189 protein-coding genes and 20 pseudogenes (1 of these 209 cut by a window edge) are annotated in these 230686 nt (G+C 60.3%); 101 read left to right on the forward strand and 108 right to left on the reverse strand.

Going from position 1 to position 230686, the window contains the following annotated elements; genetic code table 11:
• Positions 1 to 69, forward strand: a pseudogene (locus ACT4ML_RS15325) (IS6 family transposase); the annotation flags it as partial.
• Here ACT4ML_RS15325 and ACT4ML_RS15330 read toward each other — a convergent pair.
• The gene (locus ACT4ML_RS15330; protein ID WP_444721651.1) at positions 66 to 497 is read right to left on the reverse strand and encodes a hypothetical protein; all 432 of its coding nucleotides are present in this window, start codon (positions 495 to 497) and stop codon (positions 66 to 68) included. The pseudogene ACT4ML_RS15325 and the gene ACT4ML_RS15330 sit on opposite strands and share 4 nt — an antisense overlap.
• A 558-nt stretch (positions 498 to 1055) precedes the next feature.
• A pseudogene (locus ACT4ML_RS15335) lies at positions 1056 to 1256 on the reverse strand (transposase); the annotation flags it as partial.
• A 146-nt stretch (positions 1257 to 1402) separates the two neighbouring features.
• Here ACT4ML_RS15335 and ACT4ML_RS15340 point away from each other — a divergent pair.
• Together ACT4ML_RS15340 and ACT4ML_RS15345 are read left to right on the forward strand one after the other, a co-directional pair.
• A complete protein-coding gene (locus ACT4ML_RS15340; RefSeq protein ID WP_444721652.1) occupies positions 1403 to 2869 on the forward strand; it encodes an aldehyde dehydrogenase family protein in 1467 nt (488 codons plus the stop codon).
• Between the two features lie 1908 nt (positions 2870 to 4777).
• Positions 4778 to 5269: an MOSC domain-containing protein gene (locus ACT4ML_RS15345; protein ID WP_444721653.1), complete on the forward strand. Its 492-nt coding sequence runs from the start codon at positions 4778 to 4780 to the stop codon at positions 5267 to 5269.
• Positions 5270 to 5346: 77 nt separating this feature from the next.
• Here the strand turns inward: ACT4ML_RS15345 and ACT4ML_RS15350 are convergent, their stop codons facing one another.
• Positions 5347 to 6531 (reverse strand): trans-sulfuration enzyme family protein, encoded by a 1185-nt coding sequence (locus ACT4ML_RS15350; RefSeq protein ID WP_444721654.1) that lies wholly within the window; start codon positions 6529 to 6531, stop codon positions 5347 to 5349.
• A 79-nt stretch (positions 6532 to 6610) separates the two neighbouring features.
• Between ACT4ML_RS15350 and ACT4ML_RS15355 the strand changes: the two genes are divergently transcribed.
• Positions 6611 to 6952 (forward strand): transcriptional regulator FilR1 domain-containing protein, encoded by a 342-nt coding sequence (locus tag ACT4ML_RS15355; protein ID WP_444721655.1) that lies wholly within the window; start codon positions 6611 to 6613, stop codon positions 6950 to 6952.
• Between the two features lie 182 nt (positions 6953 to 7134).
• Entirely contained in the window at positions 7135 to 8346 is a 1212-nt protein-coding gene (locus tag ACT4ML_RS15360) for an MFS transporter (RefSeq protein ID WP_444721656.1), read from the forward strand.
• A gap of 92 nt (positions 8347 to 8438) precedes the next feature.
• Here ACT4ML_RS15360 and ACT4ML_RS15365 read toward each other — a convergent pair.
• The 3 genes and pseudogenes from ACT4ML_RS15365 to ACT4ML_RS15375 form a co-directional block, all read right to left on the reverse strand.
• Positions 8439 to 9103 (reverse strand): annotated as a pseudogene (locus tag ACT4ML_RS15365) (HD domain-containing protein).
• A 121-nt stretch (positions 9104 to 9224) separates the two neighbouring features.
• Entirely contained in the window at positions 9225 to 10319 is a 1095-nt protein-coding gene (locus ACT4ML_RS15370) for a TrmB family transcriptional regulator sugar-binding domain-containing protein (protein WP_444721657.1), read from the reverse strand.
• A gap of 99 nt (positions 10320 to 10418) precedes the next feature.
• The gene (locus ACT4ML_RS15375) at positions 10419 to 10892 is read right to left on the reverse strand and encodes an acyl-CoA thioesterase (protein ID WP_444721658.1); all 474 of its coding nucleotides are present in this window, start codon (positions 10890 to 10892) and stop codon (positions 10419 to 10421) included.
• A gap of 194 nt (positions 10893 to 11086) precedes the next feature.
• Between ACT4ML_RS15375 and ACT4ML_RS15380 the strand changes: the two are divergent.
• The 5 genes and pseudogenes from ACT4ML_RS15380 to ACT4ML_RS15400 all read left to right on the forward strand — a co-directional run.
• Positions 11087 to 11809: pseudogene (locus ACT4ML_RS15380) on the forward strand (site-specific integrase); the annotation flags it as partial.
• 55 nt (positions 11810 to 11864) lie between these two features.
• Positions 11865 to 12501 (forward strand): annotated as a pseudogene (locus tag ACT4ML_RS15385) (IS6 family transposase).
• An 8-nt stretch (positions 12502 to 12509) separates the two neighbouring features.
• Positions 12510 to 12707: pseudogene (locus ACT4ML_RS15390) on the forward strand (site-specific integrase); the annotation flags it as partial.
• A 118-nt stretch (positions 12708 to 12825) separates the two neighbouring features.
• Positions 12826 to 13117, forward strand: a pseudogene (locus ACT4ML_RS15395) (toxin-antitoxin system TumE family protein).
• 23 nt (positions 13118 to 13140) lie between these two features.
• Entirely contained in the window at positions 13141 to 13533 is a 393-nt protein-coding gene (locus ACT4ML_RS15400) for an HVO_A0114 family putative DNA-binding protein (protein WP_444721659.1), read from the forward strand.
• Between the two features lie 97 nt (positions 13534 to 13630).
• Here the strand turns inward: ACT4ML_RS15400 and ACT4ML_RS15405 are convergent, their stop codons facing one another.
• The gene (locus ACT4ML_RS15405; RefSeq protein ID WP_444721660.1) at positions 13631 to 14404 is read right to left on the reverse strand and encodes a hypothetical protein; all 774 of its coding nucleotides are present in this window, start codon (positions 14402 to 14404) and stop codon (positions 13631 to 13633) included.
• 378 nt (positions 14405 to 14782) lie between these two features.
• Here ACT4ML_RS15405 and ACT4ML_RS15410 point away from each other — a divergent pair, with 378 nt between their 5' ends.
• Positions 14783 to 16423 (forward strand): hypothetical protein, encoded by a 1641-nt coding sequence (locus ACT4ML_RS15410; protein ID WP_444721661.1) that lies wholly within the window; start codon positions 14783 to 14785, stop codon positions 16421 to 16423.
• Between the two features lie 34 nt (positions 16424 to 16457).
• On the opposite strand, the gene ACT4ML_RS15415 is transcribed toward ACT4ML_RS15410, so the two are convergent.
• Both ACT4ML_RS15415 and ACT4ML_RS15420 read right to left on the reverse strand, forming a co-directional pair.
• Complete coding sequence (locus ACT4ML_RS15415; protein ID WP_444721662.1) at positions 16458 to 17519, reverse strand: Cdc6/Cdc18 family protein; 1062 nt, start codon at positions 17517 to 17519, stop codon at positions 16458 to 16460.
• Positions 17520 to 17716: 197 nt separating this feature from the next.
• Positions 17717 to 18049, reverse strand: a complete 333-nt coding sequence (locus tag ACT4ML_RS15420; protein WP_444721663.1) for a hypothetical protein — start codon at positions 18047 to 18049, stop codon at positions 17717 to 17719.
• Positions 18050 to 18108: 59 nt separating this feature from the next.
• Between ACT4ML_RS15420 and ACT4ML_RS15425 the strand changes: the two are divergent.
• Positions 18109 to 20691: pseudogene (locus tag ACT4ML_RS15425) on the forward strand (UvrD-helicase domain-containing protein); the annotation flags it as partial.
• 325 nt (positions 20692 to 21016) lie between these two features.
• Here ACT4ML_RS15425 and ACT4ML_RS15430 read toward each other — a convergent pair.
• On the reverse strand, positions 21017 to 21892 hold the full coding sequence (locus ACT4ML_RS15430; protein ID WP_444721664.1) for a hypothetical protein: 876 nt from the start codon (positions 21890 to 21892) through the stop codon (positions 21017 to 21019).
• 1102 nt (positions 21893 to 22994) lie between these two features.
• Between ACT4ML_RS15430 and ACT4ML_RS15435 the strand changes: the two genes are divergently transcribed.
• Positions 22995 to 23639, forward strand: coding sequence for a hypothetical protein (locus ACT4ML_RS15435; RefSeq protein ID WP_444721665.1), 645 nt, complete (start codon positions 22995 to 22997; stop codon positions 23637 to 23639).
• Between the two features lie 124 nt (positions 23640 to 23763).
• On the opposite strand, the gene ACT4ML_RS15440 is transcribed toward ACT4ML_RS15435, so the two are convergent.
• Entirely contained in the window at positions 23764 to 24015 is a 252-nt protein-coding gene (locus ACT4ML_RS15440) for a hypothetical protein (RefSeq protein WP_444721666.1), read from the reverse strand.
• Positions 24016 to 24277: 262 nt separating this feature from the next.
• Entirely contained in the window at positions 24278 to 24511 is a 234-nt protein-coding gene (locus ACT4ML_RS15445; protein ID WP_444721667.1) for a hypothetical protein, read from the reverse strand.
• Positions 24512 to 24625: 114 nt separating this feature from the next.
• Between ACT4ML_RS15445 and ACT4ML_RS15450 the strand changes: the two are divergent.
• Positions 24626 to 24820, forward strand: a pseudogene (locus ACT4ML_RS15450) (integrase core domain-containing protein); the annotation flags it as partial.
• 89 nt (positions 24821 to 24909) lie between these two features.
• Here the strand turns inward: ACT4ML_RS15450 and ACT4ML_RS15455 are convergent.
• The 3 genes and pseudogenes from ACT4ML_RS15455 to ACT4ML_RS15465 form a co-directional block, all read right to left on the reverse strand.
• A complete protein-coding gene (locus ACT4ML_RS15455; RefSeq protein WP_444721668.1) occupies positions 24910 to 25356 on the reverse strand; it encodes a response regulator in 447 nt (148 codons plus the stop codon).
• Between the two features lie 18 nt (positions 25357 to 25374).
• Positions 25375 to 28092 carry an MEDS domain-containing protein gene (locus ACT4ML_RS15460; protein WP_444721669.1) on the reverse strand — a complete coding sequence of 906 codons (2718 nt, stop codon included), beginning with the start codon at positions 28090 to 28092 and terminating at the stop codon, positions 25375 to 25377.
• Positions 28093 to 28848: 756 nt separating this feature from the next.
• A pseudogene (locus tag ACT4ML_RS15465) lies at positions 28849 to 28995 on the reverse strand (cation:proton antiporter); the annotation flags it as partial.
• 151 nt (positions 28996 to 29146) lie between these two features.
• On the opposite strand from ACT4ML_RS15465, the gene ACT4ML_RS15470 reads away from it, so the two are divergent.
• From ACT4ML_RS15470 to ACT4ML_RS15480, 3 genes are all read left to right on the forward strand, one after another.
• A complete protein-coding gene (locus ACT4ML_RS15470) occupies positions 29147 to 30040 on the forward strand; it encodes a prenyltransferase (protein ID WP_444721670.1) in 894 nt (297 codons plus the stop codon).
• A gap of 116 nt (positions 30041 to 30156) precedes the next feature.
• Positions 30157 to 30816, forward strand: a complete 660-nt coding sequence (locus tag ACT4ML_RS15475; protein WP_444721671.1) for a methyltransferase domain-containing protein — start codon at positions 30157 to 30159, stop codon at positions 30814 to 30816.
• Positions 30817 to 31070: 254 nt separating this feature from the next.
• Entirely contained in the window at positions 31071 to 31274 is a 204-nt protein-coding gene (locus tag ACT4ML_RS15480; protein ID WP_444721937.1) for a PadR family transcriptional regulator, read from the forward strand.
• A 302-nt stretch (positions 31275 to 31576) separates the two neighbouring features.
• Here the strand turns inward: ACT4ML_RS15480 and ACT4ML_RS15485 are convergent, their stop codons facing one another.
• Positions 31577 to 31753 (reverse strand): hypothetical protein, encoded by a 177-nt coding sequence (locus ACT4ML_RS15485; RefSeq protein ID WP_444721672.1) that lies wholly within the window; start codon positions 31751 to 31753, stop codon positions 31577 to 31579.
• Between the two features lie 918 nt (positions 31754 to 32671).
• Between ACT4ML_RS15485 and ACT4ML_RS15490 the strand changes: the two genes are divergently transcribed.
• On the forward strand, positions 32672 to 32812 hold the full coding sequence (locus ACT4ML_RS15490) for a hypothetical protein (RefSeq protein ID WP_444721673.1): 141 nt from the start codon (positions 32672 to 32674) through the stop codon (positions 32810 to 32812).
• Positions 32813 to 32854: 42 nt separating this feature from the next.
• Here the strand turns inward: ACT4ML_RS15490 and ACT4ML_RS15495 are convergent, their stop codons facing one another.
• A complete protein-coding gene (locus ACT4ML_RS15495) occupies positions 32855 to 36328 on the reverse strand; it encodes a PAS domain S-box protein (protein ID WP_444721674.1) in 3474 nt (1157 codons plus the stop codon).
• A gap of 251 nt (positions 36329 to 36579) precedes the next feature.
• Between ACT4ML_RS15495 and ACT4ML_RS15500 the strand changes: the two genes are divergently transcribed.
• On the forward strand, positions 36580 to 36798 hold the full coding sequence (locus ACT4ML_RS15500; RefSeq protein ID WP_444721675.1) for a hypothetical protein: 219 nt from the start codon (positions 36580 to 36582) through the stop codon (positions 36796 to 36798).
• Positions 36799 to 36980: 182 nt separating this feature from the next.
• On the opposite strand, the gene ACT4ML_RS15505 is transcribed toward ACT4ML_RS15500, so the two are convergent.
• Complete coding sequence (locus ACT4ML_RS15505) at positions 36981 to 37700, reverse strand: DUF2270 domain-containing protein (protein WP_444721676.1); 720 nt, start codon at positions 37698 to 37700, stop codon at positions 36981 to 36983.
• 358 nt (positions 37701 to 38058) lie between these two features.
• Here ACT4ML_RS15505 and ACT4ML_RS15510 point away from each other — a divergent pair, with 358 nt between their 5' ends.
• Together ACT4ML_RS15510 and ACT4ML_RS15515 are read left to right on the forward strand one after the other, a co-directional pair.
• Positions 38059 to 38259 (forward strand): hypothetical protein, encoded by a 201-nt coding sequence (locus ACT4ML_RS15510; protein WP_444721938.1) that lies wholly within the window; start codon positions 38059 to 38061, stop codon positions 38257 to 38259.
• Positions 38260 to 38457: 198 nt separating this feature from the next.
• The gene (locus ACT4ML_RS15515; RefSeq protein ID WP_444721677.1) at positions 38458 to 39885 is read left to right on the forward strand and encodes a sodium-dependent transporter; all 1428 of its coding nucleotides are present in this window, start codon (positions 38458 to 38460) and stop codon (positions 39883 to 39885) included.
• An 800-nt stretch (positions 39886 to 40685) separates the two neighbouring features.
• Here ACT4ML_RS15515 and ACT4ML_RS15520 read toward each other — a convergent pair.
• The gene (locus tag ACT4ML_RS15520) at positions 40686 to 41918 is read right to left on the reverse strand and encodes a hydroxyacid-oxoacid transhydrogenase (protein WP_444721678.1); all 1233 of its coding nucleotides are present in this window, start codon (positions 41916 to 41918) and stop codon (positions 40686 to 40688) included.
• Positions 41919 to 42266: 348 nt separating this feature from the next.
• Between ACT4ML_RS15520 and ACT4ML_RS15525 the strand changes: the two genes are divergently transcribed.
• From ACT4ML_RS15525 to ACT4ML_RS15540, 4 genes are all read left to right on the forward strand, one after another.
• Positions 42267 to 43028: an IclR family transcriptional regulator gene (locus ACT4ML_RS15525; protein WP_444721679.1), complete on the forward strand. Its 762-nt coding sequence runs from the start codon at positions 42267 to 42269 to the stop codon at positions 43026 to 43028.
• 88 nt (positions 43029 to 43116) lie between these two features.
• The gene (locus tag ACT4ML_RS15530; protein ID WP_255647810.1) at positions 43117 to 43248 is read left to right on the forward strand and encodes a hypothetical protein; all 132 of its coding nucleotides are present in this window, start codon (positions 43117 to 43119) and stop codon (positions 43246 to 43248) included.
• Positions 43248 to 44801, forward strand: a complete 1554-nt coding sequence (locus ACT4ML_RS15535) for a sodium:solute symporter family protein (protein ID WP_444721680.1) — start codon at positions 43248 to 43250, stop codon at positions 44799 to 44801. Before ACT4ML_RS15530 ends, ACT4ML_RS15535 begins: the two co-directional genes overlap by 1 nt.
• Before the next feature lie 186 nt (positions 44802 to 44987).
• Positions 44988 to 45575, forward strand: a complete 588-nt coding sequence (locus tag ACT4ML_RS15540; protein WP_444721681.1) for a hypothetical protein — start codon at positions 44988 to 44990, stop codon at positions 45573 to 45575.
• A gap of 94 nt (positions 45576 to 45669) precedes the next feature.
• On the opposite strand, the gene ACT4ML_RS15545 is transcribed toward ACT4ML_RS15540, so the two are convergent.
• The gene (locus ACT4ML_RS15545) at positions 45670 to 46443 is read right to left on the reverse strand and encodes an SDR family NAD(P)-dependent oxidoreductase (protein WP_138247193.1); all 774 of its coding nucleotides are present in this window, start codon (positions 46441 to 46443) and stop codon (positions 45670 to 45672) included.
• A gap of 137 nt (positions 46444 to 46580) precedes the next feature.
• Between ACT4ML_RS15545 and hisD the strand changes: the two genes are divergently transcribed.
• The 3 genes from hisD to ACT4ML_RS15560 all read left to right on the forward strand — a co-directional run bounded on the left by hisD (position 46581) and on the right by ACT4ML_RS15560 (position 49179).
• A complete protein-coding gene (gene hisD / locus ACT4ML_RS15550; RefSeq protein ID WP_444721682.1) occupies positions 46581 to 47882 on the forward strand; it encodes a histidinol dehydrogenase in 1302 nt (433 codons plus the stop codon).
• Between the two features lie 154 nt (positions 47883 to 48036).
• Positions 48037 to 48204 (forward strand): aldehyde dehydrogenase family protein, encoded by a 168-nt coding sequence (locus tag ACT4ML_RS15555; protein WP_444721939.1) that lies wholly within the window; start codon positions 48037 to 48039, stop codon positions 48202 to 48204.
• A 24-nt stretch (positions 48205 to 48228) separates the two neighbouring features.
• Positions 48229 to 49179 carry a 3-hydroxyacyl-CoA dehydrogenase family protein gene (locus ACT4ML_RS15560; RefSeq protein ID WP_444721683.1) on the forward strand — a complete coding sequence of 317 codons (951 nt, stop codon included), beginning with the start codon at positions 48229 to 48231 and terminating at the stop codon, positions 49177 to 49179.
• Positions 49180 to 49561: 382 nt separating this feature from the next.
• On the opposite strand, the gene ACT4ML_RS15565 is transcribed toward ACT4ML_RS15560, so the two are convergent.
• Positions 49562 to 50806: an anion permease gene (locus ACT4ML_RS15565; protein ID WP_444721684.1), complete on the reverse strand. Its 1245-nt coding sequence runs from the start codon at positions 50804 to 50806 to the stop codon at positions 49562 to 49564.
• Between the two features lie 500 nt (positions 50807 to 51306).
• Between ACT4ML_RS15565 and ACT4ML_RS15570 the strand changes: the two genes are divergently transcribed.
• Together ACT4ML_RS15570 and ACT4ML_RS15575 are read left to right on the forward strand one after the other, a co-directional pair.
• On the forward strand, positions 51307 to 52479 hold the full coding sequence (locus tag ACT4ML_RS15570; protein WP_444721685.1) for an outer membrane protein assembly factor BamB family protein: 1173 nt from the start codon (positions 51307 to 51309) through the stop codon (positions 52477 to 52479).
• Positions 52472 to 53761, forward strand: coding sequence for an outer membrane protein assembly factor BamB family protein (locus ACT4ML_RS15575; RefSeq protein ID WP_444721686.1), 1290 nt, complete (start codon positions 52472 to 52474; stop codon positions 53759 to 53761). Before ACT4ML_RS15570 ends, ACT4ML_RS15575 begins: the two co-directional genes overlap by 8 nt.
• A gap of 68 nt (positions 53762 to 53829) precedes the next feature.
• On the opposite strand, the gene ilvD is transcribed toward ACT4ML_RS15575, so the two are convergent.
• Positions 53830 to 55599: a dihydroxy-acid dehydratase gene (gene ilvD / locus ACT4ML_RS15580; RefSeq protein WP_444721687.1), complete on the reverse strand. Its 1770-nt coding sequence runs from the start codon at positions 55597 to 55599 to the stop codon at positions 53830 to 53832.
• Positions 55600 to 56035: 436 nt separating this feature from the next.
• A complete protein-coding gene (locus tag ACT4ML_RS15585; protein WP_444721688.1) occupies positions 56036 to 56299 on the reverse strand; it encodes a hypothetical protein in 264 nt (87 codons plus the stop codon).
• A gap of 116 nt (positions 56300 to 56415) precedes the next feature.
• On the opposite strand from ACT4ML_RS15585, the pseudogene ACT4ML_RS15590 reads away from it, so the two are divergent.
• A pseudogene (locus ACT4ML_RS15590) lies at positions 56416 to 56551 on the forward strand (IS200/IS605 family transposon protein TnpB); the annotation flags it as partial.
• A 47-nt stretch (positions 56552 to 56598) separates the two neighbouring features.
• Here ACT4ML_RS15590 and ACT4ML_RS15595 read toward each other — a convergent pair.
• The 4 genes from ACT4ML_RS15595 to ACT4ML_RS15610 all read right to left on the reverse strand — a co-directional run bounded on the left by ACT4ML_RS15595 (position 56599) and on the right by ACT4ML_RS15610 (position 61273).
• Positions 56599 to 56859, reverse strand: a complete 261-nt coding sequence (locus ACT4ML_RS15595) for a hypothetical protein (RefSeq protein WP_444721689.1) — start codon at positions 56857 to 56859, stop codon at positions 56599 to 56601.
• Between the two features lie 147 nt (positions 56860 to 57006).
• The gene (locus tag ACT4ML_RS15600) at positions 57007 to 57648 is read right to left on the reverse strand and encodes a hypothetical protein (RefSeq protein ID WP_444721690.1); all 642 of its coding nucleotides are present in this window, start codon (positions 57646 to 57648) and stop codon (positions 57007 to 57009) included.
• Between the two features lie 689 nt (positions 57649 to 58337).
• Positions 58338 to 59672, reverse strand: coding sequence for an APC family permease (locus ACT4ML_RS15605; protein ID WP_444721691.1), 1335 nt, complete (start codon positions 59670 to 59672; stop codon positions 58338 to 58340).
• Positions 59669 to 61273, reverse strand: coding sequence for an ABC transporter substrate-binding protein (locus ACT4ML_RS15610; RefSeq protein ID WP_444721692.1), 1605 nt, complete (start codon positions 61271 to 61273; stop codon positions 59669 to 59671). The genes ACT4ML_RS15605 and ACT4ML_RS15610 overlap by 4 nt, the downstream gene beginning before the upstream one ends.
• Positions 61274 to 62103: 830 nt before the next feature.
• Between ACT4ML_RS15610 and nikB the strand changes: the two genes are divergently transcribed.
• The 5 genes from nikB to ACT4ML_RS15635 all read left to right on the forward strand — a co-directional run bounded on the left by nikB (position 62104) and on the right by ACT4ML_RS15635 (position 67807).
• Entirely contained in the window at positions 62104 to 63054 is a 951-nt protein-coding gene (gene nikB, locus ACT4ML_RS15615; RefSeq protein WP_444721940.1) for a nickel ABC transporter permease, read from the forward strand.
• The gene (gene nikC, locus ACT4ML_RS15620) at positions 63051 to 63959 is read left to right on the forward strand and encodes a nickel transporter permease (protein WP_444721693.1); all 909 of its coding nucleotides are present in this window, start codon (positions 63051 to 63053) and stop codon (positions 63957 to 63959) included. The genes nikB and nikC overlap by 4 nt, the downstream gene beginning before the upstream one ends.
• Positions 63960 to 63961: 2 nt before the next feature.
• Positions 63962 to 66028 carry a dipeptide ABC transporter ATP-binding protein gene (locus ACT4ML_RS15625; protein WP_444721694.1) on the forward strand — a complete coding sequence of 689 codons (2067 nt, stop codon included), beginning with the start codon at positions 63962 to 63964 and terminating at the stop codon, positions 66026 to 66028.
• Positions 66029 to 66041: 13 nt separating this feature from the next.
• Complete coding sequence (locus tag ACT4ML_RS15630) at positions 66042 to 67559, forward strand: ABC transporter substrate-binding protein (protein ID WP_444721695.1); 1518 nt, start codon at positions 66042 to 66044, stop codon at positions 67557 to 67559.
• A 68-nt stretch (positions 67560 to 67627) separates the two neighbouring features.
• Complete coding sequence (locus tag ACT4ML_RS15635; protein ID WP_444721941.1) at positions 67628 to 67807, forward strand: universal stress protein; 180 nt, start codon at positions 67628 to 67630, stop codon at positions 67805 to 67807.
• Between the two features lie 1244 nt (positions 67808 to 69051).
• On the opposite strand, the gene ACT4ML_RS15640 is transcribed toward ACT4ML_RS15635, so the two are convergent.
• The gene (locus ACT4ML_RS15640; RefSeq protein WP_444721696.1) at positions 69052 to 69807 is read right to left on the reverse strand and encodes a pirin family protein; all 756 of its coding nucleotides are present in this window, start codon (positions 69805 to 69807) and stop codon (positions 69052 to 69054) included.
• A gap of 202 nt (positions 69808 to 70009) precedes the next feature.
• Between ACT4ML_RS15640 and sod the strand changes: the two genes are divergently transcribed.
• Positions 70010 to 70612: a superoxide dismutase gene (gene sod / locus ACT4ML_RS15645; protein ID WP_138247208.1), complete on the forward strand. Its 603-nt coding sequence runs from the start codon at positions 70010 to 70012 to the stop codon at positions 70610 to 70612.
• A gap of 189 nt (positions 70613 to 70801) precedes the next feature.
• Here sod and ACT4ML_RS15650 read toward each other — a convergent pair whose 3' ends face one another.
• Complete coding sequence (locus ACT4ML_RS15650) at positions 70802 to 71758, reverse strand: DUF7351 domain-containing protein (protein ID WP_444721697.1); 957 nt, start codon at positions 71756 to 71758, stop codon at positions 70802 to 70804.
• 146 nt (positions 71759 to 71904) lie between these two features.
• Here ACT4ML_RS15650 and ACT4ML_RS15655 point away from each other — a divergent pair, with 146 nt between their 5' ends.
• Both ACT4ML_RS15655 and ACT4ML_RS15660 read left to right on the forward strand, forming a co-directional pair.
• A complete protein-coding gene (locus ACT4ML_RS15655; protein WP_444721698.1) occupies positions 71905 to 72534 on the forward strand; it encodes a TetR/AcrR family transcriptional regulator in 630 nt (209 codons plus the stop codon).
• A 135-nt stretch (positions 72535 to 72669) separates the two neighbouring features.
• On the forward strand, positions 72670 to 74160 hold the full coding sequence (locus ACT4ML_RS15660; RefSeq protein ID WP_444721699.1) for an aldehyde dehydrogenase family protein: 1491 nt from the start codon (positions 72670 to 72672) through the stop codon (positions 74158 to 74160).
• Positions 74161 to 74272: 112 nt separating this feature from the next.
• Here the strand turns inward: ACT4ML_RS15660 and ACT4ML_RS15665 are convergent, their stop codons facing one another.
• The 4 genes from ACT4ML_RS15665 to ACT4ML_RS15680 form a co-directional block, all read right to left on the reverse strand.
• Positions 74273 to 74911: an NAD(P)-dependent oxidoreductase gene (locus tag ACT4ML_RS15665; RefSeq protein WP_444721942.1), complete on the reverse strand. Its 639-nt coding sequence runs from the start codon at positions 74909 to 74911 to the stop codon at positions 74273 to 74275.
• 151 nt (positions 74912 to 75062) lie between these two features.
• The gene (locus tag ACT4ML_RS15670; protein ID WP_444721700.1) at positions 75063 to 75449 is read right to left on the reverse strand and encodes a DoxX family protein; all 387 of its coding nucleotides are present in this window, start codon (positions 75447 to 75449) and stop codon (positions 75063 to 75065) included.
• A gap of 214 nt (positions 75450 to 75663) precedes the next feature.
• Positions 75664 to 77142: an amidohydrolase family protein gene (locus tag ACT4ML_RS15675; RefSeq protein ID WP_444721701.1), complete on the reverse strand. Its 1479-nt coding sequence runs from the start codon at positions 77140 to 77142 to the stop codon at positions 75664 to 75666.
• A 114-nt stretch (positions 77143 to 77256) separates the two neighbouring features.
• Positions 77257 to 78015, reverse strand: coding sequence for a helix-turn-helix domain-containing protein (locus tag ACT4ML_RS15680; protein ID WP_444721702.1), 759 nt, complete (start codon positions 78013 to 78015; stop codon positions 77257 to 77259).
• Positions 78016 to 78245: 230 nt separating this feature from the next.
• Between ACT4ML_RS15680 and ACT4ML_RS15685 the strand changes: the two are divergent.
• Positions 78246 to 78755 (forward strand): annotated as a pseudogene (locus ACT4ML_RS15685) (IS6 family transposase); the annotation flags it as partial.
• A gap of 385 nt (positions 78756 to 79140) precedes the next feature.
• Here ACT4ML_RS15685 and ade read toward each other — a convergent pair.
• Positions 79141 to 80865, reverse strand: a complete 1725-nt coding sequence (ade, locus tag ACT4ML_RS15690; RefSeq protein WP_444721703.1) for an adenine deaminase — start codon at positions 80863 to 80865, stop codon at positions 79141 to 79143.
• Positions 80866 to 81328: 463 nt separating this feature from the next.
• Here ade and ACT4ML_RS15695 point away from each other — a divergent pair, with 463 nt between their 5' ends.
• A complete protein-coding gene (locus ACT4ML_RS15695; protein ID WP_444721704.1) occupies positions 81329 to 82390 on the forward strand; it encodes a BMP family ABC transporter substrate-binding protein in 1062 nt (353 codons plus the stop codon).
• Positions 82391 to 82505: 115 nt separating this feature from the next.
• On the opposite strand, the gene ACT4ML_RS15700 is transcribed toward ACT4ML_RS15695, so the two are convergent.
• From ACT4ML_RS15700 to ACT4ML_RS15730, 7 genes are all read right to left on the reverse strand, one after another.
• A complete protein-coding gene (locus ACT4ML_RS15700) occupies positions 82506 to 83480 on the reverse strand; it encodes an ABC transporter permease (RefSeq protein WP_444721705.1) in 975 nt (324 codons plus the stop codon).
• Positions 83477 to 84577, reverse strand: coding sequence for an ABC transporter permease (locus ACT4ML_RS15705; protein ID WP_444721706.1), 1101 nt, complete (start codon positions 84575 to 84577; stop codon positions 83477 to 83479). The genes ACT4ML_RS15700 and ACT4ML_RS15705 overlap by 4 nt, the downstream gene beginning before the upstream one ends.
• Positions 84574 to 86175, reverse strand: coding sequence for an ABC transporter ATP-binding protein (locus ACT4ML_RS15710; RefSeq protein WP_444721707.1), 1602 nt, complete (start codon positions 86173 to 86175; stop codon positions 84574 to 84576). The genes ACT4ML_RS15705 and ACT4ML_RS15710 overlap by 4 nt, the downstream gene beginning before the upstream one ends.
• A 540-nt stretch (positions 86176 to 86715) precedes the next feature.
• Positions 86716 to 87066, reverse strand: coding sequence for a hydroxyisourate hydrolase (gene uraH / locus ACT4ML_RS15715; protein WP_444721708.1), 351 nt, complete (start codon positions 87064 to 87066; stop codon positions 86716 to 86718).
• A complete protein-coding gene (gene pucL / locus ACT4ML_RS15720; protein ID WP_444721709.1) occupies positions 87063 to 88046 on the reverse strand; it encodes a factor-independent urate hydroxylase in 984 nt (327 codons plus the stop codon). The genes uraH and pucL overlap by 4 nt, the downstream gene beginning before the upstream one ends.
• A 185-nt stretch (positions 88047 to 88231) precedes the next feature.
• Entirely contained in the window at positions 88232 to 88735 is a 504-nt protein-coding gene (uraD, locus tag ACT4ML_RS15725) for a 2-oxo-4-hydroxy-4-carboxy-5-ureidoimidazoline decarboxylase (protein ID WP_444721710.1), read from the reverse strand.
• A gap of 60 nt (positions 88736 to 88795) precedes the next feature.
• Complete coding sequence (locus ACT4ML_RS15730; RefSeq protein ID WP_444721711.1) at positions 88796 to 90175, reverse strand: dihydroorotase; 1380 nt, start codon at positions 90173 to 90175, stop codon at positions 88796 to 88798.
• Between the two features lie 279 nt (positions 90176 to 90454).
• Here ACT4ML_RS15730 and ACT4ML_RS15735 point away from each other — a divergent pair, with 279 nt between their 5' ends.
• Entirely contained in the window at positions 90455 to 91870 is a 1416-nt protein-coding gene (locus tag ACT4ML_RS15735; protein ID WP_444721712.1) for an amidohydrolase, read from the forward strand.
• A gap of 12 nt (positions 91871 to 91882) precedes the next feature.
• On the opposite strand, the gene ACT4ML_RS15740 is transcribed toward ACT4ML_RS15735, so the two are convergent.
• The 4 genes from ACT4ML_RS15740 to ACT4ML_RS15755 form a co-directional block, all read right to left on the reverse strand.
• Positions 91883 to 92752: an FAD binding domain-containing protein gene (locus ACT4ML_RS15740; RefSeq protein ID WP_444721713.1), complete on the reverse strand. Its 870-nt coding sequence runs from the start codon at positions 92750 to 92752 to the stop codon at positions 91883 to 91885.
• Complete coding sequence (locus tag ACT4ML_RS15745; protein WP_444721714.1) at positions 92753 to 95110, reverse strand: xanthine dehydrogenase family protein molybdopterin-binding subunit; 2358 nt, start codon at positions 95108 to 95110, stop codon at positions 92753 to 92755.
• Between the two features lies 1 nt (position 95111).
• Positions 95112 to 95630 carry a (2Fe-2S)-binding protein gene (locus tag ACT4ML_RS15750; protein WP_444721715.1) on the reverse strand — a complete coding sequence of 173 codons (519 nt, stop codon included), beginning with the start codon at positions 95628 to 95630 and terminating at the stop codon, positions 95112 to 95114.
• Between the two features lie 505 nt (positions 95631 to 96135).
• Positions 96136 to 97572, reverse strand: a complete 1437-nt coding sequence (locus tag ACT4ML_RS15755) for a uracil-xanthine permease family protein (RefSeq protein WP_444721716.1) — start codon at positions 97570 to 97572, stop codon at positions 96136 to 96138.
• Positions 97573 to 98750: 1178 nt separating this feature from the next.
• On the opposite strand from ACT4ML_RS15755, the pseudogene ACT4ML_RS15760 reads away from it, so the two are divergent.
• Positions 98751 to 99075 (forward strand): annotated as a pseudogene (locus ACT4ML_RS15760) (Na+/H+ antiporter NhaC family protein); the annotation flags it as partial.
• Positions 99076 to 99599: 524 nt separating this feature from the next.
• On the opposite strand, the gene ACT4ML_RS15765 reads toward ACT4ML_RS15760, so the two are convergent.
• Complete coding sequence (locus ACT4ML_RS15765) at positions 99600 to 101330, reverse strand: transposase (protein WP_444721717.1); 1731 nt, start codon at positions 101328 to 101330, stop codon at positions 99600 to 99602.
• A gap of 297 nt (positions 101331 to 101627) precedes the next feature.
• Between ACT4ML_RS15765 and ACT4ML_RS15770 the strand changes: the two genes are divergently transcribed.
• The 3 genes from ACT4ML_RS15770 to ACT4ML_RS15780 all read left to right on the forward strand — a co-directional run bounded on the left by ACT4ML_RS15770 (position 101628) and on the right by ACT4ML_RS15780 (position 103892).
• Positions 101628 to 102164 (forward strand): hypothetical protein, encoded by a 537-nt coding sequence (locus ACT4ML_RS15770; RefSeq protein WP_444721718.1) that lies wholly within the window; start codon positions 101628 to 101630, stop codon positions 102162 to 102164.
• A 99-nt stretch (positions 102165 to 102263) separates the two neighbouring features.
• Entirely contained in the window at positions 102264 to 102635 is a 372-nt protein-coding gene (locus tag ACT4ML_RS15775) for a hypothetical protein (RefSeq protein WP_444721719.1), read from the forward strand.
• Positions 102636 to 102971: 336 nt separating this feature from the next.
• Positions 102972 to 103892: a UbiA family prenyltransferase gene (locus tag ACT4ML_RS15780; RefSeq protein ID WP_444721720.1), complete on the forward strand. Its 921-nt coding sequence runs from the start codon at positions 102972 to 102974 to the stop codon at positions 103890 to 103892.
• A gap of 4 nt (positions 103893 to 103896) precedes the next feature.
• Here ACT4ML_RS15780 and ACT4ML_RS15785 read toward each other — a convergent pair whose 3' ends face one another.
• Entirely contained in the window at positions 103897 to 105210 is a 1314-nt protein-coding gene (locus ACT4ML_RS15785; protein ID WP_444721721.1) for a cytochrome P450, read from the reverse strand.
• Between the two features lie 123 nt (positions 105211 to 105333).
• Positions 105334 to 106107, reverse strand: coding sequence for a helix-turn-helix transcriptional regulator (locus ACT4ML_RS15790; protein ID WP_444721722.1), 774 nt, complete (start codon positions 106105 to 106107; stop codon positions 105334 to 105336).
• A 587-nt stretch (positions 106108 to 106694) separates the two neighbouring features.
• Here ACT4ML_RS15790 and ACT4ML_RS15795 point away from each other — a divergent pair.
• From ACT4ML_RS15795 to ACT4ML_RS15815, 5 genes are all read left to right on the forward strand, one after another.
• Complete coding sequence (locus ACT4ML_RS15795; protein ID WP_444721723.1) at positions 106695 to 107261, forward strand: hypothetical protein; 567 nt, start codon at positions 106695 to 106697, stop codon at positions 107259 to 107261.
• A gap of 266 nt (positions 107262 to 107527) precedes the next feature.
• Entirely contained in the window at positions 107528 to 107923 is a 396-nt protein-coding gene (locus ACT4ML_RS15800) for a hypothetical protein (protein ID WP_444721724.1), read from the forward strand.
• Positions 107913 to 108119, forward strand: coding sequence for a helix-turn-helix transcriptional regulator (locus tag ACT4ML_RS15805; protein WP_444721725.1), 207 nt, complete (start codon positions 107913 to 107915; stop codon positions 108117 to 108119). Before ACT4ML_RS15800 ends, ACT4ML_RS15805 begins: the two co-directional genes overlap by 11 nt.
• A gap of 215 nt (positions 108120 to 108334) precedes the next feature.
• Positions 108335 to 109291, forward strand: coding sequence for a hypothetical protein (locus ACT4ML_RS15810; RefSeq protein ID WP_444721726.1), 957 nt, complete (start codon positions 108335 to 108337; stop codon positions 109289 to 109291).
• Between the two features lie 359 nt (positions 109292 to 109650).
• The gene (locus tag ACT4ML_RS15815) at positions 109651 to 110823 is read left to right on the forward strand and encodes a tyrosine-type recombinase/integrase (RefSeq protein WP_444721727.1); all 1173 of its coding nucleotides are present in this window, start codon (positions 109651 to 109653) and stop codon (positions 110821 to 110823) included.
• A 72-nt stretch (positions 110824 to 110895) separates the two neighbouring features.
• Here ACT4ML_RS15815 and ACT4ML_RS15820 read toward each other — a convergent pair whose 3' ends face one another.
• Complete coding sequence (locus tag ACT4ML_RS15820; protein ID WP_444721728.1) at positions 110896 to 111138, reverse strand: hypothetical protein; 243 nt, start codon at positions 111136 to 111138, stop codon at positions 110896 to 110898.
• A gap of 115 nt (positions 111139 to 111253) precedes the next feature.
• On the opposite strand from ACT4ML_RS15820, the gene ACT4ML_RS15825 reads away from it, so the two are divergent.
• Positions 111254 to 111409, forward strand: coding sequence for a hypothetical protein (locus tag ACT4ML_RS15825; protein WP_444721729.1), 156 nt, complete (start codon positions 111254 to 111256; stop codon positions 111407 to 111409).
• A 281-nt stretch (positions 111410 to 111690) separates the two neighbouring features.
• Here ACT4ML_RS15825 and ACT4ML_RS15830 read toward each other — a convergent pair whose 3' ends face one another.
• From ACT4ML_RS15830 to ACT4ML_RS15915, 18 genes are all read right to left on the reverse strand, one after another.
• Positions 111691 to 112242: a hypothetical protein gene (locus tag ACT4ML_RS15830; RefSeq protein WP_444721730.1), complete on the reverse strand. Its 552-nt coding sequence runs from the start codon at positions 112240 to 112242 to the stop codon at positions 111691 to 111693.
• A gap of 151 nt (positions 112243 to 112393) precedes the next feature.
• Positions 112394 to 113158: an urease accessory protein UreF gene (locus ACT4ML_RS15835; RefSeq protein ID WP_444721731.1), complete on the reverse strand. Its 765-nt coding sequence runs from the start codon at positions 113156 to 113158 to the stop codon at positions 112394 to 112396.
• Complete coding sequence (gene ureE / locus ACT4ML_RS15840; protein WP_444721732.1) at positions 113148 to 113735, reverse strand: urease accessory protein UreE; 588 nt, start codon at positions 113733 to 113735, stop codon at positions 113148 to 113150. The genes ACT4ML_RS15835 and ureE overlap by 11 nt, the downstream gene beginning before the upstream one ends.
• Positions 113735 to 114724: an urease accessory protein UreD gene (locus ACT4ML_RS15845; RefSeq protein WP_444721733.1), complete on the reverse strand. Its 990-nt coding sequence runs from the start codon at positions 114722 to 114724 to the stop codon at positions 113735 to 113737. Before ACT4ML_RS15845 ends, ureE begins: the two co-directional genes overlap by 1 nt.
• Complete coding sequence (gene ureG / locus ACT4ML_RS15850; RefSeq protein WP_138247231.1) at positions 114721 to 115341, reverse strand: urease accessory protein UreG; 621 nt, start codon at positions 115339 to 115341, stop codon at positions 114721 to 114723. The genes ACT4ML_RS15845 and ureG overlap by 4 nt, the downstream gene beginning before the upstream one ends.
• Positions 115341 to 115784 (reverse strand): urease subunit gamma, encoded by a 444-nt coding sequence (locus tag ACT4ML_RS15855; protein ID WP_394349676.1) that lies wholly within the window; start codon positions 115782 to 115784, stop codon positions 115341 to 115343. Before ACT4ML_RS15855 ends, ureG begins: the two co-directional genes overlap by 1 nt.
• Before the next feature lie 117 nt (positions 115785 to 115901).
• The gene (gene ureC, locus ACT4ML_RS15860; RefSeq protein WP_444721734.1) at positions 115902 to 117608 is read right to left on the reverse strand and encodes an urease subunit alpha; all 1707 of its coding nucleotides are present in this window, start codon (positions 117606 to 117608) and stop codon (positions 115902 to 115904) included.
• Positions 117605 to 117991 carry an urease subunit beta gene (locus tag ACT4ML_RS15865; protein WP_444721735.1) on the reverse strand — a complete coding sequence of 129 codons (387 nt, stop codon included), beginning with the start codon at positions 117989 to 117991 and terminating at the stop codon, positions 117605 to 117607. The genes ureC and ACT4ML_RS15865 overlap by 4 nt, the downstream gene beginning before the upstream one ends.
• Positions 117992 to 118196: 205 nt before the next feature.
• On the reverse strand, positions 118197 to 118355 hold the full coding sequence (locus ACT4ML_RS15870) for a hypothetical protein (protein WP_175416534.1): 159 nt from the start codon (positions 118353 to 118355) through the stop codon (positions 118197 to 118199).
• Between the two features lie 242 nt (positions 118356 to 118597).
• Complete coding sequence (locus tag ACT4ML_RS15875; RefSeq protein WP_444721736.1) at positions 118598 to 119980, reverse strand: dihydroorotase; 1383 nt, start codon at positions 119978 to 119980, stop codon at positions 118598 to 118600.
• Entirely contained in the window at positions 119977 to 120699 is a 723-nt protein-coding gene (locus tag ACT4ML_RS15880; protein WP_444721737.1) for an ABC transporter ATP-binding protein, read from the reverse strand. Before ACT4ML_RS15880 ends, ACT4ML_RS15875 begins: the two co-directional genes overlap by 4 nt.
• 5 nt (positions 120700 to 120704) lie before the next feature.
• Entirely contained in the window at positions 120705 to 121472 is a 768-nt protein-coding gene (locus ACT4ML_RS15885; RefSeq protein WP_444721738.1) for an ABC transporter ATP-binding protein, read from the reverse strand.
• Positions 121462 to 122520, reverse strand: coding sequence for a branched-chain amino acid ABC transporter permease (locus tag ACT4ML_RS15890; RefSeq protein ID WP_444721739.1), 1059 nt, complete (start codon positions 122518 to 122520; stop codon positions 121462 to 121464). Before ACT4ML_RS15890 ends, ACT4ML_RS15885 begins: the two co-directional genes overlap by 11 nt.
• The gene (locus tag ACT4ML_RS15895; protein WP_444721740.1) at positions 122520 to 123392 is read right to left on the reverse strand and encodes a branched-chain amino acid ABC transporter permease; all 873 of its coding nucleotides are present in this window, start codon (positions 123390 to 123392) and stop codon (positions 122520 to 122522) included. Before ACT4ML_RS15895 ends, ACT4ML_RS15890 begins: the two co-directional genes overlap by 1 nt.
• Before the next feature lie 11 nt (positions 123393 to 123403).
• Positions 123404 to 124624 (reverse strand): ABC transporter substrate-binding protein, encoded by a 1221-nt coding sequence (locus tag ACT4ML_RS15900; RefSeq protein ID WP_444721741.1) that lies wholly within the window; start codon positions 124622 to 124624, stop codon positions 123404 to 123406.
• Between the two features lie 466 nt (positions 124625 to 125090).
• Positions 125091 to 126017 carry a D-2-hydroxyacid dehydrogenase gene (locus ACT4ML_RS15905; protein ID WP_444721742.1) on the reverse strand — a complete coding sequence of 309 codons (927 nt, stop codon included), beginning with the start codon at positions 126015 to 126017 and terminating at the stop codon, positions 125091 to 125093.
• Positions 126014 to 126430, reverse strand: a complete 417-nt coding sequence (locus ACT4ML_RS15910; protein ID WP_138247241.1) for a DUF3830 family protein — start codon at positions 126428 to 126430, stop codon at positions 126014 to 126016. The genes ACT4ML_RS15905 and ACT4ML_RS15910 overlap by 4 nt, the downstream gene beginning before the upstream one ends.
• A 30-nt stretch (positions 126431 to 126460) precedes the next feature.
• A complete protein-coding gene (locus tag ACT4ML_RS15915; RefSeq protein ID WP_444721743.1) occupies positions 126461 to 127732 on the reverse strand; it encodes a Zn-dependent hydrolase in 1272 nt (423 codons plus the stop codon).
• A 758-nt stretch (positions 127733 to 128490) separates the two neighbouring features.
• Between ACT4ML_RS15915 and ACT4ML_RS15920 the strand changes: the two genes are divergently transcribed.
• Positions 128491 to 129279, forward strand: a complete 789-nt coding sequence (locus tag ACT4ML_RS15920; RefSeq protein WP_444721744.1) for an IclR family transcriptional regulator — start codon at positions 128491 to 128493, stop codon at positions 129277 to 129279.
• Between the two features lie 910 nt (positions 129280 to 130189).
• Here ACT4ML_RS15920 and ACT4ML_RS15925 read toward each other — a convergent pair.
• Positions 130190 to 131302: a class II histone deacetylase gene (locus ACT4ML_RS15925; protein WP_444721745.1), complete on the reverse strand. Its 1113-nt coding sequence runs from the start codon at positions 131300 to 131302 to the stop codon at positions 130190 to 130192.
• Between the two features lie 164 nt (positions 131303 to 131466).
• On the opposite strand from ACT4ML_RS15925, the gene ACT4ML_RS15930 reads away from it, so the two are divergent.
• Complete coding sequence (locus ACT4ML_RS15930) at positions 131467 to 131889, forward strand: EamA family transporter (protein WP_444721746.1); 423 nt, start codon at positions 131467 to 131469, stop codon at positions 131887 to 131889.
• Position 131890: 1 nt separating this feature from the next.
• On the opposite strand, the gene ACT4ML_RS15935 is transcribed toward ACT4ML_RS15930, so the two are convergent.
• A complete protein-coding gene (locus ACT4ML_RS15935; RefSeq protein ID WP_444721747.1) occupies positions 131891 to 133060 on the reverse strand; it encodes a pyridoxal phosphate-dependent aminotransferase in 1170 nt (389 codons plus the stop codon).
• Between the two features lie 67 nt (positions 133061 to 133127).
• Positions 133128 to 134141 (reverse strand): agmatinase family protein, encoded by a 1014-nt coding sequence (locus ACT4ML_RS15940; RefSeq protein ID WP_444721748.1) that lies wholly within the window; start codon positions 134139 to 134141, stop codon positions 133128 to 133130.
• A gap of 450 nt (positions 134142 to 134591) precedes the next feature.
• On the opposite strand from ACT4ML_RS15940, the gene ACT4ML_RS15945 reads away from it, so the two are divergent.
• A complete protein-coding gene (locus ACT4ML_RS15945; RefSeq protein WP_444721749.1) occupies positions 134592 to 135638 on the forward strand; it encodes an NrpR regulatory domain-containing protein in 1047 nt (348 codons plus the stop codon).
• Here the strand turns inward: ACT4ML_RS15945 and ACT4ML_RS15950 are convergent.
• The 6 genes from ACT4ML_RS15950 to ACT4ML_RS15975 all read right to left on the reverse strand — a co-directional run bounded on the left by ACT4ML_RS15950 (position 135614) and on the right by ACT4ML_RS15975 (position 143127).
• A complete protein-coding gene (locus ACT4ML_RS15950) occupies positions 135614 to 136489 on the reverse strand; it encodes a nitrilase family protein (protein WP_444721943.1) in 876 nt (291 codons plus the stop codon). The genes ACT4ML_RS15945 and ACT4ML_RS15950 overlap by 25 nt on opposite strands.
• Complete coding sequence (locus ACT4ML_RS15955) at positions 136480 to 138360, reverse strand: ABC transporter permease subunit (protein WP_444721750.1); 1881 nt, start codon at positions 138358 to 138360, stop codon at positions 136480 to 136482. Before ACT4ML_RS15955 ends, ACT4ML_RS15950 begins: the two co-directional genes overlap by 10 nt.
• Positions 138361 to 139452, reverse strand: a complete 1092-nt coding sequence (locus ACT4ML_RS15960) for an ABC transporter ATP-binding protein (protein WP_444721751.1) — start codon at positions 139450 to 139452, stop codon at positions 138361 to 138363. It abuts the gene before it with no gap.
• Positions 139449 to 140555 carry an ABC transporter substrate-binding protein gene (locus tag ACT4ML_RS15965; protein ID WP_444721752.1) on the reverse strand — a complete coding sequence of 369 codons (1107 nt, stop codon included), beginning with the start codon at positions 140553 to 140555 and terminating at the stop codon, positions 139449 to 139451. The genes ACT4ML_RS15960 and ACT4ML_RS15965 overlap by 4 nt, the downstream gene beginning before the upstream one ends.
• A 147-nt stretch (positions 140556 to 140702) precedes the next feature.
• The gene (locus tag ACT4ML_RS15970; protein ID WP_444721753.1) at positions 140703 to 141716 is read right to left on the reverse strand and encodes an NrpR regulatory domain-containing protein; all 1014 of its coding nucleotides are present in this window, start codon (positions 141714 to 141716) and stop codon (positions 140703 to 140705) included.
• A 7-nt stretch (positions 141717 to 141723) separates the two neighbouring features.
• Positions 141724 to 143127: an aspartate aminotransferase family protein gene (locus tag ACT4ML_RS15975; RefSeq protein WP_444721754.1), complete on the reverse strand. Its 1404-nt coding sequence runs from the start codon at positions 143125 to 143127 to the stop codon at positions 141724 to 141726.
• Positions 143128 to 143994: 867 nt separating this feature from the next.
• Here ACT4ML_RS15975 and ACT4ML_RS15980 point away from each other — a divergent pair.
• A pseudogene (locus tag ACT4ML_RS15980) lies at positions 143995 to 144319 on the forward strand (GlcG/HbpS family heme-binding protein); the annotation flags it as partial.
• Positions 144320 to 144770: 451 nt separating this feature from the next.
• On the opposite strand, the gene ACT4ML_RS15985 reads toward ACT4ML_RS15980, so the two are convergent.
• Entirely contained in the window at positions 144771 to 145547 is a 777-nt protein-coding gene (locus ACT4ML_RS15985) for an IclR family transcriptional regulator (RefSeq protein ID WP_444721755.1), read from the reverse strand.
• A 504-nt stretch (positions 145548 to 146051) separates the two neighbouring features.
• The gene (locus tag ACT4ML_RS15990; protein WP_444721756.1) at positions 146052 to 147587 is read right to left on the reverse strand and encodes an aldehyde dehydrogenase family protein; all 1536 of its coding nucleotides are present in this window, start codon (positions 147585 to 147587) and stop codon (positions 146052 to 146054) included.
• Positions 147588 to 147722: 135 nt separating this feature from the next.
• Between ACT4ML_RS15990 and ACT4ML_RS15995 the strand changes: the two genes are divergently transcribed.
• The 5 genes from ACT4ML_RS15995 (at position 147723) to ACT4ML_RS16015 (ending at position 151945) form a co-directional block, all read left to right on the forward strand.
• Positions 147723 to 148451 (forward strand): helix-turn-helix domain-containing protein, encoded by a 729-nt coding sequence (locus ACT4ML_RS15995; RefSeq protein ID WP_444721757.1) that lies wholly within the window; start codon positions 147723 to 147725, stop codon positions 148449 to 148451.
• 86 nt (positions 148452 to 148537) lie between these two features.
• Entirely contained in the window at positions 148538 to 149377 is an 840-nt protein-coding gene (locus tag ACT4ML_RS16000) for a proline dehydrogenase family protein (RefSeq protein ID WP_444721758.1), read from the forward strand.
• 231 nt (positions 149378 to 149608) lie between these two features.
• The gene (locus tag ACT4ML_RS16005; RefSeq protein ID WP_273737065.1) at positions 149609 to 149755 is read left to right on the forward strand and encodes a hypothetical protein; all 147 of its coding nucleotides are present in this window, start codon (positions 149609 to 149611) and stop codon (positions 149753 to 149755) included.
• Positions 149745 to 151433 (forward strand): sodium/proline symporter, encoded by a 1689-nt coding sequence (locus ACT4ML_RS16010; RefSeq protein ID WP_444721759.1) that lies wholly within the window; start codon positions 149745 to 149747, stop codon positions 151431 to 151433. The genes ACT4ML_RS16005 and ACT4ML_RS16010 overlap by 11 nt, the downstream gene beginning before the upstream one ends.
• The gene (locus ACT4ML_RS16015) at positions 151433 to 151945 is read left to right on the forward strand and encodes a hypothetical protein (RefSeq protein ID WP_444721760.1); all 513 of its coding nucleotides are present in this window, start codon (positions 151433 to 151435) and stop codon (positions 151943 to 151945) included. The genes ACT4ML_RS16010 and ACT4ML_RS16015 overlap by 1 nt, the downstream gene beginning before the upstream one ends.
• A 1271-nt stretch (positions 151946 to 153216) precedes the next feature.
• Here the strand turns inward: ACT4ML_RS16015 and ACT4ML_RS16020 are convergent.
• Genes ACT4ML_RS16020 through ACT4ML_RS16030 form a run of 3 tightly spaced genes read right to left on the reverse strand, consistent with a single transcriptional unit; the run spans position 153217 to position 156115 of the window.
• The gene (locus ACT4ML_RS16020) at positions 153217 to 154041 is read right to left on the reverse strand and encodes a polyprenyl synthetase (RefSeq protein WP_444721761.1); all 825 of its coding nucleotides are present in this window, start codon (positions 154039 to 154041) and stop codon (positions 153217 to 153219) included.
• 5 nt (positions 154042 to 154046) lie between these two features.
• Positions 154047 to 155519 carry an MATE family efflux transporter gene (locus tag ACT4ML_RS16025; RefSeq protein WP_444721762.1) on the reverse strand — a complete coding sequence of 491 codons (1473 nt, stop codon included), beginning with the start codon at positions 155517 to 155519 and terminating at the stop codon, positions 154047 to 154049.
• The gene (locus ACT4ML_RS16030) at positions 155516 to 156115 is read right to left on the reverse strand and encodes a TetR/AcrR family transcriptional regulator (protein WP_444721763.1); all 600 of its coding nucleotides are present in this window, start codon (positions 156113 to 156115) and stop codon (positions 155516 to 155518) included. The genes ACT4ML_RS16025 and ACT4ML_RS16030 overlap by 4 nt, the downstream gene beginning before the upstream one ends.
• Before the next feature lie 177 nt (positions 156116 to 156292).
• Here ACT4ML_RS16030 and ACT4ML_RS16035 point away from each other — a divergent pair, with 177 nt between their 5' ends.
• Positions 156293 to 156892 carry a TetR/AcrR family transcriptional regulator gene (locus tag ACT4ML_RS16035; RefSeq protein ID WP_444721764.1) on the forward strand — a complete coding sequence of 200 codons (600 nt, stop codon included), beginning with the start codon at positions 156293 to 156295 and terminating at the stop codon, positions 156890 to 156892.
• Positions 156893 to 157002: 110 nt separating this feature from the next.
• Here ACT4ML_RS16035 and ACT4ML_RS16040 read toward each other — a convergent pair whose 3' ends face one another.
• Entirely contained in the window at positions 157003 to 157443 is a 441-nt protein-coding gene (locus ACT4ML_RS16040) for a DUF7575 domain-containing protein (RefSeq protein WP_444721765.1), read from the reverse strand.
• Between the two features lie 756 nt (positions 157444 to 158199).
• Positions 158200 to 158739, reverse strand: coding sequence for a TrmB family transcriptional regulator (locus ACT4ML_RS16045; protein ID WP_444721766.1), 540 nt, complete (start codon positions 158737 to 158739; stop codon positions 158200 to 158202).
• Between the two features lie 258 nt (positions 158740 to 158997).
• Here ACT4ML_RS16045 and ACT4ML_RS16050 point away from each other — a divergent pair, with 258 nt between their 5' ends.
• From ACT4ML_RS16050 to ACT4ML_RS16080, 7 genes are all read left to right on the forward strand, one after another.
• Positions 158998 to 160326, forward strand: a complete 1329-nt coding sequence (locus ACT4ML_RS16050) for a 5'-deoxyadenosine deaminase (RefSeq protein ID WP_444721767.1) — start codon at positions 158998 to 159000, stop codon at positions 160324 to 160326.
• 84 nt (positions 160327 to 160410) lie between these two features.
• Positions 160411 to 161241, forward strand: coding sequence for a YqcI/YcgG family protein (locus ACT4ML_RS16055; RefSeq protein WP_444721768.1), 831 nt, complete (start codon positions 160411 to 160413; stop codon positions 161239 to 161241).
• The gene (locus tag ACT4ML_RS16060; RefSeq protein ID WP_444721769.1) at positions 161238 to 161816 is read left to right on the forward strand and encodes a cysteine hydrolase family protein; all 579 of its coding nucleotides are present in this window, start codon (positions 161238 to 161240) and stop codon (positions 161814 to 161816) included. Before ACT4ML_RS16055 ends, ACT4ML_RS16060 begins: the two co-directional genes overlap by 4 nt.
• A gap of 413 nt (positions 161817 to 162229) precedes the next feature.
• A complete protein-coding gene (gene nadE / locus ACT4ML_RS16065) occupies positions 162230 to 163084 on the forward strand; it encodes an NAD(+) synthase (protein ID WP_444721770.1) in 855 nt (284 codons plus the stop codon).
• 916 nt (positions 163085 to 164000) lie between these two features.
• Positions 164001 to 164282: a hypothetical protein gene (locus ACT4ML_RS16070; protein WP_444721771.1), complete on the forward strand. Its 282-nt coding sequence runs from the start codon at positions 164001 to 164003 to the stop codon at positions 164280 to 164282.
• A 73-nt stretch (positions 164283 to 164355) separates the two neighbouring features.
• Positions 164356 to 165495: a DUF4350 domain-containing protein gene (locus ACT4ML_RS16075; protein ID WP_444721772.1), complete on the forward strand. Its 1140-nt coding sequence runs from the start codon at positions 164356 to 164358 to the stop codon at positions 165493 to 165495.
• A 17-nt stretch (positions 165496 to 165512) separates the two neighbouring features.
• Positions 165513 to 166598 (forward strand): AAA family ATPase, encoded by a 1086-nt coding sequence (locus ACT4ML_RS16080; RefSeq protein WP_444721773.1) that lies wholly within the window; start codon positions 165513 to 165515, stop codon positions 166596 to 166598.
• Positions 166599 to 166652: 54 nt separating this feature from the next.
• On the opposite strand, the gene ACT4ML_RS16085 is transcribed toward ACT4ML_RS16080, so the two are convergent.
• The 4 genes from ACT4ML_RS16085 to ACT4ML_RS16100 all read right to left on the reverse strand — a co-directional run bounded on the left by ACT4ML_RS16085 (position 166653) and on the right by ACT4ML_RS16100 (position 169926).
• Positions 166653 to 167546 (reverse strand): hypothetical protein, encoded by an 894-nt coding sequence (locus ACT4ML_RS16085; protein WP_444721774.1) that lies wholly within the window; start codon positions 167544 to 167546, stop codon positions 166653 to 166655.
• Positions 167543 to 168151 carry a hypothetical protein gene (locus ACT4ML_RS16090; RefSeq protein ID WP_444721775.1) on the reverse strand — a complete coding sequence of 203 codons (609 nt, stop codon included), beginning with the start codon at positions 168149 to 168151 and terminating at the stop codon, positions 167543 to 167545. The genes ACT4ML_RS16085 and ACT4ML_RS16090 overlap by 4 nt, the downstream gene beginning before the upstream one ends.
• Complete coding sequence (locus ACT4ML_RS16095; protein WP_444721776.1) at positions 168148 to 169671, reverse strand: DUF58 domain-containing protein; 1524 nt, start codon at positions 169669 to 169671, stop codon at positions 168148 to 168150. Before ACT4ML_RS16095 ends, ACT4ML_RS16090 begins: the two co-directional genes overlap by 4 nt.
• A 108-nt stretch (positions 169672 to 169779) precedes the next feature.
• On the reverse strand, positions 169780 to 169926 hold the full coding sequence (locus ACT4ML_RS16100; protein WP_175416537.1) for a hypothetical protein: 147 nt from the start codon (positions 169924 to 169926) through the stop codon (positions 169780 to 169782).
• A 177-nt stretch (positions 169927 to 170103) separates the two neighbouring features.
• On the opposite strand from ACT4ML_RS16100, the gene ACT4ML_RS16105 reads away from it, so the two are divergent.
• The 5 genes from ACT4ML_RS16105 to ACT4ML_RS16125 all read left to right on the forward strand — a co-directional run bounded on the left by ACT4ML_RS16105 (position 170104) and on the right by ACT4ML_RS16125 (position 175037).
• Complete coding sequence (locus ACT4ML_RS16105) at positions 170104 to 171276, forward strand: NAD-dependent epimerase/dehydratase family protein (protein ID WP_444721777.1); 1173 nt, start codon at positions 170104 to 170106, stop codon at positions 171274 to 171276.
• 3 nt (positions 171277 to 171279) lie between these two features.
• A complete protein-coding gene (locus tag ACT4ML_RS16110) occupies positions 171280 to 172272 on the forward strand; it encodes an NAD-dependent epimerase/dehydratase family protein (RefSeq protein WP_444721778.1) in 993 nt (330 codons plus the stop codon).
• On the forward strand, positions 172269 to 173273 hold the full coding sequence (locus tag ACT4ML_RS16115) for an NAD-dependent epimerase/dehydratase family protein (RefSeq protein WP_444721779.1): 1005 nt from the start codon (positions 172269 to 172271) through the stop codon (positions 173271 to 173273). The genes ACT4ML_RS16110 and ACT4ML_RS16115 overlap by 4 nt, the downstream gene beginning before the upstream one ends.
• Entirely contained in the window at positions 173270 to 174304 is a 1035-nt protein-coding gene (locus ACT4ML_RS16120; RefSeq protein ID WP_444721780.1) for a DUF2304 family protein, read from the forward strand. Before ACT4ML_RS16115 ends, ACT4ML_RS16120 begins: the two co-directional genes overlap by 4 nt.
• Positions 174305 to 174383: 79 nt before the next feature.
• Positions 174384 to 175037, forward strand: coding sequence for a class I SAM-dependent methyltransferase (locus ACT4ML_RS16125; RefSeq protein WP_444721781.1), 654 nt, complete (start codon positions 174384 to 174386; stop codon positions 175035 to 175037).
• A 168-nt stretch (positions 175038 to 175205) separates the two neighbouring features.
• Here the strand turns inward: ACT4ML_RS16125 and ACT4ML_RS16130 are convergent, their stop codons facing one another.
• The 7 genes from ACT4ML_RS16130 to ACT4ML_RS16160 form a co-directional block, all read right to left on the reverse strand.
• Positions 175206 to 176552 carry a glycosyltransferase family 4 protein gene (locus tag ACT4ML_RS16130; protein ID WP_444721782.1) on the reverse strand — a complete coding sequence of 449 codons (1347 nt, stop codon included), beginning with the start codon at positions 176550 to 176552 and terminating at the stop codon, positions 175206 to 175208.
• Between the two features lie 10 nt (positions 176553 to 176562).
• The gene (locus ACT4ML_RS16135; RefSeq protein ID WP_444721783.1) at positions 176563 to 177921 is read right to left on the reverse strand and encodes a nucleotide sugar dehydrogenase; all 1359 of its coding nucleotides are present in this window, start codon (positions 177919 to 177921) and stop codon (positions 176563 to 176565) included.
• On the reverse strand, positions 177908 to 178825 hold the full coding sequence (locus ACT4ML_RS16140) for an NAD-dependent epimerase/dehydratase family protein (protein WP_444721784.1): 918 nt from the start codon (positions 178823 to 178825) through the stop codon (positions 177908 to 177910). Before ACT4ML_RS16140 ends, ACT4ML_RS16135 begins: the two co-directional genes overlap by 14 nt.
• A 67-nt stretch (positions 178826 to 178892) precedes the next feature.
• Positions 178893 to 179972 carry a non-hydrolyzing UDP-N-acetylglucosamine 2-epimerase gene (gene wecB, locus ACT4ML_RS16145; RefSeq protein WP_444721785.1) on the reverse strand — a complete coding sequence of 360 codons (1080 nt, stop codon included), beginning with the start codon at positions 179970 to 179972 and terminating at the stop codon, positions 178893 to 178895.
• Positions 179973 to 180057: 85 nt separating this feature from the next.
• Positions 180058 to 181245, reverse strand: a complete 1188-nt coding sequence (locus ACT4ML_RS16150; RefSeq protein ID WP_444721786.1) for a glycosyltransferase family 4 protein — start codon at positions 181243 to 181245, stop codon at positions 180058 to 180060.
• A 133-nt stretch (positions 181246 to 181378) separates the two neighbouring features.
• On the reverse strand, positions 181379 to 182611 hold the full coding sequence (locus ACT4ML_RS16155) for a sulfatase-like hydrolase/transferase (protein WP_444721787.1): 1233 nt from the start codon (positions 182609 to 182611) through the stop codon (positions 181379 to 181381).
• A 136-nt stretch (positions 182612 to 182747) separates the two neighbouring features.
• A complete protein-coding gene (locus ACT4ML_RS16160; protein ID WP_444721788.1) occupies positions 182748 to 184190 on the reverse strand; it encodes an oligosaccharide flippase family protein in 1443 nt (480 codons plus the stop codon).
• 285 nt (positions 184191 to 184475) lie between these two features.
• Here ACT4ML_RS16160 and ACT4ML_RS16165 point away from each other — a divergent pair, with 285 nt between their 5' ends.
• From ACT4ML_RS16165 to ACT4ML_RS16175, 3 genes are all read left to right on the forward strand, one after another.
• On the forward strand, positions 184476 to 185567 hold the full coding sequence (locus tag ACT4ML_RS16165) for a glycosyltransferase family 4 protein (protein WP_444721789.1): 1092 nt from the start codon (positions 184476 to 184478) through the stop codon (positions 185565 to 185567).
• Positions 185554 to 187326 carry a hypothetical protein gene (locus ACT4ML_RS16170; protein ID WP_444721790.1) on the forward strand — a complete coding sequence of 591 codons (1773 nt, stop codon included), beginning with the start codon at positions 185554 to 185556 and terminating at the stop codon, positions 187324 to 187326. Before ACT4ML_RS16165 ends, ACT4ML_RS16170 begins: the two co-directional genes overlap by 14 nt.
• A 135-nt stretch (positions 187327 to 187461) precedes the next feature.
• Entirely contained in the window at positions 187462 to 188385 is a 924-nt protein-coding gene (locus ACT4ML_RS16175) for a hypothetical protein (protein ID WP_444721791.1), read from the forward strand.
• A 74-nt stretch (positions 188386 to 188459) separates the two neighbouring features.
• On the opposite strand, the gene ACT4ML_RS16180 is transcribed toward ACT4ML_RS16175, so the two are convergent.
• From ACT4ML_RS16180 to ACT4ML_RS16190, 3 genes are all read right to left on the reverse strand, one after another.
• Complete coding sequence (locus ACT4ML_RS16180) at positions 188460 to 189518, reverse strand: DUF1616 domain-containing protein (protein ID WP_444721792.1); 1059 nt, start codon at positions 189516 to 189518, stop codon at positions 188460 to 188462.
• 92 nt (positions 189519 to 189610) lie between these two features.
• The gene (locus tag ACT4ML_RS16185) at positions 189611 to 191779 is read right to left on the reverse strand and encodes an Ig-like domain-containing protein (protein ID WP_444721793.1); all 2169 of its coding nucleotides are present in this window, start codon (positions 191777 to 191779) and stop codon (positions 189611 to 189613) included.
• 244 nt (positions 191780 to 192023) lie between these two features.
• Complete coding sequence (locus ACT4ML_RS16190) at positions 192024 to 192536, reverse strand: SHOCT domain-containing protein (RefSeq protein ID WP_444721794.1); 513 nt, start codon at positions 192534 to 192536, stop codon at positions 192024 to 192026.
• Between the two features lie 143 nt (positions 192537 to 192679).
• Between ACT4ML_RS16190 and dgoD (ACT4ML_RS16195) the strand changes: the two genes are divergently transcribed.
• From dgoD (ACT4ML_RS16195) to ACT4ML_RS16205, 3 genes are all read left to right on the forward strand, one after another.
• Entirely contained in the window at positions 192680 to 193834 is a 1155-nt protein-coding gene (gene dgoD / locus ACT4ML_RS16195; RefSeq protein WP_444721795.1) for a galactonate dehydratase, read from the forward strand.
• Positions 193835 to 193932: 98 nt separating this feature from the next.
• The gene (locus tag ACT4ML_RS16200; protein ID WP_444721796.1) at positions 193933 to 194955 is read left to right on the forward strand and encodes an SGNH/GDSL hydrolase family protein; all 1023 of its coding nucleotides are present in this window, start codon (positions 193933 to 193935) and stop codon (positions 194953 to 194955) included.
• Between the two features lie 160 nt (positions 194956 to 195115).
• Positions 195116 to 195970 (forward strand): SMP-30/gluconolactonase/LRE family protein, encoded by an 855-nt coding sequence (locus ACT4ML_RS16205; RefSeq protein ID WP_444721797.1) that lies wholly within the window; start codon positions 195116 to 195118, stop codon positions 195968 to 195970.
• A gap of 74 nt (positions 195971 to 196044) precedes the next feature.
• On the opposite strand, the gene ACT4ML_RS16210 is transcribed toward ACT4ML_RS16205, so the two are convergent.
• Positions 196045 to 196701 (reverse strand): nucleotidyltransferase domain-containing protein, encoded by a 657-nt coding sequence (locus tag ACT4ML_RS16210; protein WP_444721798.1) that lies wholly within the window; start codon positions 196699 to 196701, stop codon positions 196045 to 196047.
• A gap of 217 nt (positions 196702 to 196918) precedes the next feature.
• On the opposite strand from ACT4ML_RS16210, the pseudogene ACT4ML_RS16215 reads away from it, so the two are divergent.
• Both ACT4ML_RS16215 and ACT4ML_RS16220 read left to right on the forward strand, forming a co-directional pair.
• Positions 196919 to 197116: pseudogene (locus ACT4ML_RS16215) on the forward strand (DUF429 domain-containing protein); the annotation flags it as partial.
• The gene (locus ACT4ML_RS16220) at positions 197116 to 197250 is read left to right on the forward strand and encodes a hypothetical protein (RefSeq protein ID WP_444721799.1); all 135 of its coding nucleotides are present in this window, start codon (positions 197116 to 197118) and stop codon (positions 197248 to 197250) included. The pseudogene ACT4ML_RS16215 and the gene ACT4ML_RS16220, both read left to right, overlap by 1 nt.
• Positions 197251 to 197507: 257 nt before the next feature.
• Here the strand turns inward: ACT4ML_RS16220 and dgoD (ACT4ML_RS16225) are convergent.
• The 3 genes and pseudogenes from dgoD (ACT4ML_RS16225) to ACT4ML_RS16235 form a co-directional block, all read right to left on the reverse strand.
• Positions 197508 to 198657 (reverse strand): annotated as a pseudogene (gene dgoD, locus ACT4ML_RS16225) (galactonate dehydratase).
• Between the two features lie 107 nt (positions 198658 to 198764).
• Entirely contained in the window at positions 198765 to 199655 is an 891-nt protein-coding gene (locus ACT4ML_RS16230) for an NAD-dependent epimerase/dehydratase family protein (protein ID WP_444721800.1), read from the reverse strand.
• Between the two features lie 28 nt (positions 199656 to 199683).
• The gene (locus ACT4ML_RS16235; protein WP_444721801.1) at positions 199684 to 199809 is read right to left on the reverse strand and encodes a hypothetical protein; all 126 of its coding nucleotides are present in this window, start codon (positions 199807 to 199809) and stop codon (positions 199684 to 199686) included.
• A 262-nt stretch (positions 199810 to 200071) separates the two neighbouring features.
• Between ACT4ML_RS16235 and ACT4ML_RS16240 the strand changes: the two genes are divergently transcribed.
• The 6 genes and pseudogenes from ACT4ML_RS16240 to ACT4ML_RS16265 all read left to right on the forward strand — a co-directional run bounded on the left by ACT4ML_RS16240 (position 200072) and on the right by ACT4ML_RS16265 (position 205321).
• Positions 200072 to 200728 (forward strand): nucleotidyltransferase family protein, encoded by a 657-nt coding sequence (locus ACT4ML_RS16240; RefSeq protein ID WP_444721802.1) that lies wholly within the window; start codon positions 200072 to 200074, stop codon positions 200726 to 200728.
• Positions 200729 to 200845: 117 nt separating this feature from the next.
• Positions 200846 to 200947 (forward strand): annotated as a pseudogene (locus ACT4ML_RS16245) (phage NrS-1 polymerase family protein); the annotation flags it as partial.
• Positions 200948 to 201313: 366 nt separating this feature from the next.
• Positions 201314 to 201949 (forward strand): annotated as a pseudogene (locus ACT4ML_RS16250) (IS6 family transposase).
• Positions 201936 to 202624, forward strand: a pseudogene (locus ACT4ML_RS16255) (IS6 family transposase). Before ACT4ML_RS16250 ends, ACT4ML_RS16255 begins: the two co-directional pseudogenes overlap by 14 nt.
• Before the next feature lie 830 nt (positions 202625 to 203454).
• Positions 203455 to 203619 (forward strand): hypothetical protein, encoded by a 165-nt coding sequence (locus tag ACT4ML_RS16260; protein WP_444721803.1) that lies wholly within the window; start codon positions 203455 to 203457, stop codon positions 203617 to 203619.
• Between the two features lie 529 nt (positions 203620 to 204148).
• Entirely contained in the window at positions 204149 to 205321 is a 1173-nt protein-coding gene (locus ACT4ML_RS16265; protein ID WP_444721944.1) for an MFS transporter, read from the forward strand.
• Positions 205322 to 205417: 96 nt separating this feature from the next.
• On the opposite strand, the gene ACT4ML_RS16270 is transcribed toward ACT4ML_RS16265, so the two are convergent.
• On the reverse strand, positions 205418 to 206374 hold the full coding sequence (locus ACT4ML_RS16270; protein ID WP_444721804.1) for a D-2-hydroxyacid dehydrogenase: 957 nt from the start codon (positions 206372 to 206374) through the stop codon (positions 205418 to 205420).
• A gap of 177 nt (positions 206375 to 206551) precedes the next feature.
• The gene (locus tag ACT4ML_RS16275) at positions 206552 to 206992 is read right to left on the reverse strand and encodes a universal stress protein (protein ID WP_444721805.1); all 441 of its coding nucleotides are present in this window, start codon (positions 206990 to 206992) and stop codon (positions 206552 to 206554) included.
• Positions 206993 to 207244: 252 nt separating this feature from the next.
• Between ACT4ML_RS16275 and ACT4ML_RS16280 the strand changes: the two genes are divergently transcribed.
• From ACT4ML_RS16280 to ACT4ML_RS16290, 3 genes are all read left to right on the forward strand, one after another.
• Positions 207245 to 208261: a TRAP transporter substrate-binding protein gene (locus ACT4ML_RS16280; protein WP_444721806.1), complete on the forward strand. Its 1017-nt coding sequence runs from the start codon at positions 207245 to 207247 to the stop codon at positions 208259 to 208261.
• Positions 208262 to 208307: 46 nt separating this feature from the next.
• Positions 208308 to 208853, forward strand: coding sequence for a TRAP transporter small permease (locus ACT4ML_RS16285; protein WP_138247336.1), 546 nt, complete (start codon positions 208308 to 208310; stop codon positions 208851 to 208853).
• Positions 208854 to 208946: 93 nt separating this feature from the next.
• Positions 208947 to 210260 carry a TRAP transporter large permease gene (locus ACT4ML_RS16290; RefSeq protein ID WP_444721807.1) on the forward strand — a complete coding sequence of 438 codons (1314 nt, stop codon included), beginning with the start codon at positions 208947 to 208949 and terminating at the stop codon, positions 210258 to 210260.
• Positions 210261 to 210469: 209 nt separating this feature from the next.
• Here the strand turns inward: ACT4ML_RS16290 and ACT4ML_RS16295 are convergent, their stop codons facing one another.
• Positions 210470 to 211540, reverse strand: a complete 1071-nt coding sequence (locus ACT4ML_RS16295) for an Ldh family oxidoreductase (RefSeq protein ID WP_444721808.1) — start codon at positions 211538 to 211540, stop codon at positions 210470 to 210472.
• Positions 211541 to 211751: 211 nt separating this feature from the next.
• On the opposite strand from ACT4ML_RS16295, the gene ACT4ML_RS16300 reads away from it, so the two are divergent.
• From ACT4ML_RS16300 to ACT4ML_RS16330, 7 genes are all read left to right on the forward strand, one after another.
• Complete coding sequence (locus tag ACT4ML_RS16300) at positions 211752 to 212693, forward strand: dihydrodipicolinate synthase family protein (protein ID WP_444721809.1); 942 nt, start codon at positions 211752 to 211754, stop codon at positions 212691 to 212693.
• Between the two features lie 334 nt (positions 212694 to 213027).
• Positions 213028 to 213966: a dihydrodipicolinate synthase family protein gene (locus ACT4ML_RS16305; RefSeq protein ID WP_444721810.1), complete on the forward strand. Its 939-nt coding sequence runs from the start codon at positions 213028 to 213030 to the stop codon at positions 213964 to 213966.
• Positions 213967 to 214124: 158 nt separating this feature from the next.
• Positions 214125 to 215768, forward strand: a complete 1644-nt coding sequence (locus ACT4ML_RS16310) for a thiamine pyrophosphate-binding protein (RefSeq protein WP_444721811.1) — start codon at positions 214125 to 214127, stop codon at positions 215766 to 215768.
• 554 nt (positions 215769 to 216322) lie between these two features.
• Positions 216323 to 217555, forward strand: a complete 1233-nt coding sequence (locus tag ACT4ML_RS16315) for a mandelate racemase/muconate lactonizing enzyme family protein (RefSeq protein ID WP_444721812.1) — start codon at positions 216323 to 216325, stop codon at positions 217553 to 217555.
• Positions 217556 to 217633: 78 nt separating this feature from the next.
• On the forward strand, positions 217634 to 218800 hold the full coding sequence (locus tag ACT4ML_RS16320) for an enolase C-terminal domain-like protein (protein ID WP_444721813.1): 1167 nt from the start codon (positions 217634 to 217636) through the stop codon (positions 218798 to 218800).
• A gap of 207 nt (positions 218801 to 219007) precedes the next feature.
• Positions 219008 to 220081 carry a mannonate dehydratase gene (locus ACT4ML_RS16325; protein WP_444721814.1) on the forward strand — a complete coding sequence of 358 codons (1074 nt, stop codon included), beginning with the start codon at positions 219008 to 219010 and terminating at the stop codon, positions 220079 to 220081.
• A 392-nt stretch (positions 220082 to 220473) separates the two neighbouring features.
• On the forward strand, positions 220474 to 221718 hold the full coding sequence (locus ACT4ML_RS16330; RefSeq protein ID WP_444721815.1) for a mandelate racemase/muconate lactonizing enzyme family protein: 1245 nt from the start codon (positions 220474 to 220476) through the stop codon (positions 221716 to 221718).
• A gap of 47 nt (positions 221719 to 221765) precedes the next feature.
• On the opposite strand, the gene lhgO is transcribed toward ACT4ML_RS16330, so the two are convergent.
• A complete protein-coding gene (gene lhgO / locus ACT4ML_RS16335) occupies positions 221766 to 222965 on the reverse strand; it encodes an L-2-hydroxyglutarate oxidase (protein ID WP_444721816.1) in 1200 nt (399 codons plus the stop codon).
• Positions 222966 to 223391: 426 nt separating this feature from the next.
• Between lhgO and ACT4ML_RS16340 the strand changes: the two genes are divergently transcribed.
• Positions 223392 to 224165, forward strand: coding sequence for an IclR family transcriptional regulator (locus ACT4ML_RS16340; protein WP_444721817.1), 774 nt, complete (start codon positions 223392 to 223394; stop codon positions 224163 to 224165).
• Between the two features lie 39 nt (positions 224166 to 224204).
• Here ACT4ML_RS16340 and ACT4ML_RS16345 read toward each other — a convergent pair whose 3' ends face one another.
• The 3 genes and pseudogenes from ACT4ML_RS16345 to ACT4ML_RS16355 form a co-directional block, all read right to left on the reverse strand.
• The gene (locus ACT4ML_RS16345; protein ID WP_444721818.1) at positions 224205 to 225656 is read right to left on the reverse strand and encodes an aldehyde dehydrogenase family protein; all 1452 of its coding nucleotides are present in this window, start codon (positions 225654 to 225656) and stop codon (positions 224205 to 224207) included.
• 221 nt (positions 225657 to 225877) lie between these two features.
• Positions 225878 to 226032 (reverse strand): annotated as a pseudogene (locus ACT4ML_RS16350) (cupin domain-containing protein); the annotation flags it as partial.
• Positions 226029 to 226814 carry an SDR family oxidoreductase gene (locus ACT4ML_RS16355; protein WP_444721819.1) on the reverse strand — a complete coding sequence of 262 codons (786 nt, stop codon included), beginning with the start codon at positions 226812 to 226814 and terminating at the stop codon, positions 226029 to 226031. The gene ACT4ML_RS16355 and the pseudogene ACT4ML_RS16350, both read right to left, overlap by 4 nt.
• A gap of 101 nt (positions 226815 to 226915) precedes the next feature.
• On the opposite strand from ACT4ML_RS16355, the gene ACT4ML_RS16360 reads away from it, so the two are divergent.
• A complete protein-coding gene (locus ACT4ML_RS16360) occupies positions 226916 to 227551 on the forward strand; it encodes an IS6 family transposase (RefSeq protein WP_444721820.1) in 636 nt (211 codons plus the stop codon).
• A 56-nt stretch (positions 227552 to 227607) separates the two neighbouring features.
• Positions 227608 to 230686 carry the 5' portion of a PAS domain-containing sensor histidine kinase gene (locus ACT4ML_RS16365; protein WP_444721821.1) on the forward strand. It continues 134 nt past the right edge of the window, so 3079 of the gene's 3213 nt are visible here — the first part of the coding sequence; its start codon is at positions 227608 to 227610; the stop codon falls past the right edge of the window.

Here is a 230686-nt window from a genome sequence, read left to right on the forward strand (position 1 = left end):
CATGCTAAACCATCAACCGCAGAATCGTGGCTCCAAGCCTTCGCTGTCTGGCAGAATGCTACAAACTAAACACGACCGTCGAATGCGTCCCATTCTTCATTTACTTTCAACTCATGGTTGTTTGAGTGGAAGGTTGCAACGACTGTCCGTGATCGGTGTAAATCTAAATCAGTCGGTGTGGACGCCATTGCCGCCTGCGCAACATCGACAATCAGTCCGTTCTTGAACTGTGTCGGATTGATTGTACCAGCATCGACAGCGTGTTGCGTCTCGAACGGTTGTTCGGCCAGACCAGCATCTTCGATATTAATTCTGTGTCGTGATAGTCCATCTAATGATTCCAGAATCACGCGAGTCCCTTTCAAATCGAAGAGCGGGTCAAGTGAGTCGGACCACACAGATTCTGCTAACTCCCGATGTTCTTGGACATCAACGCCATATTCGACAAACTGGGCGATCCTCGAAATGCCATCGAAGTGGACAGGATCAAGTGTCATAGACCATAGAACAGACAGGTTCCTCAAAAAGAAAGTGGTTGTGCGTTATACTCAATTAGAAAATCCAATTACTACCACTCTTGGCCTTAACCAACATTCGAGGAAGGTGTACCGAGAGCGTTGGTTAATACTGACTACCACCGATCCATTTGCCGCTGGAAAATATCACGCGGATCGAATGGACGTCCAGCCCGCCCGGGCGGCTCGAGCGTGGGTGTTCGCAAAGGAGATCGCCGCGAGTCACGGGCTCGAGATTGAGGATGCGCTTCGGCAACGGGGCGAATTATAGCGCGAATCGTCCCGCTGACTCTCAAAACCATCGTTTTCGGACGACCCACTTCTCGAGTCGAGTGCTGAGTTTCGGCCACCGTAAGGTAGAAACGTAGGATATGAACGCTTGGATTCTCACCTCTCTGAGGTGACTGTCACGCTGAAAAGAAAGTAATCTCACGCCGAACTGGCGGCGGCTCAGGAACGAGCGCGAGTCACGGCGAGAAATTGGCGGTGTCGGACGGCGTTGCGACTACGGAACTGGCGAACTCAGGGGGAGAACCGCGCCTAATCGGGTGGGTCGAGGCCGAAGTGCTGGGGCGTCAGTTCGAGGAACTGGCCCGAGGAAACGCGCGGCGAGTAGTCGGGATCGTCCTCGAACGCCAGCTTCACCAGCAAGTCCACGAGCCGCCAGATGTTATAGAGGACGCACGCGAACGCGAAGTTGAAGAACCGATAGTCGCGCTCACTTTCAGGAGTTTCTGCCAGGAGTATCAGCCATTTAAGTGCATATCCCGGAGGCTAGCCTGCAGCAGCCATTTAAGCGCATATCCCGGTGGCTAGCCTGCAATGAACAATAGCATACGAACAATGGTCGCGCATGGTAGATCAACGCTTGGAACGGGTGCCCATCCATGGTAGATCAGGTCTATATCGACGGGAGCTGGGAGACAGTAGCGACGGACGAGACGATCACAGTGTACGACCCTTCGACCGAGAACGTTCTCGGCGAGGTTCCAGCGGCCGGCGACACGGAGGTCGCGGCTGCCGCGGAGGCGGCGGCAGCAGCACAGTCGGACTGGGGGCTTCGGTCCGCACCCGAGCGTGCCGAGTTGATTGACGACATCCTCACCGTCGTCCGGGAGCACCGCGACGAGTTGGCATCGTTGCTCACGGCCGAAGTCGGCAAGCCGACCTCCGCAGCCCAAGACGAGTTGGACTTCGCGCTCGAAATCGGCGACTACGCCGTCGGTGGCGGACGCCGCATCGAGGGCGACGTTCTTCCGGCCAACTCTCAAAGTGAGAAAGTCACCATCGAACGCCACCCACACGGTGTCGTCAGTTGCATCGTCCCGTGGAATTTCCCGGTCTGGATATTCATTCGGAAGGTCGCCCCAGCACTGGTCACCGGCAACACAGTCGTCGCAAAGCCGAGTTCGAACACGCCGCTTGCGACTCATCGGTTGGTCGAACTCATCGACGAGGAAGTTGACCTCCCTGACGGCGTGCTCAACTTCCTCACCGGCCACGGCTCCGACCTCGGCGACTCGATGGTGAGCGACGGGAACGTCGATATGGTTTCGATGACCGGAAGCACCGGCGTTGGCCGACAGATCGCCCAGACGGCCGCCGAGTCGCTCATCCCCGCCTCGCTCGAACTCGGCGGGAAGGCACCGGCAATCGTCTGGAAGGACGCCGACCTCGATGCGGCCGTCGAGGACCTCATCACCGCACGGGTATCGAACACCGGCCAGATATGTACGTGTGCCGAGCGGATCTACGTCCACTCCGAAGTCGCCGAGGAGTTCACCGAGAAGTACGTCGCCGCCGCCGAGGACATTACTATCGGCGATCCCCGAGACGACCCGGACATTGGACCACAGGTCAGCGAGGGCGAACTCGAAAGCACTCACGAGGCGGTCGAAACAGCGACCGCCGAGGGCGCACGCGTGCTCACCGGCGGGAACCCGCCCGAGGGCGAGGAGTTCGAAAACGGCTACTGGTACACCCCGACGGTGCTCACCGATGTCACCCAAGACATGGAGATCATCCAAGAGGAGGTCTTCGGTCCTGTCAGCCCCATCATCGAAATCGACTCGATGGACCAAGCGCTCGAATACGCAAACGACTCGGAGTACGGACTCTCTTCGTATCTGTTTACCAACAACTACCGGCTCGTCAACCGCATCGCCGATGAGCTCGATTTCGGCGAGACATACATCAACCGGACACTCGGCGAGGAGGCACAGGGCCACCACATCGGTTGGAACAACTCCGGCCTCGGTGGTAACGATGGGGAGGACGGCAAGTACGGTCTCTTGAAGTACACGAAGATCAAAACGTTGTATCACAACTACGAGGATCCAGCCGGAACGCAGTGAACACCCACCAGCGGACGATTCTTTCAATCTGATTATAGGTAGTGAGATTCGCATGCACGGCTCACTGCGAAATTTGGACTGTCAAATTAAGTTTCGAGAGTAATTATGCATGACGAATCCTACCTAGCCGATTTCAGATGGAGAGGACATCGACACGGTACGGTCGATTCGAGACGACATTCACCAGCGTGTAGTGGATCTGTTCGATGAACTCAGCGACGACTCACAACTGAGCGCCACCGCGAACTGAGATGGCTGACGATTTCCCGTGGGAGGACTTTCAAAACCGTAGCTTGGACCCTGCTGCTGTCCGCTGGGCAGTTGCTTTCATCGCCGGGTGGTTCGTGGCGTGGACCGGGTTCGTCCTCTACAGCGGGAACGATCTCGTTCCAACACTCATGCAAGGAGCAGCTTCCGCGGCCGCTCTCGGAGTTCTTGCCGATCTCACAAAATCCCGCTCTCTCAGTTAAACAGGCAGCTTCATGGACGACGTCGAAGGAGTTTGAGGTACGGTGGTTCCACTTCGCGTTTGGTTGTATCGTCTATAACATGTGGTTGCTCGTCGATTTCTTGACGCAGGAGCGAATCGGGGTGATTGAGACTCGGAAGAAGCCGAGGATCAAACTCTCTCGGTTCACAGATTGGTTGGAAAATGGTCTTGAGGAGTGGTTGGAAGAGGAATTGAGCACACTCCTGTGAAACCCGTTCCGGACCAGCGTATCCTGAGTGCCAACAAGAAGAGTAGTACCGAAACGATATCGGCGAATTGGCCGGCGTTTTCTGACTGATCACTCCCCTTTGAGTCGCACCCTTACCTGTCAGCCACCACGCTTTCTCCGGATAGGCCGAATCATCTATTCGGGGGGTGGAAGCGGGCTGTCGATGGCATCCCATCCGATCTGGAACATCGGACCCACCACAACTCGAGTCAGAGGCAGGGTCATCGCCACGCACCCACCAGAGAGGCCACACGGAGCTTTTCACATACTGTTCTTTAAATACGAAGCCGCGGCCAACGCCGGCGATGTCTCTCACCAACCGAGAAGCGGACCTCGTTCACGGAGTTGCCATAGTCGAATACCCTGCGAAGGATGTCCATCAACTTGCCTTGGGACTGCGGTCAGTCAGTATCAATATATCGTTGAGAATCGACGAGATATTGAGTGAACTCAGTTCTTGTGTTTCATGATAGGATATCAACTAAAATGTAACAATCTATATCTATAGATGAATGTTTCTCACTATAAATTACTAATATATCTACTAGATAGAAACCACTATATATTACCGATAATGAATGTTCAGTACTGAAATCAAATAACGAAATAATGTTGTACAAGACTGTTCACACACGAATTCCGGTCATACCCGTCAACGTGGTGTTCCTCAGGTGGAGTAGCAGCACCATGGTCTCCAAATTCGATCGAGACGCACTGATTACACGATGACCGGTTGCAAGAGCACCCCACAGGACTGGGACGTACTGGTTGCCGATGTGATTCGTGGTACAACGTACGATCTCGAGGGACCGATTGGACGTCTTCTTCGTCGGCTGAATTGAAACAAGTCGTACAGAGGACATCGTACGCGTCCACGATCCACTCCGGCAGCGGCGGCCGCGGATCAGTAAGATCGTTCATCGCCCTTTCGGTATCATAGTCGTTGATATTGAACGGCTTAAAAATACCCCACAGTAACTGGAGAGCTACCGCTGTGAGATGTCTAGAAAATTTGACGCGGGATCGATAAGACCGTACATGAGGGTACCATAGAACGATTCGCATGACGTACCTTTCGATCTATTTGGACTGAACTGTCTGTTCACTACACGTGTGGATATACCCCTGAGTTACCTTGTCAACAACCTACACCCGAGTATTTATACTGTGCTAAACGCGCATAGCACACATGACCGGGAGTGGCACTATCAAACGGATTTTTATCGCATCTGAAGCCGAAGCGGAGATGGAAGAACAGACCGACGTTGAAGCAGTTGCCGGAAAAGGTCTTCGAGGTGATCGCTACTTTAGCGAGATTGAGACGGGAACCTTCGTCGAGTGGGAACCAGATGGGGAACGCCACGATGGGTACGACCTCACGTTGATCGAGCAGGAGGCTGTCACAGCAATCGAACGTGAAGCGGGAATCGAACTCGCACCGGGAGAACACCGACGAAACATCGAAACCCGTGATGTCGCACTCAATCATCTCGTTGGACAACGATTTCGAGTCGGTGACGCCATCTGTCGAGGGGATCGACTGTGTGAACCGTGTAATCATCTTCAGCGCATCACTCAAGACGGTGTCTTGCAGGCACTCACTCACCGAGGTGGACTCCGAGCGGATATTGTCGAAGATGGGATAATTCGCCCCGGAGACGTAATCGAACCGCTCGAATAATCCACACTCTTTCGTTTAGGGACAATTCGTATTCCTGCTTGCGGATCGGGACAGTCGGAGAAAAGGGGAACGTGCGTCTACGGTAGTGCCTTCCGGAGGTCCTCGCAGAGGTCATCAGCGTCTTCGAGGCCAACGGACACACGGACCAACGTCTCGGGAATCTCTGCTGACTCCTCACTACGACTGAACTCGTCCGGAATCATTAGTGACGGTACCTCAACAAGGCTCTCGACCCCACCGAGACTAGCTCCCGGCGTGAATACCTCAAGTCCCTCGATGAACGCCTCAAGTTCAATGAGTGTGCCATCGAACTCGAAGGACAGCATCCCGCTGTACCCCGACATCTGCTCACTCGCAAGCTCGTGTTGTGGGTGGCTCTCAAGACCCGGATAGTGGACACGAGTGACCCGATCGTGGCTCTCGAGGAACCGGGCAACTGCCATCGCGTTCTTTTTGTGATGTTCCATTCGCGCGGGCAGCGTCTTGATACCTCGCACAACGAGGTAGCAGTCGAACGGCGAAAGCATATTCCCAAGCCCGACCCGCTGCGCGAACGCTAATTGCTCGAAAACTTCATCGTCATCGGTGATAACAGCACCGCCGATCGAGTCGGAGTGCCCGTTGAGATACTTGGTAGTGCTGTGAACGACGACATCAGTACCCAGTTCGAGTGGGGCTTGGCAGTACGGACTCGCAAAGGTACTGTCTACGCCGAACAGAGCATCATGGTCATCGGCGATGTCGGCTATTGTTTGGATATCGCACAACCTAATCAAGGGGTTCGACGGTGTTTCTGCCCAGATCAGGTCAGTGTCCGTGTTGACTGCATCGGCGACGTTGTCAGGGTCACGGGCGTCAACAAAGTCAATGTCAACGCCGAGATGTTCGGCCATGTGTTCGGTAAGCAGCTTTTCGGTTCCGCTATAGATGGTGTCCGAGGAGACGACGTGCCCTCCCGAGGAGACCAGTGACAGCATCGTCGTCGATGTGGCGGCCATTCCGGAGGCGAACGCCAACCCATGCTCGCCGCCTTCGAGGCGGGCTAATTGCTCTTCGAGGGCTGCCCGCGTCGGATTGCTCTCGCGCGAATAGTCGTGTTCATTGGTGTCCTCCCCGCTGGCCCACTCGAACGTAGTCGAAAGGTGGATCGGTGGGACGACGTCGTTCGTTCCATCTCTGTGAGGATGCGTCTCGGTTTCAGCTGCACCCACTGCGATGGTTGCGAATCGATTCCCGTCGAACTGGCTATTGTGTCGTGTCATCAGATACTCACCACGAGACCTACTCGAACCCGATTTAGAGTGGTGTACATAGGAAGGTTCTCAATTGCGAAGGATAGACGTGAGCAGTCCTTACCCTTTACCGCTCATCGAGTATCAGCGTTTCAAAGGCGTGTTCTCTCCCGAAGCGTTGGATGCGATTGCGGATGATTCGTCGTTGCGACAACCACCCCAAGAATTAATCGCGGCTGACGGAGTTGAGATACGACTTCACGAGGAACGGATACCACATGCTGTGACGATAGCTGACGATGTCGTCCACTTCATGCTGCGTGACGAGGCAGGGGCTCTGCGGGCGGCGCTGGATACTGATAATGAGGCTGTGCTCGAGTGGGCTAGAAGGAAGCACGTCCAGTATTGGGAGAACTCATCTCCACTTGGTTCTGAGGATCTTCTTCGATGAACCGTATTGTGGTCTAATCCCGATATATTCGCCTTGTATCATCTGTAAACTGGGTTTAGGGAGATCGATTGTGGGGGCGTGGTCATTTGGGGATGGTGAATCCAGGTGGGTGCGCGTTTAACAACACCTATTGTTAAATAAATTGACAGGATTTAACCCGGTTCGAGCCGTCTTACTTCGTGATGAATCCTCGAAACGCCATTCCAAACAGTACCAACCATTCGAACGGCAGTGTCGACCCCGGCGACGCTCGGATTGCCAACTCAATCGAGTTCGGGATCTTGGGCGCAATCTTCGCCACGTGGGCTGTTCGCATTCCAGCGGTAAGCGCCTCACTCAACCTAAGTGAAGGCGATGTCGCAATCGCACTCCTCGCCCTGGCAACCGGCAGCATTATCGGGCTCATGACCAGCGGCGTACTAGTCTCAAAATACGGGGGCAGAACCGTCATCCAAGACGGCCTCACCGTCTACTGCCTTACGCTCCTCTTCGTCGGCTTTGCCAACAACTTCACGACCCTCATTATATTCCTCCTCATATTCGGGTTCGGGAAGGGGTTGATCGACGTTGCCGGAAACTCCCAAGGAATCCGGATCGAGCAGAACTACCCCGGCCAGATTATGGGTAGTTTCCACGCTCTCTTCAGTGGCGGCGGGATCATTGGCGCAGCATTCGGAGCCATCGCCACTAGCCTCAACCTCTCAGTCCAAACGCACTTCACAATCGTTGGTGTCACGCTGCTCGCCGTCGGATTCGTGGCAAGCAGTTGGTTGCTCCCGAACAACAGCAACGCGGATGCCGGGCCGACCTTCGCCTTGCCATCCCGCAAACTCGCTGGCTTCTGCGCCATCGGCTTCTGCTCACTGTTTATCGAAGGGGTCGGAAACGACTGGAGCGCTGTCTTCCTCGAAACCAGCACCGATGCGAGCCCCACCGTCGCGGCACTCGGATTCGCAGCGTTCTCGCTGACGATGATGACTGGCCGATTCCTCGCCGACAAAATCGTGCACCGGTTCGGCCCGAAACAGTTTATTCGGATTGCCGCACTGGTTGCCACGGCTGGACTCGCACTCATCCTGAAGAGCACGACCGGTATCGCGCTCGTTGGGTTTGGCGTTCTCGGGCTGGGACTCGCCGGAATCATGCCTGTTGCGTTGAGTATGGCTGGCAATCACGACCCGTCGGCACCCACCGAACCAGCGATTGCTGCGGTTTCAACCGCGGGCTACGCTGGCTTCGCAATTGGTCCAGTGGCAATCGGACTGATCGCGGAGGCATCGACGCTCCGTCTAGCGTTCGTTCCGGCGTTCGTACTCACCCTGTTAATCGTCCTCTTCACAGGGATTCTCCCGACGGTTGCCCGCGCTGCCCATCAGGGCGAAGCCTCGACGTAACCTCCTGTCTGCTGACATCGGGTTAGCAGAAGTTGATAACACGGTTTCTTTATTCAGAGTCTTTCTTGTAACCGTCGCTCAATGCAGCTACTTTATTTTCCCGTGCCTGCGTCGGTTTCATTGGCGAACTGTGTGAAGAATCTCTGCATAAAGTCCCACCGCGACTCTCCAAGGCGTCGGCCTGGGTCAGTATACAACGCATCAAGCCGCTCGCGCGCCCACTCGCGTAGGAGATCGATGTCTGGCAACTCGGTGCGATCTGCGCTGAGTCTGGATGCGTTGTCGATAATTGCATACTGATCGCCGGTACACCCTGAGCGCTCACCGACGATACAAGCGAGTCGAACAAGCCCAACAGCGCCAGTCGCATCAAGCTTATCAGCGTCGAAGAGTAACTTCGCCTCGATTGTCTCTGGTTCTGGAGAGCTCGCCCAGATGCTGTGTGCTTGCAGACAGTGCTCGATAGCTGTAATCTGGTCAGCTATCACCTCTTCCCTTCAAGAAGGGTTGTGGCCTCGTTGGCCGCCCATTCCTCGTGTTCATCAATCTCCCCAACCCGTTCAAGTGGCCGGCCAATATCGTGGAACCATGCTGGTGAAGCCAGGACTTCTCGGTCAACACTGTCTGGATGCTGGTTGGCAAGGTGGAGCGATACATCACGTACTCATATTGCATGGAAATTATCGTGTGCGGGGAAGGCATCCTCATAGTACGGGAGCGAAAGTTCTCGGGAAAGGGGGCCTAATCTGGAGGGCATTACTACCGGATAATCCCTGCGGGACGTTAGTGATTATGAAGGGGACACCACATACTAAGCAAAATCCCCGAATCAGTTACGGGATCGATCTTGGATAACGAATCCGTACTATCAACTACTGTTAAGGGTGCTGGACTGAAGTTTCTGTGCCGTCGATATTTTCGATGGTAAACCGTTTCCCGGCGATATCCTCGACGAATGCGCCGCGTCCGCCAACGGTATAGACGCCATCTTCGGTTTCGAACTGGACGCGCGCTTCAGCGGCGAGTTTCAAGAGTGACCCCGCGTCGTCTGGTCGTGACGCAGTGTATCCGATGTCGATGAACTGGCCGTCGAGTTCGCAGTCTCGGCCCGTATCGGTGAACTCACCATCGACGCATCCAGTAATTGTCGCCCCTTCTTGGAGGAGCGGTTCGATACTCCGAATGCAGTCCGTGATTTCGACGTACGAATATGGTGGCTCAGTGGGTCGGTCGCTGTACAGTGTCTCGTAGACCTCCCAGAGACGCGTGAGATAGTACCAGTGGAAGACATAGGCGGTATTGTAGTCGTCGATTAGGACACCATAATCGTGTGAGAGACGATTGTGTGTGGCATAACACGCTCGCTGGCGGTCTACAAGGAGGAGAAAGGGCCCCGGGAGGTTTCGTCCGCGCACATCTGTGCAGACACCCTCGAATATGGATTCATCGAATGGAAGTGATTCATCTTCTGGGAGAAAAAGCGAGAGTTGGACGTGGACGCCGCGCTCGTAGGCCGCTCGGAGGAGTGGTTGGAGTGTCGTGAATTGGTCTGGTGTCGCTGCCAGTTGGATGTGGTCGTCAGCTCGCTCGATCTGATCGCGGGCGTGGTCGAGAACCGTGCGGAACTGTTGGACGAGACTGACAGTGCTATCGGAGATTTCTGGAGACTCGTACCGGGCTTCGATTTCGTCGATTGCGGATTCGTATCGATTGATTGTGGTTCGAAGGCTGGAGAGCGCGTCACTGGGGTCATTTACGCGAGCGTAGAAGTGATCCCGTTCGTAGACGGTCACAAACCCTTGGTCGGCGAGCGCCCGAAGAATATCGTAGATCCGGGGTTGGGGAACACTACTTGCTGATGCGATCTCGCTTGCAGATGCCGACCCGAGTTCAAGCAAGGTGACGTACGCTTCTGCTTGGTATGGGGAGAGGCCGGCTTCTTCAAGAGTGGTGCTCAATTCGGCACGGTTCATTCTCAGACAATGATTCGGGGGACAACCCCATAAGACTTCCACGCAGGTCAGAACGCAAACGAGAATGTGGTTTGGCTGGAGGGGAACTATTGGGAAAAGTTAGCTGGTCGCTGGGAGGGGGTCTTGCGTACGTGGTTCTTCGCGGATTGCTTGGCGGTGGAGTTCCCCACCTTCGTACGTCTTGATTGAAAGGTCGGGGACAGGAACGGGTTCGTGGGCTTCGTTGATGGCGACGTAGACGAAGTAGGACTGGGTCGTTAGCTCACGGTTCCCGGTCTGTGGGTTCTCCCGGTAAACCGAGAGTCGAACCCGGACGCTGGTGTCTTCGGCCTCGTATACGTACGCCTCGATGATTGCAGTATCGCCCCGTGGGATGGGTTGCTGGAAATCGACTTGTTCCATGCGGGCAGTAACGCAGGTCTCGCCAGCAAATCGCATGGAGGCCAGGGCTCCGGCTTCGTCCATCCATTTCATGACGTTCCCGCCATGGGCGATGTCGTAATGGTTTGTGTCGTTGGGTTGAATCCAGACTCGATTCTCGATATGAGTTTCTACTAACGTAGTGCAGCTCATTCAAACGAGTGTTTGTATTTATCAGAGTTAACTACATAGACCGCGGCAATCATCGCATATATTTGTATATTATATAATCGGAAAAATCGAGATAGTCACAGCGAGAACAAGGGTGGAAATCAGTGTCCCCTTTAGACGCAAGAACAGATTAGTAGTCCCCGCTGAGCCTGTGCATTATTCCCCATCTTCGCAACACGTCGTGGTGTGGCTGGTGCGTCAACGAGGGTTACCTCGAGGCCCACTATGCCCAGCGGGCAAGCGCGATGGCACCGCTTCCCGAGGATGACGACCGTAAGCCCGGTGACCAGCAGGCTTAGACGTCCGAATAACGTCGCGCGTTCACCCGCTATGTCGACGAGCGAGCCCGCGAGGCCATCGAGACGTACACGACACTTCCGGAAGATGCCGATCCCCTCGACAGGCAGCAAGCGCGCTATGAGGTGCTGAAGGTGTCTCGTGACGTGCCCTCGTGTTCGTTCTCGCGTATACCGCTGTTCGGGTTGGAGAACTTCTCTGGGACCCGAACGATCCGCGCCGGCGCGGCGTCCGCTGGGAGGAAATCTCGCTCGAGGGCGGGAGTATGAACATCTATCGGAAGAAAGAGCAGTAGGATGCCGCGAGCCTCCCTGACCCGGTAATTTCGCCGTTGCGGAGTACCAGAAGCTCATGGATCCACCAACGCAGCGCTGGTCAGTGTTTCTGACATTCGATCAGCGGACGCTTGCGGAGATTGTGAAGGAGGAGCTAGCCGACCGAGGAGAACACTCGAATACAATCGACGAGCAACATGGAGTACGCTCGCGACCTCTTACTAGCGCTCGACGAGGACATCTAGCCGTCGTCGATCATGACAGACGGCGCACGGTCAATTTTCCAGTGACTCTCGGAAGCCGCAGATAAATATTTCCCATCCGAAATAGGCGCTGTTTCGTTAAGCGTGAAAAGTGAGGCGGCACGATTTTGTGCTGGTCTATGGCAAAAATCGACCGCCTCAACGGTTGTAGCGACTGGATTGATTTGAGTTTTGTGGAGCGAGAACGGATACCGCGTCGGCTGATGGAACTCGGTATTCGACTCCATCTTGCCGGATTATCGCTTTCGAATACCGTTCGGGAACTAGAGAAGTTCGGTGCCCAACGCAGTCGTAAGGCGATCCATGACTGGGTTCACAAGTGCGATCTACAGCCAGCGGAAGACGAGAAGCCGAATCACGTTGCGCTCGACGAGACAGTGATTCAACTCGACGAACATCGGTATTGGCTGTACACTGCTGTCGATCCGAAAACGAACAAAAATTCACCATATGAAGCTGTATTCAACGACTACGACCGCGTTGACAGAACGGTTCCTGCAGGAACTCACTGAAAAACATGATTTCGATGATACCGTGTTCCTCATCGATGGAGCAAAAGATCTCCAGACTGCACTCCGTCGATTTGGGCTCCGATTTCGATACGAAAAACATGGAAATCGGAACGCTGCTGAACGTGTCTTCCGTGAGATAAAACGACGTACTTCCTCGTTCTCAAACTGTTTCAGTCATGCACAACCGTCAACAGCTGAATCGTGGCTCCAAGCCTTCGCCGTCTGGCACAATGCTACAAACTAAACACGACCCCGAAATATGACGATCTCGTACCCCACGGCGGCCGCCGGGGAGATGGGTGAAGTTCTCGTCCAGGCATTCGGATACACGGTTGCCACCGGTACCTTGATAACTCCGAGGAAATGATACGGGCGCGGTATTCGCATATTGAAACCGGCAAATTGGGCGATGTTGCTACGGAAGCGCTTAACAGGATTGATTCTACTTAAATTAGATTACAATTCCGAATGTCGTCTTGGTGTGATCATTGCTACTTCGAGATAAGCGGTGCTATGTTAGCTTTGAGACTAACATTTATTATGTTAGGACTCATACTAACAGACAGGGATGAGCGAGGACGTTACTGTCGTTCGCGATGAGATCGAAGCTTATGCGGATGGCACCGTTGCTCGCGTCCGCATACTCGCGGTCCCTGAGTCGGAGAAGTTCCCGGACGGCATCAAATATGCCTTCCACTACGGCGACGCCGGTGCAGACGACCCGATTATCCGGTTCGACAACCACCACGGTGTCCACGAACTGCACCTCGGCTCACGGGTATTCGAAGCCGACTACCCGGGATTACAGAAATCATGCTTGGCGCGCGGCGCTTCCGTTCGACAAGCGAACCGATTGGTAACCGACCTAACTCTATCCCAAGCCATGACCCAAACACTCCACGTCCGAGTCAATTCATCGTCCGATCGCAGCGACCTTGAGGACACGCTTGCAGTTCTCGATGCCGATGAGAGTGTCGACCAAAAGCCGTCGATGCTCTCCATTGAGGGCCTCGAGACGTTCGGCCGGATCTTCCGGCCGACGAACCTTGAACTGCTCGAGGCGATCGCAGACCACGAACCTGAGAGCATCCGTGAACTCGCCCGAACCGTTGACCGTCACCCGCCGGAGGTGACCGATAATGTCACTGAACTCGCTGACTACGGCCTCGTCGATCTCGAAGAGAATGGGCGCGCAAAGCGGCCGGTCGTCTGGTACGACGAAATCGACGTCGACATCCCGATCGGCCAGCACTCGCCCGATGTCGCGCCGGCGTAACAATAGTTGATACTATAACTTCTTTATTCAATATTTGAGGTGCAGTCGGGGACCAGTACAGTTGACCTACATAGGAGTTTAAACTAACTTCAGATTTTCAAGTATTATATCTTGAATTGACTCGGATCTCTTGTTCCATGTTATGTACTCTGACAGCGATAAACAGAATAATAGCAACAGGCCCAGTGACTAGTAATCCTATTAGAGATATTGTCCCTTGAATCCCGAAGCTGCCATTACCGGCCGCTAAAGGGATGGCAGTCCCAAGAAAGCCAGAAAGTACAACAGTGAGTAAAATTTGTGCAAATCGCCACTGATTCTGTATATAGAGTTCCCACTTCTGATTAATGAATCTGGGAAAATTCTTTGGAAATAGGGGTTGGCAATAGAAATATGTAACAGAAAAAACAATGCACATTTGGAATATGAATCCCACCCAAACAGTCTTTGGTCGATCCAGTATTGCTTTCCCTTGAAACTCAATACCTGGCCAAAATGCTATACCGATGATCAGGAATGCTACATATATAACTGCTGCCAATATCGGAATGTATGGGAGAACAGGAACATCTCTTTTATTAAATTCCTCCACAATAAATTCTAAAGAGCCGACCAAACCTGTGACGAGCACTATGAATAAAAGTACTGGTGGCCTCAACGCGAAATCATATGATTCCTCTGGGGTTAGATAGATCCCATCCGATACATGATTCCCCTCTGATCCTGTTCCCAGAAAAGGAGGGGTATGGTCAGTAAGACTGAGGAAAAAGAAAAGGGTGATAAATATCGTGCCTAAAAATGCTGCCCTTCCCAAAGGCGAGAGAAGAAATTGCTTATTAGCCAGATCTCGGTCCAGATTAATCTTCCCCATAGAGTCAAAGGAAGAACCATATGTTAAATAATTTCGGAGTTCGATCTATAAGCCATTATACGGTGGTTGTGCGTAGTATATTCAGCACAACCCTCCGAATATAACAAATATGTTATATATAATAACGTTCTATTCCTATACGGATTCCGAATCACAAATATAATTTAAAATATTATGAATAATAAAGTCGCGATACGATCTACTGGTAATGGTCAGCAGTTAAGCAGGCAGCGCTACTCTCGATTCCGATGTGGGTGTTAAACCATAGGTACCGTCGGTTGTAGGATCTGAGACGTTTGTACAGACCTTTTCGAGGTAATTGGGATCCAGCTATAGGGCGATATTGAAGTATATTGAATAATAATGGATCCGTAACAGATGGAGTTAGTTGATCTTATTGATAAGAACTGGAACAGCTACGAACGGAAGCGGTTCATCAAAGACGACACCAAGACGAAGACTGACGACTTTGATCCGGAAGCCTTCAAGCATGATGGCTTCGATGACCGTGAGGCATACTTAGAGACGTATGCCCCAGCGCTCGCCGCTGAAGAACGCCTCGAGCAGGAGCTTAACAACTTCACACCGCCACGGCTCAGCGAAATCAACAACTCCCCCTATCAGGCCCTTGTGATCCGGTACGGGATTCTTCGCCAGCTCATCCAGCAGCCCGACTATAACATGGAGAAGTCGGAACTGATTGAGGCTGTCCAGGACTGGCAGCGAGACCTCATTCAGTCCTACGACGAAGACGATTTCTCCGAAACCGACGATCTCCTCCACCTCGCACAGGCCGCTGTCGATTACAAGGGCCAAGTCGATGATTCTGAACTCCATATGGTGTTCAGTTACTTCGAACTCCACAACAGCGCGAACGACAGCAAACACGAGTACTATACGTGGCTGGACTTCTTCCAACGACTTTCTGCCATCGGGCGTTTTCCGAAGGTTTCGCGGTCGGATAGCCCCGAGCACGCTCACGACACTATCGAGAAAGGGATCTGGTCACTCCAGGAGCAGGCGCTCGTCTACGAAGTCGATGCGTCCGGTTATAATGAACTCGTTGGCATCCCGGAGGACTATATCGAGAAGGTCCGGGACTGGCTCTACTACGAGATGTCGGATGAGAACTATCGCCAGATGCTCGAAACGCTCGAGGTCTTTGACCGCCAGTCCGTTCTGATCGAGGCCCGCGAGCATTTCGGTGTTACTGGGAAGAATTACGGTAAAAACGAAAACCGCCGGGAGAACATCGTTCAGGCGGGTGTCTACCCAAGCGAGTTGCTGACAGAAGTCGTCCCGAAGGATGACCTCAAGCATATCGTCGACAAGTACGGACTCGATGCTCATAAGCTAAAGACAGAGGATATGGTGTCTACAATTATTGAGTACTTCGAGCTATCCCAAAAATCTGTTCAGGAAGATGAACCAAAGGTTGACCTGTATTTGGATGCCTACGAGGATATCGCAGATGGGGCAGTCACTGACGTGCCACCGCAGCTTCAGGACATTGTCGATGCTGACAACCCATCGGAGAAGTTGGATGTCCTGTTTGAGGATGCGACTGGGGAGATCTTCCGGGAAGTGTTCAATCTCGAGGGAACGAACCAGCTTGGCCAACAGGCAACTGGAGTAGTCGCAGATGGCGAGATCGAGCAGGACGGTCAGTGGCTCCTCTGGGACAACAAACGTCGCCGCCAGGAGTTCCGTCTCGGGAGTGATGCCCGCAGTAAGATCAAGAACTACATAGACACGAAGAGCGAGCAGCACGACGTAGAGTGGTTCCTCATCATTGCACCGGATTTCACTGAGCAGGCGACGTCGAACGCATTACAGTTGGAGATGCAGATCGGGACAGATATTCGGTTAGTACGGGCGGAAGACTTGAAGCGACTGGCCGAACTGTGGCAAGAGAACTATGCAGCAGAGGGGCGCGAACTACCGTTGTCGGTCTTTACCGGATCGGAGATCTTCGGTGTCGAGACTGCCGCTGGTTGGCTCGAGACACAGTTTTCGTAGCCTCCCAACTGTGGGTAGCTGAGCGGCGTTTTTGTCAAGACTGTGTGGCCGCCGCCGGCAACTCGACCTTCTGCGGTTCGACCTCCTCGTCGATCACCCAGTACGTGCGGTCGCTGGTCGGGCCCGCATAGTCGACGAGATCGTAGCGCTTCAGCTTCTCGAACTTCTTGCGCCGCGCTCGCTCCCTGATCGACTGGGGTGCCTTGTTGTGATAGACATCCTCTGCGACCTCGTCGTACCGATCATGGAGGTCCTCGCCGGAGATCTCCCCGGCCTCGTGGACGATCGCGTACAGCACGCGGTGATGATAGGGCAGCGACTCGAGGTTGAACCGTCGAATCCGACGCCAAGCACGCTCTTTCCCATCTCGAATATCCGTGTCGTGGACCGTGAAGTGGCCGCGTTCCTTGGCGATATCGGCAGCGCCCCACAGTCGCTGGATACCGTTTCGCGCAACCCCGGCAACCTCGTCGGCGAGATCGTGCAGCTGGGTCGAGGAGACGACGGAGTGGTGAAATCCTTGCCGGGCCCGCCGCTCGAGAATCTCCTCGAGCTCGTCGACGTGGTAGTGGTCGAGTTCGATGTGGCCCTGATCGAACGAGTGGCTGTCATCGACGTCCAGTTGGGCGAGCCATTCTGTCCCCTCGTGGGCGATCGCGATGATCGTCACATCCGAGATCTCGAACAGATCACTGATGGCGTCCGTATAGGGGAGGTCGTCGCCTTCATCCAGGACGATGATCGTCTCGCGGTCAATCGCTGCCTCGAGATCGTCGCGAACAGCATCGGTTGCTCGAGTCTGTGGGACGTTGTCCGATCCGTTGGGATGGTCGTCGAGGCAGCGCCGGAGGATCCCGGCCGTCGTCTGCCCCAAACAATTGACGTGGACGCGATGGATCGGCCGCATTGTTCCAATTTTATCGAGGATCTTTGTCGCGAATAACGTCTTTCCCACCCCGCTGGGGCCCGAAATGAGAAGGTCATCCGCTGATCGAGGATCGCCAAACCGTTCGATGACCTCCTGCATCTCCCCCTCCCGATTGAGGAGTTCGATGTCATCGTTATCGTCGTCAAAGACTGTGAGATCCGCGAACATACTCCCACCAATTATCACGTCGTTTAAAAAGACTACTTGCAATTCCGAATATTCACTTGATCGGATTGGTGCGGTTTGGCTGCAGTGAGAGAGGGATCTTAACAGTAGATAGTAGCACGGTTTCTTCCGGATGTGTGGTTGATATGCTCTATTTCATAAACCAACTCACAGTACAACCCGGCGTGTTTGACGAGACACTAGTTAATCACACTAACTTCAATCCGGTAGGTTTTCTTCTCGTATTTTACTACTTCGTATTCGGTCCAACTCCCATCATTGGTACGAGCATTCCCATCCGAGTCGTTTAGTGCTCGGTCGAATACTTCTTGTTTTTCTTGAGACAATTTCTCATATCTAATCACACTTCCATTAATTTCACTACTATTATTGACGGTTTCTTCAATATCAACGACATATTCTTTCTCAGGATGATTGAAAACATCTGGTCCAAAAATAAACCCACCAGTTCCTATTACCGAGACTAGTAGGACGATTCCTATGACCAGCGAAATACGATTGGGAAATGACATAAAATATAGTTATAAGACGATTCTATTAAATGTTCCCACTGCTGTCTATATAGTCTCTGATCTTCATGGAGCACGGCTTCGAGGCCCCGACGCTCCTCGGCATCGACGACCGCATCACGGGATCCACACGTGTCCTCGAAAACGAGAACGTCGAGAAGGCGCAGTTCCGTGAGTTCATTCGTCGGTTTAGTGACGAACACCCCGAGTACGACGACTTCTTCCGCGCCGTCGAGGAACCAGTCGAACTCCTCGGGTTAATCAATCAGCTTGCGGCGAAAGGTGTCTTCCCGACGGCTGATGGCTGGTATCGCAACGGCGAGCGGTATTTGGACGGCGACTTTGAGGCGTTCCGAGAGATTTTCGACGAGCTGAATCAGCCCCGAAACGACGGGAACAAGCAGTCCAAGCTTCGCTCGAAACTTGGAGGCTACGGGAACGACAAGTGCTACCTCCCAAACGCGCCCGAGGAAGACGAGATCCGTGGCGGATGGGGTGAGAAGCAAGTTCCCGCTGCCGTCGCACGGCTCGTGTTTGAGGAACAGCGAGAGGACCTCAAGAGCTTCGTTCACGACGTCTACCACGAGTACCTTGAGTTCGCGCTCAGTCGGAACTACCTCAACTTCAGCTTCCTCCAGCTGTTCGCGTTCGTCCTGCTCTGTGATGACCATCGACTCCGCGACAATGTCGCGTTCGAGTCCGTAATGATCGACGAGTTCCAGGACTCTAGTGAGATCCAGTTCAAACTCGCTCTCCTGCTCGCGGACACGAACAACGTCTGTGTCGTTGGCGACTGGAAACAGAGCATCTACTCATTCCAGTATGCCGCCGTCGAGAACATTACTGAGTTCGAATCTCGGCTGGATCGGTTCGTCGACGAACTCAACGAGGATCACGAACGAGTATCGTGGGCGACCCGCCCGATCATCGATATCGAGCTAGTCGAGAACTACCGGTCGACCCAGGACATTCTCGACTTCTCCGAGCACAGCCTAGTGACGCCCGCGGCGAGCACGGACGACGTCGACGAATCGGCCGTGCGAGATAGAATTGTTTCGCTCTCCTCGAACGCCTCGCACGAGAATTCTCAGATAGAGGCGATTCAACACGAAGACGAACACGAAGCCGTTCTGACCAAGATTCAGGCGATCGTCGGGAATGACGCATATCAGGTCGAGGAGGGCGGGGAACTTCGTCTGCCAGAGTACGGTGACATCGCCGTCCTCACCCGGACTCGTGACTTCGGCCGAGAACTCCTCTCTGTCGCCGAGACGTATGGGTTGCCGATGGCATACGAAGGAGGCATCGAGTTGTTCCGGTCTGACCCGGCGAAGCTTCTCCTAGCGTAGCTGCGAATTCTCGAATCCGACGTGGAGCGAGGATGGGCAGTCGTGCTTGAGGAAGCTGGCTACACGCTCGACGAGGTCAAACACGTCCTCGATAGTGGGGAGTATCCCACCAATATGCAGGCGTTCAAGTCGGAGCTTGCGTCGCTGGAGACGGTCGGTGGGGTTGCCCAGCGCGTGTTCTCCCAGTACGACTATGACGGTGCCTACGCCGACGTGCTGCTGACGACGATTCAGTCCGTCCACAGCGCGACGACATTGACACGAGGTGACCTCATCCGATTCATCGAACGCGGCATCGAGGACGGAAGCACCCACGAGGTCCACGCAAGCGCCGGTATGAATTCGGTGACGGTCCAGACAATCCACGCGGCTAAGGGACTCGAACATCCCATTGTCGTGCTCGCGAACATGAACTCCCATTGCTTTCCACCGTCAGGCGGGAACAGTAACGCAATCACGTTCGACGATCCGATCGGGATACGCCAGCGGAAACTCTACGCCAACGATCACGGGTATCCTCACATTCACGACAACTGGCGGGCCGACATCCTTCGAAAGTGCCTGCCGCGTGGATACGATGAGGAACGACGCTTGCTCTACGTCGCGATGACGCGGGCTGAGAGCCACCTCGTGTTCGCTGCAGGCGAGAGCCCGAACACGTTCATTGAAGAGCTCCCGGTCGACCTCGAGGAACTAGAACCCAACGTTCAGGAAGACGATATCGACGAGACAATGCAGACACACTTGCAGATTGCTGTGCCGACGCCGGATGGTCCAGTTGGTCACTCGCCGCATACGCTGATGCGTGACGATGTGTTCGAGGATGTCGATGATGGGAGAGGGACAGCGTTCGGAACGCGGACCCACGAGTTCGCTGAGCGGTACGTACTGGAAGGAGACGTCGAGCCCTCGAACGACGACGAACGTCACATCAAGTCGTTCATAGACTCGCTCGATGGTGAGCTGCGAGTTGAGGAGGATGCATATCTGCCACTTACTGTCGACGGCGAGCAGGTCACCATCTCCGGAACCGTCGACCTCGTTCACATTCGTCCCGATACCGTCGAGATCATCGACTTCAAAACTGACCTCGGGCGGCACGCCGAGGATGAGTATCGGAAGCAACTCAGCGTGTACTATCACGTGCTGAATGAATGGTTCTCTAGTCGAGAGGTGACCGCAGGGATCTTCTATACTGCACAAGGGGTCCGTGTTGATATTGATCCACTCTCGAAAGCGGACCTAGTCGCACTGATTGGTCAAGAACAGCGTTCGGAAGCCAGCGTTGTCGAGTAGTCTTAGCGCAAATCCAGATATCCCCTACACAACGTCTTCGAACATGGTTGGACTTTGTTCGGGGACAAATTGTTCGACGGCAACGGATTCTTCAGAGCGGGGAAGAATATCTGCGCACTCAGTACTGATCGAGGTGAACTGTGGCTGTTTGATACTGGTCTGGAGCCATGCAAGCGTTTATACGATAGAAGAGTCAAGATTAGGTTGACCAATGAGTCTTAACGAGGCGGTTGACGAAGCGCTCGCGACGTACAATATGTCGCGCAGCCAAGAGGCCGAAGAAACGGGCCGAACAGTCGCCACACTCCAAGACTAACGAGACTCCTTAGTCGAGGTTCCGAATCTTTTCAGCGAACTCTGCTTTCGATAGCCCTGGCGTTTCCTTCAGGTCTGGATACCCTGCGCGTTCGACGGCTTCCTCGACGAACTCGATCCATAGCTCTTCGTGCTGCTCCGCATAGACGATCTTCGCTTCACTCGGGTACATATCCAGCTCGTATGCGGTCAAGTCGATTTCGACCGCGTGTTTTCGCTCAAGTGTTCTCGCGCCGAATCGGTACAGGTGCTTGAAGAGGACGTTCTTCCGTCGAACGGTCAACAGCCGCTTCGATTCGTTGATGTACTCATTAACCCACTCCCGCCAGTCGTACGTCTCTGGATCGACTTCTATAGATGTTTCCGGCATGGAAAAGTTCGGATTTAGACGCCGGAGGTAGAACTGGATTAGTGCGACAGCCGTCCGGTGGTTGGCGTTCGGAAGTGCGTGTTTCAGAATCAGGTTCGAGGCGAGTCGACCTGCAACGGCTGTTGCTGAGCCCTCCCACGACGTCCGATCAAGCACGTCTGGCAGCGCGTCGACGTCGATCTTCTTGTATGCCTCGACAGGAACGCCTTCTTCCTCCTCGTTCTGAGCGATGAGGGCGCGGTAGATCTCGAGCAGCCGAATGACGATGGTGCTGTTGTCCTTGATCATCTTCGCGAGTGACTCATTCAGGTTGAAATCGATCTCACGAACAGGCCCACCACCGACGCGGGACGTATAGATGACGTAGAATTCTTCGTCGATATCGTATGCCTGGACCTTCACTGCGACATCGTCATCGTAATCGACGATCTGCGAGACGATTTCGACAGGGTCCGGATGTACGAAGTCAAGAGAGAATTGCTTGTCATCGGGATGGTGGTAGTAGACGTGGCCCATCTGCGTACATAGTACTCGTTAGCGCTGATTAATCAAGTTCACGAGCGAGATATCTCATTACTGGAAATGAGAACTCCGCGATGGAATATCCGAGTTTCAGCAGGACCGTTGTAGGGTTGAAGCCGCCTAAAATTTGGCACCAATACCACGGAGCCTTCTAATGGAACCTGGAATCAACTAGTGGTGTTTATCGCCCCAGAAGCGGTGAAGGGGCTGATCAGTTGTCCCCTTCGGGGTTATCGATGGCAACGAGAGACATCTACACGACTGCGTTCGAGGAAGACGTCAGACGACTGCAACTGACTGCCCGGACTGTAGCGGCAGCGTTCGAACAACTAATTGCGAGACGATCTGTGAGGACTGTGGATGTATCCTCGAGGAAACCTACCTAGACCGAGGACCAGACTGGAGTCGATATGACGAGCAGGGATACAAGAGACGGACTGGTGCCCCGCTGACACCAACACGCTACGATCGAGGCCTCTCCACTGAGATTGGATACAAGCGAGACGGAAATGCAGTTTACCGCCGACGAACAGGGAAGTTCAGACCTGATGGTTGTCTTCCGCAACTATCTTGAGGAGAACGAACGCCGCGAGACGGCTCGACGACTCATGAAAGAACAACTCGCATAGAGGTTTGAGGACTGATTACAATCGTGTGTGAAAACTATGATTCGGAGTACATTCAGCCAAATTTTGACTAGTGTCGCAAAACATTCGAAAATCGGTATCAGTATACTCCGATAAAAGGAGTCGCGTGGGAATCAGATATCGACGGCCACCTCTGTACTGAGTGCAATGAGTTGATCGACGAAGATTTCGATGGATGATCAGTCACAACTATCGCGAAAATCATATTCCACTCCATGGGCTCTGACCCAGTACGCTTACTGAGTGACAGATTTGGCCCACAAATCTGTGAGTGTGGTATGCATCTCTAATATACATATAAGATTAGTAATTACCATTCCAGAAAACGCTAATATCTGGGGTATACTGGAAGAAGATAATAAATTTATAATATTTGTTTACTAATATATGGCGCAGAGATTGTGCTTCAATCCAATAGTTATAATACTAACCAATAACCAAGTATGATTGTGTCAAAAGATAATCGAAGTCGGCGTTCAATACTCGGTGGACTGGGCGGAATGATTGCTTTAGGTACTCTTACTGGGCTTAGTACCCCAGTTGTTGCGACTGACGAAGCGAACTTGAATTCTGATGAGGAAAAGAAAGCACAGGAACTTCTTCAAGAACTGAGGAAGTCATCAGATAGGGCAAAAGGGTTTGAGAACCTAGATCAAGACGAGAAAAGGTTGGTCATAGAAGCTCTCAAAACAACAGAGATTAAAATAGATTCTCCCGACACTCCTCTTAGCACATTAGATGATGTTAGCACATTAGATAGTGGTAAGAGAGTCACATCGACCTATACTGGAACAAATCCCATTTCTGGCGATCTATGGACTTTTACGGTAGAGGTCCAGTGGAGTTACGATGGTAACGAAATAACATCCATTGATCGGACTACTGCCTTCGGAGAGACATACGAGATTGGTTGGACTTATAAGGGAATCCAAAATGAGGATCTAATTGGAAGCGTAGGAGATTCGCAAATCACCTATACTGCAGAAGGCCTGTTTGAACTTTGCTTCCAATTCTGTGGTCAATCCACACATCCAGTAATCGAGGTCGACGCATACGGCGACGGAGAGTGGGACGCAGAACAACGAAAAGTATAGATCGTTCACCATAAAATCATTAACAGAAGTCTTTTGTGGAAGATGAGGCCTTGAACTTCTTTTAGAAGCTTTTTCATTCAGAATATGTCCCATAATGAGATGAATTGGGGCGCGAATATTATACTTAGCGCTTGAATATGGATGGGAGTTCTCCTTCAGCAATTGTATACACACCTACTCCCATCATTGCGACTAAAGGAACTGCCACAAATATACCTAGACGGTGTGATAATATTATCGGAACAACTAGATGGAATACAACTGAGGGAGTAATAAGTAGTATTGCTATGACTAAAACAGCTCTAAGAAGCTGATTAATCCTGCCAGAACTAGCATCTCTAGCTCCTGATGGGGAATTGTGGGATTCAGCACTCATACAAAATAGTTATTCTCAGTATAGAAATATTTTATCATATATTTTCTACATTTCGATATGAGTACCTGTAAGTTATCAAGTATCGAACTGCTGTCAATGACTACCCTGCGTGAAAGGCCCCGTGTATTCTGGTTTGAATCGACGCCATGATATAGTTCGGTCGTGTCTCGAAGCGCTCGTTACAGTCGGAGCAGGTGCGTTCTTCTCTGGGTGGCATTTTCAAGCGGTATCATCGGTTTTTTCGGTCGTTCTCTGGGCCTCGTCACAGCAGTTCCACTGCGCCGGCGTGGATGAAGACGTTCTTGAGGTAGGTCTCTTGGATAGGAACGCGGATCTCGTCGTCGACGCCGAGCGGTAGATTGGAGATGACCAGCATCGGGAGTGGGCGTGTTCGACCGGGTCCAGCAAGCGTCAACATGGACTGGAAGACCGAGACCAGCCTGTCGGGACCGTGATCAGTATCGGCGATGATCGCGGCATATTTACCGTCGGCCATGGCCCGAATCGGTCCCCGTAGTCGGCTTCCGGGGTGATGATTCGGCACGAAGAGTTCTACAACGCTGCCTTCGAGTACGATACCAGGAGTCATTGATCGCTGAATCTCTCGAGTAATTACAGCGACCGGAACCACGTCGAAAAGTGGTTTCACACCCTCAAAATGCGTATCGACCGCTTCCATAATTCATAGGTGGGCAGTCGGGCGAGCGTCCGAGAGTGACTTGAACAGTTCGTCCACTACTACAACCATCAACGACCGCATCAAGCTCTTAATGGAAAAGTGCCAGTTGCGGAGGTGCAGAACTAGACAGTGCCGGAAGATCCCTCAGACTACTTCGGTAGCCCGCAAATTAAGCAAATACATACTCCGGAGAATTTACTATATCGATCCACGCGCTATTCGCTAGTATCAGTAACGGCAGGCGGAAGTACCGCGGTGGATACCCAAAATTCTGTGGCCGTCTGGATGAGGTCCGCAAACTCCTCTGGATCGACCGGTTTCCGCAGACAGGCATTAGCACAGTTCTTATACGCCTCTACAAAATCACTATCGGACTGCGAACTCGTTAGCACGATCACCGGTATCTGACGCAACCGCGAGTCAGACCGCCGTTCTGCGAGGATATCCTGCCCGCTAGTTGCCGGTAGGTTCAAATCCAGAAGCACAAGATCGGGCAGCGGCTGCTCCGCATACTCGCCACGCTGGTATAGCCAGTCGAGGGCCGTATCCCCCGTCTGGACGACATGTACTGTCCCCGGCAACTCCCGCGTTTCAAATGCCCGCTCAATCAAGCGCACGTCTCCATCGTTATCCTCTATCAGCAGGATATCAATATCAGCCATCGTGATTCCTCCTATCAATCAGGCTGTCGCCTGTTTCGGAATCGTGAAGAAGAAGGTCGATCCCTCACCAGGTTCAGAATCCATCCAGATCTCACCGGCGTGGTTCTCCACGATCTCTTGGCACAACGCCAATCCGATTCCAGTGCCCGGGTACTCATTATCGTGATGCAGTCGCTTGAATACCTCGAAGATCTGGTCGGTCTTGGCTGGATCGATCCCGATCCCGTTATCGGCGACCGCAAACTTCCACTGATTTGCCTGCTCTTCGACGGTAATCTCGATCTCAGGTGGTTCGTCATCGCTGTATTTGATGGCGTTCGAGAGAAGGTTCGAGAACACCTGCTCCAGCTGCTCGCTGTCAGCCCATACTGTCGGGAGTGACTTGACACTGATATCCGCGTCGTTTTCCTCAATTTTTAGCTGGAGATTATCTGTAACCTGTTCGAGGAGTCTATTACAGTCGACCGGTTCAAACTCCCCGTCGGTCTGTTCGACCCGCGAAAAAGCAAGGAGATCATTGACCATCGCCCGCATCCGATCGGCGCCATCAACCGCGAAGTCGATGTATTCCTGCGCATCCGCATCAAGGTCGTTCCTGTATTCATTCTCAAGGAGTTGCAGGTAGCTCGAGACCATCCGCAGCGGCTCCTGCAGATCGTGGGAGGCCGCGTATGCGAACTGCTTCAGTCGATCGTTCGACGCTTCGAGTTTGCCGATTAATTCTTCTAATTGATGCTCACGCTCTTTGTGCTCGGTGATGTCGTGGGCCGCCCCACGGAGCGAAATTACCTCATCATCGACAGTCTCTGGAACACCCTGGAGCCGAAGCCAGCGCACGTCACCGTTCTCTGTCCGGATCCGCGTCTCCACGTCGAAGGGATCACCAGAGTCGAGCGCTTCTTCAACCGCGCCCTCGACGATCGGCTGATCCTCCTCATGGTACATAGCGAGCGCCTCGTCTAGCGGTGGTTCTTCGTCGGTATCCACCTCGAGGAGTTCGAAGATGTGGTCGGTCCAGAACACCTCCTTCGTGTCCGGTTCGATCTCCCAGCCGCCGACGTCTGCGATGTGCTCAGTCTTCTCTAGCAGATCGAGTGCCCGTTCGAGTTCGCGTTTGCGTTCGACCTGGTCGGTGATATCGCGCGTCAGCGCCACCTGCACGGTCGTCTCGTCGGGACGGGAGAGCGGCGCCGCGTGTGTTTCCATCTGCCGGCGCGTCCCGTCCAGTCCAATAATATCGAATTTCAGAGTACCGCTCTCACCCTGGCAGATCCGTTCGTTGAACTCGCGGAACCGTTGGCGGTCCTCAGGGGCGATCAGGTCGTATACGGATTCGCCAATCACGTCCGACGCTGACTCGGCTTCCACCATCTCCAGCCCAGCTGTGTTCATCTGTAGCAGGGTGCCGTCAGGACCAACAGTCTTGATGCAGTCAGGCGTGGTCTCGATCAACGCCTGCAGATGTTCCGTGCGTTCGCGCAGCTCGCGTTCGCGTTGCTGGCGATCAAGTTCGTACTGTACCCACTGCCCCATCAGGTGATGGAAGGTGCGTTCAGCTGCCGAGAACGACTCCTCTCGGGGCTCGTTCGAGAGGAAGAAGAAGGTCCGGTCGGTGTCGCTGTCGAGTTCGAGATGCGTTCCAAGGTACGTCTGGACGCCGAACTGTTCGTAGCAGAGTTTGCCCTCGAATCCCCTGCTCGCTGGATCAGTAACAGTAGCAGTTTTTCCGTCGTCCGTGACTAGTTGACAGTAGGTTTCGGAGAGCGGATACTGTTTCCCTGGAATGAGGTGTTCGTGTTCCCTGTTTATGGTCTCTATCTCGAACAGATCGGTCTCCGGATCAATGCGGGCGAGTCCTCCGTATTCAAGGTCGAATCGGTCGCAGCCAAGCTCGATAATTTCCCGGAGTTTCTCCTCAAACGATAGGTCGCTACGTGCACTCACCTCGTAGAGCTCGCGGAGATACTCTCTGTGCTCCTGCAACTCCGTCTTCGCGGCAGTATGCTCCTGGAGGGTCTGCGTCATCCGATTGACCTTCGTCTCCGGATCCTCGGAATCGAAGAACTGCTCGGGCGGCGTGTAGTAGAAATTCTGAGAGACGGTGTTGTTGATGATGAGATGGGGATGCGTCTTGATAACGTCGTGGATGACCTCGGCTGAAAACCGCTCGCTGTTATACTGGCACAGCACCGTGTAATCCTCGTCTTGATAGAGTGGATTGAGAACCCCCTCATACTCGGCGAGTTCATCCGAGCTCGTGTCCCCCTCGAGTGCCCACGTCATCTCGGCGGCTGCCCTGAGCCCCGTATAGCCCTCGTCGGCTTTCGCCTCCTCGAGGGAATCCTCCCAGAACTCTAGCATTGTGTCCCGATCGAACTCACCGGTCCGGCGATACGTCTCTGCTGGTGTGAGTACAGAGAGTGCGCCCGATTCGAGCGCGGTATCCACGTCGATGTCGTACGCCCGCATTGCCGCCAAGACCTCGTCCCGGGAGTTGTCGTCAGCGACGTACAGGCACTGCTCCCCGCGTTCGAGCCCTTGGCGGATGAAGGGGATTGCGGCCGCGAACTGGTCGTCAGAATCCTCATAGAGCAACGCAAGATGATCGTTGGCGTGATCGTGGTCCTCAGGTGGATCGCCCGGGCCGCGGAACGCTGGACTTTGACGCAGCGCTTTAAGGCCGCTCTCCAACCTCACTGAGCCGCGCTGATCGTTGTCTTCGGCCGGTTGACTCACTGAGAATTATTTCGTGGGCAAAACGGTTAAACGTGGTGTTGCCACTTCCGTTCAGGGGTGGTGTCTCTCATTTCGATCATAGGGCTCTGTTGAAATCCTATTTTCAGATATATTCCACCATGAAACACACGCTCACTACACATGCGAACTGAACAGCCTATTCTTTCTAAGACAAGGCGAAAATTTCCGCACAAGAATAGTCCGATTGAGCTACAATGTAAGTGACCATTCGTGGTCACAATCTACACACTCAAAGTCTGCTATTGTTTCTCCCTCAGAGACATATTTGTTCACCCAGTCCGTCATCGCATTGGGGACAACGAGCACTGTGCACTCTCTTTGAGGTTAGAAGTCTCCACCATATTATTTCTGCGGCAAGTATCTTGGGAGATTCATCTCTCAAAACTCCAGACTATTCCACGTTAACTGTCTTGCCAGTACTAATCACCGAACTTGTTGAAATTCGGTTCCGCCACAGGGACAGTCAGCACCGGTTCCAATCAATCGGATTTCCCCATCAGGCCAGAGGCGAGCAGCATATGATGAACTGCAATCGGTACAGATTGCTACGATCCGGTTAGTATCCTGCGCGCTTTGCATATCTTGCTTTGAGCCAGCTATCGACTTTTCTGTGACACCTTCCTAGTTAGGGTTCTCTTGTTCAGTTACTACATATGTGTACTCATGTCTGATTTTCTCTAATAATCCGGGAATAGCATTGTTGAGCGTTTCGCAGAAGAGTCTGGCGCTCACCACTCAATTATCGGTCAGTCGTGTAGTTCCGTTGCAGACTCGTTCGAACAGCGAAACGGCAATGGACTCAATCTGGTGGGAGTACTGCATGAGCGATGTACCAAGAATACTCATGACGAGAACATAACCCGTAAAGGCATAGACCGTCTCGCGGTGCTCGCTGGGAATCTTCGTATTTATGTAGCTATATCTATAACTTCGCTGGCTGTTCAACGATGACTATCCCTGGGGCCGCAGATAATCCTAGTATAATGGTGTGAGAATTTATATAAGATAGGGGCCAATAAAGGAAAATTGTAGAATGAGTAATGAAATTGCCTCAGATAGTAGACGAAGTGCATCGCGATATAGTAGACAGTTCAAAGAAATCGTCCGGTTGTCTCGGCCCCACCACTGGGACCATCTGACTGTTCCAGTAATCTTTGCAGTTCTGTACGCAGCTGACTCAGTCACTCAAGTTTTTTCTCCAATTGCTCTCTGGTTTATCCTCTACTGTTCAGTCCCGATGAATCTCTTCGTCTATGGGACTAACGACATCTTCGACACGGATACAGACAGTTTAAATCCACGAAAAAATGACACGGATGGTATCGAAACGGTATTCAAATCGGACACTACCATCGTGGCTACCATCTTCAGTAGTGGTCTCTTAGTCGGGACAGTTGCCCTGGTCACGACTTCACCAAGAGTCCTTCTGCTCCTTGCTGCATCAATGCTTCTTATACTGGCGTACAATGCTCCGCCGCTTCGCTTAAAACAGGTTCCGTTTGTTGATTCGATAGTCAATGGCGGGTTCTTCCTTCCCGCCGTCGCAGCATATGTCGCGATCAGCGGGTCCTATCCCCCACTCGCGGCTATTATAGGGTTCTGGATGTGGGCCATGGGGTATCACACCCTAGCCGCACTCGTCGACCGCAAGCCCGATGAGAACGCAGGACTCCAAACGATTGCGACCGTCCTCGGAGAACGACAAACACTCGTGTACTGTGGCTGCGTCTGGTTTATCTCAATGTTCCTTATCGCCACGGTAAATGTAATCGGTGGACTCCTTTTTCTCATCTATCCCGCTCACATCCTGTATACAGCCACTACGGATATTGAGCTAGCTGATGCCCTCTCGTACATGCCAAAATACAACTGGATCGTATTCATCCCGATCACTGTCTGGGGTTTCTGGACGGTTGTGGGACAATAAGATGACATCCCCCGATATTCATGCCGGGGATTCCCATACCGTGTTGGGATAGCAGGGCTGGATGATCAGTAGATAATATAGCCGAACTTATGTTCTTTCAATATAAACTGCCAGCAATGAAACTCCTAGATAATAAGAAGAGAGCTCGAATCTTCTATAAGTACCTCTCGAAAGTATACGATCACGTGAATAAGGTGAATTGGAACGACGAGATGCGTTCGGAAGCGCTCGGGTGGCTAGAATTTGGTGACAACGATAAAGTACTCGATGTCGGATGTGGAACTGGCTTTGGCACTGCTGGATTACTGGACCATGCCGAAGACGTCTATGCGCTTGACCAAAGCATCCACCAGATGGAGAAAGCTTTTGAGAAGTTCGGAAAGCATGACCAAGTGAACTTCCACAGGGGCGACGCTGAACGGCTTCCCTTCGCGGACAACACCTTTGATATCGTCTGGTCTTCTGGATCGATCGAATACTGGCCACACCCAGTGCAAGGTCTCAAAGAAATACGCCGGGTGACGAAACCAGGCGGGCAGGTGCTTGTCATCGGGCCAGATTATCCGTCCAATCCGATCTTGAAACGTATTGCTGACGCTATTATGCTGTTTTATGATACGGACAAAGCCGACCAAATGTTCACCCAGGCCGGCTATACAACGTTCCAACACCATATTCAGCAAGCCACATCTCGAAGCCCTCGCGCGATCACGACCGTCGCACGTGTGCCTGCTGAAAAGAGACAAACCGACGAGTCCATCACTGCCTCGCCATAATCATCGCCGGGTGGATTGCTTGCTTTCAGCACCCGCAGCAGTCGAACGTCACCTGTCTTGACGTGCCGCATCCAACCACAACCGTTCCAACTGTACGTCACGAGACCCGTGCTTGCTTGATTCTTGGCTCGACAGAATGTTGCGTGATAATAAGTAACAGATCAGTTGAATAGATACTGTCTAGTTGAGCTAGTTTGAGAAGCGAGACACGTTCCGGGTGAAGCCAACGCAGCAACTGTTAACAGGCTTACAGACTGGCGAGAGAGCTACCAGGGTACTACGAGAACGAGATCCACCACGGGCGGCTGTATCCTAACCTCGACGAGGTCGTCGACAAGTGTAAAGTCGATCGTCGGACGAACTACTACATGATCACAGCGCGTGGTCAACGCGAACTCGAAGCCCGTCGAGAGTGGGAAGACCAGTACGTCGGTGATGTCCTCTCAGATTCGAAGTGAGACGGCACGGCCGCCGGATTCTGTTCTTCCTGAGCAACAGCGGTATCCGGCCAGTCATCTCGTTGATGGTCGCCAGCGGAATTTTACATGGCCAGTGGGACGATTCTTGCTCACTCGGAATCGGGGCGACGTTGATATAGATCTGGACGAACATATTCACTGTCGCGTTCTCCTGCGCGACACGGAATCAGCACCCGTACCCTACCCCAACCATGTCCTGTATCCGCCCGGCGGCCATCCCCCTGTGCCCATCCGGGCGGCCTTTTGAGGTCTTCTCGAGGCAATCAGATGCCGAGCGATAGCTATCCTATCTCGAGCGTGTCGACGGGCCCCGCGGGCTCAACGTCGTGATCGACGAGGCGATCAGCGGCCAACTGCCACGCCTGTTCGGCGAGTTCGGGATCGGCGCTCTCGTAGTGGACTGAGAACTCGGTCAGTGTGACGGCGACGAGGAGGTCCCCCTGTCGTTCAGTGAGCATCGCCGGCGTTGACCACGGCTTCTCGTATAAACTCACGCATCGGAGAAACGCCAACAGGGGGATGTCAGCGTTTGAGCCCCCTCCCCGTTGAGATGTGCCTCTAGGGGTGGATCCGAGATCGAAACAATTTGGCCATTGACATCACGTCGGAACGTAATCGATCTCGGAAGGCGAGGTACTGATGTCTCGGAATGGACCGGTTGTGGGGAAACGACTTGGTCCTCTCCCCTCGCCATTATCATCTCGAGTCCGTTTCAGAATAACTCCACTGGCCATATAGGCAGGTTACAACGGTGTTACCAGCGAATGAATGGAAGAGGTGTCTTGTTGACTTGTCAGCCGATTCGTCGCTGTCGTCTTTCTGTTCCCCTTCTCGAGCAGCGTCGGTATCCGGCCAGCCATCTCGCTGGTACTCTCCTAGGTGTTCGGAGTTGACGTGCTTGCTCAAATTCGGCCATGAGATGCGCGGTGACATCGTCCAGCGAACAGCTCGTCCGAAAGCCAGTAGAGTCAGACAGAATCTCCCCGATATCCCCCTCGATCCTCACCGAAAAAACTAGATTCCCCGCGGTTCTTGTCCGGGATGCAGGCAACCCGGAACGGCCAACTAGGTAACGCTCAAGGTCATCGCCACCTCCCTATACGGGAAGTCGACTACGGATGCGACATAACGCATGTTCCGCTTCGGGAAGCGCTCCTGCTCCAGCTGCAATCGCAACGGCGAAATATGCCGGCGAGATCGTCTCGACCCCCATCAGGGACGCGATCGTCCCGACGATACCACTCGCGATCAAGACGAGTCCGGCCGCGTACCGGAGTAGCTCACTCACTCTACCCATGTGGGTACATAGCACACAAATCAAATTCAGAGTATCGCTTCCGATCAGGACAGACGAACGTTGAGAATGGTGATACACGATGAGCGACGACCTCGATCCGATCTCACCCCGAGAGGCAGTCGACCTCTCCGTCTCACACCTCGAACGCGAAATCAGCGCGAAGACGCTCCAGAACCACAAGTACCGTCTCAACGCCTTTGTCGAGTGGTGTGATACATAGTGGGAGCGTATACCCGCGTCTTCAGGCGCGGGTGGCGGTCAATCATTCAACTGCCGGAAGCGTAAACGAGAACGTCGATCCCTCACCGGGTTCGGAGTCTACCCGAATCCTGCCGCCGTGACGCTCAACGATACGCTGACAGAGCGCCAGTCCGATTCCAGTCCCGGAATGCTCCTCACGACTATGGAGCCGTTGGAATACCTTGAAGACGCGGTCCTGGTCGTCGGGATCGATGCCGACACCGTTGTCGTGGATTGAAATCTCCCATTTCTGTCCCCGCCGATCAGCTTCGACGTGGACTTTCGGTTTCTTGTCTCCACTATACGTGATCGCGTTACTAAAGAGATTTTGGAAGACTTGGCGCAATTGACTGTCGTCACCTTCTACGTGGGGAAGATCCTGGGTTGTGATTTGAGCGCCACTCTCGGCAATCTGTATCTGTAGATCTTCCTGTACCTCTGCAACGAGATGATCCAAATCAACCGGCTCAAGCGGGTCTCCCAGTGTATCTACTCGCGAGTACTCGAGGAGTCCGTCGATCATATCGCGCATGCGATCCGCGCCGTCGACGGCAAACTCGAGGAACTCTTCTGCGTCATCGTCGAAGTCATCACTATGCCTACTTTCGAGGAGTTGGAGATAACTCGAGACCATACGAAGTGGCTCTTGGAGGTCATGTGAGGCTGCATATGCGAACTGTTCGAGACGTTCGTTCGATTCCTCGAGTTTTTCGACAAGTTCCGCGAGTTTTTCCTCACGTTCGATCTGCTTGGTAATGTCCTGAGCGAAACTCAACCCCGCAAATATCTCACCGTTAGCGTCCCGCAGCGGCGTTGCCCATACCTGCCAGCGTCGGCCAACAACAGTGGCTCGGGTACTGCCGGTCTCGCCGTCCTCAATGGCTGCACGGAACAGTGGCTCGAGGTCTTCGACAACCTCGTCCGGGTAGAGATCCGGCATCCTCGATCCCTCAACTTCTTTCACACTGGGAGCAGGGTCTCCGATTAGTTCACCTGCCGCCAACGAATAGCGGAGATCGAAGTCATAGACGCCAACGACCCCGTTCGGGAAGTGTTCTGCCAACGTTCGATAGAGTCGTTCGGACTCAGCGAGCTGGCGTTGGGCTTCCTTCCTCCCGGTGATATCGCTCAACGTCACCACGCCGCGGATCACATCGCCAGTATCGTTCCGAATTGGCATCCCTTGGAGTTCAACGATCCGATGCTCATCGTCGGCAGCTTCGATCTCGAAGATATCGGGTTCGGTGACCTCCTCGCCGTCCAGTACGCGTGCGAGGGTCATCTCTTCGGGCGGAACCCGCTCGCCTGAGTCGGCCCACTGCACCGGATACCGTTCGTACTCCTCAACGGAGTTGGCGTCGAATACGTCTCCACCCCAGATCTGGTGTGCGGTATCGTTGGCTTCGATGATTTCACCGTCGGCCTCCGCGACGACGACGCCAACCGGAAGCACCTCGAATAAGGTCTCGAGTTCGCGTTCGCGTTCCTTGCGTCCAGTGATGTCTTGAGCCGCCCCGCGGAACGAAACGACATCCCCATCGTCATCGACCTCTGGGACACCCTGCAGCCGAAGCCAGCGGATCTCATCGCCGTGCGTTCGGATCCGCACCTCTACGTCGAAGGGCTCGGCTGTGTCGAGCGCTTCCTCAAGGGCGGTCTCGACGATCGACTGGTCGTCTTCATGGTACATATCGATCGCTTCGTCGATCGATGGTTCCTCGTCGTCGGGAACCTCCAGCAGATCGAAGATCTGCTTGGTCCAGAACACCTCCTTCGTCTCTGGGTCGATCTCCCAGCCACCGACATCCGCGATGCGTTGGGTCTTATCGAGCAGGTCGTGTGCCCGTTCGAGTTCGCGTTCGCGTTCCTTGCGTTCTGTGATATCGGTTACCGCACCGTTCAATCGGACTGGCTCGCCGTCGTTGTCATAGATTACTTTGCCACGAGCGACTACCCACTTCACGTCCCCCTCTGCATCCCGAATCCGGTACTCCGTCTCGAGTTCACCCGTTTCTTCGACGGCCCGCTCGAGCTGTTCCCACGTCTGTTCCGTATCTTCTTCGAGGATCGGTTCGTAAAACTGTTCCATTGGTCCGCCCTCCACGGCCTCGTCTGGATCGATGCCGTACGACTCCGCGAGATATTCATCTGCAGTGACGACGTTTTCTCGAATATCCCACGTCCAAAGTCCGACGGACGCAGCCTTCGTTGCCAGTTCCAGTTGCCTCTTGGTCTCCCGTAGGTCTTTCTCGCGCTTTTTGCGCTCAGTAACGTCACGTGCAACGGCGAGTACGTACTCCTGCTCCAATTTGACGAGGGAGACATTGACCTCGACTGGGAAGGTGGTTCCGTCCTTTCGTCTGTGTCTCCCATCAAAGGTCACCTGATCCTCGGATCTCAGATCCTTCATAAATGACTGCCACTCCTCTCGGTCAGCGATTTCGGTCTCGACATCGGGTACCGAGAGCTGCAGTAGCTCCTCTCGCGAGTAACCGCGTTGTTGACAGGCCGTCTCATTAACGTCTAAGAATTGACCAGTGTCCGGATCGGTTACCAATACGCTGTCGTTAGAGTGATCGAGTAGCGTCCGAAAGAGTTCGAGTTCCTGTTCGCGCTCCTTTTGTTCTGAGACGTCCCGGAAGTAAATCGAGAGACCCGACTCGGAGGGGTAGGCGTGAACCTCGAACCACATGCTGAGTGGTGGATAGTACTCTTCGAACGATGTCGGCTCCTGTGTTTCCATCGCTTTCCGGTACTCTTCCTCGAACGTCGTTCCGAGCGCTGGCTCGAACGGATCCCAGAAGTTCTTCCCGACCAGCCCTTGGTGCTCTGGGTCGAGTATCTCTGATCCTCGCTCGTTGACGTACGTAATCTCCCAGCTCGGATCTAATCCGATGAACGCGTCCGTGATTCGATTGAACGTCTTCTCGAATTCGCTCTCCCGTTCATCGAGTCGTTGCTTTGTTTTCGTCTCCTCGATCGCCGCCGCAAGGACGTTTGCGACGCTCTGGACGAAATTGGCATCGTGCTGTGTGAACTCACGTTGTTCGGTCGTGTGCGTTCCCAGTACGCCCCACGGGTTCTCGACCGAACCGATGATGACGCTGATTCCGCTTACAACGTCATGATCGGTGAGCAGTTCCGGCCCGGAAAACCGGTCTTCAGTCCGGAGATCATCGACGAGAATTGGTTCCTCGGATAGCAGCGTATAGCCTGCCTGTGAATCCAGATCGGTTGGCACCGTTGCGTTCCCGACGACACCGTCTTGCCATCCGACGCCCTGTCGAAGAAATACTTCATCATCACCAGGGAGCAACTCGAGGACTTTCGCGTATTCGTTGTCGAGTGTCTTAGCGACCGCGACTGAGGCGTCATGCATCAACTGATCGAGGTCGTCAGTCTCGAGTGCCTGCTGCCCGAGTTCGGCTACGACCTCCTGTTGACGGATGCGGGTTCGAACTTCTGGGTCCACATCCGTTCGAGGAGATGAAGTCATTTACTGTCAATATTAGATGACACGTTATAAGGGCTTCTGAGAAAGCTGATCAAATCCTCTCGAGCGTGACAAACAGAGGAAAACAACTGTATCCGCCATCGCTAGTTCGTCCATTTGTTGGAAATTGTGATTTTCCGGGGACGGCGACCTGTGTCTCACAGAGGCATTCCACCATCACACTCTTGATCTGCTTGAGCGGATCAGTTCGACAGCGGCGGAGAGTATCGACATCGTCGACGAGGTGATGATAGATGAGTGATCCCGAACTCCTCTTCGAAATCGTCGATACGCTCGAAACGGCGGACTCCAATCGTGACGAGTGCCAACTCTACCAAGTGATCGATATCAAAGTACTTGAGCAACTCGTGAACCCGGCCGGTCCACACGCTCGTCTCGAGATCGGTTTCTCAACTGCTGAGTTTCGGCTCTGCGTGACGCAGTCCAGTATGCAGGTTCTTCGTTCGGAGTAAGAAGACAGTTGAGGATCCCTTCCTCTTCGTCATTGGAACGGATTGTTAGCGATCAGTGGCAGGTGATTCGCGGCCTCTAATCCGACTCCACGATTTCGTAGAACCTCACGTTCGTATCATCAGGTCACATCAATGAGATCATAGTCGGCCATCTTAGGTTCCGTTCAGTACAGCGAACGGAGTCATCGGTCCGTCTCTTTCCAGTCATCCGTGTCCCCTTCACGGAATTCACCCTTGGCGTGGCGCTCGCGGGGCCAGAAAGCGACGGCCAGCAGTACGACGTAGAACGCGCCCACGACGGCAACCACGGCGATCCCGGGGAGACGGGCGATTCCAGCGGTCGTCAGCCAGTCTTGGCGCGGCGCGAACGCTGTAATCCTGAAGATCCACGCGACCACGAGGACGCTGATCAGCGCGAGGTACACGCGCCGGAGCCGGTTCGCGAGTGCCTCGGCGACCGAGACCTTCAGCGTCGGCCTGCGATAGTCCCTGCTCAGTTCCGCCCGCCAGTCGTGACTTTCGGTGCCCTGGGACGGATCGAGAGCGTTTGCGAACAGATTCTCCTGGATGACTCGAGCGCGAGAGCGAAAGACGTCGTAGTCCCGGTACCGCCGCGCTTCGATGCCCAGAAAGATGGTGACGACGACGATCCCGATCAGCAAGATGTAGTGTGGGTTATCGGTACTCGAAAACGCCCATGTCAGGATCGCCGCCATCAGCGTCACCGCCCACGTCGTCGACTCGTCGAGGCGCTGCCGCCACGTCCCCACTCGGTCTATCTCGCCGCGATAGGCGTGGGCCATCACTGAACCGAGTCCCGTACTGTCGTCGACCATTTCGCGGCCGATCTCTCGTTGGTCCGGTGCTGATGGGTCGAACTCGTCGTTACTCGAGTCGGTCATAGAAGAGAGACATCACCTCGCTCCATAAGCAGTTGTGGTGATGACGTACTCGAGCGTTATGGACTAGAGACCGTCAAATAGTGCGCACGCTTAGTTATCGCGGCATTCAGTCAACCTCTGAGTGAATAGAAAATGATGAAGCAACCTTTCGACTCAATTCCCGTTGGGTTGCACGTCGACAGAATCCGTTTCCCGAATGTGCACATGAGTCGTGACTCGTCGTGTGCATATCGTGAGTCGGTCCGTTATTTGAGCTGTCGTTCGTATCTGGATAGCCGACATATTCCGCCGATTTTGGACCGAAATGGGCCGTTCAGTGAGCCGAAAAAACGAGGATTTCGGGGACGTGTGTACGAGTATGCGAATCAGGGCGGACGGCGACTATGCAGTTTGTTCAGGCTCTCGTCAAGTCCTTGAACGCGACGACCTCACACTCAAGCAGCGCTGGGAGATCGCTAAGACGCTGTCGACACGAGCGGTGACATTCGAGGTCAGTACCGAATCGTCGCCGAGACTGAGTGAGAGTTTCCTCTCAGTACTGGCTGCTGGATCTGAGTAAGTGTCGCACGAAGAGATGCGGTGTCTCGAAAAACGCCGGCCAGAGACCGGCATTAGAGCCCCCAGCCCTCAAGTACTACGTGTGCGAACTGACCGGGTTACGCGTCGTGTTCAGAGTACCTGATTCCATGTCACCGCGAATGAACTGAGTCACCGATAAACAATTCTTATGCGCGCCGAGTCGATTCCTTGAGACAGGATGGTACGTGAGAGTTGGGCGAGTCGCGCCGGATTCATCTTGGCCGCGGTCGGAAGCGCGATCGGACTGGGGAACATCTGGCGATTTCCCTGGATGACCGCGGAGAACGGCGGGAGCGCCTTTCTGCTGTTGTATCTGCTCATCGTCCTCGTCGTCGGGGTGCCGGGATTGCTGGCCGCATTCGTGATCGGGCGACGGTCGAATCGGAACCCAGTGGGGGCGTTCAAATCGCTCGCCGGATCGCGTTTCTGGACGGCGTTTGGCGTGCTCTGTGTCGTCACCTCGATCATGCTGATGTCGTTCTACAGCGTCGTCGGCGGATGGATCCTCCGGTACTTCCTCGAGAGCGCGACGGGTGCCTATTTCGGGGATCCCGAAACCCACTTCGCGGCGATCAGCTACGGTGCCGAAGCGTTCGGCTACCAACTCGCCGTCCTCGCGGCCACGTCTCTGATCGTCGCCGCGGGGATCAGACGCGGCATCGAGGCGACGACGAAGGTGATGATTCCCGGTGTCGTCGTGTTGCTCGGCGCACTCGCGATCTGGGCGGCCCAACAACCCGGCGCCGCACAGGGATACGAGTTCTACCTCGAATTCGACGGTGCCTACCTCGCGGAGAACTTCCTCTCGGTACTGGGAGCGGCCGCCGGCCAGGCGCTGTTCACTCTCTCGATCGGCAGCGGGACGATGATCACCTACGCCTCCTACGTCGAGGACGACCGCTCGCTGCCCCTCGACGCCTCGGCTATCGCTGTGTTCAATCTCGGTATCGGAATCCTGGCCGGACTCGTGGTGTTTCCGTTGCTGTTCTCGTTCGCGTCGGGCCCGACTGAGGGCGGCCCCGGTGCCCTATTCATCGGGATCGCCGGCGCGTTCGCGAGCCTACCCGGCGGGCGACTTCTCGGCGCGGCCTTCTTCCTCGTCGTTCTCCTCGCAGCCCTGACGAGTCTAATCAGCATGCTCGAGATTCCGGTCTCGCTGCTGGTCGACGAGTTCGACCTCGAGCGCTCGACGGCGACCGGGGGTCTCTTCACGCTGATCGCGCTCACCGGCGGCGTGAACGCGTTCAGCCCCGCGGTGTTTACGCTGTTCGCGGACCACCTCGTCGATCTCCTCTTGGTGCTTGGCCTGACCGGGTTCATGGTGTACACGGCCTGGGTCCTCGGTCCGGCCGCGATCGAGGAGTACCTCGAAGGTGCGGGACAGCTCTCACGCCCACTGGCGGTCCCGTGGCGATACGCGATCGGGACCCTCTTCCCAGTGTTTCTCCTCTTTACGTTCTACGCTGATGTCGCGGCCCTAGTCGGGCTCTCAGCGGGAACGGGACTGGTGTTGGTCGCGGCGCTGCTGACAGTGATGGCGCTCGTCTTAGTGGCCCGCCATACCGTCTCTGAAAGCCGACCGCAACCGAGCGAGAGTTCGGACTGACTGAGACGAGTCACTCAGTGCGAACCAAACGTTTGCGCTATCGCTCGGAAGACCCAGAGCGTCTTCCGTGATGACGAACGGTGCGAAGCGCCTGTCGAACCACGAGCGCAACGGAGTCGCGCCCTCGGCGAAATTTCGAGAGAACGAAGCCCGCTCAGACTGGGTGATTCCGAAGGAATCGCTTCCAGTCGGGTGTCAACGCCGTCCGACGATTTCCTTTGCGGCGGTTATGCTCATTTCGGTGCTACTGAAGCGCCGATAGACTACTCCCCTCTATTGAGCAACTGGTTCAGCGCAGAGCGCTCGGAACAGGGGGAGTCGGTTACTAGCCCCGTCTCCTGTACTTACCGCTTGTCGGATAGTCACAGAATAGGTAGGAGGCCCCTTCTGTAATAGTATCTATATAAGGGGTACCGAAAGATGTGGAGACGGTGACGGCGTGACGAGCCCTGTAGTACCATCTAGTCCGTACGCAGTTGAAACTCGATCAGAGAACCATACCAATCCCACTACTTCAGGATACACGTCCGAGACGTGAATTTCTTAGTCATTATCGTCACGGCTGCGACAACCATCGAAACATCGGTAAACGCTAAGAGCAATTAACTAGATATTGTAACTATTGAATATAGACAGATCTCTCACATAGTAACATATCTGGGGTTTCGATGATCCTCGTCTGCTACCTTCTCGTTCGATGCGTCGATCAGACGGAGGTGTAACTGTCGATCGATCCTCGGTCGACGCTACTCATCGGTCCGTTCCTGAAACCACACGCAGGTCTACCGTCTCGAGCGACCTCACAGCGCGTTTTCGAAGATCGACTCGAGGTCCTCGGTCGTGACGCGTCGAGGGTTGCCGACCAGCAGTCGCTGGATCTCCTCGGTCTTCTCGGCCAACCGCGGGAGGTCGTCCTCTTCGACACCGAGTTCGGCGAGCCCTGAGGGGATGCCGATATCGGCCGACAGCGCTTCGACCGCTGCGGCGGCGCGGTCGGCGGCCTCGCGGTCGCTGACATCCTCGACGCGCTCGCCCATGAGGTCGGCGATGGTTGCGTAGCGGCTGAACGCCGTTGACGAATTGTACCGCATGACCGAGGGGAGCAGTGCCGCGACGGTGACGCCGTGGGGCGTGTGGTTCTCGCCGGCGACCGGGTAGGCCATCGCGTGGGTCGCGCCCAGCCCGGCATTGGTGAACGCGATGCCGGCGAGGAGACTGCCCAGTGACATATCGCGGCGCGCCTCGACATCCGAGCCGTTATTCACTGCCTGACGGAGGCTCCCGCTGATGAGATCGATCGCCTTCTCGGCGTAGAGGTCGGTGAGCTGGGTTCGGCCGCCGTAATCGGCACGGTCGCCAGCGTGAGCCGGTGTTTCTTTCGTATCGAATCGCCGGGTCGTATACGCCTCGATTGCGTGCGTGAGCGCGTCCATCCCGGAGGAGGCGGTGATCGCCGGCGGCAGCGACACCGTCAGTAACGGATCGACGATCGCCAGATCCGGATAGATGTGGCGACTCGAGATGCCGACCTTGAGTTCCCGGTCTGGAAGCGAGACGACCGCCGCGGGCGAACTCTCGGAGCCGGTTCCGGCGGTCGTCGGAACGGCGAAGACGGGGATCTCGGAGTCGGGAACCGGTCGGCCGCCGCCGACCGGCGGCGCGACGTACTCGAGGACGTCTCGGTCCGTCCCGGCGAGCGCGCCGGTCACCTTCGCTACGTCCAGCGAACTCCCGCCGCCGATGCCGACGACGCCGTCGGGGTCGCTGTCGGCGGCGGCCTCGAGCGCCGACTCGTAGACATCGATGGCCGGATCCGACTCGACGCCGTCGAACGTCGTCACGTCGACGGTCTCGGGAACCGACTCGGTGGCGTCGTCGACGATCCCCTGTTCGCGGAGTTGTTCGTCTGTGATCACGAGGAGTCGCTCGACATCGCGGGCCTCGAGTTCGTCCCCCAACTCGGCGGTCGATCCGAGTCCGAACTTGATCTGGTCCGCAATAGCGAAATCCCACACCGTATCTGGTTCGTACATCCGTGTTGGGACGTAACGAGACCGTCCACTTAATTCTACATCTGTGCGACCCCTCGCCGCGCGTCCGGTATTCCCGAACGCCGGGTGAAATTACAAACGTATACGTGTAATATATTGTAGCCGCCACGCATATTTCGCCGTCGAACGGCCTGATCGTTAGCAAATCTATATCAATACCCGTCGGCCTGTGATGGATATCGAATCCGCTATTTCCGAACGGAGGCCAGCAATTACGCGCCAAAACCGGCTTATCGAATCGCTGTGTTCGAACTCGCGTTCGGAAACGCCGGATCCCGCTCCGATCGAGACCACACCCCTTATTATCCGGGCCCGCCTCGAACGACAACGATGTCGGACAACCCGAGTCGGACCGTCAAGTCGGCGAACAACCTATTCGGTGTCCTCGAGGCCGTCCACGAACTTGAGGGGGCCGGCGCGACCGAGGTCGCCGATCACCTCGGGATCGCCAAGAGTACGGCCCACGACCACCTGACGACACTGGTCGAACACGAGTTCCTCATCAAGGAGGACTCGACGTACCGGGTCGGCCTCAAGTGTCTCAACTACGGGATCCAGGCCAAGAACCGACTCGAGCTGGCGAACGTCGCGAAACCCTCCCTCGAACAGATGGCCGAGGAGACGGGCGAGATCGTCTGGCTGACCGTCGAGGAGTACGGGAAGGGGGTCTTCATCGAGAAGGCGATGGGCGACCGCGCGGTCCAGCCGTACGGCGAGATCGGTCGACGCGTACCGCTCCACGACATCGCCTCGGGAAAGGCAATCCTCGCCCACCTTCCGGAACCTCGCGTCAGGGAGATCGTCGAGAAGTACCCACTCCCCGAACGGACGGAAAACACCATCACGGATATCGAGGAACTGCTGGCGGAACTCGAGACGATCCGCGAACGCGGATACGCGCTCAACGATAACGAGACGTTCGATGGGTTCCGTGCCGTCGCGAGTCCGATCATCGTCGGGGAAGACCTCCTCGGCTCGATCGTCGTCTCTGGGCCGAAGAACCGATTTCGGGGCGAACGGTTCCGGACCGAACTGCCGGAAATCGTCACGGGGACGGCCAATGCGATCGAGCTAAGTCTGGCAGACTACTGACAATAGGGTGCCAATTCGACGTTCGAGCTAGGCAATAGATCGTTACATTTATCTTGTTTGTAAGTGAGTCTGGGGTGTAGTGGTAGCAATGAACGTATTACAGGTGCTGCTAGTGACGTCGATCCTCTACTTCATCGCCGTCGCCATCTGGGTGATGAAGATCGAGGATCTTATCGAAGAGAGCAGTGAACGGCGGGCCGATCGTGGGGGTGGTCAGTGATGGCAGTCTCCGACACCGTCGTCACCTACTCGTGGGTGTTCCTCGCGATGTATCTCGTGATGATCGCCGGCCTCGGCTACTGGGGCTGGCAGAAGACCACGTCGCAGGACGACTACGCGACCGCGCGCGGCGGCTTCGGCTTCCTTGCGCTCGGGTTCGCCTACGCCGCGACGGTCGCGAGCGGATCGACGTTCATGGGAATGCCAGGGATGGCCTACGACATGGGGTTCAAGGCCGGCTACTACGCGCTGATCTACCCCATCGGGGCCTACCTCGGGATGATGCTTGTCGCTCGCATCACCAAGAAGGTTGGCGACGAGGCCGGGTCGCAGTCGATTCCGGACTTCCTTGGCGACCGGTTCCGGAGTCCGACGCTCCGACTGCTCGCCTCTTTCATCGCCCTGTTCCTGCTGTTCTACGTCATGTCGCAGGTCGTCGCAGCGGGACACATGTTCGATACCATCCTCGGCCTCGACTACGAGGTCGGGATCTGGTTCGCCGGTGGCCTACTCCTGCTGTATCTCACCTTCGGGGGCAGTAACGCCGACATCATCACCGACGCCGTCCAGGGCGCGATCATGGTCGGCATCGCCATCCTCGTCTTCGTGATGGTCCTGACCGGCTGGGGACTCGACGGCGGTATCAGTGCCGTCAACGCCAACCTCGAGCCGGCCCAACAGTGGGATACCCACACCAACCCGGACAATCCAACCTTCTCGAGTTGGTGGGCGATCCTCCTGCTCTTTATCGCCCACATCGGGTTCACTGCCCAGCCCCACCTCGGGAACAAGTTCTTCGCGATCAAGGGTACGCAGTACATCAAGAAGTTCATGCTCACCGCCGGCGTCGCCGGGATGGTGCTACCGCTGATGTACCTTGCTGGGGCCCTCGGTGCCGCCAACGGTATCGAGGTCGAAAACGCCGATGCCATCGTCCCGGTGCTGTTCGCCGAGACGATGCCGGCGGTCGTCGCCGCGTTCCTCAGCGTCGCCATCCTGAGCGCGATCATCTCGACGGCCGACGGGCTCATCATCTCTGTCTCGCAGATTTTCGCCAACGACTTCTACCGCAAGACGTACGTCCCGTGGAAGGGCGGGGATCCCTCGAGCGACGAGGTCAACCAGCGCGCGCTGTTGATATCGCGAATCGCGACGGTCGTCGTGACGGTCGCCGCCGTTGCCGCAGTGATGACGCCGCCACAGTACCTCTCGATCTTCATGTGGATCGGTATCGGCGGCATCATCTCCGCCTATAGCGGTCCGTACCTCGTCGGGAGCCTCAAGGAGTCCACCTCGAAGACGGCCGCGCTCGTCGGCTTCGTCGCCGGCTTCGCGGTCTACTTCGCGATCCACCTCGGCCCGCAGATGGGGCTGTACGAGGGACTCTACCCGTACAACGAGAACCCGTTCGCGGCGACCGGGATCGGCTTCCTCGTGAGCTGCTTCAGCACGTTCATTACGAACAAGTTCACCGAGCCGATGCCCGTCGAGGACCGCAACGAGATCTTCCGCGGTTCGACGGAACTCTCCGACGGCGTCGTCGACGACGACTGATCGACGCCAGTGTGAGCCCTCACGGCTCGTACGCTTCCGTTTCGTTTTCTCCTCGGATGCGACCGCCGGGTCCGCACAACGACTGCACAGCGGCCGCCACGCCGGCGCGGGGCCGAATCAGACCCGACCGACGACGCGCCGTCCGGAACAGCGAACAGTATAAGTAGGCGTCGTGGTTCGTTGCCGATGATGGAGATCCCGTGTTTCGAGCCTCGAATCGACGCCGACGACGCGGTCCAGCGGACGGATCGCCTGACGGTGACGAGTTATCTGTTGTCGACGCTTCGGTCCCTTCTCGGTCGTGCGGACGAGTCGGAGCCGACCGTCACCGTGCTCTACTATCCCGACTATCTGGCCTACACGACGGTGACGCTCCAGCGAGTCGGGCTCGGCGAGAAGGAGGACAAGTTCGTCGCCGCGGTCGACGCGGCGACCGGCCGCGTCGGCGAAGTCGACGTTACCCTCCCCGACATCGAGACCCGCGAGATCCCCGAATCGCAGGTCGTCCCGATCGAGTACGACGAGGACGACGCCGAAGCGGAGTGGGACGAATGGCTGTTCTCCTACATCGATCGCACGTATCGTCCGGTCAAGCGACCCGAAACCTCGCTCGACCGTCTCGAACTCGTCTACACGCCCTACTACGCCGTCGACTACGGTCCGGACGCCGACGAGGGTCCGTACGCGGTCAGCGCGCTCACGAAACAGGTCGAACTGCTCGCGGACATTCCGCCGCTGAACGACGAGTACTCCGCGGTCGTTTCATCCGAGTGAGCGCGGTGGGGTCGTCCCGGCGATCGCTCAAGGCCAAACCGATGATCGGTCCTAAACGCACGAGCCGACCGACCGGCAGTCGGCACTCGCCCCCTCAGTACCACGCCGTTCCCGCGTCGACGTTGATGTCCTGTCCCGTGATGTGACGTGCCTGCCGGCTCAGTAAGAAGGAGACGGTGTCCGCAACGTCCGCAGCGTCGACGAGTTCGCCCAGCGCCGCGTCGTCGGTGAACACCTCCCGTTTGGCCTCCTCGTAGGAGATGCCGCGTTGCTCGGCCTGGTTCTCGATGACGCGCTCGATGCGCGGCCCCTTCGTCGCACCGGGACAGACGGCGTTGACCGTCACGTCGTCGTCGCCGAGTTCGAATGCGAGCGTCCGCGTCAGCCCGATAACGGCCATCTTCGACGCAGTGTACGGCGTCCGGTCCTCGAGCGGCCGCTTCCCGCTGATCGACGAGACGTTGACGACGCTCCCGCGATCGCTCGCCGCGAGCAGCGGTGCGGCGTGCTTGACGACGAGGAACGGCCCTTTCGCGTTGACGGCCATGGTCCGGTCCCAGTCGTCGGCGTCGACCTCCGTCACGGGAGCCGTCGGCCCGGCGATTCCAGCGTTGTTCACCACGCCGTCGAGACCGCCGAACGTCGCTTCGGTTCGCTCGATCAACTCCTCGACCGACGATTCCTCGGTCACGTCCGTCCGAACGGGGAGCGCTCGGTCCTCGGCGTCGGCCATCGCCGCCGTCTCTTCGATGCCGTCGCTGCGCGCCGCCAGCGCGACGTTCGCCCCCTCATCGAGGAGTCGGAGTGCGATCGTCCGTCCGATGCCACCGCTCGCGCCGGTCACGATGACGGTTCGTCCGTCGTGCATACGGACATCGATTTCGCGGGCCGGACAATAATTCCTCGCCCTCGATTGGGACGGACCGAGACCGCTCGGAGGGGGAGAGCGCGTGAAGGAGAGCCACGGATTTTATAGCGTCCGAGGAGGATGGCTGACTCGTACGCATGTCCGAGTCAGTCGACTATCTGAAAGAAGCGGGTAGCGCCTCGATCGAGATCGACCAAGAAGTAACCGACGCCGTCCACGACATCCTGAGCGAGGTCAAGGAGCGCGGCGACGAGGCGCTCTACGAGTTCACCGAGCGGTTCGACGATGTCGAGGTCGACGAGTTCCGCATTGATGACGCGGAGATCGAAGCCGCAGCCGCGGAACTGACCGACGCCGAGAAGGAAACGATCGACAACACGATCGAGAACGTCCGTGCGTTCCACGAGGAACAGCGCGAGCATATCGAGGGCTTCGAAAAAGAGTTCGAGGAGGGCGTGAAACTCGGCCAGCGCATCGTCCCCGTCGAGTCCGCTGGCACGTACGTCCCCGGCGGTCGCCACCCGCTCGTGGCCGCGCCAGCGATGTCGATCGTCCCCGCGAAGGTAGCCGGCGTCGATCGGATCGTCACCTGCGCGCCGCCACAGGAGAACGGCAGCATCCAGCCGGCCCAACTGTACGCGATGGATCGCGCCGGAGCCGACGAGATCTACAGCATCGGCGGCGCGCAGGCCATCGGTGCGATGGCCTACGGCACCGAGTCTGTCCCCGGCGTCGCGAAGATCACAGGCCCCGGAAACGTCTTCACCACGGAGGCGAAGCGGCAGGTCTTCGGTCACGTCGGCATCGACTTCCTCGCCGGTCCCTCCGAAGTGCTGATCCTCACCGACGAGACGGCCGATCCCGAACTGGTCGCGACCGACCTGCTCGCCCAAGCCGAACACGACCCCAACTCGCGGCCGATCCTCGTCTCGACTGACCACGACGTCGCCGAGGCGGCTGTCGAGGCCCTGGACGAGCAGGCCAGTGACCTGCGCACCGAGGACGTCGCCCGCGAGTGTTGGGACGAAAACGGCGAGGTCGTCGTCGCCGACTCCATGAACGCCGCCGTCGACGTCGTCAACGACTACGCGATCGAACACCTGCAGGTGATGATCGACGACCCCCGATCGATCGTCGACGACCTCACCAACTACGGCTCGCTGTTCCTCGGCGACCACTCGCCGGTCGTCTTCGGCGACAAGGCCGTCGGAACCAACCACAGCCTCCCGACGCTGGAGGTCGCCCGCTACAGCGGCGGCATCACAGTCAGTACGTACCTCAAGATCCTCACCCATCAGGAGGCGACCGAGGAGGGGGCCGCTCGAATTGCGCCGTGGGCGGCCGAGATCTGCAAACTCGAGGGTACGCACGCCCACCAGCTCTCGGCGGAGGCGCGCTTCCGCGACGATATCAGCCCCGATTACGGCCCGCAGGAGTGACGAGAGTAACCGCTTCGCAACGCCCGCTGCCCCGCTCGAGCACGTACCCCCTCGAGTGAGGCCATCGAGAGCCTCGATCAGGGGAAACCGCTCTCGCAGTCCTGAAGTGACGTGATCGGCGCGGCCGAGTACTTCGAGTAGTACACCGGCGTCGATCGGGCCGGCGCTGGTCGCCGGCAACACGACGGTCGTGAAACCGGCCGAGCAGGCGCCGCTCTCCTCGCTGCGGTTCGCGGGACAGGCGCTGACCGATCACGTGGGTGTCGCGCAGATGAGCACCAGCGGTGCCCCTGTCGATGGACGGCCGTCCATGAGATTTTAGGCCCCGCTCGACGAGGTGCCGGTGATGGCTACGCAATTCGATCCCGACAGCGTCGCAGTCGTCGGTGCCGGAACGATGGGTCACGGCATCGCGACGGTGTTCGCGAGCGAGGGGTACGACGTCGGACTGCACGATCAGGACGAAGGGCGACTCGAGACCGCCCACGATCGCGTCCATGAATCGCTCACGCAACTCGACGACCACGACCGACTGGGAGTGGAACTCGAGACGGCCCGGAACGCGGTCTCCAGCGGAACCGACCTCGAGGCAGTCATCGCGGACGCCGATCTCGTCATCGAGGCGGTCACCGAAGAGTTGGACGTGAAACGGACGGTGTTCGAGACGCTCTCTGATCTAACAGACTCTGGAACTGTACTGGCAACTAATACGTCCGGTCTGTCGATCACCGAGATCGCCGCCGCAACCGACGCTCCCGACCGAGTGCTGGGAACGCACTGGTTCAACCCGCCCCACATCGTTCCGCTGGTCGAGGTCGTGAAAGGCGAGGAGACCGATGACGACCTCGCAGCGGCCATGACGGCATTTCTCGACGATATCGGGAAGACGGCAATCACGGTCGAGAAGGACGTACCGGGGTTCATCGGAAACCGGATTCAGATGGCCATGTGCTACGAGGCATTCTCGTTGCTCGACCGCGGCATCGCGAGCGCCGAGGACATCGATAAGGCGGTCAAAGCCGGATTCGGGTTCCGACTCCCGTCGATGGGGATCTTCGAGAAGGTCGACCAGTCCGGGGTCGATGTCCACCACGCCATCGAATCGTATCTCATGCCCGAACTTGACCGGGGCACCGATCCAAACCCGGTCGTCTCGGACCTCGTCGAGCAGGGCGACTTCGGCCTGAAGACCGGCGAGGGCGTCTACGATTGGACGGACGCGGATCCCGACGCAGTCGTCGCCGACCGCGACGCGCAACTTCTCGCCCAACTCGAGCAGTACGAGTCGGACCGTTGAACGGATATCGGACAGGAGTGTCTATGACTGCTACTCGTATAACAGGAAACGGATATATTATACAAACCATCTGTTGGTATACATTATTGCTATTGACTCCAACGGCTGCCACACGATACGTCACTGTCGATAGATCGGAACCGTCTAGTTCTGGAGTTCCTCAGTTGGCGTGTTTCCGTTGAGCGATTGAGGCGGTCTCTGTGGGCTGTCGTAATACACAAATCGCTCAAACCAATGCGAGACGCCGGCACCACGACCCCGCTCGCCGCGTTCTGTCCGCCGGTCGCTGTTCACGTCGCGGCGCTCCGTCGGTTGCGTCGCGCTTCGCTCGCGACCGGGCAGTCTAGGCGTGCATCTACGCCAATACCTCGTCTAAACGAACTTACAACAGGACCGTGAACACCGGGTAGGAGGCGACGACTGCCAGCGAGGGCGTCAACACCCACATCGTAACGATCCGCTTGGCCGCGTTCGGATTGAAGAGGCTCCGTTCGTCGAGATCGGCCGGCCCCTCCGCGCCGATTTCCGGAACGTCTGGGATTTCCTCAGGTTCCTCTGGGGATTCCTCGTGGCGGGCAAGATCTCCGATCGTCGGACTTGCTGGAGCCTCCTCGACACGTGACGTGACCAGCGCTCCTGTCGTGACGTCCAACTCGGGCCGGTCGGGCGCCGGCGTCGCTAACTCCGCAAGCGCCGCAGCCCGACTTGCTCGCCCCCAGCCGAGCCCGATGATCGTCGATGTCGTACTAACCGCGAGACTCGCGGGGATCCCGAAGTACGAGAGGATCGTGATGACCGTGCCCCCGACGATGGAGACGATCAGTGACGCGAGAATCGGGAGTTCCGTGATATCGTCCCCGACCGTCTCCAGCGTGCGCCGAGCGATGGTAAAACTCCCCAAGCCGAACGCTCCCACTGCGAGTAGGACGCCCTGATTAACGGTGAGTGACCCTCCTTCGCCGACGAGAGGGGCCACAGCGTTCGCCGCGTTCGACGCCCCCGCCGAGAACGCCATGTAGCAGGCAATGGTGACCACCGAGAGTGACCCGACGATATCCTGCGGTGACGCGTTCGGATTTATATACGGGCGAGGAATCGTCCCCGAGCGGTCGAGTTGGATGAAGTGGAGATTGAACGTCGTGAACGCGACGTAGCGGTCGAGATACGGATAGATGTAGCGACCGACGACGAGCCCAATGGTGAAACTCACCAGCGGCGCGACGATCCACGCCGAAACGATGACGAACATCAGCGCCCGGTTGAGTGTATCCGACGCGAGCCCCAACCCGACGATGGCGCCGACGGCGGTCATCGATGTCGAGGCTGGAACGCCGTAGAGATTCGATATCAACAGCGATACGCCTGTGAAAAACAGGACCGCAACGCTTGCGATGGGTGTAAACTGGGTCGCCGGCACAATACTGCTGCTCATCGTCGCGATAACGTTCCGACCGACGGTCCACGCGCCGAGAAAGCCGAAGCCGACAAACAGGGTCGCCGCGGTTGTCTTCCGAACGAGACGTGAGCCGACCGCCGGACCGAACGCCACGCCCGTCGATGAGCCCCCGATGTTGAACCCGACGAACACGGCGACAACGACACCGGCAACGGTTAGCAGTGATACCATCGTGTCGTATCTGTGCCACCGTTATTCGGTCTCCACATATAATCCTCCGGAGTCCGCTTGGGGTTGTTGCTGCTTTGACCGTACTACCGACACGGAGAACCACGGTAATACTACTTCGACCAGTTCCGAACCGCGGTACGCCTCGAGTCGAATAGACTCACACCTGTGCTCGGCCCCAGTCCTATCAATACTTGGACGGAGCTCTAGCCCACAGGCGAACTGGGACACACGCTGTAGTGGTGTTACGGACGACCCGTCCCACTTGCCGTTGGCACCTTCCGGTAGGCAGAGTTCACCGGCGTCCCGCTTACTTCGTTCGCGGGACCTCCGCGTCGCTCGTGACTGTCCATGCCGGACGTGCGGCGCTCCTCGAACTACCCGATAGGATGCTCACGACGGTGCGAGCACGAGCAGGGAGAGAGTGCTGTCATACCCCCGACTTGTACTATCTGTCGCACAAAGAATAAGACTGATACCACCGCTATCGAAACGGTGAACAAATGCCCTCCATGACACGCCGTGCGGCCCTCGGCGCAGTCACTGGCTTCGTTGGCAGCGTCGCGGGTTGCGCTGGTCTCCTCGATGGAGACTCGTTCCCCATCCAACGGTCGTGGCAGACGGGTTTCCGTGATCCGTCGTCCGTCGCCGTGACCGCAGCCGGACAGCTCTTGGCTGGCTCGCACAGCCCATTCCGCGATCGGCCGATCGTCGCCGGCCTAGACGCCCAGACCGGTGAGACCACGTGGACCGTGACGGTCGCGAAGGGCGAAAAGTCGCCTCTCGGCGTCGGTGATGGGCGAGCCTACGCTATCTCGAAGGCCGAAACGATGGTCGCCGTCGACGCAGCCACGGGTGAGTCCGTCTGGCAGCGCCAGCTCGCACCGATCGACGCGGCCGACCCTGGAGTCGTCGAGTTCGCCCCCATCCCGCTCGGTGATCGCATCGTGGTCCCAATCTCAGGCACCGAAGATGACGTACCCGACCGACTGGTCGGTGTCGCCCGGGCGGACGGTGAGACGCTGTTCACCCATTCCCTGTCCGCATCGCTGTCAGGCGCTCCTGGCGCGACATCCGATGGTGTGGTTGCGCCCCTAGTCGACGGTCGTGTGCTTTTCCTCGACCGGACCGGCGCAGTCGGATGGACGCGGGATATTGGCGCTCCGCTGTCGGCCGTTGGGGCTACTGACGGGACCGCATACCTCGGCGCCGCCACCGAGGAGCTGCTGGCGCTGGAGACCGCGACCGGCACAGTCGCCTGGCGCGGCTCGCTGGCCAACACCGTATTCACACGGCCGTTAGTGACCGACGATCGGGTGTACGTCGGCGGCGCGGACTACACCCTCCGGGCGTTCGACCCGGCCTTGAGCCAGCAGTTGTGGAGCGATGATCTCGGGAACGCCGTGACCCACGGGCCGATGCAGATCGGCGACCGCTTGGTAACGCTGGTCGGCGGGACACACCGCATCCGCGGCTCGAGCGGCACCATCCCGTTCAACCCGACTGTACTCTATGTCCACGAGCGGGACGGCACACGCATCCGGGAAGTACGGTTCGATGACACGTCGCTCGAGGGTGGCAGCATCGAATGGGCACAGGCGGCCGGCGAGACGGTCTATCTGGGACAGACGTTCGGTCTGGCACGGGTCGCTCCGGAGGCGATCACCGATGCGTGACCCCGACACCGCTGCCGACAAGCACGACCTGCCGCGGCACGCGACTGCCCGACAGGACAGCCGAAACTGGTCGCGTCGGCAGGCGCTCGCCTCGCTCACGTCGGCGGGCACGCTCGCGCTAGCAGGGTGCAGCCTGCGGTCGGCGCTGTCCAGCGTCCAACCCCTCTGGGAGCGTGACTTCTCGAGCGCAACGGCGGCAAGTCCACCGTCCGCGACCGACGAACACGTCCTCGTCGGTGGACAGGACAAACGCCTCCACGGGTTTACGGCCGATGGGGAACGGATCCTCACCGTCGAAACCGGTGGTCCCATCGAGGCGCGACCGGCCGTCCCGTCATCGGGCGGCCCGGCCCACGTCCACAGCACCGACGGTGACCTCTACACGGTCGGGCTGTCGGGGGAGCGACTATGGCACGTGGAGGGACAAACCCAGAACGGGTGGTTCGGTCGACACGGCTCACTGCTGGTCGGCATCGATCCGGTCGACGGTGTGGTCACCGGCTACGATGCGCGCGACGGCACACGTCGCTTCCAGCGATCCGGCCGAGGGTATCCCCTCCCCACACTCAGTGACTCGGCCTGCATCTTCCCCGTCACGAACTCGGACGACGACACGAGGCTGATTACGCTCGCTCCGGCGACCGGCGAGGTGCTGTGGGAGTCGCCACCTCGTAATGGCTACCCCTACGTCGTGGCTGCCGGCGACCGGATCGTGACGGTCCGCAATTCTACCGTGCGGATGCACCGGGTCGGTGATGGGGACGTCCTCTGGCGGACCGTGGTGGACGGTGACGTGACTGGCCACTTTGATCCGCCAGTCTGGCTCGGCGAGCACGTCTACGTGCGTATCCGCCGTGATGATCGCTCGGACGAGCTAGTTGCCATCGAGCGCGATGGGGGAACCATACGGTGGCGCCGAACCGTCGGGTACGAACTCGAGACGGTGACGGCGACCTCACAAGGTGTGTTCGTTGCGAGTTCGGTCGACGACCCCGACGGTGGCATTCTAATCCGGCTGGACGCGTTCGACCTCGATGGGACCCGGTGGTGGCAGACGACAACAGACATCTCGATCGGTGGGATAGTTGGGGCATTAGGCCGTTCCGGTGAGATCCTCTTTACGGCCAGCGATAACGAACTCGCCGCCTACGACCCTGCTACCGGGAGCCGCCGGTGGCGGTACGATCCGGAGTCCTCCCGGATCGGTGTGACGACGGCTGATGGCGCGCTGTACATTTCTTACCGCGACCGCGGTGGCGTGGCGCGGCTTCCGACGAGCTGACCTGGAGCTACTGTGTACCTTACGGTACTGAGACGGTGAAACGCGCCCTGACAGGCAAGCACGCTCGCTCAGTTGTCGCGCTTGACGGCGGGATTCGTCACCGCGCCGTTCGCAGCGGAGTCGAAGGCGTCGCCGTACTTACGGAGGAAGCCGCCCTCGTACTGAATCTCGGGACGCTCGTACTCGTCGAGGCGCGCTTCGAGTTCTTCGTCGCTGAGGTCGACGGAGAGTTCGCGCTCGCGGATGTCGACGGTGACAGTGTCGCCGTCTTCGAGGGCGGCGATCGGTCCGCCGACCACGGACTCGGGGGCGACGTGGCCGACCATCGGGCCGCGGGTCGCACCACTGAAGCGCCCGTCGGTGAGGAGGGCGACGTCGTCCTCGTGGCCCTGGCCAACGACGGCGGCGGTGACGCCGAGCATCTCGCGCATCCCGGGGCCGCCCTGCGGGCCCTCGTTCCGGATGACGATGACGTCGCCGGACTCGATGTGGCCCTCCTGCACGTAGGACATCGCGTCCTCCTCGTGCTCGAAGACGCGCGCGGGGCCGGTGTGGTGGAAGCCCTCCTCGCCCGTCTCCTTGAGGACGGCACCGTCCGGCGCGAGGTTCCCCGTTAGGATCTTGATCGCGCCCTCCTCGTGGAACGGGTCCTCGGTCGTTGCAAGGAAGTTCACGTCGATGTCCTCGTCGTCCGGCAGGTTGAGCGTCTCCAACTCCTCAACGATGGTGTTCCCGGTGACGGTCATCGTGTCGCCGTGGAGGTACCCGCCCTCCAAGAGGCGGCGGATGACGACGGGGACACCGCCGACGTCATGGAGGTCCTTCATGACGCGCGTGCCGCCCGGTTGGAGGTTCGCGATCTTCGGCGTGCGCTTGCTGATCTCGTCGAACTCGTCGATCGTGAGGTCGATGCCAGCCTCGGCGGCGAGTGCAAGGACATGCAGGACGCCGTTCGTGGAGCCGCCGAGCGCCGTCAGGAGGGTGATGGCGTTCTCGAAGGACTCTTTCGTGAGGATGTCGCTCGGCCGGCGGTCGTTCTCGACGGCGTCGAGAACGACCTCGCCAGCCTCGCGGGCGACCTCATAGCGCTCTCCATCCTCGGCGGGCGGCGACGCCGACCCGAGGGGGGCGAGACCGAGTATCTCGCTGATCGAGGCCATCGTGTTGGCGGTGAACATCCCGCCGCAGGAGCCCGCGCCCGGGCAGGCCTCGTGCTCCATCTCGTAGAGTTCCTCCTCGGTCATGTCGCCGGCGGCGTAGGTGCCAACGCCCTCGAAGACGCTCTGGGCCGTGAGATCGCGGCCGTCGTGGTGGCCGGGGAGGATTGACCCGCCGTAGAGGAAGACACTGGGGAGGTCAGTTCGGATGGCGGCCATCATCATGCCGGGGAGGTTCTTGTCGCACCCAGCGACGGTGACGAGGGCGTCCATCCGCTCGGCGAAAGAGACGAGCTCGACGGAATCCGCGATCACCTCGCGCGAGATCAGCGAGGCCTTCATTCCCTCCGTGCCCATCGAGATGGCGTCGCTGACGGTGACAGTGCCGAACTCGATCGGCATCCCGCCGGCGTCCTCAATGCCCTCGCGCGCGGATTCGGCGACATCGTCGAGGTGGACGTTACAGGGCGTGACGTCCGCTGCGGGGTTCGCAATGCCGATCATCGGCGAGGAGAGATCCGCATCGTCGTAGCCCATCGCGCGGAACATCGCGCGGTGGGGTGCACGCTCGACGCCCTTGGTCACTTCAGCGCTGCGCAGGTTAGGGTCCTTCTCGGATGACGATCCCTCCAGGGGTTCGACATCCGTCTCATCCGTATTCGTCTCTGATTTGCTATCCATCTCCGGGCAAATTTTGAGCACAGCCATATATACTCCATCATTAGGATGTATAGTGTTCGCACGTTAGCGTGGCTTACGATCCCGGCCTAATCCAGAAGCTACACGGCTGCGTCGTCGCACGACAAAAATTCGATCAATAGTCCGCGAGCCTCCTGATAGCCGATTCTCAACTTCGGCTACGCCGAATGAATTGCGGCCGTCATGTGAATGACCGGAGAGAACGAGTGAGGCTCAGTGAGAGCAAATCTCCCACGCTATCTCAGACTCTTCGAACCACCGGCCGACTACGTGTACCCATCTCCGTTCAGTAAGCATGTCTACCTAACAGCTGTTTCATCGAAATACTGTCTGACTAATAGGATTTCAACAGAGCCGCAACGTCGTAAACCACAATATCCCAACGCGGGAATCCTCGCCCTTCAGGGCGGGGAGGATGTCAATCCTCCGGAATCGTCACACGAAGTTCGCCGTCGACCTCGTAGAAATAGCCTCGCTCGATCAACCGGGAAACTGCATGAGTCGCGTCTTCCGGTTCGAGGGCCAATTCATCAGAACTGCAGAGAACCTCAATCGCTTCCTCTCGAGGGATCGACTGGATGTCTTCATTCGCAGCCGAGTTGAAACTATGAGTACAAAGGACATCGTACGCATCCAAGATCCACTCCGGAAGCGGTGGCCGTGGATCAGAGAAATCAGTCATCTCGACTTCCTACTCCACTCTTTGCTATTGACTCGCTTAAGAATATCCCTCAGCGAGGTACAGGGCTGATGCCGTAAACGGGACTGAGCAAGTCCGCGCTCTACAATCACTACGACGATACGGAAGTCAGGCCGAGGGCACGGCCCGTGCGATTCGAGTGGGACGACCACGATTGGTCGGGGAAACCATACTCACGAAAGTCCCAAAGAAGTGCGCACAAACCCGCAAGTTGCCTCCGTGGAATCGGCATAGCCGAACCCCAAACGGAGGAATCCTCGCGCTTTAGCGCGGGGAAGATGTCAAGACTCGATTTTGTCGACGATATCTCGAGCCTGCTCTTCGGCCTTGTCTTCGCCGACGCTTTTCTTGATGAGCACGGATTCCACCTTCCAGTCATCACTATCATCTTCCTGTCCCATTCGCACTTCACTCCCATCAGAGACCGAGTGGGCGGGATCCTCTGCCCAATCGGGTGTCCGAATTTCGTCGAATTGGTCCGGGTCTCTAAATCGGACGTGGATATAGTCTTCCTCCGTCTCTACCTTGTTGACTCCAACCATACTTTGTCCTAGCATTCGGACGATAATGAGAGGGATGGCAGTATTAGCAAGGTATGACCTCTCTCGAAGTAAGTACACGATCGGTATGAGTCTTCTATTTCCCACTTAACTAGGGTCACCCGTCCCTCTCGCAGTCAGGACTGTCTATCAGTCGTCGCTATCGTCGGTGATCGATTCAGTGACGTTAGAGAGTTCGTCTCGGCCAAACTTGACCACGAGACCCGCTCCCAGGAGGTCGAAGATGATGTCTCCGATCGCGTCGAGTCGTCCGTAGTGAACGAGTAGCGGTTCGAACCCTTTCCGATCGGCGATTGCGTGGATGGCATATTCAAGTATCTCCCAGAGAACACCGAATCCGAGTGTCACCCCGGCAATCACTGCCGGTCTGGATTTCGGCAAACCGTTCCCTCGGGTGTCCTTTTCGGCCTCCGCTCGGAATGCGATATCTGTGGCTCCCGCGACGACGACACCAGAGAGCGTATGCGCGAGGTGATCCCACCACCAGATCCGATCGTACGGACCCAGCATCCCCAGCGTGTGGACCAACGCCGCTCCCGAGACCCACAGTCGCTGCCACGGCCGGAAACGAGCACCGTATCTGTTCTCGAGATATCTCGGTATCGCTGCAAACAGAAGCGAGACGATACCGTTGACGATCACGCTTGGATCGCGCCGACGGACTCCTTCGACGAGCGCGGTGACGATAGCGAGCTGGAGACCGAGATTCGCGGTCCGTTCGCTATCATCCCCTCTCTGCGAACGGAGCCAAGTTGTGAGGGTAGTAATCATGAGGGACCCGCTATCTTTGTTTGTTGCCGAATGGCTATAGATGCTTGGCGTTCCCAATCTTATTAGACCGCGAATTATGACACGAAGAGCGGATCAAAGCGCGGGAATCCTAATAGATGAACTACTTTTCTATTCGAAACCATAAATACCGTAACAAGAGTCGAACGAGAACACGGGGTTCTATTGCGAGTTCGGCACGACCAGCCTTTTAGATCCCGATTGAGCTACAAAAACTAGGATTTGTAACCAACTTCGGATCGAATGCGACGCGGACAGTACGACTCTCGAGGCGGGATGCGCGTCTGGGTATCGAATCGAAGAACTCGACGTGCGACCATGCCGAGACGCCCTATTAGTGGCTCGCGTTCTTGTGAGGCGGACGTGTCGGTCTCCGTCGATCCGAAATCGTTTGAATTACTCCGAACGACTTCGTCGACGGACCGACTGGAAAGCACGTCCGCATCTGGGAGAATCTCCGAAACCGATCAAACGCGAGCGTTCTAAAGTCGACTTTCTGAGCGGGGTGACCGTGACTCTGAGCCAGAAATCGGCTTTCGTTAACCCCCTATCAAATCAGATCCTCTGGCCGCCGTGACGGTCGAGGCCTTGCCTCGAGTCGCGATCGTTGACCCGGCCCGTACGATGCTGCGGGGCGACAGCGGTGGGGGCCTCCCGTCCCTGTTGTGGGATCAGATGCGCTTCTCGACGGCGTTGACGCCTTCCGAGAGGGTCTGGCGCTTAAAGTACACGGCCTCGACCGCGAAGACCACCGCTGCGATGACGACGACCAGCCAGAAGACGGCCGGGAGCTGCGAGTAGAGGTACCACGTCAGCATGACGAAGAACGCGGCCGACCCGATCACGCCGAGCAGCGGCGGGATCGGATTGACGTCGACCTCGTCGGAATCGCGAACCGTCAGCGCGAGCGCGCTCATCGTACCGAAGACGACGATAAAGGCAAGCGAGGCGAACTCCACGACGGCCTCGAGGCTGCCGAGGACGGCGAAGGCGGCCGTCAGGACGCCGATGACGAGCACGGTTCGCTTCGGCGCGGCGTCGGCGTCCGGATCGCCCATCTCGTGGGGGAGGATGTCGTCGCCGATCAGGTTCTTGGCGAAGATGGCTTCGCTAAACAGCGTCGAGTTGATCGCACTGGCAGTCGAGATGAGGCCGGCGAGCCCGACCGCGAGCGCGAGCCACTTCGAAATGAGCAGGGCGCCGTAGAGCAGCGCCGGTTCGGGCTGGGCGGCGACGACCTCTTCGGGCAGCAGCGTCGTGATCACGAATCCGACGAGGATGTAGATGGCGGCCGCGATCGGGATCGAGATGGACACCCCCTTCGCGAGGGTCTCGTCGGGATCGTCGAACTGCTCCTGATCGTAGAACAGCAGCTGCCAGCCCTCGAAGGAGACGAAGCCGACGGAGGCCGCGAGAATCGGGTTGAGTCCGAGTTGCGAGAAGCCGAACTGCAGTTGATAGTTCGCGGCTCCGTACCAGAGACCGATGAGGCCGAAGGCGGCGATGATCCCTGCCTGGACGAACACGAGATAGCGTTCGACCGCCGCCGACGAGCCCGCGCCGAGGAGATTCAAGCCGACGAAAATCGCGAGGACGCCGACCGAGAGGAACTGCCGGATCGGCAGCCCCCAGACGTACTCGACGCCGATCAGCATCTGGCCGTACATGCCGAACGCGTAGGCGTACATCGCCATCGTCCCGATGTAGCCGACGACGAGCGTCCAGCCGACGATGCCGGCGACCGTCGATCTCCCCGTCAGTTCCTCGATATACGTGACCGAGCCGCCATTGCTGTCGGTCGCGTCGTTGAGCTTGATGTACGAGTACGCACAGCAGCAGACGACGACGGTCGCGAGACTGTAGGCGAACCACGTCAGAATTCCGGCCGCGGCCACAACGATGCCGATCGCCGCGTAGATACCACCGCCGACGATCCCGCCGACGCCCAGTGCGACGGCCGTCCCGACGCCGAACCCGTCGTCTCCATTGTCTCCGTCGTCGCTCATGATCCCGTTCCCACCGTTACGACCTCGTCTTCCCACGCGAGTCGGGGATTGACCCGCGCGATCGGGTGGACGCGGAAATTCTCGACGCCCGCGTCCACGGCGAAGCTGTTCTCGAACGAGCAGATCGGGAGACAGACCCGATCCTCGAGCAACCGCGTGATCGCCTCCTCGTAGAGACGGCGTCGCTGCTCCCGATCGTCCGTCGTTCGCGCCGACGCGAGCCGTTCCATGACGGCGTCCTCGCGGTAGAACGTCCCGTTGGTCACGCCGGTCATGTTCTCGTGGAACGTCGGGTAGAGATGCGAGTCCGGATCGGGCGTGCCCGTGATCTCGCCGACGAACACCGAGTAGTCGCGCTCGGAGCCGGAGACGTACCGCTCGAGGAATTTCGACTCGGGCTTCGAGATGACGAGCGCGCCGTGGCTGGCGTCCCGAAGACCGCCGGCGAGCGCCTCGCCGAACTCCTTGTGCTTCGGATCCATCGAGGTCAGGATGCGAAGCTGCCCGCTGGCCGCGCCGGCCTCGCGAAACAGTTGCCGGGCTCGTTCAGGGTTCTTCTCGTTCGCGAGCTCCGCCCACTCGTCGGTCGGCATACTCCACTCGTCGGCGACCTGCGGCGGCAGCGGACCGTACTGGCGCTGTCCCATCGGCTCGATGAACTCGGAAACGGCTTTCTCGAGGTCGAGACAGTAGCTGATCGCCTCCCGAACCCGCGGGTCGGTCGTGGGCCCTTCGTTGCAGTTGAAGCCGAAGTAAAACGACGTGTACCCCTGTTGGCGCTTCACTGACGCGTTCGCGACGTCGCTCACGTAGTCGACGATCAGCGGCGAGACGGGTTCGATCATGTCGTTGCGATTCGTCCGAAGGCTGGTCAGTTGGGTCACCGGGAACTCGACGTAGGCCATCGTAAGCCGAGTGATGTCTGGCGTTGTCTCCCCCCAGTAGTCGTCCCAGCGGCGGAGCGTGGCTTTCTTCTCCGCGCTAAACGAGGCGACTTCGAACGGGCCGGAACCGATCGGATCGGTGGCGAAGCTCTCCCTGTCGTCCTCGCGTTCCTGCCGGGGAACGATCGGGTGAGTGAGCGCGTGATCGAGCGCCGGGTACGGTTCCGCCAGCGTGAATCGGACGGTCCGCTCACCGTCGGCCTCGATCGACTCGAACGGACTCACTCGCCACGCGGTCGGTGCGTCCTCCTCGAGGGGTGCGGTATAGGAGTAGACCACGTCCTCGGCGACCACCGCTCGGTCGTTCTGAAACCGAGCCCGGTCGTCGAGTTCGACGGTCACCTCTCGACCGCCGTTTTCGATCGTCGGGTCACCGGCCGCGATCGCGGGCACAATGTCGGTCCCTTCGCCGTGGGCGTAGAGTCCCTCGAATACCCGGTCAATCGCCTGTTCCGAGCCGATACTGTGGGCGGTAATCGGATCGAGTTCGATCGGCGGGCGGAGCGTCCCGACTCTGAGCGTCGATCCCGAGTCCGTTCCGAACGTCGTCGAGCAGCCTGCGAGCATCCCCACGCTCGCACTGCCGAAACCGGCGAGCAGGGCTCGTCGCGTCGGGCCGGCCGAGCCGTCGTTCGGGTCGCGCTCCCCGTTCGACATCTTTCGAGGACCGGCTGCTGCTCCTGTGTAGTTGTGCCGTCGCATCGAGAACTGATTGTGACCTTCTCTCGGGGGAACAGTGGATGGCTGCCCTGCTCTTGACGGGTATCCCGCCATCGACCACGACCACTCCAGCAGCGTCTTCGACTGTTCGATGGTGCTGACGACCGCGGACCAGTCGAGCGGCTACCCGGGTCCGACGCGCTCTATTTCACTCATCCTGAGACCGCGCTAACGCGCTGGGCGGCGCGGTCACTCGCCAACTGGGAGAACCTGCGCGACTACACTGACCGGGCCCACGACGAGTGGCGCTATCGGTGGGATCTCGAGTCAACGGAGCCGTTGAGCGGTTTCGGTGCCGACGAGTTGCTCCACCGTCTCGAACTCGAGGTGGTCGTCAGAGTCCTTTCGAGTTCCGCGGGTGTGAGTGCTCGTCCATGTGGTTTCTGATCCTGTGGCCGACGCTCGTCCAGTAGATCTCGTCGAGTCGCTTTCACTCGAATCACTCGCAGAAACTGTCGGCTGTGAGGATGACTCCATCGAGTCGGACTGAGCGATCACGGCGAAACCCACACCTTTACAACTAAACCTTCAGTACTTCAAACAAGGTTGTATGGTTTGTTCCCCCAACGCTACCCGACCGACTGGCGACGGTCCCCTCTGTAGATCGCCCGGAATCGTGTTCATGGGGCGGCTGACCGCGGCTTTGCGACCGCAACGTAATGCCCACTGTGTCGCTCGAGTGCGATGTCGACGCGGATCCACCGGCCGCGACGACCGCTCGCGGGGACGCGTTCGAGCACGACCGCCTGTGTACGCCCACCACTGAGATGTTGCGTGCCCTCGCTGCCCGACTCGGATCGCTGTCGGCCGTGATGGTCGGCGTCTCGATGATCACGTACGGGTTCGTGTTTCTCACGCCGGGTGATCCGGCGTATACGATCCTCCGAGAGCAACGGCAGAGCCCCCCGTCGGCGTCCGAGGTCGCGACCTTTCGGGCCGAACACGGATTGGACGACCCCTTCCTCGTCCAGTACATTTCGTGGCTCACCGACGCGATTCAGGGCGATCTCGGAACCTCGTACTACCACTCCGAGCCCGTCACCTCGCTGGTGCTCGCACAGTTGCCGAACACGCTCGAACTCGCGCTGGCAGCGACGGCCGTCTCGGTGGTCGTCGCCGTTCCGATGGGCGTGATAAGCGCCGTCCATCACGGCAGCTGGATCGATCGGACCAGCCAGATCGCCGCGTTGATCGGCGTCTCGATGCCGAACTTCTGGCTCGGCTACCTGCTGCTTCTCGTCTGTTCGCTGTGGCTCGGCCTGACGCCCGTCGGCGGCGCGGGGACTCTCAGTCACCTCATATTGCCCGCGATCACGCTCGGCACCGGGATGGCCGCGATCGTTACGCGGCTCGTCCGGATGTCGATGCTCGAGGTCCTCGACGCCGAGTACGTCGATACCGCGCGGTCGAAAGGCGTCCGCGAGCGACTCGTCGTGTACAAACATGCGCTCCGGAACGCCCTCGTGCCCGTCGTGACGATCGTCGGGCTCCAGTTCGGGACGGTGATCAACGGTGCGGTGATCGTCGAGGCCGTCTTCCAGCGCCCCGGGTTGGGAACGCTACTCGTCGATGCCGTCTTCGCCAGAGACTACCCGATCGTTCAGGGCGTCGTTCTGGTGACGGCGGCCGTGTTCGTCGTGACCAACCAACTCGTCGATATCGCGTACGTCGCGCTCGATCCCCGCATCGAACGCGGACGCGGGGGTGAGCGGCCGTGAGCGAACCGCACTCCGAACGCACCCCCGTGAAAACGCGTCTGGCTGGCCTCCTCGAGCGGGGTCGGCGGCTCGTCCTGCGGACGAACACCGCAATCCGGCTGGGCGGCGGGATCGTCGGACTGCTCGCGGTCGTCGCCCTCGTCGGTCCGGCGGTATCGCCGTACGATCCGACGGCGCAGGTGCTCGAGGCCCGGTTGCAGGGGCCATCACTCGCCCATCCGCTCGGGACCGACGCGCTCGGCCGCGACGTGGCCACCCGGCTCGTCTATGGGGCTCGCGTCTCGCTCGCGTTGGCGCTCGGGGCGACGGCCGTCCGTCTCGTGATCGGCACGGCGGTCGGACTGATCGCTGCGACGGGCGGCCGCGTCGTCGACGCCCTCCTGATGCGGTTCGTCGATATCCAACTCGCGTTTCCCGGACTCGTGCTCGCGCTCGTGATCGCCGGCGTTCTCGGTCCGAGCCTTCGAAACGTCGTCGTCGCCCTTTCGGTCGTCGGCTGGGCGTCGTACGCGCGGGTCGTTCGAGGGAGCGTCCTCTCGATCAGAGAGCGACCGTTCGTCCGGTCGGCGAAGCTCTACGGGACGCCGTGGCACCGGCTCGTCCGACGACACCTGTTGCCCCACGTCGCGAGTCCGATAGTGGTCCTCGCGACGCTCAACCTCGGCACCGTCGTGCTCGCGGCCGCTGGACTCTCCTATCTCGGACTCGGTGCCCAACCCCCGACAGCCGAGTGGGGATCGATGATCGCCGCCAGTCGGACCTACCTCCGATCCGCGCCGTGGCTCGTCACCGCACCCGGCGTCGCGATCATGCTGACCGTCATCGGCTTCAACCTCCTCGGCGACGGCCTGCGAGACGCATTGGATCCCGATCATCTCGACGACCACCAACGGAGACGAACGTAACGATGACCAACTCACTCCAGATCGAAGACCTCCACGTCCGGTTTCGTACCCGATCCGACACCGTCCACGCGGTCAACGGCGCGTCGTTCGAAATCGAACCCGGTGAGACCGTCGGTCTCGTCGGCGAAAGCGGCTGCGGGAAGTCGGTTACCGCGCGGTCGATCGTCCGCCTCGAGTCGCCCGGTGAGATCACTGACGGTAGCGTTCGCTACGGTGGCCACGAACTGACGACGGCCGACGACCGGACGCTCCGGCGGCTTCGGGGACGGGAACTCGCGATGGTGTTCCAGGACCCGTCGGCGACGCTGAATCCGGTGTATCCGATCGGCGAACAGATCGCCGAGGCACTGCGGATCCACCGCGAGCCGGATCGCCAGCCGCTCCTCAAAGAGTTAGCGCTCGGGGCGAGTTCCCGGCTCCGATCGACGGCACTCCGGTCGGACGTCCTCGAGCTCATGGAGACCGTCGGCATCCCCCGTCCCGACGAGCGGATCGACGCCTATCCCCACCAGTTCAGCGGCGGCATGCGTCAGCGGGCGATGCTCGCGATCGCGCTCGCCCGCCGGCCGTCCCTGTTGATCGCCGACGAGCCGACGACGGGTCTGGACGCGACGACACAGGCGGCCATTCTCGAGCGACTTGCCGAACTCAACGGCGAACGCGGAATGGGGATGCTGGTGATCAGCCACGACTTCGACGTCGTCTCGGCGCTGTGCGACCGGGTCGTCGTCATGTACGACGGCGTCATCGTCGAACGAGGGCCGACCGACGAGCTCCGATCGGATCCCGCCCACCCCTACACGAAAGCGCTGCTCGAGTGTCTGCCGAGCCGAGCCGAACCCGACTCGCAGCTTCCGACGGTCGAGGGCACGCCGCCGGACGGCACCGCTCCGTCGGCGGGGTGTGCGTTCGCCGATCGCTGCCCGTTCGCGACCGACGACTGTCGCGAGCGGGACCCGCCCGTCGTCTCGGCCGGTCCGGAGCGCACGGTTCGATGCGGCGTGTCCGCGGCGCGGGACGCGTCGCTCGAGTCGGCACACACCCAACGGCGGCCGACGGAGGGAGCGAGCGAGACGCCGGAGCCATCGAACGCGACACCCGATCCGTCGGCGCTGGCCGTCGACGGCGGAACGGCAGCCTCCGCGGTGAACGCGCCGGTCGACTCGGCTGCCGACTCGCCGGCAACTGGCGACGCGGCCGCCGCGTCGGCGACCGATTTCGACGGACGAGACCCCGCCGAGGAGCCCCCACGCTCGAGCGAGCCGGTCGTCGAACTCGAGGGGGTCACGAAGTCGTTCCGCCGATCCGACGCGCTCCTCGACCGCCTCCTCGGATCGGACGACCGGATTCCGGCCGTCGAGGGCGTTTCGCTCGCGCTCTCACCCGGCGAGACCGTCGGGCTCGTCGGCGAGAGCGGCTGTGGTAAGACGACGCTCGCGAAACTGATCGCGGGGCTCGAGGAACCCGACGATGGGGCGGTCAGACTCCGCGGCCAGCGTGTTGGCGGCGTCGACGCGCGGACGAACGCACAGCTCGCCGAGCTCGGTGTCGTCTTCCAACAACCCGGTGCGAGTCTCGATCCGAAGCGGACGGTGGCGCAATCGATCGCGGAACCGCTGCTCGAGGCGGGCTGGTCGAAGTCCCGGCGCAACGACCGCGTCGCCGAGGTGCTCTCGCTGGTCGGCCTCGCCGCTGACTGCGCCGACCGGTATCCGAATCAACTGTCCGGCGGGCAGCGCCAGCGCGTCGCGATCGCCCGCGCGCTCGCACTCGAGCCGTCCGTGCTCGTGTTAGACGAGCCGACCGCCGCCCTCGATATCTCGGTTCAGGCGACGATCCTGAACCTGCTCACCGATCTGCAGGCAGACCTCGACCTCGCGTACCTGTTTATCTCTCACGACCTCGCGGTCGTTCGCCACGTCGCGGATCGGATCGCCGTGATGCACCACGGCCACTTCGTCGAAACGGGGCGCGCTCGCTCGGTCCTCTCGACGCCGTCACACCCCTATACGAAAACGCTGCTGGATGCGATTCCGGCCACCGACGACTTCCCACACAATGACACGTAACGGACGCCGTTCGATGGATCGCCGAACCGCACTGCAAACGACACTCGGAACCGCGACGCTCGCCGTCGCCGGCTGTCTCTCGAGCGAACCCGCCGCGGCCGACTTCCGGATCGGCGGCCCGTGGAAACCGAACCGGGACCCCCTCGACGGCGGCAGCATGCTCCGTCGGCTCGGCATCACCGAGGCACTGGTCGGCGTCGATTACGACGCCGCTCCGGCTCCCGAACTGGCGACCGAGTGGGAGCGACTCGACGACCGGCGATGGGAGTTTACGCTTCGGAACGATGTCGCGTTTCACGACGGAACCGCCGTCGACGCAGCGGCCGTCGTCGCCTCGCTTCGCCGGGCCGTCGACGCCGCCGCGTTCGCGGACGTCCCGATCGAGACCGTCGAAGCGGTCGACGAAACCACCGTCGCCGTGACGACGGCGACGCCGTTCGCTCCGCTGCCGGCACATCTCTCGCGAAACGAAGCGGTGATCCTCAGTCCCGAGGCGATCGACGCGGACGGAGCGGTCACTGACCTGCTCAGCACCGGCCCGTTCGCCGTCGATTCGTTCCAGCCCGAAACGTCGATCCGAACCGTCTCTCACGACTACTACGGGGAGTCGCCCGCCCTCGAGTCCGTTCGCTACGAGGTCGTCGCGGACGAGCAGACGCGCCGGATGAAACTCGAGAACGGCGAACTCGAGATGGCGCGAATTCTCCCCTACGAGATGGTTGACTCGCTCGAGTCGACCGACGGAATCGACGTTTACACGCCGGAAATCCCTCGGGTTCGGTTTCTCACGTTCGACACCGACTCGGAGCCGTTCGCCGACGAACGGGTTCGGCGGGCCGTCTCCCTCGCGATCGACCGGGAGGCGATCACCGAATCGCTCCTCAGTGGGATCTGCAATCCCGCTGTGTCCCCGTTTTCCCCGTCGATCACGGAATGGGCGAACCCGGATCTCGACCGGAATCCGTACGATCCGAGTCGGGCTCGGTCGTTGCTCTCTGACGCCGGGTGGACCGACGGCTCTAGCGGGACCCGAACCCGCGACGGCACGACGCTTTCCGTCGAATTCCTCACGTTCGACGCCAGAAACCTCCCGATAATCGCCGAAGTGATGCAGGACCACCTTGCCGATGTCGGGATCGATGTCGACGTGACGGTCCTCGAGTACAGCGCGATGACTGATCGAGTCGGCCAGCGTTCCTTCGACGCCTATTTCACGTCGTGGGGCACCCTCTGGTACCCCGACCCCGACCGGCTCTCCCAGATGGTCCACTCGAGGGCGGCGACGTTACACCACGGCTACGAGAACGATCGCGTCGATACGCTCCTCGAGGACGCGCGGGCAGTCGACGACAACGCGGCCCGGCGGGAACGCTACCACGAGATCCAGTCGATAATCGCCCACGAAGCTCCGATCGCGGTCATCACCGATTCCACCACCGTCATCGCGACCGCAGCCGAGGTCACCGGATACACCGCTCACCCGACGGAATTGCGATATGGACTCGAGTCGATCTCCCTTCGGAACGAGTAGCGTCGCGAACGAAGTCGTCGTCGAAACGCTCGAGAACGCCGACCTCGAGACGAGATCGACGGTCTGACATCGGGGTCCCGGTCCCGTCGATTCTGGATGTCGCATTCGAGATCGACGCTGAGTACATCGTGAGCGGCGGCAGAAAGCGCTCATCGACCGGCAAGGCGCTGTTCGGGAGCACGACCCAGTTCCGTCCTGTTCGAGGCCGATCGCCCGATTGTGACGGTTATGTCGGATGCCGAGGATAGGGTTGATCCGCTAACTCGAGGCGATCACACCCGAATCGTCGGATGGTCGCCGCCAGCGGGACAGCGAGCTCGTCGCGGATCGCAGTCCTAATCGCGGCGTCGAGTCGGGCATCGGGAACTGATCGGTCGCCGAACGGGACGGTTTCGAGTAACTGGGAATCGGGTAGAAGTTGATAAGGATGTCCCCGAACGTGTTACCCGTCGCGCAACCCGCTGTGCGCGACAGACCGCGATCCAATCAGCCACCTACCAACACCCTACTGTGGCCCCCGACGATGGGCACCCCTCTCCCACCGTCGGCCCTGTCGCTTTGCTCCTCGAGGTATCACGTCACCAGTCCGTCGTCGATCGCTTCTACGCCGTCCTCTGTAATCGCGCGATAGTTCACCCGACTATGGGAATGTCGTTGGGTTGTAACATCTTCCGGGTGTCGCGGTCCCACATTTCCATCCTGCAATCGTCAGTTTGGGTTATTCGAATTGTATAGAAACGAATACGAATTGCGTTCTATCGGAGAATATATACATCCAGAATCAACTCGATCTTCGCTGCTTTCACCGCCATCGGAATCCGTCTTGATGACGTCTCGGCGAGGATATCGCGAAGTATCGACGGTGTATACGACTCATCGAGAAATCCGTACAGGCACGTTCTATGAGGACACCCGCCGCCGAACTGAGTCGGTTTGATGACTCTTTCCACTTTTCTGTCCGGTTACCATGTACCGCGATAATGTGGAACCCGAATCAGTAACTCACCGACCGAAACGTAATTTGGCGATCCGCCAGCACCGATTGTAGACTGTTCCTACGAAGCCACTACGAGTTGCGATCAAATTCCGAGTATCGACTACCTCTCGAGTTGTAGAGTACTATTCGAAGGTGATTGGTTTGGATACATTGTTCTTTCGTTATACCAACTCGAGTGTTGGATCTCACACGATCCTCGAGAGCAGTAATATTCTCTTACCCGTCGGTATAACGTGATTACACGGGTAACTAGCACAGAGAAACACTAATCCGACCGGCTCGTCTTGACACATACTCGCTGTACAGCCATACAGTTGTAAATGCAAGATGTACCATTTGGTCAAAATCGGTTCGAAATCGTCCGGGTTCCGTGCCATCGACTCCCTATAACTGTCGATGTGAGTCGATCGAGCGCGAGGATGTTCGGTCTCAGGAAGGACGAGAACCCACGAACGAGATCACAGAAGATCCGTCGAAAGAGTGTCCGACGGATGCTCAGAAGACGAACGGGCCTTGCTGGCGAATCGGCTCCTCGTGTGGCAGGCCGGAGACGGCGACGAGACGGAACGGGCCGTCGCTGTCGTTCTCGACGACGACGTCTCGAGTGTCCGTGACGGGGAGAACGTCGCCCTCGTCGAAGTCGCTTCCGTCGACGGATCCCGATCCGGAGACACCGTAGAGAAAGCCGGACCAGCCGTCGGGCAGCGTCCACGTCCACGTATCGGCGACGTGGACATCTAGGTACTCCATCTCCGTGTGGAGATCGATCGGCGAGCCGTCGCCGACGACGGTGGTCACGGTCGCGCCGTCGAACTCTGCGGTGGGGAGTTCCGCCGCCGACGCGTCGACGTAGTCCGGGTCCGCTTCCTTGTCGTCGCGCGGGAGGTTCACCCAGAGTTGAAGGCCGTTACAGGCCGCGCCGTCCGCGGGAAACTCGGAGTGTTGGATCCCGCTGCCGGTCGTGATACGCATGGCATCGTTCTCGTAGGCGGTGTGCTCGACGCCCAGCGAATCCTCGTGGTCCATCCCGCCCTCGATCATGTACGAGACGATCTCGAAGCCCTTGTGGGCGTGCATCGGGAAGCCTTTGTCCGGATCGATATAGAAGCGCTCGAACAGAACGAACGGGTCGAGGTTCGACGGGTAGTCGTTCGTCGGGAACGCGCGGTTCGAGTTGACGCCCGTCCCGTGTCGGACGAGTTGGCCCGGAATCGGTTCGTCACGACTCTGCCCGGTCTCATCTGTTGTCATATGCGATCCGAGGCTCTCACTCCTGATAAGCATCTCGTATGCGGAATCTTGATCCCGTCACTGACGAGACAGTGTCTCGTCCGCATCGGTCCACACAAGGTGTACTTAGCCTGCAACGGGCGATACGGAATACCAGTCCGATTACTTGAACACGATACAGAGAACGTTCATATTTGCGGCGTGTGTTGCCCTACTCGGAAACATGAGCGACTACGAACTACCGCCGCTGCCGTACGACTACGACGCGCTCGAGCCGGCACTGTCCGAACAGGTACTGACCTGGCATCACGACACGCACCATCAGGGCTACGTCAACGGCTGGAACGCGGCCGAAGAGACGCTCGAGGAGAACCGCGAGGAAGGCGACTTCTCCTCCTCCGCGGGTGCGCTCCGCAACGTTACCCACAACGGTTCCGGACACGTTCTTCACACCCTCTTCTGGGAGTCCATGAGCCCCGAGGGCGGCGACGAGCCCGAGGGCGACCTCGCCGACCGCATCGCGGAGGACTTCGGCTCCTACGAGGCCTGGAAGGGCGAATTCGAGGCCGCCGCGTCCGCCGCTGGCGGTTGGGCGCTGCTCGTCTACGACAGCCACAGCGAGCAACTGCGAAACGTCGTCGTTGACAAGCACGACCAAGGTGCGCTCTGGGGGAGCCACCCGATCCTGGCGCTGGACGTCTGGGAACACTCCTACTACCACGATTACGGGCCGGCCCGCGGCGACTTCGTCGAGAGCTTCTTCGATGTCGTCGACTGGGAGGAACCCTCGAGTCGCTACCAAGCGGCCGTCGAACGCTTCGAATAGCGGCCACGCGCGACGATCGCGCGATTCTCGGCCCGCTGAGGCCCCCATCAGGGCATTGATGGGTGCCGTGGGTTTGTCGTCCGCTGGTCGACTGCGGACGTTTCTGTAATCGAGTACAGTCGAGTCTGGGAGTTGTCTTCCCGTCCATACGCGACACGTCTGCTCGAGGACCGACCCCCGCTGAGCGCGCTATTCGGGGAGTTGCTCGACGACGGCGGTGTCGACGACGGAGACGGAATCGTCGAGGAGGACCTGCAGTTCGTCGTCCCCGCAGGGGATGGTCACCCGGACGCGCAGCGGATCCGTTTCGGTGACCGTCGTCCGGCGATCGCTCACGCACCAGTCGAAGTGCCAGAAGGGTTCGGTGTTTACGTCGACGCCGCGCTCGGAGTGGAAGACGAGGACCTCGGCGTTGTCGAGGAGGGTGACGCCGACCGTCGACTGGAGCCGATAGCTACAGCGCTGGCAGACGTGCTCGACGGCCACATCGAGGTCCGAATCGTCGGGATCGCGGACGAGGTCGGTCTCGACCGGGCCGGTACACTCGGGGCAGACGCCGTCGGCGGCGAGACAGTAGTGGTGGCGGACGTAGTGGTGGAACGCTTGGAGGAGGTCGTCCGTCGTGCGATCGTCGAGTCCGCCCGAGGGGAAGGGATAGCTCACTTGGATGGTACCGCAGTCGGTACAGCCGATGGTGAGGGTGTCGTCGACGTACCAGCCGTGCAGGGGGCCGTCGCAGGCGTAACAGGAACCGGTGGCGGGGAAGAAGCCCAGTTGGGCCCGCTCAGTGAGCGTTCCGGTGAAGATGGAACTGACGACTTTCCGCCCGGGATAGCGGAACGCGTAGCCGTCGTCGCTCTGCTTGATGAAGTGGCCGGTAAGCTTCTGGAGATGGTAGTTGAAGTTCGCGCTGTCCGCGATGTCCACCCGCTCGAAGAGTTCCGTGAAGCGGACGGGAGCGTCGTCGGCACCGAGCTCGAGGAGCGCACGGAGGATCTCGACGCGCGTGTCGTTCCCGAGGACGGCGAAGACGTCCGCGGGGACCATCTCTGACTCCGTCCGGGCGACCGGTTTGACGCCGCCGTCGCGGTCGATATCCCCCTCTGCCCCCGTCCCGGCGTCGGCGGTTCGGTCGAACTGGCTCATGGATACGAGTTCGTTGACCGACCGGTAAAGGATATCGGAACGCGTTCCGTGCCCCGGCGGGATCAGTCGTCCGGAACGCTATCTCAGAGCGTCGACTCGAGTGCAGTCCCGGTGCGCTAATAAGGCGCTCGCTCGTACCGGCCGGTATGCCCTCGACGCACGAATCGGACTCGTCTCTCGAGACTCGAGAGGCGATCATGGAGGCGACGTTCCGAGCCCTCAGTAAGCACGGGTCGACGGACCTGCGCGTGCGGGATATCGGTGCGGAGTTCGATAAGAGCCGCACGCTCATCCACTACCACTTCGACGGGAAGCACGATCTCATCTCCTCTTTTCTCGAGTACCTCGTCGAGCAGTACGAGGACCAACCCGACGTGGACGAAACGGCGGATCCGTGGGAGGCGTTGCACGTTCGTATCGAACAGTGTCTCTTCGGGCCCGACCTCGGCGCGGAGTTCGACCACTGGGAGCGCATGAAAGTCTACCACGAACTCTTCTCGCAGGCCCAGCACAACGACCGCCATCGCGAGGCGTTCAACGAACATTACGACGAAATCCGGGAAAACATCGCGCGGGTGCTTCGCATCGGCATCGAGCAGGGCGAATTTCGCGAGGTCGATGTCGCGGACATGGCACAGCTCATTACGGACGTCATCCACGCCGCACGGGCCAGAAAAATCTCTCTCGGCCACGACGACGCCCCGGAACAGGCCCTGCGTGCGGTCGACGAGTTCGTTCTCCCCGCGCTTCGCCCGCAACCCTCTTTAGACGACTGAGCGCGATCCTGCCCATCTTCGGCTGCCGGTCTCAGCTCACTCGTTGCGAACGACCTACTGTCTACTCGCTGTGAACCGGCACGGATTTCTCCGTTCCCGCCCCTTTTACGCGATTAGACCATTTGGTAAAATACGATGCCAGACGAGATACTACTCGACGATACGTGGGACGAACTGTACATCGACGGCGACTGGACCTCGAGCGAGAGCGGTGAAACGATCGCCGTCGAGGATCCGTCTACTCGCGACGTAATCACTGAGGTATCCGCTGCAACCGAAGCGGATGTCGACGCCGCGTACGAGGCCGCGGCCGAGGCACAAACGGAGTGGGCGGACCAACCGCCCGCGCGTCGGCAGGACGTTATCGAACAGTTTCAGCAGGCGATCCGCACTCACCGGGACGAAATCATCGACCTACTGGCGGCCGAAGTCGGCGGCTCGCGTATCATGGGCGAGACGTCGATCCAGATCGCGACCGATCACGCGAGCGAGGCCGCGACGCTCCCGCGCCGGATGAAAGGCGAACACGCCGCCTCTAACATCCCCGGGAAGGAAAACCTCGTCCAGCGCGAGGCCAAGGGCGTCGTCACGGTCATTTCGCCGTGGAACTTCCCGCTGAACCTCTCGATGCGGGCCGTCGCACCCGCCATCGCCGCCGGGAACAGCGTCGTTCTCAAGCCCTCGACGAACTCCCCCATTACCGGCGGTCTCCTCTTCGCCAAACTCCTCGAGGAGACCGACCTCCCCGACGGCGTAGTCAACGTCGTCACGGGTCGCGGTTCCGACATCGGCGACCGGGTCGCCGGCCATCCCGAGAGCGACGTGGTCGCCTTTACCGGTTCGACCGAAGTCGGCCAGCACGTCGCCAGCCTCGCCGGGGAGAACCTCGCCGTCCCCGCGATGGAACTCGGCGGCAACAACGCTCACGTCGTCACCGCCGACGCCGACCTCGACCGCGCCATCGACGGTGCGACGTTCGGTTCGTTCGTCCATCAGGGGCAGGTCTGTATCAGTATCAATCGCCATATCGTCCACGAGGACATCTACGACGAGTACGTCGAGCGCCTGACCGAGCGTGCAGCGTCGCTCCCGGCCGGCAGCGCACACGACGAGGACATGGTCGTCGGGCCGATCATCGACGAGGGCCAGCGCGACGAGATGCTCGGCTACGTCGAGGAGACCGTCGACGCGGGTGCGACCCTCGAGACCGGCGGCGAAACCGTTCCCCTCGACGGCGTCGAGGACTCCCTCGTCGTCGCGCCGACCGTCCTCTCCGACGTCACGAACGACATGGCCGCCGCGTGCAACGAGCACTTCGGCCCGATCGCCCCGGTCATCCCGTTCTCGGATGTCGACGAGGCCGTCGCCCTTGCGAACGACACGGAATTCGGCCTCTCTGGCGCAGTCCACGCCGGCGACCTCGAGGTCGCGAAGGATATCGCCGATCGGATGGAAACGGGGAACGTCCACATCAACGACCAGCCGATCAACGACGAGGCGCACGTCCCCTTCAGTGGAATCGGAGCCTCCGGCATGGGAACGTACAACAGCGACGCGTTCCTCCACGAAATCACCGAGACGAAGTGGATCTCCATCCAGCACGACGCTCGAGACTACCCCTTCTGATCCCGTTCTGATCGACGGCTGACGACCGCGGCGTCTCCGCGGGTCAGTCGTCGCGCTCGGCCGCGAGACTCTCTTTCAGCGTCAAACGAATTCCTCCCGCGATTGCAACCGATCAGTACCCGGTCCCGAGGTAGGTATGCACCGCGTTCGCCTCCTCGAGTTCGTCGGCGAAGGCGATCGCGAAGTCTTCCATCGTGATGTAGCTGTCTCCCTCTTCGTCGGCGACGAGTTCTCCCGCGGCGGTTCGATACTCCCCGGTTCGCTCGCCGGGCTCGATCATCGCGGCCGGCGCGAGATAGGTCCACTCGAGGTCGTCAGCATCGTTGAGGATATCGAAGGCGTCGATCGCGGCTCGCGCGACCGGTTCCCACTCCTCGGGGAAGTCATCGCTCTCGATGAGTCGCGTTTCGGGGCCGATATGGAGCCCGCCGGCACCCCCGGTCCAGACGAGTCGGTCGACCGACGCGCGTCGCAGTCCTTCGATGGCGGACTCCATCATCTCCGTGAGGATCTCGGGGGACTCGTCGTCGGATGGCCCGAGCGCGGACGCGACCGCGTCGTGACCGGTCGCGAGTTTCGCGATATCGTCAGGCTCGGTCGCGTCACCGGAAATCGCGACCAGATCGGGGTCGTCGAGGCCCTCGATCGTCCCGCTGCGCGAGACGCCGGTCACTCGGTGTCCCCGGTCGAGCAACTCGTCCGCGATTCGGTTGCCGATACGCCCGCTCGCGCCCAACAGCAAGATATCCATGGATTCGCTCATCGCGTGCTACTAGCGCCGAGCACGCAATAGCCCTTTCCCAACCAGATTCCCTTGCGGGTTTCGGCGGGACGAGACTCGAGAAAGAGGGGTGTGAATCGATCGGATCGTCTCGGCTATCGTCGCTGGTACGCGGACGCCGTTACTCTCGGTTCGCTCGCCGGAAGAAGGCGATCGCGGCACCGAGCAGCGTCAGGTTCTGGAGGAACGAGGTGAGTTCCTCGTCGCGCGATTCCGAATCGACGGCCCAGAAGTCGTGCATGACCGGCGTGACTCCCGCGAAGAACGTCGCGATGCTTGCCGCGGAGAGCTTCGGCGATTTCCAGAAGCCGATACCGATGCTCCCGCCGAGCAGGAGTCCGCTCGAGGCCGGGACGAGCGTCTCCGCGAACGGAACGCCCTTGGCGTCCGCGTAGGCGATGCGCCCGTCGAGATTCGTCAGGTTGCGAACCGCAAGTAGTGCGAGCCCACCCGCAAAGAGGAGTCGGCCGAACCGAGACGGCGTGCTATCGTCCGTCGTTTCAGACATCACTGGATTCGATGAATCCCGCAGAGTTAACTCTTCTTTTCTCGAGCCGACTGTAGCGATTTCGATTGCCAAGAAATGTTCACTATCCCGGAAATCTATGCCGCGTTCCCCCGGTCCACTGGGAACCATACCCAACGGCGAGACCGGTGTCGGTGATACCGAGCCGTTGGACCCCCGATTCGGAGCGGAATCGGTGGGATGGGGATTCCGCCGGTTACCGGAGCCCGCTTTCCCGGAGAATCCGCCGGCCCGACTCCACGAGTCGGTCGCGGTGCTTCCGCGCCGTCTCGTTGTACAGGTCGCCGTCTCGTTTGACGATTTCGCCGTCGACGAGCACGGTATCAACGTTCGCGACGCCCGCTTGGAAGACGACCGTCTCGACCGGATCGTGGACCGGCGACGTGTTGATATCGTCCGTCCGAATCAGCGTGATGTCCGCCCGCTTGCCCGGCGTCAGCGAGCCGATCTCGTCCTCGAGGCCGAGCGCTCGGGCCCCGTCGATCGTCGCGAGCTCGAGTGCACGTTTGGCGGGCAGCGAGACCGTCTCGATCTGTTCGTTTCGCTCGACGGTCGGCTGGTTGTCGAGTGCTCGTTGGACCTGTAGTGCCATCCGCGTCTGGGTGAACAGGTCGCCGCTCACGTTCGAAACGATGTCGACACCGACCGACGGAATCCCGCCGCCATCGATGGTCTCTCGGAGCGCCGGCATCCCCATGCCCATCTGCATCTCGACCTCGGGAGTGGTCGACACCGACCCGCCGGAGTCGCCGATGAGCTCGAATTCGTCTTCGGTGAGGCGGTTCGCGTGGACGTAATTGAGATCGTCGCCGAGGAGACCGAGTTCGTCGAGCGTTTCCACGCCGCCCGGGCCGAGCGACCCGATGTGCATCGAGGCCGGAATCCCGAGTTCGCGAGCGAGTTCGATATCCTGCGTGACGACTTCGTCCGTCGAGTAGTCCGGGCCGCGGATCCCCATTGCAAGGGTGAGTCGCTCGTCGTCGGTGGGGAACCGTTCACGGTGCAGTCGACGGATATCGTCCAGGTGGGGCTCCGTGCTGTTTTCCCACCACGTCGCGCTGTCGTCGCCCGGCGGCCCGTGTGCGAACACCGCCCGGATACCGGCGTCCTCGAGGCCGTCTATCGCGCGGTTGGTGTGACCCGGCGAGTTCGCGATGTGGAACCAATCCAGGATCGTCGTCGTCCCGGCGTTGAGTTGATCGACGGCACCGAAGAGGTTGCCCAGATACGCGTCGACGGGCCGGTAGTGACTGCTGATCTCGCCGAGCATCGTGTCCAGGTACTCGGAGAACGACCAGTCCCCCGCCACGCCCCGAACGCCCGCTTGCCACGTGTGGAGATGGGAATTGACGAATCCCGGAATGACGATCGCATCGCTGGCGTCGATGACGTGGGCGTCCGTCTCGTCGATAGATCGCTCGATCCGCTCGATCGTTCCATCCACGACGAGAACGTCGCTATCGCGGCGGACGCCGATATCCGAATCGACGGGGACGATCGTCCCGTCTTTGATCACGATTCGACCGTTTGAGTCGCCGTCTGAATCGACGGTCCCCGATCTATCGGCCGCTTCGGCACTCCCGAGCGAAGCGAACGACAGTGCCGTCGCACTGCCGAGTTTGAGGTAGTTCCGCCTCGATACGTCGGAGCCGTCAGCGTCGCTCGTTCGTCTCATGGGCTCTGCGAATCATCGTTCAGGGCGGGACGGAATAGAATTTGATTCGGAACATACCAACACTCCTCGTCGATCGTTCATATCACGCTCCGCAAACAGCGAGGACCGCGTCCGTCACTCGTCGCCCGCGATCCCTGCGGATTCCGACCGATCTGGCGGCTCGTTCGAGAGGAATGTCGTCGCGAGCCACGCTTCGGCGCGTGTCACGCGGTACTGGAGCGTCGAAATCGGAATCCCTTCGGCGTCGGCGATCTCCTGTAATGAGCACCGGCGGGGCGTCTCGTAGTAGCCGTATTCGACGACCAACTCGAGCGCCTCACGCTGTGCGTACGGCAGATCGGCACCGGATGCGCGGCCGGTCTGCCACGTGGGCGATTGCTCGAGTCGCTCGAACTCGAGCGTGAGCCCCTCGCGAAGGTGTTCCTCGAGGGCGTCGTAAATCGGACTCAGAGACGCCTCGTCGTCCGTGAGGAGCCGCCATCTGTACTCGTTTCCGTACTGTTCGGCTCGACACAACATGCCATCTCCGAGGGAGTCGGCCGCGAGATACGGAATCGATCGACACCCGTCGCCTTCGGACTGTCGAGAATAGATGAGCCGACTCGTCGGCTCTCGAGAGAGCACTTCGTACGTCAAGTCGAGTTGACAGCCGCCCATCCCTTGGAGATTAGTACACCGTTCCAGTTTCTCGAGCCGTCGATCGTACGCCACGAGGGCTTCTCGCGGCCCCGTCACTTCGTCTACTCTCCACATGGTATCAGTAGTTGCCTGACACGAAACCGTTCGGGAGTAGAGCCCGGACTGATCGATGAAGACGTCCATCATGTCATCCACTCCCCGCTCGTAGGAGACGGTAAAAGCGAACTCCTGCATGGTCGGTCCTTCGGGCGGTATTCCCATGAAGCCCGTGGGAAATTCGCTCGGACGACGTGTGCTGGCGTTCCATCGTCGAGGGTGAAAGCAGATGTCCCTCCGGGGCTGGCTCCTCCTCAAACACGTTGAGGGCTGCCCGGTAAGACACCCATCGAGATCGTATCAGATCTGCGGAACTTACTTCCGAATATTGTGAGTAACTGGCCTACGTTCCCTGTGACTTCAATCGGATGGAGCTCGGTATTCGACTCCATCTTGCAAACATTCCTATTTGAATACCGTTCGAAAATTAGAGAGGTACGGTATCAAACGTAGTCGCAAGGCAGTCCATGACTTGGCTCACAAGTGCGATCTACAGCCAGCAGATGACGAGAATCCGAATCACGTTGCACTTGACGAGACGGTGATTCAACTCGACGAACACCGTTATTGGCTGTACACTGCGGTTGGTCCGCAAACGAACAAAATCCTCCATATGAAGCTGTATACAACGACTACGACCGCGCTCAGAGCGATTCCTGCAGGAACTTTCGGAGAAATATGATCTCGACGATACTGTATTTCTCGTCGATGGAGCAAAACATCTCCAGACTGCACTCCGTCGATCTGGGATCCGATTCCGATACGAAAAACAGGGAACTCGGAACGCTGCTGAACATGTATTTTGTGGAATACAACATCGAACCTCTTCGTTCTCAAACTGTTTTAGTTACGCACAACCGTCAACAGCTGAATCGTGACTCCAAGCCTTCGCTGTCTGGCACAATGCTACAAACTAAACACGACCCTCCGTCGCAACCAAACTAGGGGCGACGGAGGCGTACCCTTGAGCGTGCGCTTGCACAGCGGGATGTGGAACGTGAACAGGGGTTATTCTCTATTCTCCTGTCACTGTTCGTGGCCAGAACGGGAGTCCATGCTGAGTCCCACCTCTTTAGCGGTGAGTAGCTCGAGAGAGCGATCAACGTTGAGAAAGCGAAGAATCGCTTCTGTCTCGAAGCGGATACCCTGACGGGCGTCGCCGTCCGCTCGCTTCCCCACGATTCTTCTAAACAGTGTCTATTGGAGTGGCTGAAGACGGTATCAGATCGTGACCTACACTTCGAGCGGACATTCGCGGTGTCGTTACTCGAGTATCACGTCGGTGTACTCGAAGGCCGCGATATCGACCAGCCCGTTGGTTGTCAATCGAAGTTCCGGGATGACCTCGAGTGCGAGGAAGGTCAACGTGTGAACGCCGCCCTCATGGTCGAGACCCAGTGCCCGTGCCTGTGACTGGACTGTCTCGAACTGTTCGTTAACTACCGCCAGCGGTTCGTCAGACATGAGGCCGCCGACGGGGAGCTCGAGCGTCTCGATCGTATCGGTCGTCGGATCGTAGGCCGCCACGCCGCCGCCGACTTCGCCGAGATGGTTTGCGACGGCGGCCATCGGGTCAAAGGCGGCGCCTACCACGAGACAGTTGTGCGCGTCGTGCGCGACGGTTACACCGACGGCACCGCGGTCGAGGCCGAGCCCGTGGACGAAGCCGTTACCGATGTTGCCCGACCCGCCGTGACGCTCGATGACCGATATTGCGGCCACATCCGCTGTCGGGTCCGGAACGACGATGTCAGTGTCGCTGCGGGATTCGACTGGGAGATTCTGTTCCATACGCTTGGTCTGGATCCGTCCCACAGCGTCGATCACCTGCACGCGGGCGGGGCCGGAACCGGCGTATTCAAGTGCCAGTTCTGCCGGCTCAACACGGTCGAACGCGACGGTGTCGGTTTCCACAGCAGTCTCCGGCGGCGCTTCGAGAGACGGATCGACGACGCCGTCGACGACCACGTGTTCGACGTCCCACGCCGCGAGGTCGTCGAGGAGCGCCAGATCGGCCGGTGCGCCGGGTGCGACGCGACCGAACGGAACACCGTAGCTCTCCGCAGTGTTGATCGTTGCAAGTTGAATCGCTTCGACCGGATCGATCCCATCTTCGATCGCTCGTCTGACGGCGAAGTCGACGCTTCCCAACTCCATCAGTTCGCTTACGTCGCGGTCGTCGCTACACAGCGAGAGTCGACGGCTGTCGACATCCGAGCGGTTTACGAGCCCGATCAGTCGGTCGAGGTTCTTGCTACAGGATCCTTCGCGGATGTAGACGCGCATTCCGGCGTTCAACTTCTCGAGCGCCTCGGCCTCGGTCACGCTCTCGTGGTCGGTGTCGAGATACTGAGCCACTGACTGCAACTCGGAGCCGGTCACGCGGGGGGCGTGCCCGTCGACCGTGAGCCCGCGCTCGCGGGCAGCCTCGATCTTGTCGTGGATCGCCTCCTCGCCCGCGAGAACGCCTGGAACGTTCATGACCTCGCCGAGTGCGATCACCCGCTCGTCGCCGAGCAGGTCCTCGACGGCCGCAGCGTCGAGCGTTGCGCCGCCGTCCTGTAGGTGTGAAGCCGGGACCGAAGAGGGAGCAGTGAACCGAATCTTTAGCGGCGTGTGTGCGGCGTCTTTGATCATCCCACGGACGCCGGCCAGTCCACAGACGTTTGCGATCTCGTGGGGGTCTGCAACGACACTGGTGACGCCGCGGTCCAGCACGGCGTTGCCGTAGTGGGCCGCAGTCACCATCGACGACTCGATGTGCATGTGCGCATCGATGAGCCCCGGAGCGATGTACTCGGCTTCAATCTCGCGGTTCGCTGGCCGATCGGCGAGAGCGACGATCTCTCCGTCGTCGACGGCGACCGTCGTCTCCCGCAGCGTGCCGTTGAGAACGTCGACTAGCGTCCCACTGATCGTCAGATCGACGGTGTCAGTGCGGGTCATCGCGATCGATCCCCACGGGCAGTGGTTCGCTGCTGTGTCCATCCCAGCCGACTCCCGATCGCTGATTGAATATGTCGCAGTTGCGGTGATAAAGGAAAACGCACGTTTTCGTTTGTACGATATAGCTCGTTACACATATAGATATGGGGCAGGAATACGGTTCACTACCGTAAAAGTCAATTGGACCGGGCCGGGGATCGATTACGGTTTCAGTTTCCGTGCGTTCTCGCGTGCTTCTTGGAAATTCCGCGCTCCATCTCCGATCGCTCGGCCTGACTGCGATACCATCTCACACCGAACAGTTTCTCGCGAGTTGGTAGAAGTAGCACTAACAATAGGTGGTTGTGGATAGTTTCAAATTATCTCCCAAACTGGGCGGTCCTTATTATTATCTGTACGATTGATTGTGAACTGTGGCGAATACTGACTGTAAGATTGGTTTTATTGGTGTTAGTTCGTTATGTGGTGTCGTATGTCGAAGAGAAGTGACGACTCACGCAGAACAGTGTCGAGACGACAGTTGCTGGCGAGCACCGGGGTCACTGGGCTCGGAATGGCTGCCGGCTGTCTCAGCGAGGATAGCAGCAGCGACGCCGGACTCTCTGCCGCCTGGATCTACTTCGCCGAGGCGGACGATCAGGGTTGGACGTCGTCGCACGACGCAGGTCGGCAGGCGACCGCAGACGAACTGGACGACTTCGAGGATGATTACGTCGAGAGCGTCGACGCCTCCGATGTCGAACAGACGGCCAGCCAGTTCGCCGAAGACGGCTTCGATGTCGTGTTCGGTCTGAGTGCGAGTTTCACCGATCCGATGGCTGCCGCCTCGGAGGAGTATCCCGATACCGCCTTCGAGGTCGCTTCAGGAATTGATACCGGCGAAAATTACGGTGCGTTCCACGAAAAATTGTACCACGCACGATACTTGGTCGGCTATGCGGCGGGCATGCTCACCGAGAACGACAACATCGGCTACGTCGCGGCCAATCCGGTGTCGACGGTTTACCAGGAAATCAACGGCTTCGCTTCCGGTGTCGCCGATGCCAACGGCGATGCGACGGTGTACGTTCGGTGGACGAACAGCTGGTACGACCCGGCGACGGAAGGCGAAAACGCGCAGGCGCTCATCGACGACGAGGATGTCGATGTCATGGCCCAGCACCAGGACTCACCATCCGTTCTCGAGACGGCAGCGGAAAATGATATCTGGGCATCGGGATACGCGGAGTCCGCGCCGGACGCTGCGGGTGACAACTACCTGATGACCCCCGTCTTCAACTGGGAAGTCGTCTACATGCAGATCATCGAACAGGCCCGTGCCGGCGAGTGGGAGGCCGGATATACGTTCCCGGGAATCGCGGACGGGGCCGTCGATATCAGCGACCCCGGATCGGAAGTGCCCGACGAAGTCGTCGAGGAAGTCACGAGCATCAAAGAGGACATGGAGTCAGGCGACGCCGACGACATCGTCTGGAGCGGCACGCCGTACGAAGACTGGTCCGAAGAGGAAGTCCTGTTCGACTCGAGTTCATTCGAAATGGACAATATCGACGGTCAGGAACTGTAGCAACGGAAGAAACGGAATTTTTAATTCGGTCGTTATCCGTCAGTTCCAGCGCGACCACGATGTCTGCGGTCGCGTCGGGAACCCGGTACAACACGTCCGACAGAGTCGACAGGGGTTAGTCCTGTTCGCGGCTGTAGGCGTCGACCAGCGCCGAGGGTCCGCCCAGTTTATTGAGATTGCCCTGTCGCATGACGTACCAGAGGACGACGACCGTCATAATGTAGGGATAGGTATTCATCACTTGCGGGTTGAGCAGGAAGTCGACCGCCGACTCGACCGCGGCGATATCGATCCCCGAGAGCACCGCGTCACGGACCGCACCCGACCGGAAGGAGAGGGCATCGATGGCGGCGAAGAGGTACGCTCCGACGAGAAGCCGCCAGATGTGCCACTGCGCGAAGATGACCAGCGCGACGGCGATCCAGCCCCGGCCGGCGGTCATCTCGACGCCCCAGAAGTTGGTGAACGCGAGCGAGAGTTGTGCGCCGGCCCCACCTGCCAGTGCGCCGCCGAGCAGAACACAGGCGTACTGGATGCGGAAGACGGGGACGCCGGCTGTGTCAGCCGTCTCGGGATCCTCGCCGACCGCGGTGATCTCCGAGCCGACGTTCGTCCGAAAGAGGAGATACCAGATCACAGGAACGAGACTCAGGCTGAGGTAATCCAGCGCCGTCACGCTGAAAAACGCCTGCCCAACGACGGGGATATCCGACAGCAGAGGCAGGGGGATCTGGTCGAAGCCGTCGACGTTTCTGCCGACCCATGCCCGTCCGAAGTACGTTGTTACTCCCGTCCCTAACAGCGTGAGCATGATCCCGCTGATCACCTGATCTGCCTTGAGCGAGATACAGAGCACCGCGTGCAAAAGTGCCAGCGCAGCTCCGGCGACCATCCCGATGGCGAATCCGAGCCAGAGACTCCCGGTGGAGATCGCCCCGGCAAAGCCGGCGAGTGCCCCGGCTAGCATCATCCCTTCGACACCGAGATTGAGCACGCCGCTGCGTTCGGCGATGACCTCGCCCATCGCCGCCAGTAACAGGGGGGTTGCAAGCCGGACGGTCGATTCGAGGGTGCCGGCGATGATACTCATGCTGATCCCTCCACACTCGGATCAGATCCGGAGTCCGGCTTACTACCGAAGGTCACCGCTAATCGGTATTCCGTGATGAACTCCGCGGTCAGAAGAAACAGGATCGTCAGCGCGACGATCACGTCGACCAGTGCGTTCGGCACGTCCATCGTGATTGCGACCGTCGTTCCACCAGCGGTCAGGACCCCGAAAAACAGTGCGGCGAGAAGCACCCGGAAGACGCCGTTACGGCCCAGCAGGGCGACTGCAACCGCTGTGAATCCGTATCCGGGTGAAAAGCTCTCGAAGAGACGACCGTGGACACCCGCGATCTCGATGATACCAGCTAACCCCGCGAGAAAGCCGCCGATAAGGAAGACGAGGATGTAGATCTTGTAGCTGCTGATCCCCGCCTGTTTCGCCGCGGCCGGATTCGAGCCGATAAACGTGATCTCGTACCCGAGCCTCGTTCGGGTCAGAAGCAGCGTCCCGAGCACCGCCGCGATCGCCAGGATGCCGACACCGACGTGAAGCCGGGGATGGAGGACGGTCGGTAACTCCGCGGCGTCGGGGAGGCGATCGGTCGCTGTCTGCCCGCCGCGGCCCTGAAGCGGTCCGCGAAGCAGGTAGCCGGCAAACGTCGTCGCAGCGAAGGTGAGCATCAACGAGGAGATGATCTCGTTGACGTCGTGTTCGGCCCGGAGATAACCGGGGATCGCCCCGTACAGCGCGGCGGCGAGTCCGGAACTAAGCACCATTAGCACCAGTAGGACGTAGCTCGGAACGCCGTAGTTCAGACCGATATACGTCCCGACGATCGCACCGACATACAACTGTCCTTCCGCTCCGATATTCCAGAGCCCCGCCTTCAGCGGGATGTAGACGGACAATCCGGCGAGAAACAGCGGCGTCGCTGTCGTGAGGATATCGGCGATGCCACCGAGATCCAGCAGGCTGTCGAGGAAGATCTGCTCGTAGACGAGAATCGGGTTGGCCCCGATCCACAGAAGCGGGATTGCGGCGACGAACAGCGCCGCGAGAATCGTCAGCACGGGAGCCCCGTAGTCGAGCCACCGCGGAGTCGAGTCTCGGCTTTCGACTTCGATAGCGGGCGTCATTTGAGCCCCTCGGTTCGCTGTGTTCGCTCGGTTCCGTCCGGTTTGGCTCCAGTCGACATGTACATGCCGAGTTCCCACTTGTCGGTCTCCTCGGGTGTCGTCTCGAAGACGAACTGGCCGTCGTACATCACGAGAATACGATCGCTCATATCGAGCAGTTCGTCCAGATCCTCGGAGATCAGTAACACGCCCGTTCCGTCCGTCCGCTGTTCGAGCACGAGTTCTCGGATCCGCTCGATTGCACCGACATCGACGCCTCGAGTCGGCTGGTTCGCGACGAGTAGATCCGGTTTCCGATGCATCTCACGCGCGAGAATGAGTTTCTGGAGGTTGCCGCCGGACAGATCACCGGCAGCAGTCTCCCGAACGTTCTCGACGCCGCGGACGTCGAACTCCTCGACCAGTTGGGTGGCGTACGTCTCCATCTCATCGTAATCGAGCAAAGCGCTGTCATCCGAGAGTTCGCCGTTTCGATACACCTTACTGCCGGCGTTGTGCATCACGCTCAACTGCTCCGCACAGCCGTGTTCGTATCGGTCTTCGGGAACGAACGACACGCCGGCGTCGATGAACGCCCGCGGGGATTGGCCGGTCAGATCTGTGCCGTTGACGCTGATCCGCCCCGCCTGAACCGGCCGATCGCCGATCAGACACTCGGCCAACTCCCGCTGACCGTTGCCGCTGACGCCCGCGATTCCGACGACCTCGCCCTCGTGGACGGTGAGGTCGACGCCCGAAAGGACCGAGACGCCGCGGTCGTCACGCGCGCTGAGTCCCTCCGTCTCGAGAACCGGCTCACCGACAGCCACCGGTTCCGTATCGAGTCGAAAGAGCACCTCGCGTCCGACCATCTTTTCAGCCAGGTCACGCTGGCTGACGGTGTCGGCGTCGATCGTTTCGATTTTCTCGCCGTCGCGCAGGACAGTGACGCGGTCGGCCATCTCTTCGACTTCCCAGAGTTTGTGCGTGATGAAAATGACTGTGAGCCCTTCCGAAACGAGCGTGTCGATGGTCTCGAACAGTTGTTCGGCCTCGTTGGGCGTTAGGACGGCGGTCGGCTCGTCGAGGATCAGGAGATCGATGTCTCGGTACAGCGCTTTGAGAATCTCGACGCGCTGGCGTTCGCCGATATCGAGTTCCCAGACGTTCGCGTCCGGATCGACAGTCAGCCCGTACTCCGCGGCGAGTTCTTCGACCCGTTCGCGCGGCCCGTCTCGTTCTCGCCCGAATAACCGCTTGATCGGTGACAACACACCGCCGGTTGACTCGGTCTCACGTTCGCCCAGAACGATGTTCTCCAGGACGGTCATCCGGGAAACGAGCATGAAGTGCTGGTGGACCATGCCGATGCCGGCGTCGATCGCATCGTTCGGGGAATCGAAGCTGCGGGGCGTTCCCTCGAACGTGATCGTACCACTCGTCGGACTGTACAGTCCGTAGAGGATATTCATCAGCGTGCTCTTGCCGGCCCCGTTTTCGCCCAGTAACCCGTGAACTTCGCCACGCCGTACTGAGAGATCGATCCCGTCGTTGGCGACGATGTCACCGAACTCCTTGGTCACGTCCTCGAGTTCGAGTATCGTTTGTTCTTCACTCATAGTTGAATCATGTCGTATTGGTCTCTCGCGTCGATTTAGCACTCGTTCCCCAGTCGGATTCCCCGCTGTTCGCCCGGAGAAGTCGCTGCGATGGCCTCTCCAGACATATTCTATTGAAACGCTGAATCGTAACCGCCTGAACGGGAGTCAGACCCCTCGTACGCCGTGTGCGAGTCGAACGGCGAAAAGCCGGGGAAACTGGGGCTGGGGAACTCATCTCACGTCGACATTCCAAATATTTGCATTTATATATTCCTGTTTGGGCAGATATCGCACGATAGGGAGATAACAGTTTGGGAAATATATCTTTAACGTGGAAAAGCGAAAAACGATACATTAGATATGGCGAGTGCCGCTCGAAACGGACAGACAGATAACGCTTCTCACAGAAGAACCCGTCCGGCGAAACGGCCGACGGCACGTGATCATTATTGCAGCTCTTTCTCACCGGGTGAAGAGGACGGTACATTTCCGGGCATGAAAGCCTCGACTTCGTCGCCGTGGTGAAAAGAACCGCCACAACCGCGACGAGACTGCCCGTTAGCTTCCCCGGTAGGTCGTGTACCCTCCCGGCGAGAGGAGCAGCGGGACGTGGTAGTGTTCGTCCGGTTCGGCGATCACGAAGCGCACGGGAACCGTGTCGAGAAACGATGACTCGTCGTCGACCGATCGGTAGTACTCGCTGACGTCGAACAACAGTTGGTACGTGCCCGCCTCCATCTCTTCGGAGGTGAGCAGGGGCTCGTTTAGCCGTCCGTCGTCGTTGGTGACACCCTGTGCGAGTTGTTCGGCCTCGCTCGATTCATCCAGCCGCTGAAGCGTAACCTCGACGCCGGGAGCGGGCCCTTCTCGACCCGTATCCAGAACGTGTGTCGTCAGTTCGGCGCTCATTCCGACATCTCCTCGAGGTCGCTGTGATCCATCGAAAACTGCTGGAATCCAGTCGGTCGCGGAGGCTCTTTCAGCACTTTCGCGTCCCCGTCGAGATCGCGCTCCTGGATCCAGGTGCGATTGTTCGCCTCGAAGCTGACGGATTCGAGCTGCGGGAACCGTTCGAGCACTCGCAGCCCGATCTGGTAGATCAGATCCTGGATCGAGTTGGAGTCGACCTCGTGGAAGACGACCTGAGCGATATCGCGGACCTGCTCGGCGGGAACGTATCGCTCCGGATCCGTTCCCAGTGCGTCCGCCGACTCCGCGTACGTCCAGAAGATGTCGAGGGTGATGTGCAGTGCTCGGTCCTCCCGTTCCGGCAGCGTCGTGTACTCGTCTTGGACGTAGTCGGTGAACGAACTCCCCTTGACCTTGACCAGTTCGATGTCGGTTACGCCGCTGATGTGGTCCGCGATAACCGGACCGTCCTCGCTCCGTTCGAGGTAGATCTCCCCGAAGCCCGATTCGTTGTGAGACTGGCGAAAGACGAGGCCGCTATCCTCGAAGCCGTCCTCGCCGGGAACGTCCCGCTCCTCGAACGGAATCTCGTCGGCGGACATCTGGATCGACTCCATCTGGGAGTAAGTGTCCAGAAACTGCGAGCCGACGAACTCGAGAAAGCCCTCGATGGTGGCACCGTCGTACTCGCCGGCCTGATGGAGGACGAAATTCTTCATCGAGTCCGTCGCGACCACCGTGCTGTTGTCACCCTCGCTGAACGACGGTAAGAACGCTTCGCCGTCGACCTGGACGCGCACGTCGAGGCCGAACAGCGTGTTATCCCGACCGTCGAACGACGATTCGGGAATCGTCCGAATCCCCTCGAGCGGGGACGCGTACGTGCGGTAGACGGCGATTTTCTCCTTGCCGTAGTTCATCGTCCGCTGCTCGGAATCGTCCGCAGTACGACTCGCTGATCGCTTCTGATTAACCGTCATTGTCTGTCTGGACCATCTGGATCAGCATACAAAAATGCTGGCATTCGTACAACATTGGGGAGATAATACGCGATAAACGGAGGAGAATATCAACTGGGGGCCGACGAAGCTGTAATTCAGCACAGCTCGAGAATGACGGTTCTACGCCAGCCGTCGGTACCGAGCGGACCAGTCGGCGGCTGCCATCACGTGGGAAACCGATCTTCGAGCCGGAACCGGGCGATCGTGTGTACTTCCGCCAGCGCCGTCCGGAACTCGTCGGCTTCCGAGTGTTCAACTCGCCGTTCCATCGCCTCCCGGATCGCGTCCGGTGATTCGTCCCTGACGGCCATGATGAACGGGAACCCGAACGTCTCGAGGTAGCGTTCGTTCAGTCGTTGGAAGGCCTCGTACATCTCGGGGGAAAGCTGGTCGAGACCGGCAGCGGCCTGTTCCTCCTTGGACGATTCCGTGATATCGGTCTGATCGCCGAGATCCGGGTGCGCTCGGAGCAGTTCCAGTTTCTTTTCCCGCGATGCGCCGTTGACCGCGTGTTTCATGGCGTCTCGTAGCTCTGCAAGTGACGCGAACGGTCGGTCCGAGCAGACCCGCTCGGCGACCCAAGGGGAATGTTCGTATATGTCGTCCAACTCGTCGACGAACGCCGCTTCATCGAGGTTATTGATCTCGTCGATCGTGAGGTCGGCCATCGCCGGTTGTTATTCGCACTGCCGATGACTTAAACCGTTGCCTTCGTGCAATACAGAATCTCACACGCTCCAGTCGGGGACGTCTCGTTCGATGAACTCCCCGTGACCGGGGTCGGCCACGACCTCGTCGTCCTCGGCGACCACTGTCCCCCGGACGAGCGTCTTCGTGACTCGTCCCGTCACCTCCCGCCCCTCGTAAATCGAGTAATCCGCCTTAGATGCGTTGTCTTCGGCAGTGATCGTGTCTGTTGCTTCGGGGTCGAACAGGACGATATCGGCGTCCGTTCCCGGGTCGAGCGTCCCCTTGTTCGGGAGTCCGAACGTTTCCGCCGGATTGGTGCTCATGACGCGGACGAGAAACGGGTAGCTCAGCCCTCGCTCGTTGATCGCCTCGTCGTGAAACACCGGCAGGCTCACCTGCACACCGTTCGCGCCGTAGGGCCCCTCCCACCACGGCTGGTTCTCCTTGCTCGACCGCAGCTGGGCGACGTGGTCCGTCGAGATGACGCTCAGCACACCACGGCGGAGCGACTCGAACATCGCTTCGACATCGTCCGGCGTCCGGATCGGCGGCGCGATTTTCGGGAGATTGCCGAGCCTCGAGTAAATCGACGCATCGAGCGTCGTATAATGCGTACAGGTCTCCGCCCGGACGCGAGAACCGTCGTCCTGAAACCGGGCGATCGCATCGACCGCTTCGCGGCAGCTCGTATGAAAGCCGTAGTACTTCGCTCCGGCCTCGGTGGCGAGCCGGACTGCGTCTTCGGCGGCCATCGCCTCCGCGTAGTCCGGTCGAGACTGTGGATACTCTTCGGGAGCCGCCTTTCCGGCCGCCCGTAACTCGGCCGCGAGGGATCGACAGACCGAGTCGTCTTCCGTGTGGACCACGCCGACAGCCCCGTGATCCGCGAGCGCGTCGAACACCCGCCGCAGATAGCCGCTCGAGACGCCGAAGTCGTAGGCCGTGTACATTTTGAACGATGTCACACCGTCATCAATGAGGTCCGGAATTTCCTCGAAGAGATCGTCTCCCTCGCGGAGGATGCCGCCGTGGAGTCCGAAGTCGACGAGCGCCTCCCGTTGATTGGCACGCTTTCGTTGGAGCCCGTCAGTGATCGGGGCCGGTTCGTCCCACGGGCTCTCTTCGCTCTCGTAGGCTTGCCACGCGAAATCGATGACGGTGGTGACGCCGCCCAGTGCGGCCGCGCTCGTGCCGGTCCGATAGCTATCGATCGAGACGTGGTCGTCGATATGGACGTGTGGATCGACGATCCCGGGCATAACTAACTGGTCCGTTGCGTCGATTCGGACGTCTCCCTCGGGGCAATTTTCCTCCTCGCCGACGCCGACGATGGTCCCGTCGTTGATAGCGACCGCACCGTCGAACGTCGACGTGGCAGTAACGACGGTACCGCCCGCGATGACTGTATCGACCGACATGCGCTACCGGTACTGTCCCGGAGAAATTATAGATACCGATCACTCCCAACTCGAGCCGAAATCCGCCGGTCGATGTGCTCGGCGAAACCGCAACGATACCGGGGAACCGGAATACGGCGCCACTCTGTTATTTGTCATCTTTCCGGAGTTCGAAACCCACAACTGTTTAGATACTGGAGTGAAATATCTGGGTATGGTACCTTTCGAAGGGACCAACGGCAGGACTATCGGTTCTGTCAGGACAGGCGGTTGCAGACGGAGCACAGCGAGGTCGGACCGATGACTGAGACGCTCGTCACGAACGGACGGATCATCACCCAGAACGCCGATCGAGAACTGATCTCGGACGGGGCAATCCTCCTCAGAGACGACGTGATCGCTGCCGTCGGGCCGGCAGCCGAACTGGAAGCCGAGTACGACTCCGAACGACGCATCGACGCCGACGGCGGAACCGTCATCCCGGGGCTGATCAATGCACACACCCACGTTTCCGATATCCTTCTCCGGGGCGCGTACAGCGCGGATCGAGGGCTGTACGATTGGCTGTACAACGTCAAGCGCCCGGCCTGCATCGCGATGGAGTCGGAGGATCACGCCGCTGCCGCGGCGCTGTACTGCCTCGAGGCCATCCAGTCCGGCGTGACGACGTTCGTCGAAAACGATACGGAGATCATCTGGGACGGCCGGGCGGAGATCGAAGCCAAACTCGATGTCTACGAAGAGTCGGGGATCAGAAACGTCTACGGCGCTGGCTTCGCGGACGATCCCCCCGACGAGGAATTCGAGGCGCTGCTTACGGATATCACGGGCCGCGAGCCGTCGGTGGAGCATCCGCCTGCGGATCGTCTGACTGTCGAGACAGAGACTGCCCTGCACGAGGTGGAGTCGCTGCTGGAGGACCATCACGGTCGTGCTGACGGCCGCCAGTCGGTCTGGCCCGCTCCTATCGTCGTCGAAACCACGACGACGCAGGGCTTTCAGGGGGCCGCTCGACTCGCAGAGGAGTACGACGTGATGACGACGGCCCACGTCGCGGAGGCCGAGGCGCAGACGCGCGGACCGGCGCTGTCCAGTATCGAGTATCTCCGAAACATCGGCTATCTCGGCGACTGTACCCTGCTGGGCCACTGCGTTCAGATCGATAGTGCCGACGTGCGGATCCTGGCCGAGTCGAACACCGCCGTCGCCCACAACTTCTTCGCCAACATGCGACTGGCCACCGGGTTCGCGCCGGTCACAGACCTGCTCGACCACGGCGCGACCGTCGGTCTCGGGACGGACAACGCGAACCTCAGCGACACGGTCAACCCGCTGAACGATCTCCGGGCGGTCTTTGCGGCCCACAAGGGTTTTCACCGGGACGCGAGCGTCCTCGACGCGGCGACGGCGTTTGACATGGTCACCATCGACGGCGCACGCGCCATCGGCCGCGAGGACGACCTCGGCTCGATCGAGGTGGGCAAACAGGCCGACCTCGCGATCGTCGATATGGACCAGCCGCATCTCACCCCGGCCCCGGATCCGGTGTTCGCACTGGTGGCCGGCGCGCAGGGCTTCGAGGTGGAGACGCTGCTGTGTGCGGGGGAGGTCGTCATGTCCGACCGCGAGGTACAGACGCTCGGGGAGACGAACGAACTACTGGACGATGCGACCGCGGCCGCCGAGACTGTCGTCGAACGAGTCGGCATCGAGTGAGAGCGGCCGAACTTACGAATCCACTGCAGGCGATACAGACGCGCGTTCGAGCGCCTGCTGGCAGTACGACCGGACGAGACCGAGCCGATGGCGTCCGTCGGCCACCTCGTTCGCCACCAGCATCCCGGGATCGACATCGCGGAGTGCAGCGTCGGCGGCCCGCGCTCGCCGCTCGTCATCGAGTGTTCCGCCGGCGAGCGTCTCCTCGACCCGCGGGAGACGAATCGGATACGGCTTCGCGCCGTTGACCGCGACCCGTGCCGACTCGACGAGACCGCCGTCGGTTTCGAGGCGGGCGGCGACGCTCACGATCGCGTAGCCGGAGTATTCCGAGGTCCGGATGTACCCGCTCCGAGCCCCGTCAGGGATGGCGATTTCGGTGAGCAATTCGTCGGGTTCGATAGCGGTTTCATCGGGTCCGCAAAACCACTCCTCGGCGCCGATCCGGCGGCGGCCGTTCGGCCCGCGGACGACGATCGTGCCGCCGAGAGCGAGAACGGCGGCCGGAGCGTCGTACTTCGGATCGGCAACCACGAGGTTGCCACCGATTGTTCCCTGGTGTTTCGCCTGATAGTCGCCCACGGAGTCGGTCGCCTCTGCGAGTGCGCGGGCGTGATCGCGGACGGTCGCGGACGCGGCGATCCGGTCGTGAGTCGTCAGCGCGCCGATACGAGTTCCCCCGTCCTGCCGGGAGATCCCGCGGAGCGCGTCGATACCGCTGATATCGACGAGCCGATCCGGCGTCTCGATCCCGTCTTTCAAACGTGGGACGAGCGAATAGCCGCCGGCCACGATCCGCGTCTCGGAGTCGCCAGCGAGCAGTTCGAGCACCGCGTCGACGCTCTCGGCCTCGACGTACTCGACCGGGAGTTGGTTCGACATCTAGCTCCCCTCCTGGAGTCCGTCCCAGATCGACGCGGCGGTGATCGGGAGCTCGGTGATTCGAACCCCGACGGCGTCGTCGACGGCGTTTGCGACGGCCGGAGACGGGCCGAGGATTGACACCTCCCCGACGCTTTTCGCGCCGTAGGGCCCCGTCGGCTCGTAGGTCTCGACGATTTCTGTCTCGATCTCCGGCAGATCCGGCGCGTGCATTACCTCGTAATCCCGGAGCCCGCGGATATCCGGCCGGCCGTCCTCGTCGAAGGGCAGCGTCTCCGAGAGGGTCTGTCCGAGTCCCATGACCGCGCCGCCGACGATCTGGCCGCGCACGTTCGCCGGATTGAGCGCCTGTCCGCAGTCGACGGCGTTGACCAGTCGCAGGACCTCGAACTCGCCAGTTGCCGTGTCGACTTCGACCTCGGCGAGCTGCGCCGCAAACGGTTTGGGCGACAGCGCCGTGAAGTGCTCGCCGGTACCGATGAGACGGCGTTTCGGCCCCCGAACGCCCTCGAAGGCTTCAGCGGCGAACGCTCCGAGCCTCATCGACGTCCCGTCTGGGAACGAGACGTTCCCGTCGGCCAACTCGACGGACTCGGGATCCGTATCGTGCCACTCGGCCGCGAGTTCCCGGACCTTCCCGGCGAGATCGCGGGCCGCTTTCTCGGTGGCGTTGCCGCTGATGTAGGTGGTGCTACTCGCGTACGCGCCGTTGTCCCACGGCGTCGCATCGGTGTCGTCAGCCTTCACGTGGACCGACTCGATATCGAGGCCGAAGACGCTGGCCGCGATCTGGCCCATCACCGTCTCCGAACCCTGTCCCGTGTCTCCGACGCCGATCCGGACAGTGAGCGTGCCATCGTCTTCGAGGGTGATGGTACAGCGGGAGTACTCGCTGTTTGGGACGCCCGATTTCGCCATCGTCAGGGCGATTCCGTAGCCGCGCTGGTAGCGGTCGTCGTCGGGTTGGTCCGGTCCATCGGCCCAACCAACGGTCGCACACGTGCGGTCGAGACACTCCGTGACGCCGACGGACTCGAGTTCCGGCTTGCTCTCGCTGTGTGCTGGCTCGAAGCTCTCTTCGCCTTCCTCGATGACGTTCCGGCGTCGGAACTCGACGGGGTCCATCCCGATCGCATCGGCGACCTCGTCGATGTGACTCTCCAGGCCGAAGGTACCCTGTACGGCACCGTAGCCGCGCATCGCCCCGCCGGGGGTGAGGTTGGTGTAGACCGCCCGGCCCGTAAAGAGCCGGTTCCCGGTCGGATAGATAGACATCGGCTCGTGAGCGGAGTTCGAGAGGACCGCCAGGGCGTGGCAGCCGTACGCACCTGTATTCGAGGTGATGTCGACGTGCATCGCGGTGATTGTTCCGTCCTCCCGGACGCCGGTTTTGACCTCGACGGTCTGGGCGTGGCGGGTCTGGGAGACGTGAAGGTCTTCCTTGCGGCTGTTTTTGAGCCGGACCTTCCGGCCGGTCTCTAGAGCGAGTGCCGCGCTGATGAACTGGTTCGGGACCGTGTCCTGTCGGACGCCGAAGCCGCCGCCGACGCGAGGTTTGATCACCTTCACGTCGGTCCGGTTCAGCCCGAATGCGCGGGCGATTTTGTCCCGACAGATGTGCGAGACCTGCGTCGTCGTTCGGAGTACTAGCCGCTCGCGGTCGTCGATCCACGCGATGGTCGTGTTCGGCTCCATCGGGAGGTGCTGGACGATCTGACTCTCGTATTCGCCCGCAACGACCGTGTCTGCCCGCTCGAAACCCGTCTCGACATCGCCCTCCTCGTGACGCGTCTCACAGACGATATTCCGCTCGGGGACGGCGTTTTCCTGTGGGTTCTCGTACTCCTCTGGGTGCAGCGTCGGCGCGTCCGGCTCCATCGCTTCCTCGGGCTCGAGTACGTGTTCGAGCACCTCGTAGTCGACGTCGATGGCCTCGATAGCCCGCTCGGCGGCGTCGGCGGATCGCGCTGCGACCGCCGCGACCGGTTCGCCGACGTGTCGCACCGTCTCGTTGAGGACGTGCTCGTCGAACGGTGCCGGTGCCGGGTACGGAAAACCGGTTCGCGTAAACCGTTTGTCTGGAACGTCCTCGTTGGTGAGCACCGCTTCGACGCTCTCGATCGCCTCGGCGGCCTCGGTGTCGACCGATCGGATGCGAGCGTGGGCGTGCGGGCTGCGGAGGAGCCGTCCCTCGAGTGCGTCTCCGGTCGGGATATCGTCAGTGTACCGGGCGTTGCCGGTGACGAGCCCCCAGCCGTCGACCTTCTCGACGCTCTCACCCACGGCTGCGCTCGTCTCGTCTGTCTCGTTCGTCTCTCCGGACGCTGTCGACTGCTCGGTGAGTTCGGACGGAGGCATCTCAGTGCTCTCCCTCGGCCGCCGGCTCCGCGTCGGGGAGGCGCTCGGCCGCGGCCTGTATCGCTTCGATTTGCTGGACGTAGCCGGTACAGCGGCAGATGTTCCCGCTCAGGGCGTCGGCGATCGCCTCCTCGGTCGGTACCGTGTCGCGCTGAAGCAGGTCGTAGCCGGAGAGCAACACGCCGGGGATACAGTAGCCACACTGGGCAGCGCCCCGGTCGAGAAATTCCTCCTGGAGCGGATGGAGCCGGCCGTCGTCGTCGAGCAGCCCCTCGACGGTCATCACGTCGTCACCGTCGCAACTCGCCGCGGGAACGAGACACGAGCGGGTGAGGCCCTCCTCTCCGAGGATCACGTTACAGGCACCACAGACCCCCTCGTCACAGCCGTTTTTGACGCTGTAGTGGCCCGCTCGCCGGAGACTTGACATGAGCGTCTCGCCGGGCTCGATATCGAGCCGTTCGCGTTCGCCGTTGATGCAGACGCGGACAGAATCTGCTGATTTCTTTTCTTGGCTCATTCTCTTACGCATTGCACACCATATCGACTAAATCCTTTGGATATGTGTGCTATTTGCGAGACACTACTAACAGTCACTAGCTTTTCTCACGCGCCATGGCTGCTGGTTCGACACAGGTGAACCGTTCTACACGGTTCGGTATGTCGACGCACAGTCGTTGCGACTGCTGGAACCGATTGTGACGGTCCGTCTCGGACCGAGTTCGGCCGGGGACGGATCGGCCCTGCCGTTCGCTGGGCGGGCCCGTAAACGGCCTCGAACCGCTTGCGTGGCCCCTCAGTCCGATGTGCGACACCGTCTGTCTCCTCGAGCAGTGTCTCGAGCGCGAGTGAACTGTCCCGGCGGCGCGTTACGGGTCCGTGAGCGCATTCGCCGGAACGGCCGCGCGGGCGTCACGGATCTCATACGGACTGTCGGACGGCTTTTCCGGAACGATCGTGACCCGTTCTGCGGTCGCGCCGGCAAATCGGTACAGCGGACGGTACCGGTTCGTAGAGCCGCGGTATCAATCATCGTCAGGCACGGGTTCGGTCGGACTGTCGGTCGTCTTCTCGCCGATCTGCATCGGCATCTCCGGCGTGAGCCCGTCGGTGTACTCCGTCGGTCCGAATCCAACGCCCCCGCCGGGAAGGACGATATTGAGGACGAGCGCGGAGATCCCGCCGCTGACGAGCGCGGAGCCGAACAAGGTCTGTACCTCGTCGGGAAAGTTCGCAAGGAGTTCGGGGCGGAGCGAGACGCCGAGTCCGAGCGCGATGGACAGGGCGAGAATCGTCGAGTTCCGGTGGTCGAGGGTGACGTTCTGGAGGATGATGCGTGCGCCCGAGGAGAAGATCATTGCGAACAGAATCAGCGCACCGCCGCCGAGGACGGCGTCCGGCATCGCGGAGACGACCGCACCGATCTTCGGGACGAACCCGAGGATTATCAGGGCGACGCCTCCGATTCCGACGACGTAGCGACTCGCGACGCCCGTGAAGTTCACGAGTCCGACGTTCTGTGAAAACGAAGTGTTCGGCATCGCGTTGAATACGGCCCCGAATATGCTCATCACGCCGTCAGCGAGCAACCCACCGCGGAGTTCCGCTTTGGTAGCGTCCCGGCCCGTCGCCGCGACGGTCCCGGAGATATCGCCGATCGTCTCCATCCCGGTAACGATGTACAGAAATGCCATCGTGAGGACGGCGCTCGGCGGGAACGAGAGCCCGTATTTCAGCGGGATCGGAACGGTGATCCACCCGGCAGTCGCGACGCCCGAGAAGTCGACGACGCCCAGCGCGATCGCTGCGACGTAGCCGACAGCGATACCGACGAAGACGCTGATCACTCGAAGGAACCCCTCGAAGAACTGGTTGAGGACGAGCGTCGTCACCAAGACGAGCCCCGCGAGACCGAGATTGAGGACGGAGCCGTACCCCTCGGCACCTGGTCCTGCAGAGGCACCAGCGGCGTAGTCCATCCCGGTCGGAATGAGCGTCAGTCCGATGAGCATCACGACGATGCCCGTGACCAGCGGTGGGAAGTATCGCCTGAATCGGTCCAACGTGACCCCCATGACCATCTCGACGGGCGCGGCGATCAATGCCGTCCCGAACACCGCGGCTAATCCGAACTGACTGCCAATCCCGATCAACGGACCGAGGAAGGCGAAACTCGTTCCCATGACGATCGGGAGTCGCGCACCGACCGGCCCGATAGGGAAGACCTGAACGAGCGTCGCGACGCCAGCGACGATCAGCGCCATCTGGACCAGAAACGTCGTCTCTCCAGTCGCGGAGCCGACTGCACCCGCGAGGATCAGCGGCGGCGCGACGTTTCCGAGGAACATCGCGAGGACGTGCTGGATGCCCAGCGGAATCGCCTCCGCCATCGGTGGTCTGTCTTCGATATCGTACAGTACGACGGAGTCGCTTTCTGATTTGGTGGCTGATGAACCACTCATACATTTGGTTCTCCCCGACATACCTTTTCAAAGCACTCCTTAGACACCTATTATACCTACGCTTATCTTATTCTATTCGGCTACTCGAGATACAAACGGAATTTTGGAGCGGATGTGTCTAGCTCCTAGAAATATACGTTCGAACATCTCGAACGGCCAGCTACAGGTAATCGATGTGTTTGAGATATCGCGGAGGATAGTGGGTATATTTAGAATTATCCTGTCTAATTCCCACTATCTATTCAATAATTCCCGGAACAGCGCAAAAGCGATTCAGTAGCGACGTTCGAAATATGCGAACGAAACGATTACTCCCGTTACCGACGCCGAAACGCTATTCGCGGAACTCGACCGGATCTGGGAACGAGGTACGCATACAACGCTGCGGAGGAACTCGACGGGTTTCGGGCCCTCAGCGCGCCGACCCGTGACGCTAACGACCACGTTCTCGAATCGCTGAGCGTCTCCGACCCGACCAGTCATGCGGGAAGACCGATTCCAAGAGGGGTATCCAACGAGTCACCCGCTCGACGAACGTCAGCGAGGTCAGTATCGATATGAGTACCCAGTCGTCACAGCGCGTTCGAAGTGCTCGAACCCATCCCCGACTCGCCAGCAGATCACGCCACGGACCGGAACTCCGCCCGAAGAAAATACCAGACATCGGATCGTTATTCCGGGTTCGAATCCGATCTCGGATCCGGATCAAACGCGTCGAGGAGACCGTTAGAGAAGGGCGTCGAAAAGATGACGTTCGAGTTACAGTCGTGCGGACGGCCGAACCCGAGACCGGGTACGAGGATACGATCGATCACCGCTCCAAGAGCCAACGCGAAGTAACCGGACTCACCTTCGCGCTGGCCGGCTATCTCGTTTACGCTGTCCACGAAGCCCCCCGCTCATGTCGCCGGATTCGTTCGAAGCCATCGATTCGAACTGGCTCGCCGATCTCGTCTCGTACTGACTCGGTCAGATCGACGGTCCCCGTTGCGTCTCTGTGGGTCGGCGGCATCTGTATCCACACGTTCGGAGCGATGCACAATCGTTTCCCGATATGGAACTGCCTTCAGTTGTGTCTTGTTCTCTATCAGTCGTTCAGTGACCCGTTGTTTCCTATCGGACCATTCGATGAGGGATTACAAGCATATGGACGTAATATTTGGCTATCTAGTATGCTTGGCCCTATGTTGAACGCCGAGTGGTGATCGCGAGCCGAAAAGAAGACCCGCCGCGACGCCGCTGTCCGACATCACGACCGATGTTGGCGAGCCAAGCGAAAAGAACCCTACCTTAGTCAACTTCTTCGCTCCGGTTCTCACGCTGTTGATCGTCGGTATCGTCTCGATGTGGTGTTTCCGTGGCGGTCACCAGCCAGGCGTTGACATCGCGACCGCATTCCAAGAAACCGACGTCGTACTCGGTCTCTTATACGGCTCGTTTGCGTTCATGACCGTCGAGATGCTTGGTGCGATCGGCTTTGGAACGATGGATCTCGAGGAGAGTATCCCGGTTTTATCGACGATATCGGTCGCTCTGGGCGGGCGTTCATGCGTGGTCTAGCGACCGGGAAGATCGTCGCCGATCTCGTTGTGGACGGTGAAACTTCGATGGTCGGATACATGGGAATGACTGGCTACAGAGTTGACCAAGCCCCATCTCGTTTTCAATGTCGACGAGGTACAGCGTTCCTATGAGTACGGCCCGCCGGGGTCGCACCTAGGATAGTAACACAGTTCTCCAAAGAATTTCCCGTCGAAGGGTTCGATGAAGCCTCCGCTCGGCTACTGTCGCTTATCGGGGTTGAGTCCGGGTCCCGAGAATTTGTGAGTCACATTCTTCGCGTGCTTATAAACCTACAAATGAAACTAGGAAATTCACGAGCTAGTGACTCCAAATCCGGTGTGAAAATCGGACAAGATCGAATTAGCAACTACGTATCATCCACATATCTGACAATCAGTCCGAAACCCCACGAAAATCGACAGCACAGCCGCTACCGAATCGGTAAACCCGGAGTGAGAAAAGCGTTACCCGAACTCACGCAGGAAGTCGCCCAACGCTCGGACAAACGTCTTCGCCGTAATCACTGGCGGCGACCGGATCGGCTCGTCGAGCACGACCTTGATTAGATAGTCTGTGAGCCGCCACAGATTATAGATCAGCGTCGACAACGCGAAGTTACACAGTCGAAGCCGGTAGTCCGTCGACGACGTCTTCGGCATGAAGTCCTTGATCGACTTGTACTGATTCTCGATATCCCACCGTCGACTGGACCCGTTCACGACACTCGAGATCTCCTCGGGCTCGACGCGATCCTGGTTCGTTACGAACACCGCGTACTTTCCGTCGGCATCATCGCTCGTACTCGGTGCGTACAAGAACTCCGCTTCGTGATGTACCTCGCCGTCGATTCCGAACGGAACATCGTGCTTGACAGCTTCGTCTGCTGTTGGATGCTCCTGAATATTCTGGATCGCTGCCAAGTCATCCTCGTACGTCGGCACTGGAGAGAGGTACGTGATTCCGCGCTCGTCGACATCTGCGTACACGCGATTCACGTAGAACCCTCGGTCGAACATCACCGTATCTAGATCGACGAACTGCTCGGCCCGATCAAGCAATCGGCTCACCAGGTCAGCTTTCGAGTACGACGGTGAATTGTCGGGCTCCCACGCAGAATCCTCTTTCACAGGCTCAATACCGAGGACGATCGGTGCGTGGTCGCCAACTAGCGTGATGGTGGCGTACTTGTACCCACGTTTGTACTCACCGTCCTTCTTGTACCCGCTTACCATCTTCGGATAGTCCGGCTTCGCGATACTCGCTTCTTTGTCCTCCCACGGCCAGACGTGGAACTGCTTGTGCGTGATGTCGATCGCTGCGACGGTCTCCCGAGAGTCGAAGGGATCGTCACCACGGATCGAGTTGATGATGTTTTCCGTCGCGGCGTTGAACGCCGTCATAATCGCGTCCCGGATCTGGTCGATCTCGGGCATCGAATCGTCATCCTCGAAATCCTCGAATGTGAGCTGCCCGTCGGACTCCTCTGGCGTGGCAATCTTCTTGATTGCCCGCAGGAACGTTGAGTCGTCACAGATAAGGTCGTTATCAGTGAGCCAGCCGTACTGGGCTTCTGAGTGGGCACTGCCGTTGTTCGCGCAGATACTAGCGAACATATCTAATATCACCTCGTCAGAGTACTTCTTGTGGGCCGCTCGGTGGGTGTCGAATTCGGGAATGACGTGTTTGCGAGCGAGCGTCAGCGTCTTCTGAGCTTTCTCCTTCTTGTACTCGTTCGTGCTCGGCGATTCATCCTCGTCGTCCGTTGGAACTGACGGAACGAGGCCTTCCGTAAGAACACCGTTATCGAGAGCCACCTGCCGGACGCCAGCAACCGTTCGATTGAGGACTTCCTGAGTGCCCTCGCTGAACTGCGCGTGCGCGTACGAAAGCTCTTGTTGGGTAGGCGTATTCGAGAGATCAGTAATATCGAGATGAAAGCTCTTGACTAAGCTCGGCTCCCGGCCAAGTCGTTGCGCTAATTCGTTCTGTGAGATGCCGCGAATCCCCTTGAACAAGAGCGTGCGGAACATTTCATCAGTTCCGAAGTCAACGCGGTTCTGATCGCGGGTATCTTCCAGTTCATCGACGAGAATTGAGAGTTTCCGGATGACGTCCCAGAGGTGATCTTCACGCTCACAGAGCGTCTCCGCGTGGATAATGATTGACTCAGCGACAGCCGATGGGTCAGTCGACATTGAACCACCTCCGGGACGAGCTGCTCTGTTTCTGAGCTGCAGTCGACCAGATACTGAAGTGATCGTGTGTAGATGTGTCTGCTGTGAAGAAGAGAATATCAGTATAGAGTAGAGTAAAAATATGGTTGGACATTAGAGTCAATTCTCTGCTTTCAGCTTGTGATGGGAGATATATGAAGGGATATGCGTGCTGTACTTGGAGAATTGATTGTAGCCACTATTCGGTGTGGTTCAAGAATTAGTTTGAATCAAATATCGATTGGATTTATAGTGGTGGGTGGAGAACAGGGAGGCACGATGGGATTGGACGAACTCGAGGCGTTTCTTCGGAAGAAGGGCGCGGCGGAACTCATCACGGAGATCGGGACGGGAACAGCGACGTTCAACGCGCTCGTCGACGCGGTTTCAATAAGTGGATCGACAGTGTCCTCGAGGCTTTCAGAAGGTGTTGAGCGTGACGTGTTTTCGGTGAGTCACAGGCCGACCGAGCATGGGACAGAGAAGCGGTATGAGCTCACGATCCTCGGACGTCGCGTGTATGATTGGGCCGTGCAGACGGAGTTCGAGCGGAAGGTCCGAGAACTCCGCCGGGTTCGGCAGGAACATGAAACGGCGTTCGAGCAGCTGGTCGGGAAAATCAATCGGGATATGGAGATTCACAAAATGGTTGTCGACGTAGATCCATTGGTGGATGAGGACGTAGAGCTGCCTGAGGATACGTCTGTCGTGCAGAAAGAGCCGTCTGAGGAAGCGCTCCGTGAAGCTCATTTCGAACGGATGGAAGAATCCCTCGAGCCCATCACAGACGACCAATCCGAAGAGAATAGTGAGTGAAGACAAACTCCTGAACGCTAACTACACCTGCGAGTTTAGCGATAAATTCTCAGCTAGTTCCGTCGAAAGGCTGATACGACTATCATTGTAATTTTGGATATGGGCGTGTTCTCCGCTTACGGCGACCGGATTGCAGCGATTACACTCGGTGCCTGCTTGCTGCTCGTGAATCCGTTTGAACTCACATCAGACGTAGTTGCGACTGGCCTGATCGGAATTCCCGTCACACTGCTCCTTTTTGGTGTGACAGGCATTTCAAGACGCTCTGCCCTCCTCATCGGCGGAAGTAGTACGCTGGGCTTGATAACAATACTGAGGAAGCCAACACCAACAATAAACGGGAAGATGGTCGCTATGGGGTATCCAAGGTATCCTCCGATACCAGATAATCCCAAAAGGGCAACACCCAAAGCAATCCACGTATATTGCCACCGTTCCAATTCAACCATATCCTATATCTTGACAATCTAGGAACATAGATTTCCACTTTTGTGGTCAGTTAGAACACCTATTGAGCAGTTGATTCTCCCTCTCTAACGCTGCGAATAAGTCACGCATCAAATCCATCATCTGCGGTTGTGCCACCTCTCCTAAAGAATTAAGTAACTCGACCTCGGCGATAAGTATTGTAGAGTTGATGGTTTGTAGAAATCCAAACGCAGAATCTGTGGAATAATAGATAGCTGTTACAGATATGTATAACAGATTTACTAGTAGGATCTGATTCAAACTTGGAGAAATATTTTCCGAAAGTTAGAAGGGTTACTAATATCAATTGAAAATAGAAGTGTGGAATCATCTAATAATATGATCACAATACAAAAAACAAGTTTAGGGCTAATATATCAGAATCTAAAGAGTTTTTTGGTAGTTAACCGTCTGCCGGAAACCATCGGATACAACATCATATATATCGCTATTGGTATTGGTCTTGTGTCTGATCATCCAATTTCAGCTGTTCAGACCTATAGCTCCTATTTGTTTGTTCTTTTCACTGCTATGATGGTATCGAAAATGCAAGCCTCAGTTGCAGATGCTTTGCACGATTACAAAATTGATAAGGAGAACCCAGAGAAATCATATATCGCTGAGTCAGTTCGAACACTGGGGGAGAGAAACCTCTATTCGCTACTTGTAGTCGAATTAACGGTTGGACTCTCTCTTTGGGGGTGGCTTGCTTTCAGGACCGAGAAGCTAAGTTTCCTTCTTATGGGTGCTATAGTTGGGGTATTCGGGTTCACATATTCGTATCCTCCACGGATCAAAGAACGAGGCTTCTTAAATCATATTGTCACAACGGGGGTAGACGTGATTTGTGCTATCCTTCCCGTTTCACATCTTATGGGACTTATATTCAATCGGGGAACCAATTTATTGATTTTATCTGTATTATTTTACATATTGGGTTATCACATAGCTCACCAAGCAGCGGACACGTATTTCGATCGGAAAAGCGGTCTCTCGACCTTCACTCAGCAGATCGGGGTCAGTGAAAGTATACTCCTGTCTGGAGTATCCACAATCACAGCTGGAATTTTCACATGGATTGCTGGGTATTCTATAGCGTCTTTAGGACTTGGCATTGGTGGACTGGCGTACGTATTCCTCTTCTACCAGATAATGGGCAAATCAGAAAAGGAGCAGTCACTAATTGTCGCTCGCTGGTTTAGTGTCTCACTCTGGGCTACGTACCTAAATGGGGTTCTAGCGTTAGATCTACTTCTGTAGTACTTCAGTTCCGTTTATCGAGCTTAATTTTGATCGGGGACTTAGGTTGTGTTGAGAGTGAGGGTATCACATCAAGAGATGCCTCAGAGGCTACTTTTGGTGTGAATTCTTGGAGAATCATCTCAAGTACGATCTTTCCTTCAAGCATTGCTAATCGTTCCCCGATACATCGTCTTGGACCTGCTGCAAATGGGAAATACATTCCTGGGGATGGTTGTGATAGCGAATCCGATTCCCACCGATCTGGTTGGAATTCATGCGGGGACTCGTATAGCCGATTGTCTCGATGAGTGACCCATTGACTCAAACAGAGAAGGGTCCCTTCGGAGATCTTATGACCGCTTAGAATAACATCTTCAGTCGGTTGTCGAAATATCGCATATGCAGGCGGGTAAAGCCGAAGAGACTCTTTCAGGATATGGTCAAGTAGATTGTACTGTTGAAAAGGCTTTCCGGAGTTTTGTGGCTCATTTTTGTCGATTTCGTTGATAGCTTGAGATCTGATATCTGGATTTAAGCCAAGCAAATAGGCTGTATATGCTAACATGAGCGCGGTAGTCTCATGGCCAGCGAGTAGAAGTGTTACAACCTCGTCTCGAATCTCTGCTTTAGTCCACGATTCTTGATCAAGAAGATCAGCTATGAGTGAATCATATTCCTCAGGCTGGGCTATGTGGCGAGTAATGATTTCGTCGACGATCTCGTCAAGTTTAGCGAGAGCACGACGATAGGATCGATTTCTCGAGGTGGGGATCCACTCTGGGAGGTAGAGGTAGGTTTGGGCGATATATGTGAAGTATTCGATGATTTCATCAAAAACAGAGGTTAACTCCCAGTTCTCCGAGCGAAGATCAATGTCGAAAAGCGCATCGGTGATAATACTCAGTGTGAGCTCTTTCATTTCTTTTCCGAACAAGACTATATCGCCGTCTTCCCACTGGCTCAATTTGTATTCAGTATGTGTTTTTATTTGATTGGCATAAGAGTTCATTTTCTGGGGGTGGAAGGCAGGTTCAAGATCATGGCGGTTTGATCGCCATCGATCGCCTTCTGCTAAAACAAGTCCGTTGCCAATCAACGAGGATGTTACTCGTTTATGGAATCCTCCCTTTCGATATTTCTGATTTTCATCAATTAGAACTGTTTGAATATCATCGGGGTTCATTAGAAGAACAATCTGGTTGCGAGCAACCCGAATTTGAGCGATGTCCCCATATTTTTCGGGGAAAGTGCGGAACCACTTTAGGATGTTTCTGCGATAAAATTGGTGAGTATTTCCGATAAGGGGATATCCAGTTGGACCGGGGAGTTGTGACATCACATTGGATCGAGTGAATGCTAGAGAATAAATTTGTTTCTCGGAAACTGGTGGTATGGCCACACTCTGATGATAGCATCAGGTTGTGAATTATACTTCTGTATCGAAGAACAGTGGAGGCATTTACAGATTGTCTATCTTTGAGGAAGATTCGAGGTATTTTTCGTATGTTTCACGAGCCCATTGAACGGCTGCTTCCTTATCGTTTATTATTACGCCTTGAACACCTCCCTGGTTATAGACAGTCGTTCCGGCATGTTCTCCTTCAGGAGTTTCCATTATCCACACTGCACAAGGGAGTGATCTTCCAGTAGTGTATATGTCGACATTATCATCTGCAACGAAATTTTCAAAGCTCTCTCCTCGCACCTCGTGAAGCGACTCGAGAACTTTCTCCTCAACGATGATCTCAACTTCAAGATCATTCTCTTGAATTTCCTTTTCTAGCAAATCTGGATACGAAGGAAGGGAAAGAGGAGCTAAGCCTGTTAATTTTGTTGCTGACTTCAGCAGTTCGTTGGCTTCTCTCAAAGCAGTTTCTGGCACCTGCGGGTCAGCAAGATGCTTAGAAGCCCCCTTAATGAAGTCACGCTCGATGGACATATCACCAGATATGCTATTTATTATCTGGTGAATGTCTGATAGGTTGTCAGTGGTGTCCACATAGTTTTCGTATGTTTCAAGAGACAACTTTCCAGTTGAGGTAAGATGATACTCCCCACCTTGGAGCCCAACACATCTCAAGTCCTGTAGGTTTTTGATTGCTCTATCTATCGTAGAACGAGATGCACTCACTTCTTCTGTGAGATCAGATTTCGTTTGTGGGTTATTGAGTAGAGCGCGAAGAATTTCGGTACGCTTCCTGAGTGTATCCCGTAGTTTTTCTCCATCATCCATATTATGTGATTAGGAGGACACCACAGTAATGTTTTTGTCAAAATACTATTTATTATACACTGGAATTAGATTTGAGAATAGTATGGTGTAGATCATTGGGAGATAAATGGAGATGAGCAATCGGCCAGGAGTTGAGTCGCCAGATCACTATCTGATTATCTTTTCAAAAGCTGGGAGAACAATAGGGATAGGTCTAATAATCTTACCGAAAAAACCATAAGTGTTCAATAGAATGCCAAAGGTAGATGAGAGAAAAGATAACTGAGGAATTACGGCAACCAGAGTATACGGGAGAGAACCGGTGTGAAGCATGTACGGTGGTGAATGTCGCGATCGCAGGTGTACTTGGAGCAATTATTAGCCGGAAATCGAAATTCATGGGAGTAGTGTCGGTTGGCGTTTCTCTAGTGTTGATTTATCTTCGGGGGTACCTCACTCCCGGAACACCGACTCTGACCAAACGGTATATGCCAGCGTCTGTTCTCCAACTGTTCGGGAAAGAGCCAGAACCGGAAATTCGGAATGGCTTGGCTACGACTAATACTTCTAGTTCAAACACTAGTGGTACTGACACAGCTACAGCACAGATGTCTAATGAGGAGGCTCAAAACGAGTCTGAAGGAGAAAATGAAGGGGCCGTCACCCTATCACCAGAAGAGTATTTCCTCTCCGTAGGGGTTGTCGAAGAATGTGATGAGAAGGATGATCTGTGCATAGAGACGTCCTTCGAATCAGAGTGGGTTGAAGAAATGACCGACCTCAATGACGGCGATCTCTCAGCAGAAGATGCTGCTGCAGCATTAGGTCTGGACTTAGAAAATCATGAGTTCACGATTCGAGAGGATGATCAAGCTCGCCAGCTGAAGCGGGACCAACAGATTATCGGTCAGTGGCCATCGGAAGCTGCCCTGATTGCCGACGTCGCTGCTTCTCGAGTACTTGAGTCGTGGGATACGAAATGGAGCGAGTACGAACCTGCTGAAAAGGGAGAACTCCTTAACGGGCTGCGATTATTCCTCGATACCTGCCCGACGAGTGATGGAGAGATCGTGTTCAGCGAGGAAACAGTCGAATCATGCTGTAGTAGTCACGAAGTGATCGCAGCAGTGTGTGAAGATACGGATGAGCGTATTTTCGAACACCAGATGCCGTGATCTGTCCTGTTCCCAGGCCCTCTTAACGAATTGAGGAACAGACATCTTGGAATTTTTCTACTAATATATTGGTGGGATAAACTGGAGCACTCTCAAACCGTAGATTAGTCAGTTTAGTTTAGAAACCCTTATGTGGTGTGTGGGTGAGCATACAATATGGAAGGTAAAACAGACATGATGGTAGAAATACCAGACACGATGGTAGCAGAACCAGACATTGGTTGGAGTAGTAATGGAGAGACAACTAATCACGGAGGGTTCAACGCATGAGCCAAGCAAATTCAAATCTGGCGCAGCAGAAAAGAGCAGGTTATCTCCTCCTAGGAGGCGCACTGGTAACGCTTGTTGGGGGGATAGCGGTGTTTTTCTACTATGATGCTCCTCCGATGAGTTATGCAGGTATTCTCGTGCCTGTAGTGATCCTATCGGCGTTCGGATTTAGATCGATAACAGCTACTCGCAACGAGAAGGCATTAGGTGATGAGAGGACTCGGGGTCTGATTGGAAGAGTCAGCATCAACGCATTTTGGTGGCTAATGGCGATCATCCTGATCAATGGTTTCTGGAATGTAGTCCCCAGGGAAAGCGCAGAGTTCCTGTATCTGGGTAGTGGATTAGGCATATTCGCCATTTACTATGTGTACTACCGCTATGTCCGATAAAACGATAGATAATGAATTGAAGGTCTATCGAGCTAAGCGCGATATCACGCAGGAGGAGCTCGCAAAAGAGATCGGCGTTACACGACAAACGATAAACGCTATCGAGGGAAACCGATACAACCCCTCTCTGGAAATAGCATTCGAGCTGGCAGAATATTTCAACTGCTCGATAGAGGATATTTTCACCTACGAATAGTAGATCTACCTTTCCTGTTTTTGAGGAGAAGTTGAGCATTCTAGTCGAGAGTGTAGCAACACCCCCATCAGTTGAAAGGATAGATCAGCGTCAGGGGTTTTGCTCAATTGCTACTGGATAGGCCAAAAACTGAAGAATAGTCCAAGAACTAGTAATAGAGTATAAATTCATCGGGAGAAGAAATAAATATCTTGGTGATATTCAATCTAAGTGCAATGCGCGAAAATACTGATTCCGAAGACGACTCGAATAAAGTCAACAGACGGAATGTTCTTCGAACGCTCGGTGCAGGCGGTGTCGCAACGGTCGCTGGTATTGGACAAGTCTCAGCGTTGTCTGGAGAAGATGATGTGCTGGAGAAGGACATGGTGAAGGCTCTCCTAGCTGAGCTCAACGATCCCGAAGTCAGTGAGGTCACCATCGATGGGCAGGACCTCACAGAAGATGTCTCGATGGAGAGAGCTGAAATCGAGACGAAGTTCGGGACCATCGTGTACGCGGAAATCGACGAGCCCGATGCTGGACCTGAAGCCTACTTCCAAGTCGACAAACTCACTGGAGAACTGGAGGAGGAGGTCCCGGAAAAATACCGTGGACTGCCGGGCAATACTGATCTCTTCCTCGTCTACGAAGACGGGGACGTCGTGGCACGACGAACTGCGACAAACCCCGAACGGAAGCGGATCGCGGAGGCTGTCGGATTCACGGATGAAGAAGAAGAGGAGATGCCTATTATCTACGACGCGGAGACTGGTGTCTTCGAGACCGGCAAGCTGGAGGAAAACGAAGAGGAAGACGAAGAGACAGGCAAACAGTACCGAATCGAACTCGAAGAAGCGTTCGAAGTGAACGAGCACCAGGAGACGCACAAGACCCTCCGAGAAGAGAAATACACGATCGAAGTCCTCGAACTCGAGGATGAATCAGACGATGGGGGATTCTCGATCATGCAGTCGGGCTGGCAGGGCAGCGACTGTTGGGGTCTGAACTTCGGTGCGCCCTGTTCCCAGTGCGTTTTCGGTAGTGGTGTCTGTGGTGGCTGTGCAGCTGTCTGTGGTGCCACTGGAGGGCTCGGCTGTATTCCATGTATCGCTGGCTGTGCTGGAACTGGGGGCTCCTGCGGCTGCTGTCTCAGCTGTAACAGCAATACCCACAATCCAGTGTGTTACTAACGGTCGCCCTAGCAGTAGTTCTGAATTTAGCTGCTATATTTTAGGCATCCGGTGTACGACTTCAATGTCGTGAAATAAAGCCCACAAATTCGAAAACTACTGCTAAAGACCTGATTAGCTCGACATCGGCGATAAGTGTTATTTAGTTGGTGGTTTGTAGAAATCCAAACGCGGAATCTGTGGTGAGTTGTGTCGCCAATTTAATATAGCGCTATTTGATTTATGAATGGGGGATATGCTAATTTCTCTGTCTTTGACGGCCCGAAACACCTGTTCTCCCATACACCAATCCACTGTGTCAAAGATGAATTTGACACAGTAGATTTACTAGGGTCGATACTGTACCAACATCCGAACCGATGGATTCCAGCGAAACCCGGGTTTCTGACCGCTCGAGAGGAGGGGACAACCCGGTCAGAGATGCAACGCAGTCGTACCTGAAAACGCTCGGCGACGGCTCACGGACGGCCGTCGAACATGTCCTCGATGAGTTCATCCGCGAATGCGAACTCGAGCGGTTCGACGATATCGATCGCGATCTCTGCCGTGTCTATGGCGAGTATCTGACCGCCGAAACCAATCGCACCGACCGCGACCTCTCGGGACGGACGGCTCACACCTACTACGACTACGTGCGGGCGTTCCTCTCTTTTTGTGTCGGCGAAGGGCTGTTAGATACGAATCCGGCTCACCAGAACGATATCGAGAAATTCCTGCCGGGAATCGACACCCAGCCCGACCGCCAGTTCTGGTCGGTTGACCAACGAGAGACACTACTTCGGCACTTCGACCGCCAGGTCGACAGCGCCCTCGAGCCGCCACTTGCCCCGTACGAGATCCGTCTCGAGCGGTACCGGCTTCGGGCACTGATCGCCGTTCTCGGACTGACGGGCGTCCGCGGTGGGGAAGTGTTCTCGAAACCGCGTGACGAACGCCGCAACGGGATCACGTGGACCGATGTCGATATCGAGGGGAATACGCTCACCGTCCGCGGGAAGGTCAAACGAACTGATCGCAATCCCTTCGAAGACGTGCAGCTCCCTGATCGGGCGGCGTCGAAACTCGCAAAGTACTACGAGGTCGCCGACCCACCGACCGACGAGTGGCCGGTCTTTCCCACGAATCACTACCCCTCGAAACGGAAAGCGCTTGAACGAGAGTTCTCCGAGACCCGCGTCGATACGATGCTCGAGCGAAACGCAATCGACGAACTGCTACGCGAGCACGAGGTTCCGCCGCCCGCGATCTCAACGAACGGCACGCGGTCGGTCCTGAAACGGATCTCGGAGTCGCTGGCACCGCTGTATGAGTGTATCGAGTACGATCCTGATGCGAACGTCTATCTGAAACCCCACGGCGCGAGACGTGGACTCGGGCACGAACTGGTCCGCAAAGGTCACACGACAGTTGCACAGAAATCGTTGCGCCACGGCTCGCCGGATGTGACCGAACAGTCCTACCAGAACGTGAAGGCCAGCGAAACGGCGAAAGACGTCACTGATATCCTCGAGCAAAGGAGTGACGAACGATGACCTTCAGACGCGAAGAAGAGGACATGCACCCGACATTCGAACAGGTTATGCGTGAGCGGTTAGACGAGCGGGCTACAACGCGATGCCCGACCGAGTACGGTCAGCGACCAGTTCGAACCGACGGACGACGAGGGAACCTTCGATTTCGACGCCGAGGACCCGCGAATCGTCTTCGGTGACGGCCGAAAGAACGGTTCCGGACGCGTCTCGGTCCAGTACGGCCTCGAGATGCTGGCCGACCGATGGGAACAACTCGCCGATCGGGACCAGTGGAACGGTTATCTCTTTCCGAGCACGGCCGCTGAGAGTGGGCATCGCGCTCCGAATACGATCACGTCCCGGTTCAAGGCACTCGCAGGGCGGGCCGGTGTGACTGAGACGGCGACGCCGCATACGGCTGCGATTCTGGTACCGAACGTACGACGACGCCGTGAAACGGCTCGCGGACCGGATCGACGTGATCGCCGATGAACAGGACAGTGACGATTCCTGCGTCGTCACCAACTATCTGGGCGAGGAAGAAACTCGAAAACGGCGGCGGGAGTTCATGCGCGAACAGTTGGCAACGGCATTCGAGGGCGAGTGACTCACCGCTCTTTTCACTACGTTGTGTTGCTGTTTTCCCGATTATCGACCGTTAACGGCTGGGACGCTCTCGAACCGCTCGAGGATATTCGAGTCTAAAGCGGATACACCTGCAGGCCATGGTAAACTCTATGATGCTACATGGAATATCAGGATGAAGCAACCGCCGACTCAAGAGGTATTCGATCCGTCTCGTTCCCCATCTTTCACAGAATCAGCTGCTCGCGGTCCGAACAGAACGATCGAACGTCGGATTCCCGTTTCTCAGTGCTCGTGAGCGTCCTACTCTTCGTGGCCGTCGTCGCTGTGGCCGTGCGTCGAATGGCGTTCCGTCGCGTCCGGCGACAGCTCCTCGCCGTCTTCCGAGAGCAGTTCCGCCTCGAACTCATCGGGGACGTGTGCGGTGAAGATCGAGTAGTATCCGCCGGATTCGACCTCGAGTTCGATCGTCGTTTCGCTCGAATCCGCGAAACCGACGCGGTACAACGTGTCTGACGACGGCTGTACGGTCTCGCCGTCGGTGACGCTGACGTCTGCGTCGCCGCGTTCGAAGAGATCCGTTGACGTCTCCCCGGCGTGGTAGAGACCGTGATCGCCGCCCTCTTCCGCCGAAACAAACGCGAACTGCATATCGGGGTCGGGACCCTCTTGATAGGTGTACGCGTACGTCCCCGAATCGAGATCGTACAGTCCGCCCCATTCCCACGGCGGGTCCTCGTGTTCGTGCTCGTGATCGTCGCTCCCGGTGAGATCGCTCAGACAGCCGCTGCCGAGTACTGCTGTCGCTCCGATCGCACCGAGTCCGAACCGTCGTCTCGTTAGTGGCGTGGTCATTACTGCTCCTCTCTCGCTGCGATCTGAATAGGATTGCTATTCGAGCAGTATCTCCGTACATGGCGCAGCCGCGGTTGATAGCACGACACTCGTCGATCGCCGGAGACCGAGCGGGACCGCTCGTGGGAGAGCCGATCGAGAATCGTCTCGATCAGCTCATAAACAGCCGTCTGCCGGCGTGTTCGTGGCGCATCCCCATGATCTCGGCCAGCGGCGCGAACGAGGCCATCGCCGCGATGTCGTCGTCGACGTGGCGCTCGCAGATCGCCCTGATCTCCGGTTCCAGCGCCTCGAGCACCGACTGGATCTCGGTGTGGCCGAACCGGCCGAGTCGCTGTGCGGCCCCGAGCAGTCCCGTCACGAACGAGTGTGCGTGTGCGAGACAGGACTCGAGTCGCGAGAGTCCCCGCGCCGCGGTGACGACACCGAAGACGACCGGATAGTGGCCCGGCGTCGCATCGGCCTCGATCGCGGCGGCGAAGTCGGCCACGATGTCGCCCCCGTCAGTCGCCGACGCAGAGGCTTCGTCCTGCATTTGACGGCTCCCGTTCGCGTTCGAAACCGTCGTCCCCGGGTCCGAATCCAGCAGTTCACAGAGCTTCGCACCCGCTTTCGTCGAACTCTCGCGGAACTCCCGAGGCATCGTTACCGCGTGCAGCCGTTCGTCGACGGCCAGCAACCGCTCGAGATCGACGGCGGCGCTCGCGGCGTGTGCGTTCGACAGCGCCACGGTCTCGCACGGGCCGACCACGCGCTGCAGGTAGGCCGCGATCAGTTTCCGAAGGTCGTCGCCGTCCTCGATCCGGTCTTCGTTGAGGTACTGCTCGAGCCCGTAGGAGGCGGTGTAGCCGCCAACCGGGAGAAACGAGTCCGAGAGTCGAAGCGCCGTCAGAAACGCGCTCGGATCAGTAGTCATGGCTGTGCTCGTGGCCTGTACCGTGGCTGTGGTCGTGGTCCGCACCGTGGGTGTGGCCAGGCTCACCGCCCGACCTGTCCCCTCCGTTGTCGAGATCCGTCACGAACAGGTCGGCCTCGACGGTCGTCTCCCGAAGTTCGGTGTCGGGGACGACATCCTCGACGACGCGCTCGACGATGTGCCGGTCGGCCTCGAGCGGGACGTAGACGGTCCCGTCCTCGACGGCGAGGTCCCAGTGCTGGTTCCCGACACGGTGTCCGAGTTCGACCGCCGCCGCGAGCGCCTCGTCCGTCGCCTCGGGCAGCGAGATCGAGATCGCGTCCAGCGGTTCGAACGCGACGACGATCATCCGATCGTCATCGACGAGCAGGACGTCGCCGGCCGACACCGCGGGCTTGTCGACGACGACGCCGACGTCCGTCCCCGCGTCGGTCGTCGCCCGGAACCGCGATCGGCGGCGGTTCTCGGCGTCGATAACGACGCGCTCTACGGCGTCGCGGTCCGCGTACTCTGTGCGCAGCGCTGCGAGGTCGTCGTCGGCGTGGACGTTCCCGACGATGCCGTCGATTCGTTCCATCAGTATCGCCGGTCGGCGGGTATGCCGACCCCCAGTGTCGCCAGTCTCGTTTCGTCCCACGCTCCGCGGAGCGCCTCGGTCACGTTGGCTTGCCGGTGGCCGAGGAGCCGGACGATCACCCCGGCGTCGTACGGCAGCCTCGAGACGCCGACGTGGACGCCGTCGCGGTCCGCGACCCGGTTGTGAACGGCCTCAGTCAGCGCCTCGAGATCCGGATTCCGGTCCGTCCCGTCGGCCGCGGCTGTATCGTCGTCGCCGTCTTCCCGCCCGTCACTCGGCGCGAAGACGTACAGCGTCCCGACGACGCCGTACTCGCCGACGCTGGCCGGGTCCCGCGGATCGCGCTCGTCGGGGCGCAGATCGACGGCGTCGGCACAGACTAATTGCCCGTCGTACTCGGCCTCGACGCGCGCGTGGTAGTGGTCGAACCCGAACGGCTCGTGGTCGGTCAACCCGTCCGGGACGAGCACGTCGGCGACGACCACGACCGCGTCGGCCGCGAGGTCGACGGCTACCGTCTGGAGACAGCGTGCATTTTCGTTGACGATCGTCGGTCCCGGCACGTACTCGAGGTAGCTCCCCGACTCGGCTCGAAGCGACGTCTCGAGGTGGGCGTAGTTGGCGGCCATGCTGTGGACCTTCGTCGCGCTCTGGGTGGTGGCGTGCGCGCGGGCACCGAGCTTGGTCTCGATAGCCATCCAGTGGCGGTCGCCCTGTGCGACGCCGCCGGTCGGCTCCTGTGCGACCAGCGTCGCGAGCCCGGGCGCCGGATCGGTGTCGAGAGTTCCAGTCAGGTGGTAGGGTACCTTCACGCGGTCCCGGACCATGCGGGTCGGCCCGTCGCCGCTGCGGGCGAAGGTCGCCTCGAGCAGCCCGTTCTTCCCGGGACCGCCGGCGGGGGCCTGCGCGAGCGATTCGTCGGCGTAGGCCTCGAAGGCGGGCGGCAGCCGCGCCGGATCCGCGCTGGGGCTCGAGCGGCCGGCGCTCACGCGAACAACACCTCCCGCTCGACGTGCTCGAGGACGCTATCGACCCCCTCGCCGTCCTTGCAGTTGGTGAAGACGAAGGGGTCGTCACCCCGGACTGCGGCGGCGTCTTCTTCGATCACGGTCAGATCGGCGTCGACGTGGGGTGCGAGGTCGGTCTTGTTGACGACCAGTAGATCGGCTTGGGTGACGCCGGGGCCGCGCTTGCGCGGAATGTCCTCGCCCTCGGCGACCGAGATGACGAACAGGAAGTAGTCCGCGAGTTCGGGATTGAACGTCGCGGCGAGGTTGTCGCCGCCGCTCTCGATCAGCACCACGTCCAGTTCGGGGTGGCGCTCGGTGAACTCGTCGATGGCCGCGAGGTTCATCGACGGGTCCTCGCGGATACCCGTGTGGGGACAGGCCCCGGTTTCGACGCCTTCGACCAGATCCGCCGGGAGCAGGTCGGCGAAGGACTCGCGGAAGACGTCGGCGTCCTCTTGGGTCATGATGTCGTTGGCGATGACGCCGACCTCGTAGTCGCGCTCGACGAGTTCGGGGACGAGCCGACGGACCAGCGCCGTCTTGCCCGAGCCGACGGGACCGCCGAGGCCGACCTTCGCAACGTCGCGGTACCCCATCAGTCTCCCTCCATCGGCTGCGATCCGTCGTCGATTTCGCGCGCGTCGCTCTCGGCGGCCGCGTCCGTCTCGCTCTCCGTCCCGAGTTCCTCGTCGGGATCCGGATCGACGGTCTCGAGTTGCTCGTGGCTGTCGGCCCGGATCGGATCGTGGACGGTGACGAGCTTGGTGCCGTCGGGGAAGACGGGTTCGATCTGGATCATGTCGACCATCTCGGGAACGCCGTCCATGACGTCCTCGCGGGTCAGCAGCTGGGTCGCCTCCGAGCGGATCTGCGAGACGGACTTGCCCTCGCGGGCGGCCTCGCAGGCCCAGTCGGAGATGTACGCGACCGTCTCGGGATGGTTGAGCTTCACGCCCCGTTCCTTCCGTCGTCGCGCGAGTTCGGCGGCCATGAAGACCGTCAACCGCTCCATTTCCTTCGGCGAGAGGTTCATTCCCATCGGCGCACCTCCGTCGACCCGTTCGGCCGGCCGCGCCGGCTCGAGTCGGCTGTTCGCGTCGTCGGTACTACCGCACTCGCTGTCGTGGATGTCCGTGTGGATCTGTCGATCATGAGTTCAGAGCAGGTATCGCTGGGCGAGGGGCACTTCGTTGGCCGGGTCGCAGGTGACGTGTTCGCCGTCGACCTCGACCTCGAACGTCTGGGCGTCGATCTCGATATCGTTCGGACAGTGGTCGTTGTGGTGCATGTCCGATTTCCGGACCGCTCGCGTGCCGCTGACGGGACGGACCGGCGTTTTCAGGTCGTAGGCCTCGCCGACATCGTTCTCGTCGGCCGCCTCGCTGACGAACGATACCGAGAGGCCCTGTTTCGCCCGGCCCTGCGCCCCGGCGCGTTCGCGGCCGATAACGGGCTCGCAGGTCATCAGCGAGCCGTTCGCCTCCCCCATCTGGGACCAGACCGGGAAGCCACCCTTGACGACCGCCTTCGGCTTGACGCCGAAGAACTCCGGCTTCCACAGCGCGATGTCCGCCAGCTTGCCCGGCTCGAGCGAGCCGACGTAGTCGTCGATCCCCGCGGTGATCGCGGGATTGATCGTGTACTTCGCGACGTAGCGTTTGATTCGGGCGTTGTCGGCCTCGGTTCCCTCGTCTGCCTCGAGGGGACCCCGCTGGGCCTTCATCTTGTGGGCGGTCTGCCACGTGCGGCTGACGACTTCCGCCATTCGCCCCATCGCCTGGGAGTCGGAGGTCATCATCGAGATCGCGCCGGTATCGTGGAGCACGTCCTCCGCGCCGATCGTCTCCGCGCGGATGCGAGACTCGGCGAAGGCGACGTCCTCGGGGACGTCCGGATTGAGGTGGTGACAGACCATCACCATGTCGAGATGTTCGTCGAACGTGTTCTCGGTGTAGGGCATCGACGGGTTCGTCGACGACGGCAGCATGTGCTCGTGGCCGATCAGTTCGAGCACGTCGGGCGCGTGGCCGCCGCCGGCACCCTCGATGTGGAACGTGTGGATCGCGCGGCCGTCGATGGCGTCGAAGGTGTCCTCGACGAAGCCCGACTCGTTTAACGTGTCCGTGTGGATACAGACCTGGATGTCTTCCTCCTCGGCCAGTTCGAGACAGGTGTCGATCGCGGCGGGGGTCGAGCCCCAGTCCTCGTGGAGTTTGAGGCCGGCGACGCCGGCTTCGACCTGCTCGCGGAGCGCGTCGGGCTCGCTGCTGTTTCCTTTCCCGTAGAAGCCGACGTTGACCGGCCAGTCTTCGGCGGCCTGCAGGAACCGTTTGACGTTCTCCGGACCGGGCGTACAGGTCGTCGCGCCGCCGCCGAAGCCGCCGCCGAGCATCGTCGTCACGCCCGATCCGAGCGCGTGTTCGACCAGTTGCGGGCTGTTGAAGTGGACGTGGATGTCGAGCGCGCCGGGCGTCGCGATCAGCCCGTCGGCGGGAATCGTGTCCGTGCTCGCCCCGATCACCATGTCGACGCCGTCCATCGTATCGGGATTGCCCGCCTTGCCGACACCGACGATTTTCCCGTTTCGAACGCCGATATCGCCCTTCCGAACGCCCAACACCGGGTCGATGATCACGACGTTCGTGAAGGCCCAGTCGAGCGCCCCGTCGGCTTGGGTCGTCCCCGACTGCATTCCCATCCCGTCGCGCATCGTCTTCCCGCCGCCGAAGACGGCTTCCTCGCCGGGGACGGCGTGATCCCGTTCGATCTTCGCCAGCAGGTTCGTATCACCGAGCCGGAGCCGATCGCCTTCGGTCGGCCCGAACAGTTCCGTGTACTCTCTCCGCGGGAGGTCGCGGCTCATTCTGCTCCCTCCGAAATGTAGCCCTGTTCTCGAGCGCGCTCCAGTGCCGCCGCTTTCGCACCTTCGTCGTCGAGGGGGCCGTCGACTAAGCCGCCCATGCCGCGGACGATCCGATCGCCGCCGATATCGACGAGATCGACATCGCGTTCACATCCCGGTTCGAACCTGACAGCCGTCCCCGCTGGAATGTCCAGTCGCATTCCGTAGGCGGCCTCCCGATCGAACTCGAGCCCGGGGTTGACCTCGAGGAAGTGGAAGTGCGAGCCGACTTGGACGGGTCGATCGCCGGTGTTCTCGACTGTCACCGTCTCGGTCGGTCGGCCCTCGTTTATCGTCACCGGCTCGTCGGACGGGAGCAGTTCGCCCGGGACGAACTCGCTCATCGCTCGATCACTCCGGCCCTCGCAATGGGACGTACGATAACACGAAACGTCATTACGTCCCGGACAAGACGGACGGAGTACGTAAATACACACGCGGACAACAATATTTGCGAAATCCGGGACGACGCCGATAACCGATCCACTGTCTACAGATGTCGCTCCCGCAGCCCCTTCGAGACGTCCTCGCGGTGCGCTCACGACGGCCTCAGTCGTTCGAAACAGCCCGTTGCGGGCGGACCCAACTGCGCAGTCGATCCGAGAACGACCCGAGGCCGAGTCCCGCGATGAACGAGAGGATGCTTGGAACGAGTACCCAGAGGAGGTCGGGATGCTGTGCGCCGGTGTGCAGCGGAATATCGAGCATACACACATCTAGTGTGGGATACCGGTAGTGAGTATCCTGATAACGGCCAAATTTACCGGACCGACCGTTCTCCCATTCCTTATACGACTTTGAGATGGATTCGTTCAGGTTTTTCGCTCACAAAGCCACTACTCGGACGAAAACGCAAACGAAGGCGATGGGTGACAGACAATGTGACGGTCTCGAGGGACCACTGGACGGCGCTGTTGCCGTCTAGCAAACTTGGCGGGTAGCCCCTCTCGCTACCGGGTCCCCTCGTCCCAGTCGGGAACGTCGCGAGCGAGGAACTCGCCGTGGCCCGGACTGGCGACGATCTCCCCGTCGATATAGACTTCCTCGCCGCGGACGAACGTTTGCTTCACTCGACCGGTGAGTTCGCGTCCCTCGTAGACCGAGTAGTCCGCTCTCGAGTGGTTCCGGTCGGCGGTGACGGTATCCGTCTCGTTCGGGTCGAAGACCACGAGGTCGGCGTCCGCGCCGGGTTCGATTCGTCCCTTCTGTGGCAATCCGAAGGTACGGGCCGGATTCCGACACTTCAGACGAACCAGGTCCGGGTAGGAGAAACCCCGCCGGGTGACGGCCTCGTCGTGGAAGACTGGTAGACTCGTCTGCAGGCTGTTCACGCCGAACGGGCTCTCCCACCACGCACCTCCCGTTTTCCGCGCCCGCTTCTGGGCGACGTGGTCGGTCGAGACGGTCGTGAGGGTTCCGTCGCGCAGGCGGTCGAACAACGCGTCGACATCGTCGGAAGTCCGGAGCGGCGGCGCCATGAGCGCCGCGTTGCCGAATCGCTCGTAGGCGGTCTCATCGAGCGCCATGTAATGCGTACACGTCTCGGCTCGCACGTTCGACCCGTCGTCCCGGAGCGACGCGATTACGTCGGCGGCCGCTTCCGACGTCGTGTGGACGCCGTAGTACTTCGCGTCGGTGGCGAGGGCCAGTCTGACCGCGGAGTCGACTGCCATCGCCTCGGCGTACTCCGGCCGCGTCCGAGGATAGGATGTCGGCAATTCCGCCGACGGCGTTGCCCGCACCGCGTCTGCCCGCTGCTGGCAGACCGAGTAGTCTTCCGCGTGGACCATCCCGACGATACCCGTGTCCGAGAGGCGGTCGAACACTTCGCCGATGAAGCCGTTCGACAACCGGATGTCGTCGGTCATGAACAGTTTGACCGACGTGACCCCCTCCTCGAGTAGTTCCGGGAGTTCATCCAGTACGGCAGCCGTTTCCTGCGTAATGGCGGCGTGGAGCCCGTAATCGACCACCGGGGAGGCCTTGGCGCGGTGTCGTTCGATGGCGTCACGCAGGGTTCCCTCACCCCACGTTCCGTCCTGCCAGCCCTGCCACGCGAAGTTCACGATACTCGTGACGCCGCCGGCGGCCGCTGCTGCCGTTCCGGTTTCGTACGAGTCGATCGAGTTGTAGCCGGCGACGTGGACGTGCGGATCGACGACGCCCGGGAGGACGAGCTTCCCCGAGACGTCGATCGAGCGCTCGGCTGCCGGCAGCGTCCGTTCTTTTCCGACGCCGACGATCGTCCCGTCATCGACGGCGACGGCGGCGTCGAACATCGAATCGGCCGTCACGACGGTTCCGCCCGTAAGTATCGTCTCGACTCGAGTCATCGGTCCCGTTCGACTTTGAGGTACGCTTCGCGGATCTCAGGTCGGTCGAGGATCGTCGCCGCATCGCCGTCGTGGTGAGTCGATCCGTTCTCCAGGACGAAGACGTGATCCGAGTGCTCGACGCCCGTTTTGACGTTCTGTTCGATCATTAAGACGGTAACGCCGCGGTCGTTTATCGCCTCGATCTTCTCGAAGATCATGTCGATCGCCTTCGGTGCGAGTCCCGCCGTCGGTTCGTCGAGGAGGAGCAACTCGGGGTCGAGCATCAGTCCGCGGCCGAGTTCGACCATCTGCTGTTGGCCGCCGCTGAGATTTCCTGCGGGGGTGTCCTCGTACTCGCGGAGTGCCGGGAAGATCTCGTAGACCTCCTCGATTGCCGCCGCGGTGTCGTGGTTCCGTCCGGCGACGTGTGCGCCCAGTTCCAAGTTGTCTCGGACGGACATATCGGGGAACGCGGCGTTTCGCTGGAGCACGTACGAGATGCCCGATGTGAGCAGTTCCTCTTGGGTCGAACCGGTGATGTCTCGGCCGTCGTAACGGATCTCCCCGCGCGTCGGATCCAACAAACCGTAGATCGTCTTGAACAGCGTCGATTTTCCCGCACCGTTCGGTCCGATAACGCAGACGATCTCGCCCTCCTCGACCCGAAGTGATGCGCCCGTGAGGACGAGGAAGTTCTCGTAGCCGGCGTGTACGTCGTCGACTGTTAGTAGTGCCATCGTATTCACTCTCCGAAGTACGCTTCCAGGACCGCCGGGTCCTCGAGGGCGACGTCCGGCGTTCCCTCCACGAGGTTCGTTCCGTTGTTGAGCACGTAGATGTAATCGCTCAGCGTCTGGATGACGTCCATGTCATGCTCGATGATACAGAACGTCGCCCCATTGTCGTTGAGTTCGACGACGGTCTCGATGATGTCGTCGACCAGATTCGGATTGACGCCTGCAGTCGGTTCGTCCAGCAGCACGATCTCGGGGTCTTGGAGCAGGGACGCGGCGATCGTGAGGAGTTTCTTCTGCCCGGTCGACAGTTCGCCCGCCTTCCTGTCCCTGAGATCCCAGAGGCCGACCAGTTCGACGAGGTCGTCGATTCGCGGGGTTGACTCCGCGTCGGCGACCACCGTCTTCAGGATGTGCTCGTCGGCGTGGTCTTGATTCGCGACCATGTTCTCCCGAACCGTGAGGTCCGGAAACACGCGCGCGAGTTGGAACGTCCTCGAAACGCCGCTGCGGACGATTCTCGAGGTGAACTCGGCCGTGATCTCCTCGTCGTTGAGGTGGACCTGTCCGTCGGTCGGATCGTGGACGCCCATGATGCAGTTGAACAACGTCGACTTGCCCGCGCCGTTCGGGCCGACGATGCCGACGACTTCCTCGCGTCGGATCTCACAGGAGACGCCGTCGAGCGCGACGGCTCCCGGGAATTCCTTGCGCAGTCCGTCGATCCGAAGTACCGGTTCCGTGGTAGCACGGTGCGTATCGGTGTCAGTTATCATCGCTTTCACCCTCCGAACTGTTCGGTTTCCGATCGGTCCTATCGCCGATGACGGGGCGGCGCTCGATCAGCCCGTTCGGCTTGTAAATCGAGAGCAGGACCAGAATCGTACCGAAGATCACCCAGTCGAGGCCAGTGTGGCTCCCGCTGAGGATCGTCCGAGTGTACTCGCGCGTCGGAATATAGATCAGCGCACCGACGATGGGGCCGAGGACGGTTCCGAGGCCGCCGATGACTGCGATGAGGACGAACTCAACGTTCCGTATGAGTTTCAGCGTCGTCTGCGGGTCGATGTACAGCAGGTACTGGGCGAACAGGCCGCCGCCGACGCCCGCGATGAACGAGCTCAGCCCCATCGCGTACATCTTGTACCAGAACGCGCTGATACCGGCGTTCTCCGCGAGTTCTTGGTCCATGTCGATCGCTCGAAGGTAGATTCCGAGCTTGGACGTGTGGAGCCGGTAGACGAACAGCGTGGTCGCGAGCGCGAACGCCCACATCACGTAGAAGTAGAGCCGGCGATCGCGGAAGGCGAAGGCGTACGCGTTCCCGATTTCGGCCAGCGGGTACTCCAGCCCGACGGCACCACCGATCCAGTCCCACCGAAGGAAGACGATTGACATGCCCAGCGACGCGGCGAGCGTCGCGATCGAGAAGTAGTGATAGCGGAGCCGAAAGGTGATCGCCCCGAGCGCGAGTCCGGCGACCGCGGCAAGCAGTCCGCCCGCGACGAGCCCGACGTACGGCGTCACGTCGTAGAAGATGAACAGGACGGCGGTCGTGTAGCCGCCGATGGCGAACATGGCCGCGTGGCCGAGCGAGATCTGTCCCGCGTAGCCGCCGATGACGTTCCACGAGTGGCCCAACCCGATGAACAGGAACGCGTAGATGGCCGTGTTCAGGAAGAAGTAACTCGTGGACAGGGACGGAATTGCGAGCGTCGCCGCGAAAAACGCCAGGATGACGTAGCTGAGCGGGACCGATCGAAGCCCGGTCCGCCGTCCGATCTTCGCGACGGATTCGCGGACGTGTTGCTCGAGCCCGCTCATTAGCTGTTCACCCACTTGAGAATTCCCTCACGCTGGTAGATCAGCGCGCCGATGAGGACGAGGTAGACGTACAACTGCCTGTACGACGAGTCGAGGACGGCCGCGCCGATATTCTCGACGAGTCCGATAACGACGCCGCCCGCGACCGGCCCGAGTATACCGCCGAGCCCGCCCAGTGCGACGGCCGCGAACGAGGCGATGGTCCAGACGACTGGCGTCGCTTCGGGTTGGACCGGGAAGAACGTCGCGACCATCGTCCCCGCGACGCCGGTCGCGGCGAGGCCGATCCCCCATGCGACCGCGTAGACGCGGTCGGTTTCGATACCGAGGACCTGTGCCGCTTGCTTGTCCTGTGCCGTCGCTCTGATTGCTTTTCCCGTCTCCGTTTTCTGCAACAGGACATAGAGCGCTGCGACGGTTACGATACTGACCAGCGCGGTCAGGACCTCCGGGAACGAGATCGAGATCCCGAACACCGTGGTGCTCCCGGCGAAGACGAAGTCGTCGATGGTCCGCGTCGTCGGGCCTGCGGCGTACATGATCCCGTACCGAATGGCCAGTAACAGCCCGAAGGTACAGAGTACCTGCCCGAGTACCGGCCCGTCCATGACCCGCTTGATGACGAGGAAATACGTCGCGTACCCGATCAGGAACATGAGGACGACGTTGACCGGCAGGAGTAAGAGCGGATCGACGTTCAACTCCGCGGCGGTGAGCAGCGTCACGTACATCGCGATGAGCATGTGCTCTCCGTGGGCGAAGTTCACGATGTCCATCACGCCCCAGATGAGCCCTAAGCCCGCTGCGACGAGGCCGTAGGTGAGGCCGATCAGGATGCCGTCGACGATCGCGCTTGGTAAGATGGATAGCATAGGCGTGATCGTCAGCGTTCATCCCAGCTCGGGACGGGGTAGGTCATGGCGCCGTCCTGTGCCTGATCGAACGGCCAGACGGTCTCGAGCTGGCTGTCTTCGGACTGGACGACGAAACTGAACGCCTCCTGATTGTATCCGGTGTCGTCGAACTCGACCGGGTACGGGAGCCCCGCTACGTACGGCTCCGCGCTCATCGAGTTCAGACTGGCCCGGAGGTCGTCCGACGAGAGGCTCTCGGCCCGATCCGCCGCCGCGATCGCGGTGAAGAACTCGCCCCATGCGTAGATACTGCTCCCGTCGAACGGCGTCCCGGATTCCTCCTCGGAATAGCTGTTGTACGCCCCCATCGGCGGGTGTACTTCGAACATATCGTGTGCGAAGTCCGAACCGGAGAAGACGTAGTCCGAGACGCTCTCCTCGAGCAGCGACGGATCGAGGTAGGCCGATCCCGGCGTGAGCATCAGTTCCGGGTAGTAGTCCTCGGTCTGCATGTCCTCGAGCATGATCACCGCGTCCCGGACGTTCGCGGCGTGGACGATGATGTCCGCGCCGGCCTGCTCGATGTTCCGGATCTCCGTCGACAGCGAGTTCACCGACTGCGCGGAGTAGGAGATCGTGTCCAGTGCCAGTTCGAAGTCGGATTCCTCGACGACGCGTTGCATCGAGTTTGCGACCTCGGTCCCGAAGGTCCCGTCCTGATGGATGATCGAGACCGTCTCCAGTCCCGCGTCGTGTTGCTCGTTCATGCCGTCGGCGAACTCGAACATGGATTCGCCTTTGACGCCGGTGTGGGGCGGCACCTGCCAGAACCAGTCGAGATCCCGCTCGGTGAGTCCTTCGCCGATCGCGGTCCCGCAAACGTGGGGAACGCCTTCGCGCTGGGCGACCTGACTCACGACTTCCGTCGTGCCGCTGTAGTAACTCCCGAGGAGCACGTCGACGCCGTCGTCGAGGACCATGCTCTCGGCCTCGGACCTCGCGACGTCGGAGGACCCCTGATGATCCGCCCAGAGGACCTCGACTTCCGTTCCGTCCTGTCCCGGTAAGCCCTCACCGTCGGCACCGGCCAGCGGCTCGAGGTCGGAGGCACCCTCGTTGACGGCCTGGACGCCCGCGCTCACGACGTCTTGAAACCGCGATCCCATCTCCGCGGCGTCACCCGACAGCGGATGAATGGCCCCGAGCGTGAACGTATCACTGCTGTCACTCCCACCCAGACAGCCGGCCACGCCGACCGCCGACGCGGTGCCAGCAACCCGTACAAAACTACGGCGCGAAACTACACGATTGTCTCCATAGTCGCCAGTCATGCGGATGAACGTAGATGGAAACCTCATTTGAGTGTTTCTATCCGAACATCAGTATAGAATAAGGAGTCGAGCACACTGACCAATACCTTATATCCGATTCGAGACAACACGAACGTAGCGATTATCCTCGAGCCTTCGACATCGTGTGCAGAGCGGACCACTCGCGGTCGAAAATCGTGAACGCGCCCGCTCGCTTCGATCGATACCGCGGTCTCTCTCGGTAGACGAAACGGCCGGGTAGACGGGGCACAAAACGAGTCTATCTGCCTCTTGCGTTAGTCCTCGTCAATGCGGGCGGCCGCCGATTACCGCTGTCTGCACATAGCGGTCCATCAGAGGACATCATACCGCGAAAAACGAGCCGAGTTGGTCTGCCTATCCTGTCCTACGAGTCCCGCATCAGCGAGGTCTCCTCGAGGGCGTCGCAAAGAATCTCGGTGCAGCGGTCCCAGTAGTTGGGGGTGTGGCCGGCGTTGTGGGGGGTGACGAGGCAGTCGCCGAGCGTCCAGAGTGGGTGGTCGGCGGGTAGGGGCTCGGGATCGGTGACGTCGAGTGCGGCGCTGCGGATGTCGTTGCCCCGAAGCGCAGCGACGAGCGCATCGGTGTCGACCACGGGGCCGCGCGCGACGTTGACGAGCATCGCGTTCGTTGGGAGGGTCCCGAGGAGCCGCTCGTCGACGAGTCCGTCGGTGGTCTCGGTGAGCGGACAGGCGAGCACCAGATAGTCGCTGCGCGCGGCCGCGTCTACGGTGTCCTCGAAGCCGACGACCTCGTCGGCGTCCCCGCCCTTCGACGGCGTGTAGCGAACGCCGATGGTCTCGACGCCGAAATCGTCGAAGCGGGCGAGGATTTCTCGTCCGATCGGTCCCATACCGACGACGGTCGCGGTCGATCCGCGGAGTTCGCCGCCCTGGTAGTGGTTCCACTCGCCGCGTTCGTGCTGTTCCCACCCCCGCCGGAGGTTCCGCACGTCCGCGAGGACGTATCCCAGGACCTGTTCGGCGATGTTCGGACCGTGAACTCCAGACGCGCTCGTGACGGCCACGCCCTCGGCCTCGAGCGTCTCGAGGGGGAGGTGGCCGGTGCCCGCGAACGTACAGGCGAACAGCTCGAGGGTGTCCGAGGCTGAAACGAGTTCGGGGTCGATCTGATAGCCGGTCGCGACCGTCGCCTCGCAGAGGAGGTCGCGCTCCGCCGCGGGCGTCCGTGCGACTGAAACGTCGGCGTTCGGCACCGCCTCTCGAATCGTCTCGGCGTACGCCGCCGGATCCAGCCCGTGGATCTTGTCGTGGAGGACGACGATGTCCGTCATCGCTCGACCTCCCGAATCGTCACGCCGTGGGCGCCGTCGCGAAGGGTCGCCTCTTCGACGGCCTTGAGTTCGTCGGCTGTCGCATCCACGGTAGCGAAGTGGTTCCCCGCGAGTTCGCCGGCCGGACTCTTGAAACACGTCGGGCCGCAGGGGACGAGGATCTCCTGTTCGTTCCGGTAGCCCGGATAGAGCAGGAGATCGCCCCGCGAGGGGTAGACCGTGTGATTCTCCCGCGGGATCTCGGGAAGGTCGATCTCGTCGATGTTGATCCACGTCGCGATCCCGCTCCAGCGGACGTGCATGAGTTCCGACTCGAGCGGCAGGAACTCTCGGACCGCGGCGACGGACTTCGGTGCTCGATCTTCGTGCAATTCGGCCGTGAACGTCGTGTCTTCGATTTCGATTTCTAACATTGATGGTTCGGTTTGTGATCGGAACGGGCGTCAGCGTTCGTCGGTCGGTGCGAGACGTGCGAGGGAGTCGGCCAGGACGGCCGTCGCGGCCGTACAGTCCGCCCAGTCGGCCCATTCTTTCGGCGAGTGTGAATAGCCGCCGACGGAGGCGGCGAACAGGAGCGCGGCGTCGGTCACGTCGGCGACCTGCATCGTGTCGTGGCCGGCCCCCGAGTGAAGCCTGCGCGTCTCGACGCCGCGGTCTCCCGCCGCGTCGAGGACGACGTTTCGGCACCGTCTCGAGAGCGGCGTCGGCGGCACGTCGTACGTGCAGTCGAAGGTCGTCGCGACGTTCCGGTCGTCTTCAATGGCCGCGAGGGTGTTAGTTACGGCGTCCAGTTGCGCTTGGATCTCCGCGGATTCGACCGATCGCAGGTCGAGTCGGAGCGATACCGTCCCTGGGACGACGTTGACGGCGTTCGGCGCAACGTCGAACTGCCCGACCGTTCCGACTGCGGTCCCGCTTCCGGAAGCCGCGGCTTCGGCGGCGTTCCGCTCGACCGCGAGGACGAGTTCGCCCGCCGCCGCGAGCGCGTCCTGTCGTTCGGTCATCCCTGTCGTCCCCGAGTGGTCTGCTTCGCCTTCGATGGTCACGTGACACCGTACCGTTCCGGTGATGTCAGTGACGACGCCGAGCGGCACGCCCGCGTCTTCGAGGCGCGTGTTCTGCTCGATATGGAGCTCGAGCCACGCGTCCCACTCGCTCGCATCGAGGCGACCGGTCCCGCGGTAACCGATCCGCTCGAGTGCGTCCTCGAGCGTCTCGTCGCCATCGGTTAGCGCGAGCGTCTCCTCGACGCTGCGTTTGCCGGTCGCGACCGTCGATCCGAGGACGCCGTCGGCGAAGCGGGTCCCCTCCTCGCCGGTGAAGCAGACGACCTCGAACCCGCGGGCGGGCGAGACGTTGCTCTCCCGAATCGCCCGGACGGCTTCGAGGGCCGCGAAGACGCCGAGCGGGCCGTCGAAGATGCCACCGCGTGGGACCGAATCGAGGTGGCTCCCGGCGGCGACGTGTGCGGCGTCCGGGTCCGCACCGGGCGGCGTCCACCGGCCGGCGACGTTGCCGACTGCATCGACTCGGACCTCGAGGCCCGCCTCCTCGAGGCGATCGACGAGGTAGTCACGCGCCTCGCCGTTCGCCTCGTCGCCCGGCAGTGCCGTCCGCCCGCGGCCCGTCTCGGTGTCGACGGCACCGAACGATGCGACCTGCTCGATGTCTCGTCGGAGTCGCTTTCCGTCGATCGACAGTTCCGGTTCAGTCATCCGTAAGCGCCTCGTGCTTTTCGCGACGGTCCCTCTCGGATACGGAATCCGCCGTCGCTCGGATCGGCGATGAGGAACTCGTCTGCGGGACGGTCCGTTTGAGCGGGCGTCTGCATCACGCGACCGGTCACCTCGCCCCCCTCGCGGATCGCCCCGCCGATCGAAGCAACGGTTTCACCCTCACCTGTGAGCGTTCCGTCGGAACCGAAATGGCAGTCGCCTTTCGGGACGGCTCGATTGATCTGTCCCCCTCAGTTGCGAAACGATCGGGGACGTACCGATACACTTGCACATTCGTCTCTGTTTGCAGCACGATAGACGAATTTCGGTCAGTAATCCAAAAACGTTGTGGGTCGGCGTTCGTCTATATATGAGGGTCATATTTCTTCCTTAGTTGATTGATACGACTGTGATTGCATTCTACCCGTCCAGTCTGCAGGTGACGCCATCATCTCTTCGAACGTTCGACTATTTTGAACGAAACCGCGCCCACGGCGTTGTCGATGGTTGTTCGGGGAGTGCGATCGGCGATCGATTGCACGATCCTCGACTTCGGTTCGAGTCGAATATTCCCGTTGTATCCCGAGTCGAGGCTGATTTGCAACGAATCGGCGACGAGTAGAACTCTGTTCATCGACGTCCGAAACAATACGAACGATCTAGTTACTTCTCGAGGGCACGCGACACATTCGAATACGTTTCGCTGCAATATTTGAAATATGCGAACATTGATGGCGATGGGGGTGATTGATTCGGGTATGTCAGCAGGCGACCGCGACGATGGGCCGCGAACGCTGAAGACCGTGACGATGGCGTCACGCGTTATCGACGCCGTCCGCGAGAGCGGCGACGTCGGCGTTTCGGAACTCGCGACGGAACTCGATGTCTCGAAAAGTACAGCCTACATCCACCTGAAGACGCTCGAGGAGAACGGCTTTCTCGTCCAGAGAGACGGCCGGTACGAGCTCGCCTTCACGTTCCTCGTCCTCGGAGAGGCCGCCCGAAATCGGAGCCCGCTCTATCGCTACGGCAAGCCCGAAGTCGATGAACTCGCCGACGAGACCGACCGGTATACCCACATCGTCACCGAGGAAAACGGCCGCGGAATCAATCTCTATCAGGTGAAAGGCGAAACCGGTGTCGACGGCGACTACCAGTCGGCGAAACTCCAGCAGCGCGACCACCTCCACTACACCGCCTCTGGGAAGGCGATCCTCGCGTACCTTCCGCACGACCGCGTTGCGGAAATCGTCGATCAACACGGCCTCCCCGCACAAACGGCGAACACAATCACTGACCGCGAGACGTTGTTCGATGAACTCGAAACGGTCCGTGACCGAGGGTACGCGTACAACGACGAGGAGGAAATCGAGGGGTTCTGTGCCATCGGTGCGCCAGTTCGAAGCCCCACCGGTGCCGTGCTCGGGTCGTTGAGCGTGTCAGCCCCGGCGCGGTTCATGCGCGATGAACAGGCTCGAGAGCGCCTCTCTGAACGCGTCATGCGCTCGGCGAACGTGATCGAAGTCAACATCAATATGAGTAGCTGAACCCCGGCCGATCGTTCGAAATGTTCGAACGGAACTTCGCGACTATCGGAAGAGAATTACAAAAATATGGCTGTAAAAATACGCCGATCGTGCTTCTGTTTCTGTTCGTCGATCGAGGAGTCAAACGGACAAGTCGTTTTCCGAACTACGTCAACCAACCGGGCCTCGATTTGCGTTATCCGTATTTGCCTGCCGACACACTAGTCCGACTCGTCGATGAACTATGGGAAGAACCTGGTGCGAGTTTATACTCGAAAAGTGAATTATCAGATGGTATGACGATTGCGTTTCATCTCTCGTTTTTATCCGACACAGTGCTGGGGTGGTTCCGATTCTAGCCGAAATCGAACTGGTGTCGGTCACAGCCGTAGTACGTCGGGACCGCAACGCCGTCCGGTGTTCGATCCTTCTCGAGTTGTTGATTGATCTCGTGAATCCGGTTAGAAACCGACGACCGTCATCGAGTAGCACTGCCTCTCGAGTGCTCGAGAAGTGTTTGAAAGTGATCAGTGTCCGGAATACGTCCAAACATCGAGTTTACAACTACACTCGTGTTGTTGGTCGGTTCGCGAAACCACATCACCTGGCCGAACTGATTGTTGAACCGTCCGGTCACCGACGTAGTCGCATAGACGCATCGAACGTCGCTTTCACGCTGGCCCTCGAGGTCGCGAGTCCGAATCCGTCTCCGGGTAGTCGCCGCTCCGTGAGTCTCCGAACAACGCAGGCTCGGAAAGCCGCAGCTATCGACACCCCATTACCTGCAGATGGTATCTGTGACGGACGAATGGTCTGTCACTCATCTCGTCGCGGCAGCCGTATTCCCGACCTCGTACGTCTTTCTCCCATCTCCCGAATAGAACGGCTACCGAGTCCGACCCGAAGATGGACGCCGGCCGACCACCGCGAGTCACTCGAGCGGCCAGTACTCCCTGTGGGCCTGTCTCGCCCGGTCGACCGCCTGTTCGGCGAGGTCCGTATTCCCCGGCATAAACGTGAACGGGTCGTCGATCGCCGACTCGAGTTCGAGCGCTCCCTCGAGGACGCCGAGCGTCGCATACGCGAGGTGGGTCACGTGATATCCGCCCTCTTGGACGATCGCGAGAGACCCGTCCGCGTACTCGTCCGATAGCGTCCGTGCTCTCGCACCGAGTGACTCGAATCCGGGTTTCGTGACGGTGTTTCGCCCCAGTGGATCCATCGTTCCAGCGTCCTGTCCCGCGCTCACGAGCAGTGCGTCGGGATCGAACGATGCCATCACTGGCTCGACGAGTTCGTCGATCGCGTACCGGTAGCCGTCATCGCCGGTTCCGGCGGGGAGCGGAACATTGACCGTGTATCCCGTCCCGTTGCCCGTCCCTCGTTCGGTGAGATCACAGGACTGCGGATGAGTCTCCTCGTCCCACGACCAATGATCGTTATGGAGACTGACGACGAGGACGTCGTCCCGATCGTAGAAGATTTCTTGGGTCCCGTTCGCGTGATGGACGTCCCAGTCGAGAACGGCGACGCGGTCCGCTTGTCCCGTCTCGAGCAGATGGGCTGCAGCGACGGCGACGTTGTTGAAAAAGCAGAAGCCATCGCTTTGGGATGGCTGAGCGTGGTGGCCACTCGGTCGGACGAGCGCGTACGGAACGTCCGAGCGGTCGGCGGTAACGGCGTGTTCGGCGGCGGCGACCGCGCCGCCGGCAGCGGTCAGCGCGGCGCGATAGGTTTCCGCGTTACCGCCCGTTTCCGTCGTGAGTCGACCCCCGCCGTCTTCGGCCCAAGTCCGGATCGCATCGATATACGAAGCGGTGTGGACACGTCTCAGTTCCGATTCGGTCGCCGGATCGATCTCTGCCCATGTCGTTCTGTCGTCGAGTTCGCTCCGGATAATCGAGACGACGTTCTCGATACGTTCGCGTCGGTCGGGATGGGACTGTTTCACCGCCAACCGATCCGTCCAGGGCATATCGAACTCGCCCACCGGTGGAGCGTGTGCCAGCGCCGCGTCGTCGTAGTAGACACACAGATCAGTCATCGGCTCACCCGAACTAGCGAACGCAGTTCGAACGCGGTGACGAGCGGACTATCAGCGGTAATTGTCTTCTCGGCAGAATCGGTCATGAGATGCTCCATCTAGCACGGTCACACAGTGGTCGATGAAAAAGGTATAGATGATCGGAACGCGTTCTTTCAGACGATATGATACGAACGAACTACGTTTTCTGGGCACTGGTCGCGTGTCTCTCCTACTCGTTTGTCCCGCCGCTCGTTCGAGTCGCAACGCGAGAGATACCGAGTACCGTTGCAGCGCTCATTTCGAACGTCATTCTCGTAAGCCTCATTCTCCTCGTACTCGCGCTCACCGACGAGGATGTCGTTCACCATCTCCGGACCGATAGCGCGATTTATCTGTACGTCGCAGGCCTGTTTCTCGGCGTCGGAATCTTGGCGTACTATCGCGCACTCGAGTTCGGACCGGTCAGCATCGTCGTGCCCCTCTTTGCGATGTTCATCGTCGGCGGGTCGGTCATCGGCGTGCTCGTCCTCGACGAGTCGATGACGGTGCGAAACGGGTTCGGGATCGTTCTCGCCGTCGCCGCGATTTACCTCCTCTCGACGTGAGTTACCACCATCGGTTTTCGCGCAGCCGATCGAGCGCGTCTCGGATCGTCGACTCGTTTCTCGAGAAGGTAAATCGGATCCAGTCCGCATCGGCGTCGGGATCCGTGTAGAAGCTACTTCCCGGGACGGCGGCGACGCCCGCCTCGCGGATGAGTCGGTAACAGAACTCGATGTCGTCTTCGTCCGTCGGATACCTCGCCATGATGTAATACGCGCCGTCGGGCCTGACGGGATCGAGCCCCACCTCGACGAGTCCGTCGTAAAGCAGGTCGCGACGACGCTCGTAGGAACGTGATAGTTCCTCGTAGTACGAATCGGGCAGCGAGAGCGCCTCGACTCCCGCCCGCTGGAACGGCGTCGGGGCACAGATAGTCGCGTAATCGTGGACCTTCCGCAGTTCTTTCGAGAGGTACTCCGGGGCGAGACAGAAGCCGACGCGCCAGCCGGTAACGCTGAACGTCTTCGACATGCCGGTACAGACGACCGTTCGGTCGGCGAGGTCGCCGACCTCGACCGGACTGAGATACTCGTCGGTGTAGACGATGTGCTCGTAAATCTCGTCAGTGAGTAGAATGAGATCGTGCTCGAAGACGATCTCTTCGATCCGCTCGAGTTCCTCGCGGGTGAAGACTTTCCCGGTCGGGTTCATCGGCGTGTTGAGGACGAGAATCCGAGCGTCTTCGGCCGCGGCCGCGAGCCGATCGTAGTCGAGCTCGAGGTCGTCGGTAATATCGAGGGGGATCGCCGTCGCGCCGGCGAACTGACTCGCCGGAATGTAACTCTCGTATACCGGTTCGAAGTAGATCACCTCGTCACCGGGGCCCGCGAGCGCGAGCATCGTCGACATGATCGCCTCGCTCGTGCCGCTCGTGATCGTCACCTCGGTCTCGGGATCGTATTCGACCCCCTTCCACGCCGCATATCGTTCCGCGACGGCCTCGCGGAGGTCCGGCAGCCCCCACGTGATCGTGTACTGACTCTCGGCGTCGATCGCCTCCTTGGCCGCCGTCCGAATCTCGGTCGGTGTCTCGCCGACATCGGGGATCCCCTGCGAGAGGTTGATCGCGTCCCGACTGAGCGCCTCCCGGGTCATCTCGCGGATGACCGACTCGGCGACGCCCGCCGTCCGCCGCGTTCCGACAGCATCGTCCGGACGTCTTCGATCACTCATCGGTATCTTGCTCCGTGTTCGTCCGGACGATTAGCGCCGTCTTCGCGGTTGTACTCTCCATTGTGAGTCACTCCGCAAACAGTCGCTCGAGGAGGGTAACCAAGAGGTACGAGGCGAGCCGCTCGGTCCCTTCGCTCGAGTCGTACCGGGGTGCGACCTCCATCATGTCGACGGCTCCGACATCGTCGTGGGCACCGAGCACTTCCATTACTTTGAGCGCCTGATTGGAGGTTAGCCCGCCGGGGACCGGCGTCCCGGTACCGGGTGCGGTTCCCGGATCGACGGCGTCGATGTCGAAGGTGACGTAGACCGCATCGGTGTCCTCGGCGGCGGCTTCGATCGCTGCTTCGACGACGGGACCGATACCGCGCTCCTCGATTTCCCGCATGGGGAAGAGGTTCAATCCGGTCTCCTCAGCGAAGTCGAAGAACGCGGGCGATTCGTAGCCGCGGATACCGACCTGACTGACGGCGTCGTAATCGACGTATGGCGAGTCCGCGATCCGCGCCGTGCTCGAGCCGTGGAAATCGGTTCCGAAGAGTGGGCTCTCGGAGACGGTATCGGTGTGGGCGTCGATCTGTACGAAGCCGACTCGTTCGTGGTCCGCACCCTCGGCGAAGCCGCGAAACGCCGGGAATGTACAGTAGTGGTCGCCGCCGAGCATGACCGGAAACGTCTGCGACGCTATCGTAGACATGTGAGCGGTGATGCTCCGCCCCGTCGTCTCGCGATCCATCGGGAAGACCGGGGCGTCGCCGACGTCCGCGACGGTGAGGTCGTCGAAATTAACTTGCTTCCCGGTCTGCATATTCGTGAGCCCGCCTTTGTACTCCGAGAGATAGGCCCACCACCCGCTCGCTCGTCGGATCGCGCCGGGTCCGTATCGTGCCCCCGGTCGGTTAGAGACCGCTCCGTCGTACGGAACGCCGAACACCGCTGCGTCGACGTCCTCGACCGCACCGATGTCCCGCGGATCGGCCTTGAGGAACGTATCGAGACCGGCGTACGCGAGTTCGACCTCGGACCCGGAAACGGACTCACGGAACGCGGCCGCCCCGTGTCGGTTCTCGGAGTCACTCATTCGAACCACGGATGACCTCCCCGAGTTGTGCCGTCGCAGTTCCGATGATCGCATCGTCGGTCTGGCCCGCGTTCGTGACCGCAACGCCGGAAAACGGGTCGAGATCGGGAGTTACCCTGTCGTCCCCGAGTATACAGATGTCGACCCGCTCGACTGGACCGTCTCGATCGTTCTGGATCGACGCTGCGTAATCGTCAGACTGTGACTCCACCGCTCCGTCCGTCGTTTGTGATGTGCCGTTCGTCATTCTCTCACAAGCCGGCAACGAGTTGCCATCGTATGTGTTGACGCAGCGGGCATAAAAGGTTACGGGGATACGGGGATATCGGCCGAAAAGCTCGCTAGACCGGTTATCAAATCACGCTCTTCGTCACAGACGGCAAGAATCGGCCAGCGGTCACGCCGATACCCAAACCTTGGTGTGGGACGTCCGCTACTGTCTTTGCATACATGGCACCGGAGCTCGACAGGCGGACGTACGATCTCCTCCGGCTGGTCGACCGGCACGCCCCGATCGGCAGCATCCAACTCGTCGAACTGATGCAACTACACGGGTACGATATCAAAGACCGGACGATCAGACTCACGCTTTCGGAACTCGACGAGCTCGGCCTCACGGAGAAGGTTCCCGGAAAAGGCCGACGGCTCACCGAGAGTGGACGGATGGAACTCGAGCAGGGAGACGTCAACAGCCGCCTCGAGCAGATTCGCGCACGCATCGCAGCACTGACGAGCCGCGTGAGCTACGATCCGATCGAGGACACCGGCAGCACCGTCGCTTCGGCCGCGTTTCTCGACGCCGCGGACATCGACGAAACGCTTCGGCTTCTCGAACGGCTCGACTCGCTCCCGTTCGGCCCGATTCCGGTCTCACTCGAGGAGAGCGGCGAGGACGAACCGGGCGACTACCGGTTGCTCACGTCCTCGAGTATCACCCTCGACGGCGTCTTGCTATCCCGCGGGGTCAACGCCGATCTCTCGACGGCGGGTGTCCTCGAGTACGAGCCGGCCGAAGCGACCACGGACGAAGCGGACGCCGGCCAGTCGGGCGTCGAACACGGCGGCCGGATCGTTCGATACGTCGACGTGATCAACGGCGAGGGCTCGTCGATCGACGTTATTTCGCTCCTGATCGAAGCCGGCCGAAGCGATGTCACGAGCGTCATCGAAGGCGGGGAGACCGGTCTCCTCATCGGCGACGACCGCGAGTTTCCGATCAACAGGTACGAAGAAGCCCGAGATCTCGCCGTCGCGAATCGCAGTTCGCTCGGGGGCGTACTCGATTTCCGGCGGCCGCGCGAACAGGAGCAACATCCGGGCGGCAACTCGGCGTGGGCGTTCGGTTCGATCACCTACGTCGGCGCGGGCGAACTACTGCTTACGACCCTTCGCGAGTACGGTCTCTCCGACTCGTGGGAAACGCTGTACGGAACGATCGCGCGGAACAGACTCGAGTCGGTGCAAGCGGTGTCTCATGCGCCGCCGCTCGACGAGTAACCGAGGTCGTAGACGTCCGGTCGACGGTCCGCGAGCACGTCGTTCCGGCCCGTCAGTCGCTTGCTCCGTGCTCGCGGTAGGTCGCAATCGGCCAGTACGGTGTGTTCTCCCGTCCGCGGCGCGGGACCTGCGAGCGGAACGCCGTTCGGATCGACGACGACGCTCTGGCCCTCGAACGACGTCCCGCGTTCGGTTCCCGCTCGATCCGCACAGGCGATGAATACGCGGTTCGCGTTCGCGTGTGCGATCGTCTGGTGGACTCCCATCGTCCAGCCCGCGGGTCGATCGTCGTTCGCGGCTGCCCCCTCCCCGGCCGGCTCGGGGACCCAGTTCGTCGGCACAGCGATGAGGTCAGCGCCGGCACGAGCTTGTGTGATCGTCTGTTCCGGAAACCAGAGGTCGTTGCAGATCTGTACGCCGAGCCGGCCGAACGGCGTCTCGAAAACCGGCGCATCGTCACCGGGATCGAACCACCGCTTCTCCTCGTTCCAGCGGTGGACCTTCCGATAGACGCCCTCGATGCCGTCCGGCGAGACGATCAGCGCGCTGTTGTAGAACGCGCCGCCGTCGGCCTCGGCGAACCCGCCGACGATCCACGTGTCGGTCTCGGCGGCGACCGTTTCCCACGCACGGCCGGTCGGGCCGTCTCTCGGTTCGGCCAGCGCCGCGACTTCCTCGATCGAGTCGAACACGTACCCCGTGTTCGCGAGCTCCGGCAGGACGACGAGATCGGCGCTCGCGTTCTCCCGGACGATGTCGACGGTCCGGTCCCGATTCGATTCGACGGCACCGAACTCCGGGACCGTCTGTGCGACCGCGACTCGAGTGGCGGTCGGCGAATTCACTCCCAGATCCCTCCGGACAGGCGCTCGATCGCCGTCATCACGACGACGGTGAGCCCGATAAAGACCACGCTCGCAGCCGCGATCGTCGGCGGATACGAGTAGCGGAGCTGGTTGAAGATCTGGATCGGGATCGTGTCGACCAAGAACAGCGAGAGCAGCCACGCGATGATGTACTCGTTCAACGAGAGGATGAAGGCGAACAGCGCGCCGGAGATCACGTTCGCTCGCAACAGCGGGTACGTGATCGTCCGGATCGTCCGCACCGACCCGGCACCGAGGTTCATCGCGGCCTCCTCGTAGGTCCGATCGATCTCGCCGAGCCCCTGTGAGATCAGAATGAACGGGAACGGCGCGTAGAAGATCCCGTGTGCGACGATGATGCTCAGCTGGGAGCCGGCGACGCCGATCTGGAGGAAGAACACGAGGAAGGCCACGCCGATAATCACCGGCGGGACCAGGATCGGCAGGACGCCGAGCGTTCCGATGAGCGTGCTCCACCGGTAGTCGAATCGGTCCAACGCGAACGCGAGCGTTCCGCCGATCGTCGTACTGAGCAACGCCGCACTCGCCGCGATCGAGAGACTGTTGATCAGCGCGATGAGCCACGACGGGTCGGTGAAGAACTCGACGTACCACTGCAGGGAGAACCCGCCCGGCGGGAACGTCAGGAACTGTTCCGGCGTGAACGAGACGGCGACGATGATACCGAGCGGCGCGGCGATGAACGCCACGACCGCTGCGACGTACAGCCGAAACGCGACCCAGAGTATCGACTCCCGCGTCTTGGAATCGACCGTCGTAACGAGTGAGTTCCCAGCGCTCGCGATCCGCCCGAGCGCTCGAGTGAGCCCGATACTCGCGGCCGCGGCGGTACTACCGCGCCAGAGACGGGCGGCGATGCCGGCCGATTCCGAATTCGACGGGTCCTCCTCACCGTCGTCCTCGTCGTCCGCGACGATTTCGTCGCTCCCGCCGAGACTGGCGGCCGTGACGTTCGTGAATCGAACGAGCACCCAAAGGAACGCGAGCACGACGGCGATGAGGCCGATACTCATCGCGGCTCCGAACGGGTAGTTGCTCTCGCTCATGATCTGCTGTTCGATCAACACCGGAAGGGTCCGCTGTGCGGAACTCCCGAGGAGTCGCGGCATGACGTACGCGCCGAGTGCGAGGATGAACACGAGTGCGGTTCCGCTGGCGATGCCGTTTTTCGACAGCGGAAGCGTCACCCGACGGAACGTCTTCGCCGGCCCGGCGCCGAGGTTCTTCGAGGCCTCGAGGAGTTCGCCGTCGATATTTCGGATACTGCTGTAGAGCGTGAGTATCATAAACGGCAGGAAGACGTACACCATCCCGGTGATCAGGCCCCAGTAGCCGGGGTAGAACGACTGGTGTTCGGCGAGGAGGCCGATGGTGACGCCGATCGAACTCAGGATGCCACGAGAGGCCAAGATGACCTGCCACGCGTAGGCTCTGATCACGTAGGTGATCCACAGCGAGGAGATGATGGTGATCAACAGCACGCTCCGCAGCCACGGCCGCTCCATCCGGGCGAGATAGTACGCCATCGGATAGCCCAACAGGAGCGAGATAGCGGCCGTTACGAGCGAGATTTCGACCGTCAGCCACAGCTGGCCGAGATAGAGGCGACTCGTGAGAAAGCGCACGTAGTTCTCGAGGGTGAACCCGATTTCGTATTGGCCGCCGGGAACGTTCACCCAAAAACTGAACACGACGAGCATGCCCAGCGGGACGAGGAAGATCGCGACGAGCCACGCCAGCGGATACGACAGCACGTACCACTTCGCGTTCGATCGAAGGCCCGCACGCCCGGTATCGTTCGTACCGCCGTCGTTTGCGGATGTTTCGGTCGCCATCTATGTCTCCACGATGCGGCAGTCGTCGGCTCCGACGGTGACGGTCACGCGGTCCCCGGGAGCCCGTTCGTTCAGTCCGCTTCGGCGAACGACGACGAGTTCCTGCCCGTCGTCCGTCTCGAGTCGGAACTCGACGCTGCTGCCGAGGTGCCGCTTGAACGTGATTTCGCCCTCGAAGACGTTCGCAGCGTCGGGTCTCTGACGGCCGCCGTCGGCGCTGGCGGTTTCGAATCGGAACCGCTCTGGACGGACGACGACCGAGACCGCTGACCCGGAATCGATTCCGTCCGCGTTCTGGGCCCGGATCGTCACGTCCCCGCAGTCGACGGTCGCGTAGCCGTCATCGATCGCCAGCACCGTCCCGTCGAAAATGTTCGCCGTTCCGAGGAAGTCCGCGACGAATCGAGTGTCGGGATCGTCGTACACTGCTTCGGGCGGCCCGACCTGTTCGAACTGTCCGTCGTTCATCACCGCGAGCCGGTCGGACATCGTGAGCGCCTCCTCCTGATTGTGGGTGACGAAGACGGTCGTGATCCCGATTTCCTGTTGAATCCGGCGCAGCTCGACTTGCATCTGTTCGCGGAGTTGCTTGTCGAGGCTGGCCAGCGGCTCGTCGAGCAACAGCGCCTTCGGTCGGGGTGCCAACGCCCGCGCGAGCGCGATCCGCTGTTGCTGGCCGCCCGAGAGCTGATCCGGCGTTCGATCGCCGATACCGGGTAGTTCCACCAACTCGAGCATTTCGGCCACTCGGGCGTCTATCTCCTCGTCGGTGTACTCGCCGGCGGCTTCCATTCCGTAGGCGATGTTCTCGCGGATGGTCATGTGCGGGAACAGCGCGAAGTCCTGAAACACCATTCCCGTGTCGCGCTCGTACGGCGGCGCGTCGGTTACGTCCTCGCCATCGATGCGGATGGACCCGTCAGTCGGGGTTTCGAAGCCGGCGATCGTTCGGAGCGTCGTCGTCTTCCCACAGCCCGACGGGCCGACGAGCGTGACGAATTCCCCGCTCTCGATGTCGATATCGACTCCGTCGACGGCGAGGACACCGCCCGGATAGCGTTTCGAAACGCTCTGGAGCGAAATCCCGCTCATTCGCTGACGATGAACTCCTCCCAACGTTCGTTGACCCAGTCCTCTTCTTCGACGTAGAGATCGTAGCTCGGGGTGATGGCCTCGCTCGGCCCCGGCCCCGCGATCATCTCGTAGGTCTCGTCGTCGATTTCGGAGTGTTCGCGGTCGATCGTCGGGCTCGTATAGAGGTTCTCCGCGAGCCGGTCTTGGATCTCGGGTCGACTGGCGTAGTCGATGAACTGTCGCGCCTCGTCTTTGCGCTCCGAGGTATCGAGCGTGACCCAGAGTCCGGAATCGAGGATCGACCCCTCTTCGACGAAGTTCGACTGCACCGGCGCATCGTCGTCTTGCATGACGAGCGTGATATCGCTGTAGAGCATCCCCGCCGGCACCTCGCCGTCCCTGAGTCGCTGCTGGAACTCCGCCTCGTTTTCGTACCAGAAGTTCGCCTGCGGTTTGATCTCTTCTAGCTTTTCGAATACCTCGAGTACGCCGTCACGATCGTCGAGAATGCTCTGCCCGTCGAAGTGGACCTCCGCGGTAACGTCGAGCAGGAACGAATTGGAGGCGTAGCCGAGCAGTCCGAGCGTGTCCTCGTACTGGTCGTCCCACAGCGCTTCCCAGGTGTCGATCGACTCCTCGATTTCGTCGGTGTTCTGTACGAGGTTGATGTACCACGATAACGCACCGATACTCGAGATGCCGCCGTCGGCCTCGCCGACGAGGTCGTCGCTGATGTACTCGAGGTTTTCGAAGTCGTCTTCCTCCCAGAGATGCCAGAGATCGGAGTTCAATCCCTGCCTGACGCCAGTTTGGGCCATTATCGCGACGTCGACGGGGGCTTCGCCAGCTTGAACGCCGTTCTCGTACTGGGTGAGCGCTTCTTCGGACGTCGGCTGTGCCTCCGACTGCACCTCGAAGTCGACCTCCTCGGAGAACGGCGCGAACAGCTCTTCGTCCATTACTTCCTGAAACACGCCGCCGTAGACGGCGACCGTTAGTGCGTCGTCGTCACTGGTGAGAAAGCCTGTACATCCCGCAAGTCCGGCCAGCGAAAGCGCGCTTCCGCTCGCCGCGGTCGTTCGGAGGAACTGCCGTCGTCCGCGAGTGTGTTGTCCTGGCATTGCATTGCCACCGTATCACACTCTTCTCTCTTGCCGTCACATAAAAGTTCCCACGAAATCCCGCCTGTTACGTTTATTTTACATCCGAAAGCCACCATATTATGGCTATGTGGCTACCTATCCAAGAAATATGGAAACACTCGTTTATTACTGGCTCGCAGGCGGGGTCAGATCGGAGCGGGGCTGTACCCGTGCGAGTGTTTGCCATTCGAGCGCGATTCCCGACTCGACACAACACGAAATCAGACACTCGGATGCCCCAGCGTACGTGAGTGACGCAAACTTCCAGCCGGGTTCGCCCCACGGAAACGGGCCGTTCTCTCGAGGACGGCGGATATCGAGAACACCGCCCAGTCTCTTTCTGGTCGCCACCGCGAGCTCGTGAGCCGTCTCGTAATGAACGAGCGGAAACTCCCTGTTGTCGGCGACCAGCAGTCCGGTCTCCCCCTCGAGTGCACGCGTAACGTCCGTCTGACGTGCTCTGATCAGCATCGATACCAGGTCCACCGTCGCCCGTTCGTCACCGATGACGTCCGTGAATCGGCGAATCGCACCGCCGTCGATCGCGGGTTCCGGATCGTCGTACGGAACGGACGTGGGATTCTGCTGATATTCGACGACGCCGATGGTGTCCGGATGACTCTCGATTCCGTGCGATAGCAACACGCCGTCGATCGTGACGCTCGATGGAACCGCGACCTCGAGGCGGTCTCCGTCACTGCCGGCGGCCGGTTCGACCGAGGCGACGATCGGTCCGAGCGCCGAGTCGTCGATCGTCGTCAACAGCTCGTCGAGCACCGGCCGCTTCTCGCGTGGAACGGTTACGGTTCCGACGATGATATCGCCCGAATCAGCCGAGGGGTCGTACGTAACGCGGCCGGTTAGGTCGGCGATGCGCTCGCTGACCCGTTCGATCCGACCACTGAGTCCACCGCGCTCGAGTTCCCCGCGGCCGTCTTCGGTCAGTCGACGCCCCTTTCCGCCGGCTTTCTCCGTGAGACCGTCCTCATCCAAATCGGCGAGCGTGTTTCGAACCGTGCGTTCGGTCACCGAGTAGCCGTGTTCGCGAAGGTGCTCCGTGAGGTGGACACTGCCGATCGGTTCGTGTTCCGCCAGGAGGCGGAGGATATCGTACGTCCGTCGATCGGGATCACTCGTCATTACGTGACTACCGCTGTGCCGCGGCTAAATCAGTGGCGAGATCCGCGAAGGCGGCGACGTGATCGTCGATCTCCTCGGCGGAGTGCTGGACGCTGATCGTCCACTGTTGGGAGGCGTCGTGGGGATGCGGAATCACGCCCCTGTTCAGCATGCCGAACCAGTACGCCTCGTGGAACTCCTCGTCGACGGCAGTCCAATCGCGGAACGTCCGAATCGGTTCCTCGGTGAAATAGACCATCCCCTGCGACCCGGCGCTCGCGACCCGCGCCTCGAGATCCTCGTCTTCGATTACGTCTCGATATCCGCCCGCGAGCCGCTCGGCAAGCTCGGTAACGTGGTCGTACGCGTCGGCGGTGAGAATTTCCCGCAGCGTGATACCGACGGCCCGCAATGCCAACGGGTTCCCATTATACGTCCCGTAGTGGGCGGCCCCGGTAGCCACGCCGTCGTCTAGATCGGCCGCGATGTGGTCCATGATATCGCGTCGGCCGCCGAACGCACCGACGGGATACCCGCCCCCGATCGCTTTCGCCAGCGCGACGAGGTCGGGCTGGACGCCGTAGTACTCAGCGCCGCCGCCGGGTGCGAGCTTGACGCCGGTTTTCACCTCGTCGAAGATCAAGACGGTGTTGTATTCGTCGGCGAGTTCCCGCAACCGCTCCAAGAACCCGCCGGTCGGTTCGACGAGTCCGAGGTTCAGACAGGCCGGTTCGACGAGAATCGCGGCAACCTCGCGACCGTGCTCGCGAAGCAACCGCTCCACGCTCGCCGCATCGTTGTACGTCCCCAACAGGACATCGTCCGGGACCGAATCGGGGATCCCTTGCGATTCACTGACGGGGCGGGGATCCGTCTCAGGGCCCGCCCGCTCGATCGGCGGCATCTTGCTCACCAGCGCCGGATCGTGAGCTCCGTGATACGCCCCTTCCATCCGGATGATCTTCTCTCGGCCGGTGTAGGCTCGAGCGAGCCGCGTTGCGTGCATGATCGACTCGGTACCGCTATTGGTAAAGCGGACCTGCTCGATCGCATCCCACCGGTCGATCAGCGGCCGCGCCGCGAATTCGATGAGTTCGTTCGGACGGGTGTAGAGCGTTCCGCGGTCGATCTGATCGATCACGCCCTCCGATAGCTCCGGATGGGTGTGACCGACGAGTTGCGTTCCGTTGTTCAGCGCGAAATCGAGGTATTCGTTCCCGTCGACGTCGTAGAGGGTCGTCCCCTCCGTTCGGTCCGCGTGGACCGGGTACGGATCGTACGCTCGAAACGTGCTACAGACGCCAGCCGGGACGACCTCCGAGAGGTCGTCGGCCATTGCTTCCGAATTCGGCGTCCGTTCTCGGTACCGTTCGTACTCCTTCGATAGTAGTTTCACCGTCGGCGTTCCGTCGATTGGTGTCGAATCGTTCATCACAGACACCGGAAAGTGGTTTCCGGTCTATAGTGCCGAGTTATCACGAACTGGCATAAATGTTTCTGGCGACTTCCGGCATAGGCGAAGAGAAACGAACTTTAGAGGCTGCTACAATACCCATGATCATCTCAAGCCGGATATCCGAATCACCGCTGCAGTAACAACCGTCTCGGAGGGCGGAAACAAAGATCCGCTTTTCTGCGAAGCACGATCGCGACTCGGTAGACGGCACTCGTCGACATCCTCAAGTGAATCCGATCACTGCGGACGAAGCCGAACCCACGGGTGCAGATGTCGATCGCCGAACTGAGTGAACGCGCCGTAACTATTTGGTAATTGATAGAAATTCCAATTCATATTTTGAAGCGGATATCGAATGGCGTTCCGATATCCGAATTTCTCGTCTCGAAATCGGAGCCGCAGCGATGGAACGCAGTACTGGTCAGTGATACCGAATCGACGAACGATGCGGCCATCGACACCGCCTCTTCAGTCGATTTGTTCGGAAATACCGCGATACATACTGTCGTTCGCGGTGAACCGACTCCGATCGACCGGAATACGACGGTTTCGGGGCTATACGGGTGTATAGCCTCTATTTATCGATATCGAGTCGACTCGTGAGTTCGCCGATCACACCTTAACCCGATCGGTTCGCGTCCGTTGACTACCGATCGGATCTCCGGTTCCGCAAGTCCCATTGATAGCAAATAACTCGAAAATACGAGTAGTATCTATATATGGTATTTGTGTCGACTCGAGGATCGCTTCGGCGTGTAGCTAAAGATGAACTTTTCCTCCGCTAATAGATATCCGCCCTATCTGCGGGGAGTATTTCCCCCGCTCGAGAACGGTCTCTCTATGATGGTCAACTCGATCTCCCTCGAAACCGCAAAGGCGGTCATCGACTTGACCGAACGAAAAGCGCGAGCAATCGAGAACCCGATGGTCATCACTATTGCGAACGAGGAAGGGGACCTCATTGCCAAACACCACATGGACGGTGCGTGGCTCGCATCGGTCAACATCTCTCGAACAAGGCGTATACTGCCACGGCACTGGAAACGAGTACCGCCGAACTCGAAGAACCCACCCGGCCCGGGGCTCCCTCTACGGTCTGCAGACGACGGACGACAATCGCATCGTTGTCCTCGGTAGCGGCTACCTGTTAGAACGCGGCGGGACCATCCATATATGGACTTGTCTCCGGAATATTCTAGTAGCCAGACAAGAGCGACACTCGTCGATTCGATTCACCGACTCATCAACCAAATCTCGGATGTCAATGGTATCTATTCACACAGTCGATTGTAGCTCGAATCGAGACTCCGTAATTCGAACTCATATTACTTTTGAATAGTATTCAAAACAGACTGATCGGCACGATCAATGGTATCTGTGTCTAGCTGGCCCGGTGATGTCGTTCCCTCGAGAACGTACTGTGGGTACCGCCGCTTCATCACGCTCGCCGAGCGAGTTTCCGAACAGGTAAGCCGACACCCACTCACTCATAGCTCACTTCTTCGGTCGGTCCGACTATCCGTTCTTTATGGGACTTCCCGTCTGCTGGTCTGCATTGAGACGATACTGCGTACCGTTCCCTAGAGAAGGGATTACACACGTATGCGTGTAAGATCAAATCAGAAGAGGGCCGCCTCGAGCGCGTCGATCTCGTCTCCCAGCAGTTGTGCGATCTCCTCGGTCGTCGACTCGTCGACGGCCATCCGATACGTCGGGCCGCCGATGGAGAACGCGCCGACCACCTCGCCGTCGGGGCTCGTTACCGACGCGCCGATGGATCGATAGCCATCGATCAGTTCCTCGTCGTTCGTCGCGTACCCGCGGTCGCGGATCGCCTCGAGTTCGTCGAACAGGGCCGATTCCTCGGTGATGGTGTGATCGGTCGTGGCCGGGAGACCCCACCGATCGATGATTTCCCGAACGCGCGATTCGGGCATCGATGCTAACATGGCTTTTCCCGACGCGCAGTTGTGCATATGGAAGCGATTTCCCGCACGGAAGGGGCTCGATTCCGGCAGCCCCCCGCGAGAGGACTCACCGATCGCGTACTCGAGGGAGTACGCGCGGCCGTTCTCTTCGACGATGAAGTCGGCTTCGTTTCCCGTCTGTTCGGCGAGGGCGTAGACGCGCTGTCGGGCCGTCGTGTACAGTGGATGCCGGGTACGCGCGTGCTCGCCGAACGGGAGAAACTGGAGCCCGACGTGGTAGGTATCGCCGTCGCGGACGAGGAATCCCTCGTCGACCAACGTGTGGAGGTGGTTGTGGACGGTGCTCTTTGCCATCTCGAGGCGATCGGCCAACTCGCTCAGCGTTGCGCCGTCGCTGTCGTGGACCGCGCGAACGAGCGCGATCGACGCTTTCGTCGTCTTGACCGGGCGAGGGCGATCGTCCGTCATGCTTCGAGTCGTCGTCCCACCCGTGTATAAGCGTTCGGAATGTGTGAACAGGGCTGAACGGGTCGTGATGGGGATTGTCGGTTGATATTTCGTTTCACAGTCCGAAGAATATTGTAGGCACTATCACATTAGATTTTATACTACTGGGCGTGTATTGGTAGTGCTTCTGCCCGGATGTCAATAGCAATTGATCGCGGGACCTCCCGGTCGGTTCGACGTTCGGAATGCGTGAACTCTCCACGTGGTTTGCTAATTGCATTGATCGGTCGAAGGTGTGTCGTGCGGTAACGGACCTCTTTAGATAGTTCGTTCACGCATGTGGAACGCCGATCCCGCGGCCGCTACCGCGATGGACCGACGGCGATCGGTTCTACAGGCGGTTTGGCGTCGATCGAATCGGTCGCCGATCGGCGCTAATCGGCACCACAGCGACCGGTCCAGCCACAGCGCCGGCACCAGTCGCCCGAGACGCGGACACCTCGCCCGCAGAGGGGACAGGTCGTCTCAGTCATCGTCGGTCGTGATATCCGCGGACAGTCCCTGTGCCATTTCGATGTCGTTCGAGTTGTTCAGCGTCCACGCGGTTCGTTCGGTGACGGCTTCGATCACTTCGCGGCCGCTCGGGTAGCCGTTGCCGGACTTCTTGACGCCGCCGAACGGCAGGTGAACTTCCGCGCCGATACACGGCAGGTTGCCGTACGCGAGTCCGACCTCGGCGTTGTCCCGGTAGTAGTTGATCTCGCGGTAATCCTCGGAAATGATCGCACCCGCGAGCCCGTACTCGGTGTCGTTGTGAATCTCGACGGCGTCCTCGATGTCACCCGAGTACTCCATGAGCGCGACGTGGGGGCCGAAGACCTCCTCCTGCGTACAGCGGAGGTCCGCCTCGTGGTCGGCTTCGTAGACGAACGGGCCGACCCAGTGGCCGTCCTCGTGCCCCTCTGGAATCTCGTCGTCGGCCAGTTCGTCGCGGTCGACGAGCACGTTGACGTCCTCGCTGCGAGCGAGTTCATTGTACTCGAGGACCTTCTCTTTGTGCTCGCCCTCGACGAGCGGGCCCATGAAGGTGTCTTCGGCGAGCGGGTCGTCGACGGCGACGTTCGCGGCGATATCGACGAATCGCTCTTTGAACTCGTCGTAGACGTCCTCGTGGACGATCAGGCGTTCGGCGGAGACACAGCGCTGGCCGGTCGTCTTGAACGAACTCATCACAGCCGAGTGGACGGCCGTGTCGAGGTCGGCGTCGGCGGTGACGACGACGGCGTTCTTGCCGCCCATCTCGCAGGCCGCGAGTTTGCCGGGCTGTTCGGCGACGGTCCGGCCGACCTGCTGGCCGACCTCTGCCGAGCCGGTAAAGAGGACGGTGTCGACGCGTTCGTCCTCGACGATGGCCTCGCCGGCGTCGCCGAAGCCCTGAACCATGTTGAAGACGCCGTCCGGAATGCCGCTCTCCTCGAACATTTCGGCGACGATCTGGGCACACCACGGCGTCTGTTCGGCGGGCTTCCAGACGACGGTGTTGCCCTCGACCAGCGAGACGGCCATGTGCCAGAACGGGATCGCGACGGGGAAGTTCCACGGCGTGATACAGCCGATGACGCCGCGGGGCTTGCGCCGCATGTACGCGTCCTTGCTCCCGATTTCGGACGGAACGACGTCCCCGTGTGGGTGCCGGGCGTTCCCGGCTGCCCACTCGACCATGTGTGCGGCCTCGACGACGTCGGCTCGCCCTTCGGAGATCTCCTTCCCACACTCCTTGGTGACGATTTCGCCGAGTTCGTCCGTCCGGTCACGGAGTTCCTGATAGATGTCCCAGAGGTACTCCGCGCGGTCGATATGGGACAGTTCTTCCCACTCGTCTTGGACGCGTTCTGCGGACTCGAGCGCCGCGTCGACGTCGGCCTCGGTTCCGCGGTGGAAGGTCCGCAGCGTTTCGCCGGTTGCAGGGTTCTCGCTCTCGAACGTCTCGTCGCCCTCGCCGTCGGTCCACTCGCCGTCGATGTAGTGACGGTTAGGCTGGGCTGTCGTCTGCTGGCTCATACCGTATCAGTCACGGATCGTCAGGGAATAACCACGGCCTCCCATGGTCGGGACCGACTCGAGCGGTTGTCACGCGGTGTCTCTATTCAGTATGTTTATGTTGCTCACACCGAAACGGACGAGCAGAGCCGACACATGAGCAGCACGAGTTCTACGGCGACGGCGACAGGGGCGGACGGCACGCGACTCGCGCTCGAGATCTGGCATCCCGACTGCTGGGGGTTGCAGGCGACCGAGGCGGTCGACGCCGGACTGCTCGTCCACACCGTCCACCGAACCGTCGAGGACACGGTCAAGGGCCACTTCACCGTCTACGCGGACACGACCGCGCAACTCGACGAGTTCGTCGAATTCGCGAACGAGTCGCCGCTGACACACTCGACCGTCGAACTCGGCCAGCGCCCGACCAGCGCGGCACCGGACCCCGGAAACGCGACCCGCGAACTCTTCGTCGAGTACGAGCCGGAACACAGTATCAGCGACACGCTCGTCTCGCACGGATTCATCCACGACGCGTCGGTTCGCGTCGAACGAGGGCTCGAGCACTGGCCGGTCTTCGTCGCCGACGGCCGCGCCGAGATTCAGAGCCGACTCGAGACCATCCGGGCCGAGACAGACGCCGAGATCTCCATCAGCAAGATCGCCTCGCCGGCGGGCGACTCGTCGGGAACGCCGGATCGACTCGATCGGCTGACGCCCCGCCAACGGGACGCGTTCGAACTCGCCTGCGAGCATAACTACTATGCGTGGCCGCGCGAGATCGACACGCGCGAACTCGCGGACGAACTCGGCGTCTCGAAGACGACGCTGCTCGAGCATCTCCGGAAAGCCGAGGCGAAATTGCTCAACCCGGACGAGTCCTGATCGACCCCGATATTAATTCCTGCCCCTGGAGTCTGAATCTTTTGGTCGGGTATCGATTTAGGGAGCTTGCGTGCCACCGACACGGTATGATCCCCCCGATCGCGAGCCGATTCGTCGCCGGAACGACCGTGTCCGGCACGCTGGATCACGTCTCCGATTGTAACGAGTCGGGGATGGGTGGCATCGTCAACCTCCTCGGCGAACACTATCACGACCGCGAGCCCGCGGACGAGGACGCGGATGAGTACTGCCGTCTCGTTTCCGAACTGGCCGCTCGCGACCTGAACGGGTCCGTCTCGGTCAAACCGTCCCAGATCGGGATCGACGTCGGCCCCGAGGTCTTCACGGAGAACTTCGAACGGATCGTCGACGTCGCGGCCGACGAAGACGTCTTCGTCTGGTGTGACATGGAAGATCACACGACGACCGACACGACCTTAGACGCCGTCGAATCGACGGCCCAGGACCATCCCCACGGCGTCGGCGTCGCCATTCAGGCGAACCTCAAACGCACGGGCGACGACCTGCGTCGCCTCGCCGACGTTCCCGCGGCAGTCCGACTGGTTAAAGGTGCCTACGACGAACCGTCCTCGGTCGCCTACGACCGGAAAGAAGACGTCAACGAGGCGTACCGCGAGCACCTCGAGTTCCTGTTCCGGGAGTTCGATGGGGGCATCGCGGTCGGAAGCCACGATCTGTCGATGCTCGAGACTGCGATCGACCTTCACAAGGAACACGACACGCCCTTCGAGATCCAGATGCTCATGGGCGTTCGCGAGGACGCCCAGCGCGACCTCGCCGCGAAGGGCTACGAAGTCAATCAGTACGTCCCCTACGGTGACAAGTGGATGCAGTACTTCTACCGTCGGATCCGCGAGCGAAAGGAAAACGCCTTGTTCGCGCTTCGGGCCGTCGTCGGCGTCTGATCACCCGGTATTCCCCATCGCGCCCGGGACGCGTTCTTCGGTTCCTACTCGAGACACGCTTCACGAGAGTTTCCCGGCTCGACGGCAGCATCTCGTGGGCTCCACGATCGATCGCTGACACCGGACTCACTGCGGGGCGACAGCGGCGCCACTTTCCTCGGAGGACTACTCCACCATCAAAAAAAGGGCAAATTCGGTACGTTTATGTGTGGGTGGTAAGCACACACCTGTATGCCTGAGAGTGGTTCGGTCGAATTGGTCTGGTTATTCGGACCGTTCGCCGTGTACCTAGTCATGCTCGGCGTGTACTACGTTTGGGAAGGGAAACGAGAGGAACAACTCCGGCAGCGATACGAGGAGGCAGAGCATGGCCAGTGAGGGACTGGCCGGCTCGGCCGGCGTCTGGGTGCTTGGGACCTTCGGGGTGTATCTCCTCGTCCTCCTCGGGATCGGGTTGTACTCCTCCCGGCTCATGGACTCCGTCGACGACTACGTCATCGGCGGGCGCAGCATCGGCCCGGTCGTCACGGGCTTCTCCGAACGCGCCTCCGAGATGAGCGGGTGGCTCACGCTCGGTGTCCCGAGCGACGCGTTCGGGACCGGTGTGATGGCGTTCTACAACGGGCTCGGGATGATTCCGGCCGACCTGTTCGCGTGGGCCGGGCTCGCAAAGCGTCTCCGGAAGTACACGGAAATCGTGAAAGCGGTCACGTTGCCGACCTTCTTCGAGACGCGCCTGCAGGACGACACCGGCTACGTCAAAGGCGTCTCCGCGTTCGTCCTGATGCTCTTCGAGGGCGGCTACGTGGGCGCACAGATCGTCGCCGCCGGGACGCTGCTCGAGGTTCTCACCGGCGTCTCGTCGGTGGTCGGAATCCTCGTCGGCGGCGTCATCGTCGTCGGCTACACCATGCTCGGCGGCTACTTCGCCGTCGCGTGGTCGGACTACGTGCAGGGTGCGATCATCCTGGCCGCGTTCATCGTCCTGCCGGTCATCGCGTTTACCAACTACGGGCTTCCGTTCGGGGAACTCGCATCCGTCGGGAGTTCCTACACCAGCGTCACGGCCGGCATGACCGGCTGGGCAGCGATCTTCGGCATCATCAGTTACGCGGCCATCGGACTCGGTATCCCCGGGAACCCGCACGTGATGGTCCGATTCATGGGGATCGACGAGGTGAAGAACATCCGCCTCGCCGCGCTCGTCGCTCAGCTGTTCATGTTCGTCGCCTACATCGGGGCCGGCTTCGTCGGGCTGTACACGCTGGTCGTCTTCGGCCAGAGCGGCATCGAGGACCCGAACAACGTCATGCCGATGCTCACGCTCGAGTTCTTCCCCGGTGCGATCGCGGGGATCATCCTGGCGGCCGCACTCGCCGCGATGATGTCCAGTGCCGACTCGCAGTTGCTCGTCGCGACCAGCGCCATCGTCGAGGACGTCTACCACGGCTACATTAACCCCGACGCGGGTCAGGAGACGCTGGTTCGGTACTCCCAGTACGTCACGCTCGCACTCGGCGCGGCGAGCGTCGCCTTCGCCTTCCTCGCACAGAACACGCCGATCTACACGCTCGTCCTCGACTACGCGTGGGGCGGACTCGGAGCGGCCATCGGGCCGACGCTCATCGCTGCGCTGTGGTGGAAGCGGGTCACCGCGACGGGCTCCGTCGCGAGTATGATCGTCGGGACGACGACGATGATCCTGTGGACCCAGCTCTCGACCGTCCTCGAACTGCTCGGACTCATGGGGGCGATCGACGGCTCGCCGTTCCTCACGGGGCTGGTTGGAGTCTACGGGCTCTTCCCCGCGTTCATCCTCTCGACGGCGACGCTCATCGTCGTCTCGCTGGTGACGACGCCGCCGGAAGGCGTCGACGACCACTTCGAGTCGTTCGACAAGCCGCTCTCGGCGCTCTCGAGCAGCGACGATCCGACCGGGACGCCCGACTACGTGACCGACGGCGGTCGCGATGTCGATCCGAAGGCCGTCACGGAAACGGATACCATTCGCGCACACGTCGAAGAGAGCGACTACTGGGAATCGGGTGAGGAATAGTGAGCGACACGCGTCGACAGCGGGCCGAGGCCGCCGACATCACGGGGCGGACCCAAGAGCGTGCGAACCTGACCGTCATCGAACCGACGGTGGCACGCGAGGACGTCGACTCGACCGGCCGCGTCGGCGTGGTCGCGTATCCGTACCGCGTCTACGACGCAGTCGTAACGGTCGACCGGCCGATAATCGCGGATCGAGACCTCGAGTACGTCGTCAGCGTCGACCGCGCCCGGCGGCTCGCCGTGCGGGCCGACGTGGTCCCCGAGACCGTCTCGAGAACGGTCGACGACGTCCTCGTCGTTCCGTCCGAACTCACCGACGAGCAGGTCCTCGAGAAGGCCGAGAACGCGCTGTTCAAGTGGACGCTCCGGAAGATCGCCGTCGGTTCCGCGCCGGACGTGCGATTCGAGCAGTCGGTCGACGCCCACAAACTGTTCTGGATCGCGTCCCGACCCGACGGCGACGTGATCATCGACAGCGTCCGTGGCACCGAGTCACCGTTAGACGACTGAGGCATCTCGGACGGCAACGGGCGCTGTTCGGAGCAGATCGAACCCGAGCGACAGAGTCTCAGTCTCACCGTCAGTCGGCAGCGACCGCCGGCTTGAGACACCCGTTTCGATCGGACTTTCGGCAGTGATATTCTCGAGGCAATTGATCGTCCGCTTCCCACAATATCGCATAGGTACCAGATTCCTATACTAGTCGGGTATCAGAGATGTAGGGGTCGATCTGCTGAGATCGATGATTCGGTGACCCGCTGCGCTGATGGCCGCTAGTGGTTACACATCGCTGCCGATCCCCAGCGCAACTGATCACTGTATATATCCCCGCTCGGCGTCATTGTCGTTTTCACTCGATGATTCTGTGAACGGTCACGGCGGAGTGGAACATCGAACCGGTATGTTTCACATCGGTTCAGTTCCGGAACTCTCTGCTTTCGATCGTCGCCATCGGTTTCGATTTCGGTTTGCAAAACGTGGATATCAGGATACGGTAGAAAGGTATTATTTATTATTCTTATTCTATCTCTCTATTTAGATATACTTCAGAAACTCTCCGTTAGAACGTGTGTCCCGCAGGATGGTCCGCCCGGTGATGGCTCGGTGCTGTGAGTGCCGTCCGGTTCGTTCTGTAAAAATTGAAATAGATCTGGATGCTGTACCTGTTTGCAGAAGCCTATTTTAATATTGCGATAAACTCTGGCAAAAATGCCCTCTGTTTTCAAGCGTACACGCGGAAAGGCATGCGTATAAGATCTGATGATTGTACTGTAGCGCTATATGTCGAGGCGATACGATAGCCAACCGGACCCCGTGTCGAAGTTCACCCTCTTGGACGGTCGAAACGCAGTCTACATCTCTCGAGAGCGGAAGCACTTTTCGAACTTGCACAACGGCTATCCGTTGGCGGAAAGCTTCTTGGACGATCTCAAGAACGACGATATCGCCGCGATCGTTATCGACAGCAGCGATGGTGTCAACGTATTCGACCGACAGCAATATCAGCGATGCGACCGACTCGGCCACGCTCCGTATCCGCTGAAGCGAGTCGTCGCGATCGATGACGCCGAGTCTCGACTGGCCGGAGACGCGAACGATACTGTGGATCGACTTTCGGACTGGGAGTGGCTCACCGAGACGGATCTTCGCTCGAGGAGCGAGCAGTCAGGAACGGTCTGATTTCGCAGTCAGAGTGGTGTTGAACGGTCTCGTCTCGGTATCTGGCTGCTCGAGACTGAACGAATTATACGGCTCCGATACCGACGAAGCCGGGCTCGAGATCAGTCCCGACACCGCGCCGGTAGGCGGTCCGGCGCGGCCTCCCTGACGAACGCGCGCAGGGGGTCGATGTCGGCGACGGGCGACAGGTCGTCGAGTGCTCGGTCGACTTCGTTCAGACGCCGTGTCGCGTGCCGCCGGAGTTGTCGTGTAGCGGGCGACGAACTCGAATCGGTCCGGGGAGCGCCGGTGTCGGACGCGAGGATGGCCCGTATCCGGCTGACTGTTCCGAACCCGCGGCCCACTGTCGCGACGTGTTCTCTGTGCGGTTCCTCGATGTCCGCAAGCGTCGCGCCCAGAAGGGCCGCGCCGCGACCGAGTGCGCCCGCCGTCCCGTCGATAACCGAACAGTGATCGGTCGTCTCCGGCGTCGCCCGGGGCTCGGTACTCCCCAGCGCCTCGATAATCGCCGCTGAGACGGACGCGAGTATTTCGAAACACTCACCGACGCGCTCGTCGTCGAGGGTTCCGAGCGTCGAGTACGCGGTCGTATAGAGGTAATCGGAGGCCAACAGTGCGGTCGTCACGTCCCACTGTACCAGGGCGGTGTTCTCAGCGTCGAGTTGAGAGAGCAGTTGCTCCCGAAGCCGACTGTACCCGCGGAACAGTTCGATCGACGTCGCTGCGGGAAGGACGGTGGATCGATCCGGCGTCTCCGCAATCGAGTCGTGAGACAGCGCCACCAGTTGTCCGTATCGCCTGTCGTCGCGTTCCGTAACGGTCGCCCGAACGGGAGCCGAACAGTGACTCTCCACGCGTCCGAGCGCTTCCTCGAGCCGGCGGTCGATTTCGAGTCGCCGTTCGGATCGTGTACTGTCCTGAGCCATTGGTGTTAGTCGTCGGTTGCCGAAACTTCGACGCCGGTATCTTCGATGTCGACCGCTGATTCGGTCAGATCGCCCTCCCGCCACGTGCCTCGCTGGTACCACGCGTAGGCGATCACCGCGCCGGCGACGTTAGAGACGGCGAACGAAAGCCAGATGCCCGTCTCGCCGATCGAACCCGCGGACACCCACGCGATCGGGAAGCGGATAACGCCGAGCATCAGCACGGAGATCGCCGCTGCAGTAAGCGTCTTTCCGGCGCCGCGGAAGCTCCCCGTGTAGGCTCGCATGATCCCGATGAATCCGAACGTCAACGCGACGTAGCGCAGGAACGTCGCGGAGATATCGACGACCGCGGGATCGGTCGTAAACACGTCCGCGATCGGCGCGGCGAGGAACCAGACGAGAACGCCTGCCCCGGTGAGAATGCCGAAGAGGATCTTGGATGCGAGCGCCGCTGCCTGTTCCGCTCGCTCGGGTTTGTTCGCGCCGATGTTCTGCCCGGTCATCGTCTCGACGCCGCGAGCGACCGCGATCGCGGGGAGGAAGACGACCGAGAAGACGCGCGTCCCGATCCCGTACGCGGCGACGACCGTGTCCGGAAAGAGCGCGACGATGAACAACAGCAAGTTCATCGACAGCGCCCGACCCGTTCCCTCGATAGAGGCGGGGACGCCGATCCGAGCGAGGCGGCGGAGATAGGTGAGGTTCGGCACCATATCCCGGAGGTTGATCTCGACGCCGCGATTGCCACGGAACATGATCGCGAGGCCGACGACCAGCGCCAGCGCACGCGAGAACACCGTCGCGATCGCCGCGCCTTCGATTCCGAGTTCGGGAAAGCTGACCGTGCCCACGAGCGGTGCGTTCTCGACGACCGTCCAACCGAAGATCAGGAACGGGTCGATGACGATATTGAGAACCACCGAGCCGAACATGACCAGCATCGGCGTGATCGTGTCGCCGTAGCCGCGCATGAGCGCGATGAAGACCGCGAACCCGAACATGAACAGCAGTCCCAGCGAGATGACCTCCATGTAGCTCGTCGCCATCGGCAACACGCTGTCGGAGGCACCCATGAGTCCGAGGAACTCCTCGACGAGGAAGTAGCCGACGACCCCGAGGACGATCGACGCGATGCCGGCGAAGACCACCGTCTGTGAGGCGGCGTATTCGGCTTCCCGTTCTTCCCCGGCACCGGTGTACTGGGCGACGAGGACGCTGCCGGCGACCGAAATGCCCATCCCGAGCGAGATGAGGAGGAACACCATCGGGAACGCAAAGCTGATCGCCGCCAGTGCGTCGGTACTGTACTGGCCCAGCCAGAACGTATCCGCGAGGTTGTACGCCGTCTGGAAGAGGTTCGTGACGACGATCGGCATCGACAGGAAAAAGAGCGGTTTCCCGATATCGCCGGCCGTGAGGTCGAACTCCTCGCGCCCCTTGAACAGGGAGCTGATACGGCTGCGGCTATCGCTCACTGTCTCCCCTCCACTGTCATCTCGGTCAGCAGATTCGTCTCGATATCTCCGGTCATCATCTCGGAGGGTTGCTCCGTCGAGTAGTCGACTGCGACTCGTCGCGTCTGTGCGCCCGTGATCGTCGTAATGAGTGATTCGGCCGCAACGGACGGATCGATACGGTCGGTGAACTCACCCCGACTGACACCAGCCTCGATTATCTCCTCCAATCGTTCGAAGAGAACCGCGTCGAATTCGACGAGTCGGTCCTGAATCTCCTCGTTGTAGGGTGCCTGTGCCTTCAGCTCGAGCATTGCCGTTCGAAACTCCGTCCCGGAGATCTCTCCGGTATCGGTGACCAACAACTCGAGCAGCGAGCGGAGCTGTTTTCGGGGCGTTTCACCGGCAGCAGCCTCGATATGGGCGGTATACCGATCGTAGAGGGACTCGAGGCACGCGACGAACAGATCGTCTTTGCTGTCGTAGTGGTAATGTATCGATGCTTTACTCATCGCTGATTCGGCGGCGATATCCTGCACCGTGAGTTCGGCGTACCCGTGCTTACAGAGGGCCTGATACGTTGCGTCTAGTATCTCGGTAGTCGGGTCGTCATTCATGCGGTCGATACTGGACTTACTGACTAGTTAGTCAAAAACCTTGGGGAAGATACCAGGACGCTCTCCGAGACGTCTCGAGCGCTTCTCCGTTGACTCCGAACTGATCAGTCGATAATATCCTGCGTGATCCCGAGCAGGTCACAACTATTATCCGACCCACAACGAACGTAGTGTACAATGGCTGATTCGCCGGAACGGCCCGTCTCGGATCCGAACGAAGCGATCATGCGCGCGACCTATCAGGCGCTTCGGAAACACGGGTACGCTGCGCTCACGATCAAACGGATCGCCGACGAGTACGGCAAATCGACCGCCGCGATTCACTACCACTACGAGACGAAAGACGACCTCCTCGCGGCGTTTCTGGACCATCTCCTCGATCGATTTCAGGAAACGATTCACGAGGTCGAAACGACCGATCCGGAACACCGACTAGAGCACCTGCTCGACAAACTGCTGGTCGACCCGGAGGACCATCACGACCTATTGATCGCGATGTTAGAGATGCGGAGTCAGGCACCGTACAACGACGCGTTCAGCGAGCGCTTCCAGCAGAACGACGAGTACATCCGATACATGCTCAGTACGGTGATCGAGCAGGGAATCAAGGCGGGCGTCTTCACCGACGTCGACGCCGACCACGTCTCGCGGGCGCTCATGACGATCGTCGACGGGGCTCGAACTCGAGAAGTCGTCTTGGACGAGGGGGATGCACTCGCAACGGCGAGACGGACCGCCGACGAGTACGTCACTGCCGTCTTGATGCGTGACGCGTGACCTCTCTGCTCACTGTTGGCGCTGTTCGCTCCTCACGGAGTATCGATAGCGATGCCAGAAACGCGACCCTGCGCTGCGAGACGGATCTCGGTGTCTAATCGAACGGTTCGTCAGCGCTCCTCGTCTGCCGCGTCCGGACGATCGCGGTCGATACCTTCGACCGGGTTCGTACACCAGTGACAGAACTCGAGGTCCGGATCGAGTTCGTTTCCGCAGTGTGGACAGGCGACCGAGTCCGTATCGGAGCCGTCGACCGAGTCGGCGACAGCACCGTCGGTTTGCATCCGAGCGAGAAGATACGCGTCGACGATACTGAGACCGACGACGAAAAACATCGGCGCGATAGCGACCAGCGTCTCGAGGCCCCAGCTGCCGGCGACGAACGCGTCGAACGCGGCCGGGTCGACGAACAGCGCGGTCGTCACGAAGGAAGCGGCGAGCCATCCGACTGCGCGACGCCACCGCCGGAGGTAGAGGTGGCCGAGCCCGGTCGCGAGTGCTGCGAGCAGCGCTACGAGCCACGGTCGTTTCTGCGATAGTGACTGGCCCATGTACTAACTAACCAGTCAGTCAGCCATAAGTCTTGCTCTCCGTCTCGTCCGGAAGACGCTGCTCACGTGAGGACTATTCCGTACGAACGGCCGACGAACGTGGCCGAGACCCAGCACTCAGCGTGTTGAACTGCGCGTATCGTCCTTCTTACTGATTAGCCTAACTGGTTAGTCTAACCAAGAATTCCATAATTCGGCTGGCGTCGATCGATCGTACCACTAGCGACAAAACGGACAGCTGTTCGCTCGTGTTCGATCTCTCGGCGTTCGGACGGCGATGATCAGCGTCGTATATCGCCCTCGAGCCAGGCCCGGGAAGCACCTAGTGGGATGACGCTTCGTCGTGCGATCGAGATCGGATACAGCCCGCGATACCGGTCGGAACCGGTAGCGGGACTGCAGTGAACATGTGGGTGTGATCTCGGATTAGGAGTCGATCCGCGACGATGGCGAGGGCATGTTTGGCGAGGCCACGGATCGCAGTCGTTCAGTGTGGCCTTTCGATTCCTCGCCAAAAACCACTTTCTCACTACGCATGTTAAGACTTTCGGCATATACTCACAATATATTCACGAACACAGGAGTAGGAGGATACGATACACGAAATCCATTGTCGCTCGTTCAGTTGCGAATATATTCGGCGGTTCATCCTGTTCTCGATCCTTCGAGCGGACCGGATCGATCGGTGGCATGGCGTCAGTCGCTGCGACAACCCGGTGTTCTTCGATACGCAACATTTCGACGCGCTCACAGCCCTCAGGTGCTTTTCGATTCCTCCTCTCGCATCGGTGCCTCCAAGAGAGCGACGTCGAGGATCACCATGTTTTCGCTCTCGTTGACGGCGACGATCACACCGCCGAGGACGAGGTTCGCGACCGGCGTCGGTCCGATCGCGATTTCGTCGCCCTTCTCGAAGCCCCGGACCGACTGCTGAAAGTGGACCTGCGCCCGGCACAGGTCCGGATTGTGGACGGTCGTGAAATCGATCGTGTCGACGGTCGCCGTGACGCGGTCGTAGTTTCGTGCGAGAGTGACCGATTCGGCGTCGGCCAGCGGCTCTCGGTCGAGGACCTCGTAGGCTGTCTCGGTCGGTTTGTACCCGCCGCTGGGTCCTGGGATTCCCTCGACGAGGTCGAGCGAGCGAAGCGACGACATCTGGTTCCGGAGCGTGCCCGGCTTGCGGTCGAGCGTAGCCGCGAGGTCCGTTGACGAGACCGGCGAATCGGTCGCCTGGTACTCGTTGACGAGTTCGGTAAGCGTTCGTCGTTGCCGTTGAGATAAATCAATCGTGCTCATCGTCGTACATGCACCGTACACGCTCTTCGTACTTAGGTATCGAGGGCCGGAACGTCGCCGCCGCCGTGCGGTTATCGATCGTCGAATTGGACGGCAGCAACGACATCGATAAATCGATTATAGACACTAAGGATGGGTAAGTTCTACCGATAGTCGAACTATCTCTCGAGCCGCTCCCACCGAGCTTCGCTCGCCGCGTCGAACCCGATCGGCCTGAGTCCAAACCGTTTTGCCGGTGGAACTGTATTCTCGGGTGGTATGATACTTTCCGGAACGGTCATCGCCGACGCCGACACCGTCATCGAGGACGGGGCGGTCGTCGTCGACGACTCTCGAATCGCCGCCGTCGGTCGGCGAGCGGCTCTTCGCGACCGATACCCGGATCGCGAGGAGCAGTCGTACGATATCCTCCTGCCGGGGCTGGTCGGTGGTCACCTCCACTCCGTACAGAGCCTCGGTCGCGGCATCGCCGACGATTCGGAACTGCTCGAGTGGCTCTTCGAGTACGTCCTCCCGATGGAGGCGTCGCTCTCGCCCGAGGAGATGGAAATCGCGGCGAAACTGGGCTACCTCGAGATGATCGAGAGCGGGACGACGACCTGCATCGATCACCTCTCGGTCAACCACGCCGAGCGCGCGTTCGAGGCGGCCGGCGAGATCGGCATCCGCGGCGTCCTCGGGAAGGTGCTGATGGATCGGCGCTCGCCGGCGGGACTGCTCGAGGAGACCGAGGAGGCGCTGGCCGAGAGCGAGCGGTTGATCGAGGAGTACCACGGCGCGTTCGACGACCGAATCCGGTACGCGGTGACGCCGCGCTTTGCCGTTTCCTGCAGCGAGGAGTGCCTGCGCGGGGCGCGCGAACTCGCCGACGAGTACGACGGTGTTCGGATTCACACGCATGCGAGCGAGAACCGCAGCGAGGTCGAGACGGTCGAGGAAGACACCGGGATGCGGAACATCCACTGGCTGGACGAAGTCGGCCTCACCGGCGACGACGTCGTCCTCGCACACTGCGTCTGGACATCGGAGAGCGAGCGCGAACTGCTCGCGGAGACCGGTACGCACGTCACCTACTGCCCGTCGTCGAACATGAAACTCGCGAGCGGTATCGCGCCGATCACCGACTACCTCGAGCGCGGGATCAACGTCGCGATCGGCAACGACGGCCCGCCGTGTAACAACACGCTCGATCCGTTCACGGAGATGCGACAGGGAAGTCTCCTCCAGAAAGTCGACGGACTAGATCCGGTCGCCGCCCCGGCCGAGACGCTCTTCGAGATGGCGACGATAAACGGCGCGAAGGCGACCGGATTCGACCGTCTCGGCGCGCTCCGCGAGGGGTGGCGTGCGGACATCGTTGGGTTGGATACCGATCTGACTCGAGCGACGCCGCTGCACGACCCGCTCTCGCATCTCGTCTTCGGCGCGCACGGCGACGACGTGGCGTTTACCATGGTCGACGGCAACGTCCTCCTCGAGGACGGCGAGGTCACCGTCGTCGACGCGGATGCGATCCGAAAACGGGCAAGAGCGATCGATCTTTCGCTCGAGGAACACCGCGACGACGCGGCCGACGCGCGACCGTGACGCCAGTCGCGGCGAACCCGCTAACTAACGCTGCAGCCGTCCGAACCGATAACTAAAAGGTCTGAAAGGTCCGAACTCTACTCGATGACCGATTCCGTCGTCGGCACGCTCAACGACCAAGCGACCGTCGCGGCACGCGTCGACGCCGGTGACGCCCCCGATTGGGTCGCGGCCCACTGGGAGTCGTTCCGCGACGGGCTGTTGGGCGAGCGAAACGACAGCCCGTTCCCCTGCTTTTTCGGCGTCGAATCCGTCCAGAACGGCGATCCGCTGTACACGGCCGTCCCGTCGATGACCGACAAAGACGCCCTGCTCGAGCTGGGCCGAACGCTGCTCGAGTACCTCGAGACGTATCAGGATCACAGCGACCGCGCGTCGTTAGTGACGTTTTTCAAACCACCCGACGGCCGTCTATCCGAGGCGGAGTACCATCGCGCGCTCTGGCACATTCTCCAGTTTCTCCACGTTCACGATCCGGAACCGTGGCCCGAACGGATTCCGACCGAGCCCGACGACCCGCATTGGGAGTTCTGCTTCGGCGGCGAGCCGATGTTTCCGACCTGTCGCGCGCCGTTTTACGAGACGCACAAGAGCCGCTACTGCCCGATCGGCCTCGAGATCACGTTCCAGCCGCGGGCGCTGTTCGAGGCGTTGAACGTCACCGGCGACACCGAGGCTGGCCAACACGCCCGAGACGTGATTCAGGACCGACTCGAGGACTACGACGGCGTCTGTCCGCACGCCGATCTCGGCGACTGGGGGAACGAGGGCGATCGCGAGTGGCCGCAGTACATGCTAACGGAAACCGAAGCCGAAGCGCCGAGCGAGTGTCCGATCACCGTAACCCGGGCCCACCCGAAGTCGGAGTATCTCCTCGAACCATCGAGTCGCGCCGCACACGGTGATCGGAGATGAGCGATAGTTCGGCCCGCACGGCCCTCGTGCTCATCGACTTCCAGCAGGGGTTCGACGACCCCGTCTGGGGGAGTCGCAACAATCCGGACGCGGAATCGAACGCGGCGCGACTTCTCGCCCACTGGCGGACGGCCGGATTGCCGATCGCCCACGTTCGCCACGATTCGACGGAACCGGAGTCGCCGCTTCGCGGCGACCAGCCGGGATTCGAGTTCAAACCGGAACTGGCTCCTCGAGACGGTGAGACCGAGTTCGTCAAACGGGTCAACGGGGCGTTCGTCGACACGGAGCTGGAGCCGTGGGTACGCGAACGGGGTGTCGACTCGCTCGTGATCTGCGGCCTGACGACGGATCACTGCGTTTCGACGACGACCCGAATGGCGGAGAATCGAGGCTTCGACGTCACCCTCGTCCGGGACGCGACGGCGACGTTCGGGCGGACGTTCGACGGGGAGCAGTTCGCCCCGTCGGTGGTCCACAAAACCGCCCTCTCACACCTCGAGGGCGAGTTCGCGGAAATCGGTTCGACGGACGAGATCCTCGCGACCGTCACCGCCGAATCCGCCGGTGAATGATCGCATTCAGCAGTGTGGGGCTTGGTCCCGATCGACCCGTCCTCGAGGGCGCGTGTTCGCCGCCTTCGACCCTCTCCGGCCGGTACCGAGTTGAGTCCTAAATCGCCGAATCGAATCGCAGCCCCTGCTCCCGAACCCTCCATCTCCGCAAAGCGGACGATTCCACAGTGGAAATGGTCTTCTGCAGCATATATATTATAATATACTCATCTATGGGTTCACAAGTGGGTAAGGAATCGACTAGAAACTGTTATAACTCATGATCGAACTCTCGTAACGTGAACGATGATCTATCCGTCTTCCAACGCGGCTTTCGACCCGGTCTCGAGTGATTCACGGCCGGTCGACCCGTACGACCGTCGTTGCACTCGGCGTCCGACTACCGCTTCAGTTCGTCTCCCGCCGATGGAACGATGACGGTGACCGGTTCGGATACGTCCGTCGAGGGCCTCCCTCGCGATTCGGACGGTCTCGCTACGACCGACGAGGCGCTGACGACCCTGCGTGAACGGCTCCCCGCGTTCCTCGAGGAACTGGTCGCCGACGCCAGCGCGGACGGTCTTGTAGTGCGACTGGACGGCAGTGTCGAAACGACGGTCGCGGCGACGCTCGCCGTGGATGCGATCGGCGAGGAGCGCGTAACTGGACTCGTGATGCCGGCGTTCATTAGTCACGAGGCGATCGCTCGAAACGCGGAGGCCGTCGCCGAGTCGCTGGGAATCGACCACAGCCGACTCCAACTCCAGCCGGTACTGGCGGCCGTTCAGGAAGCGGTCGGCGAATCGGACGGACCGGTCGACGACGTCGTCGCGACGAACAACATGCTGTCACGGCTCCGGATGGCCTGTACCTACTACGTCGCAAACACGTCGAACGCTCTCGTCGTCGGCCCGATCGATCGCACGCGGTACCTCCTCGGGTCTGCGACGAAATACGGTGAAACGGCGGCAGACTGCCTGTTGTTCGGTGATCTCTACCGAACCGAAGTGCGAGCGCTCGCCCGACATATCGGGATTCCCGAGGACCTCGCCGTCGAAACGGCGGGGTCGCCATTGTACGCCGGGCAGTCGGCGACAGAACAGCTAGATGTCTCGCCGGAAACCCTCGATCGCATCCTCCGACTGCGGTTCGACGAGGGATCAGAGACCGCGACTGTCGCGGATCGGCTCGGCATCGACGAGGCGCTCGTCGACCGACTCAACGAGTGGTGTACCCGAACCCGGCACAAACGACAACGACCGCCGACGCCGGGAGCGTATCGCTGCTAACTGTTCGACTCTCGTCTGCAGGACCAATGACAAATGCGCTATCCGTCTCGGAACCGCGACAGCCGCAGCCCCCGAACTCGTCTGGTTCCCTGTGAGAAGTTCGCTCTCTCGTGAACTGCAGTCGATCTCTCCGACGGCTCAACGCAATTCGCTGTTCTCGTCACTGCGTCCGAATTACTCGTTCAGAGCAGCTAATTCACTGTCTGCATAGCTCTGAACCCTCGTGTTAGCTAGGGAAGCCGCTCTAAAAACAGTATCGAGCTGGTAGATATCATTTTCTATATCTTGAATTGGGTATCCGATTGCGTTCTGATGCCGCATTTTTGTCTCGAGTCTGAAGTACATAACGAGAGAGTGAGTGAAGCGATAAATCAGCGGACTAAATCGACATGAGCAGCGTATACCAACAGATTAGCCTTCATCAGATCGCTCGTATTACTGGAACTCTTCTGCGTTACCGACCGCGCCTATCGATAGTAGTTCCCGTATCTCGAGCAGTATCTGAAATTGGTATTTCGGCGAGATAGAATCGAATACTCACTCGAGGACCGATTCATTTTTCGGTCCCCCGTCCCGAACCCGCGTGACGCTCTCAGTGCTGTGAATGATCACACATCGTGGTTGATTACAAGGGTATGTTCGTAAAGTTGGGTCGGAAGTTTCGAACGGTCGAATCGACGACTCATCCGCGGTGGCCCTTTACCCACCGACCGTTTCGCGGCTGAAGGGGCCCGCTACGCAGCGTACGTGAAAAGTAACGATGGCAATAACCGTTAGGGACATCTAGTGGGTGTGACTATCCCAACGAACACAACGATTGCGGTATCTGGAACGGGAACGGCGAGAATCGATACGAGTTCCGTATCCCGAGTTACTCGCTGTATGTTTATACACCCTGTCGGGGTACGGACGATGGATGGCGACCCCGCGACGGATGCGATTCGTCCACGGTCAACTCGCGTGGATGGTAGCGACGGTGCTCGTCCTCTCGTTGCTCGGTTCGCTCTCGTACGAGCTCTTTTTCGTCCTCTCACTGCTCGGACTGCTCGTCGTCACCGAACTCACGGCACCGATCAACGTGACGCCGGAGTGGCGGGCCCGTTTGCGGTGGCTCACGCTACTCGGGTTGTTCGGGTTCGCCGCCCTCATACTCCATCGGATCCTGGGACTGCTTCCCCCGAAGGTGATCCCGTGGTGACCCATGCTCGAGCGGCGCTCGTCCGGTTTCGTCCCGGCGTCACACGGCCGTCGACGCGATCGGAGGTGATCGCGTGAGCTGGCACGCCGGCGTCCTGAAAGACGGTGAAATCGTCTGGCCGCGTGCATTGCTGGTCGCGCTCGCCGTGGCGACCGTCGTCGCGCTGGGCGTCTTCGCGGCCACGTCCGCGGCGGCGTTCAGTCCGTACAATCCCTCGTGGGACGGGACGACCGACCTCAGCGATTCGCTCGAGAACGATCCCGACGCCGAGAGCGAACTCGTCCGCGATGCGGACAGATACGAGGCGTTCGCGAACGAGTCCGCCGCCAACGAGACCGTCGCGTTCGTCGTCGCGCCGGACGAACCGTACGCGGCCGAGGACGCGGCGCGGATCAGGGAGTTCGTCGAGAACGGGGGCACGCTCGTCGTCCTCGAGAACTTCGGCGAGAACGGCAACTCGCTGCTCGCGGACGTCGGTGCCCAGGCCCGTGTGGACGGGAGGCTGGTGCGAGACGAGTACAACCACGACGGCGGGCCGGCGATGCCGGTCGCGACCGCCGTCGAGAACCACTCGATGACCGACGGCGTCGACCGGGTGACGCTCAACTACGCGACGGCGGTCGAGCCGGGGTCGGAGAACACGACGGTACTCGCCACGACGAGTAACGTCTCCTACCTCACGGAAGACGACGAGCGCCTCGGACAGGAAGACGAACTCGGGTCGCACCCGGTCGCGACCGTCGAGAACGTCAGCAGCGGGGCGGTCGTCGTGATCGGTGATCCGAGCATCGCGATCAACTCGATGTATACCCGCTCGGACAACGATCGGTTCGTCCGAGAACTGTACGAGGACAACGACCGCGTCCTGCTGGACGTCTCGCACGTTTCCGACGTGCCGCCACTGGCTGCAGCGGTCCTGACGATCCGTGGCGTCCGTCCCCTTCAGGCGTTGCTCGGGGCCGGCGGCATCGCCGCGATCGCGGCGCTGTCCAGCCGCCGCGTTCGCTCGATCGGAGCCCGCGCCCGGCGACTCATCTCGGGCGAACACTCCGGGGACGCCCCTCGAGAGCGACGCCGTTCGGACTCGCTCCTGTCCGACGACGACCGGGCGGCGATCCTTCGACAGCGCCATCCCGATTGGGACGACGATCGGATTCGGCGCGTGATCGGGGGCAGGACCCGCGATCGACGGAACCGGGACGATAGCGACTGACCGAGTTACCACCGACCATGACACGACGAACGAACGAAACCGATCCACGATCCGACGACGCTAGTCCAGTCGATCCGGCGGCGATTCACGACGCACTGTGTGCGGAGATCGATCGCGTCCTCGTCGGCAACGACGACGCGGTCGAACTGCTCACGATCGCCATGTTGACGCGAGGCCACCTCCTCCTCGAGGGGGTCCCCGGCGTGGCGAAGACGACGCTCGCGGACCTCTTCGTACGGGCGAGCGGGCTCGAGCACAGCCGCGTCCAGATGACGCCGGACATCCTTCCGGCGGATATCACGGGGACGGAGATCTACCGCGAGAACAAGGAGGCGTTCGAACTCCAGCGCGGCCCGGTCTTCGCGAACGTGGTCGTCGCCGACGAAATCAACCGCGCGACGCCGAAGACCCAGAGCGCCCTGCTCGAGGCCATGCAGGAGCGCCACGTCACGATCGGCGGGGAGACCCTCGAGTTGCCGACGCCGTTTATGGTGATCGCGACGCAGAACCCGATCGAGATGGAGGGTGTCTTCGAACTGCCGGAGGCCCAGCGCGATCGATTCCAGTTGAAACACCGAATCGAGCTTCCAGACGAGGACGACGAACTGAAACTCGTCGATCGCTTCGACGACGAGCCGACGCTCGGACCGGACGCTGTCGAGCAAGTCGTCAGCCGCGAGGAACTGCTCGCGGCTCGCGACCGCGTGGCGTCCGTCCACGTCGCCGCACCCGTCAAGGAGTACCTCGTCGATCTCGTCGGCGCGACGCGGGGCCACCCCGACGTCGCTCACGGTGCCTCGCCGCGGGCGACGCTCGCGTACCTCGACGTCGCGAAAGCGCGGGCCGCGATCCACGGCCGCGAGTACGTCATTCCCGACGACGTGAAAGCGCTCGCCGAACCCACGCTGATCCATCGGCTCGTGCTGTCTGCCGACGCCGAACTCGGCGACGTCGCCGCGGACGACATCATCGCGGACATCCTCGAGTCGGTCGATGTCCCGGTGATCGACGCCGCGAACGAGCCGCAAGCGGTCAGCGACGGTGGCGACACCCGTGACAGCGGCGATGGCCGTGACGGTGGCGACAATGCCGGGCGGCCGTAATCAGCGCCGCGTCGCAGTTCGGATCGCGAGTATCGGGTAGTAACCGAACCGTGTTCACTCCGTTCTCTCGTCCACGTGGTCCCAGCGGCAGGTGACCAGCCACTCGTCGGGCGTCTCGCCCGCGTCGACCGCGAGTTCGATCGGCCGATCGAGAGCCTCGGCGACGCCGACCGCGAGAAACGAGGCGACGGGGTGGTCGACTCTGTCGACATCGCCGAACGCGCTCGAGTCGATCGCGACCGTGAGGCGGCCGTCGTCGGCGTCGACTGCCGGCTCCGCGCGCCGCGCGAGTTCGAACTGTTCGACGACCGCGTCGGCGAGGGTCGTCGCGGCGGCCGACGGCTCGGCCGGCAGCGGCTCGCCGAGCGTCCGCTCGAACTCCGCGAAGAGTCGCCCGCCGGTCGGCTCGAGGACGAGCCCCCGCTCGGCCGCTCGGGTGACGATCGGTCCCGATCGGTCGTCGGGAAGCTCGTACTCCGCTCGCTGTGGGACGAACAGCCGGACGGACGCGCCGTCGCTCCCGGGGAGATAGAGGCGCTCGTCGCGGAGGGAGAGGCCGTCGATCAGGGCGGCCACGTTCGTCGCGGCGGCGGCGTAGACGCACTCGCCGACGTCGGCGGCGACGAATCGCCCGGGGGTGAGATACGCCGTGAGTATCCCGCCGAACAGGCCGGTGCCGCCGAGGGCGAACAGCACCGCCCGCCCGTCGGGGAACAGGAACCCGCCGAGGACGGCGAGCGCGCCGACGACGGCGAGCCACCGCGCGGTGCGGCGGTACGTCGCCCGGGTAGCGCGGGCGTACTCGTCCCGGAGTCGGGCGTTCTCCTCGGCGAGGAGTTCGGCTCTGGCGGCCAGCTCGGCTCGATCCGGGGCCGATTGCACAGCGGTGTCGTCGGTCGGCGAGGACTGGGAGTCGGTACGATCGGGATCGTCGGTGGTCGTGCTCATCGTTCAGTGTCCGTGTCGGGCGTCGTTTCGTCCGACAGCGACGGCTCGCCGTCGGTCATCGATTCGTCGGTCGCTGCTCGCTCGAGGACGACGACGAGCCCGTACCGGTGGAGTCCGTACATGCCGCTGGCCACTGCGGCGAGCAGCGCGGCGGCGGCCACCCACAGCGGTTGTCCCGCCGGACCCAATGCGAGTCGGGCGAGTCCGGCGAGCGCACCGGCGCTGGCGAGCGCGGTCGCGGCGTACCGGATCGGAACGGTCGCCGCCGTTCGAGGGGCCGACGCGAGCACGAGCGCCACGAACCCCGCCTCGACGATCGCGAACGACATCGGGTCGATCCCGGCGGGAACGCAGACGACGAGCGCGACGTGGCCGAGCGCCACCGCGTACGGCGGCCCGAGCGCGTACCAGCCGGCGGCAGTCGCGACGCCGCCGATCAGCCCCGGCCATCCGGCGACGACCCAGAACGCCCCGACGAGCGCCGCGAGCGCGACGAGCGCCGGCACGTCGAGTTCGGTCGCCCGGCCACCGGCGGCTCGAGCGCTCCGGTCGTCCGTCCCGCCGGCTCCGGCCGCTTCGGTGGCGGCGGTCGACCGCTCGCTCATCGGCGACCACCCCGGTCGCGCGCCGCTTCGAGGACGGTTCCGAGTCGATCGGCGGGGCCGACCTCGAACGCCCTGACACCCTCGAGCCGGCCGAGGTCGCGGCGGAGCGACTCGAATTCCCGGTAGCGCTCGTAGGCCCGCTCGATATCGTCGAGGCCGCCGGGCTCGTAGAGGACGCTCGGCGCGAGAAACACCGTGACGTCGCTGTCGTTCCGTCTGGCCAGCGAGACCGTTTCGCGGACCTCGGCCGGATCGGAATCGTCGGTGAAGACGATCGTCCGCGTCGCGGACACGGACGACGCCAGCGACGTCCGGACCGCGTCGGAAAGCGGTCGATCCCGATCCCGGCGGCTATCGCGCCGCGACTCCGCGTAGAACGGGCGCAGCGTCTCGGCGAACGGATCGGTGTCGCCCTCGAGGTCCCGGACCGAGTGACGGGCCGTCCGTCGCGTCGCACCGCCGTGGACCGGCGGGGACGGGCCGGCGTCGTCCCGCGTCGCTCGAGGCGTCTCGGAGCGCCCGCCGTCGGTCGCCTGCGGTCGCGCGCGGGCGGTCGAGGCCTGCGGTGACGGCGTCGCGGGCGTCGGCTCGACGTCGAGGAGTTCCCGGCGGATCGTCGCGTACGCCTCCGCCGTCGCGGCCGGCTCGAGATCGGTCGTCACGCCGCGGTCGCCCACACAGCGGAGCCCGAGCGGATCGTCGCTGTCGCGGGCGCTCTCGGCCGTCGCGAGCATCACTTCGCGGAGGTAGTCGAGTTTCGTCTCCGACGGCGGACCGGTCGCGAGGGGCCGTCGGTGGTCGACCACGAGGAGCGTCCGGCGGGTCGTCTCGGTCTCGTACTCGCGGACGTGAGGCGTCGCGAGCCGCGCGGTCGCTTTCCAGTCGATCCGCTTTGCCGCGTCGCCGGGGACGTGTTCCCGGAGTTCGGCCGGCTCGAGGCCGCGGCCCGATCGCCGCAGCGCGTGTTCGCCGTAGACGCTCGTGAGCCGGTCGCCGCCCTCGCCGACGTGGATCGCCTGCGGCCCTCGAGACTCGACCGAGACCGTCGGCGAACCGCCCGCGGCGAACGTCTCGCGGAAGCGGCCGTCGGTCGCAGTCACCCGCGCCGGGTCGAACGTGTGCGTCCCCACGACGGGCCAACTCGCGACCGCGGTCCGCTCCGCGCCGGTCGTCTCCGGTTCGACGGCGACGGCCGTCGCGTCACCGTCGGCCGTCTTCGTCGCCGTCGGCAATCCCGCGTCGACATCGAGATGCAGCGGGGCCGGGTCCGCGAGCGTCGCGGCGAGAGTCACCGGAACCGATTCGTCGGCGCGGACGCTCGAGGACGGCATCGACCGGGTGACGGAGAGCCCGCGCCGCGTCCGCTCGAGGGCGGCGAGGAACGCGGACTGGGTCGCGAGGAGCCACGCGCCGATCAGCGCCACACCGGCCAAGAGGAGGGGACGCTCGAGGACGACCGCGAGCGCGGCCAGAAAGCCCGCGAGAGAGACACAGCCCCACAGGTGACGTGTCACGCGCATACTGGTCGTCCCACCGGAACGGGTTTGAAGGTACTGGTCATCGGCGACTGGTGCAATTCCACACCGCGGCGTCGGGGGTCGTTGGACGAGTCGCGTGCGGACCGACCGTCACTCGTCGTCGCGGCGCTCGCTGAGGTGCTTCCAGATTTCGACGCATCCCGCGCCGTCTCGCAAGTCGTCGACCAGTTCGTCGTCCGCTTCGTCGGCTTGGTCGGTCGGTTCGGTCTCCTCGGTTGTATCGCTCGTGTCGGCCATACGAACCGACCTTGATTCACCGATGGTAATAAGTTTGCACTATTGGACCCTGATACTCTCACGAGATCGGACCGGTGAAACGGCGGAACTGTTCGGTAGATAACGCCTATGGAAGTATCATCGGTGCTTACCAATGGATACACTTTTGACCCTGTTCGGAACACTATCGATAGCATCATGTCAGTACTGCTCACCGGCGGAGACGGCTATCTCGGATGGCCGACGGCAGTTCGGATCGCATCTCGAACCGACGAACAGGTCGTCCTCGTGGACAACTTCGCGCGACGAGGCTGGGTCGAGACCGTCGGCTCGACGAGCGCCACTCCCGTCGCGTCCATGGACGACCGCCTCGACGCGCTCGAGGAGGTCCACGGCGTCCGGAACCTCTCGTTCGTCGAGGGCGACCTCACCGACGGCGACTTCGTCGACCAGTTGCTCCGCGTCCACGAGCCCGAGACGATCGTCCACACCGCGGCACAGCCGTCCGCACCGTACTCGCAGATCGGCCGCGAACGAGCGAACTACACCCAGCACAACAATCTCCAGTCGACACGGAACCTCCTCTGGTCGCTTCACGAAAACGATCTCGAGGACACGCACTTCGTCGAGACCACGACGACCGGCGTCTACGGAGCCCCCTCGTTCCCCGTCCCCGAAGGCGGCGCGACGATGGAACACGGTGGCGAGCGCGACGAGGTCCCGTTCCCCGCGATGGCCGGCTCGTGGTACCACCTGACGAAATCCCACGACGCGGCGAACATGCGGCTGGCCCACGAGCAGTTCGACATTCCCGTCTCCGACGTTCGAACGGCGATCACGTACGGGACCGACACGACGGAGACGGCGGTCGATCCCCGGCTCGGGACGCGGTTCGACTTCGACTACTACTTCGGCGTCGTCGCTCACCGGTTCTGTGCGCAGGCCGTCGCCGGCTACCCCATGACCGTCTACGGCCGCGGCCAGCAGCGCAAGCCCTTCATCGCGCTCGAGGACGCCGTGGAGGGACTGGCCCGGCTCGCGCTGTCCGATCCGGACGACCGGCCCGACGACCACACCGTCTACAATCAGGTCACCCGCGCGATCAGCATCGTCGAGATCGCCGAGACCGTCGCCGACGTGGCCAACGAATACGGGCTCGGCGTCGAAGTCGAACACTTCGAGAACCCGCGTTCGGAGGACGAGACACACGAGATGGAGATAGAAAACGACCGGTACGACGCGTTGATCGGCGGCCGATCGACGACGTTCGAGGACGGCGTCCGCTCGATCATCGAGACGCTCCTCGAGAACGAGTCGACCATCGTCGCCCACGAGGACCGGTTCCTCCCCGACGTACTGAGCGAGGGCTGACCCGTGCGGGTACTGGTCACCGGCGGCTGTGGGTACATCGGCAGCGCGCTCGTCCGTCGCCTCTCGGAGAACGAGGCGGTCTCCGACGTCGTCGTTCTCGACTCGCTCGCGACCGGGTCACCGCGCTCCCTGCTGGGCGCGGTCGACGGCCTCGAGTTCCGGCGCGGCGACGTTCGGGACGAGGACGACGTCGAGAGCGCGATGTGCGGCGTCGACCGCGTGATTCACCTCGCGTCGATCACCGGCGCTGCGAGCACGCACGACCGGCCCGAGGAGACGCGTGACATCATCGTCGGCGGCACCGAAACCGTCGCGGCAGCGGCCGGTGCGGCGGGCGTCGACTCGGTCGTGTTCGCCTCCTCGTGTAACAGCTACGGTCGCGCGGCGAGTACGAACCTCGACGAGACGACGACACCGGCCCCGCTCAATCCCTACGGCGAGGCGAAAGTCGAGGCCGAACGGGTGGTCCGCGAGGCGGCGGCCGAGCACGGCTTCTCCGCGACGTCGCTGCGAATGAGCACGAACTACGGCTACGCGCCCGGCATTCGGTTCAACCTCGTCGTCAATCACTTCGTCTTCCGGGGCCTGACCGGCCGTCCGCTGACGGTCTACGGCGACGGCGAGAACTGGCGGCCGTTCATCCACGTCCAGGACGCCGCCCGTGCGTACGAACACGCGGCGGTGTTCCCCGAGCGATGGCCGCGAGACCTGTACAACGTCGGACGCACCGATCAGAACTTCCGCATCGAGGATATCGCCCGCATCGTCAGGCAGGAACTCGGCTGCGACCTCGAGATCGTCTACCTCGAGGACGAACAGCCGGGGCCGTCCTACCACGTCGAGTTCGACCGGCTCGCAGAGACCGGATTCGAACCCGAGTGGACGCTTCGAGAGGGCGTCCGTTCGCTGGCCGACCAGTTCTCCCGATCGGGGGAGCCCGGACGGGCAGTGGCGGCGTCGCCGCGGCAACCGGTCTCGGACGGTGAGTACCGATGAACGCGGCCGTCACCGAACCGACCGGCGTCGAGTCGGACCCGGTACACGTCGCGGTCACCGGCGCGGCGGGGTATATCGGAAGCCGCGTCGTCGCACAGCTCCGATCCGAACGACCCGAGTGGTCGATCACGGCGATCGACAACTTCTATCGCGGCTCGCTCGAGCGGATCGACGATGTCGCCGTCGAACACGTCGACATTCGACACCGCGACCGGTTGTGGAGCGCGCTCGAGGGGGCCGACATCGTGATGCACCTCGCCGCGATCAGCGGCGTCGAGGACTGCGCATCGAACCCCGAACTCGCCTACGAGGTGAACGTGACCGGGACGGGCAACGTCGCCCGGTTCTGCAGACAGAGCGGTGCCGGACTGATCTTCCCGGCGAGCATGGCGGTCGTCGGCGACCCCCGCGAGTTCCCGATCAGGGCCACTCATCCGCGAGATCCGCTGAACTGGTACGGCCGAACCAAGGTCGTGGGCGAGCGGCTCATCGAGGAACTCGCCGTCGACTCGTTTCCGGCCCACAAGTTCCTCAAGTCGAACCTGTACGGGGATCACACGGTCGACGACCGGGTGGTCACGAAGGGAACGGTGCTCAACTTCTTCGTCGACCGAGCGCTCGCGGCCGAGCCGCTGCCGGTCTACGAGCCGGGCACGCAGTCGCGGAACTTCGTCCACGTCAAAGACGTCGCCAGGTCCTATCTCAACAGCGCCGACGTCCTCGTCGAGCAACTGGACGACGACGCGACCGGCGTCGATTCGTTCGCGATCGCCAGCGACGAGGACCCCAGCATCGGTGAGATCGCCGAGATCGTTCGCGAGTGCGTCGCGGAAGAACGAGGCATCGAGATCGAGACCGAACTGGTCGACAACCCCCGGGACAACGAGACCCTCGTCGACGCCTTCCCCGTGGAGACGACGCGGACCCACGACGTCCTCGGCTGGGACCCGACGCACACGGTCGAAGACACGATCCGAAAGCAGCTCAGACAGAGCCCATGATCCCGGTTCCCCCCGACCCGCTCGACACGGCGTTGCTCGTCCTCGCCGTCGGGATCCTCTACTGGGGATTCGATCGGTACCGCAGCCGATTCGAGCGGAGCGACCTCCTGATCGCAGTCGCACTTGCAAGCGGCGTGCTATCGTTCGTGTTCGTCCCCGAGGCGTTCGACGCCATCGGGGGCGTCCTCGACATCGAGCGTCGATACATCGTCGTCTCGCTGCTCGCGAACGTCGTCCTGCTCGGGTTCGTCTTCCACGTGTTGAATCTCGCCCGACGCGCCAGCGACGAGGTGTCGGCGCTGACGCGATCGCTGTCCGTCGATCAGGCCCCGGCGACCGACGGCGGCGTCGAAACGGTGTTCGTCGTGATTCCCGCGTACAACGAGGGCGACACCATCAGCACCGTCGTTTCGTCGCTGCCGGACTCGGTCCGCGGCTACGAGGTCCAGCCGCTGGTCGTGTCGGACGGCTCCGCCGACGAGACCGCCACCAACGCCGCTGAAAACGGCGCGATGGTCGTCGAACACCCGATCAATCAGGGACAGGGCGGCGCCCTGAAAACGGGGTTCGAGATCGCGCTCGAGAACGAGGCGGCCATCGTCGTCACCCTCGACGGCGACGGACAACACCCGCCGGACGAACTCGAGCGACTCGTCGCACCGATCGTCGACGACGAGGCCGATTACGTCATGGGATCGCGGTATCTCGGCGTCGATCGCTCCGGAAACGGCGTCGTCCGTCGGACCGGCATCCGGTTTTTCACCGGCGTGATCAACGTCCTGATGAACACCTCGATCACCGACTGTACGAACGGCTACCGCGCGATCCGCGGCTCGATGCTCGAGCGGCTCACGCTGACCGAAGAGCGGTTCAACGCGCCCGAACTGATCATCGAAGCGCGGAAGAACGGCCTCCGACTCGAGGAGATCCCGATCCGGATCGAGGATCGGAAAGACGGCGACACGAAGAAACCCAAGCTGGGCTTTGCGGTCGGCCTGACGCGCATCATCGTCGTCGCGTGGCTGCGATGACGCCCCACTGCGCCGCCGGTCGAGACCGGCGGGTACCGGCCCAGCGCCCGCGGCCGCAGCGAACACCCCTACGGCTACCATGAGAGTAAACGAAACGCGCAAACGAAACGTGGAAAAGACGTTCGAACGCTGTATCGAAGCCCACGTCAGGGACGCGTCCGTCCTCGACATCGGCTGTGTCGCACACGACTCCGACAAACGCCACGACGAGCCGTGGTTACACGAACTCGTCGTTCGGACGGCCGACGACGCGGTCGGCGTCGACATCCTCGAGGACGAACTCGAGGAACTCGACGACGACGGCTACGACGTCGCTCACGGCGACGCACAGGCGCTCGCGCTCGAGGAGACGTTCGACGTGATCGTCATCGGCGAACTGATCGAGCACCTCGTCGACTTCGACGGGCTGTTGCGATCGATCGACGACCACCTCGCCGAGAGCGGCAAGCTCGTCATTACGACGCCGAACGCGATGGCGGTCCACTGGACCGCGCTGCGCCTGCTGGACCAGGAGTTCGTCAACACCGATCACACGTGCTGGTTCGACGCGACCACGCTGACCCAACTCCTCGAGCGATACGGCTTCGAGCCGACCGAGGTCACGTACGTCGGCGACTGTCGACTCACGCTCGAGGATCCGCTGCAGGCCGGCGGCTGGCTGTGCGAGCGCCTCCTGCCCGATCGCGTCGGGAAGAGCACGCTCGCCGTCGTCGCCACGCGCAGCGACGAGTAACCGATCGCTTCGGAGAACCGATCGCCGACGGTAGCCGATTCGGCTCGTTTTCGGTCGCGTATTCCGCACTTGTCCGGTGAGACAACGGTCGCTGTTCCCGTTTCGGGATCGTCTCGGCCGCGTCGGATCAGTCGTCGCTGCAGAAGATAAAGTCCGAACCCAGGCCGGTTACCGACGGAAGCCGGCGGCTGTTGCGAGCCGGCCGAACCGGGCGCGGATCCCGGACCCCGCGACCTCGCGCTCGCGAGCGACATCCGCGAGGAGGCCGCCGACCCGGTCGCCGAGTTCGTCCCATCGGTGCTGTCGGTCGACGAACGCGACGCCCCGTTTACCCATCGATCGGCGGCGGTCCGGGTCGGCGGCGAGCTCGCGCAGCGCCGCCGCGACGGCGTCCGGATCGTTCTCGACGGCGAGCCCGGCACCGGATTCCTCGGTGACGGAGTCGATTTCCGCGACGGCGCTCGCGACGTAGGGCGTTCCGACGGCCATCGTCTCGAGGAACTTCGTCGGTCGCGCGTAATCGAGCGCGTGCTCGGTCTTCAGCGGTACCAGGCTGATCGCCGACGACGCGACCAGCGCCGGAATCTGCTCACGAGGGACCGGCCCGTTGATCCGGACGCGGTCGTCGATGTCCAACCGCGAACTGAGCGCCTCGAGTTCCGCCCGGCGCTCGCCGAAGCCGTAGACGACGAGGTCGTGTTCGATGTCGGCGCGTCGAAACCCGCGCAGGAACGGCTCGAAGGCCTGTCCCTCGCCTAACTTCCCCGTGTAGATGATCCGCGGCTCCTCGTCGGTCGCGATCGACGGGTCGAACAGGTCGTCGTCGACGCCGAACGGGACCGTCTCGATCCGCTCGTCGTCGATATCGTACTCCGCCCGGTACTGTGCTGCCATCGTCGGCGTGAGGGCGATGAGTCGGTCGCAGCGCTCGATCGCGACCCGCTCCATCCATCGCAGCAGCCGGTAGGCGAGCGACCGTTCGTCGGTGAACCCGAAATCGACCGCGTTCTCGAGCCAGCGGTCGTAGACGTCGACGACGAGCCCGCAACCGGTCGCAAGCGCCGCGAGTCCGGGGACGAGCGTCGTGTGCGGGCCGATCTGGACGACCACGCAGTCGTACTTGCGGCCGTGGACGAGCACGTAGACGGTCGCGAGCACCGCGAAGATGACGTGGTTCAGGATCCGCTCGAGGTCCGTCCGATCGTCGACGGGCTGGTAGGTGAACAGCCGCGTGACGGGAACGCCCCCGATCCGGTCGGTCGACCACGGCGAGTAGCGGCGCTCGAACTCCCCGACGGGGACGGACGGCTGGGGACAGACGACGCGGGACTCGACGTCCTCGGGCGTGTTCCGGAGGAGTTTCTCCCACCGGTGTGCGCCGGCCATCGACTCCGGCGGGAACAGTTGCGAGACGACCAAGACGGACGACTCGTCGGTATCGCCCTCCGTGGCTGCGTCCGCGGCGGTCTCGTCGCGGGCGCGGCTCCGACTCGAGGTTGCTGTCGATGCTGACATGCGTAGTGACTCAGGGTTCGATCGGGTTCTCGACGCCGAACTGGAGCAGTTCGACGCCCCACTCGTCGAACCACGAACGGTGCTCCTCGAGGGCGGCGACCGTCTCATCGTGGGGGACCAGTTGGACGACCACATCGGGCGACTCGCGCTCGAGGACCGAGCGTAACTCGTCGTAGGCCAGCGCGTCGACGTGGCGGTCGTAGTGGCGAACGCGGTAGCCGTCCTCGCGGATGTCGGTCACGATCTGCGACGCGGGGCTGTTTCGGCGGTCGTCGACGCCCGGTTTGTACGCGGCCCCGAGCGCGACGACCGTCGGGTCCGCGAGCGGGGCGAGCGTCCGGCGGATCTTGCGCGCGGCGACGGCCGGCATCTTGTCGTTGATCCGGCGCGCGGTCGTGATGAGGTTCGTGTGCTCCGGATCGACCTCGTTCAGGAACCACGGATCGATCGGGAGGCAGTGACCGCCGACGCCGATCCCCGGCCGGAGGATGTCGACCCGCGGGTGGTTGTTCGCGAGGTCGATCACCTCGCTCATGGCCACGTCGAGTTCCTCCCCGATCAGGGCGAACTCGTTCGCGAGCGCGACGTTGACGTCCCGGTACGTGTTCTCCATGAGCTTGCAGAGCTCGGCCGATAGCAGGTCGGTGTAGTAGACGTCACCCTCGAGGAACGGCTCGTAGATCGCCGCGGCGCGTCGCCGGCTCCGCTCGTCGATCCCGCCGATGATGCGGTCGTTGGTGACGAGTTCGTCGAAGACGTTCCCCGGGAGGATCCGCTCCGGCGAGTGCGCGAGCTGGATGTCCTCGCCCGGCTCGAGGCCGGCGTCCTCGAGGATGGGCACGACCGTCTCCTCGCAGGTCAGCGGCGGCACCGTCGACTCCACGTTGACTATGTCGCCCGGCTCGAGATACGGCCGGATCGACTCGAGGGCCGCCTCGAGCGCTGAGAGGTCCGGGCTCTTGTTCGGCTCGGTCAGCGGCGTCGGGACCGAGACGACGAACGCGTCGGCGTCGGTCGGTTCGGTCCGCGCCTCGAGGTTTCGCTCGACCGCGTCGGTCGCCAGCAGCGCTTGCAGTTCGTCCTCGTCGAGGTTCAGGGTCCCGTCGTTGATCTCCCGGACGAGGCCCCCGTCGATGTCGACCCCGACGACTCGCTTGCCGTTGTTCGCGAGCAACAGCGCCAGCGGCAGCCCGACGAACCCGGTGCCGACGACGACCACGTCCTCGATCGGCTCGAGCGGCGGGTCGTCGCTTCCGGTGCGGGCGTCGCGGTTGCCGAGATTGCCACGGTCTCCGTCGCTGCCACTGCCACTGTCCGCGGACCGCGCTGGTCCGCGCGTCCGCTCGGGTCGCGGCTCACTCGAGGTCATAGTACTCACGCATCCAGTCGATCGTCCGCGGAATGCCCTCCTCGAGGGAGACGCGCTGTTCGTGATCGAGGTCGCGTTTCGCCTTCTCGACGCTGGCTTTCTTGTTGAGGGTGTTGTGGGTCTCGGTTCCCCGATACTCGACCTGCTCGTCGTCCTCGCCGAGGTAGCCGAGCACCATGTCCGAGAGTTCCTTGATATCGTAGTACTCCTCGCCGGCGATGTTGTACACCTCTCCGGGGTGGAACGAGTCGATGACGTTCGCGAGCGTGCGTACGGTGTCGTCGATGTACGTGAACGAACGGTGGTGGTCCTCGTAGACGTGGTACGGCAGGTCGTGCAGCGCCCGGTAGCAGAACTTGCAGACGACGCTTCGGTACTCGCTGTACTTCTCACCCGGCCCGTACGTGTTGAAGAATCGGACCCGGACGGACTCGGTCCCGTGCCGGTCGGCCGCGTTCATGATCTGTTGCTCGTTGACCCACTTCGAAATCGCGTAGTCGTTCAGCTGGCGCGGTCCCTCCTCGAGCGGCACGGATTCTTCCATCACGTCGTCGTAATCGCCGTACACCTCGCTGCTCGAGGAGAAGACCAGTCGGAAGTCGTGCTCGGCCTGCAACCGGAGCACGTTCTTCGTCCCGACCGCGTTCGACTGCCACATGGTCTCGTAGAAGTCCTCGCCGTTCTTCCGGCCGAACTCCGCGCCGAGGTGGTAGACGTAGTCGAACTCGCGGTCCTCGAAGACCCGCTCGAGTTGGCGGTACTCGCTGACGTCACAGCGGTAGTATCGGTCGCGTTCGTTCCACGGGAGGTCGGCCACCCAGACGTCGTGACCGCGTCCTTCGAGTTCGTCTGTCAACGGTGCACCGATCGCTCCCAGTCCTCCGATGACGAGCACTGATGCCATGTTCCCACGCTCTACAAGCAGTGGTAATTACCTTGCGGCGGTTGGCGCGGCGAAACGGGCCGATATGTCAGAGTAGGGCGTCCAAAATCCGGTCCGCGGCGGTGCCGTCCCCGAACGGGTTCGGCCACTCCCCGTCGCGATCGACCATCGCCTCGGCTCCCTCGACGATCGCCGTCCGGTCGGTACCGACCAGGCGGTTCGCGCCGATGTCGATCGTCTCCGGCCGTTCGGTGTTGTCCCGAACCGTGAGACACGGCGTTCCCAGGATACACGCCTCCTCCTGGACGCCGCCGGAGTCCGTGATCGCGAGCCGCGCGTGGTCCTCGAGGGTCAGGAAGTCGAGGAAATCGAGCGGGGGGACGAGCCGGATCGGATCGGGGACCGACCGGTCGAGTTCCTCGAGATTCTCTCGCGCTCGCGGGTGGATCGGGTAGACGACCTCGCGGTCGGTCCGGTCCGCGAACTCGCCGACGCCCGCGAGGATGCCCCCGAAGCGGTCTGGATCGTCGACGTTCTCCGCCCGGTGGGCGGTAAGCAGGTAGAACTCGCCGGACTCGAGGTCGCGGTCCTCGAGGACCGTGCTCTTCCGGGCCGCGAGGTCGCGGTGCTGCGAGACGGCGTCGACGATCGTGTTTCCGGTGACGACGACCCGCTCGTCGTCGATCCCCTCCGCCGCGAGCAGCCGGGCCGACTCGTCGGTCGGCGCGAAGCGGTAGTTCGACACGTGATCGGCCAGCACTCGGTTAATCTCCTCGGGCATGCTCCGGTCGAAGCTCCGCAGCCCCGCCTCGACGTGGGCGAGCGAGGGCTCGAGTTTGCTCGTCGCGATCGCGCCGGCCAGCGCCGAGTTCGTGTCGCCGTGGACGATCACGTGATCCGGTCGCGTCTCGGTGAGGATCGATTCGATACCGCGGATCATCTCGGCCGTCTGTGCGCCGTGATCGTCCGAGCCGACCTCGAGGTTGTGCGTCGGCGTCGGTAACTCGAGTTGCTCGAAGAAGACGGTATCGAGCGAGTCCGAGTAGTGTTGTCCGGTATGGACGACGACGTACGGAACGTCCCGATCGTCGCACGCCCGAATGAGCGGCGAGAGCTTGATGATCTCCGGACGCGTTCCCAGCACGAACGCGATTCTGGGGGCAGCCATGTGTTGTCGCGGTATCACATCGACGGTAAAGAATCCACAGTGCGTAACGAGACGCTTCGTCTCGCTTCCACTCTATTGGGCGTCCCTACCGAGTCCCTCCCGCTCGAGTGACCGCGGGCGCAGCCTCGCTCCCGCGGGCCGCCTCGTACAGCTCGCGGTGGCGGTCGACACAGTGATCCACCGAAAACAGCGTTTCGGCGCGATCTCGAGCCGCCACACCCCGTCGACGCCGCTCCGCGGGGGAGTCGAGTGCGTCGCAGATCGCGTCCGCGAGGGCCGCTGAGTCGGCCGGAGGAACGACCCAGCCGTGCGTGCCGTCCTCGAGTTGCTCCGGGACGCCGCCGACGCGCGTCGCGACGATTCCCGATTCCATCGCCATGGCCTCCAGTACGGCGATCGGACACGCCTCCGTCACCGAGGGCAGGACGAACACGTCGAACGACGAGAGGAGCCGCGGCACGTCCGATCGGTGCCCGAGGAATCGCACGGTCTCCTCGAGGTCCAGCCGGGACCGGAGCCGCCCCAATCGCTCAGCGTACCCCCGTCGCGACTCGAGTACCTTCCCGGCGACGGGCACGACGACCGGGCCGATTCGATCGCGGACGCGCGCGATCGCCCGAAGCAAGTACTCGTGGCCCTTGACCGGGTTGATGTTGCCGACGGTGCCGACGATCGGCACGCCCTCGGCGACTCCCAGTTCCTCGCGGAGCGACTGCTCGCCGGCCGCCACCGTCGTCGGATCGAACTCGGCCACGTCGACCGGCGGGTACACCGTCCGCGTCCGGACCGACCCGTCGAAGAAGTAGTCGCCGACAGCGTCCGCGGCGAGCGCGATCTCGTCCGCGGTGGCTCGAGCGAGGCGGGCCATCCCGCGGGCGAGCGGCCGCGGGGTCCCGGTATCGTTGAAGAACCAGGCCAGCGGCGTGTCCGTACGCCGGGCGGCGATGGCGGCCGGGAACGAGAGCGTCATGCTCGCGTGGACCACGTCGATGTCCCGGCGCTCGATCGCCGCCGCGAGCCGGGCGATCGACGGGAGCAGTCGGGCGGCAAAGCGCGCGTTCGCGAGCACGTTCCGGGGCGGCCGTAACTGCGGCGGCCCGGGTCGGACGACCTCGAACCCGCGGTCGGCGGCCAGTCGCTCGAACGCGTCGTCGCCGTCCGGCAGGTGAAACACCGTCTCGATGCCGCGGTCGCGCAGCCCCTCCGCGACGGCCAGCGATCGGCGCTGGGGACCGCCCACGCGGGGGTCGGCGAGGCTATTGAGAACCCGCATTCGTGGTCGGTGCGTTCGATCCGAACCCGCATAAAACGTACCGACGGACCGCGAGCGAACTCGGTACCTACGCTCAGCCGACGCCGCGGGAGACAGACGTAAGGCGACGCTATGCCGACTCGAGGCGGGCGGCTTACGTATAGCCGAGATCGCGAAGACGCTGTTCGGCCCCGTCCGAGAGCGATACCTGCTCACCGGCGACATCGCCTGCCGCCAGCCGCTCGAGCCGTTGTTCCGCTTCGCGTTCGGAAAACGACGGCTCGCCGTAGCGACTCGCGGCGCTGTCGGCGTACGCGCCGACCGCAGTCGGGAGGTTCCGGCAGACGTACCCCCGCTTCGCGCTCGCGACCGTCTTCCCGGCGAGGACGAGCAGCCGTTCGGTAAGCGATGTCCGAGCGAACGCGTAACCCCCGTCGGCGTCCCAGAGACCCTCGTAGTGGAGCGAGCCGGAGCCGACCGGCAGCGACGACGGCAGCACCCGGTTCTCGTACGTGCAGGGTCGGGGCTCGTCCGTGAGCGACCGCGCCGCCGATCTGCCGTCGAACTGCGTCCGGTCGCTCGGCTCCGCGACGCCGAGCACGTCGAGGACCGTCGGGAGCAGGTCGGCGTGGTGGAACACGGCGTCGTCGACCGCGGCCGTCGGCAGCTCCGGGTGGAACAGCGCCGTCGGCACGTAGACGAGTTCGGGCCGCATCGGCGAGCTGTGCCCGAGTTCGCCGCCTTCGCCGAGCAACTCGCCGTGGTCCGAGGTGTAGATGACGAGCGTGTCCTCGAGACGCCCCGTCTCCTCGAGGCGATCCAACCGTTCGAAGAAGAGTTCCACGTCCAGTTCGACGCTCCGCCGATACTCCTCCTGAAGCGTCGCCGTGTCGGCCCCTCGCCGCCGCCGGAAGTAGTCCGATGCGGTCCCCGAGAAGTCGCCGTACGGCGCGTGGCCGCCCGGCCCCCGCTCCATCGCGACGAACGGCGGCTCGAGGCCCTCGAGCGGGTCGTCGACGGCCGGCGGCTCGACGCCGAGGACGGTGTGGATCGGGTCGACGGCGTTGCCGTGTTCCCGTTCGGCGTACGCGAAGATCGAGTTGACGAACCGTGTCTCGTGTCCCGGAACGTCGAACAGTCGGAACGCGTCGGCCGACAGTCGGTGATTGAACGTCACGACTCCGTGAGTCGTCGGGTAGCGGCCGGTGGCGAGCGAGGCGAACGAACTCGGACTGTGCGTCGAGGCGCTCACCGATCGCACCGTGGCCGCCCGGTCGGTCACCCGATCGGGCACGGCGTCCCATCGCACGGCGTCGCCGACGTAGACGAAGACGTTCTCGACATCGAGCGACTCGAGAGCCCGCTCGAGCGTACGGCTGGATGACATCGTCGCCCCGTATCATCCACTCCGTAACGAAGGTTTCGGTTAAATCTGTCCCTTATCGCCATTGGAAATCGGTTGTGTCGGTATCTGATTGACTACTCGGCCAACGGTTGCGACACGGACACAGGGAAACCCGGTCTTAGAGCGGAATGCCGGACGTGTCCAGCGGAACGTTCCGCCGCACGGTCGAGCGGAACCGGGACGATTGAACGAACAGACAGAGGAAATACACGCCGGCACCGACGGCGACGAGGACGGCGAGGGACACGTATTCGTTGAGCAGCGGGCCGCGACTCGTCTCGAGACGGAGTCCCGCGTAGACGACGGCGGACATCACGCCGGCGGACAGCCACTGATACGCTATTTCCCGCCCCGGGATCGTCAGCGGGAGTTCCGCGTTGAGGTAATGCGCCGCCAACGCGAACCCGATCGCGGCCGAGAGCGCGGTCGCGACCGCGGCGCCGATCCAGCCGTAGAGAGAGATCAGCACGACGTTGAGTACGATATTGCTCGCCACGAACGCGATGTTCGTTCGGAACGAGAGATCCGGGCGGTCGATGGCGTTGAGGGCGTTTACCAGTTGGTGCTGATAACTGTACACGAGAACGGCCGCGACGAGGATCCACATGACGGTCGCTCCGGCGGCGAACTCCTCACCGTAGATCCGCAGGATGCGATCGCCGAGTAAGACGCTCCCGCAGAGTCCGGGGATCAGAAAGAGGCCCGTATACGCGATCGAGACGTTGACCAGATCGGTTATCGCCCCCGTCTCGTCCTCGGCCGAGAGTTTACTCATCTCCGGGAAGAGCGTGGCTCTGATCGACGAGCCGAAGATATCGAGGAGTTTGGCGATCGACCACGCTACGGAATAAATGCCGACCAGTCCGGACGGAACGAACGCACCCAGGACGAGGATATCGGCGTTGCTGAACGAGCGCGCCCGGAGCGACCCGAACCACGAGAATTTGGCGAAGTCAAAGACGCTGGCGAAGTGACGTCGCCTCGGCACGCCGTAGTTGACGGAGAACAGAACGAACGTGATCGCACCGGCACAGAGACCGGCGACCGCGTAGCCGACGAACATACCGGCCAACCCGTATCCGACGGCGACGAGCCCGATCTGTAGCAGGGCCTGACCGAGTTTTCGACCCAAGGAGACGAATCCCGAGACGTGAACGAGGCGGTAGCCGTTCAGCACGGCGATAGCGTACTCGAAAAACAGACTGGCGAAAAAGAGTAACGCGATCAGACTCGCAGCCTGTACGCCGACGTACGCGTTCAGATGCTCTCTGAACAGGAGTATCGCCGCGGACAGCGCCGCGATCGGCATCGCGAGCATCACCGCACCGGCGACGACGAACGCCCCCCGGTCGTCCCCCTCGCTCAGCCGTTTCGTGACCGCAGTCGTGATCCCGAACTGCCCCCCTATCTTCAACCAGAGGACGACCGCTATCGCCAGCGTGTAGATACCGTATCTCTCCGCACCGAGCACTCGAGCGAAGTACACCGTCGAGAGGAACCCGATTACCGTGGCCACGACCGTCGTCCCGTAGTAGACGAGCGAGGTTTGACCGAGCTTCATCGTTCACTGGACACCCGTTCTATCGACGGCGACGGGACGTGCCCGAACAGGGTCTCGAGGAAATGGCATTTTGCTGTCGGCCGTAACGTAATGCCAGTATAAAGGAAATGGCCGATAGCAATAACTACTGATACGAAAAGCCGTTCTTACCGGAATCGAACCGTGTCCGTAACTCGTACGCGTCGGGCGATGCGGGGAAAACACTAAACGGAACTGTCTCGTCTCTCGGCGTACGCGAGCGGTTCCGACGTGACGACAGCCGGCGCGGACTCTGGAACGAAACACATGAACGTATTGGGATTTACGGCCCACCGGGCGGAGAAGTTCCGACAACCGTTCGAAACCCTCGGCGGGAGCTGTGACTATATCTCCGTCGCGGACCGGAACGGGTTCGATCGGTACAGGACGATGCTCGTCACGGGCGCTCGCACGATCAGACGCGAGCGGCCGGACGTCCTCTTGGCGAACGGAGCGGATCTCGTCGGATTCGTCGCGATCCTTCTCGGGATCGTCTTCGATACGCCCGTCGTGATCCGCCACGGCGGGGATCTGTGGCGACAACGCACCGAGAAGCGACGCGAGCAGTTACGGCGGCGGGAGTATGTCGGCTATCTCAGTTTCCACGGTCTCGCGGTGCTGAACGCGGTCACGTATCGCCTCGCAGACGGGTATATCGTCGTCTCCGAGGAGTTACGGGAGATAACACACGAGAAGACCTCGTGTCCGCGATCGCGGATCAAGGTCGTCCCACCGCACATCGAGGTCGACCGGTTCGAGCCCGGCGAGCAGCGAACGGCAGCGTGCACGCCCGACGCCGAAAACGTCGTCCTCACGGTCACGAATCTGCGATATCAGGGGAAGTTTCGGGGCGCTCGAGACTGCATCGACGAAATAACCGGTCTCCTCCGGGAGAACCCCGACACCGCATATATCATCGCGGGCGGCGGGCTGTACTACGACGATCTCGTCCGGTACGTCGAGGCGGTGTCGTCTCCCTCGATCAGAGACCGGATTCACACGCCGGGCCACGTCGCCGATATCGAAGCGCTGTACGAGATCGCGGACGCGTTCGTCTACGTCTCGTACATCGACGGCTACCCGAACGTCGTTCTGGAGGCGCAGGCGGCGGGCCTGCCGGTTATCTCGAACCCGGCCCACGGGATGCCGATGCAGATCGACCACGGGGAGACCGGGTTCCTGGTCGACCCGTCTACCGAGGGCTCGATACGGGAGCCCCTCGAGCGCCTCTTCGAACGGCCGGACGTGAGCAGACGGATCGGCACGCGGTCGATCGAACGTGTTCGTCGGGAGAACACCGCAGACGCGATCGCCACGGAACTCGTCGACGCGATCGGAGAGATCCATGCGCGGGTATAGCGCGATTCGAGAGGGGCGGCTCCAGCGGCTCCTGCTCGTCCTCTCGCTCGTCCTCTCGGTTGCCTCGGTCATCCATGTCCTCTCGACGCCACCGGCAACAGGGTACGAGCCGTCAGTCACGTCGGCGTACTCGATGGAACTCTTCGGAGCCGTCGCCGTCAGTTCGGTGCTCGGGCTATTCGTGGACGCCACCTCCGAGCGCAAACGCTACTGGTGGAAGTTCCTGATCCCGCTCTTCGTGTCGTATCTCCTCCTGTTCTGCTTGCCGCTGTTCCGCGGCTACGCGCTCTACGGCCGCGGCAACTCGGATATCCTGTTTCATCTCGGTGAAGCGCGAACGATCGTGAATACCGGATTCATAAGCCCCGATAACTGGTATCCCGTGATTCACGTCCTGCTCGCCGTTCTCGAGCAGTTCGGGATCCCCCTCGAGCAGGGCAGATATCTCGTCCCGCTCCTCTTTTTCGGCCTATACCTCGGCTTCGTATCGCTCTATGCCAACCGCGTCGCGTCCAACTCGACGGAATCGATCGTCCTGATCGGCTGTGCGCTCCCGTTGCTGTTCGGACGATTTCATCTGAGCCTCCATCCGTCCGTCCTCTCGTTTTTCGTCGCTCCGGTATTCCTCTATCTGCTGGAGTCGTACCGCAGTGGGAAAGAGCAGCGGCGATTCACTGCCCTCTCGCTCGTCTTCGCCTCGTTCGTTCTCTTTTTCCACCCGATCACGACCCTGTTAGTCGCCGTCCTCATCCTCGCGTATACGGTCTCATCGCGACTCACACGCGTGGTTCGTCGCACGACTCCGACGACGGATCGACGGACTGCGACGGTGTTCCTCTTCGTTCTCGTCGGGTTTTCGACGTGGTACACGCAGTTCGAGCGGCTCGGGACCAATCTGGTCCAGTTTATCGCTCCGGCACTCCGCACGCGGGAATCGGCGGCCGAGGCACAGCAAGCCGAAGCGATGGGGCTGAAGCCGACCGAACTGGTCGTACAATTCCTCGAGCTGTACGGTTCGATAGCCGTCTACGCGCTCCTCTCGGGGCTGTTCGTCGTCGCCGTTACCGTCGCCGTCGCGAAACGGACTGCGAAGCGACGCGATCTGGACGCCGCCGTCCAGTTGTTCGCCGGCGGCGGGATCGCCATCGGCTTGGTTTTTTACTTCACGATGAGCCCGATTCGCGGGTTCCGGTATCTGATACTCGCGATGACGCTCGCGGTCGGTCTTCTCGTATCGCGGCGGTACGGGCGGGAACAACGTCGCGGGTTCGCACGCGTCGGCGCTCTCGGCGTCTGCCTCGTGTTACTGGTCACGTTCCTCGCGGTCGGCGGTCTCTACACGGATCACAACCACCTTACCCACTCCGAAGCAGCGGGAGCGGAACACACCATCGAGACGGCGACGGGCAAGTACGACACCGCGTCGTATAGCACGTCTCGAGATATCGCCTGGTACTCGCTCGGCTACCGTACCGCGACCGAACGAGACGTACAGCCGTTCCGAGGCGGCGGGCCCGAAACGGAACCGCCGCCGTCGCTCGGGTACGGTGACGACGGCGACCGGCCGGGGGACGCCTTCGAGACGTATCCCCAGTACCTGTTCCTGACGGAACACGACCGACGAGCCCCGTACAACGGGTCCGAACGCGCGTACACCGAATCCGAGCACGCGCGGTTAGCCGACGATCGAGCGGCGAACAAAGTTTACGAGAACGGAGAGACGGAGCTCTGGCTCGTCGATCCGGCCGAGCGTCAGTGACGGTGTTCGGTTCAGCGACCGGGTCGCCTCGAGTCGGGGGTCCAGTGTGTCCCACCCGGGCGCTCGTTCGTAGGGGGGGCAATACTCGGCGGACGGACCTGTGATTTTTTGGCTCGTTTCGGTCAGTAGGGAAGTATGCGCCCGCTTGCGATGCTGCAGCGCGCTCTCGAATCGCCGGAGCACGCTGCCAGATACCTGAATCGGCTGTATCACTCCCTCGCTCACGGGGACGAACACTATCGGAACGGCGTCGCAGTGTTGGGAGAAGACTGGGACAACCTGATACTCCTCGACGGCTGCCGGTACGATACGTTCGCTCGACACGTCGACTGGAACGGGTCTCTCGACTCTCGGTACTCGCGTGGCTCGAGCACCGTCGAATTTCTCCGGGCGAACGTATCGAACGAGACCCTCGACGATACCGTATACGTCACTGCGAACCCGCAGTTTCACCGCCATCAAGACGAACTGGAAGCGGAGTTCCACGCTCGGATCGATGTCTGGAAGGACGACGGCTGGGACGACGAGTACAAGACCGTCCTTCCGGAGACGGTCGCGGAATACGCCCTCTCCGCCGCCGAGGAGTATCCGCGAAAGCGCCTCCTCGTCCACTTCATTCAGCCCCATTATCCGTTTATCGGCTCGAAGACGTCGTTCGATAAGCGACAGCTTCACAGCGACGACGAACGGCCGGCGTTCTGGAACGAAGTGTTCACCGGTCAACTGGATCTCTCCGCCGAAGAGATCCGGCCGTTGTACGACGAGAACCTCCGCCTGACGCTCCCGTCCGTCGAGGAGTTACTCGCCGAACTGCGAGGAAAGACGGTCGTCACCGCCGACCACGGCAACGCAATCGGCGAGCGATCGTTCCCGATCCCGATTCGGGAGTGGGGCCATCCGCAGGGAGTGTACATGGAAGAGACCGTGAAGGTTCCGTGGTTCGTGTGGGAAAACGGTGACCGAAAGGAGTACTGCGCCGATTCGACGCCCGATTCGCGCGACCGAGGCGATTCCGCAGTCGTCGAACAGCGGTTACAAGAACTCGGCTACCGGACGTGAGTACCCGTGAGACGGTCACACAGTAGGGAACTCCCGTGCGGGACGGACCAAGGCTGCTCAAGTGAAGCCCTGCGTTAGGCGGACGACGACGACGCCTCGTCATCGACATCGATCCACAGGGACGTCGAGTAATCGGCGTTCTCGAGCGACGGATCCGACGGCACGTCACCGTCCAGATACACGAGCCAGACGAACCTGACGGTATCGCCGGTCGCGGCCGGCGTGATGTCATGAGAGTGGCGCCACGTCTGGCCGTGATCGAGCTGGGCATCGAACCGAGTGAGTTCGCGTTGCTCGACGACCGTTTCGTTCCCGTCGCCGTCGAGATTCTGCTGGGCGAGGACGACGGTGTAATCGACGGGTCGTCGTTCGTCGTTGTTGATCTCGAAAACGAGTTCCCGGGACTCGTTGAGACCCATCGTCGAGGGATAGTCGCCGGCGACGAGTTCGCCGTCGTCTTCGGTCAGGACGGCCACTTCGGAGAAGCGCTCGCCGCCCGACGGCGTCGCCAGCGCGTAGCCGACGCCGCCGACGGCGAACAGGACCGTGACGACGAGCAAGACGTTCACCGCCGCATCGGCTCTCGAATCGGGGCCCCGTAGTGCCGTCCGACTCGCGGCGGTCCACCGCCGATACGGGACTCGAAACCGATTTCGCGGCGAGAGGTCCCGTCGACGAGCCGCGGCGATCGCCGTCACACCGAGCGTCGCTGCGCTCACGGCGAGCAGTACCGGGCCGAGACGAACTCCCCACGGCGTGTAATTCAGCGCGAGCCCCGCCAGTGAGACGATCGCGACGCTCGAGCCGAGCGAGAGGACGGCGCGTTCGAGGCCGCCGATCGCAGTCGGCGGCGATGCGGTACGAGACCGCTCGCGGTCCACAGCGGCGTCCGTCGCGCTATCAGGGCCCGCCGAACCGTCGGCTTCGGGAAAGAGCGCCGCAACGAGCGCGTATCCCGGAACGAACAGCACGAACGCGAGCCCGAGCGGGATTCGGAGGGCGGTCTCTCTGACGATCGGCGCGAAGACGGCCACGTTCGTCGCGACGACCGCGCCGACGACGGCGACGAGGTCGGCGGGCGTTTCGCGGACCGGTCGCGGGAGCAACTTCCACAGTGTACCGGACACTGTCATCGATATCGACTAGCGACGGGGGACTTTGAAAGTTAGCCAGTCCGAACCCCGATCGCCCGCGGCGGTAAGGACGGCGATACGCGATGCCGGTATCAATCGGCCGACTCGGTCGGGGCGTCGCGGTCGTCGGTCGCGGTGAGATCGCACAACCGCCGCCCGGTCTCGAGGACGTGTTCGGCCTCCTCGGGCGAGACGTCCGCGACGTCGAACGTCGCTCGCTCGTAGTGTTCGGTCACGCGGCGGAGCAGGGCGCGCTCCGAGTCACCGGATTCACGATCGGCGTCGGACTCGCCGATTCCGCGATCGGCCGAGCGGCGGTAGAACTCCCAGTGGGTCAGCGCGTCGGTGGCGTCGTCGGTATCGACGCGACCGGACAGGGCGTGCCGAACGGCCGCGTATCCCATTTCGACGGCCCGGTCGGGACGACCGCGTGCGAGCGAGTCGTGTCCGCGAGCGAGCAGCGATTCGGCGGTCGCGGTCCGCGATCGCTCGGCGCTCGAGTCCGGATTGCTGGACCTGTCCGCCGTCACGTCGGGATCGCGCCGGTCGCCCGACTGCGAAGAGCGGGCGCGTGATCGCCACGCGAACGCGGCGAGTCCGAGCGCGGCGAGCAGTCCGACTCCCAGTCCGAGCAGCGCCCACGCGGGGAGCCCCATCCACGATCGGTTCGCAGCCGAGAACGTCACGGTCGATGCCGCGGTAACGGACGCGATATTCGACCCGGAGCCGTCGTGGGTCGCAACGATCCGAACGTCACCGACCGCGGCCTCCTCGGGGATCTCCACCGTCGCGGAGACGGAGCCGTCGGCGTCCGACGTCACGGTCTCGAGCGTGGTTCCGTCCGCGCTGAGCGAGACCGGCTGCCCGGCGATCCCCGTCCCGTCGACCGTCTCGAGGGTGCCGTCGACCGCGACCGTTCGCCCCTCGTCGCTCAGGCGATTGGCCGAAACGTCCATGTCGGCCTCAGTTTCGCGGACCGTCACGTCGTTCGTCGCCGCCACCGGGGCGAGCGCGCGGTCGTCGTAGTTCAATCGGACGCCCACCTCCCGCTCACCGGCGGCGACCGAGGCGGGGGCCTGAACGTCCGTCTCGAACGATCCGTTCGTCGTCTCGACGGACCCGAGTCGTTCGTCGCCGAGGGTCACCGCGAGCGAAACGCCGTCGACGGGGATCTCGTCGACGCGGAGGTCACCGCTGACTGTCGCGGTCTCGCCGTAGGCGACCTCGTCCGTCGTCTCGAGGTTCGAGACAGTCGGTTCGACCTGCTCGATCGAGACGTCGACGGTCGTCTCGCTCCCGAGGAAGACCGAGTCGTTGGTCGGAACGTACTCGACGGTGAGTTGCTCCGTCGACAGCCGATCGTCGGTCGGGCGGTACTCGAACGTGAACGACCCGTCAGCGTCCGTCGTCGTCCTGAGCGACTCGTTCCCGACCTCGAGTCGGATCGGTTCGTCACCGATCGGCCGCCCGTCGGCCGTCCGTATCCGCCCGGCACCGGTCAACGGCTCGCGGAACGAGATCTCCTCGCGCTCGGCATCGACCGTGAGCGCTGTCGGTACGAACTCCGTCTCGCGGATCGTCGCCTGTTCGGCCTGAATCTCCTCGTTTACCTCCTCGATCGAGGCGTCGGCCGCCGAGAGGTTCCGGTCGGTCTCCGCCTCGAGTTCGTCGTAGTTCTCGCGCAACTCGCCGCTGGACTCGTTGGCAGTCGCGGCGAGAGTCTCGAGTTCGCGCGCGAGCGATCGGGCCCGTTCTCCGTCGCCGGCGGCCCGCGCCTCCTCGTACGCCGCTTTGACTTCGTGATACTCCCGGACCGTGTCGATCACGGCTCGCTGGTTCTCGCCCGCGAGTTCGAACAGTTCGCTGCGGCTCTCGTTCGGAGTCTCCGCCGCGATCTCGTCGTACTGGTCGAGCAATTCGGAGTATGAACCGTCGAAGGAGCCGGCGGCGCGATCGTACTCTCCCTCTCTGAGCCGGATCGCGCCCTCATCGAGCGCGTCGGTCATGCGGGTCGCCAGTCGATGTTCCAGCGCCGCGAGGTCGCCGGTCTCGTCGTACTCGCTCGGATTCGCGTGTCGAGTGGTCACGTTGCTGTCATCGGTCTCCTCGGCCTGAACGGCCAGCGGCGACTGTGCCATCCGGCCGACCGAATCGGACTCGAACCCGGCGGCGGTCGCGGGTGCCACGCCGCCGACGGGTCCGCTCGCGAGGACGAGTACGGCGACGACGAAGACGGCGCTACTCGCACGCAGGTCGGTCACGGCCGTGCGTTCACCCTACCGGTACATAGCTATGCGTTCTGTTCGGACTCGGCAGCCACCGTTGAGGGACGGTATGGACAGCCTACAACCAGTTACGGACGGACACAACGTTTGACACAAAGCGGGATTCGATAGACGGTCTCGAATTCGTGACTGCGATCGACGTGCGGCGCTACGACCGGCGAAACGGGCTCAGCGGAGCAGCGGTACCGTAAATCGGAGGCTACGGGACAGTGGTGTTCGTCTACCCGTCTCGGTCCTCTATTTCGACAGTGGTCTCGTTTCCGGACCGCGGCGTCTCGGTCGCGAAATCGTCGTCGAGTACCTGCTCCATCTCGCGTTCGAACTCCGCCTCGTCGATTTCGCCCGCCGCGTATCGGTCTTTGATCCGTTGTTCGCGGTCTTCGACCGTCGGCTCGACTTTCTCCGAGACGTCGAACTGCCGCAGGATCGGATACTCCCGCTCGAGTCGTTCAACGAGCGAGACGAGTCGGTCACTGCGGGGGAGTGACGCGCTCCGGAGCACGGAGACGATAGTCGCGCCGAGCAATACCACTGCGACCAGCCCGAGGACGAGCCCAACCATGACCCATTCGGCGGCTTCCCCGAGCATCGCCAGCAGGATGAACTCCTCGCCGTAGTACACGTCACCGGAGAGCACCGACAGTGCATCTACCACTCCCATCAGACCGGCACCGACCAGTAGAACTCCCGTGATCACGAACCCACCGAAGTACAGCCAGTGACGAGAGACCATATATCGATTATCGGGGCCGGGGGAGATTAAACGTACGGAGTGAGCCGAACGATCGAAACGTACGGCGGAGGGGGAATATTCGACGGGTCAAACGCGATCGAAGTCTCGCAACGACTAAATGAACCGCGGGAAAGGGGACGACTATGACTGAAATCGTCGACTACGAACTGTTCGAAGTCCCGCCGCGATGGCTGTTCCTGCGTCTCGAGACGGCCGACGGAACGGTCGGCTGGGGCGAACCGGTCGTGGAGGGGCGTGCAAAGACCGTTCGGACCGCGGTCGAAGAACTCCTCGACAACTACCTGTTGGGGGAGGATCCGGACCGGATCGAGGACCACTGGCAGGCGATGTACCGCGGCGGCTTCTACCGCGGTGGCCCGGTTCTGATGAGCGCCATCGCGGGTGTCGATCAAGCCCTGTGGGACATCAAGGGCAAGCGACTGGGCGTCCCGGTCCACGAACTGCTGGGCGGTGCGACCCGGGATCGGATCCGGGTCTACCAGTGGATCGGCGGCGATCGACCCTCCGACGTGGCCGAGCAGGCTCGAGCGCAGGTCGAGGCGGGCTTTACGGCGCTCAAGATGAACGCGACGGAGGAGATCGAGCGCGTCGACGATCCCGCGACGATCGAGGCCGCCGTCACCCGGCTCCGCGAGGTCCGCGAGGCCGTCGGCGACGAGGTCGACATCGGCGTCGACTTCCACGGTCGCGTGTCGAAGCCGATGGCGAAACGGCTCGTCGAAAAGTTGGAACCCCACGAACCGATGTTCGTCGAGGAGCCGGTCCTGCCGGAACACAACGACGCGCTGCCGGAGATCGCGTCTCACACGACGATCCCGATCGCCACCGGCGAGCGGATGTTCTCCCGGTGGGACTTCAAGCAGGTCTTCGAGAACGGCGCCGTCGACGTGATTCAGCCCGACCTCAGCCACGCCGGCGGGATCACGGAAGTCAAGAAGATCGCGTCGATGGCCGAAGCCTACGATGTGGCGATGGCTCCCCACTGCCCGCTCGGACCGATCGCACTCGCCTCCTGTCTCCAGGTGGACGCCTGCTCGCACAACGCGTTCATTCAGGAACAGAGCCTGAACATCCACTACAACGAGACCAGCGACGTGCTCGAGTACCTGGCGGATCCGTCCGTTTTCGACTACGACGACGGCTACGTTCAGATCCCGGACGAGCCGGGACTCGGCATCGAAATCGACGAAGAACACGTCCGAGCGCAGGCCGAGATCGACCAGGATTGGCACAACCCCGTCTGGCGACACGACGACGGCAGCGTCGCCGAGTGGTAACGGCGACGCCCCGGCGCCGGAGTTTGCGGGGTCGAACGCGGGAAGTTACGTGACGGCGTCCCAAACAGTTGATATGGGACGGCGGAACAGGTCTCGCCATGCAACGGGACGGGATCCAGTTCCACAACGTCGGCGAGGCCCGGCCGGTCGAGAACCGGGACGGCGAGCTACTGCAGCGCGTTCCAGAGGCCGTTCGGACCGAACTCAACGACGGCGCGCAATCGCGAATGCGCCACCCTGCGGGCGTCGAACTCCGGTTCGTCCCCGACGGCTCCGCGACGGTGACGCTCTCGACCGTTCTCGGCGGGAGCGCCGAGGAAGGGACCGTTCGGGTCTTCTGGGGGCCGATCCAGGGTGCGACCGAGGTCGTCGGTAGCGACCCCGTGACGATCGAGGTCTCGCCCCCGAGCGGACTGGCCGACCTCGAGCCGTCGGCACTCGAGGGTCTCGCGTTCGATCCGCGGGTCTGTCGGCTCCGGTTGCCCGGCGAACACCGCGGGCCGATGGTCTACCACGGCCTCGAGGGCGACGTTCGCCCGCCCCGCGAGGACGAACTCCCCGATCAGCGGTACCTCGCCTACGGAACCTCGATTACCGAGGGCGAGGCACCGTCGGGCGAGCACCTGACCTACGTCAGCCAGACGGCCCGGCGACTCGACGCCGACCCGATCAACCTCGGCTCCTGTGGCACCGCCTACTGCGACGCCGCGATGGCCGACCACATCGCCGAGCGCGACGACTGGAATTTCGCGACGCTCTCGATCTCAGTGAACATGGTCGGCACCTTCTCCCCCGAAGAATTCCGCGACCGTGCCACACGGATGATCGACCGCGTGGCGAGTGCCCACCCCGAGAAACCGGTCGTCGCGATCACCATCTTTCGGAACTCCCGGGATGTCTGTCGGAGTTCCGACCCTGATGGGTTGTGCGAGCGGTTCCGTTCGGAACTCCGGGAGATCGTACACGAGACGCCACACGAGAACGTCCACCTCCTCGAGGGACCCGAACTGCTGCCGACCATCGACGGACTCACGACCGATCTGGTCCACCCCGGCGACAACGCCATGATCACGATGGGCGAGAACCTCGCCGCCGAACTCGAGCCGTTGCTCGAGAACTAATGGAGCCGGACCACCAGTTTCGACGGTAACGGCGGTCACTCGAATCGAAGCCGACGGAAGTGCTCCGGGTGGCGATGTCGGGGTCTGGGGGTCGGTTTTCGCGACAGCACGCGGACCGACTGAGTAAGACCTTTGACCGTTCACGGTAGTGGAACCGTGTATGTCGCTGACAGCCGTCGCGGATTATCGTTGTCATACGGGTGAAGGACCCGTGTGGCACCCGGACGAAGAACTGCTCTATTGGGTCGACATTCCCAACGGTCGATTGTTCAGCTACGATCCCGCCACGGACACCCATACTCAGCGGTACGAGACGGACGTTATCGGCGGGTTCACCATCCAGGACGAGGGACTGCTGCTGTTCGAGGACGGCGGCCGAATCGAGCGACTGGTCGACGGTGAGACGACAGTCGTCGCGGAGATCGACGACGAAGGCGATTCCCGGTTCAACGACGTTATCGCCGATCCGCGCGGTCGCGTCTTCTGCGGAACGATGCCGACGGAGGAACGGGCGGGCCGGCTGTACAGACTGGACACCGACGGATCGGTAACTCGCCTCTTCGACGATGTCGCGCTTCCCAACGGTATGGGATTCTCACCCGATCAACGCTACTTCTACTTCACCGACTCGGAGGCGGGCTGCATCTACCAGTTCGACTACGAGCCCGCAACCGGCGCTATTACGAACCGCGACGTAATCGTCGACGTACAGGATGAAGCCGGTGTCCCGGACGGGATGACCGTCGATACCGACGGCTATCTCTGGTCCGCTCGGTGGAACGGCGGCTGTCTCGTCAGATACGATCCGGCCGGCAACGAGGTCGATCGGATCGACATCCCCGCGCGGAAAGCGTCCTCGATCACCTTCGGCGGGCCAGCGTATACGGACGCGTACGTAACTACGGCGTTGACGGACGGGAAGCGCGAGGACGAGGGAGAACACGCCGGTGCACTATTGCGCTTCGAACCGACAGTCGAGGTCGAGGGGAGGCCTGAATTCCGATCAGACGTGTAACCTGGACCGACAACTCGAGGCGATTCGCTCTAAGCGATGCTGGTCGGACTCGAGTCTCGATCGAACCCTCGACGTCATCCGTCCACCCCGAAGACGTCGCGCTTCACCCGCCGGAACGTCTCGCTCTCGGTGAGGGGAATTCCCTCCTGTAGGATGGGGCGCAAATCCTCGCCACGCTTACGGGCGCTCTCGGGCGATTCGACGAAGACTTCGAACTCGTACCGATCGCCGTCGATCGGTTCTTCCTCGAGATCGCGAACGATGTCCGAAACGGTTCGTCGCACCGAAACCGGATCCTCGTCCTCGTCGACGAGGACGAAGAGGTCGACATCGCTCGCGCGGTCCGCCTCGCCGCGTGCCACGCTGCCGAAGCAGAGGATTCCAGCGATCGAGGACACTTCGTCGTCCACTCGTTCGACGAATCGTCCGAGCGGTTCGCGAAACTCCGCCTGCGGGATCTCGAGAAGCGGGTCGTCGGCATCGCGAAGCCGGCGTTCGTCGATCCGATAGAGGGTTCGATTCCCGGCGTCGCGCCTGACGACGAGTCCCATCGTCTCGAGGAGAGAGAGCGCCTTCGAAACGCTGGGACCGCCGTAACCGGTCAGTCGCTGGAGATCTCGGTTCGAGAATTCCGCGGTCGGGTTGCGGGCGAGTATCTCGAGAGCCTCGTCCATCGCCCCGTACCGAAAGACTTGCTCGTCAGGGAGTGGGAGTCGGACTTCGACGGCCATTCGTTACATCTCTTGTAACGCGTTACACCACATATACCCATCGATCGACAGAAGGGGACTCAACGCACGAATGACGCACTCGCGAGGAACGCGCTCGGTCCAAGATCGTCGAGCGTTTTCTCCACCGACCCGGCAGACTGCCGAGTTCGCGAGGGGAGGCACATGAGACTGTTTCGGCGAAAAACCGAGGCGTCGTCGGCAAAGGACTCTCGTCCAGGTTTATCACATCGCGCCCGGGATCGCCGAGGTCGACGTGTTCCTCGGGCCCGCAGAGGACGAACGGAACCTCCGGCGCGAGCGAGTGGAAGAAGCACATCCCGAGGTGTGCTTCGTCGCGTTCGACGGTGGAGAGTTCGAGTACCCAAAACGAGCGCCGTCGGATTCGGAGAGCGGCTTTCCGCCCTCGAAAACGTGATGGACGAACCGGGCGAGACGTTCCGGCAGGTCAGTCACGAACCCGCGGAGCATGAAGGCGAGGCAGATGTCGCGGACGTCGAGGCGGACGACGTACTCGACGCGATGGCGCTGGCGATCACAGCCTGCGCTTGACTCCGAATTTCTCTAATTCTCGAACGGTATTCGAAAGCGATAGTATCCTTCCTTTCTCTTCATCTAACGGATACAGCGCGAGTTCCACGGATCCGGCGATCCGTCTTGTTTACAAGCGGTATAAGAGAATTCCTCAGGGCTTGATCCCGAGACGATTGTAACGCTGGGCCGGCAACGAGAGGCGATAGCTGGCGGACTCGAGTCCCGATCGAACGTCGAAACGGGTATCACAGACGGGTCGCCCAATCGAAACTGATCTACCACTCGGCGATCCCGCCGTCTTCGTGACGCCAGACGGGATTGTACCACTTCACGTCGGCGCGCGACTGTTCACGGACGTACGACTCGTCCACGTCGATTCCCAGCCCCGGTTCGGTCGGTCGACTGACGTAGCCGTCGCCGAACTCGAACGTCTCCGGGTCTTCTAAATACTGCAGTCCGACGCTTTCCGCTGGGTCGTGAAGCGACAGATCCTGTTCCTGCATGACGGCGTTGTGCGAGGAAAAGACCACTTGCAGGTTCGTTGCGAAGGCGATCGGACTCAACGGACAGTGCGGAACGACGGCCACGTCGAACGCCTCGGCCATCGTCGTGATCTTCCGTAGTTCCGTGATGCCGCCGACGTGTGTCACGTCGGGTTGGATGACCGTGACCGCGCCCTCGGTGAGAAGGGGTTTGAAATCGTACCGCGAGTAGAACCGCTCGCCGGTCGCGATGGGAACGCTCGTCCGCTCGGTGAGCGTCGAGAGATACTCCGAGTGTTCCGGCAACACCGGTTGATCGACGAACATCAGCCCGTACGGTTCCAGCGCCTCGACGAGGCGGCGAGCCATTTGCTTCGAGACGCGCCCGTGAAAGTCGACGCCGAGATAGAGATCGTCGCCGACGGCGTCTCTGACGGTGGCGACGCGCCGTCGCGCCCGTTCGACCGCGTTTGGGGGCTCGAGCGAACGGAACTCGGCGGTCGCGTTCATCTTGAGCGCTTTGTACCCCTGATTGCGACGGGCGATCGCCGCTTTCGCGATCTCTTCTTCGTCCTCGCCGCCGATCCACTGGTGGACCAGCACCCGGTTCCGGACCTGTCCGCCGAGCAGTTCGTGGACCGGTGCCCCGTAGTGTTTCCCCTTGATGTCCCACAGGGCGTGGTCGATCCCGGACAGGGCCTCATCAAGATCGGCCCGCCGCGGTAGTACCCGCCCTGATACATCGTCCGCCAGTGGCGTTCGATCTCTAACGGGTCTTTTCCGAGGAGATACCCCTGACGAACTCGTCGACGGCGGCCCTGACCGTCTCGAGTCGTCCCTGGACGATCGGCTCGCCCCAGCCGACGAGGCCGGTGCCCGTCTCGAGTTTGAGAAAGAGCCACCGGGGCGAGACAGCGAAGAGTTCGTAGTCGGTAACGCGCATGCCCTATTTCGCGACGGCGACTACTTCAAGACACCGAGTAGCCGAGGATTTTCAGACGAGATCGTTCTCAGGGCTGTCGCCGTCGAACAGACCCGGACCTGCGGCAACTACGCCGACAGGTCGCGCCAGCTGTGTTCGGGCTGCCAGTCGAGGAGTTCTCGCCCCTTCGAGAGGTCGACGATCGTGTCGCGGCCCTCGGGCGTCTCGTGTCGCTCCGCGTCGGGATAGAACTCCGCGACGAGGTCGGCTGTCGGCGCGTCGGCGGTTGTATCGCCGGCGACCGCCCAGAACGACTCGTGATCGTCGAAGTCGGCTTCGACGGCTTTTCGGGCGATAGACGCCGCGTCGTCGATGGCGAGATACGTGAACAGAACGTCGCGGCCGGTCGCGGGGTGGACATCGTGGAGCGCCGTCAGCGAGCGGTCCCGCTCGATGAAGTGCTCGCGCATCTCCTCGTCGGTCATCACCCACGGGTACCGCAGTGACACGACGGAGAGGTCGGTCGACGGACGCCGGGCGACGCCGTCGGCGGTCACCTCCATCGCGTGCTTGGCGATGCCGTAGGGATCGTCGGGCGTCCGCGGGTGCTCCTCGTCGACCGGAACGTACCGCACGTCAGCCGGCCGCTCCTGGTGTTCGCTCCCCATCACGTTGATGCTCGAGGGGAGGACGACCGACTCGAGGCCGAGCCCGTCGGCCGCCTCTAAGACGTGCGTCGCGGACATCACGTTGCTCTCGTACACCCGAAAATCGGGGTTGCTGTACGGGTTCGGGATCGTTCCCATGTGGACGACGGCGTCCGCGTCCGTCTTCGCGAGCGCGCCATACGTCTCGCCCGCGTCCAAGAGATCCGTCGTGACGTACTTGTCCGACTCTTCCTCGCGCTGTCTGCCGCGGGAGACGTTGACCGTCTCGTAGCCGTGCTCGTTCAGATGGGCGAGGATCTCCTCGCCGATCTTCCCGTTGCCTCCCGTGACTGCGATGGTCTCGAGTGTCATGTCTGATGGCTCGCTGAATCCGCAGTAGCTATTCGAGCAGTCCCTTGATGTAGCCGATGGCGAACAGCCGACCCATGTCGGTGTAGCCGGCCATCGCGTACCTCGAGGACAGACTCGGCTTCTTCACGGAGGTTCCGACGGCGTCTGCCGCCAAAGGAACCTCGATACCGGTGAATATCTCGGCGGGCCGATGTCTATGGCGTACGCCCCGTAATAAAACTCGTCTGCGGGAATCGTGCGCTCGCTGTCGGGGCCTGCAAGACTAGCGTCGCATCGGAGGCCAACGCGGCGTCAAGAAGATCCGAGATCCACTACTGAAATATTTGTACACGGGCCACGTATGGGTCATGTGAACGGCCGACCGTTGGTCCGACTCCCCGTCGCGATCTCGGTCGGCGAGACGATACAACACGTGAATGAAACCCGATGATTTCCCCTGTTACGGCCCCGACAGGGTCGCTGACGCGCTCGATAGAATCGATCCCCTCAAGCCGACGATCGTCGGCGTCGTCCTCGCCGGTGGGACGAGTTCCCGGTTCGGGTCGGCAAACAAGCTACTCACCGAGTTCGACGGCGAACCGCTGATCCGACACGCGACGCGAACACTCGTAGACGCGGCCCTCTCGGAGGTCGTCGTCGTCCTCGGATATGAAGCGGAGGCAGTACATACCGCCCTCTCCGGCGTCGACGTGCGAACCGTCCGCAATCCCGACTACGAGAGGGGGCTGTCGACGTCCGTCGAGACGGCGATCCGCGTCGTCGGAACGCCGGAAACGGATGCAGTGGTGTTCCTTCCCGGAGACATGCCGGCCGTCGATTCAGCCACTGTCGAACTCCTTAGCGACGCGTATCGAGCAGAGTTGGGGACAGCGCTAGCGGCTGCCTTCGACGGCCACCGTGGAAATCCGGTGCTGTTCGATCGCAGCCACTTCGATGCCCTTCTCGAGGTCACGGGTGATGTCGGGGGCCTCCCTGTACTGGCAGAGAGCGACGAGAGCGCTCTTATCGAGACCGACGATCTCGGCGTCCTCAGAGACATCGACACGACTACCGATCTACGACACCAGAGGTGAGTTGGCCCTCCTTGTTTCACCGCTCCCGACTAACGGTGTTGGAGGAATCGACGCCTCGGACTGCTGAATCGATACGAGAGCGAACACGGTCCACGTCTCAACGTCACAACGACCTGAAAAGCCGATATGGCGCTGTGCTGTCTGCTGGTGTTCTGGACCGGCGGTGACCACACTCGAATGGACCGACGCTTTCGCCAATCAGGGCTTCTTCGAGACGAACTGACGAGGGCGCTTCGAAGCTGACGGCTTCCGACTCGAGGCCGAACAGCGAGCCGTCCTCGGAACCGTCATCCACCACCGAGCCCGCTTCTGAGAGCGTTACGGACACGGCCGACGAACCGGAGTCTCCACGGAAACGGGATCTGCGTTCGAATACAGCGAGGTAAAACAGAAGCCGTTCTCTGTCAAGTGACGCGATTCACGTCCGCCGTAAACGGTGGGGTCTCTCGCTGATTAAAGATCGACGACATAGAGCTCATGACCCGACGACTCAAACGCCGTTTCGAAGACGTCGAGTTCGCCCTTCTCAACGGGCGCTGTTTGGTTAAGCGTGAAAAGTGAGGCGGCACGATTTTGTGGTGCTCTATGCCAAAAATCGACCGCCTCAGTGGGCGTAGCGACTGGATCGATTTGAGTTTTGTGGAGCGAGAACGGACACCGCGTCAGCTAATGGAGCTCGGTATTCGACTCTATCTTGCTGATCTCTCGCTTTCGAATACCGTTCGAGAATTATAGAAGTTCGGTGTCGAACGTAGTCGCAAGGCAGTCCACGATTGGGTTCACAAGTGCGATCTACAGCCGGCGGATAACGAGAACCCGAATCACGTCGCGCTCGACGAGACAGTGATTCAACTCGACGAACATCGGTATTGGCTGTACACTGCTGTTGATCCGGAAACGAACAAAATTCTCTATATACGGCTGTATTCGACGACTACGACCGCGTTGACAGAACGGTTTCTGCAGGAACTCACTGAGAAACATGCCCTCGACGATACCGTGTTTCTCGTCGATGGAGCAAAACATCTTCAGACTGCACTCCGTCGATCTGGGCTCCGATTTCGATACGAGAAACATGGAAATCGGAACGCTGCTGAACATGTCTTTCGTGAGATAAAATGACGTACTTCTTCGTTCTCAAACTGCTTCAGTCACACAAACCCATCAACAGCAGAGTCGTGGCTCCAAGCCTTCGCCGTCTGGCAGAATGCTACAAACTAAACACGACCACGAGCGGACGGCGACGCCTGTTAGGGCGTTCGCCGTCCACCTCCACCAAACCGGTTTTTGCTTCAGGAGACAACAATGATTCTTGCTGAATTAGGTGTTGAACGCTCTCACGGAGCGGTCTGGAACTAGGTTCATCGGCTGGCTGACAGCGGACGCGACCCGCCGACGGCATCGCCGTCGCGGGTCGCTGTCGACGAAACCGCTGTCAAGATCAATGGTGAGTGGTCTTGGTTGCATACTGCAATAGACATCGAGTCAAAGTTGAGTCTTGACGTTGCATTGTTTAGTCGTCATGGCACTGATCCGGTGGCTGCGTTTCTGCAGAAACTCCGCGAGAAACACGGTCTCTCCGATGCTGAGTTTCTCGTCGATCCATTCGGCTATCGGACTGCCCTCTCTCGAGTCGGACTAAGCGGTCGGGACAACTATACCGACCGATACCTCATCGAAAAGTGGTCTCACACCCTCAAAACGCGTATCGACCGCTTCCATAATTCGTGGGTGGGCAGTCGGCCGAGCGTCCGCGAGTGACTTGAACAGTTCGTGCACTACTACCATCAAAGACCGCATCAAGCTCTCGACGGAAACGTGCCAATCGAGGTGGTTCAGAACTATACAGTGCCCTCTCCGAAATGGTCTCATAATTCTAGTTCCAAATCCAATTAAATAATATTTTTAATAAAATGGGATTGTTCCGCACGGACACGACACAGAATGATGACGGACCCGTAATGAACCGCCTGCTAGAGAGCACAGAGACAGTTCATGTGCTGGACCTATGGACCATCAGTCATCTAAGAATAGATCGAAACGATGGTCAAACGACTCTGAGCAGTACATGAGGATCACTTTGAGACCAATCCGAGATCAGTTGAGTTCGATAATCGGCAGGAGAAACTCTCTGAAATCAAAGAGAGCAGCACTGGGTACCGGAAGACTTAGCGGTGTTTCGAGACAACTAGCGACGACGTGCGTCGGAGCGATCTAATCGGATAATTGATATATGGGAAGAAAACTCTCACCGACGAAATCGACGATTTGAAACCGAAGAATACAGTGATATTCTCGAACGGCACAAGGAGATCAATGAACTCGATCACCAGGTGTACAAACGTGACGAAATCGAGGCGGAAATTGTGACTATTGAGAACGACTCAGCGACCGCGACGATTTCGAAAACCGTCATGAGGACGTTACCAACGAACTGATCGAGTTCCGAACGTGGACGATCAGAGCCAAGCAAATGTAGTTGAAGCATTTAATGAATATCTAGAAAATCTCTGTGAGGCGCCCGGTTACGGCAACTTCGATCGGATTTAGATAGAACGGTCCACCCGCGAGGTCCGCGAGGGGCACTGAACGGTCTCGCAGTCATCATTCGCAGCACTGGCGATGGCGCGGCCTATGAGGACACAATCGAGCACCTGAGCAAAGGTAATGAAGTGATTAGCCTCGTATTCGCGTTAGTGAGATATATCGTTCACGATGTCTACAAGATGGTTCCGTTCCTACTCCCCGACTCTCTCGAGGCGATCAACTCGGAACGGATCACAGCGCTCATCGTGTACTTCGGATCATACGTTTCCTATTTCGTCGTCGCGTTGCTGAATGAAGACGTGCAGGTGATCGACGAAGACCACAGCCTCGTCACAAACATCTGATCGGCAGAGCCGCGACTGATGCTGTTTCTGCCAACGCGCTATTCTGACCACGAGACATAGATATATGATAAACTTACTTCCAACTCGTGTAATCACTCTGGTTTCGATATCCAGTGAAATAAGGACTTTACAACGCTATGGACGTAAATAGGGTCCTACTGTAGTTGAGAGGGTTCAAGCAGAGAATTGATTCTGATACCTCGTAAAAGAGGCAAGTGAATTCCCGAGGAGGGAACGACTCTTTTGATTTCCCTATCACAGTCGAACCCCGATTTCTGATTCCGTATTCAGTATGTTACCATCCCCACTGCTTCATCCATGGGTTAATCATGATTCCACCAATACTTTATCTATTTTTATATGAAAACGAACCTGTTCTCGTAACCTGTCTTACCCACTGGGAGAGTTACCCGTTCCCCTATCGGGAACTCTGCCAGCCGTTCGCCTCGGAGCGTTTCGTTTTACCGTATTTGCTCCTAAATCTTCCTCAATCGAAATTCATAGGGTAGTCAAGCCGAAGATGGGACATGTGAACTCGCGTCATGCACACCGATCGCTGGTTCTCTGTACGTTAGCCTTCATGGTAACGATGGTCGCGCGACTGGCGATCAGTCCTCTGGTTCCAGCGATCACTGACGAATTTTCCGTCTCGAACGGTGCTGTCGGCTTAGCATTGTCACTTATGTGGGCGATGTACGCGCTCATGCAGTTTCCAAGCGGCGTCCTCGGCGAGCGGCTCGGAGAGCGGAAAGTGATTCTGTCCGCGATCGGGCTTACCGGCGTATCGAGTCTCTGTATCGCGATCGCACCGGCATACGGTTTCTTCGTGCTCTTCGTCAGTGTTCTCGGCGTCGGCGCCGGCCTCCACTACACGGCCGCGACAACTTTTCTAGCGAAACAGTATGACGACATCGGCAGTGTAATCGGGATCCACGTCGCTGGAAGTCCAGCTGCGGGGCTTATCGCACCCGCTGCAGCAACGGGAATTGCCGTTCGGTATGGATGGCGGGCCGGAATTTTACTCGGAACCGTAATGGCTGTGCCAGTTTTTTTCCTCTTTGCGAGCCGAATTCGGCCGACCAGCCCGGAACGACCCGACGAGCCACTGTGGAACCGGTTTACGTTCTCGACCGTCAGCAACCTTCTTGCGAAACCGTCTGTCGCTTTCACAACGAGTCTCGCGTTCCTCTGCGCGTTCACATGGCAGGCCACCGCGTCTTTCTTACCCACTTTCTTTACCGAGGGACAGGAACTCTCACCGGAAATCGCGAGCGGATTGTTTTCTCTGTACTTCCTCGTCCACGGGATAACACAGCCGGTGCTAGGATCTCTTTCGGATTATGCAGGGAGGAAACCGACTACTGCACTCTCAATGGCTGCGGGGGTAATCGGTTACGGCAGTATACTCGTCGGAGATGGCCTCCCCGTCTACGCCATCGGTGTCTCCTCCATTGGTCTCGCTATGAGTTGGGGTGCGCCACTCCAGTCACGGCTCATAGACCTCTTCACAGAAGCCGATCGCGGCGCAGGATTCGGTCTCGTCCGAACGGTGTACATGGTAACGGGAGCATCTGGTAGCCTGGTCATCGGCCTGCTCGCCGACCTCTACGGCTGGACCGTCTCATTCGCACTTCTCGCTGCAATCATGGGAGTGGTCCTCATCGCGCTCGGCAGTAATCGTCTGTTCAAACTCGGTCTCTAACAGCTCTTGAGGTCTTCTTCCTCGAAGCACCGTCGACGATGTGAGTGATTTGATTCCCCACTCGGGAACGGCACTTCATTGGTAGTGAAGAGGACCTCACACGATTCGATTACGCATCTCCTCCCATTTATCAGCGTTGAACCGGTCGTAATTCTCTGCGAAGATCTCCGCACATCGATCCCAGTAGTGAGGCGTCGCACCGGCCATGTGAGGTGTGATGATTACATTCGAAAGGTTCCAGAGCGGAGAATCGGTGGGGAGGGGCTCCTCGGCCTGTACATCGAGTGCGGCACCGCCGATCTGTCCTTTTCGGAGGGCGTAGAGAAGTGCGTCTTCGTCGACGACCTTTCCCCGTCCGACGTTGACGAGCACGGCGTCGGGTTTCATCGAATCCAGCGCTCGCCCGTCGATAAGTCCTTCTGTTTCCGCCGTGAGCGGGCAGGCGATAACGACGTAGTCGGCCTTTCCGACAACCGTTAGCGTCTCGTCGGGACCGTAAACCTCCCGAACGTGCGATAGCTCCTCTGGGGTTCGTTTCGTTCCGATAGCGGTCATTCCGAGCGCGTCAGTAACCCTCGCAATCTCCTGTCCGATTTCACCGAGCCCGATGATTCCCACCGTTTTGCCCCGTAGCTCCCCTGCCCGATAGTGGCGCCATTCCCGTGCGTTCTGTCGTCGGATTCCTTCGTGGAGGTTCCGTTCAAATGTGAGCATGTATCCGAGCACCTGTTCGGCTATCGGCACCGAATGGACACCGGATGCATTCGTGAGCACGATATCTTCCCGCTGGAGCTGATCGAGATCGTAGCTCCCGACGCCAGCACTCAGCGCCTGGACCCAACGGAGTTTCTCCGCCGACTCTAGCAACGTCGAATCGAGTCGACGAGACACGACAATATCTGCCCTCGATATTCGGTCGAGAGCGTCGTTATAGTCGCTCGCTGTCTCGATTTCGATTGATTCGATGCGATCGCTGATCGCCGACGCGACATCGGACGGCGACCCCTGATGCGGAACCTGGTGGAGAACTAATACGTTGTGTTCGTTCGTCATAGGTTATATTGAAGTGCCGCGTCTGTCTCGCTCGCATGCGATACCGTCTCGAGCACTCCAGGTAGCCTTTTCTGAGTACGACGACAAAATATTTTGGTTCGGTAGGGCTCCCGACAACCCTTCTGTGCGGTTCGTTCAACGCTCCGGTTCGGGCGACCCGCGTCGACTATCCGCCGGTCAGCCGATCAACGACGTCACCGGGCCGTCGAAGTTCAAAAGAACCGACTGAGTGGTGTCCCCGAACAGTACCTTGCCGGTCGGCGATCGCTTTTCGCCCGCGATAAAGACGTGATCACAGCCCAGTTCGTCGGCCTTCGCTAACACGTCGTCTGGGAGATCTCCGAACAGAACCTCGACCGTGTACGAGACGTCTTCGCCGAGGACCTCGTCTCCCAGTTCGGCCGTCGCCTCTCTCGCCCGCTTCGTCAGTTCGTCCACACTGTCGACGTCTCCCATGGAAGTCTGTGCTTTCCGCTGGAGGTCGCGTCCGTACTCCGACTCGTCGATCACGCGAAGGAGCACGAGTTCCGCACCGGAACCGGCAGCCACCTCCCCGGCAATTTCAACCAATTCACGCCCTCTATCGGTCGGTTCAGCGATTATCAGCGCTCGGTCCATATCAACTCCTTGTTCGTAATCCCATAAACAATTTGTGTCCCGTGGGACCTATTCGGTATCGGCAACGCGGAACTCGCGCTCAATCGGGTCCGCAGGTAGCATTCGAACTAGCCAGTTTCTCCCGAAACCGGATATTCGTCTGCATAGTTCGCCTTCACACCTGCATTTCTATAAAAATAATATTGCATAAAGATCGTAATATTCTCTGCTATCCAAAAACTATAAGTGATACCACCAATACCGTCGATCTGTATGAGTTTAGATAACATCCAGCGCAGGACAGTGCTCAAGAGGTCGGTGCTCGGTGCGGGGGTAGTCGGACTCAGCTCGCTTGCGGGTTGCATCGGTGGCGGCAACGGCGGTGGTGGTGGAAACACGATCACAATCGCGAGTTCGTACGAGTCGGACCACGTGACGGTACAGGCCGCCGATCGGTTCAAGGAGATTGTCGAAGATGAGGCCGATGAGCTCACAGTCGAAGTCGTTCCCGGGGGGTCCTACGGTGGAGAGGGTGAAATCGCCGAACAGGTCAGGGAAGGAGCGATCCAGGCGCACGCAGACTCACGGTGGCCGTTCACACAGTACGCTCCCGAATACGAGTTCGTCAACATCCCGATCGTCTTCGACGACTTCGAACACCTGACCCGCGTTACCGAGAGCGAGGAGTTCCAGCCTGGTCTGGAACAGATCATCTCTGAGGGCAACCAACGAATGATCGGACAGTGGATCGACCGTGGGCTTCGACACTTTACCTCTAATGAACCGGTCCGGGAACCGGCGGACGTTGAGGGAGTCGACCTCCGGCTGCCACCGTTAGACAACTGGGTCGCGATCTGGGAAGAGATCGGTGCCAATCCCACTACGGTCGCCCTCGACGAACTGTACAGCGCACTCCAGACTGGAACGGTCGGCGCTTCGGAGGGGGACATCCCACAGATCCACTCGTTCAACCTGAACGAAGTCCAGGATTACCTGAGCTACACTGGCCACCACGTTCAGGTCGGCGCGCTGTACATGAACGAGGACTTCTATCAGGGTCTCGATGAATCCCATCAGGATCTCGTCGACGAAGCATCGAATCAAGCGACCCAAGAAATCTCTGAGAGCGTTCGGGATCAGATCAGTGAGATGGAGTCCGAACTCCAAGAGGGCGGAATGGAACTCATCGAAGACGTCAATCGAGAAGCGTTCAAGGACGCTGCCAGGCCAGTCGTCGAAAGTATGTTCGATGATTTCGCCGGTTCGTTAGATCAATGGCAAAGTATATAAGAAAAATTCAATAAGATAGAATACGAACGAACCCAACCAGTTTATTATGGAAATTGACCAATCATTAGGGCTACGTCGAGAGTCACTGGTAGATCGTCTCGCCCTGGCGATAGCCGTCACTTTCTTTTTGGTGACTGTGGTGCTAGTAACGGTACAGGTAGTCCTTCGTCTGATAGATCTATCAGTGACACTGGCGTGGACGGAACCGGCGGCCAGACTGGCCCTCGTGATCGGGACCTACTTCGGTGCGGCCGTCGCATCCCGGAATAACGAACATATAAGCATGGATATCGTGCTTCGGAAACTCGAGGAGAAGTATCCGAGAGTGAAAGCCGTCTTCGATCTCCTCGTTCGATTCATCGTCATTATCACGCTTTCCATCGTCGTGTTCGGACTGCTCCAGGGCGCACAGAGCTCGTGGAACAGTAACTGGGCGGACATCGATGCTGTGAACATCGGAATGGTGTATCTCGCGATCGGTCTCGGGCTCACGTGGATGTTAGGATACGAGCTATTCAAACTCAAAGAGTTGCTCTCCACGGTCTCGTTCGACCGAAAGACTCCACTCGAGGTGATTCAGAATGATAAGTAGAAGTTCGACGCAGAGAGCGATATCGACCGTCGGAGTCTCACCCGTGAGAAGACGCGAAACGCTGACGGGTACCGCTGAGGAGGAAAGAGCGAAATGATTACGATTCCGCTCCTCGACCCGGTGGTACTCGCAGTGTTGTTCCTCGGCATTCTGTTAGTACTGTACGGGATTGGGACGCCGATCGCAATTGCGATGCTCGCGACCAGTATCATTATGATGGCGCTCCCAACGGGGATCAATTTCAACTCGGTCATCATCAATAGCCGGCTGTTTAACGGGATCAACAGCTTCGGTATGCTCGCGTTCCCATTCTACGTGTTACTTGGTCGGTTGATGAACACGAGCGGAATGACTGAGCGGTTGTTCGACTTCGCGTCCGCACTTGTCAGTCAGTTCCGAGGCGGGATCGTCTACGTTAACATCCTGGCCAGTATCATCTTCGCGGGAATGTCCGGCCTAGCTCTCGCCGACGCGGCAGGTCTCGGTCGCATTGAGTACGCGGTGATGCGCGATCACGGGTACGACAAAGATATCGCGATCGGGGTCACGGGATCCTCGTCGATGATTGGACCGATTATCCCACCCAGCGTTCCGATCATCCTCTATGCGATTCTGGCGGAACAATCGATTGGACAGTTGTTCCTCGGCGGAATCTTACCCGGACTCCTTCTGGGACTGCTGTTGATGGTATTCGTGACCGTCATCATCTTCAAGCGGGGATACGAACGCGGCGATCCGTTCTCGCTGACACAAGTGATGTCGACGTTTAAAGAGGCGATACTGGCGATTTTCATTCCGGTACTCATAATCGGTGGTATCCTCGGCGGCTACTTCACGGCGACAGAGGCCGGTGCGATAGCGGTGGTATACGTCACGGTTCTGGCCGGCGTATTCGGCGAACTGAACCTGGGTGACTTTCTGGACGAGGCCCGAGACAGCATGGTCGAGACGTTCTCGCTCACCTTCATTATCGCATCGGCAACGGTCTACGGGTTGGTCGCCCTGCAACTTCGATTGCCGATGCTGCTCACGGACTGGGTGACATCCGTTTCGACCGACCCGACGATGGTCCTGTTTCTCATCTGCGCCCTGCTCCTCGTGATCGGGACCTTCATGAGCGTCACCGCTTCGATCACGATTCTCACGCCGTTGTTGATCCCAGTGATCGAGACCGTCGGAATCGATCCGATTCACTTCGGGATCGTGATGGTGTTCACGCTGATGATCGGCGTCGTCACCCCGCCGTTCGGAGCGATCCTCTTCGTCCTCGAGAAAGTGACTGACGCGTCCCTTGAAGAGGTCATCCGCTCGATCATCCCCTACTACATTCCAATGGTCCTCGCAGTAATCATTCTCATCCTATTCCCTGAACTGGTCACGTATATCCCGAACAACATCATGGGATAGGGAGCCATACCCTTCTCTCCGGAGACGCTGAGCGATTGACCCGGCCAGCCGCGGATATCCGTCACCGAGATGGTGGCCGCGAGTGAGCCGAGAGAACCAGCGATGGCGGGACCGTCCTCAGACTTCACTGACGCTCCGACGGAGAAAAATTCATTTCCCGTTCTCGATTACGAGCGGAGTTAAACGACGGGTATAGTCGGACTAAGCCGTTAGCGAAACGCCGGTGGAAGCGCGTCCTCGACGTCACGGTTGGTCGCGACCGTTTCCAAGTTGTCCGCCACTGCGTCTTCTATCGGAATCCCCTGATCACGGCGCTCTCGAGCGGTTCGGTGCTCCGGTTCTCCGGGGAGAATCACCTCACCGTCGTCGGCGATCGGTTCCGCCGACCGAAGGTACTCGATCAGCGCTTCGACCCGAATACTGATCGCTTCCCGGGTAGTAAACACCGATGGGTCGATCGCGAGGAACGCCGCTCCGTTACCAGCCCAGTCCTGTGATTCTTTGGTGGAAACGGGACCGTCGCCGACGAGCGATGCGAACAACTCAGCCATGATGGCGAGCCCGAATCCCTTGTGTCCGGATTCCGTCCCGCCAAGCGGCAGGAGAGCTCCTACTTGGTCTTCGAAATCAGCGGCGTATTCGACCGGTTCGCCCGACTCTGTGATCGTCCACGCCGGCGGGAGCGTCTCCCCCGATCCGTCCCGTTCTATGATCTTTCCGTGGGCGACCTGGCTAGTCGCCCCGTCGTAGAGCAGATTGAAATCGAGAGCGTCGAACGTCGGCACGGCGAAGGTAATCGGATTCGTGCCTAAGCGTCTGTCCGCGGTCCCAGGCGGTGCTATCCGCTGGGCCCCGCCCTGAAGGTTGACCCACGAGGAGAAGAGCAATCCCTCGTCAGCGATCCGATCCGCCCACTCACCGATGCGACCGAGGTGGCCCGAGTTACGGATACCGACGACGCCGACGCCATGCTCGTTCGTAGTCTCGAGTAGCAGTTCGACGGCTCGGCGACCGGTCACTTGCCCGAACGCGCCGCTTCCGTCGATCTGGTGAAACAGTCCCGTCTGTTCAATGCTCGGCATCGCCGTCGGGTCGACCGTACCGGCGGCGATCTGATCAGCGTAGTATGGAAGCCGCACCACACCATGCGAGGAGTGACCGACTAAGTCCGACGACACGAGCGAACGAGCGACGGTTTCCGCGATTTCAGGGGTCGCACCGGACGCCTCAATCGTGGCTCGAGCGAACGATTCGAGTGAATCTGGTTCAACAGTGAGCATCCGTCTTGTCCAATCAATCGGAGAGTATTAATTATACCGCCGCGCTCCGATAGCGTCCACAAATATAGAGATTAAAATAGCGTTTTAGTATGTTGATCTATAGTAAGGGGTCCAGAGAAGAGGACTCAACACGCGTGCTAGCCCCTTTTCACGGCTATCGATCGGACGATCCTACCAAATATTTATAATCCGGCCTTCCGAACTACTGTCCGTGCCGTATCAACAGCTTAAGTCCGACCTCCGAGGTGTCGCCTTTACAAATCCGACACCGTTCGACGAGGATGGAGACGAAATTCGACACGACGAACTGGCCGAAAACATTGATCACATCGTAGACGCCGGCGGATCGCTGGTGATTCCGTGTGGCAATACGGGCGAGTACTACTCGTTGACGAACGACGAACGAGTGGCAGTCGTCGAGACCACAGTCGATGCAGTCGGTGATCAGGGGTCCGTCGTCGGTGGCGTCGGCGGCAGTACGAAAACGGCGATCGAACTGACGAACGCCTACGAAGCCGTCGGCGCCGATGCGGTGATGATCATGCATCCGGTACATACGTATCAGCACCAGCGCGGGCTCATCGACTACTATCGCGAGATCATCGAATCGACCGACCTCGGCGTGGTGATCTACAAGCGAGGGCCGGAGGTCACGCTCGATCTGATTCGGGAACTCGCGACCTACGAGAACGTAGTCGGTGTTAAATACGCCGTCAACGACATCAACGGGTTCTCGAAGGCCGTCTCGACAACGGACGCAGACATCGTCTGGTCAAACGGGATCGCGGAACGGTTCGCGCCGTCGTTTGCGATCGAAGGGGCGGAAGGGCTCACGACCGGGATCGGGAACTTCCTCCCCGAGGAAGTACTCGCGGTGATGGACGCGATCAGGGACGAAGACTGGGAGCGAGTTCGTTCGCTGCGAGACTGTTTGCGCCCGTACGAGGACCTGCGAGAAGAGACCGGGAAGGACAACGACCTCGATGCGGCCAATAACGTGCCCGTCGTCAAATACGGAATGGAACTGGCCGGTCTCTACGGCGGCCCGGTCCGCGAACCGATCGTGGAGCTAACCGAAGACGACAAACAGCGTGCCGAGCGCTACTACAGGAGCGTAAAAGACGAAATCGACGGCGGAATTGTCGCCCGCTGATACTCCGATCGGACGGGTCCAAGCGAGCGCGGAAGTCGTGGCGAGCGGACGATCGTGTGCCTGAAAGACTGCTACCGCCGCATGCCATCCGTGTGAGTTACCGCGACCCGTTAGCACGCAGTCTGCGGACTTCGGCCGAAGACCGGCCTCAAGAATCATTTGACGCCGGTCTCGAACGATCTAAATCGGATGAAAGCGGAAATCCGGAAAGAGACCGGCTGTTACCGAGCAGGGCAAGCGACGGAGACGGCAAACAAATCCCGAATATCGGACGGGACGAGAACACTCTTTGTCGCCGATGGGTTTATGCGGATTGACGAGACAAACGATCAACATGGCATTGTCAGCCAGTCAGGTGCAGGAGCACCTTCGAGGAGTAGCGGCGGGTCTTCTCACACCATTGAACGGTGAGTTAGAGATCGAGCACGGAAAGCTCAGTGAAAACGCCGAAACACTCTATCAAGAGGGGATCAGAACGTTCCTCGCGACCGCGAACATAAGCGAATATCATTCCCTCTCGCAGAGAGAGCGAATCGACGCCGCGGAGACGGCGGTCGATGCTCTCCCCGAGGACACCTGCGTGCTCGCCGGCGTCGGCGGAAGCACGAGCAACGCCACCGAACTCGTCCGTGAATACGAGCGGATCGGCGTCGACGCCATGATGATCATGCCGCCGGATCACACATACCTTCACGAAGAGGGGTTGCTGGAGTATTACCGCAAACTCGCTGCAGCTACTGATCGGCCACTCGTGCCGTACGTCCGCGGCTTCGATCCCTCGATCGAATATCTCGGCAAACTCACGCGGGTCGACGGTATCGTCGGAATCAAATACGCGCTTCCGGATGCCGTGAAGTTGGGTGCTGGCGTTGCAGCCGGTGACGACGATGTCGTGTGGGTCAACGGCCTCGCCGAACCGTTCGCGGTCGCGTTCTGGGCCGAAGGGGCGGAAGGGTTCTCTGCCGGTGTGAGCAACTTCCGCCCGGAGGTCGGCCTCGAGCTGTTCGATGCCCTGTCGAACGGGGAGTGGGAACGGGCTCGGGAACTGCGGAACATCTGTCTCCCGTATCAAAACTTCCGTGACCAGACCGGGACGGAAAACGAGATTCCGGGGGCGATCAGTATTCCGGCCGTCAAGAAAGGACTCGAGCTCGCCGGACTCCACGGCGGCGAAGTCCGCGAGCCGATTCGCTCTCTCTCGGAGGAGGACGAGCGACGCGCCGAAGAGCTGTACGGCGAACTCGACGACGATATCGCTCGCCTCGTCGAGTAAAGACGGTTCGGTTCGAACGGGACAGCGCGGAAGCGACCGAGACGAGTTTTTCGACCGCGAACGCCGAGGCGTTTCGAGTCGATCGGTTGCGGACGGAGTTACGAGGACACCGACCGACCGCCCGAAAGCTTTAGCAGTCTGAAATAGCATGGGAAGATATGACGGTTGGAAGCGCAATAATCGATTGTCTCGTCGATGAAGGGATCACGACGCTGTTCGGAATTCCGGGGAAGCAAACGCTACCGATGAACGAGGCAGTCAGCGACCGAGACGACGTCGAGTTCGTGATGGCGCGCCACGAGACGGTCGTTTCCCACAACGCGTGGGGATACGCGGAGTCGAGCGGTGAGATGGCTGCAACCGTGGTCATCCCCGGCCCGGGGGACATGAACGCGATGAACGGGCTGAAGAACGCGCTCAACGACTGTACGCCGCTGATCCATATTTCGGTCGAAACGGAACCGGAGGTCCGCGGCGGCGACGGCATTCACGAGACGCCGCCCGACACGTACGACAACGTCGTCAAGGAGAACGTACTCGTCGAGACGCCACAGAGTACGATCGCGGAACTCCGCCGTGCGATCCGCATCGCCAGGACTCCGCCGAAGGGCCCCGTTCGAATCGGCGTTCCGAAAAACTTCCTCCCGATGGAGGTCGAATTGGCCGCGGCCGATGGGATCGTGCCTGTCAAGCCCCCTACGGCTCCCGACGAGAAGGTATCGGAAGCAGTGTCGCTGCTCGCCGACGCCGATGCACCCGTCATCGTCGCCGGCGGTGGTGTTCGAGCCGCAGCGGCGTCGGCCGAGCTCCGAGACGTCGCCGAGCGACTCGATGCGCCGGTCGTGACTACGTATAAAGGAAAGGGAACGTTCCCGGAGGACCATCCCCTCTCGGCGGGCGTTCTCTGTGGCGGATCGAGTACGGAGCTGCGGGCACTGCTGGGAGATGCCGACGCCGCCCTCGGTGTCGGCACCGACTTCGACGCCGTGAGTACGAACAAGTGGGCCGTGGATCTCCCCGAATCGGTCGTTCACGTGACGCTCGACGCCTCTGACATTGGCACCAACTACGACCCGGCGGTGAGTATCGCGGCGGACGCCGCACGGACGCTCGCTGCGCTTGACGACTCGTTGGCCGATCGCACGATCTCGAGCGGATCGGGGACGGATCGCGCGCGATCGGTCCGCAAGTCCGATCGAAATCGAATAGCCGAGCTCCTGGAGACGGACGAAGCGCCGCTCTCGTCCGTTGCTGCGCTCAACGCCATCCGTAACGCAGCACCGAGAAACACTATCGTAACGGCGGACGCCGGTGGATCGCGCGTATGGACCGTCGTGACGTTCCCCGCATACGATTCCAGGAGCTACGTCAACCCCGGCTCGTGGGCGACGATGGGGACCGGACTCCCGTCGGCGATCGGTGCCCGCGCCGCGAATCCCGATCGGCCGGTACTCACCATCGTCGGCGACGGCGGATTGATGATGAGCGTCCACGAACTCCATACGCTCGTCGACGAGGGTATCGACGTCACCGTCGTCGTCCTCAACAACAGCGACTACGCCATCATCTCCGAAGAGGCCGAACGCAGTTATCGGATGTCCACGAGCGAGTACGGCTGGACCGACGCGCCCCTCGACTTCCAGACGATCGCCCGGGGTATCGGCCTCGAGGCGCACGCTGCCGAGACGCCGGCGCAACTCGAATCGGCCGTCGCGAACGCGTTCGAGAACGACGGCCCAACTCTCATCGAAGTTCCGACCGACCCGACCGAACCACAGGCCGGCGTTTACATGACGAAATGACCGTTCCACAGTATCGGCAGGTGCACTGAACGGACCATCGAATGATCCGAGGCCGCGCTCGATCATTGCGGTTCGTGGAGTTATTTCGGTCCGTCTGATCGCGCGTTCCGTAATTTTGTTCCCCGCTGAAGAACACCGAGGGGCATTTCGATCGGTGATTCGGCTCGATTCCGAGAGAACCGACAGGTCGGAGGGTCGGTTCGATTTCATTGCGATCGAGATTTGTTCCTGATAGGGGAACGGTAGACAAGCACTGAGTCACAAACATATAGTTGTAAAGGAGAGGGGCAGTCCTCGATCTACAATGATGCCATTGTATATCTGCAGGCTCGATGGCTACCGTACTATTGAGCGTCCAACGAGGACGGAGCACCCGTCATATCATTCCCCTGCGGGGAACATAATGGTCCCGTCCGAGGCTGCGATTAGGTTTGACGGCGATGGGGACATCGATCGTCCGACAACGGATTATCAACCGGAGAAACATTCATCCACGACGCCCTCTCGTGAAGGGGAGGAACAGGCTTATCAATTGAGACGAAGAGATCGGTACCATGTACTCCGACTTCGCCGATCGGTTGGCGACAACCATGTGGCAGGACTTCGATCGCACGCCGTCACGAGACGACAATCCCGCCGAAATTACCGATGTTTCCACCGTCGTTGTCGACGGCAATTTCCCGTGGACGATCGTAACGGTCGAAACTGATACCGGTGTGACCGGGGTCGGCGAAGCGTATCCGTCACCGGGAGTCCACGAGGTGATCACGGACTATTTCGAGCCCGTCCTGCGGGGAGAGAACCCGCTGGACGTCGAACGACTGTACAACCTCATGCGGGCCAGTCTCTCCGGTCGAGGGTCCCAGCAGGGGATCGGGACCATTGCGATCAGCGGTATCGAACTCGCTCTCTGGGATACCGCCGGAAAGCTCCTCGATCAGCCGGTCTATCAACTCCTGGGCGGGAAGATGCGGGACGAGGTTCGGATGTACGCCGACTGCCACGGCGGAGAGGGAATGGTCGCGGCCGCCCGCAACGACCAACGAACGGAGACCTACGAAGCGGAGGCGTATGCGCGTTCGGCGCGCGACGCGGTCGACGACGGCTACGAAATCGTGAAGTTCGATCTCGACGTGCCGTCCGGCCGAGACATCGACACCCTCTCTCGTCACCTCGACGAACCGGAACTGGAACACAAGCGGCGCCTCGTCGAGGCCGTCACCGACGAAGTCGGCGACGAGGCCGAAGTCGCGGTCGACCTCCACTGGAACCTCAGCGTCGAGGCGGCCGAACGGCTCTGTGCGATCCTCGAACCGTACGACCTCGCGTGGATCGAAGACCCGATCCCGCCGGAGAACGAGTCGGCGATGACGAGGCTGAACCGGAGCGTCGATCAACAACTGCTCACCGGCGAGAATCGCTACGGCCGACACGGGTTCCGCGACCTCGTCGAACGGCAATCGGTCGCCTTCGTCGCACCCGATATCCCGAAGACGGGCGGTATCGCCGAGACGAAGAAAATCGCCGAACTCGCGGAAACGTCCTACATGACGCTCGCTCCGCACAACATCGGGAGCCCCGTCGCGACGATGGCGGGCGTCCACGTCGGCGCGTCGGTCCCGAATTTCCTCGGGCTGGAGTTTCACGCCCGCGACGTTCCGTGGTGGGACGACCTGGTCGACACCGATGAACCGCTCATTCGGAACGGATATATCGACGTTCCGGACGATCCCGGGCTCGGCATCGAACTCGACTGGGATGTCGTCGAGACCCACCGCAAGCGATAGTCACACGCCGAGAGATGCCGGACGAGGTCGAGCAAACGACGGAAGATATATGTCACCATATATCACATCGGAGAACGAATGCCACCGACTATTACGCGCATCGAATCGATAGAGTTCGCGTACGAACTGACCGACGTCGGATACAGTCCGAACGGCTTTAGCGTCGTCTACGAACCGGGGTCCTCGACCGAGCGACGGTTGTTCGCACTCCGCATTCACACGGACGAGGGGATCACCGGCGAGTACGTCGGTGGGAACTCGCCCGCGGCCGCACAGATAAACATGGTCGCCGACTACCTGATCGGCGAAAATCCGCTCGAGCGCGAGCGCCACTGGAGCGCGATGAAACGCGCCCTGCGAAAGTACGACTGGATGGGACTGGGGCCGCTGGATATCGCGCTCTGGGATTTCGCCGGAAAGTACCGAAACGCTCCGATCCACGAGCTACTCGGAACGTACCGCGAGTCGTTTCCCGGCTACGCCTCGACGTATCAGGGAGACAAGAACGGTGGCCTGGATTCTCCGGCGGCGTTCGCCGATTTCGCCGAGGAGTGTCTCGAGATGGGGTATCCGGCGTTCAAGATACACGATTGGGGCGGCGACTGGACCGACCCAGCGGAGACGGCCGAGGCGGTCAGGGCGGTCGGGGACAGGGTCGGCGACCGGATGGACCTGATGCTCGACCCCGCCTGCGAGCCGTCGACTTTCGCCGACGCGCTGAAGATGGGGAAGGCCTGCGACGACGCGAACTTCCTCTGGTACGAGGATCCGTACCGCGACGGCGGCGTTTCGCAGCACGCTCATCGGAAACTCAGACAGAAACTCGAGACACCGCTGCTACAGACGGAACACGTCCGAGGCGTGGAACCGCACGCGGACTTCGTCGCTGCCGAGGCGACCGATTTCGTCCGCGCCGACCCCGAATACGATGGGGGAATTACCGGTGCGATGAAGATCGCTCGCATCGCCGAGGGGTTTGGCCTGGACGTGGAATACCACGCGCCCGGCCCCGCCCACCGGCAGTGCCTCGCGGCGACGCGAAACAGCAACTACTACGAGGTCGCGTTGGTTCATCCGGACTGTCAGAATACCCAGCCGCCGGTGTACGCGAACGGTTACTCCGACTCGATCGATACGATCGACGGCGACGGCTTCGTTACCGTTCCGGATGGACCGGGGCTCGGAGTCGAATACGATTGGGATAAGATCCTCGCGCGCGAAACCGGACGACGAGTGTACGAATAGGTTCCTATCGGGACGGACCGGTAATTCGGGGACAACCGTCGTGTAGACGCCCGGAAGGACACTGGATTCGAGACCCGGGAACGGTCAGTGGGGCTCGTCCCTGAATTACCGGACCGGCGCGAATTGCACGGTCACGACGACAATCTCCCCGTCGTGGGATGAGTATGCTCCCGAAAAGCTTTAGGTCGCCTGTGAGTGGTACGACGTATGAGCACTGAAGAGCGTCTGGGAGACGTTCGAGTCGGTGTCCGAACACGATCCCTTTCGGAGTCGCGGTTACAGTACGTCCGTCAGCTCGGTGCGACGGACATCTTCGTCGACCACGCCGATACGGAAGAAGAGCCCGACGCGTTCAACGATCGCGACGGATCCGATACCATCGCGGTCGGCCCGGATCAGATCCCGTCAGTCAGCGAACTGACTGCCGCCCGCGAACGGGTGGAAGACGCCGGACTCTCGTTGACCGGCGTTCACTCGCTCCCGTACTCGATGTACGGCGATATCATGTTCGACCGAGACGGGGCGGACGAAGCGATCGACCAGATCTCGACGCTCATCTGGAACCTCGGGGAAGCGGACATTCCGATACTGGGGTATCAGTGGAACCCCCGGAGCGTCGTTCCCATGCGGACGTCCCCGGTCGAAATCCGCGGCGAGGCCGAGGGAACCGCGTTCGACCTGGACGAACTCGACGACCCGCACGAGCTCGCACCGGGCCTCGACCGAGAGTACACCGAAGAGGAGTTCTGGGACAATTACCGGTACTTCCTTGAGTCGGTGCTCCCGGTCGCGGAGGAGGCCGGGGTCGACCTCGCCCTCCATCCGGTAGACCCGCCGGTTCTCGAATCCCTCGCCGGCATTCCGCGGTTGTTCCGCAGCGTCGAGAACTTCGAACGGGGAATGGAACTCGTCCCGAGCGATAACCACGGGTTGAAGCTCTGTCTCGGATGCTTCTCTCAGATGGGAGAAGACATCACTGACGTAATCCAGCGGTTCGGTGAGCGGGATCAGATCGTCTTCGTCCACTTCCGCGACGTCGTCGGAACGGTACCGGAGTTCCACGAAACGTTCGTCGATAGCGGGAACTTCGATCCAGCCGAAGCCGTTCGAGCGCTCAACGACATCGGCTTCGAGGGAGCAGTCCTTCCGGATCACGTTCCGGAGATGGTCGGCGACGATGACTGGCGACACCGCGCTCGCGGGTTCACCGTCGGATATCTCCGCGGCGTCATCGATACGGTTCGATCCGAACGGATTGGGCAGAGAGCCGAGACGGAGTAATACCAAGCACATCTGGACGGTCCGGTCGACCAGCACGGCTCGCGGCAGCGTCCGGAAGCGAAACCGTCAAAGAACTCGAGATGTGGCGACTTACGTCCCATCGGTCGAATACGCGTACGGCGCAGGTGCGACAATTGCCGCACCAAACTTTATTAGATATCGTGCAGTGTATTGACACTACCCATGGCATGCCCTCGATGTGACGTGAGTCAGAATAGGCCGTGCGAACACTCCCAGTACCAGTGTGACGAGTGCGGTTACGTCCCGGTGCAGGGTGCAGATTAAATCAGTGATACGTCCAATGATTACGTTGGTGAAACCCCACTACATCACGCCGCTATGCGGAGAAATGATCCGTAACTATTTAATAGATGTCCGAAGGTGTGTCACGTATGGACATCGCCCGTGTAGATAGCTATGCATTATCATCGCCGATCGATCCACCGCAAGACCGCTCGTTCCACGGCGGCACCCGACGGTTGAACAAGCGAGACGTCGTTCTCGTCGTTCTGGAAACGCGTGACGGGGAACAGGGATTCGCTACCGCCGGTGCGAGTAGCTCCGCGATGCGCGAGTACTTCGAAGGCGACTCACAGGGAACGTTCGCCGACGTTCTCGGTGGTACCGTCGCCGACGCGCTCGAGGGAGAGACGATCACCGAGGTGACCGACGCCCACGATCTGATCTCCGATACGAACCTTCCGGCACACCTCCAGACGGAGGCGATCTCGGCGGTCGACGTCGCGTTGTGGGACCTCCGAGGAAAGGAACTTGGCACGCCCGTTTACGACCTGCTCACCGACGAATACGAGACGGAGCCGGCTGAGGAAATGCCGCTCTACGCCAGCGGCGGGATGTACATGGAGCCCGAAGGCTACGTCGAGCAAGCCGAGGTCCTCGAGGAGGAGGGGTTCTTCGGCTACAAGTATCGTCCCGGGATCGGACCGGACGGGGATCGGCGGACGGTCGAGCAGCTCGCCGCGGCGACCGACGAGATGGCGTTCATGCTCGACGTCCACACGTGGTGGAAGCTCCGGAGCTCGTACGGGGACGATACCGTTCAGAATCTCGTCGAACACGCTGCACGTGAAGGTGCGTTCTGGATCGAAGAACCGGTGGAGCCGGACGATCACGAGGGGTATACCTCATTAGCGGAGCACGGTGCACCGCTCGCGGGCGGCGAAAGCAAAGAGTCCCCGTCCGGGCTCGTCGAACTGGGAGAAACCGGTGCCGTCGACTTCCTTCAGGGCGACGTGCGGCATCACGAGGGGTTCTCGGGTTGTCGTCCTGCGATCGAGTTCTGTCGCGGTCGTGACGTCGAGTTCGTTCCCCATAACTTCGGCACGTGGCTCGGACTGATCGCCAACGCCCATCTCGTCGCCGCAGCCCCGGAAGTGCGGCTGCTGGAGTATCCGGTCTTCGAAAACGATCCGACGATTGACGGTCGACCCGATCCCGGCATGTATCCGTTCGAGCTCGCGTTCGATATTATCGACGGCGAACCGGACATCGATAACGGGACGCTGACCGTACCGGACGGACCCGGCCTCGGAGTCGATGTGAACCTCGACGTGATCCGGGACTACCCGTTCGCCGACGGACCGTGGACGGAGTTCCACTACGACGAGGACGAGTAACCGCCTCGAGGCGGCGGCGGTCGAACCGAAGGCTGTCGACTACTGGCCTACAGTTCTTCGCGGACCTGCTCGGCAACGTGCTCACCGAACGGAAGGGAACACGTCAGCCCAGGTGAGACGGCGTTGAGCACATGGAGGGAGCGTGGTCCGTCTTGGACCATCGGATCCTTCACCAGTTCGCCGTTTCCGTCGACGAGCTGAGCGCGTACACCGGCGTAACTGCGGACGAAATCCTGAGCGCGCGCCTCGGGGACGAGGTTCCGGGAGGCCTTGACGAACGCCTTCTTTTTGTATGATTTGTTCAACTCCTCCCACGCGACTTTCATCATTTTCGGCTCCATCATCAGCTTCCAAAACCCGCCGTAGCTGAGCACGTCGCGAAGTTCGCCGAGATCGAACTCCGTATTCCGGTACGCCTCACGAGCGAACGCGAGCACTGCATTGGGACCGACGATGACCTTTCCGTCGGTTCGGCGCGTATAGTGGACGCCGAGAAACGGCAATTCGGGGTCCGGCGTCGGATATATCATCGTGTTACAGAGGTGCCGGCGTTCGGGAACGAGTTCGTAGTAGTCGCCTCGGAAGGGGATAATCTGGTACCCCGTTCCCACTCCGACTTCCGCGGCGAGCTTGTCGGCATAGAGACCGGCCGCGTTAACGAAGTAGTCGCCGTTGATCGTTCCCTTATCGGTCCGGACCCGGACGTCGGAGGACGAGGCGGACACCGATTCCACGGTATGCCCCATGTAGAAGTCGACACCGGCGTTCTTGGCCTCTTTGGCGAGTTCATAGACGTACTGCTGGGAATCGACGGACGCGGCCTCCGGACAGTACAATGCGGCGCGACCCTGCGCGTGAGGCTCGCGCTCCTCGAGCTCTTCCGAGCCGATGATTTCGGTCTCGACTCCATTGGCGTCGGCCTGTTGCTGAATCGACGATAGCCGGCGCTCTTCGGCGGCGGTAGTAGCGACGACGACGACGCCGAACTCCCGAAGGGGGATATCTCGTTCGTTCGCGTACGCTTTCATCCGAGTCGTCCCTTCGGTAGCGAACCGCGCCTTCGTGGACCCCGGTTCATAGTTGAAACCGGGGTGAAGAACACCGGAGTTCCGCCCGCTTTGATGTGCGGCGAGCCGGTGTTCCTTTTCGACCAGAGCGATGTCCAGTTCGCGGTCTTCCGCGAGATGTTTCGCGGTCGAACAGCCGACACAGCCGCCGCCGACGATAACGATATCGTACTTGGGCATACCACACGATTGCCGTTCTAAGTAGTAAAACTGACGACTGTCTCGCGATAGGCAATCCGTGACTCGTACAGCTCGAATTCGGCGCGAATAGTTTCGGATGCCGCTCCGGAAACGCGCCCACCGTTTCTGGACGCACCCCTCTCCCTACCGGCGATGATCGGTCTAGTTCCCGTCTACCGAATGCGTACAACCATATGATTGTAATTTATTCTCGAGGGCGCGGGTAAGTATTACGCCAAGCAGGGATTTGTGAGATTGGATAGCGGCGATAAGTATCGTTGCTGAGAATGGGCGAATGATCCGGAGAAATCCGCGCTCATGCCTAATCTCGAGCGGGAATACGAGGTTCCCAGTGGGTCCGTGTCAGCCCGAGAAGTTCCCCTAGCGGGAACAGATTTATATGAATGAACCACAATCATTGTTAGTATGGCAAACGCTCCCAACGAACGCCCCGGACGCAGGATACGGTCGGTGGAAATAGCGTTCACCATCCTCAAAACGATCCGAAAGCGGGATCGGATCACCGTCACGGAACTGGCGAACGAGCTCGGCCATTCGAAAAGCACCGTTCACAGTCACCTCCGAACGCTCGAGGATCAGGAGATCATCGTCCGTGAGGGGAACGGATACCGGTTGGGACTGCAGATCCTCGATATGGCCAACGACGTCCGAGAGCAGGCGTGTAACTACAACGTCATCGTCGAGAAGGTCGACGAACTGGCGAACGAAACGGGAGAGATTGCTCAGTTCGGGCTCGAAGAGCACGGTCAGTTAGCGTATCTGTACAAAGCGAGGGGGGAGCACGCAGTCGAGACGGCGTCGCGTATCGGTCAGAAACAACCGATCTACTCGACATCGCTTGGAAAGGCCATCCTCGCACACCTGCCGTCCGACCGGACCGAAGAAATCGTCTCCACTGCCGAATTCACGCCGCGCGGTCCGAACACGATTACGAACGAACGGGAACTCTACGAGAATCTCGAGACGATCGCCGAGCGGGGCTATGCGATCGATGACGAAGAGAACATCGAGGGGCTCCGATGCGTCGCCGCTCCGATCAAAAACGACGAGATAATACACGGGGCCATCAGCGTCACTGGACCGGCCAGTCGAATCACCGACGAGCGCCTGCACGGCGAAATCGCCGAAAGTGTTCAACGGGCCGCGAACGTGATCGAACTCAACACGAAATTTTCCTAGGGGAAACCGGATTTTCGGACCGATACCCGGTCACAGTCGTCAGTAATTCATATACACCGTCTTCGTCGTGGTAAAGAAGTCGAGACCCGCGTCACCTTGCTCGCGATACGTGTTCGTCGACGAGTCCTTGTATCCGCCGAAGGGAACGTGGAGTTCGAGCCCGGTCGTCTTCTCGTTGACCTTCGCGACGCCCGCTTCCACCGCATCGACGAAGCGGTTCGCTTCGGTGAGATCCTGCGTCACGATGCTCGCCGAGAGCCCGTAATCGACGTCGTTCGCGACCGCGACCGCCTCCTCGAAGTCGCTGACCTTCACTACGGCGAGAACCGGTCCGAACACCTCCTCCTGTGCGATTCGCATCTCGCTTTCGACCTCGGTAACGACGGTCGGTTCGACGAAGAACCCACCGTCGTACTCGTCGCCGGTGCATTCGTTGCCACCGGTCTGCAGAGTCGCGCCGTCGTCGCGAGCGATGTCGACGTACTCGAGCGTCGAATCGAGTTCACCGCGACTGACGTGTGGACCCATGTCCGGATCGTTCAGTCCGGGCCCGATCTCGAGCGACTCCGCGTAGTCGGTGATCGCCTCGACGAATTCGTCGTATACGTCCTCGTGGACGATCGCGCGGGAACAGGCGGTACAGGACTGACCAGTCGTTCCGAACGCCCCGACGCCGACGATATCGACGGCGCTGTCGATGTCGGCGCTGGGCATGACGACCGTAGGGTTCTTGCCGCCCATTTCGCACTGGACTCGCTTCAGGTCGTCCGCTGCTGACTGCGCGACCGCCGTGCCGACCGACGTGCTTCCGGTGAACGAGACGCCGTCGATCTCATCGTGGGCAGCCAGGGGCGCACCGACCTCACTTCCGGATCCCGTGACGAGATTCGCGACTCCGGACGGGAGTCCGGCCTTGTCGAGACATTCGAAAATGATTCGAGTCATGCTCGGCGCCTGCGAAGCCGGCTTGATGACGACCGTGTTTCCGGCCGCAAGCGCAGGGGCCAGTTTCCAGGCAGGAATCGCGATCGGGTAATTCCACGGTGTGATGAGTCCAACGGTGCCGAGCGGTTCTCGCTTCGTGTACAGTTCGGAGGCCGGCGCGCTCGACGCCTTCGACGTTCCGCCGAGATCGCGGGATTTCTCCGCGTAATAACGGAAGATGTCGATCGCGCGCTGGACTTCGCCGGCGGCCTCGCTCCGAGTCTTGCCCTCCTCTCGGACGAGCGTTTCCGTTGCCTCGTCCTTGCGTACGGCCAGTGCCTCGCCCGTATCCCTGAGAATTCGACCGCGCTCCGGCCCAGGAGTACCGGCCCAGTCGCCCTGAGCGGCGACCGCCGTTTCGATCGCGTCTTCGACATCCGCCTCCGTTGAGGCCTGATAGGTCCCGATGACTTCGTCGGTATCTGCAGGATTTCGAACGTCGAACGTGTCTCCGCGTTCCGATTCGGTCCACTGTCCGCCAACGTAATTCGTGTACTCTGTCGGCATTCCACTCGCGGATTATCGCTTCTAATATACGGGAATTGGGGTACCGGCTAACATTCGGAAGAAATAATCGGCGGTCGAGCGAAATAGACTCCGGAGTCACTCACTGCACCCTATCTCTCGTATCCCGACTTCCGGTCATGATGTTATCCGAACAATGGCCGCCAACACATAACCGTTCTTTCTATAGAGGACAGTTTCCGAACCGATCAGTGGCAGAGTCAGACCTGTTCGCTCTCGTGGTCGTGTATCGGTGAGCTGTGTCCAGACGGTTTCTCGCGAACGACTCGCAGAAGAGGTCGTTTGCGGCCATCGAGACGCGCCGTCAGCCGCTTTCGGGCTCGTACGTCTCTGTCTCGTCGAAGTCGACAGGCCTCATAGATTCGCCCCCGTCGATCCGCCGTCGATCAGCACGCTCTCCCCGTTGATGTACCCCGACAGTGGTGAGGAAAGGAACGCGACAGTGTTCCCAAGTTCCATCGGATCGCCGATCCGGTCGAGAGGGTTGGTCGCCCAGTTGTCGAGTCCCTCCTCGTAGCTGTCGTAGTCACCGCGCTCGACCGCCTGCTCGACGAGGTTCTCGATCCGTTCGGTCTCGTGGGGGCCGGGCAGGACGGCGTTCGTGCGGATGTCCGGAGCGAACTCCTGTGAGAGCGTCTTCTCGAGACCGATGACACTCATGCGGACCGAATTTGACAGCACGAGACTGTCGATAGCCTCCTTGACGCTCCGGGATGTGATGTTCACGATGGTCCCCTCGCCGTCCCTGAGGTGGGGTTCTGCCGCGCGAGCGAGGCGGACGACGCTCATCACGAGCAGATCGTACGCCTCGTACCAGTCCTCGTCCTCGGTGCCTAGGAACGGACCGGACGGGGGACCGCCCGCGCTCGTGACGAGGTGGTCGATCCCGCCGAATTCGTCGACGGTCGTCTCCACCAGTGCCTCGATATCGTCTTCGTTCGTTAGATCGCCCGGCTGGGCGACGACCTGTCCCGTGGCGACGTCCTCGATCTCGGCCTTCGCGGCGTCGAGACGGTCCGCGTCGCGTCCGTTGATGACTACGTTTGCTCCTTCGCGAGCGAGCGCCGTCGCTGAGGCCTTCCCGAGACCGCTCGAGGAGGCCGTGACGAGTGCCGCGTTGTCGGTAAGCTGTAAATCCATCTATTCGTACTCCTCGATGAGAGGGAAAAAAGATTGGTGTTGCGGTGAGGCGCTGTTCAGATAAGGTCTGAAAAGCGAGGCGGTCAGAATTCTAGGTGTCCATGCCAGAACTCAGCCGCCTCAACGGCTCTAGTAGCGGCATTCAATTAGATTTTGTGGAGCGCGAGGCGACACCGCGCGAATTGATGCGATTGAGTATCCAGCTCCATCTGGCCGGATTATCACTTTCGGATACTGTTTCTGTCTTAGAGAGATTCGGTGTCGAACGGGCAAGATCGACGATCCATAATTGGGTGCAGAAAGCCGATTTACAGCCGGCAGCTGGCAAACAGCCGGATCACGTTGCGCTCGACGAAACCGTGATCCAACTCGACGATCAACGCTACTGGCTGTACGCTGCTATCGATCCCAAAACACACGAATTCCTCCACATCAAGTTCTATTCAACGCGTACAACCGCACTCACTGAGATGTTTCTCCGCGAACTCAAAGAGAAACACGACGTCGAAGACGCCGTGTTTCTCGTCGATTCAGCACCCTGGCTCAAAGCTGCACTCCATCATCTTGGGCTCCGATTTCGATACGAAAAACATGGAAATCGGAACGCTGTCGAATGTCTCTTCCAAGAGATAAAGCGACGTACCTCCCAGTTTGGAAACTGTTTCAGAAACGCCAATCCAGCAACTGCTGAAACATGGTTGCAGAGCTACGCATACTGCTGGAACCAGCTAATCTGAACAATGCCCCGATCCTAACGCCAAGCGTTTATGAACGAATATCCCTATTCCCATCTATGGGATTCCCCGGTTCAGCTCCGAATGTGACTCGGGAGGACGTTCGGAGCGTATTTACGCAGGGAGACCACCAGTTTACACCATTTACTGCCGGTGAGATCGCCGAGATACTAGACTGTCCGCAGCAGACTGCAGAACAGAAACTGGACGAACTCGTTGAACAGAGCAACCTTGAGACAAAAGAGATTACTGGTACAGATCGCGTCTGGTGGAGGTCTCTGGACGACGAGATGAATGACACGCAGCCTGATCAGGAAGAGTTCAGTTCCTTTGTGAGCGCTGTCAAGGACTATGCGATCTTCATGCTTGATCCCGACGGCACTGTTATAAGCTGGAATGAAGGCGCGGAACGGATCAAAGGATACGACGCAGACGAAATAATCGGCAAGCACTTTTCGACCTTCTACACGAATGCCGATACCGCTGAGGGTAGGCCTGAAGAAAACCTCGAAGTCGCAGCGGAAGCTGGCCACGTTGAAGATGAAGGCTGGCGCGTCCGCAAAGACGGCTCCCGGTTCTGGGCAAACGTCACGATCACCGCTATCCGCGACGAGGGCGGGACGCTCCAAGGATTCACGAAGGTGACCCGTGACATGACCGAGCGCCGTGAATATGAACAGCAACTGCGCCAGGAGCGCGATCTCACGGAGCAGATTCTCGAAACAGTCCCAATCAGTATCTGCGTAGTAGCGGCTGATGGCAAGCTCGTCCGTGCGAACCGGCGCACGCTGGACCGGCTCGGTATTGAGGACGCGTATCTTTCCGATTATAGCGTCGAATCGTGGCAAATCTACGACACTGAGGGAGAGAGGATTCCAGTTAACGAGTGGCCGTGGCGACAGGTCACCGACACCGGTGAACGTGTGTACGATTTTGAATGCCAGGTCGAACTCCCGAATATTGGTCGCCGCTGGTTGACAATCGATGCTGCACCTCTCGAGACCGAAGAGCAGGATGAACGGCGAGCTATCATTTCCATTGATGATATTACTGATCAGAAAGAACGCGAACAGCAACTCCACCGCCAGTACAAACAAACGGAACAGTTACTGCAGACAGCTCCAATCGCCATCGCAATCCAGAATGCTGAGGGAGAGACAATACTAGCGAATCAGCGGGCGCAAGACGCACTCGGTCTCACTGAACAAGAATTTATCGAGCAACCTGTCGACAGTGGCGAGTGGCAGCTTTATGACGGGGACGGAATGCCACTTGCCTCAGATGAAACCCCATCAGCCCGCGCCTTGGAAACTGGTGAACCGGTGTTTGAGGAAGAGCTAATCATTGAACCACCAAGTGGTGAACAGATGCAATTCCGGGCGAATGCGGCACCGCTCTTCGGCTCCGATGGGACGGTTGACCGTGTCATAACGGCGGGGGAGGACATTACTAAACTGAAAGAACGTGAACAGCAACTCGAACAGCGCAAGACGGAACTTGAAACCGAACTGAGTGAAATCCTAGACAGGGTCTCCGACGCCTTCTACGCGATTGATGACGAATGGCAATTCACCCATCTCAATGACCAGGCCGCCGAACTCATGGAACGGCCCCGAGAGGAGTTACTCGGCTGCAAAGTATGGAAAGTGTTTCCCGAGGCGATAGACGGCGTCTACTGGAAGAAGCTCCAGATGGCAATGGAGACGCAAGAACCAGTTAGCTTTGAGGTGTACGAAGAGGACATTGATGCGTGGTTTGAGTTCAACGTCTACCCATCCAAGTCCGGATTGTCAATTTACTTCCGGGACGTAACCGACCGGGTCGAACGCGAGCGTGAACTGGAACAGTACGAAACCATCGTCAAGACGATCAACGATGGCATCTACGTCAAAGATGAAGACGGCTACTTCACGATGGTCAACGACGCGTATTCAGAACTGACTGGCTACAACCAGGAAACCCTCGTCGGGTCACACGCCTCTCTGGTTGTCGACGAAGCCACGATCAAACAGTCGAAAACGATACTGGAACCTGCTGCCGACCAAGCGGAGTCTCCGACCATAGAGGCAGAAATCCAGACGGCAGCAGGTAACCAGATCCCTGTTGAAGGAACCTTTGCAACCTTACAGGCCAGTGATGAGCGAGAAGAAATCGGTGTGGTCCGAGATATTACCGAGCGCAAAGAGCGTGAGCAGGCGCTCCAAGCGCGTGAACGCCGTCTTAAACGGTACAAGGACTACACCACCGATATTTTGAATGCACTTGATGACCTCTTTTATCTGCTTGACGAGAGCGGTGACCTCCAGCGGTGGAACAAAAGCCTGAGTGATGTGACCAGATTTTCGGATGCAGAAATCGAATCAATGTATGCCCCGGAGTTCTTTGCCGAGGACGAACAGGAATCCATCGCGACCGCTATCCAAGAAGGGTTCAACACCGGTCATACACAGGTCGAAGCCAAGGTCCGTACTAAGGACGGGGATCATATCCCGTACGAGTTCGGTGCTTCGACGCTCGAAGACCCCGACGGAAATACAGTCCTTGCTGGCATCGGCCGCGATATTACTGATCGACGACAGTATGAACGCAAACTCGAGGAATCGAACGAACGCTTAGAACAGTTCGCGTATGCGGCGTCCCACGACCTGCAGGAGCCATTGCGGATGATCACGAGTTACCTGCAACTGCTCGAAAGCCGCTATGCTAACGACCTTGATGAGGATGCAAGAGAGTTCATCGAGTTCGCCGTCGATGGTGCTGATCGGATGCGAAACATGATCGATGGATTGCTCGAGTATTCACGAGTCGAAACACAGGGTGACCCCTTTGAGTCAGTCAACCTAGATACTGTGCTCGAACATGTCTGTGATAATCTAGCGGTGAAAATCGAAGAGACTAATGCCGAAATCACAGCTGAGTCACTTCCTCAGATCGAAGGCGACAGGAGTCAGCTTGAAGCACTCTTTCAAAACCTCTTAAGTAATGCAATTGAGTACAGTGGTGATGAGCCGCCGGAAGTGGAGATTTCGGCTGATCGGAAGCGGTCAAACTGGATGATTTCGGTTCGTGATGAGGGCATTGGGATCGATCCTGATGACCAAGATCGGATCTTCAAGGTATTCCAGCGACTCCACAGCC

It is taken from the genome of Natrinema sp. LN54, assembly GCF_052439245.1.
Lineage (GTDB): Archaea > Halobacteriota > Halobacteria > Halobacteriales > Natrialbaceae > Natrinema > Natrinema versiforme_A.

Bases quoted from the DNA above. Each gene is read 5' to 3' on its own strand.
- ACT4ML_RS15400 (WP_444721659.1), top strand. From the start codon at position 13,141: ATGACCCAAACACTCCACGTCCGAGTCAATTCATCGTCCGATCGCAGC.
- ACT4ML_RS15505 (WP_444721676.1), bottom strand. From the start codon at position 37,700: ATGACCGACTCGAGTAACGACGAGTTCGACCCATCAGCACCGGACCAA.
- ACT4ML_RS15780 (WP_444721720.1), top strand. From the start codon at position 102,972: ATGATCACAATACAAAAAACAAGTTTAGGGCTAATATATCAGAATCTA.
- ACT4ML_RS15540 (WP_444721681.1), top strand. From the start codon at position 44,988: ATGATGGAGATCCCGTGTTTCGAGCCTCGAATCGACGCCGACGACGCG.
- ACT4ML_RS15670 (WP_444721700.1), bottom strand. From the start codon at position 75,449: ATGTCTGAAACGACGGACGATAGCACGCCGTCTCGGTTCGGCCGACTC.
- ACT4ML_RS15795 (WP_444721723.1), top strand. From the start codon at position 106,695: ATGTCTAATGAGGAGGCTCAAAACGAGTCTGAAGGAGAAAATGAAGGG.
- ACT4ML_RS15990 (WP_444721756.1), bottom strand. From the start codon at position 147,587: ATGAGCCAGCAGACGACAGCCCAGCCTAACCGTCACTACATCGACGGC.
- ACT4ML_RS15525 (WP_444721679.1), top strand. From the start codon at position 42,267: ATGTCGGACAACCCGAGTCGGACCGTCAAGTCGGCGAACAACCTATTC.
- ACT4ML_RS16155 (WP_444721787.1), bottom strand. From the start codon at position 182,611: ATGTCATCCAGCCGTACGCTCGAGCGGGCTCTCGAGTCGCTCGATGTC.
- ACT4ML_RS15935 (WP_444721747.1), bottom strand. From the start codon at position 133,060: ATGAGTGATCGAAGACGTCCGGACGATGCTGTCGGAACGCGGCGGACG.
- lhgO (WP_444721816.1), bottom strand. From the start codon at position 222,965: ATGCCCAAGTACGATATCGTTATCGTCGGCGGCGGCTGTGTCGGCTGT.
- ACT4ML_RS16165 (WP_444721789.1), top strand. From the start codon at position 184,476: ATGAACGTATTGGGATTTACGGCCCACCGGGCGGAGAAGTTCCGACAA.
- ACT4ML_RS15830 (WP_444721730.1), bottom strand. From the start codon at position 112,242: ATGACCACGCCACTAACGAGACGACGGTTCGGACTCGGTGCGATCGGA.
- ACT4ML_RS15815 (WP_444721727.1), top strand. From the start codon at position 109,651: ATGGATTCCAGCGAAACCCGGGTTTCTGACCGCTCGAGAGGAGGGGAC.
- ACT4ML_RS15660 (WP_444721699.1), top strand. From the start codon at position 72,670: ATGCCAGACGAGATACTACTCGACGATACGTGGGACGAACTGTACATC.
- ACT4ML_RS16180 (WP_444721792.1), bottom strand. From the start codon at position 189,518: ATGACAGTGTCCGGTACACTGTGGAAGTTGCTCCCGCGACCGGTCCGC.
- ACT4ML_RS16315 (WP_444721812.1), top strand. From the start codon at position 216,323: ATGTACTCCGACTTCGCCGATCGGTTGGCGACAACCATGTGGCAGGAC.
- ACT4ML_RS16150 (WP_444721786.1), bottom strand. From the start codon at position 181,245: ATGCGGGTTCTCAATAGCCTCGCCGACCCCCGCGTGGGCGGTCCCCAG.
- ACT4ML_RS16240 (WP_444721802.1), top strand. From the start codon at position 200,072: ATGAAACCCGATGATTTCCCCTGTTACGGCCCCGACAGGGTCGCTGAC.
- ACT4ML_RS16050 (WP_444721767.1), top strand. From the start codon at position 158,998: ATGATACTTTCCGGAACGGTCATCGCCGACGCCGACACCGTCATCGAG.
- ACT4ML_RS15530 (WP_255647810.1), top strand. From the start codon at position 43,117: ATGAACGTATTACAGGTGCTGCTAGTGACGTCGATCCTCTACTTCATC.
- ACT4ML_RS15995 (WP_444721757.1), top strand. From the start codon at position 147,723: ATGAGCAGCACGAGTTCTACGGCGACGGCGACAGGGGCGGACGGCACG.
- ACT4ML_RS16345 (WP_444721818.1), bottom strand. From the start codon at position 225,656: ATGCCGACAGAGTACACGAATTACGTTGGCGGACAGTGGACCGAATCG.
- ACT4ML_RS16305 (WP_444721810.1), top strand. From the start codon at position 213,028: ATGGCATTGTCAGCCAGTCAGGTGCAGGAGCACCTTCGAGGAGTAGCG.
- ACT4ML_RS15745 (WP_444721714.1), bottom strand. From the start codon at position 95,110: ATGCCTCCGTCCGAACTCACCGAGCAGTCGACAGCGTCCGGAGAGACG.
- ACT4ML_RS15735 (WP_444721712.1), top strand. From the start codon at position 90,455: ATGACTGAGACGCTCGTCACGAACGGACGGATCATCACCCAGAACGCC.
- ACT4ML_RS15880 (WP_444721737.1), bottom strand. From the start codon at position 120,699: ATGGCACTACTAACAGTCGACGACGTACACGCCGGCTACGAGAACTTC.
- ACT4ML_RS15985 (WP_444721755.1), bottom strand. From the start codon at position 145,547: ATGACGGACGATCGCCCTCGCCCGGTCAAGACGACGAAAGCGTCGATC.
- ACT4ML_RS16285 (WP_138247336.1), top strand. From the start codon at position 208,308: ATGGAAATTGACCAATCATTAGGGCTACGTCGAGAGTCACTGGTAGAT.
- ACT4ML_RS15430 (WP_444721664.1), bottom strand. From the start codon at position 21,892: ATGGGCCACGTCTACTACCACCATCCCGATGACAAGCAATTCTCTCTT.
- ade (WP_444721703.1), bottom strand. From the start codon at position 80,865: ATGGACACAGCAGCGAACCACTGCCCGTGGGGATCGATCGCGATGACC.
- ACT4ML_RS15655 (WP_444721698.1), top strand. From the start codon at position 71,905: ATGCCCTCGACGCACGAATCGGACTCGTCTCTCGAGACTCGAGAGGCG.
- ACT4ML_RS15740 (WP_444721713.1), bottom strand. From the start codon at position 92,752: ATGTCGAACCAACTCCCGGTCGAGTACGTCGAGGCCGAGAGCGTCGAC.
- ACT4ML_RS16080 (WP_444721773.1), top strand. From the start codon at position 165,513: ATGACACGACGAACGAACGAAACCGATCCACGATCCGACGACGCTAGT.
- ACT4ML_RS15455 (WP_444721668.1), bottom strand. From the start codon at position 25,356: ATGGCTGATATTGATATCCTGCTGATAGAGGATAACGATGGAGACGTG.
- ACT4ML_RS15775 (WP_444721719.1), top strand. From the start codon at position 102,264: ATGGGCGTGTTCTCCGCTTACGGCGACCGGATTGCAGCGATTACACTC.
- ACT4ML_RS16210 (WP_444721798.1), bottom strand. From the start codon at position 196,701: ATGGCCGTCGAAGTCCGACTCCCACTCCCTGACGAGCAAGTCTTTCGG.
- ACT4ML_RS15870 (WP_175416534.1), bottom strand. From the start codon at position 118,355: ATGCTCGATATTCCGCTGCACACCGGCGCACAGCATCCCGACCTCCTC.
- ureG (WP_138247231.1), bottom strand. From the start codon at position 115,341: ATGGGGTACCGCGACGTTGCGAAGGTCGGCCTCGGCGGTCCCGTCGGC.
- ACT4ML_RS15925 (WP_444721745.1), bottom strand. From the start codon at position 131,302: ATGACTGATCTGTGTGTCTACTACGACGACGCGGCGCTGGCACACGCT.
- pucL (WP_444721709.1), bottom strand. From the start codon at position 88,046: ATGACGGTTAATCAGAAGCGATCAGCGAGTCGTACTGCGGACGATTCC.
- ACT4ML_RS15485 (WP_444721672.1), bottom strand. From the start codon at position 31,753: ATGCTCACTGAACGACAGGGGGACCTCCTCGTCGCCGTCACACTGACC.
- ACT4ML_RS15595 (WP_444721689.1), bottom strand. From the start codon at position 56,859: ATGGTTGGAGTCAACAAGGTAGAGACGGAGGAAGACTATATCCACGTC.
- ACT4ML_RS15575 (WP_444721686.1), top strand. From the start codon at position 52,472: ATGCGTGACCCCGACACCGCTGCCGACAAGCACGACCTGCCGCGGCAC.
- ACT4ML_RS16270 (WP_444721804.1), bottom strand. From the start codon at position 206,374: ATGACGAACGAACACAACGTATTAGTTCTCCACCAGGTTCCGCATCAG.
- ACT4ML_RS16055 (WP_444721768.1), top strand. From the start codon at position 160,411: ATGACCGATTCCGTCGTCGGCACGCTCAACGACCAAGCGACCGTCGCG.
- ACT4ML_RS15510 (WP_444721938.1), top strand. From the start codon at position 38,059: ATGCGAATCAGGGCGGACGGCGACTATGCAGTTTGTTCAGGCTCTCGT.
- ACT4ML_RS16035 (WP_444721764.1), top strand. From the start codon at position 156,293: ATGGCTGATTCGCCGGAACGGCCCGTCTCGGATCCGAACGAAGCGATC.
- ACT4ML_RS16030 (WP_444721763.1), bottom strand. From the start codon at position 156,115: ATGAATGACGACCCGACTACCGAGATACTAGACGCAACGTATCAGGCC.
- ACT4ML_RS15865 (WP_444721735.1), bottom strand. From the start codon at position 117,991: ATGAGCGAGTTCGTCCCGGGCGAACTGCTCCCGTCCGACGAGCCGGTG.
- ACT4ML_RS16115 (WP_444721779.1), top strand. From the start codon at position 172,269: ATGAACGCGGCCGTCACCGAACCGACCGGCGTCGAGTCGGACCCGGTA.
- ACT4ML_RS15920 (WP_444721744.1), top strand. From the start codon at position 128,491: ATGTCAGCAGGCGACCGCGACGATGGGCCGCGAACGCTGAAGACCGTG.
- ACT4ML_RS16135 (WP_444721783.1), bottom strand. From the start codon at position 177,921: ATGACCTCGAGTGAGCCGCGACCCGAGCGGACGCGCGGACCAGCGCGG.
- ACT4ML_RS15350 (WP_444721654.1), bottom strand. From the start codon at position 6,531: ATGACACGACACAATAGCCAGTTCGACGGGAATCGATTCGCAACCATC.
- ACT4ML_RS16290 (WP_444721807.1), top strand. From the start codon at position 208,947: ATGATTACGATTCCGCTCCTCGACCCGGTGGTACTCGCAGTGTTGTTC.
- ACT4ML_RS16045 (WP_444721766.1), bottom strand. From the start codon at position 158,739: ATGAGCACGATTGATTTATCTCAACGGCAACGACGAACGCTTACCGAA.
- ACT4ML_RS15345 (WP_444721653.1), top strand. From the start codon at position 4,778: ATGACCGGGAGTGGCACTATCAAACGGATTTTTATCGCATCTGAAGCC.
- ACT4ML_RS15700 (WP_444721705.1), bottom strand. From the start codon at position 83,480: ATGAGTATCATCGCCGGCACCCTCGAATCGACCGTCCGGCTTGCAACC.
- ACT4ML_RS16010 (WP_444721759.1), top strand. From the start codon at position 149,745: ATGGCCAGTGAGGGACTGGCCGGCTCGGCCGGCGTCTGGGTGCTTGGG.
- ACT4ML_RS16060 (WP_444721769.1), top strand. From the start codon at position 161,238: ATGAGCGATAGTTCGGCCCGCACGGCCCTCGTGCTCATCGACTTCCAG.
- ACT4ML_RS15340 (WP_444721652.1), top strand. From the start codon at position 1,403: ATGGTAGATCAGGTCTATATCGACGGGAGCTGGGAGACAGTAGCGACG.
- ACT4ML_RS15495 (WP_444721674.1), bottom strand. From the start codon at position 36,328: ATGACTTCATCTCCTCGAACGGATGTGGACCCAGAAGTTCGAACCCGC.
- ACT4ML_RS15905 (WP_444721742.1), bottom strand. From the start codon at position 126,017: ATGACGGACATCGTCGTCCTCCACGACAAGATCCACGGGCTGGATCCG.
- ACT4ML_RS15420 (WP_444721663.1), bottom strand. From the start codon at position 18,049: ATGTCATTTCCCAATCGTATTTCGCTGGTCATAGGAATCGTCCTACTA.
- ACT4ML_RS15765 (WP_444721717.1), bottom strand. From the start codon at position 101,330: ATGTCGACTGACCCATCGGCTGTCGCTGAGTCAATCATTATCCACGCG.
- ACT4ML_RS16220 (WP_444721799.1), top strand. From the start codon at position 197,116: ATGGACGAACCGGGCGAGACGTTCCGGCAGGTCAGTCACGAACCCGCG.
- ACT4ML_RS15875 (WP_444721736.1), bottom strand. From the start codon at position 119,980: ATGACTCGAGTCGAGACGATACTTACGGGCGGAACCGTCGTGACGGCC.
- uraD (WP_444721710.1), bottom strand. From the start codon at position 88,735: ATGGCCGACCTCACGATCGACGAGATCAATAACCTCGATGAAGCGGCG.
- ACT4ML_RS16125 (WP_444721781.1), top strand. From the start codon at position 174,384: ATGAGAGTAAACGAAACGCGCAAACGAAACGTGGAAAAGACGTTCGAA.
- ureC (WP_444721734.1), bottom strand. From the start codon at position 117,608: ATGAGCCGCGACCTCCCGCGGAGAGAGTACACGGAACTGTTCGGGCCG.
- ACT4ML_RS15445 (WP_444721667.1), bottom strand. From the start codon at position 24,511: ATGGCCGACGGTAAATATGCCGCGATCATCGCCGATACTGATCACGGT.
- ACT4ML_RS15410 (WP_444721661.1), top strand. From the start codon at position 14,783: ATGGAGTTAGTTGATCTTATTGATAAGAACTGGAACAGCTACGAACGG.
- ACT4ML_RS15415 (WP_444721662.1), bottom strand. From the start codon at position 17,519: ATGTTCGCGGATCTCACAGTCTTTGACGACGATAACGATGACATCGAA.
- ACT4ML_RS15600 (WP_444721690.1), bottom strand. From the start codon at position 57,648: ATGATTACTACCCTCACAACTTGGCTCCGTTCGCAGAGAGGGGATGAT.
- ACT4ML_RS16000 (WP_444721758.1), top strand. From the start codon at position 148,538: ATGATCCCCCCGATCGCGAGCCGATTCGTCGCCGGAACGACCGTGTCC.
- ACT4ML_RS15535 (WP_444721680.1), top strand. From the start codon at position 43,248: ATGGCAGTCTCCGACACCGTCGTCACCTACTCGTGGGTGTTCCTCGCG.
- ACT4ML_RS16120 (WP_444721780.1), top strand. From the start codon at position 173,270: ATGATCCCGGTTCCCCCCGACCCGCTCGACACGGCGTTGCTCGTCCTC.
- ACT4ML_RS16295 (WP_444721808.1), bottom strand. From the start codon at position 211,540: ATGCTCACTGTTGAACCAGATTCACTCGAATCGTTCGCTCGAGCCACG.
- ACT4ML_RS15940 (WP_444721748.1), bottom strand. From the start codon at position 134,141: ATGAGTGACTCCGAGAACCGACACGGGGCGGCCGCGTTCCGTGAGTCC.
- ACT4ML_RS16190 (WP_444721794.1), bottom strand. From the start codon at position 192,536: ATGGTCTCTCGTCACTGGCTGTACTTCGGTGGGTTCGTGATCACGGGA.
- ACT4ML_RS15790 (WP_444721722.1), bottom strand. From the start codon at position 106,107: ATGGATGATGGAGAAAAACTACGGGATACACTCAGGAAGCGTACCGAA.
- ACT4ML_RS16070 (WP_444721771.1), top strand. From the start codon at position 164,001: ATGGCGACCCCGCGACGGATGCGATTCGTCCACGGTCAACTCGCGTGG.
- ACT4ML_RS15630 (WP_444721695.1), top strand. From the start codon at position 66,042: ATGGATCGCCGAACCGCACTGCAAACGACACTCGGAACCGCGACGCTC.
- ACT4ML_RS15785 (WP_444721721.1), bottom strand. From the start codon at position 105,210: ATGTCACAACTCCCCGGTCCAACTGGATATCCCCTTATCGGAAATACT.
- ACT4ML_RS16020 (WP_444721761.1), bottom strand. From the start codon at position 154,041: ATGGCTCAGGACAGTACACGATCCGAACGGCGACTCGAAATCGACCGC.
- ACT4ML_RS15585 (WP_444721688.1), bottom strand. From the start codon at position 56,299: ATGACTGATTTCTCTGATCCACGGCCACCGCTTCCGGAGTGGATCTTG.
- ACT4ML_RS15930 (WP_444721746.1), top strand. From the start codon at position 131,467: ATGATACGAACGAACTACGTTTTCTGGGCACTGGTCGCGTGTCTCTCC.
- ACT4ML_RS15605 (WP_444721691.1), bottom strand. From the start codon at position 59,672: ATGAGCGACGACGGAGACAATGGAGACGACGGGTTCGGCGTCGGGACG.
- ACT4ML_RS15665 (WP_444721942.1), bottom strand. From the start codon at position 74,911: ATGGATATCTTGCTGTTGGGCGCGAGCGGGCGTATCGGCAACCGAATC.
- ACT4ML_RS16040 (WP_444721765.1), bottom strand. From the start codon at position 157,443: ATGGGCCAGTCACTATCGCAGAAACGACCGTGGCTCGTAGCGCTGCTC.
- ACT4ML_RS16105 (WP_444721777.1), top strand. From the start codon at position 170,104: ATGTCAGTACTGCTCACCGGCGGAGACGGCTATCTCGGATGGCCGACG.
- ACT4ML_RS15570 (WP_444721685.1), top strand. From the start codon at position 51,307: ATGCCCTCCATGACACGCCGTGCGGCCCTCGGCGCAGTCACTGGCTTC.
- ACT4ML_RS15675 (WP_444721701.1), bottom strand. From the start codon at position 77,142: ATGAGACGAACGAGCGACGCTGACGGCTCCGACGTATCGAGGCGGAAC.
- ACT4ML_RS15960 (WP_444721751.1), bottom strand. From the start codon at position 139,452: ATGAGCGGGATTTCGCTCCAGAGCGTTTCGAAACGCTATCCGGGCGGT.
- ACT4ML_RS15885 (WP_444721738.1), bottom strand. From the start codon at position 121,472: ATGATAACTGACACCGATACGCACCGTGCTACCACGGAACCGGTACTT.
- ACT4ML_RS16085 (WP_444721774.1), bottom strand. From the start codon at position 167,546: ATGAGCACGACCACCGACGATCCCGATCGTACCGACTCCCAGTCCTCG.
- ACT4ML_RS16310 (WP_444721811.1), top strand. From the start codon at position 214,125: ATGACGGTTGGAAGCGCAATAATCGATTGTCTCGTCGATGAAGGGATC.
- ACT4ML_RS15515 (WP_444721677.1), top strand. From the start codon at position 38,458: ATGGTACGTGAGAGTTGGGCGAGTCGCGCCGGATTCATCTTGGCCGCG.
- ACT4ML_RS16200 (WP_444721796.1), top strand. From the start codon at position 193,933: ATGCAACGGGACGGGATCCAGTTCCACAACGTCGGCGAGGCCCGGCCG.
- ACT4ML_RS15545 (WP_138247193.1), bottom strand. From the start codon at position 46,443: ATGCACGACGGACGAACCGTCATCGTGACCGGCGCGAGCGGTGGCATC.
- ACT4ML_RS15855 (WP_394349676.1), bottom strand. From the start codon at position 115,784: ATGGGAATGAACCTCTCGCCGAAGGAAATGGAGCGGTTGACGGTCTTC.
- ACT4ML_RS15835 (WP_444721731.1), bottom strand. From the start codon at position 113,158: ATGACTACTGATCCGAGCGCGTTTCTGACGGCGCTTCGACTCTCGGAC.
- ACT4ML_RS16275 (WP_444721805.1), bottom strand. From the start codon at position 206,992: ATGGACCGAGCGCTGATAATCGCTGAACCGACCGATAGAGGGCGTGAA.
- ACT4ML_RS15565 (WP_444721684.1), bottom strand. From the start codon at position 50,806: ATGGTATCACTGCTAACCGTTGCCGGTGTCGTTGTCGCCGTGTTCGTC.
- ACT4ML_RS15750 (WP_444721715.1), bottom strand. From the start codon at position 95,630: ATGAGCCAAGAAAAGAAATCAGCAGATTCTGTCCGCGTCTGCATCAAC.
- ACT4ML_RS15625 (WP_444721694.1), top strand. From the start codon at position 63,962: ATGACCAACTCACTCCAGATCGAAGACCTCCACGTCCGGTTTCGTACC.
- ACT4ML_RS16260 (WP_444721803.1), top strand. From the start codon at position 203,455: ATGGTTCCGTTCCTACTCCCCGACTCTCTCGAGGCGATCAACTCGGAA.
- uraH (WP_444721708.1), bottom strand. From the start codon at position 87,066: ATGAGCGCCGAACTGACGACACACGTTCTGGATACGGGTCGAGAAGGG.
- hisD (WP_444721682.1), top strand. From the start codon at position 46,581: ATGTCCGAGTCAGTCGACTATCTGAAAGAAGCGGGTAGCGCCTCGATC.
- ACT4ML_RS15945 (WP_444721749.1), top strand. From the start codon at position 134,592: ATGGCACCGGAGCTCGACAGGCGGACGTACGATCTCCTCCGGCTGGTC.
- wecB (WP_444721785.1), bottom strand. From the start codon at position 179,972: ATGGCTGCCCCCAGAATCGCGTTCGTGCTGGGAACGCGTCCGGAGATC.
- ureE (WP_444721732.1), bottom strand. From the start codon at position 113,735: ATGGAACGAATCGACGGCATCGTCGGGAACGTCCACGCCGACGACGAC.
- ACT4ML_RS15890 (WP_444721739.1), bottom strand. From the start codon at position 122,520: ATGAGCGGGCTCGAGCAACACGTCCGCGAATCCGTCGCGAAGATCGGA.
- ACT4ML_RS15915 (WP_444721743.1), bottom strand. From the start codon at position 127,732: ATGACTGAACCGGAACTGTCGATCGACGGAAAGCGACTCCGACGAGAC.
- ACT4ML_RS15975 (WP_444721754.1), bottom strand. From the start codon at position 143,127: ATGAACGATTCGACACCAATCGACGGAACGCCGACGGTGAAACTACTA.
- ACT4ML_RS15640 (WP_444721696.1), bottom strand. From the start codon at position 69,807: ATGACAACAGATGAGACCGGGCAGAGTCGTGACGAACCGATTCCGGGC.
- ACT4ML_RS16320 (WP_444721813.1), top strand. From the start codon at position 217,634: ATGCCACCGACTATTACGCGCATCGAATCGATAGAGTTCGCGTACGAA.
- ACT4ML_RS15730 (WP_444721711.1), bottom strand. From the start codon at position 90,175: ATGTCGGTCGATACAGTCATCGCGGGCGGTACCGTCGTTACTGCCACG.
- ACT4ML_RS16160 (WP_444721788.1), bottom strand. From the start codon at position 184,190: ATGAAGCTCGGTCAAACCTCGCTCGTCTACTACGGGACGACGGTCGTG.
- ACT4ML_RS15370 (WP_444721657.1), bottom strand. From the start codon at position 10,319: ATGAACCGTGCCGAATTGAGCACCACTCTTGAAGAAGCCGGCCTCTCC.
- ACT4ML_RS16130 (WP_444721782.1), bottom strand. From the start codon at position 176,552: ATGTCAGCATCGACAGCAACCTCGAGTCGGAGCCGCGCCCGCGACGAG.
- ACT4ML_RS16280 (WP_444721806.1), top strand. From the start codon at position 207,245: ATGAGTTTAGATAACATCCAGCGCAGGACAGTGCTCAAGAGGTCGGTG.
- ACT4ML_RS15470 (WP_444721670.1), top strand. From the start codon at position 29,147: ATGAGTAATGAAATTGCCTCAGATAGTAGACGAAGTGCATCGCGATAT.
- nikB (WP_444721940.1), top strand. From the start codon at position 62,104: ATGTTGCGTGCCCTCGCTGCCCGACTCGGATCGCTGTCGGCCGTGATG.
- ACT4ML_RS16355 (WP_444721819.1), bottom strand. From the start codon at position 226,814: ATGGATTTACAGCTTACCGACAACGCGGCACTCGTCACGGCCTCCTCG.
- ACT4ML_RS15375 (WP_444721658.1), bottom strand. From the start codon at position 10,892: ATGAGCTGCACTACGTTAGTAGAAACTCATATCGAGAATCGAGTCTGG.
- ACT4ML_RS16140 (WP_444721784.1), bottom strand. From the start codon at position 178,825: ATGGCATCAGTGCTCGTCATCGGAGGACTGGGAGCGATCGGTGCACCG.
- ACT4ML_RS16100 (WP_175416537.1), bottom strand. From the start codon at position 169,926: ATGGCCGACACGAGCGATACAACCGAGGAGACCGAACCGACCGACCAA.
- ACT4ML_RS16325 (WP_444721814.1), top strand. From the start codon at position 219,008: ATGAGCACTGAAGAGCGTCTGGGAGACGTTCGAGTCGGTGTCCGAACA.
- ACT4ML_RS15650 (WP_444721697.1), bottom strand. From the start codon at position 71,758: ATGAGCCAGTTCGACCGAACCGCCGACGCCGGGACGGGGGCAGAGGGG.
- ACT4ML_RS15405 (WP_444721660.1), bottom strand. From the start codon at position 14,404: ATGGGGAAGATTAATCTGGACCGAGATCTGGCTAATAAGCAATTTCTT.
- ACT4ML_RS15910 (WP_138247241.1), bottom strand. From the start codon at position 126,430: ATGTTAGAAATCGAAATCGAAGACACGACGTTCACGGCCGAATTGCAC.
- ACT4ML_RS16005 (WP_273737065.1), top strand. From the start codon at position 149,609: ATGCCTGAGAGTGGTTCGGTCGAATTGGTCTGGTTATTCGGACCGTTC.
- ilvD (WP_444721687.1), bottom strand. From the start codon at position 55,599: ATGGATAGCAAATCAGAGACGAATACGGATGAGACGGATGTCGAACCC.
- ACT4ML_RS15970 (WP_444721753.1), bottom strand. From the start codon at position 141,716: ATGACGAGTGATCCCGATCGACGGACGTACGATATCCTCCGCCTCCTG.
- ACT4ML_RS15330 (WP_444721651.1), bottom strand. From the start codon at position 497: ATGACACTTGATCCTGTCCACTTCGATGGCATTTCGAGGATCGCCCAG.
- ACT4ML_RS16330 (WP_444721815.1), top strand. From the start codon at position 220,474: ATGGACATCGCCCGTGTAGATAGCTATGCATTATCATCGCCGATCGAT.
- ACT4ML_RS15680 (WP_444721702.1), bottom strand. From the start codon at position 78,015: ATGCAGGAGTTCGCTTTTACCGTCTCCTACGAGCGGGGAGTGGATGAC.
- dgoD (WP_444721795.1), top strand. From the start codon at position 192,680: ATGACTGAAATCGTCGACTACGAACTGTTCGAAGTCCCGCCGCGATGG.
- ACT4ML_RS15800 (WP_444721724.1), top strand. From the start codon at position 107,528: ATGAGCCAAGCAAATTCAAATCTGGCGCAGCAGAAAAGAGCAGGTTAT.
- ACT4ML_RS15895 (WP_444721740.1), bottom strand. From the start codon at position 123,392: ATGCTATCCATCTTACCAAGCGCGATCGTCGACGGCATCCTGATCGGC.
- ACT4ML_RS15475 (WP_444721671.1), top strand. From the start codon at position 30,157: ATGAAACTCCTAGATAATAAGAAGAGAGCTCGAATCTTCTATAAGTAC.
- ACT4ML_RS16205 (WP_444721797.1), top strand. From the start codon at position 195,116: ATGTCGCTGACAGCCGTCGCGGATTATCGTTGTCATACGGGTGAAGGA.
- ACT4ML_RS15965 (WP_444721752.1), bottom strand. From the start codon at position 140,555: ATGCCAGGACAACACACTCGCGGACGACGGCAGTTCCTCCGAACGACC.
- ACT4ML_RS16175 (WP_444721791.1), top strand. From the start codon at position 187,462: ATGCGCCCGCTTGCGATGCTGCAGCGCGCTCTCGAATCGCCGGAGCAC.
- ACT4ML_RS15520 (WP_444721678.1), bottom strand. From the start codon at position 41,918: ATGTACGAACCAGATACGGTGTGGGATTTCGCTATTGCGGACCAGATC.
- ACT4ML_RS16230 (WP_444721800.1), bottom strand. From the start codon at position 199,655: ATGACACTCGAGACCATCGCAGTCACGGGAGGCAACGGGAAGATCGGC.
- nadE (WP_444721770.1), top strand. From the start codon at position 162,230: ATGACGGTGACCGGTTCGGATACGTCCGTCGAGGGCCTCCCTCGCGAT.
- ACT4ML_RS15770 (WP_444721718.1), top strand. From the start codon at position 101,628: ATGGGATTGGACGAACTCGAGGCGTTTCTTCGGAAGAAGGGCGCGGCG.
- ACT4ML_RS15820 (WP_444721728.1), bottom strand. From the start codon at position 111,138: ATGCCCACTCTCAGCGGCCGTGCTCGGAAAGAGATAACCGTTCCACTG.
- ACT4ML_RS15955 (WP_444721750.1), bottom strand. From the start codon at position 138,360: ATGGCGACCGAAACATCCGCAAACGACGGCGGTACGAACGATACCGGG.
- ACT4ML_RS15490 (WP_444721673.1), top strand. From the start codon at position 32,672: ATGAGCGACGACCTCGATCCGATCTCACCCCGAGAGGCAGTCGACCTC.
- ACT4ML_RS15360 (WP_444721656.1), top strand. From the start codon at position 7,135: ATGAATCCTCGAAACGCCATTCCAAACAGTACCAACCATTCGAACGGC.
- ACT4ML_RS16095 (WP_444721776.1), bottom strand. From the start codon at position 169,671: ATGCGCGTGACACGTCACCTGTGGGGCTGTGTCTCTCTCGCGGGCTTT.
- ACT4ML_RS15610 (WP_444721692.1), bottom strand. From the start codon at position 61,273: ATGTCGAACGGGGAGCGCGACCCGAACGACGGCTCGGCCGGCCCGACG.
- ACT4ML_RS16340 (WP_444721817.1), top strand. From the start codon at position 223,392: ATGGCAAACGCTCCCAACGAACGCCCCGGACGCAGGATACGGTCGGTG.
- ACT4ML_RS15805 (WP_444721725.1), top strand. From the start codon at position 107,913: ATGTCCGATAAAACGATAGATAATGAATTGAAGGTCTATCGAGCTAAG.
- ACT4ML_RS16090 (WP_444721775.1), bottom strand. From the start codon at position 168,151: ATGAGCGAGCGGTCGACCGCCGCCACCGAAGCGGCCGGAGCCGGCGGG.
- ACT4ML_RS15705 (WP_444721706.1), bottom strand. From the start codon at position 84,577: ATGACGCCCGCTATCGAAGTCGAAAGCCGAGACTCGACTCCGCGGTGG.
- ACT4ML_RS15440 (WP_444721666.1), bottom strand. From the start codon at position 24,015: ATGAGTGCTGAATCCCACAATTCCCCATCAGGAGCTAGAGATGCTAGT.
- ACT4ML_RS15500 (WP_444721675.1), top strand. From the start codon at position 36,580: ATGAGTGATCCCGAACTCCTCTTCGAAATCGTCGATACGCTCGAAACG.
- ACT4ML_RS16360 (WP_444721820.1), top strand. From the start codon at position 226,916: ATGCCAGAACTCAGCCGCCTCAACGGCTCTAGTAGCGGCATTCAATTA.
- sod (WP_138247208.1), top strand. From the start codon at position 70,010: ATGAGCGACTACGAACTACCGCCGCTGCCGTACGACTACGACGCGCTC.
- ACT4ML_RS15755 (WP_444721716.1), bottom strand. From the start codon at position 97,572: ATGAGTGGTTCATCAGCCACCAAATCAGAAAGCGACTCCGTCGTACTG.
- ACT4ML_RS15560 (WP_444721683.1), top strand. From the start codon at position 48,229: ATGGCTACGCAATTCGATCCCGACAGCGTCGCAGTCGTCGGTGCCGGA.
- ACT4ML_RS15810 (WP_444721726.1), top strand. From the start codon at position 108,335: ATGCGCGAAAATACTGATTCCGAAGACGACTCGAATAAAGTCAACAGA.
- ACT4ML_RS15710 (WP_444721707.1), bottom strand. From the start codon at position 86,175: ATGAGTGAAGAACAAACGATACTCGAACTCGAGGACGTGACCAAGGAG.
- ACT4ML_RS16170 (WP_444721790.1), top strand. From the start codon at position 185,554: ATGCGCGGGTATAGCGCGATTCGAGAGGGGCGGCTCCAGCGGCTCCTG.